We start from the raw sequence: 224127 nt of genomic DNA on the forward strand, positions 1-224127 counted from the left end.
ACTATGGACGGTCAAACGGGCATTTTTATGGTGGTTCATCCGGGCTCTTTGGGGTCTGGAGAGGTGTGGTAACCACCATTTTCCAAAGATGTCCCGGATGAACAACGTACAGAGAGATCACAACTAACAGTCGACTCTACCAACAGTCGACTCTACTGACAGAATCTGTCAGCAGGCCCATACCACCATGAGCGCTCCCAACAACGGAGCTTCCCCATGTTCACGCCCAGCACCCTGCTGCAGTACGTGCGCGACGTCGCCGCCAGCGCCACCTTCTACAGCGGCATCCTCGGCAAGCCGCCGGTCGAGCAGTCGCCCGGCTTTGCCCTGTTCCTGCTCGGCGATGGCGCCGCACTGGGCTTGTGGCAGCGCGACGACGTGCAACCGCCGGTGTCCGCGCAGGCAGGCGCCGCCGAACTGGCAATGGTGGTGGCCAACCCCGACGCCGTGCAGCAGATGCACGATGCGTGGCGCGCTCTTGGTGTGGAGATCCTGCAGGCGCCGGTGACGCTGGAGTTCGGCCATACTTTTGTCGGGGCAGATCCTGATGGCCACCGCCTGCGTGTGTACAGCCGCGCCGAGGGCCTGGTCGCGCGCGATTGATCGCCCGCATTGTGTAGATCCACGCCATGCGTGGATGGAGCGCGACGGAGCAGGCACAAAAAAACGCCGGGCAATGCCCGGCGTTTTCTCCAAGTCATGTGCCAACCAACGGTTGGCACCCACCGATCAGGTGGCCGATCAGCTGGCCAGCGCCAGGTCGTCCATCATTGCGCGCAGGAAGCGCGCCGCTTCGCCGCCGGTGGCCGCGCGGTGGTCGAAGGTGACCGACAGCGGGATCACCTGGTGCGCTTCCACGCCGCCCATCACCGGGGTCATCTGGTGGCGGGCACGGCCGGCACCGACGATGGCCACGCACGGCGGCACCACGACCGGGGTCGCGTAGCGGCCGGCGAACATGCCGAAGTTGGACAGCGAGATGGTGTAGCCGCTCAGTTCCGAGGCGGCGATCGAACGCGATTCCACCTGCTCGCGCAGGCGGTTGACGCCTTCGCGGATGCCACGTGCATCCAGCATGTCGGCATTGCGCAGGGCCGGCACGAACAGGCCGTCGTCGGTGTCCACGGCGATGCCGATGTCCACCTGCGCGTGCAGGGTACGGGTCAGCGCTTCACCGTCGAACCAGGCGTTCATCGCCGGCACCTTCTGTGCAGCGACCACGATCGAACGCACCAGGCGCGCGGTGACGTCGTTGCCCGGCAGCCAGGCATGGATGTCGGCGTCGTCGTTCAGCGTGGTCGGCACCACCTTGCTGTGCGCATCGGCCATCACGCGGGCCATGTTGCGGCGCACGCCCTTCAGCGGTTCCGGCTGGCCCTTGGCGACCACGCCCGGCGGCTGGGTGCGCATCGGCTTGCCGGCGGCGGACAGCGGGGTGCGGGCTTCGCTCTGCACCGGGGCAGACACCTGCGCCGGGGCCGGCGCGGCATAGGCAGCAGCGGCAACCGGTGCCGGAGCAGCGCCGAGCTTGGCGGTGCCGTTGGCGGCAGCCTGCTTGACGTCGGCCATGGTGACCGCGCCATCGGTGCCGGTAGCGGCCACGCGGCTCAGGTCCACGCCCAGCTTGCGCGCCATCGCACGCACGGCCGGCACGGCCTTGACGCCACCGACGGCCAGCGCCTGTTCGGCATGCACGGCATTGGAGCTCTGCATCGCACCGACCACGGTACCGGCGTCATCACGCTCGGCAGCGGCGGGCTTGGCTTCTTCTGCGGCCACCGGTGCGGCAGCAGCGGGAAGCGGCGGCGGGGTCGGTGCGGCAGCCGGCGCGGCCGGTGCGGCATGACCATGGCTGTGGCCGGTGTCCTGGCCATCGGCACGCTGCGGCAGGTTCGGGTCCAGTTCGAAGCTGGCCAGCACCGAACCGGTCGGGATGATGTCGCCGGCACCGCCGGACAGCTTCAGCACCTTGCCGGAGAACGGCGAGGGCACTTCCACCACGGCCTTGGCGGTCTCCATCGACACCAGCGGCTCGTCCAGCTTGATCACATCGCCTTCCTTGACGAACCACTCGACGATGGTCGCGTCCGGCAGGCCTTCGCCCAGGTCGGGCAGGTTGAAGTTCTTGGTCTGGCTCATTTGCAGTTCTCTTCCAGCAGTTCCAGTTCGCGGGCCGGCAGCCAACCCGTCGCGCCATTGGCGCGCTCGGACCACCACCACCCGCCGTGTTCGTGATGAAGCTTCACCATCTCGCCGCTTTCCACATCCAGCTCGCGGGCGTCGTAGTCGCACAAGGCTTCGGCGCGACCCTCGTCCAGCAGCTGCAACCAGGCGATGGGCGCCCATCCAGCGCGCCCATCGTTGGTGCGTACCCAGGCAAACGCCGGCCATTCCTCGTCACGGACACCTACTTCGACGATCTGGCCGGTGTGGAACCGGAGCGGGTTGGGATACTGGCTGCGGTAAGCCCCCAGAAGGCGGGCCCGCATGTCAGCCAGCCGCCACCGCGCGCTTGGCCGCAGCCACGATCCGCTCAACGCTCGGCAGGTACTTCATTTCCAGGCGGAAAAGCGGAATGTGGGTGTCGTAGCCAGTGACGCGCTCGACCGGGGCCAGCAGGTCGTAGATCGATTCCTCGGCCAGGCGCGCGGCGATCTCGGCGCCGAAGCCCGCGGTTTTCGGGGCCTCCTGCACGATCACGCAGCGGCCGGTCTTGGCCACCGATTCGGCGATGGTGGCGAAGTCCAGCGGACGCAGCGTGGCCACGTCGATGACTTCGGCGCTGATGCCTTCGCCGGCCAGCTTGTCGGCCGCTTCCAGCGCTTCCTTCACCTGCGCGCCCCAGGTCACCAGGGTCACGTCGGTGCCGTCGCGCAGCACGAAGCAGACGTCCAGCGGCAAGGCTTCGCCGTCGTTGACGACCACTTCCTTGTACTGGCGGTAGATGCGCTTGGGCTCCATGTAGATCACCGGATCCGGTTCGCGGATCGCGGCCAGCAGCAGGCCGTAGGCACGCTGCGGCGACGACGGCAGCACCACGCGCAGGCCCGGCACGTTGGTGAAGATCGCCTCGTTGGCTTCGCTGTGGTGTTCCGGCGCGCGGATGCCACCGCCCCACGGCACGCGCAGCACCATCGGGCAGTGCAGGCGGCCACGCGTGCGATAACGCAGGCGGGCGGCGTGGCAGACGATATGGTCGACCATCGGGTACATGAAGCCATCGAACTGGGCTTCGGCGACCGGCTTCATGCCCTGCGCGGCAAGACCAATCGTCAGGCCGGCGATGGTGGTTTCATCCAGCGGGGTGTCGAGGATGCGGTCCGAGCCGAAGCGCTGCTGCAGACCGGCAGTGGCGCGGAACACGCCGCCGTTGACGCCCACGTCTTCGCCCAGCACCAGCACCGACGGGTCGTGTTCCAGCTCCCAGGCCAGCGCCTGGGTGATGGCTTCGATGAGGGTGATCGGGGTGGTGGTCATGCTGTCATCTCCGCGCGCGACAGCAGCGCTGTCGGCGGCGTTGGTGTGCGCGCCGGGCGCGCCGTTCTTGATCTCATCCATGGCGCTTCTCCAGGGCGATCGCCTGGGCACGCTGGGCCAGCAGGTCCGGCGGCGGATCGGCATACAGGAAGTCGAACATCGCCTCGACCGGCTGCACCGGCGTGTTGAGGTACAGGTTCACTTCCTCGTCCACGCGCGTGCCGCACTCGGCGACCCAGGCGGTTTCCTCTTCTTCGCTCCACACACCGGCGTTGATCAGGTACTTGCGCAGGCGCAGCATCGGCTCGCGCTGCCAGGCATCCTTCACTTCGGCGTCGTCGCGGTAGCGACGCGCGTCATCGGCGGTGGTGTGGTCGGACAGGCGGTAGGTCATCAGTTCCAGCACGGTGCCGCCGTCGCCGGCCAGCGCACGTTCGCGCGCCTGCTCCATGGCCGCCAGCACCGCGATCAGGTCGTTGCCGTCCACCTGCAGGCAGTGCAGGCCACCGGCCAGGCCCTTCTGCGCCAGTGTTTCGGCACCGGTCTGGGCCGAACGCGGAACCGAGATGGCCCAACCGTTGTTGACGATGCACAGGATCAGCGGGAGCTTGTAGGCGCCGGCCGAATTCAGTGCTGCATAGAAGTCGGTCTTGGAGCTGCCGCCGTCGCCGCACACCGCCACCGCGATCTGCGGTTCCTTGTTGAGCTTGAACTTCAGCGCCGCGCCTGCGGCATGCAGGCACTGGGTGGAGATCGGCACGCAGAACGGGAAGTCCTTGGCCGCGTTGCCGCCGTAATCGTTGCCGCGTTCGTCGCCGCCCCAGTACATCAGCACGTCGTGCGGGCGCACGCCACGCATGAACATCGCGCCATACTCGCGGTACGAAGGCGCGAACACGTCGTCCTTCTGCATCGCCGCGCCGATACCCACGTGTGCGGCTTCGTGGCCCAGGCAGGCGGCATAGGTGCCGAGCTTGCCGGTGCGCTGCAGTGCGATGGATTTGCTGTCGAACGTACGTACGAACAGCATCTGCTTGAACAGCGGTACCAGGACCTTGGGGTCGCGCAGCGACGCGGGCAGGTCATCGCGGACGAGTTTGCCGTCCGTATCCAGGTACTGCAGGTATTCGATCTTGAATTCAGCGGCAACCGTCATTGCGTACTGCACCTTCGACAGAGAAGTTACAAATGATATGAATCGCCATGTTAAGGAACGCGTACGGAATAGCCTTCCTGCGCCGCAACACGGGGATTCCCCGTTTTACCCCTGCCGGCGGGTGGGGGGCCAATAACAACAACGTATTCAGTCGTTGCTGCAAAGCATCAGAATACGCCTCAGGCTGACCGCCAGTACAACGGCCTGGACGGTTCCACGCGCAGGCCTGGGATCGGCCGATGCTCCACGGCCAACCGCACGCCCCGGTATGGACCCGGCGGCTGCCAGCGCGGCGGCAACGCGCTACCCTTGCCGCCCCCGATCTGGTCCCGCCCATGTCCGTCGACAACAACCAACGCGATCTCGAAGCCGGCATCCACACCGACCTGCAGGGACGCCTCACCTACGGCGGCTACCTGCGGCTGGACCAGCTGCTCAGCGCGCAGCAGCCGCTGTCCAGCCCGCCGCACCATGACGAGATGCTCTTCATCATCCAGCACCAGACCTCGGAACTGTGGCTGAAGCTGCTGGGCCATGAGCTGCGTGCCGCAATCGGCTTCCTGCAGCGCGATGAAGTCTGGCAGTGCCGCAAGGTGCTGGCGCGCAGCAAGCAGGTGCTGCGCCAGCTGACCGAGCAGTGGTCGGTGCTGGAAACACTGACCCCGTCCGAATACATGGGCTTCCGCGACGTGCTGGGCCCGTCGTCGGGCTTCCAGTCGCTGCAGTACCGCTACATCGAGTTCCTGCTGGGCAACAAGAACGCGCAGATGCTGCAGGTGTTCGAGCACGACCCGGCCGGGCAGGCGCAGCTGCGCACCGTGCTGGAGGCGCCCAGCCTGTACGAGGAATTCCTGAAGTACCTGGCCCGCTTCGGCCATGCCGTGCCGGCGGTCTACGAGGCCCACGACTGGACCCAGCCGCACGTGGCCGACGACGCCCTGCAGCCGGTCTTCGAACGCATCTACCAGGACACCGACCGCTACTGGCGCGAGTACGCGCTGTGCGAGGACCTGGTGGACCTGGAGACCGCCTTCCAGCTGTGGCGCTTCCGCCACATGCGCACGGTGATGCGGGTGATCGGCTTCAAGCGCGGCACCGGTGGCTCGTCCGGCGTGGGCTTCCTGGCCAAGGCACTGGAGCTGACCTTCTTCCCCGAGCTGTTCCAGGTGCGCACCAGCCTGCAGGCCGCGCCCCCGGCAGAACAGGCCTGATCCGCATTCAGCTTGGATCGCGGCCGACGGCTGGATCGTTTCAGATGCAAGTTCAGCGAGCAGGCTGGCACCTGCCTCAAACGGCGTGTATTTGACGTGAACGCCAGAAGTCGGTGATCCTCGCGCGTTGCTCCAACTGCACAGCGGACGTGCTCGTCATCCACCGAACCAGGAAATCCGCATGAGCGTAAACGCCACTGCGAACACCCCAGAGCCGGCGCTGCCGGACTTCAAGACCACGCTGGGCCACCCGCGCCCGTTGTGGATGCTGTTCATGACCGAGTTCTGGGAACGCTTTGCGTTCTACGGCATCCGCTGGGCCTTGGTGCTGTACATCGTCGCCCAGTTCTACAACGGCAGCGCTGCCGGTGAAGGCGACGCCAGCCGCATCTACGGCGCCTACCTGGCCCTGGTGTACGCCGCGGCGATCTTCGGTGGCTACGTGGCCGACCGGGTACTGGGCTATCAGCGCTCGATCCTGACCGGCGCGATCATCATGGCCGCCGGCCTGTTCATGATCTCGCTGCCGCAGGAGCACATCTTCAAGCTCGGCCTGGCCACGATCATCGTCGGCAACGGCCTGTTCAAGCCCAACATCTCGACCATGGTCGGCAAGCTGTACGGGCTGAAGGACGAGCGCCGCGATTCGGGCTTCACCATCTTCTACATGGGCATCAACATCGGCGCGATGATCGCCCCGGTGCTGACCGAGTACCTGGCCCGCAAGGTGTTCGGTACCGACGCGATGCCGTCTTACAAGGTCGTGTTCATCGCCTCGGGCGTGGGCATGCTGATCTCGCTGGTGTGGTTCTACATCGGTCGTGCCGGCCTGAAGGGCATCGGTGCACCGCCGGCCGGCGCTGAAGGTTTCGGCCGCATCATCATGGTGCTGGCCGGTGCCGTGGTCGCCATCCCGGTCGCGTACTTCCTGCTGGCCACCGGCGCCACCGCGCTGGCCTGGATCCTGGGTGCGATGTTCACCGCGCTGGCCGTCCTGCTGCTGGTCGAGGGCATCCGCGAAGGCAAGGTGCAGCGCGACCGCGTGATCGCCATGCTGATCATCTTCGCCTTCAACGTGATGTTCTGGATGTTCTTCGAACAGGCCGGCAGCTCGTTCACCTTCCTGGCCGAGAACATCGTCAACCGCCAGTTCGGTGACTGGACCTTCCCGACCGCGTGGTTCCAGTCGGTCAACTCGGTGGCGATCATCACCCTGGCCCCGGTGATCGCCTGGATCTGGGTGGCCATGGGCCGCGCCAATCCGTCCATCCCGCGCAAGTTCGGCCTGGGCCTGCTGTTCAACGGCGCCGCCTTCGCGCTGCTGATGTTCGCCCTGTCGCAGATGGTCGTGGACGGCAAGATCCCGTTCTGGACCCTGTTCATGGTCTACGTCATCCAGTCCGTGGGTGAGCTGTGCCTGTCGCCGATCGGCCTGTCGATGGTGACCAAGCTGGCCCCGGTGCGCCTGGTCGGCTTCGGCATGGGTGGCTGGTTCCTGTCCACCGGCATCGGCAACAACCTGTCGGGCATCTTCGCTGGTGTGGTCAGTGGTGAAGGCGGCATGACGGTCGAGTCGGCCCTGAAGGGGTATACCTTCGGGTTCTGGGCCCTGATCGGCTCCGGCGTGGTGCTGTTCCTGATCGCCCCGCTGATCAACAAGCTGATGCACGGCGTCAAGTAATGATGAGAGGGTAGAAGGCATGCGTAGCAAGCTCGGTACTGCGGCAGTGGTGGTCTGTGCGGCGCTGATCGGCGCCTGTTCCCAACCGCAACCGCCTGCCACCGCCGAGCCCACGCAGCCCCTGGATACCCGACCCACCGAGCCACCGGTCGCCGACCCCAGCGAACCGGTGGCCTCGGGCAACACCCCGGTGGCGGCAGACATTGCCGCCATCGCCGGGCTCGGTGCGCAGTTCGACCCGGCCCGCAACCCCGCCGATGACCTGGCCACCGCCAAGGTGGAAGCCCAGCGGGGCAAGAAGCGCATCCTGCTGGAGGTCGGCAACGCCGCCTGCGAGCGCTGCCGGGCGCTGGACGACGTCGTGGAAGGCAACGGCGACCTGCGTCGCTTCCGCGATGCCCACTACGTGTGGGTGAAGGTCAACGCCAGCGACGAGCAGGCCAACACCGCCTTCTTCGCCCAGTTCCCGGTGATGGAGCGCGACTACCCATACCTGCTGGTACTCGATGCCGATGGCGGACTGCTGGTGTCGCAGGCCACCGGCGAACTGCGCAGGGGCGAAGCCTTCCAGCCGGCACGGGTGAGCGCGTTCCTGAAACAATGGGCACCTGACAAACCGGAATAGGGGTAGTGCCGGCCGCTGGCCGGCAGGGGTGGGCCGACCGCTGACCGCCATCCCGGGTGGGTGCCGACCGCTGACCGCTGACCGCCAACCCCGGTGGGTGCCGACCGCTGACCGCCATCCCCGGTGGGTGCCGACCGTTGGTCGGCACAGAAGTGCATCCACGCATGGCGTGGATCTACTGGGGTTGCGGTCACATTCCCGGAATCGGCATCTCAATATCGCAACGCGCTCGCCGTTACCGGCAAGGACCTCAGTCGACATCCCGTCGATGCAACCTTCCGGAACGCCCATGCACAGCGACCACGCCGAACGACTGCCCGAACCCGCCAGTGAGTTGGCCGAGGGTGGAGCAGGCGAGGGCGTAACCTTGCCGCCGCAGGAGGCGCTGCTGGATGACACCGGAACCGGCGAGGCCACCGTCGACCTGGCGCCGCCGCGTCATCGCCTGCCGCAGATCGCGCTGCCCGACAACGTGGTGCTGAAGGGGGCGGTGCAGAAGCTGGTCGAGCAGAAGTCCCGGCTTGATGCGCTGGCCGCCGATGGCCAGCTGGCCGGGCTGCTGCCACGGGAGTGGCAGGGGCACGGCGTGCGTGCGATCGAGCTGTCCACCTTCATCCAGGGCGTGCTGCCGTTCCTGCAGCCCGGCGAACGTGGCGAAACCGCTCCCGCGCGCCTGCCGGTGCGCCACGTTCTGGGAGACGACAGCCGCTGGGGCCTGGAGGATGTCGCCGAACCGAAGTCGCTGGCCTGGTACCTGGCCAGCGACGAACGCGCCACCGCTTGCAGCAAGGACGTGGCCGAGGCCTATCTGGTGGGTGCGCTGGGACTGGCGTGGATGCAGGAAGGGCGCAGCCGCCCCGGCTTCCTGCGCGCGATGGGGCAGGACAGCCTGGCCGCGCGGGTGACCATGCTCGGCTACCCGCCGGCCAACGAACTGGCGCTGTACAGCGTCACCGCGCATGGGCAGCAACAGATCTGGTGCGTGCATGGCCGCCGTCGCATGCGCCCGCTGGTGGCGCCGTGGCTGAGCGTGCCGGTGCTGACCGCGTATGGCGTGCCGGCGCCGGTCGCGTGGCCGTCCAGTTTCCCGCCGGTGGAGGCCGTGGCCGAGCTGCTGGCGACCGCACGGCAGGGGCGCGCGCTGCCGGAAGTGGACCTGGCCAAGGCGGTGGCGAAGATCGCCGAGGACGCTGCCTCGGAAGCCTGGCAACCGGTCAGCCTGCTGCAGCTCAATACCTGGTCACCGCGTTGGCATTTCTTCCTGGGCACCTTCGTCGGCCTGCCGTCGCTGCTGCTGGTGGCGGCGGCGCTGGCGCTGCCGGGGGCGGTCGAAGCAGCCACGGTTGCGGCTTCCCTCGGCTTCGCCGGTGGTGCCATCGCGGCGCTCGCGGTGCCGTGGATCCATGCACGGCGCAAGCATCTGAGCTGAAGCTTGAACGCCATCCGCGCGTGGCGTAGATCTACGGGAGGCCGGGCGCCGCGGTCTGCAGCTGCTGCCGCGCCCGCTCCATGGCAGTCTGCAATCTTTGCTTGAGGACCTCCCGGGAGGGCAGCGTGGTCAGGTACTCCGCAACATGGATGCCTGAGCGGTCCAGCTCCAGCAATTCAATCTGGCCCGCCTTCTTCCCTGTGCAGAGGATGATGCCCAACGGCGCCTGCTCGCCGTCCTCACGTTCGTACCGGTCCAGCCAGCGCAGATAGAGTTCCATCTGTCCCTTGTAGGCCGGCTTGAACTCGCCGATCTTCAACTCGATGGCAATTAGTCTGCGCAGGCGCCGGTTGTAGAACAGCAGGTCCAGGTGGAAGTCATCGCCGTCGATCTGGATGCGCTTCTGGCGGGCGACGAAACTGAAGCCCGTGCCAAGTTCAAGCAGGAAGCCCTGCATCTCGCGAAGGATCGCGGTTTCAAGGTCCTGCTCGTCCCAGCTGTCCTTGAGGCCAAGAAAGTCCAGTACGTAGGGATCACGCAGTACCAGCCCTGGAGACAGCTGCTGGTTGCCGCGCAGTGCCGCCAACTCTTCGGCGATGGTCTGCTCTGGCTGACTGGAGAGTGCCGTGCGCTCATACAGCATCGAATCGACGCGCTGGCGCAGCGTACGTACACTCCAGCCCTCGGTGGCGGCCATCTGTGCATAGAAGTCGCGCTTGAGTGGGTCCGCCAGTGGGATCAGCGCGATGAAATGGGTCCAGCTCAATTGTCGTATCAGCGATACGACAATCTGCTCGTCTGCAAATGCGATGGAGAACTGCACCATCCGGCGCAGGCTCTTCTCACCGAAGGATGTGCCGAACTCGGCAGAAAACGCCTTGGCGATCCGGGTGAAGAGAACCTCGCCGTAACGCGCACGCTGCCCCGCCATCTGGTCAACATGGATGCGACGACCGATTCGCCAGTACAGCAGCGTCAACTCGGCGTTGATGGACCTGTGCATTTTGCTGCGCGCTGCGCAGATCAGCTCTCTGAGATCGGCCAGCAATTCCTGGCCATGCGGCGACGTTGAACGCGAGTCATCCATGAGGGAGCCCGTTCGATGTGGATGGCCGGGCTGGTACCCGTTGAACGTTTACCGTCCGGCCGCACACGTGAGCAGTCCAATAGGAGAATTCACTGGATCAGCCCGTTCCGATACACCAGCCTGGCGGAAACGGGCCGTATCGGGCCAATGCGGAAATGCCGCTGGGCGAAGGCGACACTTCAGGACGGGATCTGCGGAAGGTGAATGCGTCCGATGGCATCGTTCGCGGTCGGTCCGCAGTCCGCCAAGAAGCGGGTCCCGTCAGATCAAAGGGGGCGGACGACAATCGCCCAGCCACTGTTCCGCTACCGGCCGGGGTCGGCACCCGCGACTTGGGGCCCAAAACGACTTAATCCACTCCGTCCCCTTTCTTTCAGACCCCTTCGCCCATCCGTTCCAGACCTTCGCCGGCCAGGCGCAGGATCAGCTTCTCCAGCACCTGCTCTTCCTCTTCGCTCAGCACCGACATCAGCTTGCGGGTGATTTCGATCACCATCGGCGCGATGGTCTCGTACACCTCGAAGCCGGCTGCCGACAGCGCCAGCACCGAGCGGCGGCGGTCGTCGCCGTGGGTTTCGCGCTTGATGAAGCCGCGCTCCAGCAGGCGGGCCACGGCACGGCTGACCGCCACCTTGTCCATCGCCGTGCGGTCGGAGACCTCGCTGGCCGAGGAGCCCGGGTACAGCGCCAGGATGGTGATCACCCGCCATTCGGGAATCGCCAGACCGTAACGATCGCCGTATAGCTTGGCGATGTTGCCGCTGACCCGGTTGGACAGCACGCTCAGCCGGTACGGCAGGAACTGTTCCAGGTCGAGCAGGACGTGCGAGGAACGCAGGCGGGTCGAAACGGGATCGGCGGGGCTCATGTTGCGGTGCACCTTGCTGGTGGTTTCAAGTGTAACTATAAGGGGTGGGTCCAGACCCTGCATTCTCGCCGGGTCCCTACCTGCCCGCACCTGGTTTGTACCGATGCGGTACCGATTCGGAGCCACGCCATGAATACCGCAGTCCCGACCGCCTCGCATCCCAACCCCGGCATGCAGGTCACCACCTTCGAGAACCCGATGGGCATCGACGGCTTCGAGTTCGTCGAATTCGCCGCCCCGGCCGGCCGTGGCCAGGAGCTGCACGAGTACTTCCGGAAGATGGGCTTCAGCGCCGTGCTCAAGCACAAGCAGCGTCCGATTACCGTCTATCGCCAGGGCGACGTCAACTTCCTGGTCAATGAGGACCCCGATTCGTTCGCCGCCGACTTCGCCGAGAAGCACGGTCCGTGCGCCTGCGGCTTCGCCATCCGCTTCAAGAAGCCGGGCCAGGAGGTCTACCAGACCGCGCTGGGCAACGGCGCCGAAGCCATCGCCTTCAAGCCGGACAGCAAGGCGGTCAGCGCGCCGGTCATCAAGGGCATCGGCGACTGCATGCTGTACCTGGTCGATCGCTACGGCAGCGCCGGCAGCATCTATGACGGCGACTACGAGCCGATCGCCGGTGCCGACCTGCACCCGGTGGGCTTCGGCCTGACCTTCATCGACCACCTGACCCACAACCTGTATTTCGGCAACATGCAGCAGTGGTCGGACTACTACGAGCGCCTGTTCAACTTCCGCGAGATCCGCTACTTCGACATCAAGGGCCTGAAGACCGGCCTGGTGTCCAAGGCGATGACCGCGCCGGATGGCATCGTGCGCATCCCGCTGAACGAATCGTCCGACCCGAAGAGCCAGATCAACGAGTACCTGGACGCGTACAAGGGCGAGGGCATCCAGCACATCGCCTGCTTCACCGAGAACATCTACGAGACCGTCGAAGCGATGCGCGCGCAGGGCGTGGACTTCCTCGATACGCCGGAGACCTACTTCGACGTGATCGACCAGCGCGTGCCGAACCACGGTGAAGACGTGCCGCGCCTGGCGAAGAACAAGATCCTGATCGATGCGGATCCGGAAACCCACCAGCGCAAGCTGCTGCAGATCTTCACCCAAAACTGCATCGGCCCGATCTTCTTCGAGATCATCCAGCGCAAGGGCAACGAAGGCTTCGGCGAAGGCAACTTCACCGCACTGTTCGAGAGCATCGAGCGCGACCAGATCCGCCGCGGCGTGCTGTAAGGTCTGCAGGCAATGCCGGCGTCCCGCCGGCATTGCCTGTCCGAATGGTCGTGCCGGCCGCTGGCCGGCAATCTCTGGAGTTCCCATGTCCCCCGCCATCACCGCCCGTGGCTACCAGTCCGGCTTCGGCAACGAATTCGCCACCGAGGCCGTTGCCGGCGCGCTGCCGGTCGGGCAGAACTCACCGCAGAAGGTCGCCCACGGTCTGTACGCCGAACAGTTGACCGGCACCGCCTTCACCGCGCCGCGTGGCAGCAACCGCCGCAGCTGGCTGTACCGGATCCGCCCGGCGGTGACCCATGGCGAGTTCACCCCGTTCGCGCAGTCGCAGCTGCAGTGTGATTTCGGCGCACAGCCGGCTTCACCGAACCAGCTGCGCTGGAGCCCGCTGCCGCTGCCGGAGCTGCCGACCGATTTTGTCGAAGGCCTGTACACGATGGGTGGCAACGGCTCGCCCGATGCGCATGCCGGCGTGGGCATCCACCTATACGCTGCCAACCGCGACATGGTCGGCCGCTACTTCTACGACGCCGACGGCGAGCTGCTGATCGTGCCGCAGCTGGGCGCGCTGCGCCTGCTGACCGAGCTGGGCGTGATCGAGATCGAGCCGCAGCAGATCGCGGTGATCCCGCGCGGCGTGCGCTTCCGCGTTGAACTGCCCGATGGCCCCAGCCGCGGCTACATCTGCGAGAACTACGGTGCGCTGCTGAAGCTGCCCGACCTCGGCCCGATCGGATCCAACGGCCTGGCCAATCCGCGCGACTTCGAGACCCCGCATGCGGCGTTCGAGGATGTGGATGGCGATTTCGAACTGATCGCCAAGTTCGAGGGCCGCCTGTGGCGTGCGCCGATCGACCATTCGCCGCTGGACGTGGTGGCCTGGCACGGCAACTACGCGCCGTACCGCTACGATCTGCGCCGCTTCAACACCATCGGTTCGATCAGCTACGACCACCCGGATCCGTCGATCTTCCTGGTGCTGCATTCGCCCAGCGACACCCCGGGCACCAGCAACATGGACTTTGCGATCTTCCCGCCGCGCTGGCTGGTGGCGCAGAACACGTTCCGTCCGCCGTGGTTCCACCGCAACATCGCCAGTGAGTTCATGGGCCTGGTGCATGGCGCCTACGATGCCAAGGCCGAAGGCTTCGTCCCGGGTGGCGCCTCGCTGCACAACTGCATGAGTGGTCACGGCCCGGACGCGCCGACCTTCGACAAGGCCTCCAGTGCCGATCTGTCCAAGGCCGATGTGATCAAGGACACGATGGCCTTCATGTTCGAGACCCGCGCAGTGATCCGCCCGACCGCACAGGCGCTGGCCGCCGGCCACCGCCAGGGCGATTACCAGCAGTGCTGGAACGGCCTGCGCAATAACTTCCGCTGACCCTAAAAAGGGGACGGAGGGGATTAAGCCGCAATCAGCACACGTGTGCCTGAAACGACTTAATCCCCTCCGTCCCCTTTTTCTTCAGGCGACCTCGGCGAACGCGTCGCAATGCTCCAATGGCAACGCCTCCAGCAGGCGCTGCCGTACGCGCTGGCAATAGCCATCCGAAGTGAGCGTGGGCAGCAGCTGCATTGCCGACTGCAGTCGCTGCAGCACCTCGTCCTCCGCACGCGCTTGCTGCAGGTCGCGGAACAGCGCCGCCGCCTGTGGATGCCGCTGCATTTCCAGGATGCCCAGCACGTAGATGCGCGCTGCCACCAGTGAGCGCCGGCGTTCGACCGCGGGTGCAGCAGGTGTCGCTGCCGGCGGCGTGGGCACCGGCGCCACCGCGGCTGCGGTCGACGGTGCTGGGGTCGTGGCGCCCGTGCCGGTGCTCAGGTACCCCGCCTGTACCAGCTGGATGACCATCGCCGGTGCTTCCTGGCCGAGCAGACCGGTCAGGTCGGCGACGGTACGCTGGCCGTCGCACAGGATCAGCAGCCGGCGCTGGCGCATGTCCAGCGGCGCGCGGTGGGCCTGCAGCGCGGTTCGGGCGAGATCGGTCTTGCGCGGTTGCATGGAAGGGACGGCCAGGTCGGTGCTCGCCGAGCCTGAACGAAGGCGATGAAACCGCGATGACAATGCAGCGCCTGCACACCGGATGGGCTAGCGTGCAGCCATCCTTGTGCCAGGGAACCGCACCGATGAAGCACCTTCCGCTTGCTGGTCTGTTGCTCCTTTCGCTCACCGCCTGCAGTGCTGGCCCCGACAAGCAGGGGGCGGCCGGCAGCGGCAGCGACACCCCGGCGGAAACCGCCGCGGCGACCGGACCCGCGCAGTCGACGGATCCCGACCTGGCCACCCGTCGAGCCAATGACCGTCGCGAGGACAGTCCCGCGCGCCTGGATGGCTTCGCTGGGGCGAAGCTGGGTGCCGGCATCGCCGAGGTCCGTGCCGGCTTCGGCACGCCGCTGCAGGGTCTGGGCACCGATGCGGCCGGCAAGCCGCTGCCGGCTGACGACAGCAACGACGGCTGCTACTTCCTGCGCCCGCAGGATGCCGAAGATCCGCGCCTGATGATCGAGGGCCGCAAGCTGGTGCGCTACGACGTGCGCAGCGCCGCCATCACCGCACCGGGCGGTGGCAAGGTCGGCATGACCCTGGGTGAGCTGCAGGTGCTGTATCCCGAGCGCGCGGACGTCGGCCCCGACAAGTATGACGAGAAGGCCCAGCACCTGCGCGTGCGCCCGGCGCAGGAGGGCGGGGCGGTGATCGACTTCGCACTTGGTGCCGATGGCCGGGTGGGTGCCTGGCGCGTCGGACAGACCCCGCAGGTCGATTATGCGGAAGGCTGTGGCTGATCCTTGATCCACGGCCCAGCCGCGCGTACGGGCCAAGCGTAGAATCGCGCCACGACCGCTGGGGGAGTGCTCGATGATCGCCATTGCCATTGCCTGGTTCCTGCTCGGCCTGCTGCTGCTGGCGTTGGGCGGGGACTCCATCGTCAAGGCCGTGTCCGGCCTGGCCCAGCGTTTCGGCGCCAGCCCATTCACTGCCGGGCTGTTGCTGCTCGGGGTGACCACCTCGTTGCCGGAACTGGCAGTCAACGCGCGCGCCCTGGCGGTGGGCCAACCGGAGCTGGCACTGGGCAACGCGGTGGGCAGCAGCATCGTCAACCTGGGCTTGACCCTGGCCGTGGCGGCCATGGCTGCGCCCCTGCTGCTGCGCGCGCGCCTGCAGACGGTGCTGTGGTGGTCGCTGCTGGCGGCGGGTGTGCTGCTGATCCTGTTCGGGCTTGATGGCGGCCTGGCACGCTGGGAGGGCTGCATACTGCTGGCCGGCTTCATCGTGGTGCAGGTGCTGCTGCTGCGCCGTGGCCGTAGCGAGAGCGCCGAGGTGCAGGTGGCCATCGCCGAGTCCGCACTGAGCCGCACCAGCCTGCCGTTGAACGTGCTGCGCGTGCTGATTGCCGCGTTGGCGCTGTACTGGGGCGCGCGCCTGGTGGTGGGCGCCGCCGCCGACTTTGGCGCCGCCCTGGGTTGGACGCCGCTGCTGGTCGGCCTGCTGCCGGTGGCGATCGGTACCGCACTGCCGGAGGTGGCCACCGCCATCGCCGCCGCGCGTCGCGGGCATGGCGACATGGTGCTGGGCCACGTGCTGGGTTCCAGCGTGGTCAACCTGCTGCTGGTGATCGGTGCGATGGCCGTGCTGCAGCCGCTGGCGCTGCCGGCCTCGTTCGTGCGCCTGGAACTGCCGGCGTTGCTGGCGTTCGCGCTGGTGCTGTACCCGATGCTGCGTGGCGACCTGAAGATCAGCCGCGGCGAAGGTGTGATCCTGCTGGTCGCGTTTGTCGGCTGGTTCGTGCTGGAGCTGCTGCTGGTCGGCGCGGCATGAGGTAGTGCCGGCCGCTGGCCGGCAACCCCATGGCCTTCGACGGAGCCCTTGCGGCAGCCGGCCAGCGGCCGGCACTACCGGTTCTGCGTGGCTTCCTCTTCCCGCACCGGCTCCGGCGGCGGCAGCTGCTCCTCGGCGGCACGTTCGTTGCCTGGCAGGGTGGGGCGGGTCTCCATCAGCAGCGACAGCGCGGCCTTGGCCATCATGTGCGCGCTGATCGGTGCGGTGATGAACAGGAACACGGTGATCAGCAGCTCGCGCGGCTGCGGGTCCTGGCCGAGGAAGATGTGGTAGCAGACCGAGCACACCAGCACGCAGCCCACGCCCAGCGTGCTGGCCTTGGTCGGCGCGTGCAGGCGCTTGAAGAAGGTCGACAGCTTCACCAGGCCCAGTGCGCCGACCAGGATGAAGAAGCAGCCGAACAGCAGCAGGATCGACAGGCCGATCTGGATCGCGGTGATCATTCGACGATGTCCCGGCGCAGCACGAACTTGCTCAGCACCACGGTGCTGCCGAAGCCGAGCATGGCGATGATCAGCGCCGCCTCGAAGTAGATCGGCGAATTGAGGTACATGCCGAACAGCATCAGCTCGGCGATCGCGGTCACCGACAGGGTATCCAGCGCAAGGATGCGGTCGGGCACGGTCGGCCCGCGCAGCAGGCGCCAGGTGGCCAGCAGCATGGCCAGGCCGACCACGTGCATGCACACCACCAGTGTGGTCTGGATGACTTCAAAACCGGTCATGGGAAGATCTCCATCAACGGCGCCTCGTAACGGCGCTTGATCGTATCGATCAGGTCCTGTGGGTCCTCCAGGTGCAGCACATGCACCAGCAGGAACTTGCGGTCGTCGCTGAGCGCGGCCGAGACCGTGCCCGGGGTCAGGGTTATCATGCTGGTCAGCGCGGCGATGCCGTGGATGTTGGCGATGTCCAGCGGCAGCCAGATGAAACCCGGGTGGATGTTCTTTTCCGGGCCCAGCACCTGCAGGGCGACGCGGATGTTGGACATCAGGATGTCCCACAGGGTCACGCACACCAGCCTGGGCAGTGGCCGCAGGGTGCCGATACGGGCGAACTCGCGGTCCAGGCGCGCGGCGAACAGCGGCACCACCACGCCCAGCAGCAGCCCCAGCACGATCTGGCCGAGGGTGAAGCTGTCGGACATCAGCAGCCAGAACGCCACCACCATGATGCTGAGCATCGGCGAGGGAATCAGGCGACGGAACAGGGAGCGCTGGGCGGTCATGGCTGGCGGATCTCCGGCGTGGTCGCACGCAGTTGCTGCACGTACTCGCTGGGTTGCAGCAGCTGTGCGGCGGTGGCGTCGGTGTAGCGCATCAACGGTGCCGCAGCCAGGGTCATGCCGATGCCGTAGGCCAGCAGCAGGCAGGCGGCGTAGAGTTCTACCCGGCGCAGGGGAGCCTTGCGCGGCTTCGGTGCATCGGGATCGACCGGCGGCACGCGCCAGAACAGGCGGATGCCGCCGCGGGTCAGGCCCATGATCACCAGCAGGCTGCTGACCAGCACGGCGGTCCAGACCGGGCCGGTGTACTGCTGCGCCGGCATGCCGGCCAGCAGCGCGGCCTTGGCCAGGAAGCCGGACAGCGGCGGCAGGCCGGCCACCGACACTGCCCCGATCAGGAACAGCACCGCCGGCGTTTCCTTGCCCGGCATCGGCGCCACCACCTCCTTGCGGTCGCTGGCGCCACCACGGCGGCGGCGGATCAGGTCGGCAACCAGGAACAGCGCAGCGGCCACGAAGCTGCTGTGCGGCAGGTAGTACAGGCCGGCCGAGAGCACCTGCGGCGTGCCCACCGAGAAGGCGATGAACAGCGTGGCTGCCGACACGATGACCAGGTAGGAAATCAGTACGCGCAGGCGGGTCGCGGCCAGGGCGCCGAGCCCGCCCAGCACCAGCGTCGCCACGCCGGCCCACAGCAGCCAGTCGCGGCCATAGCCGGCCATCGCGCCGGCATCGTCGCCGAACCACAGCATCTGGATGCGCAGCACCGAATACAGGCCGACCTTGGTCATGATCGCGAACAGCGCCGCCACTGCGGCCGGCGCGCGCGAATAGGCTTCCGGCAGCCACAGGTACAGCGGCATCAGCGCGGCCTTGGCGCAGAACACCAGCAGCAACAGGCCCATCGTGGCCTTCACCAGGGTCAGCTGCGTCGGCGGCACCGCGGCAATGCGCTGCGACAGCTCGGCCATGTTCAGCGAACCCAGCGTGGCGTACAGCAGGCCCAGCGCGATCAGGAACAGGGTCGAGGCGGTGACGTTGAACACCACGTAGTGCAGGCCGATGCGCATGCGCAGGCCGCGGCCACCGCTGAGCAGCAGGCCGTAGGAGGCGATCAGCATCACCTCGAAGAACACGAACAGGTTGAAGATGTCGCCGGTCAGGAACGCGCCGTTGAGGCCGACCAGCTGGAACTGGAACAGTGCATGGAAGTGCGGTGCGCGGCGGTCCCAACCCGAGCAGGCGTGCAGCAGGCAGGGAATGGCCAGCAGCAGGGTGGTCAGCAGCATCCATGCCGACAGCCGGTCGGCCACCAGCGCGATGCCCAGCCGCGACGGCCAGTCGCCCAGCAGGTAGACGTTGATGTCACCGCCCGCGGTCGACGCGAACAGCAGGCCCACCGCCAGCGCCAGCGCCGACAGCGAGGTCCACGCGACCGCGCGCTGCACCCTGGGGCCGTAGCGGCGGTGTTCGACGAACAGCGACAGCGCGGCGCCGAGCAGCGGAATCAGGATCGGCAGGATCACCAGATGGTTCATGCGCGATCCTCGCCCTGGCGCGCCGATGCGTTCTCATCCTGCAGGTCGTCGTCGGGCTCGTGGGCGTCCACATGGTCGCTGTGGTTGTCGCTGCGGCTGCGCATGGCCAGCACGATGCTCACTGCGGTCATCGCGAAGGCGATCACGATCGCGGTCAGCACCAGTGCCTGCGGCAGCGGGTCGGTGTAGTTGCCCAGGTGGCTGTCCACGCCCTCCTGCAGCACCGGCGCCTTGCCCAGCACCACGCGGCCACCGGCGAAGATCAGCAGGTTGGTGGCGTAGGACAGGAAGGTCATGCCGAGGATCACGTCGAAGCTGCGCGCACGCAGCAGCAGGTAGATGCCGATGGCGGTCAGCACGCCGATCGCGGTAGCCAGGGCCAGTTCCATCAGTGCATCTCCCCGGTGCGGGCCGAACGGCGTTGCAGGTCGATCTCACCCTTGCGGGCAGCGCGGGTACGCGACGGCTTGATCGTGCCCATCATCGACAGCATCAGCATGGCGCCGCCGAACACCACCAGATACACGCCGATGTCAAAACCGATCGCGCTGGCCAGCGGCACGTCGCCGATCAATGGCAGGTGCAGGTCGAGGTGGCCACTGGTCAGGAACGGCACGCCGAACAGCATCGAGGCGCTGCCGCTGAGCAGGGCGATCAGCAGGCCCATGCCGATGCAGCGGATGTAGTCGAAGCCGAAGCGCGATTCCACCGACGCGGTGCCCTGGATCACGTACTGGATCAGCAGCGGCACCGCCAGCACCAGGCCGGCGATGAAGCCGCCGCCCGGTGCGTTGTGGCCGCGCAGGAACAGGAAGATCGACACGGTCAGCGTCAGCGGGAACATGATCTGCGCCAGGTCGGCCGGCACCGGCAGCTTGATCGGCGGGCCGGGCATGATCTGTTCCGGTGCCATCCGCGTGCGCCGCAACAGTGCGTGCACCACCAGCGCGGCAATGCCGAACACGGTGATCTCGCCGAAGGTATCGAAGCCGCGGAAGTCGACCAGGATCACGTTGACCACGTTCTGGCCGTAGGCCTCGGGCAACGCACGGGCGAGCAGTTCGCCGGCCATGGTGTTCGGCGGCAGGGTCATCGCCGAATAGGCCAGCGCACCCAGGCCGGCGCCGGCGATGATCGCGATCACCGCATCGCGGCGCTTGCGCCAGCGCGGACGTTCCGGCCCGGACTGCGCGGGCAGGTAGTTCATGCCCAGCAGCATCAGCACCAGGGTCACCATCTCCACGAGCAGCTGGGTCAGGGCCAGGTCGGGTGCGGACAGGAACACGAAGGTCAGCGCCACCATCAGGCCGACGCCGCCGACCAGCAGCACCGCCAGCAGGCGCTGCTTGTAGATGCGCAGGGTGGCCGCCGCGCAGGCCATCATCACCAGCCACAGCGCCCAGCCCAGCAGCGGCATCGGCTGTGGCGCGGTCCAGTTTGGCGACGCCGGATCTGCCACGAATGGCGCGGCGGCAACTGCGATCGCCACCAGCACCAGGCCCAGCAGCATGCGCTGCAGGCTGCCGTTGGCGATGCCGTTGGTCAGGCGCATGGCCAGTGCGGACACGGCATCCAGCTGTGCATGGAACACATTGCGGCCAGTGCTGACGTTGGTCACGGCATGCAGGTTGATCAGCTTGCGCAGGCCGAAGTACAGCGCCACGCCGCCGATCACGCCGATCGCGCTCATCGCCAGCGGCAGGTTGAAGCCGTGCCATACCGCCAGGCTGTACTCGGGCATGGCGCTGCCGAGGATCGACGCCGCAGCGGCATGCAGCACCGGTGCCACGGTCAGTGCCGGGGCGATGCCAACTGCCACGCAGATCACCACCAGCAGTTCCACCGGTACCTTCATCCAGCGCGGCGGCTCATGCGGCACGCGATCCAGGTCGTGCGGGCCGGGGCCAAAGAAGGTGTCGTGCACGAAGCGCAGGCTGTAGGCCACCCCGAACACGCCAGCCAGCAATGCGGCGATCGACACCGCCGTGCGCATGATTCCCGGGCCTCCGGCCGTGATCGCCTCGGCAAACAGCATTTCCTTGGACAGGAAGCCGTTGAGCAGCGGGATGCCGGCCATCGCCAGCGAGGCAATGATCGCCAGCGCGCTGGTGAACGGCATCAGCCTGCGCAGGCCGCCCAGCTTGCGCATGTCGCGGGTGCCGGTCTCATGGTCGATGATGCCGGCGGCCATGAACAGCGAGGCCTTGAAGGTGGCGTGGTTGAGGATGTGGAACACACCGGCCACCACCGCCATCGGCGTGGACAGGCCGAACAGCAGGGTGATCAGGCCCAGATGGGAAATGGTCGAATAAGCCAGCAGGCCTTTCAGATCGTGCTGGAAGATCGCGTTCCAGGCGCCGATCAACAGCGTGATCGCACCGATGCCGCTGACCGTGTAGAAGAACAGGTCGCTGCCGGCCAGCGCTGGATGCAGGCGCGCCAGCAGGAACACACCGGCCTTCACCATGGTGGCCGAGTGCAGGTAGGCAGAGACCGGAGTGGGCGCGGCCATCGCGTGCGGCAGCCAGAAATGGAACGGGAACTGCGCGCTCTTGGTGAGGATGCCCGCCAGCACCAGGAACAGCGCGTAGGGGTACAGCGCGCTGGCGCGGATCTGCTCGCCGGCAGCCAGCACCACGTCCAGGTCGAAGCTGCCGACGATGCGCCCGATCAGCAGTACGCCACCGAGCAGCGCAAGGCCGCCGCCGCCAGTGATCACCAGCGCCATCCGCGCGCCCTCGCGGGCGTCCTGGCGGTGCGACCAGAAACCGATCAGCAGGAACGAGCTGATGCTGGTCATTTCCCAGAAGATCATCAGCAACAGCAGGTTGCCCGACAGCACCATGCCCAGCATGGCGCCCATGAACAGCAGCAGGTAGCAGTAGAAGCGGTGCGCGTTGTCCTGCTGGCTCAGGTAGTAGCGCGCGTACAGCACCACCAGCGCGCCGATGCCCAGCACCAGCCCGGCGAACATCCACGCCAGCCCGTCCAGGCGCAGGGTGAAGTCCAGGCCGATCTGCGGCAGCCAAGGGACCATCGTCCGCACCACCTGGCCGTCGAGTACGGACGGGGTCAGCCAGCCGAGGATGGCCAGTCCGCCCAACGGCGCCAGCGCCGCCAGCCAGGCAGCAGTCGAGCGCGAACTACGGGGGAAGGCCGCAACAGCCGCTGCCATCAGGAACGGCAGGGCCAGCAGCAGGGGCAGGCTGGGGAGCATGCAGGGAATCCATGATTCACGAGCAGGTCAGGGAGGATAACAGGCTGCGAAATGTCGCTGAAACCCATCGAACAGCGATCAATTGCATGTAACGTCCGCTGATTCATATTTTCTGCGACGCAACATCGCGTTCCTGCAGTCCCTCCCCGGTTGCCCTCGGGGGACGCCCTACGCCCACGCAGGGAGACCGCAGGCCCTGTCGCACAGGGGCTGCCGTCGACGGGCGGGAAGTGGGGAGCGGATCACCGGCGCAGGCTGGCAGGGCCGTCGTGGAGTGCGGGTGATGGAATCTGCCCGTTCAGGAAACGAGGGGCGCCGTCGACCCTGGGCAGGTCAGTAGCGCCAGTCGAGCTTGCGGTAGAACTTGGCCATCACCCAGGCCGGGCCGATCAGCAGGTAGGTCAGGTCGGTCAGGAAGCTGGGCTTGCGGCCCTCGAACTTGTGGCCGATGAACTGCGCGATCCAGGCCACCACGAACACGCCCACCGCCAGCCAGAACAGGTTGTGCAGGCCGATTTCGGCCTCCAGCAGGCGGCACAGGCAGCCGAACACGAAGAACTGGATGAGCATGCCGATGCCCAGCGGGCGCGACAGTTTGTTGTAGAAGCACCAGGCGCTGAACATCGCGAACGCCGACCAGATGCCGTACTGGAACCAGGTGATCAGCGGCGGCAGGCACCAGAGCAGAGCCACCACCGACCACAGGATCGCCGGGACCGCCACCACGTGGATGCGCTGGTTGATCACATTGCGGTGGTCGTCGGAGTAGCTGGCGAAATAGCGGTCGATCGGCCGCGCAAGCTCGGTGGATGTCTGCATGCTGCGTTGCTTCCTCGGACAACGGTAGTGCCGGCCGCTGGCCGGCACTCCAGAGCATAGCCGAGTTCATGAGGTTGCCGGCCAGCGGCCGGCACTACCAGAGCCAGGCCATGCCTGGCTGCAGGTGTTCGCGAGGTTGCCGGCCAGCGGCCGGCACTACCGAACGCGCCCCCCGCCTTTCCGGCCGGGGGCGCAGGCGCATCAGTCGACGCTGATCCCGGCCAGGCGCTGCAGTGCCTCGGCATACTTGGCGCGGGTGCGCTCGATGATCTCGGCCGGGATGGTCGGGCCCGGGGCGGTCTTGCCCCAGTCCAGCGTCTCCAGGTAATCACGCACGAACTGCTTGTCGTAGCTCGGCGGGCTGGTGCCCACTTCGTACTCGTCGGCCGGCCAGTAGCGCGAGGAATCCGGCGTCAGCATCTCGTCCATGATGTACAGGCGGCCATCGGCGTCGGTACCGAACTCGAACTTGGTATCGGCCAGGATGATGCCGCGCTCGCGGGCGTAATCGGCGGCGAACTTGTAGATGCGCAGGGTGGCGTCGCGCACGCGCTCGGCCAGTTCCGCACCGACCTGCTTCACCATTGCATCGAAATCGATGTTCTCGTCATGGTCGCCGACAGCGGCCTTGGTCGAGGGGGTGAAGATCGGCTCGGGCAGCTGCTCGGCCTGGCGCAGGCCGTCGGGCAGGTCGATGCCGCTGACCTTGCCGGTGCGCTGGTAATCCTTCCAGCCGCTGCCGATCAGGTAGCCGCGGGCGATTGCTTCCACCGGCACCGGCTTCAGCTTGCGGGTGACCACCGCGCGCCTGGCATACAGGGCCGGGTCCACCCCTTCGGGCAGCACGCTGGCCACGTCGATGCCGGTCAGGTGGTTGGGCATCAGGTGCGCGGTCTTGGCGAACCAGAAGTTGGACACCTGGCAGAGCATCTCACCCTTGCCCGGGATCGGGTCGGGCAGGACCACGTCGAACGCCGACAGGCGATCGGTGGCCACCATCAGCAGGTACTCGCCCGGCGGGGTTCCGGCTGGCAGCCGCTCGCGCGGGATATCGAACACATCACGCACCTTGCCGCGATGGCGCAAGGGCAGGCCGGGGAGATCGGATTGCAACAGCGTGGTTGGCACGGGCACTCCTGGGGCGTTGTCGATACGGCTGCTGCCCAACGGACCCGGCGGGCCCGCTGACCAGCGGGCGGCCTAGTGTAAAGCCGTCCGGGCCCGCTGTGACGTAAAATGAGCGTCCATTTCGTCGGTCGACCCCGGAGCGCCATGCGCTGGTACGGAAAACTGCTCGGATTCATCGCCGGCGCCCTGCTGTTCCGGCCCAATCCGCTGTTCGGGGCGGTGGTCGGCCTGCTGATCGGCCATGCCTTTGATTCGGACTGGTTCCGCCTGAACAAGGAGAACCCGTACCGGGAGCTGGGGCTGACCTCCGAGGCCACCGATGCCGAGGTCGAGCGCGCCTACCGCAAGCTGATCTCGCAGTACCACCCCGACAAGCTTGGCGGCGCCGCCCCCGAGCTGCAGCAGCAGGCCGAGCAGAAGTCGCGGCGCATCAACGCCGCCTACGACCGCATCAAGACCCTGCGCAAGCGCTGACCCCTTTCCCCTCGTTGCAAGGCCCGGCCATGTCCCACTGCCTCATCGCCCCCTCCATCCTGTCCGCCAACTTCGCCCGCCTCGGCGAGGAAGTCGACAACGTCCTCGCCGCTGGCGCGGACTGGGTCCACTTCGACGTGATGGACAACCACTACGTGCCGAACCTGACCATCGGCCCGATGGTCTGCCAGGCGCTGCGCAAGCACGGCGTGACCGCGCCGATCGACGTGCACCTGATGGTCGAGCCGGTGGACCGCATCATCCCGGACTTCGCCGAGGCCGGTGCCACCTACATCAGCTTCCACCCGGAGGCGAGCCGCCACGTGCACCGCACCATCCAGCTGATCCGCTCGCTGGGCTGCAAGCCGGGCATCGTGCTGAACCCGGCCACGCCGGTGGACATCCTCGACTGGGTGCTGGAGGACCTGGACCTGGTGCTGCTGATGTCGGTCAACCCGGGCTTTGGTGGCCAGGCCTTCATCCCCTCGGCGCTGGACAAGCTGAAGGTGGTGCGCAAGATGATCGATGCCAGCGGCAAGGACATCCGCCTGGAGATCGACGGCGGCGTGAAGGCCGACAACATCGGCGAGATCGCGGCTGCCGGTGCCGACACCTTTGTCGCCGGCTCGGCCATCTTCAACGCCAAGACCAGCTACCAGGACGTGATCGCGCAGATGCGCGCCAACGTCGCCGCCGCCCGCTGACAAAAAGGGGACGGAGGGGATTAATCTCGTTTAATTCCCTCCGTCCCCTTTATCTGCGCATGGCACTGTTGAACATCCGTCCGGCCACCGTGGCCGATGCTGGCCTGATCCTGCATTTCATCCACGAACTGGCCATCTACGAGAAGGCCGAGCATTCGGTACAGACCGATGAGATCGGCATCGCCGAGAGCCTGTTCGGCGCCGATGCCACGGCGCGCGCGTTGATCTGCGAAGCCGACGGCGAGGCCATCGGCTATGCGGTGTACTTCTACAACTACTCCACCTGGCTGGGCCGCAAGGGCATCTACCTGGAAGACCTCTACGTCAGCCAGGAAAAGCGCGGCGTGGGCGCCGGCAAGGCACTGCTGAAGTACATCGCACGCCAGGCCGTAGCCGAGGGCTGCGGTCGCTTCGAATGGTCGGTGCTGGACTGGAACACCCCGGCCATCGAGTTCTACACCGCTGCCGGTGCGAAGCCGCAGGACGAGTGGACCGTGTACCGGCTGCAGGGCCAGGCGCTGCACGATTTCGCCAACGGGTGAAGCGAAGTGCATCCACGCATGGTGTGGATCTACCAACCGGGTGGGTGCGAACCGCAACCCGGGGGGGGAGCGAACCGCAACTTGGGGGGGGGGAGCGAACCGCAACCTGGTGGGTGCGAACCTTGGTTCGCACTCCCTGCACATCCCAAAAAAAAGCCACGCCAATCACTGGCGTGGCCTCGCTGCATGCGTGGGAGGCTGATCCTGCCTCCATCCGTCGTCCCTGCTATGGACTCCCATTCTCCGGTAGCTGAATGACATCTGCGTGACATTCACCGCAGGCAAACAGCGCATTGCTAGCCTGTGCCACCGCATCCCTGGAAGCTCTGCATGACCACCCCGCGCTGGCGCCTGATCCTCAACGGCAAATCCGCCGGCAATGATGAGTTGCGCGACGCCGTCGGCCATTGGCGCGGACAGGGCGTGCAGCTGGAAGTGCGGGTGACCTGGGAGGACGGTGACGCCGAGCGCTATGTCGCCGAGGCGATCGACCATGGCGTGGATGTGATCGTGGCCGCCGGTGGCGATGGCACGCTCAGTGCGGTGGCCGAGACACTGGCGCATCGTGAGGAGCTGGCAGATGCGCTGCCCTCGCTGGCGCTGATCCCGATGGGGACCGCCAACGATTTCGCGACTGCGGCCGGCATACCGACCGAACCGAAGGAGGCCTTCGCCTTGATCGGGCAGGCGACGCCGCATGCCATTGACCTGTTGCGCGTGGACGCCGATGGCACCCAATGGTGGTGCGCTAATCTCGCCAGCGGTGGCTTCGGCACGCAGGTGACGGTGGAGACGGATGCGGGCTTGAAGAAGATGCTGGGCGGGCTGGCCTATGTGATCACCGGCATCGCCAAGCTCGGCCGCATCGAGCCGATCACCGCACGGTTGTCCGGTCCGGACTTCGCGTGGGAAGGCGACTTCATTGCGCTCGGCATCGGCAATGGTCGCCAGGCCGGTGGTGGCCAGCAGTTGTGCCCGCAGGCACTGATCGATGATGGGTTGCTGGATGTGACGGTGCTTCCGGAGCTGGAAGGGGAGGTCACCGCCACCCTCGGCCAGATGCTGAAGTCCGGCACCCAGGCTGCGCTGGAACAGCTGGCCACGCGTGCGCGGCTGCCGTGGCTGGAGGTCGCATCCGAGCGCCCGCTGACCCTCAATCTGGATGGCGAGCCGGTACAGGCCCGCCAGTTCCGCATCGAGTGCGTGCCGGGCAGGGTACGGATGCATCTTCCGGCTGGCTGCCCATTGCTGGGTGGGTAGGGGAGGTAGAGTCGACTGTTAGTCGACTGCTTCTCGTTCCGACGGCGTAAAACCCCGCGCTACGCGCGCAAGTCGACCAACAGTCGACTCTACCGGTCCGCGTCGTCGGTTCCCGTGGCTGGCCCCGCCCGTCCCGTGGTTCAGTTTCCCAGGGTTCCCCTGCCGTCCAAGCTGCGATACAGTCAAGGGGTGTCCAGCCTGACGACCCCGCATACCCTTTCTTCCGCACGCCGTTGGTGGCGATGGTGGCCCGTTGCCGTCGTCCGCCCCCATAACGCTGTGTCCCGGAAGGAAAGTCGTCTTGAACTCGCACGCTCAGTTTCAGCAGCAGGCCGCTGAAGGCCACACCCATATTCCCGTCGTCCGCGAAGTGCTGTCCGACCTGGACACGCCGCTTTCGGTCTATCTGAAGCTCGCCGACGGCCCCAATACCTACCTGTTTGAATCTGTCGAAGGCGGCGAGCGCTTTGGTCGTTACTCGATCATCGGCCTGCCGGCGCGCCGCGTGTACGCCTTCCACGGCCACACGCTGACCGTGCGCGAAGACGGCCAGGTGGTGGACACCCGCGAGGTGGCCGACCCGTTCGCCGAGGTCGAGGCGCTGCGCAGCGCCCACTCGGTGCCGAAGCTGGAAGGCCTGCCGGGCTTCACCGGTGGCCTGGTCGGCTGGTTCGGCTTCGAGTGCATCGGCTACATCGAACCACGCCTGGCCCCGCCGGCCGGCCGCGATGAGCTGGGCACGCCGGACATCCTGCTGCTGGACTCCAACGAGCTGGCCGTGTTCGACAACCTCAAGGGCCGCCTGTACCTGATCGTGCACGCCGACCCGCGTGTCGACGGCGCCTTCGAACAGGCGCAGGCGCGCCTGGATGCACTGACTGCCAAGCTGCGCGCGCCGGGCGCCGGCTATCCGGCACCGCTCAACAGCGATGTGCTGGATGAATCCGATTTCGTCTCCGGTTTCACCCGCGAAGGCTTCGTCGATGCGGTCCAGCGCAGCAAGGAATACATCCGCGCCGGTGACATCTTCCAGGTGGTGCTCAGCCAGCGCCTGAGCGTGCCGTTCAAGGCGCGGCCGGTGGATGTGTACCGCGCGCTGCGTGCACTGAATCCGTCGCCGTACATGTATTTCCTGGATGTCGGCGACCTGCAGGTGGTCGGCTCCTCGCCGGAAATCCTGGTGCGCCTGCAGGATGGCGAAGTCACCGTGCGCCCGATCGCCGGTACCCGCCCGCGTGGCGCCACGCCCGAGCAGGACCTGGCGCTGGAAGCCGAGCTGCTGGCCGACCCGAAGGAACGCGCCGAGCACCTGATGCTGATCGACCTCGGCCGCAACGATGCCGGTCGTGTGTCCAGGGCGGGCACCGTGGAAGTGGGCGAGCAGTTCGTGATCGAGCGCTACAGCCACGTCATGCACATCGTCAGCGAAGTGACCGGGCAGCTGCAGCCGGGCCTGAGCTACGCCGACGTGCTGCGTGCCACCTTCCCGGCAGGCACCGTCAGCGGCGCGCCGAAGATCCGCGCGCTGGAAGTGATCCGCGAGCTGGAACCGATCAAGCGCAATGTCTACGCAGGCAGCATCGGCTACATCGGCTGGCACGGCGATGCCGATACCGCGATCGCGATCCGCACCGCGGTGATCAAGGACGGCCGCCTGTACGTGCAGGCCGGCGCCGGCATCGTCTACGACTCGGACCCGGACAAGGAATGGGACGAGACGATGAACAAGGGCCGCGCGCTGTTCCGCGCCGTTGCCCAGGCTGCCAAGGGCCTGTAAGCCTGCCTCGCCACGGCGCCGCGCCGTGGTCGTTCCGCTGTTCCCGTTGAAGACAAGGAGTACCGCATGAAGCTGCTGAGCGCATTGCTGTGGTCGTCACTGCTGGCCACGATGGCCCCGTCTGCGTGGGCGCAGGCCAATACCATTCCCTCGCAGCCGCACCTGCTGGTGAAGGGCGAGGCGCGTCGCGTGGTGATGCCGGACCGGTTCGGCCTGCAGTTGAACATCGAAGAGACCGGCATGGACGCCGACGCCGCGCGCCGCCGCGTGCAGGACAACGTTGCCCGCGTGCTGGCACTGTTCAAGCAGCACAAGGCGGTGGAAGGCAGCGTGCGCGCGGACAACCTGCGGATTGGTCCTGCGACGCGCTATGAGCAGAATCGGCAGGTTTTCATCGGCACCCGCGTGTCACGCCAACTGCGCGCCAGCTTCGCCAGCGTCCAGCAGATGCAGGACGTGCTGGGGGCGCTGAAGGCCAACGAGAACGTGCAGGTCAGCAGCGTGGCCCCGACCTACTCGGGCGAAGTGGCGCTGCGCCGCGAACTCAAGGGCGAGGCGGCGGCCCAGACCCGCCAGTCTGCGCAGGGCCTGGCCAAGGCCTACGGCACCCAGCTGCGTGGCCTGTACAGCATCTCCGATGTGGCGCCGAACTTCGCCTATGGCGTGCAGGCGGGCAACTGGCCCAGCAGTGGGGATCTGGTGACGCCGCCCTCGCCGCCCGCGCCCGAGGCACCGATGAACAGCATCGAGACCACGGGCTCGCGCCTGCGCGAGTCGGTGGAAGCCGGCCCCATCACCTACACCGAAAACGTGTACGCCATTTTCCTGATAAGCGACGGAACCTGACCATGTTGTGGATGATCGACAACTACGACAGCTTCACCTACAACCTCGTGCAGTACCTGCAGACGCTGGGCGCCGAGGTGAAGGTGGTGCGCAACGATGCAATGAGCGTGGACGAGATCGCCGCGCAGAAGCCCGAGCGCATCGTCATCTCGCCCGGCCCGTGCACGCCCAACGAAGCGGGCGTGTCGCTGGAACTGATCGAGCGCCTGGGCCCGACCACGCCGATCCTCGGCGTGTGCCTGGGCCACCAGGGCATCGGCCAGGTCTACGGCGGCACGGTCATCCGTGCCGGCAACATCATGCACGGCAAGACCTCGCCGATCCGCCATGAAGGCAAGGGCGTTTTCGCTGGCCTGCCGGACCGCTACCAGGCCACCCGCTACCACTCGCTGGTGGTGGACAAGAACAGTCTGCCGGACTGCCTGGAAGTGACTGCCTGGACCGAGAACGACGACGGCTCGATCGAAGAGATCATGGGCCTGCGCCACCGCCAGTTCCCGGTGGAAGGCGTGCAGTTCCATCCCGAGTCCATCCTCACCGAACACGGCCACGCCCTGCTGCGCAATTTCCTGCAGCGCCCGGCGGCCTGATCCAAGGAGCATTCCCATGAGCTTCTCCCCCCAGGAAGCCCTGCATCGCACCATCGAACATCGCGAAATCTTCTTCGACGAAATGGTCGACCTGATGCGGCAGATCATGCGTGGCGACGTGTCGCCGATGATGACCGCCGCCATCCTCACCGGCCTGCGTGTGAAGAAGGAAACCATCGACGAGATCGCCGCTGCGGCCACGGTCATGCGTGAATTCGCGCTGGCCGTGCCGGTGGCCGATACCACCCACCTGGTCGACATCGTCGGCACCGGGGGCGATGGCTCGCACACCTTCAACATCTCCACCTGTGCGATGTTCGTCGCCGCTGCGGCCGGTGCGCGCGTGGCCAAGCACGGCAACCGCAGCGTGTCGTCCAAGTCCGGCAGCGCCGATGCGGTGGAAGCGCTGGGCGCGGCCATCGAGCTGCAGCCGGCCCAGGTGGCCGCCGCGATCGAACAAACCGGTATCGGCTTCATGTTCGCGCCCATCCACCATCCGTCGATGAAGGTGGTCGCGCCGGTCCGCCGCGAGATGGGCGTACGCACCATCTTCAACATCCTTGGCCCGCTGACCAACCCGGCCAGCGCGCCGTCGGTGCTGATGGGCGTGTTCCACCCCGATTTAGTGGGTATCCAGGCACGCGTGCTGCGCGAGTTGGGCACCGAGCGCGCGATGGTGGTCTGGGGCCGTGACAACATGGACGAGATCTCGCTGGGCGCCGGCACCCTGGTCGGCGAACTGCGCGACGGCAAGGTGCGCGAGTACGAGATCCACCCGGAGGACTTCGGCATCGCCATGTCGGCCAGCCGCAACCTGCGCGTGGACGGCCCGGAACAGTCCATCCAGATGCTGCGCGCCGTGCTCGACAACGAGCCGGGCCCGGCGCTGGACATCGTCGCGCTGAATGCCGGTGCCGCCCTGTACGTGGCCGGTGTGGCCAGCGACATCGGCGATGGCCTGGCCCGCGCCCGTGCCGCCATCGCCAATGGCAGCGCCCGCCAGCGCCTGCAGCAGTATGTGGAGACCACCCGCGCGCTGGTTGCCTGAGCGCGCGGTTCAGCCTGACCCTCTCGATGGCCGATAATGGCCGTCCTCACCGCCCCCCGCACCGACCCGAAGACGATGAGCGACATCCTGCAGACGATCCTGGCCCGCAAGGCCGAAGAAGTGGCCCAGCGCCGCGCCCAGCGCCCGCTCGAGGAGCTGCAGGACGCCGTGGCCAGCGCCCCGCCGGTACGTGGCTTCGTGCGCGCGCTGCAGGCGGCGGTGGCCAATGGCGACCCGGCGGTGATTGCCGAGGTGAAGAAGGCCAGCCCCTCCAAGGGCGTGATCCGCCCGGATTTCCGCCCGGCCGACATCGCCGTCAGCTACGAGTTCGGTGGCGCCAGCTGCCTGTCGGTGCTGACCGACGTGGACTTCTTCCAGGGCGCCGACGCCTATCTGCAGCAGGCCCGCGAAGCCTGCACGCTGCCGGTGCTGCGCAAGGATTTCGTCATCGACGCCTACCAGGTGTACGAGGCGCGCGTGCTGGGCGCCGACTGCATCCTGCTGATCGTCGCCGCGCTGGACGATACCCAGCTGGCCACGTTGTCCGAGCTGGCGCTGTCGCTGGGCATGGACGTGCTGGTGGAAGTGCATGACATCGACGAACTGGAGCGCGCGCTGCAGGTGCCGGCGCCGATGATCGGCATCAACAACCGCAACCTGCGCACCTTCGAGGTGTCGCTGCAGACCACGCTGGACATGCAGCAGGCGGTGCCGCGTGACCGCCTGCTGGTCACCGAGAGTGGCATCCTCGGCCCGCAGGACGTCGCGCTGATGCGCGATGCCGGCATCCATGCATTCCTGGTCGGCGAGGCCTTCATGCGCGTGGAAGAGCCGGGCGAGGGCCTGCGTCAGCTATTCTTCGCGGCATGACAACGCACTATCCGACGCCGCGCGACGATGCGCCGCTGGTGGTCTTCGATTTCGACCACACCCTCTACGACGGCGATTCGGGCACCCATCTGTTCGCCTCGCTGATCAAGCGCAACCCGCTGCGCATGCTGGCCGCGCTGCTGGTCACGCCGATCGCCGGGCCGTTGGTGGCGATGCTGCCGACCCGCCGAACGGGTATTTCGGTCTACGTGTGGATCGGCAGCTTCGGCCTGCACCGTGCGCGCGATTTCAACAAGGTGATCGATGCCTACGTGCTGCGCAACGAGGCGCAGATGCGCGCCAAGCTGCTGCCGCAGGCGCTGGAGGTGTTCGCCGCGCACCGCGCCAAGGGCGACCGTGTAGTGGTCGCCACCGGCGCGCCGCCGGAACTGGCCCGCGCCATCCTGGCGTTCGTTGCCCACCAGGACGTGCCGGTGATCGGCACCGAGGTCGGCCCGCGACTGGGCGGCGTCGGCCCGACCCGCCACTGCCACAACGAAGAAAAGATGCGCATGCTGCGCGAGCGCGGCTACGGCAATATCGACATCGCCTACTCCGACAGCACCGCCGACCTGCCGTTGCTGCTGGCCGCCAAGGCGCCGGTGGTGGTGAACCCGAAGCGATCCAGGGTGGACTTCTTCCGCCGCGTGCTGCCGGCCGGCACCCGCATCCTCAACTGGGGCTGCGTGGACCGCGGCGGCGACAAGGCGTAACGCGCGGAATCCGCCGGGGATGGGATGACGGAGTGCCGGGCTGCGACCCGGTAGTGCCGGCCGCTGGCCGGCAACGTCATGATCTGCGGAAGGGCCTGCGGGGTTGCCGGCCAGCGGCCGGCACTACCGAATCCCGTGCAGGCAGCGCCGGGCCATGCCCGGCAAACGCTCAGCGCCCCAGCTGCCCGTACACCGCATGGCCGATCTGGAACAGGCTGATCCCCAGCACCAGCACGCCAACGGCCACCAGCACCCAGCGCTCCTTCACCCGCTTGACCAGGATCGCCGCCACCGGCGCGGCCATCATGCCGCCGATCAGCAGGCCGGCGACGATCTGCAGGTGCTGCACGCCCATCGACAACAGGAAGGTCGCTGACACGGTCAACGTGACCACGAACTCGGCCGCGTTGACCGTACCGATGGTGGTGCGCGCCTGGCCGCCACGGGCGAGCAGGGTGGACGTGGCGATCGGTCCCCAGCCGCCACCGCCGCTGGCGTCCAGCAGGCCCGCGAAGAAGCCCAGCACCGGTACCCGGCGGATCTCGCCCTTGGGCATCCAGCGCCCCGCGGCGCGCGCCAGGATGATGATCGCCAGCACCAGCAGGTACAGGTAGATGAGGGGGCGGATGATGTCGCCGGGGATCTGGGTGAGCACGTACGCGCCCAGGGCGCCGCCCACCGCACCGGGCAGGGCCAGCCGCAGGAACAGGCGTTTATCGACATTCCCGGCGGCGAGGTGCGACACGCCCGAGGCACCGGTGGTGAACACTTCAGCGGTGTGGATGCTGGCGCTGACCTGCGCCGGTGGCAGGCCCATGCTCAGCATCACCGACGAGGACACCAGGCCGAAGGCCATGCCCAGTGCGCCGTCAACCAGCTGCGCGCCAAGGCCGATGAGGATGAACCACCAGAATTCGCTGCTCAGTTCCATGCACCGAGCCTAGCGCGCGAAGGAGTGCGGACCAAGGTCCGCACCCACCGGGTGCTCAACCGTCAACGGGTGCCGTACAGCACCACGGTCTTGCCGCGGGCATGCAGCAGGCCGTCGGTCTGCAGCTTCTTCAGCACGCGGCCGGCCATTTCGCGCGAGCAGCCGACCAGGCGCGCCAGTTCCTGGCGTGACACGCGCAGCTGGCTGCCCTGCGGATGGCTCATCGCTTCTGGTTCCTGCGCCAGATCGTGCAGTGTGCGCACGATCCGATCGGTAACATCCAGGAATGCCAGGCGACTGGCCTTGCGGCTGGTATCGAGCAGGCGCTTGGAGATCTGCTGGCCCAGCGCATACAGCAGGCGCGGGGCGTCGGCCGACAGCGGGCCGAGGAACAGCTGGTGCAGGCGCTCGTAGCTGATTTCGGCCAGTTCGCAGGCGGTACGGGTCCGCAGGATCACCTCGCGGCGGTCCGATTCGACGAACAGGCCCATTTCGCCAACGAACTCGCCGGCACCGAAGTAGCCCAGCACAAGCTCTCGATCGTCATCTTCCTCGGCCATGATTGAAACCGAGCCGCTGACAACGTAATACAGGGTTCCCGCCGGGTCACCGGGTCGGAAGACGTCGGTACGGGTGGGATATCGCCGCCGGTGGCTGTGCGCCAGGAAACGATCGATGGTGGCGATATCCAAGGCCAGTGGACTGCTAGCTAGGCGCACGGTTGACACGATAGGGGCGCTCCCTCTGCGCATGAACGGATTCACGGGGTCGATAGCGGAGCTTAACCAGCGCAATTGTTAAGGGCAAACAGTGTGCCAGAACTCTTGCGTCTTCACGTTCCCCCCGGGGGCAGTTTGCCCCATAATTCCCCCTTTCCCTTCTTACACAGGAATCGACCGCCGTGGTCAAGCCGTTGCCTCGCCTGAGGCTGCAGGGTTTCAACAACCTCACCAAGGCGCTGAGCTTCAACATCTATGACGTGTGTTACGCGCGCACCGAAGAGGAGCGTCAGCGTTACATTGAATACATCGATGAAGAGTACAACGCCGACAGGCTGACTCAAATCTTGACCGATGTCGCCGAGATCATCGGCGCCAACATCCTGAACGTGGCCCGCCAGGACTACGACCCGCAGGGTGCCTCGGTGACCATCCTGATCTCCGAAGAGCCGGTGATCGACAAGAAGCTGGCCGGCAAGGAGCTGATCTCCGACGCCGTGGTCGCGCACATGGACAAGAGCCACATCACTGTCCACACCTACCCGGAAACCCATCCGCAGGAAGGTATCGCGACGTTCCGCGCGGACATCGACGTGGCCACCTGTGGCGTCATCTCCCCGCTGAAGGCCCTGAACTACCTGATCGAGAGCCTTGAGTCGGACATCGTGATCATGGACTACCGCGTCCGTGGCTTCACCCGCGATGTGAAGGGCAAGAAGCACTTCATCGACCACAAGATCAACTCGATCCAGAACTTCCTGGCCAAGAACATCAAGTCGCGTTACGAGATGTTCGACGTCAACGTCTACCAGGAAAACATCTTCCACACGAAGATGCACCTGAAGGACTTCGACCTGGACCAGTACCTGTTCGAGGAAAAGGCCAAGAACCTGTCGTTCAAGGAACGCATGAAGATCGAAGCGCTGCTCAAGCGCGAGATCGAAGAGCTGTTCCACGGCCGCAACCTGTCCGAGTAAGCACCATGTGCGATGCCCGCAGGCATCGCCACCCAGGCGGGACGACCCGCCCCGTGGAACCAGTGCCCCCGCACGCGTTACAGTTCCACGGTGATGTACCGACCCACGGCCCGGTGTGAAAACACCGGGCCGTTTCGTTTTTTTCAAAAAAGGTAAGGAGCCCCCACCCATGCCCTGGATCTACCTGCTGCTGGCCGGCCTGTTCGAGATCGGTTTCGCCCTCGGAATGAAGTACTCCGAAGGCTTCAGCAAACCCCTGCCCACCGCTGCCACGGTGGTATCCGCGCTGATAAGCCTGTACCTGATGAGCCAGGCGATGAAGAGCATCCCGGTCGGCACGGCCTACGCGATCTGGACCGGTATCGGTGCCATGGGCGTGGCGGTGCTGGGCATCTACCTGTTCAACGACAGCGCATCGCCGGCCCGCCTGGCCTGCGTGGGCCTGATCGTGGCTGGTGTGATCGGCCTGAAGCTGGTCTCGCCGAACTGATTGATGGCCCGACCAACGGTCGGGCCCCACCGTCGCCCCCCCGCATCTCCTGGTAGGCCCGCACCGTTGGTGCGGGCGACCCTTCAAATGCGGTAGGCGATGGTCTTCATCACCCTGGAGGCCAGTGCCATCACGCCCGGGATCGGGAACGGCAGGCGGCGAGCGCCGGCCTGCTCGGCGTGGTCCGCATGGCGGGCCTCGTCTTCCTTCATCACCGCGATGACCGCGCGGCTGCGCAGGTCGCCGGCCGGCAGGTCGACCAGGTGCTCGTCCAGGTGGGCCTCCACCTGGCGCTCGGTCTCGACCACGAAGCCCAGGTTCCAGCCGTCGCCGCGCAGCCCGGCCAGGGTGCCGATGGTGTAGCTGCCGGCGTACCAAAGCGGGTTGAACAGGCTCGGACGGCTGTCCAGTTCGGCCAGCCGGGTGGCGCACCAGGCCAGGTGGTCGGTTTCTTCCTGCGCCGCTTCCAGCAGGTGTTCCCGCGTGGCCGGGTCGCGCGCCACGGCGGCCTGGCCGAAGTACAGGCCCTGCGCGCAGACCTCGCCGACGTGGTTGATCCGCATCAGGCCTGCGGCATGGCGCCGCTCGGCGCTGTCCATGCCGGGCTCGCCGGTGTCCGTGGCGGGGTAGGGGCGGGCCGCCGGCGGATTGCCGAACACTGTGTCCAGGGCGCGCTGCGCCTCGGTCAGCAGGTGGTCCAGCGGAGTGGTCTGGCGGAGCACGGTCATGGCAGTACGCGGTGGGGCGGAAGACCCCCCGATTCTCGCCCGGCCCCGCGCCCCTGCCAACCCGGCCCAGGGGACGGGTTGCGCTCCCGCGGCAGGATGAGTACAATCCCGCCTCTTACGCTTCACCTTTTCACAACGCGTGGCAGAGTTCCGGCGAGCCTTTCGCCGCAATGAGCCCGACCTAACCTAGAGTTCTTCATGAGCACTTTCACTGCCAAGAACGAGACCGTCCAGCGCGACTGGTACCTCGTCGACGCCGAGGGCAAGACCCTGGGCCGTCTCGCCACCGAGCTGGCCCGCCGTCTGCGTGGCAAGCACAAGCCGGTCTACACCCCGCACGTTGATACCGGCGACTACCTGGTCGTCATCAATGCAGAAAAGATTGCCGTCACCGGCAAGAAGCTGCAGGACAAGATGTATCACCGTTTCACCGGTTACATCGGCAACCTGAAGACCGAATCCCTGGCACAGGCGCTGGAGCGCCACCCGGAGCGCGTGATCGAGATCGCCGTGAAGGGCATGCTGCCGAAGGGCCCGCTGGGTCGCCAGATGTACCGCAAGCTCAAGGTCTACGCTGGCACTGAGCATCCGCACGCCGCACAGCAGCCGCAGGTTCTGGATATCTAATCATGGCTATCACTCAAAACTACGGCACTGGCCGCCGCAAGTCCTCCACCGCTCGCGTGTTCCTGCGCAAGGGTTCGGGCAACATCACCGTCAATGGCCGTCCGCTGGACGAGTTCTTCGGTCGTGAGACCGCGCGCATGATCGTGCGCCAGCCGCTCGAGCTGACCAAGAACACCGAAAGCTTCGACATCCTGGTCACCGCCGCTGGCGGCGGCACCACCGGCCAGGCCGGTGCGATCCGTCTGGGCATCGCCCGTGCTCTGGTCGAGTATGACGAAACCCTGAAGTCCGAGCTGCGCAAGGCTGGCTTCATGACCCGTGACGCCCGTGAAGTCGAGCGTAAGAAGGTCGGTCTGCACAAGGCCCGTCGCGCCACCCAGTTCTCCAAGCGCTGATTTACCGCGCCTGGTTGGGCTCCTTCGGGAGCCCGCTGGATGGAAAAGCAAAAGCCCGGCTTCGGCCGGGCTTTTGTCGTTCCGGGGTCATGGATTTCCTGGTTGCCGGCCAGCGGCCGGCACTACCCGTGGTTTCGCGTGCCGGGAGGGTGGGGTCAGGGCCTTTCCCTGCGGAAAAGGATCCGACCCCCGGGGTTCTCTCTGGGGAAGAGTCCCCTTGTTGTTCAAGGGGGTGTGCCGACAGGCGCGGGGACAAGGTGGAATGCGCGACCAGATTAAAAACAAAAGGCCAGATCTTTCGATCTGGCCTTTTGTTTTTAATCTGGCTGCCCCGGATGGATTCGAACCACCGAATGCCTGAGTCAGAGTCAGGTGCCTTACCGCTTGGCGACGGGGCAAAACGTGCAACTATTTTCTCACTTTTCACGCTGAAAAACAACTTGATTTTCAGTGTGGTGGCTATGGGTGGACTCGAACCACCGACCCCAGCATTATGAGTGCTGTGCTCTAACCGGCTGAGCTACATAGCCTTGGTGAGCCCGCTATTCTGCGGATGTGTACCGCCCCTGTCAACACTTTTGTGTCGTGCTTGTGGGCCGACAGAGGGCATGGGATAGTCCCGGCCAGTAGATTTTCTTAGGAGTCCGCATCGTGATCGATCCGGACGGCTATCGACCGAACGTCGGCATCGTGCTGATGCGGCAGGACGGCCAGGTGTTCTGGGCACGACGCGTGCGCCGGGACGGCTGGCAGTTCCCGCAGGGTGGCATGAACACCGACGAGACGCCTGTCGAGGCCATGTATCGTGAACTGCAGGAAGAGACCGGCCTGCTGCCCGAGCATGTGGAAGTGCTCGGGGCGACGCCCGGCTGGCTGCGCTACAAGCTGCCGGCGCGGGCCATCCGCCGCAATGAGCGGCAGGTCTGCATCGGCCAGAAGCAGGTCTGGTTCCTGCTGCGCCTGACCGGCGACGAATCCCACGTGAAGCTGGACCACACCGACTCGCCCGAGTTCGACCACTGGCGCTGGGTGGACTTCTGGTACCCGGTGGAGCATGTGGTGATGTTCAAGCGTGGCGTCTATGCGCGTGCGTTGCGACATCTGGCGCCGCTGGCCCGCGGGGTGGCCGGGCAGGGGGTTACCGCCATGCCCAAGAGCGCCGCCGAAGCCTGGATGCCTGGCCATACCGCCGGGCACGACCGCCCACGCAAGCGCCCTCGGACCCGCGGCTACTGGCCGAAGAAGGCCACGGGCGATGGCCCGGCCAGCTGACGGGCTGAACGGTATCGAGAATGGTTCAGGTCTCTGATTGACAACCATTCTCGTTTCCATTGGAATAGCCAACAGGCCGCTTCTGGCCTGCCAGCCCGGTTCACGCCTGTGTACGTCTGCATCTGCAACGGAGTCACCGACCACCAGATCCGCGAAGCCGCCAGCCATGGCGTCAGTACGGTGGCCGAACTGACCATGCGTACCGGCTGTGGCGCTACCTGCGGTTCCTGCCTGGACATGGCCGGCGATCTGCTGGCCAAGGCGCGTGCCACCCACGATCTGCCGCTGCCGGTATTGGGTCTGGCCCAGGTCGCCTGATCGTCTCTTGGCGGCGCGTTGACGGCGCGCTTTCGCATTCTTCACGTGCGGCCGCACAGGCCAATGCGCACGATTCGCGTTCCTTCACGGCTGCAGGCAAGGCGTTAAAGTGCCTGCGTTTTCAGCGTGCAGGAGCATCCCCATGAAGGGCGACACCAAGGTCATCGAATTCCTCAACAAGGTCCTCTACAACGAGCTGACCGCGATCAACCAGTACTTCCTGCATGCCAAGATGCTGAAGAACTGGGGCATCAAGGAACTGGCCGAACACGAGTACAAGGAATCGATCGACGAGATGAAGCATGCCGACATGCTCGCCGACCGCATCCTGTTCCTCGAAGGCCTGCCGAACTTCCAGGCGCTGGGCAAGCTGCGCATTGGTGAGAACCCGACCGAGATCCTGCAGTGCGACCTGTCGCTGGAACGCGATGGCGTGGTCACCCTGCGCGAGGCCGTGGCGTATGCCGATTCGGTCGGCGACTACGTCAGCCGCCAGCTGTTCGTGAAGATCCTTGATTCGGAAGAAGAGCACATCGACTGGCTGGAAACCCAGCTCGACCTGATCGAGCGCATCGGTGAACCGAAGTACCTGCTGAGCAAGCTGGAAGAGTGAGTCAGCCGGCCTGGCCGGCGCGATGCTGTGCCAGGTAGCCCGTCAGTGCAACGCGCGCTCGGGCGAATTCCGCAACCAGCAGCGCCACCGCTACTGCGGGGCGCTGCAGGCTGCCGCTGCGGGCTTCGTGCTCGATGCGCTGCGCGACTGACGACAGCGACAGTGCGCCCACGTTCGCGCTGGATGACTTGAGGCTGTGCGCGACGGCCTGCAGGCGAGGCTCCTCGCCGTTCTGCGCGGCCTGCTGCAGCTGCTGCACCATTGCCGGCGCATCCTCCAGGAACACCGAGACGATCTGGATGGCGCTCTCCCCGATCACTGCATGCAGTTCGTCCAGCACGTCGCGGTCCAGCACCGGCTGCGGCTTGGAGCCGACTCGGCTGTCATCGTCCTGTAGAGCCGAGCCATGCTCGGCTGATGGAGCGCGTCGGCTATCGGCCGTCAGCCGGGCATGGCTCGGCTCTATCGAAGGCCGTGCAGGTGATGCGGTTTTGCCGCCGCCCCAGCGCTGCAGCAGCGCATGCAGGGTGGCGCGTGCAATCGGCTTGGACAGATAGTCGTCCATGCCGGCCTGCAGGCAGCGCTCGCGGTCACCGGCCATGGCATTGGCGGTCATCGCGATGATCGGCAGGCGCGGGCGCCCGTTTTCCACTTCCTCGGCGCGCCAGCGGCGGGTGGCGGCATAGCCGTCCAGCACCGGCATCTGGCAATCCATCAGCACCACATCCACGTCGCCTTCGCGCAGGGCAAGCAACGCCTGCTCGCCATCGGCGGCGTTGCGCACTTCGCACTGGAACACGCGCAGCAGCTGCTCGGCCACCATGCGGTTGACCGTGTTGTCCTCCACCAGCAGCACGCGCAGGTGCAGCGGCGGCAGCGTGGGCGTGGGCTGGCCCTGTCCGGCGTTGGCCAGCAGCGCGGCAGGGCGCGCATGCGCAACCGGTGCAGCCAGCAGTGCATGCAGCCCAGCGTCGTCGAAATGCGAGGGTAGCTGCCGCTGGCGTGGGCGTGGCGGAAGGGCATCGTCCTGCAGCCACAGCACCTGCAGCCCGTCGTCTTCGCCACGTTCGGCCAACGCCTGTTGCAGCGTCGCTTCACCGATGCGGCGCGCACGTGCATCGACCAGCAGCCACGCCGGTGCCGGTTGCCCCGGCCTCGGCACCGCGCGCAGGCGCTCGACCACGGCATCGAACTGCGCCAGGGCGTGCACCAGCAGTCCATGATGGGCCGCGATGCGCTCGATGCGTGCCTGCAGGATGGCATCGCTACTGAACAGCAGCAGCGCGTCTGGCGTGCGCGCCATGGCCGGCAGGTCGCCGGGCACCTTCAACAACGGGATCTCGAACCAGAACGTGGCGCCCTGGCCGGGCGTGGACAGCACGCCGATGCGCCCGTGCATCAGGTCGATGATGCGCTTGCAGATCGCCAGGCCCAGGCCGGTGCCACCGTAGATGCGGGTCGTTGAGGCATCGGCCTGGCTGAAGGACTGGAACAGGCGCGCCTGCAGTGCGTCGTCGATGCCGATGCCGGTGTCGATGATCTCGAAGCGCAGCTGGTGCTGTGCGGGACCTTCGCCCAGGCGCTGCACGCGCAGCTGTACCTGGCCGCGCGCGGTGAACTTGATCGCGTTGGCCAGCAGGTTGCTCAACACCTGGCGCAGGCGTACCGGGTCGCCACGCACCGGCAGGCGCACCGACGGGTCCAGCTGCAGCCCCAGCGACAGGCCCTTGGCGTCGGCGGCGCGCTGCATCAGCTGCACCACGCCATCGAGCAGGTCGCGCAGGTTGAAGCTGGTGATCTCCAGTTCCAGCGCCTGTGCTTCCAGCCGCGAGTAGTCGAGGATGTCGTCGACGATGCGCAGCAGCTGCTGCGAGCTGGCCGAGGCGGTGGCCAGCATCTGCCGCTGGTCCTCGCCCAGCGGGCCGCGTGCGATCAGCTCCAGCATCGGCAGGATGCCGTTGAGCGGCGTACGGATCTCGTGGCTCATCGTGGCCAGGAACTCACCCTTGGCCAGCACCGCCGCCTCGGCGGCCTGCTTGGCCTGCAGCAGCTGCTGTTCCAGCTGCCCCTGTCGTTCGGTGGTGCGGCGCAGCTGGTCACGTTCGGCGGCCAGCAGGCTGCGCTCGCGCTGCAGCTGGGCCAGTGCCCGGTTGCGCGCGCGCAGCCGCAGGCCCAACAGCAGCGCGCTGATGGAGGCCGCAGCAAGGGCAACCAGCAGCGCGACCCACATCGGCACGTCAGAGCACCGCGTTGTGGAAGTCGAAGTTCAGATCGCTGCCGGCCGACTGCACCATGTTGCCCTGGATGTAGTCGACACCGCCCACCCACATCGCGGCGGCGGCCTGCGGATCTTCGATCTGCTGGCCGATGATCTGCTGCCCGGCGGCGTGCGCCCGCTCGATTGCCCGGCGCAGCTCTTCGCGCGTGGCCGGATTGGAATGACTGCTGGAGAAGCGCGCGGCCATGCGCACGAACGACAACGGCAGCTGGGTCAGCAGCGCATCGGCTTCGCCCCCGGGTTCGAACTGGCTCAGGCAGAAGCGCACGCCGACGCCGGCCATGCGCTGGCAGAACTGCTGTAGCGGCACGGTATGGATCAGCGCGTCGGGCAGGCGGACGTCGATCACCAGCGCGCTGCCGGGCAGGTCGCGCTGCTGCAGCGATTCCAGCAGCCAATCCGCGAACGCATCGCGTTGCAGGGTGCGCAGCGACTGCGAAACGAACAGGTTCAATGGTTGCGTCGCGTGCCGGTAAAGGTCGAGAAGGCCCAGTGCATGGTCCATCACCTGCTGGTCGAGATCGGCGATGCGCCCGGCAGCCTCTGCGGCCGGAATCACCTGGCCTGCCGCCAGCAGCGTACCGTCGGCCTGGCGAAGGCGCAGCAGCAGCTGGTACTGCGCGGTGTTGCCGCCGGCGACGGCGACGATCGGCTGGTAGGCCAGCTCAAGCTGGCCTTCCAGCAGTGCCAGGTGTTCCTGCTCGCTGGTCACGTCGCGGTGCACGTGGCCGGCCACGCCGGCGCTGAGCAACCGTGCCTGCAGGGTGGTGCGCTCGACTGCCTCCAGCGCGCTGTTGGCATCGTCGAAGCCCGGCGACAGCGGTGCATAGCCGACCACGCCCCGCAGATGCACCGATTCGTCATCGCGGATCACGAAGGCCCGCGCCGACAACTGCTCGCGCAGCGCAGCGGCAATGCTTTCCAGGCTGTCCTCGCTGACATTGCGCGCAAGCAGCAGGAAGCTGTTGTCGTTCAGGCGCGCCAGCAGGTGCGGGTGGCCGGCTTCTGCCAGGCGTTGCCCGGCCTGCACCATCAGGCGCTCGAAGGCGGCATAGCCATAGCGCTCGCGCAGGCCCAATGCGCTGGATATCTCGACGAACAGCACGCCGCCCTGGTCGCGGTGGGCGAGCGCGGCGTTGAGCTGCTGCAGCACGTGATGCCGCGTCGGCAGCCCGGTTTCCGGATTGCTGGTGGCCGGGGTGCCGGATACGCCGGGCAGGGTTGCGGCCTGCGCCCGCGCACGGCGGATGCGGTTGGCCACGGCGGCGATCAGGTGGCGCGGGCGGATCGGCTTGCTCAGGTAGTCGTCGGCGCCACTGTCGAGCACCTCGAACTGGCGTTCCGGGTCCGGGTCGCCGCTGAGGAACACGATGGGCAGCAGCTGCAGGCCGGGCTGCTGGCGGATCAGCGCGGTCAGCCGCATGCCGTCCAGACCGGGCAGGTGCAGGTCCATCAGGATCAGGTCGGGGCGATGTTCCTTGATCGCCTGCAGCGCACCGTCGGCATCGCTGTGCACGATCGCCTGCATGCCGGCGCCATGCAGCACGCTCTGTGCGAACAGTGCCTGGGCGCGATCATCCTCGACGATCAGCACGCGGTAGGGCGAATCGGAATGCAGCGGTGCCGGGTCATTGCCGCCGGCCTCGGCCAGCAGGGATGGGCCGGGCAGCGGCGGCGGTGCGCTGCCGATCGATGCGGGTGCGTCGGAGGCGGCCAGCGGCGGAACCGCTGCCGGCGCTGCGGCGACGGCGCTCGCCGGTTCAGCGGTCCAGCGTTGCCAATGATCGGCCGGAGGGGTTTCAGCGCGTCCCGGGCGGGCGCCCGCGGGGGATTCGTTTGCGGCCATCGGTGCTCCTGGTGTTCGCGTCCATTATGCGACAAGCCCGGCGATCAACCGGTGCCGGGCTGGCGTGGACTGTCGGGCGATGCACTGCGTGCCAGCCAGCGCACGCCCTTCCACAGGGTGCGCCAGACCAGCCACACCAGCAGCGCGCCCGCCAGGCTGCAGGCCAGCACCACGATCAGCGCGATCCATGGGTGTGCCAGGGCCAGGGCCAGACCACCGACCACCACGGTGTCCTCGGCGGCGGAGGCCACCCAGTTGCTGGCAGGCTCGGGCGAGGTATTGAGCAGGGCGCGGGTGCCTGCCTTCAGGCCGTGGCTGGCCAGCGCGACACCTGCACCGGCAGCAAGTGCGCCGGTGCCCAGCTGCCCATCCGGCGACAGCGTGGCTGCGGCAAGGAAGGCACCTGCGGGTACACGTGCCAGGGTCTGCACCAGATCCCACGCCGAGTCGACGCCGGGAATCTTGTCGGCGAAGAATTCGGTCACCGCCAGCGCCGCCGAGGTGCCCAGCACCCACCACGATTCAGTGGCCTGCAGGGCCGGTGGCAGGTCGACCCAGCCGAGCAGGCCGGCCAGGCCGACACCGAATACGGTGAGGTAGACGCGGATGCCGGCCAGCCAGGCCAGCAGGATGCCGATCACGAACAGGTGGGCTTCGGTCATGGCGATGCTCCGGCGACGGAACTGTGCAGGGGACCACACTATCGACGATGGCATGCCTGAACGCCACAGACCGTGGCTCGCCACTGCGCAGGAAACCCACCCGTCCTGTCATACACTAGCCCGTCGTTTGCCACAGGGGCCGTACCGGTGTCGCCCTCGCGATGCCCCGGAATCCACCCATGACCAACCGTCCTCCCATGCGCGTGCAGGTCCGCCTGCCCGGCGCGCCGCAACCGCCGGCCGACCGCCGCCGCCTGCTGGTGATCGGCGGCATCTGGCTGCTCAGCCTGGTGCTGGCGGTGCTCGGCGGCTGCTGGATGGCCACCCCGCGCGATGCGCAGGGCCAGCGCCTGCAGGCCGCCGAGAAGCGTGCCGAGACGCTGCAGGCGCAGCTGACCGAACTGCGCCAGAAGCAGGCCACGCTGGAAGCCTCCGACCGCATTAGCCGCGCCGCCAACACCGAGGTGCAGTCCTCGCTGGCCGAGCGCGATGAGGAAATCGCCGGCCTGCGTGCCGACGTTGCCTTCTATGAGCGCCTGGTGGGTTCGACCAGCCAGCGCAAGGGCCTGAACACCCATTCGATCGAGTTCAGCCCGGAAGCGGCCGGCACCTGGCAGTACACCGCGGTGCTGACCCAGAACCTCAACCGCGGCGCCATCAGCCAGGGGCAGATGCGCTTCACCGTGGAAGGCGTCAAGAACGGCAAGCTGGCCACGATCAGCTGGGATGATCTGCACCAGCGCAGCAAGGTACCGGGACAGGATTACTCGTTCCGGTACTTCCAGCAGCTCACCGGCAGCGTGATGCTGCCGGCTGACTTCACCCCGCAACGCGTGCGGGTGACATTGGGGAGTGGTACGGGGGGTACCACCCAGGTATTCGACTGGAAACAGGCCGGTGCGCCGGCCAGCAAAGGGGAGTAGGCAGATGTTCGGAAGCAGCAAATCCAACCGTGAAGGCCAGCTGGTGGTGGATGCCCTGATCGGCAACCAGGTGGTGATCCGCGGTGATGTGGAATTCAGTGGTGGCCTGTACGTGGAAGGCCGCATCCATGGCAAGGTGATCGCCGCCGAAGGCGCCAGTGGCGCGACCCTGACGGTCGCCGAGCATGGCGTGATCGAGGGCGAGATCCGTGCCCAGGTGGTGGTCATCAGTGGCCGCCTGGACGGCGACGTGCACGCCAGCGAGAAAGTCGAACTGACCCCGAGCGCGCGGGTCAACGGCAACGTCCATTACCAGGTGGTGGAGATGAATGCGGGCGCCCAGCTGAACGGTCGCCTGATCCATGCCAGCGCCCCGATGGCCGCCCTGCCGGCCCCGGAAGCTGATGAGGCCAATGGCGGCAAGGGTGACACCGCCGCACGCCGCAAGCTGGCCGAGGCGATGGCTTGAAAGCCATCGTCGGCATCCCCATGCTGACACCATGAGCACGCTAGTCTCCCTGCCCGGCGCCACCCCGGCCGCCGCGCCCGATTACCAGTCGCTGGAGCGCCCGCTGAACTTCACCGAGTCGGCGGCCGCCAAGGTCAAATCCCTGATCCAGGAAGAGGGCAACCCCGACCTGGCCCTGCGCGTGTACATCGAAGGTGGTGGCTGTTCGGGTTTCCAGTACGGGTTCGAGTTCGACGAGAACCGTGCCGAGGACGATCTGGCGGTACAGACCAGCGGGGTGACCCTGCTGGTCGACCCGTTGAGCCTGCAGTACCTGATGGGCGCCGAGGTGGACTACACCGAGAGCCTGACCGGTGCACAGTTCGTGATCCGCAACCCGAACGCAAAGACCACCTGCGGCTGCGGCAGCAGTTTCAGCATGTAGGCGGGGCGCGGGGCCTGCGTCCCGCGCGACAAGGTGTGTGGAGCAAGCTCCACACCCACAGACGGCTTCGGCAAAGCCCGCGGCTTGCCACCCGCATCGATTGGCGGCACGCTTGCAGGATGCCCAATACTCCTTCGCCGCTTTCCGGTTTCGCCTTCGTGGGCGAACCGCTGGAGCGCGCCGATGCCCTGCGCGAAGATGCCGATGCACTGGCGCGCCTGTGGCCGGGCGCGCACATTCTGGTGCTCGATCAGGGCGGCAGCGCCTTCACCGGCGATGACGACCAGCCGCTGGCGCTGACCGGCGCCGACATCGGCGGCGGTCCCGGCTCCGCGATCTTCCTCGGCCTGCGCGGGGAACAAGCGTGGTTCTCGGTTGAAGCCGCCAGCGTCACCGTCACCGCACCACGTCGCCTCGACCTGCGCCAGGCCGCGCTGCTGTGGTCGGTGGCTGATGCGACCGCTTTCAGCTACGCACGTGGCATGTCCTACTGGCACTCGCGCACCCGTTTCTGCGGGGTATGCGGTGGTGCCGTGGCGTTCGCCCGCGGCGGCTTCGTGGGGCGTTGCGCGCAGTGTTCCACCGAGCACTACCCGCGTGTCGACCCCGCGGTGATCGTGGCGGTTGAAAACCAGGGCCGCCTGCTGCTCGGCCGTCAGTCAAACTGGGCGCCACGTCGCTACTCGGTGCTGGCCGGCTTCGTCGAACCGGGCGAGACCTTCGAGCAGACCGTGGTACGCGAAGTCCACGAAGAGAGCAAAGTGCGGGTGACCGCTTGCCAGTATCTGGGCTCGCAGCCGTGGCCGTTCCCGGGCGCACTGATGGTCGGCTTCCGGGCGCAGGCGCAGGATGACCTGCCGACCGTGGACGGCGAGCTCGAAGACGCGCGCTGGTTCAGTGCCGACGAGGTCGGCGCGGCACTGGCGCGCGATGTGGAGGACGATGGCCAGGGCATCCGCCTGTCGCCGCCGATCTCGATTTCGCGCGGCCTGATCGAGCACTGGTACCGGCAGCAGAAGGGCTGAGGCGGGCCGGCTGGGGTGATTGCATTGCCGCCACCTGAACACGGCACGGGTTACAGTCCGGTTCACCGCTGAGGGCGCCGCTGCGACAGGTAAGGTAGCGGCGCCGAGCGTTCTGTTTCGTAGGGAGACCTGCCATGTTCACCACTCTGGCCGCCGTGCTGGTGGCACTGGCCCTGGGCCATGTTGCTCCGGCCGCTGCTGCCTCGCTGCGCCGTTTCGACGGTTTCCGGCGTTGGCTGGGCTGGCTGGATGCGCGTGGTGGCAAGGCCTGGCAGGGACCGGCCGGCGTTGCCTTGGCCCTGCTGCCGCCGCTGTTGCTGATGGCGCTGCTGGCGTGGCTGTTGCGCGGGGTGCTGTTCGGCCTGCCGTCGCTGCTGCTGGGCGTGGCGGTGCTGGCCTGGTGCTGGGGCCCGCGTGACCTGGACCGCGATATCGAGGCCATCATCGATGCCGATGATGCGGCGACGCGGCAGGCTGCAGTGCGCAACCTGCAGTCGGCCGGCGGCAGCCTGCGCGAGGACATTCCGTCACTGGTCGAGGCGACGGTGCTCAACGCACTGCGGCGCTGGTTCGCGGTGCTGTTCTGGTTCCTGTTGCTGGGCCCGGCTGGCGCGCTCGGTTACCGGTTGCTGGCGCTGATGGCGGAAAGCCCGATGCGTGCCCGCGTGCCGGTCGAGCCGCTGGCGCTGGCGCAGCGGCTGCTGGGCTGGATCGAGTGGCCGGTGGCACAGCTGATGGCGTTCTCGATGGCGCTGGTGGGCAACTTCGATACGGCGTGGAAGGCGTGGCGCCAGGCCCATGGCGAGCGCCTGACCGGCAACACCGGGTTCCTGGGTGCGGTGGCGCGGGCCAGCGTCAACGCCGAACTGCGCGAGGATGCGCACGACTACACCGAGGCGGGGCTGTTGCCGGTGTGGCAGCGGTTGCCGGACCTGCGTGATGCGATGAGCCTGGTGTGGCGGATGCTGCTGCTGTGGCTGGCGATCCTCGCCCTGCTGGTGATTGCAGGCTGGGTGACGTAGTTGCTGTTGCAGGGCTTGCAGCCCTGCACCTGCAGAGGCAACAGAGCAACAGCTGGATTGCTGCGGGTTGGCGGGGTGGGTCGGATGGCGGGGGACGCCGTGAATCCATCCATGGAGGCTTGGTCGCCGCTTGCTCGTGTGCGCTGTCCTGCGCACACGGCAAGACCCGGGTTGGGCGTCCTGCCCAACCCGCCCGAGGCATGCCTCGGGCCCATGCGGCTCACACCCCCGCCATCCAACCCACCCCGCCTTCGACAGTTTTCCGCGCACGGACGTTCTCCAGAGCCGAGCCATGCTCGGCTCCGAGCGAGCGCAGCGAAGCGATCCGCTTTTGCTTTTGATCTTTTCTTTCTTTTCCGTGGTGGACGCGCACGGAAACTGTCCGTGGCCGGGCGGGTGGGCTGCGCAGGGGCGTGAGCCGCATGGATGCGGCGACCGAGCTTACATGGAAGTACTCGCAGCGACCCCTGCGCAGTCCACCCGCCCGGCCTATCCCATGACCGACAAACGCCGCCCACCACGAGGGGCTGCGCCGTTGGCTGGAAACCTAGATCGGTGCCAGTGCAGTGAACGGTGCCCAAGGCAGGTTGCGCAGCAGCGCATACCCGGGCAGCACCCAGAGCCAGAACACAGGATTGGCCAGCACCCGCATCAGCGGGTCGAGCACGCGTGGGCGGATGCCGGCGATGTTCAGCAGCATCAGCAACAGGAACGGCAGGCTGATGACCAGCAGCGGGTTCATCGCCATCGCGCCGGGCAGGTCGAAGTGGACCAGGGAATACAGGCAGCGCGTGCTGCCACAGCCCGGGCAGTACAGGCCGGTCAGGGCGTACAGCGGGCAGCTCGGCAGTGGATTGCCGGCGACATACGGATTGACGTTGCGCAGCACCACCGTGGCACCCACGGCCAGGCCGGCGGAAGCCAGCAGCGGTGCCCAGCGGGCGAGTCGGGAACGAGCGGGAAGCGCGGACATGCAACAACGGATCCGGCGCAGGCGCCGGATCCGTCCAGGCGTATCAGTAGCCGCTGTTGCTCATCGCGCCCATGCCGCCGAGCACGACGAAGAACAGCACGTACAGCACGACCAGCACGGCCCAGGCAATGGCCGACCAGATGGCCCACTTCTTGGCCTTGGCGGCGGAGTCCTGGGCGCCGGCGATGTCGCCAGCGGCCAGCTTGCCGTTGACCTGTGCGGCGTAGACGATCGACACGATGCCGGCCGGCAGGCAGCAGAACAGGGTGGTCAGGATGGCCCAGACCAGGTTGTTCGGGACCTGCGGAGTAGCGGTATTCATGGGTTCAAGCTCCTTGATGGGTGGTGGTGGTGAATCATTGGTCGGAAAGAGCGCCCAGTACGGCCAAGCCGCCGAACAGCCCGAGCCACAACAGCAACAGGACCGGCAGGGCCACGGCCGAAGCCACTGCCCACCAGCCCGCCTTGCGCGACGCGCTGTAGGCCCCCGGCAGATCGCCAGCCGCGCGGCGGCCATCGACCTGGGAGGCATAGACGATCGACACCACGCCCAACGGCAGGCAGCAGAACAGCGTCGTCAGGATCGCCCAGACCAGATGGTTGGGGATGTAGACCGGACGGCTGAGCGGTGGTGGTTGATTCAAAGCGAGACTCCATTCCTTGGTGGCCGGCCTTGGTGAATCGGCCGAACCTCCCCCCTGTGGGTGCGTAATCTACCGCAACCGGCGTTGCATGTATGCGTTTACACGCACGGCATGTCGTGTTCGCTACTGGACGGTGGCGTATGCGGGGGAGGTTGCCGGGCCTGCCTGTCAGCCCGATTCTGTCAGGCGTGATCGCCGCGCAGGGCCCGCACCTGGGCTTCCAGCGCCTGGGCGTTGGTGGTGTGGCCGTCCATGGACGGTGCCGCCACTACCTCGACGGTGGCTCGGAAACGGCGCGGCACCCGCATGCGGCCGAGGCGGCTGTCGCGCCGGCTCCACATGCTCGACCACATGCCGCGCAGGGCCATCGGCACCACCGGCACCGGCCGCCGTTCGAGGATCTTCTCGACGCCGGACTTGAACGGGGCCATCGCACCATCCTTGGTCAGTGCGCCTTCCGGGAAGATGCAGACCAGCTCGCCTTCGGCCAACGCGGCGTCGATGTCATCGAACGCGCGCTGCATCAGCGCCGGGTCTTCGCGCGCACCGGCGATCGGGATCGCCTTGGCGGTACGGAAGATCCAGCGCATCACCGGGATGTTGAAGATCCTGTAGTACATGACGAAGCGCACCGGACGCGGAATCGTCGCCGACAGGATCAGTGCGTCCATGTAGCTGACATGGTTGCAGACCAGCAGCGCGGCACCTTCGTCGGGCACGTTGGCTTCGATGCCGTGCGGGCGCAGCCGGTACAGGGTGCGCACCATCAGCCAGCTGAGGAAGCGCATCAGGAATTCGGGGACGATGGTGAAGATGTAGATCGCCACCAGCGCGTTGGCGATGGCCAGCGCCAGGAACTGCTGCGGGATGGTCCAGTGCAGCAGCTTGTGCGCGGCCAGTGACAACAGGGCTGCGCCGACGATGAAGCCGGAATTCTGGATGTTCAGCGCCGCGAACACGCGCGACATCTGCGCCTTCGGCGTGCGGCTCTGGATCAGCGCGAACAATGGCACCACGAAGATACCGGTGAACAGGCCGATGCCGATCAGGTCGATGACGATGCGGATGCTGCCGGGCTGCTGCAGGAAGGTGCCGATGGTCAACCCGTGCACCGTCGCCTCGCCGCTGCGCGCGAAGTACAGGTCAAGCAGGAAGGCGGTCATGCCGAACGCGCCCAACGGCACCAGGCCGATTTCCACCGTGCGTGCCGACAGCTTTTCGCACAGCAGCGAGCCGACGCCGGTGCCGACCGAGAACAGGGCCAGCGCAAAGATATACAGGGTCGGTTCGCCGCCGAGGTTGGTCACCGCATAGGCCGGCAGCTGCGAGGTCAGCACGGTGCCGACGAACCAGAACCAGGACACGCCCAGGATTGAATTGCGCACCGCCTTCTGCTGGCGCGCCATGCGCAGCACCGCCAGCGATTCCGGCAGCGGGTTCCAGTTGATCTTCAGGTCCGGGTCGCCGGCATCGACCTTGGGAATCAGGCGGGCGGCGATGTTGCCGCAGATCGCCAGCGCGATGATCGCGCACGCGGCCACCACCGTGCCATGGCTGCCGGCCACGGTGAACACCAGGCCGCCGACGATCATGCCGGACAGGATCGACATCGAGGTGCCCATCTCGACCAGGCCGTTGCCGCCGGTCAGCTCTTCGGGCTTGAGCACCGAGGGCAGCACCGAGTACTTCACCGGGCCGAACAGGGTTGACTGCATGCCGGTGCAGAACAAGGCGACCAGCAGCACCGGCAGGCTCTGGGTGAGGAAGCCGGTGGCCGCCAGCGACATGATCACGATCTCCATGGTGGTGGTGATCACGATCAGTCGCGATTTTTCCAGCTTGTCGGCGATCTGCCCGGCCAGTGCCGAGAACAGGAAGTACGGCAGGATGAAGATGGCCGGTGCCAGCGTGGCGTACAGCCCCAGTTCTTCCTCCGGCACGGCCATGAACAGCAACATGCCGATGATCGCCTGCCGGTACACGTTGTCGTTGAACGCACCGAGCGCCTGGACCACGAAGAACGGCAGGAAACGGCGCTGGCGCAGCAGGGCGAACTGGTTGTGACCGGACATGGAACCTCCTTGACCGGCGCAGCCTAGCATTCCTGCCTATCCGCTGTGGGTGCGGACCTGTGGGTGCGGACCGTTGGTCCGCACACCTGTCGATGGTCTCAGACGATATCGTCGACCACGCCGCCATCCACGCGCAGTGCTGCACCGGAGGTGGCCGAAGCCTGCGGCGAGGCCAGGTACACCACCATGTTGGCTACTTCCTCGACCGTGGCGGTGCGCTGGATCACCGAAGACGGCCGGTGTGCCATCACGAACTCGCGGCCGATCTGCTCCAGCGGCTTGCCGCTGCGCTGGCGTTCATCTTCGAACATCGCCGCGAAACCGTCGGACAGGGTCGGGCCGGGCAGCACCGCGTTGACGGTGACGCCACTGCCGGCCACGCGCTTGGCCAGGCCGCGCGACAGCGACAGCTGCGCGGTCTTGCTGACACCGTAATGGATCATGTCGGCGGGAATGTTGCGTGCCGATTCGGAGGAGATGAACAGCACGCGGCCCCAGCCGGCGTCGACCATCGCCGGCAGCAGTGCCCGCGACAGGCGCACGCCGGACATCACGTTGGTCTGCCAGTAGCGCTCCCAGGTGGCGTCTTCGGTCTCGAAGAAGTCCTCGGGGCCGAAGATGCCGGCGTTGTTGACCAGGATGTCGACCTTGGGCAGGCCGGCCAGCAGCACATCGACACCGGCTGCATCGGAAAGGTCGGCGGCGACGCCGATCACCTCGGCACCCGGAACGGCGGCGAGCAGGCGCTGGCGGGCGCGTTCGACACTGTCGGTGCTGCGGCCGTTGAGAATGACCCGCGCACCCGCCGCGGCAAGACCCTGGGCGATCGCCAGGCCGATGCCGGCGGTGGAAGCGGTAACGAGCGCGGTGCGGCCGGCGAGTTCGATCTTCATGGGGGGAGTCCAGGAGCAGGAGATCACCCAGTATCCGCGCAGGAACGTGATCGGGATGCAGCGCCAGGCGCAACACACGGTTGCACACGGTGCAGTAGATCAATGTCATGCGTGGATGGACTGCGGGTCGCGCCAGGCCATGCCCGGCGCCGGCCTTCAGGCGAGCGTGCGCACCGCCTCATTGGCCGACGCCCGCACCTTCGGCAGCATCCGCAGCACCAGCGCCATCTGGGTGCGGATCAACTGCAGCTTCGCCGGCATCGCCTCGTCGATCTGCTCCAGCTCGGCCGCCACCGCGCGGTCGGCGTCGTTGTCGTCCTCGCTGACCGGTCTCCGTGCGGTCAGGGCCGAAGCCAGTTGCTGCAGCGCTTTTCGCACGCGCTCACCGGCGGCCAAGGCCAGCGGATCGCCGGCGTAGCTGTCCACCTGGTCGCGGTGTGCACCCAGCGCCGACAAGTGCCCAAGCAGCGTGTTGGAGAGCGCCAGGAAGTGGAAGCCGGCATCCAGGTTGCGACGCACATGACCGGGTTCGCGCAGCATGTTCGACAGCGCGGTGGACAGCGCGGCGTCGGCGTTGTGCATGTCGCGGCGGGCGATGCGATAGGCCAGGTCATCGCGCATGCCGCTGCGGTACTGGTCCAGCACCGAATCCAGGTAGCGCGCGGCGGTATCCAGCACCCGCGCCAGCACAAGGTGCAGCTGGCGGCCCTGCCAGTCGGGCAGGATCAGGAACGCGGCGGCAGCGGCGATCGCGCAGCCCAGCAGCGTGTCGACCATGCGCGGCACGATCAGCACGAAGCCATCGCCGATCAGGTTGAAGCAGGTCAGGGCCATCACCGTGATCGCCGCCGATGCCACCAGGTAGCGGTCGGTGCGGGTGAAGAAGAACAGCAGCGCCGACAGCAGCGCGATCAGCAGTTGCACGTGCAGTTGCGGGAATAACTGCAGCAGCGCCCAGGTGAGCACGAGGCCCGCCACGGTGCCGACGATGCGCTGCGCCAGGCGCTGCCGGGTCGCACCGAAGTTGGGCCGGCACACGAACACGATGGTCAGCAGCACCCACGAGCCGTTCTGCGCATTGAACAGACGGATCGCGGCGAAACCGGCGATCAGCGCCAATGCCATGCGCAGGCCGTGGCGGAACAGGACCGAGCCGGGCGTGAGCTGCTGGCGCACGCGCACGCCCATCTCGCGCAGGGTATGCGGGTTGCTGTCGCGCAGGCGCGTATCGACATTGTCGAGACTGGCCTCGGAGCGTTCGGCGTCCAGCAGGCGGCGTTCGATGCTGCGCAGGTTGTGCACCAGCAGGTCCAGCGAACCCAGCAGGCGCTGCCACTGCGGGCGCTGCTGGTCGCGCAGGTAGGCCAGCGCATCGGCCAGGTCGCGCCCGGCCTGCTGGTTGGTTTCGCCATACACGAACGGGCGGCGCAGGCGGATCGCCTCGCCCAGGCGCGCGCAGGCCTGGCCCTGAAGATCGAGCAGGCGCTGGCAGCGGTACAGCACGTCGCTGTGGAAGAACGCATCGACCAGGGCGCCGTATGGGTAGTGCGAGGAACTGGCGCGCTCGTGGAAATCCTGTGCCATGTAATAGAGGCGCAGGTACAGGCCGGAGTTCACGCCCGGCCGCCCGGAACGGCCGAAGCGGGCGAGAATCGCGGTCTTGGCCTCGTTCAATGCGCCGACCACGCGCCGGTTCTGCTCGGCCAGGTCGAGCTGGCGGCGTTGCAGGTCGGCCTCACGTACCGGTTCGAACAGGGCGGCCTTCAGCTGCAGGTAGCGGCCCAGCTCGATGTAAAGCCGCGCCACGCGCTCGCGCACCGGTCGGTTGGCGAAAAGTGCGGTCCACAGGATCGACAGCAGTCCGTACCAGACGGCGCCCGCCAGCAGGTGGCTGACCGCTTGCAGCGCGGTGTGCAGGTCGCTGGCACCGTGCTGCTCCAGCCCGATCATCGTGTAGATCGCCAGCGTTACCGTGGCCTGGGCGATGGATGCGTAGCGCTCGCCGAGCGCGCCCAGCAGGGTCAGGCAGAAGGTGGACAGTGCCAGCGCGCCGATGAAGATCCACGGCCAGGGGAACAGCCAGATCACCGACGCCGCAGCGATGCAGAAACACAGCAGCGACAGCGCCACCGCCTTGGTCCGGCCCCACCAGTTGTCGTCGGTCTCGGCGATGGCGCTGGCGATGATGCCCAGGAATACGCCGGGCAGGGCGGTCAGCGCATCCAGCTGCCAGCACACGGCAAGCGCTGCGGTCAGGGCGATGAACACGCGCAGGCCGTAACTGGCCTTCTCGTGGGCCCACAGGCGGCTGAGGCGGGATTGGCGGGCGGGCATGCAGGCTCGGCGGAAGGATCTCCCACCATTATTGCGGGGTGCGCGTGAAATATGGAGGGCGGACCACCGCGGTAGTGCCGGCCGCTGGCCGGCAGATTTTCCGTACCGAGAAAGCCGGCCAGCGGCCGGCTCTACCCATAGATCCACGCCATGCGTGGATGGGCCGTTCTACGCACGCTGCGCGCGCTTGAGCAGCTTCGCTTCGCGCTTGCGTGCGCGACGTGCCCGCCAGCGTTCGGCCAGGCACGAGAAGATCACGTACAGCGCCGGCGTGCTGAGCAGGGTCAGGCTCTGCGAGAACAGCAGGCCGCCGATCATCGCGATGCCCAGCGGGCGGCGCAGTTCGGAGCCTTCGCCCAGGCCGATCGCCAGCGGCACCGCCGCCAGGATCGCCACCATCGTGGTCATCATGATCGGGCGGAAGCGCACGATGCTGGCCTCGCGCGCGGCATCGCGCGGTGCCAGGCCATGCTCGCGCTGCGCCACCAGCGCGAAGTCGATCATCATGATCGCGTTCTTCTTGACGATGCCGATCAACAGCACCAGCGCGATCATCGAGATCACCGACAACTCGGTGTTGGTGCCGAACAACGCGAGCAGTGCACCCACGCCCGCCGCCGGCAGCGTGGACAGGATGGTGACCGGATGGATCAGGCTCTCGTAGAGCATGCCCAGCACCAGGTACACGGTCAGGATCGCGGCGAACACCAGGATCAGCATGTCGCTGGGGTCGGAGTTGAAGCCGAAGCCCGCATCATCGGCCAGGCGGATGTCACCAGGCATGCGCATGCCGGCCACGGTCGCGTCGATGATCGCCTTGGCCTCACCCATGCTCACGTTCGGAGCCAGGTTGTAGCTGAGGTCCATCGTCGTGTACTGGTTCTCGTGGGTGATCTGCGAAGGGGCCAGGCCGGGCATCTGCGTGGCCACCGCGGTGATCGGCACCATGTCGCCATTGCGCGCACGTACGTACACCTCGTCCAGCGCGGCGGGGGTGGCGGTCTGCGAGGGCAGGGCGTTGACCACCACGCTGTACTGGTTGATGTCCGAATAGATGGTGGAGATCTGGCGCTGGCCGAACGCACCGTACAGCGCACCGTCGATGGCACCCACGGTGATGCCCAGGCGTGCGGCCTTGGCGCGGTCGATCTGGATGTTCTGGCGCAGGCCGGCGTTGTCCACGTCGGTACCGACATCGCGCAGCTTGGGGTTCTTCTTCAGCTCCGCCTGCAGCTTGGGCAGCCATTCCTGCAGCGATGCCAGGTCGTTGCCCTGCAGCGAGATGCGGTACTGCGCGCCCTGGCTGGAACCGCCGCCATCGTTGCTGGGCAGATCCTGGATCGCGCGCAGGCGCAGCTGCAGGTCGGGGTAGCGGTCGGCCTTGGCACTCAGCCGTGCGAGTGCGTGCGCGGTGGTCTCGCGACGGCCATCGCTGCGCGACTTCAGCTCGATGTTGAACTGTGCGCTGGAGCCCTGGCGGCCGCTGCCCAGGCGCACGCCCACGGTCTTCACCGCGGGGTCGGCCATCAGCATGTCGGTGATGCGGCGCTGGCGGGCGACCATGTCCTCGAAGGACACCGTGGCGCTGGAATTGGCGCGGCCCCAGATCAGGCCGGTGTCCTGCGGCGGGAACGCGCCCTTTTTCACCGCGCCGAACAGGAAGACGGTGGCGCCGATCAGGATCAGCGGGGTCAGCGACAGCAGCAGCGCGTGGCGCAGCGAGAAGTCGAGGAAGACCGTGTAGATGCGAAGCATGCGCTCATGGCCGGCATCCAGCCAGCGGCCGAAGCGCGACGGCGGCGCGCTGTGGTCGTGTGCGCTGAGGAACCGGCTGCACAACGCCGGAGTCAGCGTCAGCGAGACGATCATCGAGACCACGATGGCCGCCACCAGGGTGACGGTGAATTCGCGGAAGAACGCACCCATCATGCCGCTGGCGAACAGGAGCGGGATGAACACCGCCACCAGCGAGGCGGTGATCGAGACGATGGTAAAGCCGATCTCGCGCGCGCCGGTGAGCGCCGCCTGCATCCGCGGCATGCCTTCGTCGAGGTGGCGCATGATGTTCTCGATCACCACGATCGCATCGTCGACCACGAAGCCGATGGCGATCACCAGCGCCAGCAGGCTCAGGTTGTTCAGGGTGAAGCCCATCACGTACATCACCAGCGCGGCACCGGCCAGCGACAGCGGCACGGTCACCGCAGCGATCAGCGTGGGTGCCAGCCGGCGCAGGAACAGCGCCATGGTCAGCACCACCATCGCCAGGCTGATCAGCAGGGTGATCTGCACTTCATGCAGCGACGAGCGGATGGTCGGCGTACGGTCGAAGTACGGCGTCATCGTGGTGCCGGGCTGCAGGTAATCGCGCAGGGTCGGGATCTGCGCCTTGACCCGGTCCACGGTCTCCACGATGTTGGCCCCGGCACGGGTGAACACGTACATCACCACCGCCGGTTTGTGGTCGAACCACGCGGCCTGGTAGGCATCCTGCTGGCCGTCGTAGACGTTGGCGATGTCCTTCAGGCGGATCACCCGGCCATCGCCCTGGGTCTTGACCACCAGGTCGGCGAAGTCGGCGGCACGCGCCACCGAGTCGTTGGCGATGATCGCGGTAGTGGTGTTGCCGTCGCTGAGGAAACCGGTGGGCGAGGTCACGTTGGCCGCGCGCACGGCGTTGCGCAGGTCATCGGCGGTCAGGCCGAGCGCGTTCATCAGGCGCAGGTTGACGTCCACACGCACCGCCGGCGTCGAAGCGCCAGCGATGTCGACCGAAGCAACGCCGCTGATCTGGCGGATGCGCTGGGCCAGCAGCGAGTCGGCGACGTTGTACAGCTCGTCGGCCGACTGCGTCTGCGAGGTCAGCGCGATGGCGATGACCGGGTCGTCGTTCGGATTCGCCTTCTGGTACATCGGCGAGCCCATGCCCGAAGGCAGGTCGGCCTGCGCCGAGTTGATCGCGGTCTGCACGTCCAGCGCGGCCGAATCGATGTTGTGGCCGCTCTGGAAGATCATGAACACCAGCGAGCTGCCTTCCGAGCTCGACGAGCGCATGCGGTCGATGCCCGGCAGCTGGCCGAGGTGGCGCTCCAGCGGCGCGGTGACTGTCGAGGCCATGGTCGCCGCATCCGCGCCGGACTGGCTGGCGTGCACGAAGATCACCGGGATCTCGATGTTCGGCAGTGCCGATACGCCCAGGCGCAGGTAGCAGATCAGGCCGACCATGAACAGGCCGATGGCCAGCAGCGCGGTGCCGATCGGGCGGCGGATGAAGGGGCCGGACAGGTTCATCGTGCGGCCCACCGCAGCAGCGGGGCGTGGATCATGCCTGCGGCTCCTGCAGCGAACCGTTGCGCAGTGCGCGCTGCTCGCGGCGGCGCGCCAGCCATTCGGAGAAGCGTTCCATGTACAGGTAGATCACCGGCGTTGTGTACAGCGTGACCAGCTGCGACAGCAGCAGGCCGCCGACGATGGCGATGCCCAGCGGGCGGCGCAGCTCCGAGCCGATGCCGGTGCCCAGCGCCAGCGGCAGTGCGCCGAGCATTGCCGCGGCGGTGGTCATCATGATCGGACGGAAGCGCAGCAGGCAGGCGCGGCGGATCGCTTCATGCGCGTTGGCACCGGCGCGACGCGCCTCGATCGCGAAGTCCACCATCATGATGCCGTTCTTCTTGACGATGCCGATCAACAGCACGATGCCGACGATGCCGTCCACCGACAGGCTCAGCCCGCACAGCATCAGCGCCAGCAGCGCGCCGACGCCGGCCGGTGGCAGCGTGGAGATGATCGTGATCGGGTGGATGTAGCTCTCGTAGAGCACACCGAGCACGATGTAGATCACCACCAGCGAGGCCAGCAGCAGCCACACCACATCGGTCTGGCTGCCGGTGAATTCGGCGGCCTTGCCGATGAACTCGGCATGCAGGTGTGCCGGCATGTCCAGGCTGTCCTTGGTCTCCTGGATCGCACGCACCGCTTCGGACAGCGAATAGCCCGGCGCCACGTTGAACGAGACCGTCACTGCCGGCAGCTGCTGCTGGTGGCTGACCACCAGCGGCGCACTGCTGACCTTGCCTTCGGCCAGCGCCGACAGCGGAATGATGTTGCCGGCGCCGACCGTGATGCCGGTGTTCTGCGCGCCGATGCCGGTGGCGGTGGACGAGTTGGACGAGGTGACCTGGCCGAAGCTGGTGGCATTGGTGCCGGTCAGCGCGCCGGCGCCGTTGGAAGCCACGGCCAGCTGTTCCATCAGCGCGGTGCTGGTGCGGAACTCCGGCGCCACTTCCAGCACAACCCGATACTGGTTGAGTTCGGTGAAGATGGTCGAGATCTGGCGCTGGCCGAAGGCATCGTAGAGCGTGTCGTCGATGGTCTGCATCGGCACGCCCAGCACACTGGCCTTGTCGCGGTCGATGTTCAGTTCAAGCGCGCGGCCCTGGTTGGACAGGTTGTTGTCCACGTCGGCCAGTTCCGGGCGCTTGCGCAGCGCTTCGGTCAGGCGCGTGGCCTGCGTGGCCACCGTTGCCGAATCCACGTCCGACAGCGAGTACTGGTACTCGGTGGCGGCCACGCGGGTGTCCAGGGTCACGTCCTGCACCGGCTTCAGGTACAGCGCCACGCCCGGGATTCCGGCCACCGCCTTCTGCAGGCGCGGCAGGATCTCATCCAGGCCATCACGCTGGCTGCGCTCCTTCAGCACGATCGACAGCTGGCCCTGGTTGAGCGTGGGGTTCATGCTGCCGGCACCGATGAATGCCGACACGCCGGTCACGTCCGGATCCTGGCGCAGGGCTTCGGCGACCTGCCTGGTGCGCTGTTCCATCTGCGGGAAAGCGATGTTCTGGTCGGCCTGCACCACGCCGGTGATCAGGCCGGTGTCCTGCTCGGGCAGCAGCCCCTTGGGAATCAGCACGTACAGCAGCACGGTCAATACCAGCGCGCCACCGGCCACGACCAGGGTCAGGCGCTGGTGGCCCAGCACCCAGTCCAGGCTGTGCTCGTACAGGCCGACGGTGCGCGTCCACAGGTTCTGTTTGCCGGCCGCCGCTGCGCGCTCATGCGCATCCTCGCCCTCGGGCAGGGCGTCGGGCTTGAGCAGGTAGGCGCACATCATCGGGGTCAGCGTCAGCGAGATCAGCATCGACAGCACCACGGCGATGCTCAGCACCCAGGCGAACTCGTGGAACAGGCGGCCGGTGACGCCAGGCATCAGCAGCAGCGGCAGGAACACCGCCACCAGCGAGACCGTCAGCGACAGCACGGTGAAGCCGATCTGGCGTGCGCCGATCTCGGCCGCTTCCTTGCCACTCTTGCCCTGCTCGATGTAACGCACGATGTTCTCGATCATCACGATCGCATCGTCGACCACGAAGCCGGTAGCCACCACCAGCGCCATCAGCGACAGGTTGTCCAGCGACATGCCGGCAAAGGCCATCACAGCGAAGGTGCCGGCCAGCGACAGCGGCACCGCCACCGAGGGGATGATGGTGGCCCACAGCCGGCGCAGGAACACGAAGATCACCGCCACCACCAGGCCGATGGTGAGGATCAGGGTGAACTGCACTTCATGCACCGAGGCGCGGATGGTCTCGGTGCGGTCGTTGAAGATCTCCAGGTGCACGTCGGCCGGCAGCACGCCCTGCAGCTGGGGCAGGATCGCGCGGATGCGCTCGACGGTCTGCACGATGTTGGCGCCCGGCTGGCGACGCACTTCCAGCAGCACCGCCGGCTTGCCATCGGCCCAGGCCGCCAGCTGGTCGTTCTCCACGCCGTCGACCACCTCGGCCACGTCGGACAGCCGCACCGGGCGGCCGTTCTTGTAGCTGATGATGGTGTCGCGGTACTCGGCGGCGCTGGCCAGCTGGTCGTTGGTGCCGATGCTGTAGGACTGGGTCTTGCCGTTCAACGAGCCCTTGGGCGCATTGACGTTGGCCTGGGTGAGCGCGCTGCGCAGCTGTTCCAGGGTCAGGCCCATGTTCGACAGCTGCGCCGGATTGACCTGGATGCGCACGGCCGGGCGCACGTTGCCGGCAATCGAGACCAGGCCGACGCCCTGCACCTGCGACAGGCGCTGGGCCAGGATCGAGTCGGCGTAATTGTTGACGTCGCGCAGCGGGCGCGTGTCAGAGGTCAGTTTCAGGGTGACGATGGCCGCGTCGGCCGGGTTCACCCGGTTGTAGACCGGCTGGTAGGGCAGCGACGAGGGCAGGGTGGCCTGGCGGATCGCCGCCTGCACGTCCTGCGCGGCGATGTCGATGTCGCGGTCCATCGAGAACTGCAGGATGATCGTGGACAAGCCAGCCGACGAGTCGGAGGTCATCAGCTCCAGCCCGGAAATCTGGCCGAACTGGCGCTCCAGTGGCGTGGTGACCAGCGAGGCCATGGTGGTGGCGTTTGCGCCTGGGTACTGGGTGGTGACCACCAGGCTGGGCGCATCGATTTCCGGCAGCGCCGACACCGGCAGCTTGCGGTAACCGAGGATGCCCAGCAGCAACAGGCCCGCCATCAACAGCGAGGTAGCGATCGGGCGGCGGATGAAGATCGTCGAAAAGCCCACGGACTGATCCTTGCTGGCACTTCAATGTCGGCGCCGGCGGGTCCGCCGGCGCGAGGGAGAACCGTGGCCTGCGCTCAGCGCGGACCGCCACCGCGACGGCCACCGCCGCCACCGTTCTTCTGTTCGGCCGCCTTCAGCTCGGCCTCGGTCGGTGCGGCCGGGGTTTCGCCCGGCTTCAGCGCGGTGACCTTGCTGCCCGGCTTCAGGCGGAACTGGCCTTCACTGACCACCCGCTCGCCGCCCTTCAGGCCTTCGGCGATCTGCACCTGGCTGTCGCCCACTTCCACGCCGCTGCGCACGGTCTGCATCTTCACCGTGTTGTCGCCCTGCACGACGTAGACGTACTCGCCATCCGGCCCACGCAGCACGGCCTGGGTCGGAATGACCACGCCGCCGGCAATCGTGCGCAGCTGCATGCGCACGTTGACGAACTGGCCCGGCCACAGGCCGTTGTCGGTGTTGTCGAACAGCGCGCGCGCCTTGAAGGTGCCGCTGTCGGCACTGATCAGGTTGTCGACCACGTCCAGCTTGCCGTCGCCGGACAGCACGTGCGAGTCGGCGCGGTCCAGTGCCGCCACCGGCACCGCGCCGGCGGCCTGCGCCTGGCGCACGTCGCCGAGCTGGCGTTCGGGCAGGTTGAACAGGACGTGGATCGGGTGGATCTGGGTCAGGGTGACCAGCGCGGTGCCGGCGTTGACCACGTTGCCCGCGTCGACCGCGCGGATGCCGGCGATGCCGGTGATCGGTGCGGTGACCCTGGTGTACTGCAGCTGCACCTGTGCCGAGCGCATGCTGGCTTCGTTCGCCGCGACTGCGCTTTCGTACTGTGCCACTTGGTTTCGCTGTGTATCCAGATCGGTCTTGGCGACGAACTGGCGGTACTCCGGCGCATTGGAGCGCTGGTAGTTGGAGCGCGCGGTGGCCAGCAGCGCCTCGTTCTGGCGCTTGGCTGCCGCGGCCTGGTCGTAGCTGGCCTGGGCGGTGCGTGGATCGATCACTGCCAGCACGTCGCCCTTCTTCACTTCCTGGCCCTCGCGGAAGTTCAGGCTCATCAGCTGGCCACCGACCTGCGGGCTGACGGTGACGGTGTTCATTGCCGTCACGGTACCCAGTGCGCTGGCATACACCGGTACGTCCTGGTGCGTGGCCTCGACCACGGTCACCGGCACCGGGCCGGCATCCGGGTCTTCGCCACCCTGGCGCGCTCCCGCTGCCGGCTTTCCAGCCTTGTCCTTGCCCCCGCCGATGACGCGCAGGCCGACCACGGCCAGCACCAGAACCGCCACGACCAGCAGCACGATCTTCCAAACACGTGACATTACGAGGACTCCAAGAGGGCTGGACGGGGCGCGGCCCCGGTTGGCAATGCGCAAAGCATACCTGTGCCACATCACGTTTCCTGCATGACGGATGGGACGGGCGCTAAGACCGGATCCGGCCGCGGAGGTTCCCGTGGCGGCGGTGTTGCCCTACATTCAGCTGGGCCCCTCTTGCTGTGGAGATTGCGATGCGCCGTTCGCTGCTGCTGTCCGCCCTGCTGCTGGCCCTGCCGGCCGTTGCCCACGCCCAGGACGGGCAACGCCCCGAAGTGACCGCCGCTGCCCAGCGCCTGCAGGCCAAGGTGGTTGAATGGCGCCGCGACTTCCATCAGCACCCGGAACTGTCCAACCGCGAGGCGCGCACCTCGGCCGAGGTCGCCAAGCGCCTGCGTGCGATGGGCTTGAAGCCGAAGACTGGCATCGCCCACCACGGCGTGGTGGCGATCATCGAAGGCGGCAAGCCCGGCCCGAAGATCGCGCTGCGCGCGGACATGGACGCGCTGCCGGTAACCGAACAGACCGGGCTGCCGTTCGCCTCCAAGGCCACCGACCAGTACCGCGGCCAGACCGTGGGCGTGATGCATGCCTGCGGCCATGACGCGCACACCGCCACCTTGCTGGGCGTGGCCGAAGCGCTGGTGTCGATGAAGAAGGACCTGCCGGGCCAGGTGATGCTGATCTTCCAGCCGGCCGAGGAAGGCGCACCGCCGCCGGAAGAGGGCGGTGCCGCGCTGATGCTGAAGGAAGGCCTGTTCGCCGACTTCAAGCCGGAGGCGGTGTTTGGACTGCATGTGTTCTCCAGCGTGCAGGCCGGCCAGATCGCGGTGCGCGGTGGCCCATTGATGGCCGCCTCGGATCGTTTCGGGATCAAGGTGATCGGTCGCCAGACGCACGGCTCGGCACCGTGGAACGGTGTCGACCCGATCGTGGCCACCGCCGATCTGGTCGGCACCGCGCAGACCATCGTCAGCCGCCGCGCCAACCTGTCCAAGCAACCGGCGGTGCTGACCTTCGGTGCGATCAACGGCGGCATCCGCTACAACATCATTCCGGACGAGGTGGAGATGGTCGGCACCATCCGCACCTTCGACGAGGGCATGCGCCAGCAGATCTTCGCCGACCTGCGCAACGTCGCCGAGCACACCGCCGCCGCGCACGGTGCGAAGGCGGTGACCGACATCTACGAATCGGAAGGCAACCCGGCCACGGTGAACGACCCGGCGCTGACCGCGAAGATGCTGCCGAGCCTGCAGGCGGTGGTGGGCAAGGACAACGTGTACGAGCCACCGCTGCAGATGGGCGCGGAGGATTTCTCGCTGTACGCGAAGGAAGTGCCGGGGATGTTCTTCTTCGTTGGTTCCACCAGCGTGGGCATCGACCCGGCGACGGCGCCCGCCAATCATTCGCCGAAGTTCCTGCTGGATGAGAAGGCGCTGGATGTCGGACTGCGCGCGCTGCTGCAGGTGAGCCTGGATTACCTGCACGGTGCCGGCACTCCGGCGGGGTGAGGGTTTCCGGCAGGGCTTGCAGCCCTGCACCCGCTTGGATCAACGGCAACGTCAACGTCAAAAGCGGGCATTCCGTGGGATGGCGGGGTGGGTCCGGTTGAGGGGGACGCCGTAAACCCGTCCATGGGGGCTTGGCCGCGGCATCCATGCCGCGGACACCCCCTCAACCGGACCCACCCCGCCTTCGACAGTTTCCCGCGGCTGTTGGTGCCCGCTGCTGTTGGTGGGTGCCGACCGTTGGTCGGCACGGCGGACGTCATGAATGTCTGAAGGATCGGCTTCTGATTTTGATTTTCCTGATCTTTCCCGTGGTGGTGGTGGCGCGCAAGGAACTGTCAGGGGCCGGGTGGGTAGGCGGGGCGGGGGTGTCCGCGGCATGGATGCCGCGGACACCCCCGCCCCGCCTACCCACCCGGCCAAGCCGATAGACCGCCTTCCACGACCAACCAACAAAACCACCACGGAGGGGCTCCGCCGTTGGCCGGCCCGGCCGAAGGCCCGCCGTCCGCGCGATACAATGCCCCCCATGAACACCCCACAGGATTCCAGCCTCGGTCGCGAGGTCAGTTACCCGTCGCAGTACGATCCCGGCCTGCTGTTTCCCATCCCCCGCAGCGGCGCCCGCGCCGAGATCGGCCTCGATGACGCCGCGCTGCCGTTCGTCGGCCATGACCGCTGGCACGCCTTCGAGCTGAGCTGGCTCGACCCGCGTGGCAAGCCGCAGGTGGCCGTGGCCACCGTGCAGGTGCCGTGCACCTCGCCGCGGCTGATCGAATCGAAGTCGTTCAAGCTGTACCTCAACTCCCTCAACAGCACCCGCATCGACAGCGCCGAGGCACTGCGCGCGCGCATCGTGGCGGATCTGTCGGATTGTGCCGGTGCGCCGGTCCAGGTCGAGTTCGGGCTGCCGGGCCTGCGCGAGACGCCGCTCGGTGAATCCATCGACGGGCTGGAGCTGGAGATCGACTGCTACGGCCCGCCGCAGGCGGACTTTCTCTCGGCCAATGCCGGTGAGGTGGTGGAGGAGACCCTGGTCTCGGCACTGCTGAAGTCCAACTGCCCGGTCACCGGCCAGCCGGACTGGGCGACGGTCAGCCTGCGTTACCGCGGGCCGAAGATCGATCGTGCCGGCCTGCTGCGCTATCTGGTGAGCTACCGCGAGCACGCCGAGTTCCACGAGCAGTGCGTTGAGCGGATCTTCAGCGAGGTGTCTGCGCGCTGCCAGCCGCAATGGCTGGAAGTGGAGGCGCGCTATACCCGCCGTGGTGGCCTGGACATCAACCCGTGGCGCGCCAGTCCCGGCATTGCCGCCCCGGCCGCGACCTACCGCGAACTGCGCCAGTAACCGCCGCAGGCGGTTGCCCGTTGTGCCGGGCCATGCCCGGCGAACACCGGCCAGCGGCCGGCACTACCATGATTCGCAGGCGGTTACGGGTAGTGCCGGCCGCTGGCCGGCAATCGGCCAAGGCCGGATCCCCCTGGCACAGCCGACCAGCGGCCGGCACTACCGGGCACCGTCTCTCCCGATTGTTCAGCCGCCCCCCGGGGCGGCTTCACATCTGCACCATCCCCATTTAACAACCGCCATGGCACCGTGCGAGCCACGTAGTCATGCAGACGGGAGTTGTGGATGAGTACCGAGAAGAAAGCCGATTTCTCCGGCGTCAGCGCCAGCGTCGACAGTACCGCCGAGCAGGTGCCGAAGGCGGACTTCTCCGGCGTGAGCGCTTCGGTGGACAGCACCGCCGAGATCGTCAGCGGCGGCACCTATACCGTGCAGAAGGGTGACTCGCTGTCGAAGATCGCCAAGCAGCATCTGGGCGACGCCAACGCCTGGAAGAAGATCTTCGAAGCCAATCGCGATGTGCTTGACGACCCGGACAAGATCTTCCCGGGCCAGACCCTGAAACTGCCGCCGAAGTAAGCCGGCGATCAAACGCCGTCCGACAATCCCTGGGAGGAACCCCGAATGATCAAGACCACCCCGCTCCAGACCGCCCTGATCGCCGCCCTGTTGGGCAGCGTTGCCTTGGTCGGTTGCAAGAAGAAGGAAGAGTCGACCGACACCAACGCCGCTCCGGCCGCCACGGCTCCGGCCGAGCCGGCAGCGCCGGCACCGATGACCGGTGCACCGCCGCCGATGGCGGAAGCTGCCGCGGTCAGCGTTTCCACCGTCACCGTGGGCAAGACCGCTGCCGCCGACAAATCGGTCGCCCCGGCTGCACTGTTCTCGCCGAAGGATGATGTCATCGTCTCGGTCAAGACCGATGGCGCCGCCAACAACGTCAATGTCGGTGCCAAGCTGACCTTCCAGGACGGCCAGGTGGCCGGCGAACAGACCGCGACCCTGAATGCCAGCGGCGCGGAGACCACCAACGTCACGTTCAAGAATGCAAAGGGCTGGCCGGCCGGCAAGTACCGCGCCGAGGTCACGGTCGATGGCAAGGCGGCTGGAACGCCGCAGGAGTTCGAGGTCAAGTAAGTCCTGCCGACTCTCTCCCGGCAGGACTCACGATGGACGCAGCCGCAAGGCTGCGTCCTTTTTTATTGGCCGGTGGCTGGCTTCATCCATGCATGGCGTGGATTCACTGACGGCGGCGTTCGCGCAGATCCACGCCGCGCGTGGATGGATCACAGCGTTGCCGCCGTGCAGTACCGCCGCGTATGGCGCGGCTTTGCCCCGCGCGGCTGAAAACGCGACAATGCAGGGGTTTCCCCGCCGCGCGCCCACCCTGACGGCGACGGGGGAAAGCGACACGGTTGCACGTGGCCCGGCGCTGGCGCCGGCCTTCCCCTGAGCATTGCTACAGAGTCCAAGTCCCCCATGTCCAAGATCCTCTACACGCTGACCGACGAAGCACCGTTCCTGGCGACCCAGTCGCTGCTGCCGATCGTCGACGCCTACACCGCCACTGCCGGCATCGTGGTGGAAACCCGTGACATCTCGCTGTCCGGCCGCATCCTGTCGCAGTTCCCGGAACTGCTGTCCGACGCGCAGAAGGTCAGCGACGACCTGGCCGAGCTGGGCCAGCTGGCGACCACCCCGGACGCCAACATCATCAAGCTGCCGAACATCTCCGCCTCGGTGCCGCAGTTGAAGGCGGCCATCAAGGAACTGCAGGACCAGGGCTATCCGCTGCCGGATTACCCGGAAACCCCGGCCGACGACCAGCAGCGCGACTACAAGGCGCGCTACGACAAGGTCAAGGGCAGTGCGGTGAACCCGGTTCTGCGCGAAGGCAACTCCGACCGTCGTGCACCGCTGTCGGTGAAGAACTACGCGCGCAAGCACCCGCACCGCATGGGCGCCTGGGCGTCGGATTCGAAGTCGCACGTCGCGCACATGGCCGCCGGCGATTTCTACGGCAGCGAGAAGTCGGCCACCCTGGCCAACGCCGGTGCGCTGAAGATCACCTTCCACGGCAAGGACGGCAGCGCCGTCGTGCTGAAGGAAAAGACCACGGTCAAGGCCGGCGAGATCGTCGATGCCGCCGTCATGAGCCGCAAGGCGCTGGCCGCGTTCATCGGTGAGCAGATCGCCGATGCCAAGGCCCAGGGCGTGCTGTTCTCGCTGCACCTGAAGGCGACCATGATGAAGGTCTCCGACCCGATCATGTTCGGCGTGGCGGTCAACGAGTTCTACAAGGACGTGCTGGCCAAGCACGCCGACGTGCTCAAGCAGGCCGGTTTCGATGCCAACAACGGCATCGGTGACCTGGCCGCGCGCCTGCCGTCGCTGCCGGAAGCCACCCGCGCCGCGATCGAAGCGGACCTGGCCGCCGAGTACGCGCAGCGTCCGGGCGTGGCCATGGTCAATTCGGACAAGGGCATCACCAACCTGCACGTGCCGAGCGACGTGATCGTCGACGCCTCGATGCCGGCGATGATCCGCGACTCGGGCAAGATGTGGAACGCCGAAGGCAAGCTGCAGGACACCAAGGCGGTCATTCCGGACCGCTGCTACGCCGGCGTGTACCAGGCCGTCATCGACGACTGCAAGGCGCACGGCGCCTTCGACCCGGCCACCATGGGCTCGGTGCCGAACGTCGGCCTGATGGCGCAGAAGGCCGAAGAGTACGGTTCGCACGACAAGACCTTCCAGATTGCTGCCGACGGCGTGGTCAAGGTCACCGACGATGCCGGCAACGTGGTGTTCGAACACGCCGTGGAAGCCGGTGACATCTGGCGCATGTGCCAGACCAAGGACGCGCCGATCCAGGACTGGGTCAAGCTGGCCGTCGAACGCGCCCGCCTGAGCAGCACCCCGGCCGTGTTCTGGCTGGATGCCGCCCGCGCCCACGACGCGCAGGTCATCGCCAAGGTCGAGCAGTACCTGAAGAACCACGACACCACCGGCCTGGACATCCGCATCCTGCCGCCGGTGGAAGCCACCGCGTTCTCGCTGGACCGCATCCGCAAGGGCGAGGACACCATCTCGGTGACCGGCAACGTGCTGCGCGACTACCTGACCGACCTGTTCCCGATCATGGAGCTGGGCACCAGCGCCAAGATGCTGTCGATCGTGCCGCTGATGGCCGGTGGCGGCCTGTTCGAGACCGGCGCCGGTGGTTCGGCCCCGAAGCACGTGCAGCAGTTCGTCGAAGAGGACTACCTGCGCTGGGATTCGCTGGGTGAGTTCCTGGCCCTGGCCGCGTCGCTGGAACACCTGGGCAACCGCTACGACAACGCCGCCGCCCGCGTGCTGGCCAAGGCGCTGGACGAAGCCAACGGCCAGTTCCTGGACAACGACAAGTCGCCGTCGCGCAAGCTGGGTGGCATCGACAACCGTGGCAGCCACTTCTACATCGCGCTGTACTGGGCGCAGGCGCTGGCCGCACAGGACGAAGATGCGGCACTGAAGGCACGCTTCGCACCGCTGGCCAAGGCACTGACCGACAACGAGCAGAAGATCGTCGAAGAGCTGATCGCGGTGCAGGGCAAGGCCGTGGACATCGGCGGCTACTACCGCCCGGACGTCGCCAAGGCGAGCAAGGCGATGCGCCCGAGCGCGACCTTCAACGCCGCGCTGGAGCAGCTGCGCGGCTGATCCATCGCCGTTCGGTTGTGACACCGGAACCCGCGCTTCGGCGCGGGTTTCTTTTGGGCTCCGGGTCAGAACCCTTTTGCCATGCAAAAGGGTTCTGACCCCATTCGACCCGCGTCCAGAACCGTGATTCCCGTCGGCTGTCGGAATGTCGTCAACGAGGCATGAAACTTGCCCGCGATGGCCGTCGCAGAACTGATCGGACACCGTCTGCAACCGCCCTCGATCTGAGCAGTCGATCACGACGGCTGCCGCTGGCGATGCCCTAGCCTTGGCGACGCGAGGCCACCGGGGAGGTGGCCGCACGGGGAACACGGATGGCACGCGTGCTGGTAGTGGGAACCGACATCCAGGGCGAGCAGGCCCTGCTGCAGCGGCTGCGCGTGGCATCGGCCCTGCCGGACGGCCAGATCCGCCGCAGCCAGGACCTGGACGATTGCGACCTGCTGGTCATCCGCGATACGCCGGCGCTGCGCAACGCGGCCCAGCGCATGCGCCAGCAGCGTCCGCGACTGCAGTGCTGGATCGAAGACATCGGCGGCCAGCTGCGTGATGGCGACGGGCACCAGGACGTGCTTGATGACAGTGCCATCGGTCGCGCGCTGCGCCGCATGCAGTTGGCAGTGGAGCCCTTGGCCATGCACGCACCCGCACCGATCCGCCTGGCTGATGGTGCGCATGCCATCACCCGTCTGCTGCGCGAGCGGCTGCCGCTGCGACAGGGCCAGGCACTGCTGAGTGATGCGGGCGAGCCACTGCTGCTGATGGACCTTGAGCATGACCAGGCCGTGCTGCTGCAGGAACCGGCTACGGCCCTGGTGGAGCGTTTGGCCGATGCCTTCGAACGCCTGCAGCTGGATGCGCTGACACCCGCACGCCTGCATGGCCTGGCCGGCGAGCGGCCACGCCAGCCACTGCGGCCGCTGCTGTGGCAATGGGCGCAACGTAGCCGCCATTGGCAGGCACTGGACGAACGCCTGCGCGGTGCTTCGGTAAAGCTGCTGCGCTGGCCCGATTTCCGTGTGCTGGGCCATGACCATGATGGCTTCCGCCTGTGCTCGCTGCTGCTCAAGCGCGCGTGCACGGTGGACGAGTGCGCGATGTTGCTTGATCTGCCGCCTGCGGCCGTGCGCGATTTCATCCATGCCGCTTACCTGTGCGGTTACGCGCAGCTGCAGGCAGCACCGGCGGTACCGCTGGCGGAACGCGCTGCCGGCGCTGACAATGGCCTGCTCGCCCGCCTATGGCGGCACCTGCGCGGGAGCGAGCGCAATGCGTGAGCACAAGGTGGTGGTGCTCGGTGGCATGGGCAGTGGCAAGTCGACCCTGGTGCGCAGCATCGCAGCCGGCGCGGTGGTCGACACCGACGTGGCCAACAGCGACCGCCTCGGTGCCGACAAGGCCTCCACCACGGTCGCCCTGGACTATGCGGATATCGACCTGCCCAATGGCGAGCGGCTGCGCCTGTATGGCACGCCGGGCCAGCAGCGCTTCGATTTCCTCTGGCCGATCCTGCTGCAGGGCGCCCGCGGCGCCGTGCTGCTGCTGGATGCGCGGCGCGCGGGCGTGGTTGCCGAACTGGAGGATTATCTGCAGGTGTTGCGGCCGTTCGCATCGTCATTGGCGCTGGTGGTGGCCGTCACCCATCTCGACCAGGCACCGCACGCCGCGCTGGATGAGTGGCTCGCACGTGCGAGCCTCGATGATCAACCGCTGCCTTTGCTGGCAGTGGATGCCCGCGACCGCGAACAGGGATTGCTGCTGATGGATGTATTGATGGGCGAGATGGAAGCGCACGCACTGGTGGCCGCGCATGGCTGACGGACAGGTGGCGCTACTGCCCGACGCCGGCCAGCGTGAGCGCCTGCAGCCCTTGCTGCGAGACCTGCAGCAGCGGGTGGAAGGCATACGCACGGTGGTGCTGGCCAGTGTGGATGGCTTCGCCCTGGTCAGTGCCGGTGCCGAAGGGCGCGGTGAACGCCTGGCAGCGATGACCAGCGCGATGCTGGCGCTGGCTGCAGCAGTGGGGCGCGAACTGGTGCTTGGGGATCTGCAGACGCTGATGCTGGAAGCCGCGGGCGGCAAGGTGCTGATGCTGGCGATCCAGGCCGAGGGACGCGCACCGCTGCTGCTGATGGCGGCTTGCGACCAGCGCAGCGTGATCGGCCAGGTGCTGTGGCTGAGCAGGGAATGTGGCCAGGCGATCCTGGCCGAACTCGGCGGATCGTGAGCCCGGCCGCAGGGGAACGAGGGGCTCGAACCAACATCGACAAGGGGTGCGACGTGGCTGGACTGAATGAATCGTTGAACGCATTGATGGGCATCGACGGCGCGCAGGCAGTGGCGCTGGTCGACTATGAAAGCGGCATGCTGCTGGGCGAAGCCGGTGCCGGCATGGACATGGAAGTGGCCGCCGCCGGCAACACCGAAGTGATCCGTGCCAAGATGAAGACCGCCGCATCGCTGAACCTCAACGACAGCATCGAGGACATCCTGATCTCGTTGGGCAAGGCGTACCACATCATGCGCCCGGTGGCGAAGAAGAAGGGCCTGTTCTTCTACATCGTGCTGGACCGTACCAGGTCCAACCTGGCATTGGCGCGGCGCAAGGTGCAGGACGTGGAAGCCGAACTGGCGATCTGAGCCAGTAGTGCCGGCTGCTGGCCGGCATCTGCATCGATCCATCGACGGTCCAGGTGCTGCCGGCCAGCGGCCGGCACTACCTTCGCGCTCGACGGCATCGCACGCGCCAGCGTATGGTGAAGCCGGTCCTCCCGGGTGAGCCATGCATGTCCAGGCCTGACATCGCTGCCGAGCTGGCACCGCGCATCGCGGTAGCCATCCGCGACGGTTTCGAGCAGTACCACGCCCGCTTTGCGGCGATCACCGCGCGGGCGCGGCAGCGCTTCGAGCAGCGCAACTGGGCCGGTGCGCGACAGGATGCGGTCGAGCGCATCGCCCTGTACGACCTGTGCATCGCCGAGCAGATGGATGCGCTGCGCCGCCTTGCCGGTGACGCGATCGGCGAGCGCGTGCTGTGGTTGCGGGTGCACGCCCGCTATAGCGCGCTGCTGCAGGGCCTGATCGACGCCGAGCTGTACAAGACCTTCTACAACACGTTGTCGCGGCGCCTGTTTGCCACCCGGGGCGTGGACCCGGCGCTGGAGTTCATCGCCTTCGATGTCGAACCCTCCGATGCCATCACCCACCCGGTGGCGCGGCATACCTACGCGGTTTCGCCGACGCGGCCGGTGGAGGCGCTGCAGCGGGTGCTGGCCGACTATCGCTTCGATATCCCCTATGCGCACCAGCTGCGCTGTGCCGCGGCCATCGCGGTGCGCCTGCAGGATGACCTGGCCCACTGGGGCGATACGCCGGTACGCAGCATCGAGCTGCTCGACACGGTGTTCTACCGCGAGCGCCGCGCTTACCTGGTTGGCCGCGTGTTCGGCGAGCACCGGTTCTCGCCGTGCGTGATTGCCCTGGTGAACGACGAGCGTGGCCTGCGCGCCGATGCAGTGCTGACCCGGCGCCGGGACGTGGCCCACCTGTTCGGCGTGTCACGCAGCTATTTCCAGGCCAACCTGGCCACGGTCGGTGATGCGGTGGTGTTCCTGCGCAGTCTGCTGCCGGGCAAGCCCATCGATGAGATATACACCGTGCTGGGCCGCGCCAAGCAGGGCAAGACCGAGCGCTACCGCACCTTCTTCCGTCATTTCAACGAGCACCCGCAGGAGCGGCTGGTGCATGCAGAGGGCACGCCGGGCATGGTCATGGCGGTGTTCACCCTGCCCAGTTACCCGCTGGTGTTCAAGCTGATCCGCGACCGTTTCGCGTGGCCCAAGGCGATGTCGCGACAGCAGGTGGAAGAGAAGTACGCGCTGGTGTTCAACCTCGATCGTGTCGGCCGCCTGCTCGATGCGCAGCCCTATCGTCATCTGCGCTTCCCGCGCCAGCGCTTCGCGCCGGCCTTGCTGGATGAACTGCTGCAGCAGTGCGCGCAGAGCGTACGCATCGATGGCGATGAGGTCGAAGTCGCACTGTGCTATGTGCAGCGTCGTTTTCGTCCCTTGAATCTGTACCTGCGCGAGCAGGGCGCGGAGGCGGTGCGGGCGGCGGTGCTCGACTATGCGCAGGCGATCACCGACATGGCGCGCAACAACATCTTCCCCGGTGACATGCTGCCGAAGAATTTCGGCGTATCACGGCACGGCCGGGCCGTGTTCTACGACTACGACGAGCTGTGTCTGGTCAGCGACTGCGTCTTCCGCGCCTGGCCGCAGCCGCGTACGCCGGAGGAAGCGATGTCCGACGAGCCATGGTTCCATGTCGGTCCGCGCGACGTGTTTCCCGAGCGCTTCGGCCCGTTCATGGGCCTGCCCGCTGCAGAGCTGGCAGCGGTGCGCGAGCACTACCGGCACCTGTTCGACCCGGGCTGGTGGCAGGGCCTGCAGGAACGCTTCGCCCGAGGTGACTATCCGGACACGCCGCCCTATGCTGGCGCGCACCGGTTGGCGTGAGCCAGCTGTCATGGGTGTTGGGACTGAGGTACTCTCGCCCTTCATCACCAAGGATCCGGCAATGATGCGTTCCCCATTGTTCCTCGCTCTCGCGTTGGCCGTCGGTGCCGGCGCTCCGCTGTTAGCCGGCGATGCCAACGCGCAGACCACGCGCGCGGTGCGTGCCACCACCGAATTGAGCATGACACTGACCGGAAAGATCGAGGTCACGGCAGAAGGCGCAGTCAGCGCTCTGGTGCTCGATCAGAAGGCAAACATCAGCCCGGGTGTTGCCGCGTTTGTTGAACGCACCATTCGCCCTTGGCGTTTCGAGCCGACGCGGGTCGATGGCAAGGCCGTCGCCGCACAGGCACCGTTTCGGGTGCGTCTGCGTGGCAAGTCCACGGGCAAGGGCGACTACGAAGTCAGCATGACCAGCGTGGATTTCAGCGAGTACGATCCAAAGGCCACCGATTCGGTGACCGCAGAGCGCCTGGCGCCGCCGCGCTATCCGGACGAGGCAATGAGGATCGGTGGTCAGGGCGATGTGATCCTGATCATCAAGGTCGCCCGTGATGGCACGGTGGCCGACGTCATCGCCGAGCAGGTCAACATGACCGTGGCGGGGCCGGAGCGGACCATGGCCAAGCTGCGCGATGTGCTGGCCAAGGCCAGCATCAATACCGCCCGCAAGTGGACCTTCATTCCTCCAAGCAGCGGGAAGGACGTCACACGGGAATTCTGGTCGGTACGCGTGCCGGTCAACTATGCGTTCTCGGATGATCGCAATGCCGCTGCCGAGCGCTATGGCCGCTGGCGCGCCTTCATTCCAGGACCGAAGCAGCGCGCACCGTGGGTGACCGGTGACGCGGCGGAAAACGGCAGCGACCTGCTGCCCGAGGGCGGCATCTACATGGTCGACGGCGCCAAGCGCGGCCTGCGCCTGCTGACGCCGCTGGAGCAGGGCTGACGATCACTGCGGAGCCGGCCAGCCCGGCTTCGCGTCAATCGGCGTAGGGGTAGACCACCACTCGGTTGCGGCCCTGTTCCTTGGCCAGGTACAGCGCCTTGTCGGCCAGCCGCAGCGCCTGCTCGGCATCGACATGGAAGCTGGGGAAGTGGGCCACGCCCAGCGAGACGGTGATGGTGCCGACCGGTTCAAACGGATGGTCGGCAATGTGCTGGCGCAGACGCTCGCCAGCCTGTCGCGCTGACTCGGCGCTGATGCCCGGCAACAGCAGCAGGAACTCCTCGCCGCCGGCGCGGCAGAGGATGTCGCTGTCGCGCGAGTAGCGGCGCATCTGGTTGGCGATGTGGACGATGGCAGCGTCGCCGACGTCATGGCCGTGGTTGTCATTGATCGATTTGAAGCGATCGATGTCCAGCGCCAGGATCGCGAACGGGATGCCCTGTACCTGCAGGGCATCCAGCGCCTGCTGCAGGCCGCGGCGGTTGAGAAGACTGGTCAGCGGATCGGTGCGGCTGGCGCGGTTGAGCGTGCCGATGCGGTCCTGCAGTGCATTGAAGCTGTGCAGTACCGCCTGCTTGAGCTGGGCGACCTCGAAGTACCACGCGCGGATGCCGCTGACGTGGCTGATCGCATTGCCAGTGTCTTCGCCGCCCTGCACGTTGCGTGCGAGCTGCCACAGCGGCATCGAGATGCGACGGGCGAACCACCAGGTGATCAGCAGCGACAGCAGGCCCAGCGGGATTGCGTTCCAGATTACCGCAGTCATCAACCGCGACAGCGGCTGCAGCGTGGCCTCGGTCGGGCGCTGGGCGATGATGCCCCAGCCGGTGGCCGCCACCGGCGCATAGCCGGCCAGCATCGACACGCCCAGGTTGTTGCGCACCTGCTGCGCGCCACGCTCGCCGCGCACCACGGCCTTTACTGCGGGGTTGCCGACCACGTAGTCGCCCACCCGCTTGCCATCGGCGTGGTACAGCAGGCGGCCATGGCGATCGACCACGTACAGGTAGGAACCATCACGGTAGTAGTGCTTGCCCAGCAGCGTGTGCAGTGCGCTGCGCTGGCGCAGGTACAGGGTGCCGCTGACGTAACCACGGTAGTGGCCCTGGCGATCGAAGATCGGGTGCGACAGCGAGACCAGCAGCTTGCCGGTGGCCGACTGGTACGGGTCGCTGATCATCGGCTGGCGCGCGGCCAGCGCGGCATTGTTGCCGACGCTGTGCAGCACTTCGCCCTGCAGCTGCAGGGTCTGCGGCGAGGTGGCGATCACCAGGCCGTCGGCATCCACCACCAGCGAAGAGTTGAAGCTGTTGGTCTGCAGCTGCAGGCGGCTGGCTTCGTCCTGGGCCTGTGCCGGGTCGAGGTTGCCCTGGCCGAGCCGCGTGGCGGCGTAGGCCAGTTCCTGCTGGGCAGCCAGCAGGAAGTTCTGGGTCGTTTCGGCCAGTTTGGTGGCGTAGACGCGGTTGGCCTCCAGGGTGTTGCCGACCAGCTGGTCGCGCTGCACCCGGTAGCTGGCCAGCAGGGTGTTGGCCAGCGCGATGATGGCGCTGAGCAGGGCCAGGGCGAGGATCAGCTTGCCCAGGTTGAGGCGGGGAGACAGCGTTCGCATGCGTCGACGGATCCGGCAGGAGGCTGGACCCGACCGGTTCTTCGGAAGGGGCGACAGCGGGAATCGGTGGCCAGGCCCTCGGGGCCGGGCAGGGCATCGGGCGGATTATCGCCAAAACCGGGCGGCGGTGAAGTGAAGTGGGTCGCCCTGCAGGTAAAAAAAAACCTGCCGCAGCGAGCGGCAGGTTCTTTTCGATGCAATGCCGTGGATCAGCGCTTCATCGAACCGAAGAACTCGTCGTTGGACTTGGTGTTCTTCATCTTGTCCAGCAGGAACTCCATCGCCGCCATTTCATCCATCGGATGCAGCAGCTTGCGCAGGATCCAGATCTTCTGCAGCAGTTCCGGTTCGATCAGCAGGTCTTCGCGGCGGGTACCCGAACGGTTGATGTCGATGGCCGGGAACACGCGCTTTTCAGCGATACGACGGCTCAGGTGCACTTCGCTGTTGCCGGTGCCCTTGAACTCTTCGTAGATCACCTCGTCCATCTTCGAGCCGGTGTCGACCAGCGCGGTGGCGATGATGGTCAGGCTGCCGCCTTCTTCCACGTTGCGCGCGGCACCGAAGAAGCGCTTCGGGCGGTGCAGGGCGTTGGCGTCCACGCCACCGGTCAGCACCTTGCCCGAGCTCGGCACCACGTTGTTGTACGCGCGGGCCAGGCGGGTGATCGAGTCGAGCAGGATCACCACGTCCTTCTTGTGCTCGACCAGGCGCTTGGCGCGCTCGATGACCATTTCGGCCACCTGCACGTGGCGCGCGGCCGGTTCGTCGAAGGTCGAGCTGATGACCTCGCCGCGCACGGTGCGCTGCATTTCGGTCACTTCTTCCGGGCGCTCGTCGATCAGCAGCACGATCAGGTGCACGTCCGGGTGGTTGGTGGTGATGGCGGTGGCGACCTGCTGCATCATCATGGTCTTGCCGGCCTTCGGCTGCGACACGATGAGCGAGCGCTGGCCCTTGCCCTGCGGCGCCATCAGGTCGAGGATGCGGCCGGTGATGTCTTCCGACGAACCGTTGCCGCGCTCCAGGGTGAAGCGGCGGCGCGGGAACAGGGCGGTCAGGTTCTCGAACAGCACCTTGTTCTTCGACGCTTCGATCGGCTCGCCGTTGATGGTGTCGACGATGTTCAGCGCGAAGTAGCGCTCGCCGTCCTTCGGGAAGCGGATGCGGCCGGAGATGTGGTCGCCGGTGCGCAGGTTGAAGCGGCGGATCTGGCTGGGCGAGATATAGGTGTCGTCCGGGCCGGCCAGGTAGCTGGCTTCGGCCGCGCGCAGGAAGCCGAAGCCGTCCGGCAGGATTTCCAGCACGCCGTCGGCGGCGACGCCGTCACCATGGCGGGTCAGCACCTTCAGCAGGGCGAAGATCACATCCTGCTTGCGGGCGCGTGCCACGCCTTCGGAGATCTGCAGCTGCTCGGCGATTTCCAGCAGCTTCTGTGCCGGCATGCGCTTGAGGTCGCTCAGCGAATAGACCGGGAAGCCTTCCGGCACGTTGGCGTGCGGACGCGGCACGAAGGGCTGCTGCTCGCCGCCGTCGTTGGGCATGCCGTCGTCGCGGAAGCGGTTGTTGTTGCGGTCACGGTCGCGGCGGTTGCGGAAGCGGTCACGGCGGTTGCCCTGGCCTTGCCCCTGGCCCTGCTGGCCGTTCTGGTTGTACGGGTTCTGGCCCTGGTTCTGGCCACCGCCCTGGTGGCTCTGCTGCCGCGGCTGGCCGGATTCGCGACCCTCACCACCTTCGCCACCGCCACTGCTGGCAGGGGCCTCGGCGGCGGGCGCGCTCGGTGCGGGGGCGGGGGCCGGTGCCTCGGGCGCGGCGGCCAGCGGCAGGGTCGGCTGCGCCGGAGCGGCGCTGGTTTCGGCGGCTGCCGGGGCGGCGGCCTTGCTCACGCGGGGCTTGCGCACGCGCTTTTCGGCGGGCGCATCGGCGCTGCCGGTTTCGGAAGTGTTATCGGACAAGAGCGTTATTCCTCGCTTGAAGGTGCGAGCGCCCGGCTGGGGCGGCGAACGTTGGGAATGGGTCTGGAAGAAACTGCGTCCAGAGGGTGCGGCACGCGAACGCGGCCGGATGTGCCGACACTATCATCGGCCTGCGGCGCCGTGCAAGGGCTGCCGGGAACAGCATTCATCATGGACGCAGGGCGTCCGCCGGCAGCCGCGGGTGGCGGCTGCCGGAAAACAGCAGGATCAGGCCAGGGCCTTGTCCAGCAGGCCGGCCAGCTGGGCCTTGCCCACCGCACCGATCTGCTCGCCGACCTTCTCGCCGTCCTTGAACACGACCAGGTACGGGATCGAACGCACGTGGTACTTGGCGGCCAGCGCACGATTGTGGTCGACGTTGACCTTGGCGATCTTGGCGCGGCCCTGGTAGGCATCGGCCAGTTCGTCCAGCGCCGGGGCGATCATCTTGCACGGGCCACACCATTCGGCCCAGAAATCGACCAGCACCGGTTCCTTGGAATTCAGCACTGCGCTATCAAAGTCGGCGTCGCCGACATGTACAACCTTGTCGCTCATCTTGGTTTCTCGTCTTGGATTGCACCCGGCCATGCCGGAGGTGGGTGAACTGGGCCATGCCCGGTGGCGCGACCCTCGTCGTTGCCTCGCGGCGCACTGCCGCGGTGCGTTCGGCGGGATGCCTGGACGCTCACGGCCGGCAGTGTACCCCTATCGCAGGGCGGGGACAGGCGCCGGCTGGAACCCAGCGTATCGTGATCGCTTCGAAGCCCGGTATGTGTCGGATTTCACTGTCTTCCCGAAGATGGGGGTGGCAGCGGGCGACACCAGCGGGACCGGCGGGGTCGTTCAAGTCCCGTGTGGCTGGATGAAGGCGCGCCGTCTCTCCATCCGGTGAGACGGGGCATTCCGGTTTGCCGGCCCGAGTGCGTTAAACTGGGCCATTGTGCGGCGCGCGGACCGGGTGGTCCCAGCCTGCCAACCCGCCGCAGGGGCCGCAGTTTGCGACGGTGCCCCTAGACGATGAAGTGCCAGCCGCCCCACGGGCCGGCGGCCATACCAAGACGGACTCATGAGCGACAAACCGCTGACCGATTTGACCTTTTCCTCCTTCGAGCTGCACCCGGCCCTGCAGGCCGGCCTTGAAGGAGCCGGATTCACCCGCTGCACCCCGATCCAGGCGCTGACCCTGCCGGTCGCGCTGCCCGGCGGTGATGTTGCCGGCCAGGCCCAGACCGGCACCGGCAAGACCCTGGCCTTCCTGGTCGCTGTCGTGAACCGCCTGCTGACGCGTCCGGCGCTGGCCGATCGCAAGCCGGAAGATCCGCGCGCGCTGATCCTCGCCCCGACCCGCGAGCTGGCCATCCAGATCCACAAGGATGCGGTGAAGTTCGGTTCCGACCTGGGCCTGCGCTTCGCCCTGGTCTATGGCGGCGTGGATTACGACAAGCAGCGCGAGCTGCTGCAGCAGGGCGTGGACGTGATCATCGCCACCCCGGGCCGCCTGATCGACTACGTCAAGCAGCACAAGGTGGTGTCGCTGCACGCCTGCGAGATCTGCGTGCTGGACGAAGCCGACCGCATGTTCGACCTGGGCTTCATCAAGGACATCCGCTTCCTGCTGCGCCGCATGCCGGAGCGCACCACCCGCCAGACCCTGCTGTTCAGTGCCACCCTCAGCCACCGCGTGCTGGAGCTGGCCTACGAGCACATGAACGAGCCGCAGAAGCTGGTGGTCGAAGCCGAGACCATCACCGCCGCGCGCGTGCGCCAGCGCATCTACTTCCCGGCCGACGATGAGAAGATCCCGCTGCTGCTGGGCCTGCTTTCGCGCAGCGAAGGCGCGCGCACCATGGTCTTCGTCAACACCAAGGTGTTCGTCGAGCGCGTGGCGCGTTCGCTGGAAAAGGCCGGCTACCGTGTCGGCGTGCTGTCCGGCGACGTGCCGCAGAAGAAGCGCGAGAGCCTGCTCAACCGCTTCCAGAAGGGCCAGCTGGAAATCCTGGTGGCCACCGACGTGGCTGCGCGCGGCCTGCACATCGACGGCATCAAGTACGTCTACAACTACGACCTGCCGTTCGACGCCGAAGACTACGTGCATCGCATCGGCCGCACCGCGCGCCTGGGTGAAGAGGGCGACGCGATCAGCTTCGCCTGCGAACGCTATGCCATGGGCCTGCCGGACATCGAGGCCTACATCGAGCAGAAGATTCCGTCCGAGCCGGTCACCAAGGAACTGTTGACCCCGCTGCCGCGCCCGGAACGCCCGGCTCCGGCTGCAGGCGAGGAAGGCGAGGACAATGAAAGCGTCGGCCAGATCTTCCGCGAAGCGCGCGAAGCCCGTGCCGCCGAGGAAGAGCGTCGGGGCGGTGGCCGCAGTGGCGGCCGTTCCGGCGGTGGTGGTGGTGGCCGTGGTGGCCGTGACGGTGAGCGCAGCGGCGAACGCCGTTCGCGTGGCCCGCGCAAGCCACGCGCGGAAGGCGAGCAGGGCGCTGCCGCGCCGGCCGCCGGTGCCGAAGGCGCCGCTGCCCAGGCCCCGCGTCCGCCGCGCCCCCCGCGTGCCGAAGGCGCACCGGAAGCTGCGGTGGACGGCGAGCACAAGCCGCGCAAGCGCCGCCGCCGTCGCCACGGTCGTCCGGTCGAGGGTGCCGAGGGCGTGCAGAACGCCGCCGGCAATGGCGCCAGCCCGGTCACGCCGGTGCAGGTGGTGGCCAAGCCGGTGCGCACGGCTGCTGATACCGGCGATTCGTTCCTGACCCGCATCGGCCGCAAGATCCGCCGGATGCTGTCGGGCAGCTGATCGGCAGCGCCGATCAGCTGGTAGCACCCGACCGTGGGTCGGGTGGCTTCAAGGGCGTGCCGACCAACGGTCGGCACCCACCCTGGCCGGCAGTTGTGTGGGTTGCCGGCCAGCGGCCGGCACTACCGATCGTGTGACCGTCTCCACGACGTCGCGCCGGTCCTGCATAATCGGGGCATGAGTGTCCTGCGCTTCGACAATGTCAGCAAACAGTACGCCGGTGGCCACGAGGCACTGACCGATGTCAGCTTCGAGGTCGCGCCGGGCGAGATGCTGTTCGTCACCGGCCATTCCGGTGCGGGCAAAAGCACCCTGCTCAAGTTGATCCATCTGGACGAGCGGCCCAGCCGTGGCGCGGTGGTGTTCGACGAGCGCAACCTGCTGAAGGTGCGTGGCGGCGATGTGCCCCGCCACCGTCGCGCGGTGGGTGCGGTCTACCAGGACCACCGCCTGCTGATGGACCGCTCGATCGCCGAGAACGTGGCGCTGCCGCTGATCCTGCGCGGCACCCGCCGTGGCGACATCAGCAAGCGCGTGCGCTCGGTGCTGGAACGGATGGGCCTGGGCCACCGCGAGAAGGCGCTGCCCTCGCAGCTGTCGGCCGGTGAGCAGCAGCGCGTTGGCATCGCCCGCGCCATCGTCGGTGAGCCCAAGCTGCTGGTGGCCGATGAACCGACCGGCAACCTCGACCCGACCCTGGCGGCGGAGATCATGGCTCTGTTCGCCGAGCTGCCCGCGCGCGGCACCAGCGTGCTGGTGGTCAGCCACGACCTGCCGCTGCTGCGCCGCATGCGCAAGCGCGTGCTGATCCTCGACCACGGCCGGCTGGTGGATGACATCTCGCCGCAGGATCTGGCGGAGTAACCCATGGCGAAGAACGAAAACAGCGAAGCCGCCGCCCCCTCGCGCGTGGGCGTCTGGTTCCAGCACCACGCGCACAGCGTGGTGTTCAGCCTCGGCCGTGCCTGCCGCAAGCCGTGGGCGACCCTGCTGACGGTGATGGTCATGGCGCTGGCACTGGCCCTGCCGCTGGGCCTGTCGATCGCGCTGGACAACCTCAAGCAGTTCGCCGGCAGCGTGCAGCAGTCGCGCGACATCAATGTGTTCCTGAAGGGCAACGTCGATGGCCCCGGTGCGCTGCGCCTGGCCGGCCAGCTGCGCGACCGCGACGACGTGGCCGAAGTGAACGTGCGCACGCCCGAGCAGGGCCTGCAGGAACTGCGCGACGCCGGCCTCGGCGAGGCGATCGACGCACTCAATGACAACCCGCTGCCCTCGCTGCTGGTGATCACCCCCGGCCAGGGCAAGGACGACGCGCGCCTGGCACGCGCGCTGGAGAGCCTGCCCGAGGCCGACCTGGTGCAGCACGATGCACTGTGGCGCCAGCGCCTGGATGCTTGGTTGGCGTTCGGCGCGCGGCTGGTGCAGGTGCTGTCGGTCCTGCTCGGCGTCGGTGCCGCGCTGGTGGTCGGCAACACCGTGCGCCTGGACATCCAGGCCCGCCGCGAAGAGATCGGCGTGCTGCAGCTGCTCGGCGCCAGTGATGGCTTCATCCGCCGCCCGTTCCTGTACCTGGGTGCGTGGTATGGCCTGGGCGCCGGCGCGGTTGCGCTGGCCCTGATCGGCGCCGCCGGTGCCGCGCTGCGCGTGCCGCTGGCCGAACTCTCGCGCAGCTACGGCAGCCCGTTCGTGCTGCACGGCCTGGACCTGCTGCACGGTGGCCTGGTCCTGCTCGGCACGCTGCTGCTGGGCTGGCTGGGTGCGTGGCTGGTCACCGGCCACTTCCTGCGCCAGACCCGACCGACCGACACCTGAGACCGGCATGCAACCGCAAGCGCTGAAGCACCTTGAAGGGCCCGCGACGCGGGTGATGGTGGTCGATGGCTCGAAGCTGGTCCGCAAGCTGATCGCCGACGTCCTGCAGCGCGACCTGCCGGGCGTGGAGGTGATTGGCTGCGACAGCATCGAGGATGCGCAGCAGGCGCTGGCGCAGGGCCCGGTGGACCTGGTGACCACCTCGCTGACCCTGCGTGATGGCGACGGCCTGGCGCTGGCGCGGATGATCCGCGAAGCGGCCGGCCAGGCCTACGTGCCGGTGATCGTGGTGTCCGGCGATGCCCAGCAGCATCTGGAGCAGCGTCGCTTCACCGAGTACGTCACCGACTATTTCGACAAGGCGCTGGGCCACGAGGCGCTGGCGACCTTCATCCGCGGCTATGTGCAGCCGCAGACCATTCCCGGCGCGACCATCCTCTACATCGAGGACAGCCGCGTGGTGGCCGAGGCCACCAAGCGCATGCTCGAACGCCAGCAGTTGAACGTGCTGCACGTGGTCAGCGCCGAAGAGGCGTTCACCCTGCTCACCGCCGAGTCGCTGGGCCGCAGCCGCCATCGCATCGACCTGGTGCTGACCGACGTCACCCTGAAGGGCGAACTGAGCGGCCGCGACGTGGTGCAGCGCGTGCGCGTGGACTTCGGCTACGGCAAGCGCCGCCTGCCGGTGCTGGTGATGACCGGCGACGGCAACCCGCACAACCAGACCGGGCTGCTGCAGTCCGGCGCCAACGACCTGGTACTCAAGCCGATCGAAGAACGGCTGCTGGTCACCAAGGTGCTGTTCCAGCTGCGCCTGGCCCGGTTGAACGATGGACCCCTGATTCGATGAAGTGGTGCAATGATTGATGAAGTAGCGGACACCCCGACGATCCAGCTGGAACCGAGCTGGAAGCAGCATGTCGGCGATTACCTCCTGCAGCCGCAGATGCGCGAGCTGTCCGGCTTCCTGCGCCAGCGCAAGGCCAGTGGCGCGGCGGTATTCCCGCCCGGCCCGCAGATCTTCGCCGCGTTCGACGCCACGCCATTCGAGCAGGTGAAGGTGGTGATCCTCGGCCAGGACCCGTACCACGGCCAGGGCCAGGCGCATGGCCTGAGTTTCTCGGTGCCGCCGGGCGTGCCGGTGCCGCCGTCGCTGCTGAACATCTACAAGGAGATCGAGAGCGATCTCGGTATCCCGCGCCCGGACCACGGCTGCCTGATCCCATGGGCGCAGCGCGGCGTGCTGCTGCTCAATGCCGTGCTGACGGTGGAGGAGGGCAAGGCCGGCGCACACCAGGGCCGCGGCTGGGAAGGCTTCACCGATCACGTGGTGGACGTGCTCAACCGCGAAGGCGAAGGCTTGGTGTTCATGCTCTGGGGTGCCTACGCGCAGCAGAAGGGCAAGGTCATTGATACCCGTCGCCATCGCGTTCTGAAGGCCCCGCATCCGTCGCCGCTGTCGGCCCATCGTGGCTTCCTCGGCTGCCGCCATTTCTCGATGGCCAACGAGTACCTGCAGCGTCGCGGCCAGGCCCCGATCGACTGGTCGCTGCCGCCGCGCTCGGTGCTCTGAGCGCCGGCTGGCGGCCGGGCCTGAACGCCGGACAACGTTCCCTGGCCTGAATGGGCCTCCAGAACGGCCCGTTCAGCTCCGCTTGACCGGAATCGGCCGGTTCCCGGCAGGTAATTGCTTGAATTCCAAGGGATTGTGAATCCCGAAAAGCGCGCTCGCCACTGTCATCAAATCGCGCTACGGTAGGGCTCTGTTTGGGACCAGTGTTGCATCAATAGGATGCTGGAACTTTTTCCTCCTTTAGCAGTCCAAATCCCGGACTGCTAAGATGGGTGCCTATGAGCCAGAACACCTCTACTGCCCTTGTGGCAAACAATCTCCCGATTCCCAGTGCGCTCGGTTCGCTGGACGCCTACATCGGTGCCGTGCACCAGATCCCGGTGCTGTCGGTCGATGACGAACAGGACCTGGCCCGTCGCTTCCGCGACGGCAACGATCTGGACGCTGCCCGCGAGCTGGTGCATTCGCACCTGCGCTTCGTGGTGCACGTGGCCCGCGGTTACAACGGCTACGGCCTTGCCCTGGGCGATCTGATCCAGGAAGGCAACATCGGCCTGATGAAGGCGGTCAAGCGCTTCGACCCGGACATGGGCGTGCGCCTGGTCTCCTTCGCCGTGCACTGGATCCGTGCAGAGATGCACGAGTTCATCCTGAAGAACTGGCGCATCGTGAAGGTCGCCACCACCAAGGCGCAGCGCAAGCTGTTCTTCAACCTGCGCAAGTCGAAGACGCGCCTGGGCTGGATGAACGCGGCGGAAGTGAGCGCGGTGGCCAAGGACCTGAACGTGTCCGAGCGCGAGGTCATGGAAATGGAGTCGCGCCTGTCCGGCCGCGATATCGGTTTCGACGCGCCGACCGACGAGGACAACGAACACGCACCGCCGTCGCCGGCTGCGTTCCTGGTTGCCGATGACGAAGATCCGTCGATGGCCTACGAGCGCGAGGACAGCGAAGACAACCAGATGCAGCTGCTGCGCGAAGGCCTGGCCGAACTGGATGCCCGCTCGCGCGACATCATCCGCCGTCGCTGGCTGGACGCCGACAGCAAGGTGACGCTGCAGGAACTGGCCGACGAGTACGGCGTGTCGGCCGAGCGCATCCGCCAGGTTGAGGCGAACGCGCTGAAGAAGATGAAGGCGCTGTTCACCGCGTAAGCGGGAAGGCGTTGGAATGAAGAAAGGCCCGGCGGTGATGCCGGGCCTTTTTGTTTTTGGAGCGCATCCACGCATGGCGTGGATCAATCCTGACGCCAGGGCGGCAACTGCGCCGACCGCAGCATGCGATGGACGCTGATTTTCACGCCGTACCACTCAGTGGCACGGTATGATCATGTCACGTGTCTTCCGCACTCGAAGCTTCAACCGCAGTACACGACGTTCTTCACTGACCGATAGAGCCTTGTGCCGCGCGGTGGTGGAAATGCGTCAAGGCCTGATTGATGCAGACATAGGGGGCGGCCTTCTCAAAAAGCGAGTTGCGCTGCCGGGCCGCGGAAAGCGCGGTAGCGCCCGCGTTATTGTCGCAACCAAGGTGGGGCGCTACTGGTTCTTTCTCTTCTGCTACGACAAGAGCGCGCGCGCGACCATCAGTAGTGCGGAACGGGATGCCCTTCAGCTGTATGCGTCTGAGTTCTTGGGAATGAGCCCTGCACAGTTGGACAGGGCAGTTATCTGCGGAGAACTGCGGGAGATTTGCCATGACAAAGACGGTTGAACATAGACGTGCAAAGAGTGCGATCCTCGATGCGGTGCATGAAGGCGCGGCGGGCCTTTACGCCAGCGGCTTCATCGACAAGCGGCGCATGAGCATGTACGAGGCGCTTTGTCTGGAGCCTGTGCCCGAATACAGCAGCGCCCAGATCCGTGCACTTCGCACGTCGTTGGAACTTAGCCAGCCGGTGTTCGCAGGTGTGCTCAACACCAGCGTTTCGACGGTCCGTAGCTGGGAACAGGGCGAGAAGAAGCCGAGCGGGCCGTCGCTGAAGCTTTTGAACCTGATTGATCGGAAGGGTCTCGAAGCAGTCCTGTAAAGCAAAGGCCCGGCAATGCCGGGCCTTTGCTTTACCGTGGTATTCAATCCGCGCCATGCATGGAAGCGGGGGTGTGCCTCACCCCTCGCGTGCGATCGCGCGCCAGCCGATGTCGTTGCGGTGGAACTCGTTGGCCCAGGTCACCTTGGCCACGCCGGCATAGGCATTGGCCTGCGCGTCGCGCACGCTGTCGCCCAGTGCGGCCACGCACAGCACGCGACCGCCGGCACTGACCACGTGGCCCTGCGCGTCCAATGCAGTCCCCGCATGGAACACCTTGGCACTGGCCGGCACGTCGTCCAGGCCGGAAATCACGTCACCGGTGATCGGCGCTTCCGGGTACGGCCTGGCCGCCAGCACCACGCCCAGCGACGGGCGCACGTCCCACTGCACTTCGACCTGGTCCAGGCGGCCATCGATGGCGGCTTCCACCAGCTCGACCAGGTCCGACTGCAGGCGCAGCATCACTGGCTGCGTTTCCGGGTCGCCAAAGCGCACGTTGAATTCGATCACCTTCGGCGCGCCGCTGGCATCGATCATCAGGCCGGCGTAGAGGAAGCCGGTGAACGGGATGCCGTCGGCGATCATGCCCTGCACGGTGGGGTTCACCACCTCGCGCATCACCCGTGCATGCACCTCCGGCGTCACCACCGGGGCCGGCGAATAGGCGCCCATGCCGCCGGTGTTCGGGCCGGTATCGCCGTCGCCGACGCGCTTGTGGTCCTGCGAGGTGGCCATCGGCAGCGCATGCACGCCGTCAACCATCGAAATGAAGCTGGCTTCCTCGCCGTCGAGGAATTCCTCGATCACCACGCGCGCACCGGCATCGCCGAACGCGTTGCCCGAGAGCATGTCACGTACCGCGTCCTCGGCTTCGGCCAGGGTCATCGCCACGATCACGCCCTTGCCGGCGGCCAGGCCATCGGCCTTGACCACGATCGGCGCGCCCTTCTCGCGGATGTAGGCCAGGGCGGCGTCCACGTCGGTGTGCACGGCGTAGAACGCGGTGGGGATGTTGTGGCGGGCCAGGAAGTCCTTGGCGTAGGCCTTGCTGCCTTCCAGCTGCGCGGCGGCGGCGGTCGGCCCGAAGATGCGCAGGCCGGCGGCGCGGAAGCGGTCTACCACGCCGGCCACCAGCGGTACTTCAGGGCCGACCACGGTCAGTGCCATGCCTTCGGCCTGGGCCAGCGCCAGCAGACCGTCGATGTCGGTGACTTTCACCGCCACGTTGCGGCACTTGTCTTCGCTGGCGGTGCCGGCGTTGCCGGGTGCCACGATCACTTCGGTGACACGGGAGGACTGGGCCAGCTTCCATGCCAGGGCGTGTTCGCGGCCGCCAGAGCCGATGACGAGGATCTTCATGGGACAGGGTTCTCGGGTACGGAAGAGAAAAGCCGGGCAGGGCCCGGCTTCGTGATGCGGATCAGTGGCGGAAGTGGCGCACGCCGGTGAACACCATCGCCAGGCCATGTTCGTCGGCGGCGGCGATCACTTCGGCATCGCGCATCGAACCGCCCGGCTGGATGACCGCCTTGATGCCGGCGGCAGCAGCGGCGTCGATGCCATCGCGGAACGGGAAGAACGCATCGGAAGCCATCACCGAACCCTCGACCACCAGGTTCGCATCGGCGGCCTTGATGCCGGCGATGCGGGCCGAGTACACGCGGCTCATCTGGCCGGCGCCCACGCCAATCGTGCGGTTGTCCTTGGCGTACACAATCGCGTTGGACTTCACGAACTTGGCCACCTTCCAGGCGAACAGCAGGTCGGTGAACTGCTTGTCGGTCGGCGCCAGCTTGCTGACCACCTTCAGTTCGTCGCGGGTCATGCCGCGGTTGTCCGAGGACTGCAGCAACAGGCCCGAGCCCACGCGCTTGCTGTCGAAGTTGTTCAGGCCATCACCATGCGGGATGCGCAGCACGCGCACGTTGGCCTTCTTCTGCGCGTATTCCAGCGCGGCCGGCTCGTAGTCCGGGGCAATCAGCACTTCCACGAACTGGCGGTCCAGGATCACCTTGGCAGTGGCGGCGTCCAGCGGCTTGTTGAAGGCGATGATGCCGCCGAAGGCGCTGGTCGGGTCGGTGGCGTAGGCCAGCTCGTAGGCATCGCCGTTGCCGGCACCGACGGCCACGCCACACGGGTTGGCGTGCTTGACGATGACGCAGGCCGGTGCATCGAACTGGCGCACGCATTCCCACGCCGCATCGGCGTCGGCCAGGTTGTTGTAGCTCAGCTCCTTGCCCTGCAGCTGCTGGAAGGTGGCCAGCGTGCCCGGCACCGGGTACAGGTCGCGGTAGAACGCGCCGCTCTGGTGCGGGTTCTCGCCGTAGCGCAGGTCCATCACCTTCACGAAGGTGGAGTTCATCTGCGCCGGGTACTCGGCGCGGGCCGGCACGGCGGCGTCGGTGGCGGTGACCGCCGACAGGTAGTTGCTGATCGCGGCGTCGTACTGGGCAACGCGGTTGAACGCGGCCACCGAGAACGCGAAGCGGGTGGCGGCCGACAGCTGGCCGTCGTTGGCGTCCAGCGAGGCCAGCAGTTCGGCGTACTGCGACGGGTCGGTGGCCACCGCCACGCGGGCGAAGTTCTTGGCTGCCGAACGCAGCATGGCCGGGCCGCCGATGTCGATGTTCTCGACCGCGTCGGCCAGCGTGCAGTCGGCCTTGGCGGTGACCGATTCGAACGGGTACAGGTTCAGCACCAGCAGGTCGATGGCACCGATGCCGTGTTCGGCCATTACCGCATCATCCAGGCCCGAACGGCCGAGCAGGCCGCCGTGCACCATCGGGTGCAGGGTCTTGACCCGGCCGTCCATCATTTCCGGGAAACCGGTGACGTCGGCCACGTCCTTCACGGCCAGGCCCGCATCGCGGATCGCCTTGGCGGTGCCGCCGGTGGACAGCAGCTCCACGCCGCGTGCCGCCAGCGCAGTGGCCAGCTCGACCAGACCGGTCTTGTCGGAAACGGAGAGGAGGGCCCGGCGGACGGGCAACAGATCAGCAGTCATGGGACAGAATCGGCAGCGGAGCGGGGCCGATATTGTAGGCGGTGGGGGCCGGTGGCGGGCGCCGGAGGGGCAGATTCGCTGCGTCCAAAGCCGGATTGACCGTAATGGGCACGGCTCGCGGGCTTGCCAGCCACCGCTGGGCACGGCACGGTGCCGCCTGTTCCCCGTGTGCAGGATGCCGTCCCATGACCGTTGCCAACCGCCTGCAGGCCGCCGTCGATGCCGAAGGGGCGCTGCTGTTCCTGGCCCGCTATGTGCGCCATGCGCGTTCTGGCCAAGGCGCGGCCTGGTGCGCCCAGGCCGATGTGCCGACGCTGCAGGCCGAAGCCGAGGAGCGTTGGGGCGAGCAGGCCGAGATCCTGTCCTGGGACGTGCAGCGCCGCGAACGTCGGCGCTGGCGGCGGCTGGAGTTCAAGGTCTACCTGGACGACGACAAGCGCTGGTATGGCGATGCCATCGCGCTGCATCGGCGCTCGCCTGGGTTGGCCGAGCTGCTGCGGGTGATGCACACACAGCAGTGGCTGGAGCCTTTCGAGCTGTATCTGTACGCCGATGGCCTGGATGAGGGGGCGATCGTGCTCCCCGCCGGCGGCATCATCCACTTCCAGCGTTCGCGCGGGGGTGTCTACCGGCTGCTGTCGTTGCAGGCGGGGTTTGCGGATGCAGGGGGACGCGAGCGGGCCGTGCAGGCGGTGCGCAATGCCCTGCAGCGCAGCCATGACGTGATCTGGCTGCGCCGGCATATCGATCCTGGGCTGCCATGGCAGGACTGGCTGGCCCAGCCGGAACTGGCCGGTATCCGCATTTGATGGGGTAGGCTATGCCGGAACTGCCAGGGATCAGCGGGTTCAGATCGTGTCGATCTATGCATTGAAAGGACGTTTCCAGGACCTGTTGCGTCCGGCCGTACGCGGTCTGTACCGCATGGGGATTACCGCCAATACGGTGACCGTGGCCGCCGCCGTGGTCTCGCTGCTGGTGGCTGCGGCAGTGTGGTGCTGCGCGCCGGCGCAGCCCCTGCTGTACCTGCTGCTGCCACTGTGGATGCTGCTGCGCATGGCGCTCAACGCCGTGGACGGCATGCTGGCCCGCGAGTTCGGCCAGCAGTCGCGGCTGGGCGCCTATCTGAATGAGCTGTGCGATGTGATCGCCGATGCGGCGCTGTACCTGAGCCTGCTCAGCGTGCCGGGCGTGCGCCCCGAGACGCTGTGGCTGCTGGCCTGGACCGCGGCCCTGAGCGAGTACGCCGGGGTGCTGGGGCTGATGGTCGGTGCCAGCCGCCGCTACGACGGCCCGATGGGCAAGAGCGACCGCGCGTTCGTGATCGGTGCGCTGGGCCTGCTGCTGGCGTTCGAGTGGGTTGGCGCGATGACGGTCACTGGCGTGGCCGCGGTCATGGCGGTGCTGTGCGTGCTGACGATGGTCAACCGCGTCCGTCGGGGGCTGCGGGAAGCAGCGGTTTCGCCGAATTAATCAAGCAGATACAAGAAGACAATCAGGAGATTGCATGCGTCAGGCGCAGGAACGGGAATTCCACAGCTTCGACCAGGTACCGCTGTTCTACCGGTACTGGGCGGGCACCACCGCAACGCCGGCCACCAAGGCCATCGTGCTGCTGCACCGCGGCCATGAGCACTCCGGCCGGGTCACCCACCTGGTCGATGAGCTGGACCTGCCCGACACCGCCTTCTTCGCCTGGGACGCGCGCGGCAATGGCCGTTCGCCGGGCGCACGGGGCGATGCACCGGGCTTCCCGGCGCTGGTGCGTGATCTGGACAGTTTCATCGCCCACATCGGCGCCGAGCACGGCATTGCGGTGGAAGACATCGTGGTGATCGCGCAGAGCGTAGGGGCGGTGGTCGCCGCGACCTGGGTGCACGACTACGCGCCACGCCTGCGCGCGCTGGTCATGGCCTCGCCGGCGTTCAAGGTGAAGCTGTACGTGCCGTTCGCGCGGCCGGGCCTGGCCTTGATGCAGAAGTTGCGTGGCAACTTCTTCGTCAACAGCTACGTCAAGCCGCAGTGGCTGACCCACGATCCGGCGCGGGTGGAAAGCTATCGCACCGACCCGCTGATCACCCGGCCGATTTCGGTGCGCGTGCTGCTGGGCCTGTACGAGGCGGCCGACCGCATCGTGGCCGATGCGCAGGCAATCAGCGTACCGGTGCAGCTGCTGGTGTCCGGCTCGGATTTCGTCGTGCACCGTGGCCCGCAGGACCGCTTCTACGAGCGCCTGTCCAGCCCGATCAAGGAGCGTGTGCATCTGCCGGGCTTCTTCCACGACACGCTCGGCGAGCGCGATCGTGCACCAGCACTGGCGCGCATCCGCAGCTTCATCCAGGCGCGTTTTGCCGAGCCGCTGCGCGAGCTGTCACGGCGCGACGCGCACCGTCACGGGCCAACCTTCGAAGAATCCGAGATCCTGGCCTGGCCACCGGAGCGCAACAGCCTGGCCGACCTGCGCTGGCGCGTGGTGCGTGGCGGCCTGCGCTTCGGCGGCACGCTGTCCGAAGGCATCGCGCTGGGCCTGCGGACCGGTTTCGATTCCGGTAGCACGCTGGACTACATCTACCGGAATGAGGCGCGCGGCAAGGGCCCATTGGGGCGGATGGTCGACCGCAACTACCTGGATGCAATCGGCTGGCGTGGCATCCGCGTGCGCGGCCAGCACCTGCAGGAACTGCTGCGCGACGCTGCCCAGCGCCTGCGCGGGCAGGGCACGCCGGTGCGTGTGCTGGACGTGGCCGCCGGCCATGGCCGGTATGTGCTGGAAGCGCTGGGCCAGGGCGAACAGCGCGCCGACCGTATCGTGCTGCGTGATTTCAGCGATCTGAACGTGACCCAGGGCCAAGCGTTGATCGAGCGCCTCGGTGCGGCCGACATCGCCCGCTTCGAGCAGGGCGATGCGTTCGATCCGGCGCAACTGGCCAAGGTCGATCCAGCACCGACACTGGCGGTGGTCTCGGGCCTGTACGAACTGTTCCCCGACAACGACGCCGTGCTGCGCTCGCTGCAGGGTATCGCCGCAACGGTGCCGGCGGGAGGCTACCTGGCCTACACCGGCCAACCCTGGCACCCGCAGCTGGAATTCATCGCGCGCGCCTTGACCAGCCATCGCGGTGGCGCGGCGTGGGTGATGCGCCGCCGTACCCAGCAGGAGATGGATGAGCTGGTGCGCCTGGCCGGTTTCGAGAAGGTGGCGCAGCGCATCGACGACTTCGGCATCTTCACCGTGTCGCTGGCGCGCCGGACCGCGTGATGGCGACGCTCGCCGCAACCCCGCTGGCCGCGGAAGGGCGCCCCTGGCGGCGCGCCCTGCTGTGGCTGGCCCTGCTGGGTCCGTTCTTCTTCGCCAGCTATGGCTTCGCCAACTGGATGGCCGGCCGCCACGCCACCCTGCCGGTGATGGCGTTCGCGTGGGAGACACGCATCCCGTTCGTGCCGTGGACGATCGTGCCGTACTGGTCGATCGACCTGTTCTACGCGATCTCGTTCTTCCTGTGCCGGCAACGGCTGGAACTGGACCGGCATGCGCTGCGGCTGTTCAGTGCGCAGGTCATCGCGGTTACCTGTTTTCTGCTGTGGCCGCTGCGCTTCAGCTTCGAACGGCCGGAGATCGGCGGCGTGTTTGGCTGGTTGTTCGACGTGCTGCTGGGCTTCGACAAGCCGTTCAACCAGGCGCCGTCGCTGCACATCGTGCTGCTGATCGTGTTGTGGGTGAAGTTCGCGCAGTATCTGCACGGGGTGTGGCGCGGTGTACTGCATCTGTGGGCGCTGCTGATCGGCGTCTCGGTGCTGACCACGTTCCAGCATCATTTCATCGATATCCCGACCGGCCTGCTGGCCGGTTGGCTGTGCGTCTGGCTGTGGCCGGAGCAGGGCACGCCACCGTTGCGGGCCTGGCACACCGCGCGTGATGCCAAACGTTGGCGATTGGCAGCGCTGTACCTGCTGGGGGCCGCTGTATTGCTGGTGCCGGTGGTGCTTCTGCGTGGCGCCGCGTTGTGGCTGCTGTGGCCGGTGGTGTCGTTGCTGCTGGTGGCGCTGGCCTATGCCGGGCTGGGTACGGCGGTGTTCCAGAAGCGCGCCGATGGTCGCCTGACCATGGCCGCGCGCTGGCTGCTGGCGCCGTACCTGGGCGCAGCCTGGATCAACTCGCGGCTGTGGACGCGGCGCGCGCCGCAGCCAGTGCCGGTGATGGATGGCGTGTGGCTGGGGCGCATTCCCTGCGCGGCCTTGCCGGCACCCTTGGTGGGCGTGGTCGATGCCTGTGCCGAGCTGTCCTGCCGCGCGCCGGGCGCCGCGTATGCCAGCGTGCCGATGCTGGACCTGGTGGTCCCTGCACCGGAACAGCTGCGCGAAGCGGCCGAGGCCATCGAGCGCCTGCATGCGCACGGACCGTTGCTGGTGTGCTGTGCGCTAGGCTATTCGCGCAGCGCCGCCAGCGTGGCCACCTGGCTGCTGCGCAGTGGTCGTGCGGCCGATGCGGACGCGGCGGTGGCGATCGTGCGTGCTGCGCGCCCTGGCATCGTGCTGGGTACGGCCCATCTGCGTGCCATCACCGACGCGGCAGGAGTGCGCGCATGAGCACGGTTCCCGATCTGGCGACCATGCAGCTGCTGCTGCGGCAGGGGCGTTGGCCGGCATGCCTGTCGCTGGGGCTGCTGCTGGTGGCATTGCTGCTGCTCGGCACCGAGCCGGGCCTGGCGATGATCGCTGCAGGGTTGCTGCTGGCCAGCATGTCTGCAGGGGTGGCCCAGACGTACCACGCGTGGCGGGTTGCGCTGGACGCCAGCCTGCTGCAGCTGCTGCGCGATGAGCGCCTGGACGGCGATGCCGCCGCGCGCCGCACTGATCAGCTGCTGCACGACAGTGGCCTGCACCGCGCGTCGCCCGAGGCGCCCCTGCGGGGCTGGGACGCGCGCTGGGCCGGCATGCGTCGCCTGCTGCTGCGCCAGTACCTGCTGACAGCGGTGCAGTTCGCACTGCTGGTGCTGGCCGTGTTGTGGCCGCAGACGTGAACGGGAGGGACCAATGTTCGCCGAACTGATTGCCCGCGCCTGCAGTGGTGCGATCCATGTAGTGACCGGCGCACGCGCGCTGTGGATCGGTTGCGCGCCGTCCAGCGAGCGCCGCGTGTACTACGGCAACCACGCCAGCCATGGCGACTTCGTGCTGATCTGGTCGTCGATGCCGCCTGCGTTGCGGCGCCAGGTGCGGCCAGTTGCCGCGGCCGAATACTGGCAGCGCGACGGCCTGCGTCGCTACCTGATCGATGCGGTGTTCAACGGCGTGCTGGTCGAGCGCGAGGCCGGCCATCGCCAGCAGGATCCGCTGCAGGCCCTGCGTGACGCGGTGGACGAAGACTGCTCGCTGATCCTGTTTCCGGAAGGTACCCGCAACGTGGGCGATGAGCCGCTGCTGCCGTTCAAGAGCGGCATCTATCACCTGGCACGGCAACGGCCGGAGCTGGAATTCGTGCCGGTGTGGATCGACAACCTGAAGCGGGTGATGCCCAAGGGCCGGTTCCTGCCGCTGCCGCTGCTGTGCACGGCCACCTTCGGTACGCCGCTGCGGCTGCAGGCCGACGAGGACAAGGCGGCCTTCCTGGCCCGCAGCCGGCAGGCGCTGCTGGACCTGGCGCCGAACGGGGGGCGCGCATGAGTTTCCTGATCGATGTGTCCGGCGACCTGGCAGCGCAGAGCGTGGGCCAGCAGACCGGCCTGCTGTTCGCTGGCGTCGGTGCGGTGCTGGTACTGGCCACGCTGGTGGCCGAAACGCTGCGATGGCGCCAGCGCGGCCGGCCCAGCGCGGTCATCGCCAACCTGGTGTCGCGCATCCGCGCGTGGTGGGTAATGGCGATCGTGGTCGGGCTGGCGCTGTTCTTCGGCCGCGCCGGGGTGATCGTGCTGTTCGCGATCATCTCGCTGTTCGCACTGCGCGAGTTCATCACCCTGGCGCCGACCCGCTCAGGCGATTACTACGCGCTGCTGGCCGCGTTCTACATCGTGCTGCCGTGGCAGTACTACCTGGTGTGGATCGACTGGTACGGCATGTACACGCTGCTGATTCCGGTCTATGCGTTCCTGTTCCTGCCGATCCTGTCGACCATCGGCGGCGATACCACGCACTACCTGGAACGCACGGCGAAGGTGCAGTGGGGGCTGATGATCTGCGTGTTCTGCATCTCGCACGTGCCGCTGCTGCTGAATCTGCACGTGCCGGGCCATGACCCCTCGCGCAACGTGCTGCTGTTTGCTTTCCTGGTGATCGTGGTGCAGTCCTCGGACGTGCTGCAGTACATCTGGGGCAAGTTGTTGGGCAAGCACCTGATCGCGCCGAAGCTGTCGCCGTCGAAGACGGTGGAGGGCTTCGTCGGCGGCGTGCTGAGTGCCAGCGCACTGGGCGCGGCGCTGTGGTGGATCACCCCGTTCACGCCGCTGCAGGCGTTCGGCCTGTCGCTGCTGATCAACCTGATGGGGTTCTGGGGCGGCCTGGTGATGTCGGCGATCAAGCGTGACCGGGGCATCAAGGACTGGGGCCACATGATCGAGGGCCATGGCGGCATGCTCGACCGGCTGGATTCGGTGTGCTTCGCCGCGCCGGTGTTCTTCCACGTGGTGCGGTATTACTGGAAGGCGGGCGGCGGCGGTTGATTCTGCCGGTTTCCATCCACGCATGGCGCGGTTCTACCGGTAGTGCCGGCCGCTGGCCGGCAACTGCAACATCCTGCCACCGTTCGTGGGGTTGCCGGCCAGCGGCCGGCACTACCTGTGCGCGTTTACGCGCTGATGCCGTATTCCTTCAGCTTCTTGCGCAGGGTGGCACGGTGGATGCCCAGCATCGCGGCGGCGCGGCTCTGGTTGCCTTCGCAGTGGTTGAGCACTTCCACGAACAGCGGGATCTCCATCTCGCGCAGCACGATCTCGTAGACATCGTCCGCATCGCAGCCATCGAGGTCACGCAGGTAACGGCGCACGGATTGGGCGACATGTTCACGCAGCGGTGGCCGGGGAGCGCCACGACTGTTGTCAGGACGAGAGAGGACAGCGTTCAAGGGGGTTCCCGATTCGGTGGGCCCGTGCGCGCGGTGCGCGCGGCCGGACGAGGTGGTGGCGGCCAGTCTAGCGCGAGCGTGCCCGGCCTGCCACGGCCGGTCGCCTTTTCACGTTCAGAGGAAGTCGAAGGTGAATGCGACGGTGGATGCGGCGGGCTCCTGCACACGGAAGGCGACGCGCGCGCTCTGGCCCGGTTCCAGCAGGGCGGCGCCGGGGTTCTCGCCCAGGTACTGCGCAGGCGTGAACACACCGCTGCCGATCACCCGGCCATCAGCATCGGACAGTGACAGGCGCAGGTCCGGCCAGGCCTGTGCCCAGCGTGCGTCGTTGCGGATGCTGGCCTGCACCTGCAGCACGCCGGCCTGCCCGGGCAGCGGCCGGATCTCGCGGCTGGTCATGGTGAAGGCGGTGGGTTCATGCCAGGCCGGCAGGCTGCAGCGCAGGAGGCCGCAGAGCGTGCCCAGCCAAGCACGGTTGCCGGCGTCGGCGGCCAGCCGCGCACGGTCGGCCAGCACGCTCTGCAGCACCAGCAGCAGCGCCAGCCCTGCAACCAGCAGCCAGTGCCAGCGCGGTGCCGGCAGGCTGCGGGGGCGCGCACTGCCAAGGAAACTCGGCGCGTCAACGGCGGTCGTCGTCGCCGGCACTGCAACCGGTGCCGACGCGATGGCCGCAATGTCATCAACGATGACAGGCGCATCGTCGTGCTGCATCTCCGCCGCCACATGCGCCGCTTCGGCGGGCCCGGCTGGCACCTGCATGGCAGGCGACGCGTGTTCTTCCGGTTCCTGCGTGCGCGCATCGGTCGCAGGCACGGGCGAACCTTCCGGGGCGGTGCGCAGGAAGGTTGCCAGAGGGCGTCGCGGTGGGTTCGGCTCGGACATGCTCAGGGTGCGGGCTCGGATCCAGCAGTCATTCAACCACGATCAGGCGCGGCGCACGCCGGTGATGCGCATCCAGTCGCCATCCTGGGTCGCCTGCAGGTCGTCGAACCATTCCGCATAGCGCTGCAGCAGTTCACCTTCCTGGCCGTGCAGGATGCCGGACAGGGCAATACGGCCGCCGGCAGCCACGCGCGCGGCCAGCAGCTCGGCCAACGCGTCCAGTGCCGAGGCGAGGATGTTGGCGACCACGATCGGGTAGGTGGCGACCGGTTCGTCCGGCGGCAGGTACACGTGCATGCGCGCCTGTTCGCCGTTGCGCTCGGCATTGTCGGCGGTGGCGACCAGGGCCTGCGGATCGTTGTCCACGCCGATGGCCTCAGCGGCGCCCAGCTTCAGCGCGGCAAGCGCAAGGATGCCGGAGCCGCAGCCGAAGTCGAGCACGCGCTGGCCCTGCAGCAGGCCATCCACGGCCAGCTGGTCCAGCCAGCGCAGGCAGAGCGCGGTGGTCGGGTGGGTGCCCGAGCCGAACGCCAGGCCCGGGTCCAGCCGCACCACGGCGGCGTCGGCAGCCTGTGCGGCCTCCGGCAGTTCATGGTTCCACGGCACGATCCAGGTGCGGCTGCCGAAAGCCATCGGCTGGAACTGGTCCAGCCAGGCGCGTTCCCAGTCCTCGTCCTCGACCGCGCGGAAACTGCCGCTGCTCCAGTCCAGTTCCGGGTCGAACGCCTCCAGCGCGGCCAGCAGCAGCAACGCGTTGCTGTCGGCGGGAAACAGTGCGCTCAGCACCAGGGTGTCCCATAGCGGGGTCTCGCCCACGCCCGGCTCGAGAATGGCCTGTTCGTTGCTGGTATCGGCCTCGGCATCAAGCAGCGTGACGGCCAGTGCGCCGACATCCTCCAGCGCATTCTCATAGCGGGGCTGGGTAGCTTCGGTGCAACGCAGGGTCAGTTCCAGGAACGGCATGGCGGTGGGGGCAATCGCGGGAAAGGGGGCCATGCTAGACCATCGGAGCGTCTCCGTATTGCCTGAGATGCCGCTCGGAGATGAACGGAACCGATTGAGACAGGCCTGGCGGGCCTTGCTAAACTTGGTGCTTTCCTGTGCGCCATGAACGTTCACTGCCGCCAATGGCCTTTGCTCCGACCCTGAAAACCTGGTTGCTCGTACTGCCGGCGGTGGCCGTGCTGGGCGTGGCCGGGTATCGGGCCAGCGGCCATGCCGGGTCGGTACCGGTGACCGCAGGCGAACTGCCGACGGCGCAGGTTGCGTCGGACGATGCGGCGCCCCTGCCGGTCGTGCCGGAAGCGTTGGCGCGTCGCCTGGCGGCGTTCGAGCGCGGCAACGCGCTGCCTTCGGGCCTGCCGCTGGACCTGCGCGCGGACATCGAGGATGCCACCGATCTGTACGCCTACGCGCAGCGCCTGCGCGTGCAGGCCGACGACGGCAATCACGAGGCGCGCTGGATGCTCAGCCGGGTCTACGACTACTGCGCGCAGTACGCCATCGATCCGGGCGGTTATCGGTTGGACAACAATGTGCTGGCCGGGCTGGGCCTGACCGCTGCACCGGCGATGGTGCAGGCGCGCGAGCGCGTGGCGCAGCGCTGTGGCGGCTTCGTGCCGGGCGACAAGCTGGGGTCCGCGCTGGTGCTGGCCGAGCGCCGCAAGGCAGCCACGCAGGGCAACCTCGCAGCGGAAGCATCGCTGTTTGCCGAAGGCGAGCCGCTGAATGACAGCTCCGAGTACCGCCGTGACCTGGTCGAGCGGGTGCGCACATCGCGCGATCCGGAGGCCTTCATGGCCATTGCACCGGGCATGGGCGTGCGCGCGGCGGGCGACCAGGCGCTCACTGGCCTGGTGGCGGGTGAACAGCTCAGTGAACTGGCGTGGCGGGTTGCGGCCTGCGAGCTCGGTCTACCGTGTGGTGCCGACAGCGTGCTGGTCAACAGTTTTTGTGCGAATGGAGGGATCTGTTCGCAGGATGGGACGCAGGATTTCCGGGATTTCGTGTATGACGCTGCGGTTTCGCGGCAAGGTGCGGGGAAAATGAAGCAGTGGATCAAGCGATTGGTTGGCAAGAGGGGCGGGCAATGAACTACCGTCGATTCCTGCATGGGGCCAAGTTCTGGTTCTGGGTGGCACTGTTCGTGGCCTATTCGGCCGGCGCGGTCGGGCTGTTGATGATCGACACCTATGAAGATCGTTACCGGCATCTGTCGAAAGTGGAACTGACCACGGTGAAGGCGCAGGAAGATGTGCGCCGCGTGGGTGCCAGCCAGGTCGCTGCGGTCTATCGCGCGCAGAGCGGCATGCCGTTCGCATCGTTGCCGGCAGGCAGTACCTTCCAGGTGGTGTGGCCCGATGGGTCCACCGAGACGATGGTGATCGTCGACCCGAGCTCGCCCAATGGTGTACGCCCGCTGGCGAATTCGCAGATCCCGGCCGAAGCTGCCGACAAGCGCTGATGCACCTGCTGCAGAGCCGAGCCCACGCTCGGCTCTACGGCAATGGAAAAAGGGCGGGGATATCCCCGCCCTTTTCATGTCCAGTACCTGCTGCCGATCAGGTCAGTGCGATCGGCTTGTTCTTGCGCTCGGCAAGACGCTTTTCCAGGTAGTGGATGTTCTGGCCACCGGCCTGGAAGCCCTTGTCGCGCATGATCCGCTGCTGCAGGGCGATGTTGGTCTTGATGCCGTCGACCACCATCTCGCTCAGCGCCACCCGCATGCGGGCGATGGCGGTTTCGCGGTCCGGGCCGTGCACGATCAGCTTGCCGATCATCGAGTCGTAGTTCGACGGCACGCGGTAGCCACTGTAGATGTGGGTATCCACGCGCACGCCGGGGCCACCCGGCGGATGGAAGCCGGTGATGGTGCCCGGGCTGGGCACGAAGGTCTCGGCGTCTTCGGCGTTGATGCGGCACTCGATCGCGTGGCCGGTCAGCACCACGTCGCTCTGCTTGATCGACAGCTTCTGGCCGGCGGCGATCTTCAGCTGCTCGGCCACCAGGTCGATGCCGGTGACCATTTCGGTGACCGGATGTTCCACCTGGATGCGGGTGTTCATCTCGATGAAGTAGAAGCGGCCGTCTTCGTACAGGAACTCGAAGGTGCCGGCGCCGCGGTAGCCGATGCGCACGCAGGCTTCGGTGCAGACCTTGCCGATCTGCTCGCGCTGTTCGGCGGTGATGCCCGGTGCCGGCGCTTCTTCCACCACCTTCTGGTGGCGGCGCTGCATCGAGCAGTCGCGCTCACCCAGGTGGATGGCGTTGCCCTGGCCGTCGGCCAGCACCTGGATTTCCACGTGGCGCGGGTTCTCCAGGAACTTCTCCATGTAGACCTCGCCATTGCCGAACGCGGCCTTGGCCTCGCTCTTGGTGGTTTCGATCGAGGTCTTCAACGAGGCCTCGGCATGCACCACGCGCATGCCGCGACCGCCACCGCCACCGGCCGCCTTGATGATGACCGGGTAGCCGATCTCACGGGCGATCTTGGTGTTGGCGACGATGTCATCGCCCAGCGGGCCGCCCGAACCGGGCACGCACGGCACGCCGGCCGACTTCATCGCGCGGATGGCTTCGACCTTGTCGCCCATCATGCGGATGGTGTCAGCCTTGGGGCCGATGAAGATGAAGCCGGATTCTTCCACGCGCTCGGCGAAGTCGGCGTTCTCCGACAGGAAGCCGTAACCGGGATGGATCGCCTGCGCGTCAGTGACTTCAGCCGCGGCGATCAGCGCCGGAATGTTGAGGTAGCTCTGCGGCGACGGCGCCGGGCCGATGCAGACCGACTCGTCGGCCATGGCCACATGCTTGAGGTTGCGGTCGACCGTGGAATGCACGGCCACCGTGCGGATGCCGAGGGTGTGGCACGCGCGCAGGATGCGCAGCGCGATCTCCCCTCGGTTGGCGATGACGACTTTGTCGAGCATGGCGTGCCCCTCAGCCGATCACGAACAGCGGCTGGTCGAATTCCACCGGCTGGCCGTTCTCGCCGAGGATGGCGACGATGGTGCCGGACGTGTCGGCTTCGATCGGGTTGAACATCTTCATTGCTTCGATGATGGCCAGGGTCTCGCCTTCCTTGACCTGCTGCCCAACGGTGACGAAGGCCGGCTTGTCCGGGGCGGACGACGCGTAGAAGGTGCCGACCATCGGCGAGCGCAGCACGTGGCCTTCCGGCAGTGCCGGGCCCGGCTTGGCGGTACCGCCGGTGGAGGCTTCGGTCGGCGACTGCATCGGCATTGCCTGCGGTGCCGGGGCGGCCGGAGCGGCGTACACCGGGGCGGCGACCGGAGCGGCATAGCCGGCCACCGGGGCACGCGACAGGCGCACCGACTCTTCGCCTTCCTTGATTTCGATTTCAGCCAGGTTCGACTCTTCCAGCAGGTCGATCAGCTTCTTGATTTTGCGCAGATCCATGAGGGCCTCTTTGGTTTCTATCTAGGTGAGGAGAGCGCCGTGGGCGCCCGGGTCGACAATCAGGTGGCGGATACCCGCAGCAGCGCCGCGTCCATCGCGTAGCGGTAGCTGTCGGCACCGAAGCCGCACACCACGCCCACCGCCTTGTCACTGAAGTAGCTGTGCTGGCGGAACGGTTCGCGGGTATGCGGGTTGGACAGGTGGATCTCGATGAACGGCACCGCCACCGCGGCCAGCGCATCGCGCAGGGCGACCGAGGTGTGGGTGAAGGCGGCGGGGTTGATCAGGATGAAAGCGGTTCCGTCGTCGCGTGCGGCCTGCACGCGGTCCACCAGCACGTGCTCGGCATTGGACTGCAGGCTCTCCACCGCGTGCCCGGCGGCCGATGCCTGGCTGGCCAGGGCCTGGTCGATGTCGGCCAGCGTGGTGTGGCCGTAGACCTCCGGCTCGCGTGTGCCGAGCAGGTTGAGGTTGGGGCCGTGCAGGACCAGCAGCTTCGCCATGGGATCCGGAAGACGGGAAAGGGCGGCAGTCTGGCGGAACCGGCGGATGCTGTCCAGTTCGGCGAAGTTTGCAGCGTTTCAATCGAACGTTTGAAATCTGCCGGAGCGCTTGTGGCCGTATGGCGGGCGCTGGATCAAGGCGCGCTGAATGGCTCGCAGGCCGGGGATGCATGCACGTAGGCCGACGATGGCGGCAGGCATGGGCAGGGCTGATGCTGTCATGGGTGGTGCTGCAGTAGATCCACGCCACGCGCGGATGAGGCCACCATTCAATAGATCCACGCGATGCGTGGATGGAGGACGTTCGGTACGTAGCACGCTACGCACCCACCGAGGGGCAGCCCAAGGTGCGCCGCACGCCACCCACTGCCCCCCGCCACGCCCCCGCTCACGTCTCCAGCGGCACCGTCGGCACCACGTTCGGGAACACCTCTTCCAGCGGTTCCCGTTCTCCAGGCTTCGGTGCCGGCCAGTTGTAGGCATTCACCGGCTGCGCGCGGTTTACCCACAACGCGTAATACAGGTGGTCGGCGCGGCCATCACCGGTATTGGGGTGGATCAGGATGGTCAGGCCCAGGCTGTTGAGCTGCAGCCAAGGCACCAGCACCGGCAGCAGGTCGTTGGTGAAGCCGAAGTAGAACGACGGGGTGACGTGCGGCCCGCGTGGTTCCAGGTTCCAGTTGCCCAGCTCCACCGGGAAGCGCTCGGCCGTCCAGCGCCGCAGCAGCGCAGCCTTCTCGAAGCTGTCCTCGTCGAAGTAGATGTGCGCGTGATAGCTCTTGATGTCGGTGTAGGCGCGTGGGGTCACGGGCAGGGTGGCCTCGCCGGGACGCACGCTGGCCGGGCGCGGGGTCGGTTCGCTGGCCGTGGCCTGGCCCCAGGGGCTGTGCCCTTCCGGTGCTGGCGGCACGATGGCACGGAAGCCGGGGCGGCCAGGCTCGGTGGTGTTCACCGCGTCGTTGCCGCGCGGTGCTGCGGCGGCGGTCGAGGCACTGGCCAGGCCGCCAGCGGCCAGACCCGCCGAAGCGATCAGGCGGCGCCGTGCCGGCGAAAGCAGGTCGGCCCAGTGGGCGTCATCATCGCCGGCGTCGGTGAGGGTCTGCGGGTCCGGGTGCATGAAGGGCTCCGTGGCGGCATCGTGTGGGCAGGCAAGCACGCTCGGGCACCCGCATCCACAGCGTCCAATAAGCAGGGGGCATCACCTCATGCAGGTGCGCCCCGTTGTCGTTGAGCGTGGCCGCTGGGCGGGCTAGGGTGCAGGTCTGCCGCCCCGGAGCCCTTCCATGATCTCGCCCGATGCCGACACACAGCAAAAGCGCGCGTTCTTCCGCCAGCTGCACGCGCAGGGTTGCTTCGTGCTGCCCAACCCATGGGATGTGGGCAGTGCCCGCTACCTGCAGCGGCAGGGCTTCCAGGCACTGGCCACCACCAGTGCCGGCTGCGCCTGGAGCGAAGGACGGCCGGACGGAGCGGTTTCGCTGCAGGCCACGCTGGCGCATCTGCGCGTGATGGTGGCAGCGACCCCATTGCCGTTGAATGCCGACTTCGGTGATGGCTTCGGCGTCACGCCGCAGGCGGTGCAGGAGGCGGTGGCCGCGGCGATCGACACCGGCATTGCGGCATTGTCGATCGAGGATGCCAGCGGCGTGGCCGATGCACCGCTGCGTCCGATCGACCAGGCGGTCGAGCGCCTGCGCGCTGCCCGTGCAGCCATCGACCGCGCGGGTGGCGACGTGCTGCTGGTCGGCCGCGCCGAGAACTTCTTCGTTGGCGTGCCGGATCTGCAGGACACCCTGCAGCGCCTGCGTGCCTACGCAGAGGCCGGTGCCGACGTGCTGTATGCACCTGGCATCAGCACGCGCGAGCAGATCAGCGCGGTGGTCGCCGCTGCCGGGTCGAAGCCGGTGAACCTGCTGGTCGGTGGACCGACACCGCTGCGCCTGCAGGACATTGCCGCGCTCGGCATTCGCCGGATCAGCCTGGGCGGCGCACTCGCCCGTGCCGCGTGGGGCGGGCTGATGCAGGCGACCCAGCCGATCGTGCAGGACGGACGCTTCGATGGGCTGCACAAGGCGGCCTCCGGGGCTGCCTTGAACGCGCTGTTCCGCTAGATCCACGCCGTGCAAGGCGGGAGGGGCCGGCGACTACAGCGCCTCGATCTCCCGCTTGGGTAAGGTCACGTCGGGTTCCAGCGCCGGCAGCAGTTGGCGAAGCAGGTTTGGATTGCCCTGCAGCCCGGTGCCATCCAGATACGTCCAGCCGGAACCACCAACGCGGCGCACGGCCACCATGAACGTGGTGCTGCGCATTGGGGTTTCACGCACCCGTATCAGGGATTGGCGTGGCACGAAGCAGACTTCTTCCTCTCCGGCAGCATAGGTCCGGGTCGGCACACCTACATCTTCGCTGATGACCACTACACCGGCGTTGTGCTGCTTCTTCAACGCATCACGGGTGAGCGCCTGGAAGGCGTCATCGCCGCCGGCCAGTCGCTTGAGGCTGGGATGGGTGCGTTCGATGAGGAAGTCCGCATCGCCGCGGGCGTATGCAGTCATCATGGCGCGCACATCTTCGCGCAGTGCCTTCGCATCACTGGGACTGAGTTCACCTGCGAAGGCGGATGGCAGCAACAGCGACAGCAGCATCAGCATCGTCAGGGGCAGGCGTCGATCCATGTTCGGGTGTCTCACAGGGCACCGCCGCACTATACGGTGGATGCGAAAACAGCGTCCCATCGATGGCGCTGGTATCCCGAAAATCACTACTTACTATTGGTAGGTATTGATTTCTGGAGACCCCCCATGCACAGCCTCATTGTCATCGCCCACCCTGAACCCGGTTCGCTGACCCATGCGATGGCGCATCGCATCGGCGATGCCATCACTGCTGCCGACGCCCGCAACACCGTGGCCTACGCCGATCTGATGGCCGAAGGCTTCGATCCGCGCTTCAACGCCCAGGACCAGGCCTTGTTCCGCAGCACTGGCGCGGTACCGGCCGACATCGCCGCCGAGCACGCACGGCTGGAGGCCACCGATACACTGGTGCTGGTGTTCCCGTTGTACTGGTGGTCGTTCCCGGCACTGCTGAAGGGCTGGATCGACCGTGTCTTCACCAACGAATGGGCCTACGCACAGGACGCGCAGGGCAAGCTGGTGAAGAAGCTGCAGCGCCTGAACGTGCATCTGGTGGGGCTGGGCGGTGCCGATGCAGCGATGGTCGAACGACGCGGCTACGATGCGGCGATGAAGACGCAGATCGACATGGGCATCTTCGACTACTGTGGCGCACGCGTGCTGACGTCCGACCTGCTGCTGGATGCCGATACCGGTGCGGCTGGAGCGCATCTGCAGACCGCGCTGGCGATCGGCCGTAAAATAGGCACTCCGATGCGCTGATCGCCGTGTTCCGCCGATGCCCGCCAACGCCGCTCCCACGCGCCGCCGATTGACCCGCGAGCAACGCGCTCGCCAGTTGCTGGACGTGGCCTGGGCGCTGGTCGGTGAAGAAGGCACCGACGCGTTGACGCTGGGACGGCTGGCCGAGGCGGCGGGCGTGACCAAGCCGGTGGCCTACGATCACTTCGTGACCCGCAACGGCCTGCTGGCCGCGCTCTACGATGACTATGACGGGCGGCAGACGGTGGTCTTCCACGAGCGTATCGGCCGCGCCCGCGCGCAGCTGGCCGACCGTGCGGCGGCCATCGCCTCCGGCTACATCGACTGCATCCTCAGCCAGGGCAGTGAAGTGCAGGGCATCCTCGCCGCGCTGGTAGGAGCGCCGGAACTGCACGAGGTGCGGCGGCGTTACCAGCAGGACTTCATCGACAACTGCGACGCATGGCTGGGTCCGTTTGCCGCCGATGGCACGGTGCCCCTTGCTGGGCGCTGGGCGATTCTCGGTGCGGCTGAAGCCCTGTCCGAAGCCGTGGCGGCAGGCGCGCTGGACAAGACCAACGCCGAGGCCGAGCTGCAGCGGCTGATCGTGGCGACGGTCAAGCGGCGCTGAGCGGCTTCGGGCGTCAGGCCCCGGCGGTGCTGCTGGCCAGCGTGGCGAATCCTGCCGCCAGCTGATCGCGCACCAGTGCATCGCGCGCGTCGCGGCTTTCAGAACCCAATACCACGGTGATCAGGCGTACCGGCTGATCCCGCCCGGGCACTGCCCGGCATGCGGTGGCGGCCAGGCAGAAGCCTGCTGCCTGGGTGTAGCCGGTCTTCAATCCATCCACGCCGTCATCGCCAAGCAGCGCATTCTGGTTGTTGCGGCTGAAGCTGCCATGCACGAACGCGCGCTGCGCGGTGATTGCCAGTATCTGCGGATGGTCATTCAGCAGGCAGGCGGCCAGCACCGCCATGTCGCGCGCGCTGGACGCATGGTGCGGCGTGGTGATGCCGGAGACGCTGGCGAACCAGCTGCTGCGCAGGCCGAGCTGGCGTGCGTGCCGGTTCATGCGCTCCAGGAACGCAGGCTGCGATCCGTCCAGGTGGCGCGCGATGGCCAGCGCCGCGTCATTGCCGGAGACGATCATCAACCCTTCCAGCAGGCGCGCGAGCGTGACCGTTTCGCCGGGCACCAGGCCCATGCGCGTTTCATCGTCGGCGACCGCATGCACGTCGTCGGCGGCGATGGTGACTTCGGCGCCCCACGAGCGCCCGCGCTCCTCGACACATTCGTAAGCCGCGTAGGCGGTCATCAGCTTGGTCAGCGAGGCCGGCTGCCTGGCGATATCCGCGTTGTGCTGGTGAATCACCGCGAAAGTTGCCGCATCGAGGGTGATGGACGACAGCGGTGCACGCGCAGGAGCAGGAGACGGCATGGAAGCGACGATGGCAGTGGGGACCCAGGAGGATAGTGTGCGGCGGCTGCACGAAGCTGAAATAATGCAACGATATAACGTATCGCCATTGTGGGCCGCCGATGGCCCGACGGGACATCCGATGACTGCACGCATTCCACGCCGCTGGCTTCATTCTTCGTTGCTGCTCGCGCTGGCCGCACTTGGCGGCTGCCAGCCCAGCCTGCGCGCCGAGGCTGTTTCCACCGCCGAAGCCGGTCCGCTCAATGTGATCGTGATGATCAACGACGGTGCCGGCTGGGGTACCTGGGACGCCGCCGCCTACTGGCAGTACGGCAGCCGTGACGGCGCACCCTATGCGGATTTCCCACTGCGCCTGGCGGTGACCACCTTTCCGTTGAACGCGAGCAGCCAGCCGACCGGTGACAACGCGCAGACGCTTGGCTACGACCCGGGCAAGGCCTGGGATGACGCGCCGGTTCCTGCGCAGGACCTGCCCTTTGCGGGCTACCAGTACCTGGCCGCGGTGGCTACCGACAGTGCGGCGGCGGGCACTGCGCTGTCCTCGGGGATCAAGACCTACAACAACGCCATCAACTTCAACAACGATGGCCAGCCGGTCGAGTTCAATACGCTGCGCGCCAAGCGCCTGGGCATGGCCACCGGCGTGGTCACCTCGGTGCCGTTCGCGCATGCCACGCCGGCCGCGTTCGCGGCGCAGAACGAATCGCGCAGCAACTATCACGCCATCGCACACCAGATGCTGGCGCAGGGCCACATGGACCTGGTGATGGGCACGGGTGGCCCGGGCTACAGCGTCGACGGCCGCGCCTGCCATGAAGGTACGGACGCGGCGAAGGCGGAGGGCTGTGCGAATCCATGGGAGTGGGTGTCGCAGCAGGATTGGCAGCAGCTGGAAGCGGGCAGCACCATCGGCGGCAATCCGGCGGGACCGTGGCGCCTGATCCGCAGCAAGGAAGCGTTCGCCGCACTGGCGCAGGGACGGTTGCCGGCCGACCGGCCGCTGATCGGTGTACCGCGCGTGGCCAACACACTGCAGCAGGCGCGCCAGCTGCAGGTGCTGGGCAAGGATGCAGGCACGCCTTCGGGAGTGAGGAAGATCGACAGCGTGCCCGATCTGGCGACGATGACGCGTGGCGCACTGCAGTTCCTGCAGCAGCGCTCGTCCAAGGGGCTGTACCTGATGGTGGAAGGCGGCGCCACCGACTGGGCCGCACATACCAGTGCGTGCGGCACCGAATGGCATTACGGCCAGTGCAGCGATCAGCCGCAGCATGGCCGGCTGATCGAAGAGACCGTGGAGTTCAATGACGCGGTGGAGGCGGTGGTCGACTGGATCGAGCGCAACGGTGGCTGGGAGCGCAACCTGCTGATCGTCACCACCGACCACGACAACAGCATGCCGATGGGCCCGGATGCACAGGACGTGGCTTTCGCACCGGTACGCAACAACGGTCGCGGCCGCATGCCCGGAATCAGCTTCCGCCCCACCGGCAACCACTCCAACGCGCTGGTGCCGCTGTGGGCCAGGGGCGCCGGCGCGGCGCTGCTGGGCAAGCGCGTGCGGGGCGTCGATGCCGGCTACCGTCAGCACGTGCGCTGGAACGACGGCAGCTACATCGACAATACCGACGTGGCTGCCGCAGTGCAGGAAGCGCTACAGCGTCCACGGTAACGCCCGGTTGCACGCGGGCTGTTGTCGAGGCAGCCTGCGCACATGCAGTCGGATATCCGCATCGACGGTCGTGTCTTCGCCTACGTCTTCCCCTGTGCGTGGGAAGACTACGCGAAGATTGGTTTCTCACGTGATCCGCTTGGGCGCATCAGCGCATTGCACCGGCGTTGGTTCGAGTTCTTCGATCTCGACGCCGGTGCGCTGGTGGAAGCGGAAAGCGAGCGCGATGCGCGGGATCTGGAGCTGCAGCTGCGTTCGCCGTTCAAGGCGCACCGCGCTCCGGCGCCGATGACGGTCCAGGACAAGGCTGGAGGCCGCACCGAATGGGTACGTGGTGCCAACCACGCTTTGTCGCTTGCGGTTGCCGGCCTGGGCGAACAGGGCTATCGCTGTTATCCACTGAAGGGATGGCTGCGAGCCGCGCTTCGCCTGCGCATGGACCGGCTGCACGACTGGGCGGCGGTGCAGCTTCCCGAAGACGAAGGCCTGCGGATCCCCGGTGGCCCCGGCGAAAGAGCGCTGCGTGACACCCTCGACGGTTGTCAGGCATTGGACATCGATCCGATCCCGTGGCTGCCTGAACACGTCCAACGCTGGTATGCAGGTTGAGGAGCGTTCAACGGGCTCGCGGCGGCTGAACCGGCGCGGCCGGTTGCCGCGCGGACTGCGGGGCAGGTGTGGACGGGCTGGCCAGCTGGCGTGCCAGCTCGGCGCTGGCCACGTGGCCCTGCAGGAACAACAAGCCGCCGAAGATGTTCATGAGCGTGCCTCCACTTGAGTGGATTGCACGATACGGGCAGCATGGACGGGCAAAAAGCGACATTTCCGCAAGCATGACTTGAGAGAATTTCAAGCCTAATGTCCCGCCCTCCGCTCCATGCCCTCCAGGGCTTCGTGGCTGCCGCCCGGCTTGGCAACCTGTCGCGCGCGGCGGCGTCGATGAACCTGACCGTCAGCGCGCTCAGCCACCAGATGAGGCAGCTGGAAGAACGGCTCGGGCAGCCGCTGCTGATCCGCCAGCCGCGTGGTATCACCCTTACCCTTGAGGGGCAGCGCCTGCTCGAGCAGGTGGGGCCGCATCTGGATGCGATAAACGAAGCCTTCCAGCCCTATGCCGCGCGTGCCGAGCACGTGCTGACGATCAGTGCGGTGCCATCGATGGCATCGGCCTGGCTGGTGCCGCGCCTGGGTCACTTCGTGGCTGAGCATCCGCAGATCGAGATCAACCTGCAGTCGAGTGAGCGCCTGATTGATTTCGAGCGGCAGCGCCAGTTCGACGCCGCGCTGCGGCTGGGCAGCGGGCAATGGCCGGGCCTGGTGGTGGAACCGCTGTTCGACGAGTGGCTGGTGCCGATGGCGAGCCCCGCGCTGATCGAGCGCATGGGGGGCATCGACCGTGTACCGCTGACCCAGTGGCCGCTGCTCGGTGATCCCGACGGCGCGTGGGGCGCCTGGTTCGCGTTGAGCGGGCAGAGCCCGCCATCGCGCTTCGTGGCGGTGCTGGATGATTCGGAGGCGCACCATCGCGCCGCACTGGATGGCGTAGGCGTGGCCCTTGGCCGGGTGACCCGGGCACGCCTGCTGCTGGAATCCGGCCAGCTGGTCGCGCTGTCCAGCCAGCGCCTGAAGACGGCGTGGCCGCATTGGCTGGTGTACCCGCAGCGCTCGGCCAGCCATCGCGGCTTCCTCGCGTTCCGCGACTGGCTGCATGCGCAGGCCGCCGAGCATGTGCAGCACATGGCGGACGCGCATCTGTAACGCCGCGCGGTGCTCGATCTCGACTCTACAGTCACTGCACCAGGGTGACCGCCTGCCCGGCACGCGCGAACGCTTCCTCCAGCAACGGGCCCGCCTTGATCGCTTCCACTTCCTCAAACAGCGCCCGCAGCGCATTGGCCGGGCGTGAGGCCGGTGCCGCCACTGCCTGCTGGATCGCGGTGAAGCGATCGGCCAGCACCCGATGGCCGGGATGTGCCTTCGCCCAGGCCGCCAGCGGCTGGCGTACACCGGCGGCGGCATCCAGGCGGTGCTGGTCGAACAGGGCGATGGCCGCTGCCGAGGTGTCCGCCCGCTCGATCGTGGCATGGCGCAGTTCCCGGCTCAGGAACAGGTCATAGGCCGCGCCACGCCCCACCGCGATGCGCAGTCCGTCGCGGTCGAGGTCGGCCACTTGCTGCGCCGGGCTGTCTTCGCGCACCAGGTAAGTGCCTTCGATCTCCACATACGGAGCGCTGAAGGCGATGCGGTCGGCACGCGCCGGATCGATCGCCAGGAAGGCCAGATCCCAGCCGTCTTCGCCCGCTGCGGCGACCACCGAGGCTGCGGCATCGTGGCAGGTGAAGCGTGCCTGCACCCCCATCCGTTGCGCCAACGCGGTAGCCAGTTCCAGCGAGGGGCCGCGCGGTGAGCGCGCATCGCCCTGTGCCAGCACCGGGTTGCCCAGGTTGATCGCCACGCGCAGGAAACCGTGCGGTGCCAGCGTACGTCGGTGGTCGGCCAGGGACATGCAGGACTCCACGGGGCAGGGGAGACCCAGCATGCCAACAACGGTGTCCGCGTGGCGTGGACTCAGCCGCGCGCGGCGAAGGTGCCGTGGAAGCCCAGTGGCACCGCATACGGCAGCCACGCCTGGGCCAGCGGACCGTCATCCACATGGCGCGCATCCAGCACGGCCAGGCCGCTGCGCTGGTTCACCGGATCGAGCAGGGTGCCGATCAGCCAGCCGTCATCGGCGTTGCGGCTGCCCGGGCGCGGTACGAACACATGCTCTTCGGCCATGATGTCCGCCCCGTAGTTCCAGAGCTGGCGGCGCCCGTGCTCGATCTCGAACGCGGCCGCCGCGTTGAAGTACGGCGCAGTGGCCGTGCCGTCGATGGTCGGCGCATACAGCCGTGCGCCACGTGTGTTCGCCGAGCGCGGGTCGAACAACGGGAACTCCACCGCGCTGATGCCCAACGTCTGCCAGCGGGCCTGTCCACGACGCAGGTCCAGATGCAGCTCGACCAGGCTGGCGCCACTGTTGGCCGCGTGTGCGCCATCACCGGCCATCGCTTCCTTCATCGGCGAGCGCGCCTCGTTGATGTCGTCGTGGCGCACTGCGCGCAGCACGATGCCGCCATCGCGGGTGAACGCGTCGCCGAAGTGGTAGATCGCCGCGAACGGGGCCTCGAACCATTGCGCCTTGTCCGGCGCATCCTTGGCGACCACCGCGATGCGCACCGGACGCTGCGGTGCGAACTGCATGCGCTCGAAGAAGCTGCCACCTGCGCCGGTGAAATCGAACGGCATCATCACGAACACCAGGTGCTGGTCGGTCATCGCGAAGGCATGCAGGTAGCCATGCTCGGGTGTTTCGATCACATTTGCGCTGCGCAGCTGGCCGTCCGCACCGATGTGCCAGACCAGCAGGCCATGGCCCCCCATCAGGCTGATCGAGCCGAAGTTCCAGAGGCTCCCGTCGTGGTCGGTCAGCGGGTGCGCCGAGAACGGCAGCGCCGCCAGGTCCGGACGCCAGGTGACAGGGCCAAGCGTCTGCAGCGAATCCGGGTCCACTTCGAACGCCGAACCGGATTCGCACAGGGCGAACAGGCGGCCATTGATCATCGTCACCGAGGTGTTGGCCACGTTGGCATCATCGTTGTTGCGTACCGCCAGCGCACCGGGAATGCTGGTGCCGGCGGCCGGATACTGGAAGCGGCCGGCCTTCTGTTCACGGGTGAATTTCGGCGTGGCAACCATGCGCCCGTGATGGGTCAGGCTGCCATCACCATTGAAGCGCCAGCCATGCACCATGCCGTCGCCGTCGAACCAGTGGTCGTAGCGGAAGCCATCGCGCTCGGTCCACGCCGGACCGTTGCGGTACAGCGTGCCAGCCAGGCCTGACGGCAGCTTTCCCTGCAACTGCACGGTGGCCGGGCCGAGGCTTTCGCTGCCGACGCTGCGCCAGCCGAGCAGCCAAGGGTGTTCCTGCATGCCCTGCGCGAACCGCGCCGGGTCGCCGGCGAAGGCGGGAGCGCTGCGCAGCGCGGTGGTGCCCAGGGCCAGACAGGCACTGCTGCTGAGCAGGGTACGAAGGAAGCGGCGACGGTCCATGGTGGCCTCGGGTCTGGATGCAGGAATCAGCGCAGGGTGATGTCGATGGCGGTGCCGGCGGCCGGTACGTCGACGCGCGCCTCGTCGAAGGTCGGCTTGCGCATCACCTGCGGGTTGTTGCTGAAGCCGTAGCCCTCCACCGGCATCCCGACCAGGTTGGTGTCGAGCTTGCCGTTGTCGTTCTCGTCGTGGGTGAGCAGCACGGCATAGTTGCCGGCCGGAACGCCCTTGAACGTGAAGTGGGCGCTGTCGCCGCTGGGCGCCGCCTGCTGGGCCTGCACGGGCCTGGCCTTGCCGTCCCAGGCAGCGGCGCTGTCGACCAGCGCAACGCGCAGGGTGCCGGTCTGCACACGGACGTCGTGCACGGTCACGGCCAGGTCGGCGGCGTGGGCACTGCCGGCGAGGGCCAGGGCAGTCAGGGCGGTGCTGAGCAGGGCGGTGCGGATCATGGCAGTGGCTCCGGAAGTGTGTGTGGCGGTGTGGCGCCAGTCTGCGTGCGGCGCTGCACCGGGTTCAGGGCCAGTGGTCATCGATTCGACGTGCCAGAAGTCACTTTCTGCGCCGGACCCATTGCCGCCGGCGTGTGCGGCGGTCAGCATCTGGCCATGCCCAGCCTGTTCCGCCATCTGTTGCGTCCCCTCAGCCTCGCCGGCCTGGCCACCGTGCTGGTGGTGGGCCTGTCATTCGCGGTGCAGCGCAACGGTGCCGGGCTGAGCCTGCTGCTGCTTGCCGTGTTCCTGCTGCTGTTCGTGGTGCACGGCTGGGCGTCGGTGCCATCCCGCGTGCGCGCTGTCGCGGCGGTGTTGCAGGCGTTGCTGGCGGTCGTGCTGGTTGCGCTGCAGCCGCGTACCGGCACCGCACCGGTACTGCTGGTGGTGCTGGTGGCGCAGCTGGCCGAGCATTGGCCACCGCGCTTCGTGCTGGCTGTTGCACTGCTGGCCAACCTCGCCATGTATCTCGTGCTGCGCCACAGCGGCTTCAGCCAGCCGCTGCTGGTGGTGCTGCTCTATGGCGGCTTCCAGGCCTTTGCCGCACTGACCGCACACTATGCCCGCAGCACGGCGCTGGCCCGCGATGACCTGGCCCGCGTCAATGCCGACCTGCTGGCGACACGCGCGCTGCTGGCCGACAGTGCACGCGACGCCGAGCGCCTGCGCCTGGCGCGCGAACTGCACGATGTGGCCGGGCACAAGCTCACCGCGATGCGCTTGAACCTGCGTGCCCTTGCGGCCGACCCTGTGCTGGCCGGGCGCGAAGGATTGGTGCTGGCCGAGCAGCTGTCCGGCGAGTTGCTGGCCGACATCCGCCAGGTGGTGCAATCGATGCGCGATGATCGCGGCCTCGATCTGGCCACCGCATTGCACGCGCTGGCCGCGCCGTTCCCGCGCCCGAAGCTGCAGCTGCAGATCGGCGAGTGCGTGCGCGTGGTTGACCCGCTGATGGCCGAGACCGTGCTGCGCCTGGTACAGGAAGCGCTGACCAATGCCGCCCGGCATGGCAACGCAGACACCGTATGGCTGACGATCAACGAGGAGGATTCCCGGTTGCGTATCGACATCCGTGACGACGGCCAGCGCGCCGAACGTATCCGCGAGGGCAACGGCATCGCCGGCATGCGTGAGCGCCTGGCCGCAGTGCGTGGCCAGTTGGAACTGGCCCGCACCGCACAGGGCGGCATGCACCTGACCGCCTGGGTGCCGGCATGAACGGCAGCGCGATCCGTGTTGCCCTGGCTGACGACCAGGCGCTGGTCCGCGCCGGGCTGCGTGCGTTGTTGCAGGGGTTGGGCGTGGACGTGGCGCTGGAGGCCGAGGAGGGCCAGGCGTTGCTGGACGCGCTGTCCACCCAGCGCGTGGATGTTGTGCTCAGTGACATCCGCATGCCCGGGATGGACGGCATCGAAGCAGTGCGCCAGCTGCGCGCGCGCGGCGATGCCACGCCGTGGCTGCTGCTGACGACCTTTGATGAAAGTGACCTGCTGCTGCGTGCCAGCGAGGCCGGCGCACAGGGCTTCCTGCTCAAGGACGCCGCACCCGCAGACCTGCGCGAGGCGATCGAGCGCGTCGCCGCAGGTGAAACCCTGCTGCTGCCGGTCAGCACCGAGCCGGTACGCGCCCGCTACCGCTTCCACGATGAAGCACCGCCCACCGATACCTTCGGGGAACGCGAGGTGGCGATCCTGCGCTTGCTGGCCGGTGGCTACAGCAACAAGGAGATCGCGCGCAGCCTGTTCCTGGCCGAGGGCACGGTGAAGAACTACGTGTCCGCCATACTCGACAAGCTGGGCACCCGCGATCGCACCCGTGCGGTGCTGAAGGCGATTACCCTGCGCATCATCTGAGTGGACCGAGCAAGGAGTGCCAGTGAACCCGATCCTGCATGTGGAAATCCCGGCCAGTGACCTGGACCGTGCCATCACGTTCTACCAGCGGTGGCTGCAGGTCGCGGTGGACGAACCTGTCGTGCTGCACGACTGCCGGATGGCCTACCTGCCGTTCTCCGATGAGGCCGCCGGTGCCAGCATTGCGCTGGTGCTCGGCGCGGACTACCGGCCTTCCGAACAGGGGGCGCGCGTCTACATCGGCGTCGATGACCTGGATGCGAGCCTGGAGCGAGCACTGCAAGCGGGCGCCGAGCTGTGCTTCGGACCCGCCGATGCGGGCGACTGGCGCGTGGCCGAGATCCGCGACAGCGAAGGCAATCGCATTGCGCTGCAGGCGCGCGCTGCTCTGTAGAGCCGAGACCACGCTCGGCTGCTGTTGGCCCAGCCGCTCCAGCTCAGCCGAGCATGGGCTCGGCCCTACAAGGTCGCGGCGCGCGAGCGCTGCAGCCAGTCATTGATGGCCGGGTCCAGTCGCGGGTCGTCCGGTAGCTGCATGCCGAAGCGCTGTTGCAGCACGGCACGCACATCACCCACATCATGCAGCGGGCGCTTGTCCGGTGCCTGCCCGGGGCGATACTCGGTGTAGTTGCCGCTGCCGATGGTGCGGCGCCAGTCCGGCCCGGTCAGCGACGCGCGCAGCTGCCCGGGGAAACTGGAATCGGGATGGGTGCACACGTACCAGTTGCCCACCACGTTGTCGATCGGTGCCGGCGCCTGCAGGTCGAACCGATACATCGCCCGCCAACCATCGTTGGACTCGGCCGACAGCACGAAATCACCCTCGTCGGGCAGGCGCTGCAGCAGATAGCGTTCGTGCGGCGTGGCCTGCGGCTGCGGATCATGCAGGCGCAGCGGCACGGTCGGGGTCAGGCTGCCGAAACCGGCATCCACCAGCCAGTCGCCGCTGTCTACGTTCACGCGCAGCAGCAGGTGGGTACGCGCGGTCAGTTCGCCGTCCTGGGCGGCCAGCAGTACCCGCGCGCTCAATGGCTGCGCATCGAAGCCCAATGCCTGCAGCAGCGCCAGCAACCCGCCATTGAGTTCGAAGCAGTAACCACCGCGGCGCTCGTCGAGCAGCTTGCGCTGCACGCTGTCCAGGTCGATCGGCACCGCATCGCGCAGCAGGCAGCTGAGGGTCTCGAAGGGCAGCAGTGCGTTGTGGCGCTGCTGCAGCAGGGTCAGGCCGGCCAGGGTCCGCGGTGGCGGTGCATCCAGCTGCAGGCGCTGCAGGTAGCGGGGGACATCGAGCGTCGTCATGGAGACACCGGGCGGGGGAGGGATGTCCACTGTGCTCCCCCAACCGGGGTTGAGGTCAAGCGCGGCGGCCGTGTCATGCCTCCGTCGCCTGCACCCGGTACAAAGGCCGCGTCCACCAGCGATGGGGGGACGCAGACGAAGAAAGCGCTAAAGTTGTCCTGAGTCAGGCCGATACAGGTGCGTCTTTCCGCCTGGAGTCTGTCATGTCGGCCGTTGTCCCCCACCTCCGGTCCCTGCGCACGCGCCTTGCTGCGTTGCACTCGGCGTCCCCCGGGCTGCTGCGCTGGCTGCAGCCACATCGGCTCAGCGTGGCCAACAAGCTCAAGGCCACACTGTGGATCTGCGGCCTGGGCCTGGTGGCGATCGCTGCTGTCTACGCCTGGACTGGCCATGCCAACGCACTGGCTGCGCGCAGCCAGGCCAGCTACCAGCGCGGCAGCGATCTGGCTGCCAGCCTGTCCACGCGGGTGGCCGAAGCGCGTCGCCTGCAGACCCAGTATGCACGCAGTTTCGATGATGCCGACCGCGCGCAGCTGTTGGCCACGCAGAAGGCGTTGCAGACCGATCTGCAGGCGCTGCGCGCGATGCCGATGGATGCGGGCCGGCGCAAGGCCCTGCAGGCGCTGACCGAAGCCGCCGACGCGTTCTCGCAGGGTGTGGCCGCCCTGTTCGAACGGGTCGACGAGATGGGCCGTGGTGATGCCGGCCTCGCTGCGCAGCTGCAGCAGGCCGCCGACACCCTGCAGGCGCAGGTGGATGTGCAGCAGCGGCCCGCGCTGGCGCTGTCCCTGCAGAAGATGCGAAGGCAGGAGGCACTGCTGCTGCTCGACGGTGATTCCACCCACGCCGACCGCGCCAGCGAGGAGAAGCTGCCGTTCGACCTCGCGCTGGCGGGCCTGCCTGCGGATGTGCAGGACACCCTGCGCACCGGGATGGAGGCGTATCAGGCCGCACTGCTGGGGTATACCGCTGCCCGCGTCGGCCTGGATGTGGAAGCGCAGTCGCTGCTGGATACCGCCACGGGCGTAGCGCCGGCGTTGGCCGCATTCCAGCAGGCACAGGTGGCGGCGCTGGGCAGGGCGCAGGCACGCCAGCAGGCCGGCGCGCGCACCATGAGCGTGGTGTTCGCACTGACCCTGCTGCTGGTGGTCGGCGTGCTGATCACCAGCCTGGTGCTGGTGCTGCGTGCGGTGCGCCAGCCGATCCAGGACACCCTGCGTTTCGCCAGCGACATCGCCGACGACCGTCTCGAAACCACCCTGCGCGTCTACAACGCCAACGATGAAATCGGCCAGCTGGCCCAGCGCCTGGTCGACATGCAGCAGCGCCTGCGCGCGCGCATCGAGACCGAGCGTGCGGTGGCCCGCGTCAACACCCGCGTGCGCCAGGCATTGGACAGCGCACAGGCCGGCTTGATGGTGATCGATGCCGAAGGCCTGGTGGCGTACGCCAATCCGGCGCTGCTGCAGCAGCTTGCACTCCGGCTTGAAGATCTGGTGGGGAGCGATGCGGTACGCCTGCATCCGGCACTGGCCAGTCTGGCTTGCGTGCGCCAGCGCGAGGAGCGCGAGATCGGTCATGCCGGCGTCCGCTACCAGTTGATCGCCAATGCCATCACCGACGAAGGGCATTTCCTCGGCGTGGCAGTGGAGTGGCGCAGCCGCGCGCTGGAAACGCTGCTGGAAACCGAAGTGGCAGCACTGGTCGACGCCGCCGCACATGGCGACCTGCACGGCCGCATCGCGCTGGAGGGAAAACAGGGCTTCGTGCGCACGTTGTCGACCAGCATCAACCGCCTGCTGGCGACCTTCGAGACCAACCTCGGCGATCTGCAGGCGCTTCTGGCGGCGCTGGCCCGTGGTGACCTCAGCGTGCGCATGGAAGGTGAGCTGCAGGGCGTGTTCGCACGCATGCGCGACGATGCCAACGCCACGGTCGCGCAACTGGGCCGCATCGTCACCCGCATCCAGCAGGCGACGTCCAGCCTCGACACCGGTGTGGGTGAGATCGTTGCCGGTCACCATGATCTGTCGCAGCGTACCGAACAGCAGGCGGCCAACCTTGAAGAGACGACAGCGTCGATGCACGAGTTGACCGACACCGTTGGCCGCAACGCCGATGCCGCGGGCCGCGCCGATGCCCTGGTGCAGGGGGCGGCCGCGGTGGCCCAGCGCGGTGGCGAGGCCGTCGGCCAGGTGGTCGCGACCATGCATGGCATCAGCGAGGCCTCGCGGCGGATCGGCGACATCACCCAGCTGATCGATGGCATCGCTTTCCAGACCAACATCCTCGCGCTGAATGCCGCGGTGGAAGCAGCGCGCGCAGGTGAGCAGGGCCGCAGCTTCGCCGTGGTGGCTGCGGAAGTGCGCCTGCTGGCCCAGCGCAGTGCCGAAGCGGCCAAGCAGATCAAAGGACTGATCGAGGATTCGGTGGCGCGTGTTGGCCAGGGCAACCAGCAGGTCGAGCAGGCGGGCATCACGATGGGCGAGATCGTTGGCAGCGTGCAGCAGCTGGCCGAGCTGCTGGCCGGTATCCGCAGTGCATCGCAGGACCAGCATGCCGGCATCGCGCAGGTGAAGCAGACCATCGTGCAGATGGAAGCCAGCACCCAGCGCAACGCCAGCCTGGTGGAAGAGGCTGGTGCCTCCACCGCGCAGATGCAGGCGCAGGTACACGCGCTGGCCGAAGCGGTGGGCGCGTTCCAGTTGCAGTCGATGCCACAGGCGCGCGCTGCGGCCTGATCGTGCTCCGGTAGTGCCGGCCGCTGGCCGGCACTACCCTTGTGGCTCAATACACGTCGCGACGGTAGCGCCCGGTCTCCAGCAGCGTTTCCACTTCTTCATCACCCAGTGCTTCGCGCAGCACCTGGTCCACGCCTTCGGCCATGCCCAGCAGCGAACCGCAGACGTGGATGACCGCACCACGCTGCATCCAGTCGCGCAGGGCATCGGCTGCTGCACGCAGGCGATCCTGCACATAGCCGCCCTCACCATCGCGCGAGAACGCCAGGTCCACCCGCGCGAGATGGCCATCGGCCTGCCACGCTTCGATCTCATCGGCGAACAGGAAGTCGTGCGCGCGCTGGCGTTCGCCGAACAGCAGCCAGTGCCCGTGTTCACCTGCATGCGCGGCTTCGCGCAGCAGGCTGCGCAGGCCCGCGATGCCGGTGCCATTGCCGATCAGCACCATCGGCGCACCGCCAACGCGATGGAAACCGGGGTTGCGGTGCACGCGGGCCACGATGCTGGCACCGACCGGCGCATGCAGCGACAGCCAGCCCGAACCCAGGCCGGTGCGTCCGGTTTCGTCATGGACCAGCCGCACCACCAGTTCGACCGCACTGTTATCCGTACAGGATGCGATGGAGTACTCGCGCCCCGGCAGCAGTGGCAGCCCTGCCAGCCAGAGGCACGCATCCTGCACCGCCAGCGCAGCATCGGCATCGGGCAGCTCGCGCTCGCTGGCCAGCGCCAACAGCGTGCGCGGCTGGCCGTCAATCAGCAGCGGCTGCTGGGGATCCAGCCCATGTGCCTTCAGCACCGCAGCGGCGTGCCGCGCGTTGTGGCGGGGCGCGATGTGCAGGATGTCGCCCGCCTGCCACTGCACATCGGCCGGTGGCGCAAGACGGATGCGCCAGATGGCGCCGCCCATGCTGCCTGGATTGAGGCGGTCACGGCCGAGCAGGCGCCACTCGTGCATCTGCGTCGCGGCCGGCAACACGCTGTCATCGGTGGCGATGCCGGTCAGCGCGCCGAGATGTTGCTGCCACTGGCGCAGCGCCGGTATCGCGGCGGCATCGACATCGATGCGCTCGAACAGCGCACGTGCGCCGTTGCCCAGCAGCCAGCCATCGAATTGGCGGCCAAAGCCGCAGTAATGCGGGTACTGGCGGTCACCCAGGGCGAGCAGGCCGAACTGCAGGCCCGACAGATCGGGCGCTTGTGCCAGCAGCCGCCGCGCAGCGCCCCGTGCCGCATCCGGCGGTTCGCCATCGCCGAAGGTGCTCAGCACGAACAATGCCTGCGCAGTGCGCGCGAGCTGCGTGGCATCGACCCGGGCCAATGGCAGTACCTGCACGCCATGGCCAGCGGCCTGCAGCTGCGCGGCGGCACGCCAGGCCAGCTGCTCGCCCAGCCCGCTCTGGCTGGCATGCACGACCAGCCAAGGTGCGCGGCCATCATCGGTGGCAACCGGCAGCGACCGGCGCAGCCCGCGCGCGGCACGCTGGCTGCGGCGGCGGTCCAGGTACAGCATCCAGCCGGTGATGAAGAACAGGCTCATGGCCAGACTGCTGAGCATCACCACGACACGCCCGGGCATGCCGAAGTAGCTGCCCGAGTGCAATGCGAACACGCTGGTGGCCAGCTGCGCGCCGGCGCCCTGGCGCGCGTAGGGGCGCGAATCGAGGATTGCCCCGCTGGCCGGATCCAGCTGCAGCAGATCATGTGCACGGTCATGGTGGCCACCGCGCTGTGACGGATCGCCAGCCATCACCCGCACGTTGAGCGCCTGGCCAGGCTTTTCCGGCAGGCGCAGGTCGATGTAGCCGGTGTGCACGCCGGGCAGGGCATACAGCGTGGCTTCGATGCGCTCCAGGTTCAGGGTGGCGCCGGTGGCGACCTTGTGCTTGGCGGCCGGTGCGACGCCAAGCAGCGTATTGGCGGCACTGCGATACCAGTCGAAGGACCACCACAGGCCGGTCAGCGCACTCATCAGGTAGATCAGCAGCACCCAGGTGCCGACCACCGAGTGCAGGCTCCACAGGAAGCCACGGCCGCTGCGTTTCCATTCCACCGCCAGCCAGCTGCGCCAGTGCCACCAGCGGCGCGGCCAGCGCAGGTAAAGACCGGACAGGGTGAAGAACAGCAGCGCGATCGCACAGCTGCCGGTGATCCACTTGCCGCGCTCGCCCGCGGCGAGGTGGCGGTGCAGGTCCTCGACGAAGTCGAAGAACGCCTGCCCACGCAAGGCACTGAAGCGCTCGCCGCTGTACGGGTCGAAGTAGACCCAGTGTTCCTTGCCACCAGCGAAGCGTGCCACCGAGGGCCGCTGCCCGGTGGCGTCCACGCGCAGGCGCTGCAGGGGGCGATCACCGCCGGCCTGCAGCAGCGGCACCAGTTCGCTGAGCGCAAGTGGAAGCTGGCCATCGGCATGGTGCTCGGCGATCTCGGCGAAGCCGGGATTGGCCGCCCGCAGCAGTTCGTCCTCGAAGGACAGCGCGGCGCCGCTGAGGCCCATCACGGCCAATACGGCACCGGCGGTGATGCCCAGCAGCCAGTGCAGTTGGAACAGGACGTTCTTGAACATGGAAGGAGGAGGGCCTGGAAGGCTGCCGCCCGCATCCTGCGCAACAGCAAATGAGAATTAGTCGCGGAATTCTCCGTGGCGGACGGGCTACGGTCAAGGAGGGTTTTGTTGCAGGGCTTTGCAGCCCTGCACCCGCTACAAGCCGGAGCAACGTCAACGTCAAAAGCTGGCTTCCCGTGGGTTGGCGGGGTGGGTCCGGTTGAGGGGGACGCTGCAAGTCCCCCTCCGGGGCCCGGCCCAGCCGCTGGCGGCTGTGCGTTCGGGCGCTTGCGAAGCAGTGCTTCGCAAGCAAAGCGCCCTCACCCATGTAAGCTCGGTCGCCGCATCCATGCGGCTCACGCCCCCTCAACCGGACCCACCCCGCCTTCGACAGTTTCCTGCGATCTGTCGGAAATACTCTTGGGGTCAGATCCGTTTTCCGTAGGAAAACGGATCTGACCCCGGAATTTCATTCGATATCTGACAGATGTGTCGACCAAGGTCGACACCTACCAACAGCCGCGAAGATCTGTCAGAGGCGGGGCGGTGTCGGAGTGCGGGGTGTCAGCCGCATGGATGCGGCTGCCAAGCTTACAGGGACGTACTTGCAGCGTCCCCGCACTCCGACACCGCCCCGCCATCCCACGGAATGCCCGCTTTGGCTTTGGCTGTTGCCGTTGCATCGAGCAGGGTGCAGGGCTGCAAGCCCTGCAAAAAACACCCTCACTTCACCCAGCTGTCGATCTCGCCGTGGGCGAACGGTCCCAGCTTTGCCTTCACCAGCCGCCCCTGCGCATCGAACAGCACGCTGTAGGGCAGCAGGCCCTGGGTATTGCCCAGCTGCACGCTGGCATCGCGCGGCCCCGGGGTCTCGATCACGATCGGATAATCCACCGGTACCCGCTGCAGGAAACCGCGCACGTCCTCCGGCGTATCCAGCGCCAGTCCCAGCACCTGCACACCGTGCTCGCCCTGGATATGTGCGAAACGCGCCAGTTCGGGCATTTCTTCAACGCAGGGCGCGCACCAGCTGGCCCAGACATTGATCAACAGCGGGCGACCGCCAGCGTGCTGGCGCAGGTCCAGCGGCCGGCCTTCAAGATCGGGCAGCGACAGCGCGGGCAGGCTGTCGCCGACCTGCAGGGCAGGTGCCGCAGCCGCCACAGCAGGCGCCGCTGGCATGGCCTCAGGCGCAACCGGCGCAGGAGCCAATCGATGCCCGGCCCACAGGCCGAGGCCGGCGGCCAGCACCGCTGTCCACAGCAGCGCTGGCCGTTGCCACTTCATCGTGCGGTGCGCAGCAGCGCTTCCTCCACCACCGCCTGGGTCAGCAGGGTCGGCAGCACGGTCGGCGGCGCGCCGGGGCCGTACACCACGTACAGCGGTACGCCGACGGCCTTGTGCTCTTCCAGGAACGTGGTGATCTGCGGATCGACGTTGGTGTAGTCACCGCGCATGTACACCGCGTTGGTGCGCTTGAGCAGGTCCTTGAACTCCGGCCGCGACAGCACGGCACGCTCGTTGGCCTTGCAGCTCACGCACCAGTCGGCGGTCATGTTGACGAACACCACGCGGTTGTCGGCGCGCAGGCGGTCCAGCAACTGCGGCGAATACTCCACCACGTTGTCGCTGGCGGCCTGTGCGGCGCGTGCCGGCGCTGCCAGCTGGGTCACGCCCCAGGCCGGTACCAATGCGCCGATCGCCAGCAGCACGCCGAGCAGGGTTACTGCACGCGAGCCGGTCCAGCGGTTGCGCTCGAACAGCCACAGGCCGAAGGCGAACAGCAACAGGCCACCCAGCACCAGCGCCATGCCGTCCACGCCGCGCTGCTTGCCCAGCACCCACAGCAGCCACAGCGCAGTGGCGTACATCGGGAAGGCCAGCACGTGCTTGAGCGTTTCCATCCACGGGCCGGGCTTGGGCAGGCGGCGCGCCAGCGCCGGCACGAAGCCGATCAGCAGGAACGGCAGCGCCAGGCCCAGGCCGAGGAACAGGAACACGGTCATCGCCTTCAGCGGCGGGGCAATGAACGCGTAGGCGATCGCGCCACCCATGAACGGGCCGACGCAGGCACTGCCGACCACGCAGGCCAGCGCACCGGTGAAGAAGTCACCGGCCGGGCCGCTGCGGCTGGCCAGCGACTGGCCCAGGTTGCCGATGCCGCCGCCCAGGGTGAACACGCCGGACAGGCTCAGGCCTACCGCGAACATGATGTAGGCCAGCGCCGCCACCACGCCCGGGTGCTGCAGCTGGAAGCCGATGCCGACGGCGTTGCCGATTGCGCGCAGGCCCACCATCAACGCACCGATCACCGCGAATGCGACCAGCACGCCCAAGGTGTACCAGAGCGCGTGGCTGCGTGCGCGCTGTGGGCTTTCGCCACTCTGCGCCAGGCTCAGGACCTTCAGCGACAGGATCGGCAGCACGCAGGGCATCAGGTTCAACACCAGGCCGCCGGCCAGCGCCAGCAGCAGCACCCAGACGAACGAACGGTCCGGGTTCGGTGTGGTCGCCGGCGGGCGCGTACGCAGCGCGTTGTCACCGCGCGCATCGGCGGCGAATTCATTGCCGTCCACGGTGCCTGCGACGGCCGGGGGGGCGGCATCCGTATTGGGCACCGTCGGCAGCAGGCGCAGGGGGGCGCCGTTGGCGCCTTCGCGTGGCGCCGCAGCCAACGGGCTGATTACCTCGTTGCGCGGCGGTGCCTGGTCGGCGCTGGCGCTGACCTTGCCGGCCGGGATCGACAGCTTCACCCGGCGGGTCATTGGCGGGTAGCAGATGCCATCGGTCTGGCAGCCCTGGAAGGTCACCACGAGGGTGCCGTCAACCGCGTCGGCAACCGTGCGCCGCAACGGCAGCGGCACTTCCACCTGGTTGAAGTACACCGAGACATCGCCGAAGTGCTCGTCGCGATGCGACTGCGCGGCTGGCCAGCGCGGCGTGCCGGCCTGCACGCCGGTGCTGCCTTCCAGCTTCAGCGAGGTGCGGTCGCGATACAGGTAGTAGCCCGGTGCCGGACTGAAGCGCAGCAGCAGGGTGTTGCCGTCGCTGGCGATGGCATCGAAGCCGAACGCCTGCTCCGACGGCAGCGGCAGCGCCTGGCTGTTGCTGGCCGCACCCGGCAGGCGCAGGCCGCCGCTGTTGCCGGCACCGGCCAGTGGGTTGTTGAACGGACTGGCCGCACCGGCGCGCGCGGCAGGGGCCGCGGCCTGTGCACCGCTGCCGGGCAGGGTGACCTGCACCACGCGCTTCTGCGGCGGGTAACAGACACCGGCATCTGCGCAGCCCTGGTAACGCACTTCCAGGCTGATGGTGCTGGCGGCCTCGGTCGGCGTGCCGGGCAGGGTGGCCTGCAGGCGCTCGCGATAGGTTTCGACCTCGCCGAAGAAATCGTCGTGGTGCTTGTCGCCCTTGGGCATCTGCAGCGCGCCGGCATTGAAGGCCGGGTCGGCCCTGACGCTGGTGCGGTGGCGATACAGGTAATAGCCGGGCGCGATCTTGAACTGCAGCTGCACCTGGCCCCGTTCGGGGGCACTGGCGGTCAGCGCGAACGCCTGGTCCACCGGCAGCAGATCCTTCTCATCCAGGGCGAAGGCGGGCAGCGAGAGCCACATCAGGGCGCACAGGGCGGCGCCACGCGCAAACAGAGTCTTCAATCAGTGTCCTCCCGGGTCTGTGCCCGGATCCAGTCCAGATACGCCGGCAGGCCGGCCCGGGTTTCGACCGCGATGCACTCCGGGAGTTCATACGGATGCAGTTCGACGATCCGGGCGATTGCGTCATTGACGCGACTCGCGGTGGTCTTCACCAGCAGCTGCAGCTCGGCGTCGGTGGTCACCTCGCCCTGCCAGCGGTAGGTCGACTGCGCGCCATCGAGGCGGGTCACGCACGCGGCCAGGCGCTCGCCAACCAGCGCGTGCGCGATGCGCTCGGCACTGGGCCGGTCCGGGCAGGTGGTCAACAGCAGTAGGACGGGATCGACGGTCGACATGGCCGTCGAGTATAGGGCCGCCGCCGGGTCAGGACCCGGCGGCGGCCGTGGACCGCTGCGTTGCGCGGTCAGTTGGCCAGCTGGCAGGTGGCCGGCTTGGCCGAGGTGAACAGGCCAGGGGTCGCCCACTCGGGGTGGTCGATGAACGGGTTGCGGTTGCCCTGGAAGCTGTAGATCACGTCATTGCGCGCACGCTCGGCATCATCCGGCGGGTCGGACAGGTGCCAGTCGATCAGCGTCGACAGCAGGCCCATGTAGGCCGGCGAGCTGCTGGTCTTGACGATCCTGCTGCGGTCGTCGGTCAGCTCCAGGTCCGGCTCGGACTGGCCAGTGGCTGCATCCTTGCCGCCCTCGTAGCGGATCGCCATGTACATCACCGCACGCGCCATGTCGCCCTTGCGCTTGCCCCACACCTCGAACGTGCCGGTGTTGCCGTCCGGCGTGCGCACCCAGTTGGAGTTGCCCGGATAGCCACCACTGCCGCCACCCTGGCCGTTGTTGGCCTCGGTGGCGCGCTCGCCGCAGCTGGCGTCGCACTTGCCGAACGGCTTGTTGCCACGGTCGGCGTTCCACTGTGCATCGGTCAGGTACAGCATGTGGGTGTCGGTATACGGCGCGTACGGCAGGCCCTTGTCACCCGTAGTGGTGGCAAAACCCAGCGAGTTCGGCCAGGTGTGCTCGCGGTTGTACTTCAGGCCACTGCCGCTGCCGGCGCGATCGGTCACCTTGGCGTAGCTGCGGTTGCGATACGCGTCGAGGATGCGGTTCGGGTTGTTCGGGTCCTCGTCGGCGATCTCCAGGATGGTCCAGGTACTGGTGCCCGAGCCGCTGTACGGGTAGGCGGTGTGGCCCTTGATTGTCGCGTGCAGCGAGCAGCGCAGCTGGCTCGGGCTGCTGGTGTTGACCTTGGAGTAGTAGCCGGCCGGCACACCCGGGTTGCCCGGGTCCGGATTGCCGCCGGTGCTGGCCACGGTGAAGGCGATGCGGCTGTCGGCCGCCGGGTGTGCGCCCTGCAGGTCGGTGATGCGCGCGGCGCGGATGTCGAAGCGGCAGGCTTCACCGGCCACCAGCGCGGTGTTGGTGGACAGCTTCACGCTGCGTCCGCTGGCCGGGAAGGTCAGCGGCACGCTGCCGGAGGTACCGCAGCTCAGCGCGAACGCGCCGCTGGCCAAGTTCACCGTCTCGCTGAACACCACTTCCAGATCGGCGGCGGCCGGGAAGGTGCTGCTGCCCTGCGCCGGGGTGGTGGTGGACACCGACGGCGGCGTGTTCGGGCCCGGGGTGCCGCCGCCACTGAAGGTCTGGCCGTTGTTGCAGCTGCCGAAGGTCTGCCTGGCCGACTCGGCCCAGGTGAAGTGGGCGTACTGGCTGCCGCTGCCGGTCAGCTGCAGCGAGGTGCCGGGAGCCGTGCTGTTGGTCTCGGCCACCGGAATGTTCTGGCTGGTCATGCCGGCGGCAGGGCCACCGGAGGCGGTGATGGCGCCCTCGTAGCTGAGGAACTGGACCACCTTGCCGCTGGCGTCGACCAGGGCGACGCCGTCGTTCGGGCCGTTCTGGATGCCGTTGGTCGGGTAGTTGACCACGGCGATGCTGGCGCTGCCGCAACCGGCGGCGGTGCCGGCCGGGACCGGGTTGTTGGCGTAGACCGTGGCGGCCGAAGGATTGCTGCCGTTGTAGAGGTAGAGGCGGTAGCCGGACAGGTCTTCACCTGCGGTAGCGACCACTTCGATGGCTTCGCCGACGTCACCGGCGGCGGTGCTGTCGTCGTAGTGCAGTTCGTTGATGAAGACCTCGGCCTGGGCCGGCGCCGCGGCCAGTGCCAGCAGGCAGGCGGCGGCAAGCGGGGACAGCAATCGCATCGACTACTCCTTGTGATTGGGAATGCCTGACCGAGCCTAAGGCCGATCCAGTGACACTTTGTCGTAAATGAACGTCAGATATCTGACAGTGCGACGCTTGTCACCGAAATTGTCCAGGACCGACGCCTTGGCCGAGGCGCGCGGGTGGAAAAATTTTTTTCATTCCGCCCTTGAAAGGGGGCGGCGGGGCTCCATCTCTGCCCTGCTCCCGACGTTGTCGGGTTTCTTCACGTGCGGTTCTGGCACTCGCCTGGGGTGAGTGCTAACATCGCCGGACTTTTTTAGACCAATCAATCACTTAAGAGGTCTCCTATGAGCATCAAGCCGCTGCACGACCGCGTTGTGGTCAAGCCGATCGAAGCCGACGAAATCTCCGCCGGTGGCATCGTCATCCCCGACTCGGCCAAGGAAAAGTCCACCAAGGGTGAGGTCGTGGCCGTCGGCCCGGGCAAGCCGCTGGACAACGGCAACGTGCGCGCGCCGTCGCTGAAGGTCGGCGACAAGGTCATCTATGGCCAGTACGCCGGCAGCTCGTACAAGAGCGAAGGCGTCGAATACAAGGTCCTGCGCGAAGACGACGTGCTCGCCGTCATCGGCTGAGCCTCGGCGCGACCTGTTTCAACCTGATCCCAAACTCCCAGCCGCCGGGCATCGTCCGGCGCTACCAATGAGGTAAATGCAATGGCTGCCAAGGATATTCGTTTCGGTGAAGACGCCCGTTCGCGCATGGTGCGCGGCGTCAACGTTCTCGCCAATGCCGTCAAGGCCACCCTGGGCCCGAAGGGCCGCAACGTCGTGCTGGAAAAGAGCTTCGGCGCCCCGACCATCACCAAGGACGGCGTCTCCGTCGCCAAGGAAATCGAACTGGCTGACAAGTTCGAGAACATGGGCGCGCAGATGGTGAAGGAAGTTGCTTCGCGCACCAACGACGATGCCGGCGACGGCACCACCACCGCCACCGTGCTGGCCCAGGCCCTGATCCGCGAAGGCGCCAAGGCCGTTGCCGCCGGCATGAACCCGATGGACCTCAAGCGCGGTATCGACAAGGCCGTTTCGGCCGCCGTCGCCGAGCTGAAGAACATCTCCAAGCCGACCGCCGACGACAAGGCGATCGCCCAGGTCGGTACCATCTCGGCCAACTCGGACGAGTCGATCGGCCAGATCATCGCTGACGCGATGAAGGAAGTCGGCAAGGAAGGCGTCATCACCGTTGAAGAAGGCTCGGGCCTGGACAACGAGCTGGACGTGGTCAAGGGCATGCAGTTCGACCGCGGCTACCTGTCGCCGTACTTCATCAACAACCAGCAGTCGCAGACCGCTGACCTGGATGACCCGTTCATCCTGCTGCACGACAAGAAGATCTCCAACGTCCGTGACCTGCTGCCGGTGCTGGAAGGCGTCGCCAAGGCCGGCAAGCCGCTGCTGATCGTGGCCGAGGAAGTTGAAGGCGAAGCGCTGGCCACCCTGGTCGTCAACACCATCCGTGGCATCGTCAAGGTCGTGGCCGTCAAGGCTCCGGGCTTCGGCGACCGTCGCAAGGCGATGCTGGAAGACATGGCCGTGCTGACCGGCGGCACCGTGATCTCCGAAGAAGTCGGCCTGTCGCTGGAGAAGGCCACCATCAAGGACCTGGGCCGCGCCAAGAAGGTGCAGGTCTCCAAGGAGAACACCACCATCATCGACGGCGTCGGCGACAAGGCCAACGTTGATGCACGCGTGGCGCAGATCAAGACCCAGATCCAGGACACCTCCTCGGATTACGACCGCGAGAAGCTGCAGGAACGCGTGGCCAAGCTGGCCGGCGGTGTTGCCGTGATCAAGGTCGGCGCCTCGACCGAAATCGAAATGAAGGAAAAGAAGGATCGCGTCGACGACGCCCTGCACGCCACCCGTGCGGCCGTTGAAGAAGGCGTGGTTCCGGGCGGCGGCGTTGCCCTGGTCCGCGCGATCACCGCGCTGGCCGGCCTGAAGGGCGCCAACGAAGACCAGAACCACGGCATCCAGATCGCCCTGCGTGCGATGGAAGCCCCGCTGCGCGAGATCGTTGCCAACGCCGGTGACGAGCCGTCGGTCATCATCAACAAGGTCAAGGAAGGCACCGGCAGCTTCGGCTATAACGCCGCCACCGGCGAGTTCGGCGACATGCTGCAGTTCGGCATCCTGGACCCGACCAAGGTGACCCGTTCGGCGCTGCAGAACGCGGCCTCGATCGCTGGCCTGATGATCACCACCGAAGCCATGGTTGCCGAAGCTCCGAAGAAGGACGAGCCGGCCATGGGCGGCGCCGGTGGCATGGGCGGCATGGGTGGCATGGGCGGCATGGACTTCTAAGGTCCACGCCCGCGTCGGACGTTGCCGGCCCTGGCCGGCGCGTCTCCCCGATGCAAGGAAAAACCCCGCCGCGAGGCGGGGTTTTTTTGTTGCCCGGTTGCCGCCATGGCGCCGCGTCGCTACGCTCGCAGACCATGCCTACCTCGTTCATCGTCGTCGACGACTTCCTTTCTCCAGCCGATGCACACGGCCTGCGCCAGGCCGGCCTGGGCCTGACCTACCCGGCGCAGGAGGGGGCATTCCCCGGGCGTAATTCGCTCGAACGGCTGGAGCTGGACGGCCTGTCCGAGGCCGCGTCGCGGTTGGTCAACGAGCCGCTGCGGCCGGTCAATCCGTTGCAGTCGCACGGCAAGTTCCGGCTGACCCTGGCCAGCGATGTGGGTCGCGCCAAGGTGCACACCGACCATTCGCACTGGTCCGGCATCCTCTACCTCAGCGCCCCGGAGCACTGCGAAGGGGGTACCGAGTTCTTCCGCCATCGCCGCACCAACACCGAGCGCATGGCGCTGAACGCCCACGAGCTGGCTGCGCTGGGCTACGCCAACGGCGGCGACATGCATCGGGACATCATCGAGCGCGACAGCGTCGACGACAGCCAGTGGGAAATGACCATGCGCATCCCGATGCGCTTCAACCGTCTGGTGCTGCTGCGCCCGTGGTTCTGGCATACCGCCGGCCCGGCCTTCGGCGACCGGCCGGAGAATGGGCGGCTGGTCTACCTGATGTTCTTCGAGCAGGCGCGTTGAAGGGAGGTCATCCACGCATGGCGTGGATCTACTTCACGAATGCCTTCGCTGCGCCGTACTCCCACTGCCACGGTACGCCGATGTCGCCGAGCACGAAGGCCACCAGCGCCGGGAAGGTCGCCTCGGCGCGCACATCGTTGCCCAGGATCACCACGCAGCGCTGCTGCTGCTCGACGCACACCAGCGTATTACCGACCGCATCATCGTGGCCGCCCTTGTAGAAGCCCGCGCCTTGCGGGCCACGGAACGTCACCACTCCCAGGCCGGCCGCCAGGTCCTTGCGCTGCAGCGCCTTCGGCAGCTCCGGCTGCAGGGTGGGGAACTGGCTGGCGGTGGTGATCGGCAGCTGCGGCCGCACCAGCTCCTTGCGCATCGTCGCTGACAGCCCATCGCCGCGCACGTAGCCGGCGGCGAAACGGGCCATGTCGGCGATGGTGGTATCCATCGAACCGGCCGCGCGCACGCGGCTGCGCTCATCGTGCGGCTCGGCGGTGCCCTCCATGGTCCAGCCGTCGGCCAGGTTGGTGGCGAAGTCCCCGCGCCACATCATGCTGGTGCGGGTCATGCCGAAGCGGTCGAATACCCGCTGCTGCATCAACGCACCCACATCCTCGCCCAGCCGTCCGCGTTCGATCACGAACTGCAGCAGGATCAGCCCTTCGCCGGAATAGCCGTAGCGGCTGCCTGGATCGAAGTGGAACTTCAGCCGGCCGTCCGGTTCAAGAAACCCGAAGTTGGCAAAGCCACTGGCATGGTTGAGCAGCAGGCGAGGGGTGAGCTGGCGCCAGCGCGCATCATCGGCCAGCACGCGGTAGTCGGCGTACTTCTTCGTTTCGGGCGGATAATCCGGCAACGGCTTGTCCAGCGCTGTGGCGATGCTGGCATCCAGATCGATCCTGCGGTCCTGCGCCAGCTGCGCGACCAGATGGCCGAATGCCATCTTGGTCAGCGAGGCGGCGTACATCACCGTATCGGTGCGCAGTGGTTCGCCTGCGGTATTGCGCTCGCCGTAGGCGGCGACGTGCACCACCTTGCCGCCGTCGATCACCGCCAGTGCCATGCCGCGCGCCTGTGCGGCCTGCATCAACCGCTGCGCTTCGGCGTCGATGCGGGCCGGCGAGGGTACCGGGGGAGGTGCAGCCAGCACGGCCAGCGGGAACAGCGTCAGCAACATCAGGGCAGCACGGCACATGCGTGGAACTCCTGGTGGGGCGCACGGCGATGCTACGCCAGGCTGCCGCTGGCGTCATTGCCGGATGTCAGCTGGCCTGCGGCCGGCGCAGGCAGATCCGGGACGCGCCGGCACCAATGTCCACCTGGCCGCCGCGCATTGCATCCGCACCAAGGATCAGCGCCGGCCGGCCCTCCAGGCCGATCGCCTTGAACACTGGCAGTTCGCTGATGCGGACCTCCATCGAGGGGTGCTGCCAGCCGTTGCCGGCCATGCCGGGCAGGGTGTACAGCCAGGTTGCCTGCTTTCCGCCGCCCAGGCCTTCGGTGCCCTTTTCACGCACCCGCACCCGTGCGTCGCTGCCGTCGGTGCGCAGCCCCAGTGCGCGGGCTGCTTCGGCGTTGAGGACGGTCTGCGCGGCACCGGTGTCGACCACGGCGATGGCGTCCACCGAGGGCGCGCCCAGTGCAAGCATGATGAAGCCGAACTGGCGCAGGCCGTCAGTGCGTCCGGGCAGCGCATTGGGCTGGCAACCCGGTCCTTCCAGGTTCAATCCGCCGGGTGTCCACAGCGCCAGTTGATTGCGGCCGAAGTCCCAACGGGTGTCCCAGCGTCCGGTCAGATCGTTGCCGATCAAGCCGTCAATGGCCGGATCATCGTCCTTCGGCAACGACGACAGATCGACCTTCATGGCTTGGGCCTGCAGCTGCCAACTGCCCAGCTGCCAGGACGTTCTGCGTATGCGCTGCAGCCGCGCGGAGGCTGCACTTGCCCCTTGGGCCTGTGATACCTCCGCATCCGCATCTCCCAGACCGTAGCGCCGCACGACGCGGTCATCGACCAGCGTGGCGCCTGCCGCGCTGTCGACCACGAAGCGCAGCGGTTCGGCACGCCCGTCCAGCGACACGGCCACGGCCGGATGACCGCCCTGCATCCACATCGGCAGGATGTGTTCGGGGGAATCGGACGCCAGCGCAGCCAGCGGGGCAGCAAGCAGGACGAATGGGATGAGGCGCAAGGCAGGTCTCCGCAGTGATCATGGGTGACCATTGGCGCGCAGTGGCGTATCGCGGGAATATCGGCGTTGATACCGTCCTGATACAGACCTGCCTGATACTGCCTGCATGACGACTCCCGCCCGTGTCATCGTTGTCGATGACGACGCCAGCATCCGTGATGCCATCGCCGATTGCCTGTTGCTGCATGGCTACCAGGTACGGGTGGCAGCGGACGCGACGGCGCTGGACGTGCTGCTGCAGGTCGATCGCCCGGACGTGATCATCCTCGACTGGATGATGCCCGGTGAGGATGGCCTGTCGGTCTGCCGCCGGCTGCAGGCACGGGCCATTCCGATCCTGATGCTGTCGGCGATGGGCAGCGCACCGGACAGGGTGATCGGCCTGGAGATGGGCGCGGACGACTACCTGGCCAAGCCGTTCGACCCGCGCGAGCTGCTGGCGCGGGTACGCGCGCTGCTGCGCCGGCAGGACAAGCTGCGCGCGCAGGTAGCCAGTGAACTGCGCTTTTCTGGTTGGCGGTTGCTGCCGGAACAACGTCGCCTGCTGGCGCCGGATGGGAACGAGCTGGTGCTCAGCCGTGGTGAATTCAGCCTGTTGCTGGCGCTGGCCGAACGCCCCGGGCGGGTACTGGGGCGCGAGCAGCTGCTGCAGCTGAGCCGTGGCGAGCCGAGTGACAGCGTCGACCGCGCGGTCGACCTGGCCATCAGCCGCCTGCGCCGCAAGCTCGGGCAGGCCTCGCCCGGTGCGGAAGCCCTGGTGCAGACATCGCGTGGCGAAGGCTATCGCTTCCACGCCGAGGTACAGGTGCTGTGAACAGCCGGTGGCCGACCGCGCGTTGGATCACGATGCTGGCCCTGGCCAGCCTGCTGCTGGCGACACTGGTCAGCGTGGCCGTGGTTGGCTGGATGCCTCGGCCCGCGCCGCCACCGATGCGGTTGGACCAGGCCGTGCAGGTGCTGCGGGGGGAGCAGGCCGCGGCACCACTGGGCCTGCATCTGGCGACGCAGGATGCGCCACCAAAGGGCAATGCCAGTGACTGGCTCAGCCAGTTGGCGGCGCTGCAGATGGGTTTGCCGGCGAAGGAGGTGCGCCTGGTCTGGAGCGGACAGGGCAAGGCGCCTGATGTGCAGGTCATCGAAGGCGGCGAGGTGCTCGACGGCACGGCGCGGGTCGGTGTACTGAAGGCGCAGGCCGCGCTGCTGACCGCGATGCAATGGCCGCCGTTTGAACTGGGCGTGCGCCAGGCCGATGGCCGCTGGCGGGTGGTCGGCAGCGATCACAGTGATCTGGCAGCTTGGCGGCGACAGGTGATACTGGCGCTGCTGGGCGGTGCCGTGTTGCTGGCGCCGCTGGCGGCGTGGGCATCGATCCGGCTGGGGCGTCCACTACGACGCTTGGCCGATGCCAGTGCACGCGTGGACCTGCAAGCCGACACGCCCCTGCCGGATGATGGCCCGCGCGAGGTACAGATGCTGGCCGCCGCGATCGGCACCGGTCGAGAGCGCCTGCGTGCGCAGGCCCAGGACATGACCCATATGCTGGCTGCAGTGGCGCACGACCTGCGCACACCATTGACCGGCCTGCGACTGCGCGCCGAGTTCGCGCCCACACCACAGGCGGCCCGGATGGTGGCGGACATCGAGCGCATGGACACGATGATCGAGCAGGTGCTCGATTACGCACGCGGTGAACTGCAGCCGTTGCAGATGCGCCCGCTGGATCTGGCCGCGCTGCTGGAGGAGTGCGTGCAGGCAGCGTTGCTGCGCGGTGTCGAGATCTCCATCCAGGGGCCGGACAGTCTGCCCTGGCACGGCGACGCGCTGCTGCTTCGGCGCGCGTTCGACAACCTTATCGACAATGCCGATCGCTATGCCGGGGCGGTGGAACTGCGACTTGCCGTGGTTGAGCGAGGGGTCCAGCTGGAGGTGATGGATCGGGGCCCAGGTATCGCCGAGGGCGACCGAGTACGCCTGCTGCAACCGTTCCAGCGCAGCGAGCGTTCTCGTAGTCGCACCACCGGTGGAGCGGGACTTGGGCTGGCAGTGGCCGCCAATGTGGCGAGGCGGCACGCGGGCGAACTGCAGCTGCTGCACCGGGAGGGCGGCGGGCTGATTGCGTGCCTGCTGCTGGGAAAGTTCACCTGATATCGGCTGTGGTTTACAGGCAGCGGCTGTTCGGCTGTATGATTAGGCGCCTAACCATATCGCGTGCGTGAGATGATCGAAGCCAAGCACCATGCCCTGATCGAGGAAGCGCAGCGACGCGGTCACGCCAACATCGCGCCGCTGCGCCTGTGTTTCCAGCTGCTCTCGCTGTCCTCGTCGATCGATCGCGACTGCGCCGCGCGGCTGGCACCGCATGGGCTCAGCGAGGGTCGCTTCATCGTGCTGTTCCTGTTGCACGGGGCCGGTGGCGCACTGCCGCCGCATGTGCTGGCCGAGCGCGCCGGCGTGACCCGCGCCACCATCAGCGGCCTGCTCGATGGCCTGCAGCGCGAAGGCCTGCTGCAGCGTCGCAACGATGACGGGGATGGCCGCCGCCTGCAGATCGTGCTGACCGCACCGGGAAAGCGTTTGGCCGAATCGCTGTTCGAGCAGCACACGCAATGGATCGGTGGGCTGTTCAACGGCCTGGATGCTGATGAACAGCAGCAGCTGTCACAGCTGCTGCACAAGGTCTGGCAGCACACGGACGCCGGGCGGGAATCCGCAGCATGAGCACGGCCATTCCTGCGGAACGCCGGCAAGCACTCAACACCGGCCGCGTCCCCGCCACCCATCTGGCAGAATGCCTGGCAGTGGATTTTGCCGCGCTGCTGCAGGTGGTGGCGCCTGCGCTTGCACCGGAGGCGCTGCAACGCATGCGGGACGCCTCAGGCAAGGGCATCACGCTGCGCATGGCCCTGGCTGCGCAACTGCTGCGTGAGGCGGGGCAGGGGGCGCCTGCGCTCTGGCAGCATCACAGCTCCGATACAGTGCGCGGCTGGGCCTGCTACCTGATCGGCAGAGATGCCCGCGCAACGCTGGCAGGGAAGCTGCAGCAGATGCGCACACTGGCCGATGACCCCCATTTCGGTGTGCGCGAATGGGCGTGGCTGGCACTACGCACGGACATCGTTGCCGCACCACTGCAGGCGCTGGAGCACCTGCAACCGTGGTCACAGGAAACATCGCCGTACCTGCGCCGCTTCGCCTGCGAAGCACTGCGTCCGCGCGGTGTCTGGGCCACGCACATCGCACTGTTCAAGCAGCACCCGGAACATGCATCCGCGCTGCTGGAAGCACTGGCCGACGATCCGGAACGCTATGTGCAGGATTCGGTCGGAAATTGGCTCAACGATGCCGGCAAGACTCAGCCGCAGTGGCTGCGCCAGCTGTGTACGCGTTGGCAGCATGAGCGCCACAGCGACGCCAACGCCTACATCCGCAAACGCGCGCTGCGCTCGCTCCGGTAGTGCCGGCCGCTGGCCGGCAACCCCCGAACCCTCAAGGAAGAACCACCATGTCGCACACCTTCATCGAGCTCTACACCGCCACCCCTGCCTGGACCACACTTCCGCCCGAGCAGCGGAATGCCTTCTTCGCCCGTATCGGCGCCGGCATGCAGCAGTTCGATCCGGTCCGCATCACGCCGCTGGCGATGGGCCGCGTTGCCTCGGGCGTACCGCACGGCAGCGATGAGCAGTTCTATGCGGTCTGGCGCTGCGCAAGCCGCGAGGAGGTCGATGCGTTGATGGCCGGCATTGCCGCTACCGGCTGGCATGAGTACTTCACCACCACCCAGGCGGTAGGCGCGATGGACAGCATGGCCCAGCACCTTGCCGACCTGGCCGCCTTGTAGCGGGGCGGCAGACGCCGGCAGATCCCGGTGCTGGGCATGGGTGGCACATGCGCCTGTCACCCAGACGCGGTAAACAGGACATTGCCCATTTCCATCCGCAGGAAGGTCGATCATGCAGAGCACGCTCCAGGTCACGCTGTTCGGCCCTCTTGGCGACAGCCCGGCGTTGCAGTTGCCGGGGCTGGAGGGGCCGTCGGTGGCCATCCAGGAATCGGCCCTGCGGCGCTTGGTTTCCGATCTTTACACCGCGCGTTCCCTGCTCAACCCCGAGCAGCTGGACGAGGCCCGGCAGGAACTGGATCGCGTGCTGGAACGCTGGGCCGACATCCATGAGGGCCTGCTGCTGGACGTGGAAGTGCATGGCAAATGAGCGACGTTGCGTGGTTGCCGCCGCGTGGGCAGGGCCGGCGCGCATCTCGCTGAACCGCGTCCCCAGTTGCGGATGAAACATTTTGCACTGCGCAAAAGCTGTGCTATCAATACAACCCATGAACGCAGCCGCCACCCGCTTTTACTGGTATTACTTTCCGAAGCCACTGGCGGAGGAAGGACTGCGCTCACCCTGAAGAAAGCTTCAGACGCATTCCCGAAAGCCGCCAGCGAACCTGGCGGCTTTTTTCATGCCGCCACGCTGGGGACCCCCAACGTTCCGGAGACCTCCCCCAATGCCCCCGCACACCGACGACCTGCGTATCCGCACCATCGAACCGCTGACACCGCCTGCCCAGCTGCTGGCGATGCTGCCGTGTGACGATGAAGCCTCCGACACCGTCAGCGCCTCGCGCGCGGCCCTGCACCAGATCCTGCATGGCCGTGACGACCGCCTGGCAGTGGTGGTTGGCCCATGCTCGATCCACGACCCGAAGGCCGCCATCGAGTACGCCCAGCGCCTGAAGCCGCTGCGTGACGCGCTGGCCGGGGAACTTGAAATCGTGATGCGCGTGTACTTCGAGAAGCCGCGCACCACGGTGGGCTGGAAGGGCCTGATCAACGATCCGGACCTGGACGGCAGCTTCAGGATCGACAAGGGCCTGCGCATCGCCCGTGGCCTGCTGCGCGACATCAACAAGCTCGGCCTGCCGGCCGGCGTCGAGTTCCTCGACGTGATCTCGCCGCAATACATCGCCGATCTGGTGGCCTGGGGCGCCATTGGTGCGCGCACCACCGAAAGCCAGGTGCACCGCGAACTGGCCTCGGGGCTGTCGTGCCCGGTCGGCTTCAAGAACGGCACCGATGGCAACGTGAAGATCGCCGCCGACGCGGTGGGTGCGGCCTCCAATCCGCATCACTTCCTGTCGGTCACCAAGCAGGGCGGCACCGCCATCGTGTCGACCACTGGCAACCCGGATTGCCATGTGATCCTGCGCGGCGGCAAGCAGCCGAACTACGATGCAGGCAGTGTCGCCGAGGCCTGCCAGGCGCTGGCCAAGGCCAAGCTGCCGACTCGTCTGATGATCGACGCCAGCCATGCCAACAGCCTGAAGAATCCGGACAACCAGCCGAAGGTGATCGAGGACATCGCCGTTCAGTTGGAAGACGGTGAACAGCGCATCGTCGGTGTGATGATCGAGAGCCATCTGGTCGGTGGTCGCCAGGAACTGGTGGAAGGCCAACCGCTGGTCTACGGGCAGAGCATCACCGATGGCTGCATCGACTGGGACACCACCGTGACGGTGCTGGAGCGACTGGCCGCGGCCGTGCGCGCCCGTCGCGACGTGAAGGTGTCCGAAGCCGCTTGAGTGCGGCACGTGTGTGGATGGCGGCCAGCGCCTGCGGGGGTGCGGCCGCGATCAGGGCCGGTCGGAGTTGGAGACCGGCCCATCTGCACCGGCGATGCGCCTGGCGCTGCGCATGAGCGACAGCGCCAGGTACATCGCCGGGGTGGTGCGGATTCCGCCGCGCGAACCTCAATGCACTTCGTCGTGATACACGAACTTCGGCATTTCCCAGCGGTAGTGGATCGCCAGCAGGCGCAGCGCGAAGCCGCCGCCGAGGCAGCACAGGATCGCGGTGGCGTCGGCCACGCCCCAGTGCAGCAGCAACAGGTAGGCCGCGCCGGTCAGCAGTGCGATGATCGCGTACAGCTCCTTCTGGAAGATCAGCGGCACCTCGTTGCAGAGGATGTCGCGCAGCACGCCGCCGAACGCGCCGGTCAGCATGCCGGCGATCAGCACGATCGGCATCGCATGGCCGGCTTCGCGCGCAATCGAGCAGCCGATCAGGGTGAAGGCGATCAGGCCCAGGCCATCGAGCACCAGGAAGGTGCGGCGGAAGTGGTGCATCCAGCGCGCCACCCAGGTGGCGATCAGCGCCGCGCACACGGTGAAGCCCAGGTACTCGGGATGCTTCACCCAGCCCAGCGGGTAGTGGCCGAGCAGGATGTCGCGCAGTGAACCACCGCCGAGGGCGGTGACGCAGGCGATCATGACCACGCCGAACAGGTCCATGCGGCGGCGGCCGGCAGAAAGTGCGCCGGTCATGGCTTCGGCGGAAATGGCGATCAGGTAGATGATGGACAGCAACATGGGGCAGGCTCCGGGCGCGGTGGGGCCGGCCATGCGCGGACGCCGCCATTGCCTGCGCAATGACGGAATGACGATGACCGGTGCCGCTCCCGCTGTCCTTTTGCCTGAGAGTTCAGCGGCATGGGCCGCGTGCCCCTTCGGCGGATCGTCCCGGGCATGCCCGGTGACCTCTCTCCAGCTCGGCGAGTCGAATGCATGGTTGGTGGGATTCCAGCCCACCGGCCTGAGCGATCATGGGAGCCTGCGCCTTCGGCGGGCGCCAGCGCGGCGCCTCTCTCCTGCATTCGGGCGCCAGTATATCCGCTGCAGTGCAGCACGGCATAATCCGGGCATGGCCCCGTCCCTCCGCCCGTGGTTCCTGTACCTGCTCGAATGTCGCGATGGCAGCTATTACGCCGGCATCAGCACCGACGTGGACGCGCGTTTCGCCGCCCATCAGGCTGGCAAGGGCGCGCGCTACACCCGGGCCCGGCCGCCGCTGCGGGTGCTGGCCGTGCGCGAGTACCCGGACCGGGCCGCCGCCTCGCGGGCCGAATGGCAGCTCAAGCAGCAGCCGCGCGAACGCAAGCTGGCCTGGCTGCAGGCGGTGGATGCTGGGTCCCTGTAGATCCATGGCATACATGGATGCCTCTGTGCCGCCATGCGATGATCGCCCAGCCCTCAGCGCTGGAGACCCGGATGTCCACCGTCGCCCTGTTGTTCGCTCTCTCCGCGTCAACCAGTCCCGCTGCCGACCCGGCCACCCTCGCGGCCATCGAAGCCACCTGCCATGACTACGTCGACGGCCAGCTGGAGGCCGACCCGCAGCGCGTCGCCCGCTCCCTGCACCCGGACCTGGCCAAGCGCGCGGTCCTCGGCGATACGCCCGACGAGCGGCTGGGCCTGCGCCGCATGTCGAAGGAAGAACTGGTCGCGCTGACGAAGCAGGGCGCGCTGAAAACCCCGAAGGATCAATGGGACCGCCGCTGCACGGTGCTGGACGTGACCGGCAATGCCGCCTCGGTGCGATTGGAAACGCCGTGGTTCGTCGATTACTTCCACATGGGGCGCTTCGACCAGCGCTGGGTCATCGTCAACGCGTTGTGGTACCCGAAACCGAAGGCGAAGTGAGCACGATGCGTGCCGCCGGTAAGGCATGGGTCTCCGTCGTCGTACTGGCCGCCGGCATCGCACTGCTGCCTGGCCTGCTGTACCTGCTCGGGCTTGCCCTGGTGGGCGGTTGGCCGAAGCCAGCAGACCGTGCGCCCAGTGGTGTGGCTGCGTGCAGCAGTGAACCGCGAACAGGATTTCAGCCGATGAATCCCTGGAGTTTCGCCGCGCAGTTCTTCGACGACGACGCGATGAAGAAGAAGGTGCCAGAGGTGGAACGGGAGGCGTTCTGGATTGCCCGCCGCCATCTTTGGCGGCAGCCACGGCACGACATGCTGCGCTGGCATCTGAGCAGCACGGCACTGACGATCTGGATTACCCGCAACTGGAGTGCCGCGCAGATTGCCGACACCGCAAGGAAGGAGGACTTCTGCCGCGCATGGTCGAAACGGCGGGCGCCCGGCGGCCCGATGAAGCGGTAGATCCACGCCATGCATGGATGATGTTGACGGAGTCAGAGCCCTTTCCTGCGGAAAGGGATCGGACCGCGTGGCAGCCGGCCAGCGGCGGGCACTACCGCCTCGGTCGCCGGTCTTCCTGGTCATCGCCGAAGATGATGCGCGCGCTGCGCTGGTAGCTCCAGTACGCCACGGCCCAGTTCAGCAGCACTACGATGCGGTTGCGGAAGCCGATCAGGAAGAACACGTGCGCGGCCAGCCAGAACCACCAGGCCAGCACGCCCGACAGCTGCAGCCGGCCCAAGTGCACGATCGCGGCCATGCGACCGATGGTGGCCAGGTTGCCGTAGTCGGCGTACTTGAACGGGCCGGGCTCGGGCTTGCCGTGCAGGCGTGCGCGGATCACCTCGGCCACGTATTTGCCCATCTGCTTGGCAGCGGGTGCCACGCCGGGTACCGGCTTGCCGTCGGCCTGGCTCAGTGCGGCCAGGTCACCGGCCACGAACAGCTCCGGGTGATCGGGCAGGGTCAGGTCCGGTTGCACCGGCACGCGGCCGGCGCGGTCCAGCGGCACGTCCAGCGTGCGCGCCAGCGGTGAAGCGGCCACGCCGGCGGCCCAGACCACGGTGCGGGCCGGTACGAACTGGTCACCGAGCGTGAAGCCCTGGCTGTCGATGTCGCTCACCGGGGTACCGGTCAGCACTTCCACGCCCAGCTTTTCCAGCTGGCGGCGTGCTTTCAGCGAAAGTACTTCCGGGAACGAGGACAGCACGCGCGGGCCGGCCTCGACCAGCCGCACCTTGGCGCTGGCCGGGTCGATGTGGCGGAATTCGTTGCGCAACGTATGCCGCGCGATCTCGGCCAGGGTGCCGGCCAGTTCAACACCAGTGGGACCGCCACCGACCACCGCGAAGCTCAGCCATGCGGCCTTCTTCGTCGGGTCCGGTTCTGCTTCGGCACGCTCGAACGCCAGCAGCAGCTTGCGGCGCAGCGCGATCGCATCGTCCAGCGTCTTCAGGCCGGGCGCATCATCGGCCCACTGGTCGTTGCCGAAGTAGGCGTGGGTGGCGCCGGTGGCCAGCAGCAGGCTGTCGTAGTCCAGCGTGCTGCCATCGGCCATGCGGATCTGCCGGGCCTGTTTGTCGATGGCGACCACTTCGCCGAGGCGGACTTCCACGTTGCGCTGGTGGCCGAGGATATGGCGCAGTGGTGCAGCGATATCCGGCGCGGACAGGCCGGCGGTGGCCACCTGGTACAGCAGCGGCTGGAACAGATGATGGTTGCGGCGGTCGACCAGGGTGATGCGTATGCGCTCGCGGGCCAGGGCACGGGTGGCCCAGAGACCGGCGAAACCGCCGCCGACAACAACCAGGTGGGGAACGCGCTCGCGACTCATCGACTCACTCCAGTGGGGGCATTGGGGGAAGCGCCTGGAATCTTCGCACGGCGGCCGCCTGTCACGTCAGCGCCCGCGTGGATCGGCGATACTCGGGTTCAGGCAACCGCCCGCGAGGAGTCCATGAGCGAACCGGAAAAGCGCATCGCCCTGTTGATCGACGCCGACAATGCGCCGGCCTCGAAGATCGACGAGGTGTTGGCCGAAGTGGCCCGCTATGGGGTGGCCAACGTGCGCCGCGCCTATGGCAACTGGAAGAGCCCGCGACTGAAGGGGTGGGAAGCGGTGCTGCATGAGTATGCGATCCGTCCCATCCAGCAGTTCGCCTACAGCAAGGGCAAGAATGCCTCGGACATGGCGATGGTGATCGATGCCATGGACCTGCTGTACGCGCGCAACCTGGATGGCTTTGCCATCGTCTCCAGCGATGCGGACTTCACCCCGATGGTGATGCGCCTGTTGACCGATGGCGTGAAGGTGTACGGTTTCGGCGAGAAGAAAACACCCGAGCCGTTCGTCAACGCGTGCTCGAAATTCACCTACCTGGAAGCACTGGGCCAGACCCACGCCAGCGTGCCGGATACCGAACAGGCATCCAGCGAACAGGCCTCGAACGAACCGGTGGCCAACGACGATGCGCGCCCGCGCAAGAGCGGTGCGGAAATGCGCAGCGACACGCGGCTGGTGAAGATGCTGCGCCGCGCGGTGTCCGCGGCCGAGGGCGAGGATGGCTGGTCGCACCTCGGCCCGGTCGGCAGCCAGATCGGCAACCAGGCGTCGTTCGACCCGCGCAACTACGGCTACGGCAAGCTCAGCGATCTGCTGGCGGCGATCGGCCTGTTCGAACTGAAGAAGGATGGCAAGTCGTCCTACGTGCGCGCGCTGCCGAAAAAGAACCGGTAATGCCGGCCGCTGGCCAGCAAGGAACCGGTAGTGCCGGCCGCTGGCCGGCAATCCCCGGATGCCAGATCCCGCATCCGGCATGCACACACCCCGCCCGATCAGGGGTATCGTTGCCGCTCGCATTGCCAGCAAGGAATACCGCATGTTGAAGATCTGGGGCCGTCGCAATTCCAGCAACGTCCGCAAGGTGCTGTGGTGTGCCGAGGAAATCGGCCTGCCGTACGAGTCCATCGAGGTCGGTGGCAGCCACGGCGGCACGCAGACGCCGGAATACCAGGCGATGAATCCCAATGGCCTGGTACCGGTGATCGAAGACCACGGCCTGCCGCTGTGGGAATCGAACGCCATCGTGCGCTACCTGAGTGCGCGCTACGCGCTGGGCACGCTGTACGCCGAAGACCCGATGGAACGCGCCCAGGCCGAGAAGTGGATGGACTGGAGCACCTCGCGCATGGCGCCGCTGTACACCGACCTGATCTGGGGCATCATGCGCACCGCTCCGGCCGACCGCGACGAAGCGCGGATCAATGCCGCCATCGTGCGCGCCGGCGACTACCTGGCGATGGCCGATGCCACCCTGGCCAAGCAGCCGTGGCTGTCCGGCGAGACATTCGCGATGGGTGACATCCCGCTGGGCTCGCTGATCTATGCCTGGTTCGAACTGCCGATCCAGCGTCCGGAACTGCCGCACCTGGCCGACTGGTACGCCCGTCTTCGCGAGCGCCCCGCCTACCAGCGCGGCGTGATGTCGCCGCTGACGTAAGCGAAAGCGTCCGGGGTCAGAGCCCTTTTCTGCGAAAAGGGATCCGACCCCAGGGCATCGGGGTCGGATCCCACCCGACGGGTAGGCTCTGACCCCTCAATAAAGATCCGTCGGATCCACATCCAGCGACCAGCGGACCTTGCGTGCTTCCGGCAGCGCATACAGCTGCGGTACCAGTTGCGAAAGCACCCCGTGCAGCGGTGGCCGCTGCGCGGCAGACAGCAGCAGCTGGGCGCGCTGGTAACCGGCGCGCCGTGGCATCGGCGCCGGCATGGGTCCATAGGCTTCCACCACGTCCTGCTCGCCCAGCAGCTGTCGCGCTGCCAGCAGGAATGCATTGGCATGCTCCACCTGCTGCGCTTCGGCGCGCATCAGCGCCAGATGCGCGAACGGCGGGAATCCTGCGGCCTGGCGCTGGTTCAACTCGGCCTGCGCGAACGGGTGGTAGCCACCGCTGACCAGGGTCTCCAGCAGTGGGTGCCCCGGGTGATGCGTCTGCAGCCAGACTTCGCCCGGGTCGCGCGCGCGTCCGGCGCGACCGGCGACCTGGATCAGCTGCTGCGCCAGTTTCTCGCTGGCGCGGAAGTCGGCCGAGAACAGGCCCTCGTCGATGCCGACCACCACCACCAGGGTCAGCTTGGGCAGGTCGTGGCCCTTGGCCAGGATCTGCGTGCCGACCAGGATGCCGGGCTGGTCGCCCAGTTTCGCCAGCTGTTGTTCCAGTGCATCGCGTCGCGAGGTGGTGCTGCGGTCGATGCGCACCACCGGGAAGTCGGCGAAGGCGGCGGTGAGATGTTCTTCCAGGCGCTCGGTGCCGATGCCCTGCGGTTGCAGCGCCAGACTCCCGCACGCGGGGCATGCCAGCGGCGCCGGTTGCCGCGCACCGCAGTGATGGCACTGCAGGCGACGACCGCCGCCATGCACGGTCATCGGTGCATCGCAGCGGTTGCATGGCGCGGTCCAGCCGCAGTCGTGGCACAGCAGTACCGGCGCATAGCCACGGCGGTTCTTGAACACCAGCACCTGCTGGCCGCGCTGCAGGTGCTCGCCAATGCCGGCCAGCACGTCGGCCGAGAGGCCGTCATGCAATGGTCGCTTGCGCACATCAAGGATGCGCACGCGCGGTGGCCGCGCATCACCGGCACGCTGCTTCAGGCGCAGGTGGGTGTAGCGCCCGGCATAGGCGTTGTGCAGCGTCTCCAGTGAAGGCGTAGCGCTGCCCAGCAGAACCGGAACGCCCAGCGCCTTGCCCCGGACCAGAGCGAAATCGCGTGCGTGGTAGCGGATGCCGTCCTGCTGCTTGTAGCTGCCGTCATGCTCCTCGTCGACGATCAGCAGGCCGGCCTGCGGCAGCGGCGTGAACACCGCCGAGCGGGTGCCGACGATCACCCGTGCCTCGCCGCGCGAAGCCGCCGCCCAGACCCGGGCGCGCTCGTTGTCGTTCAACCCCGAATGCAGTGCATGCACGGCGATGCCGAGGCGGCCGCGGAAGCGTGCCAGGGTCTGCGGGGTGAGGCCGATTTCCGGCACCAGCACCAGCGCCTGCTTGCCTTGGGCCAAGCAGTGGATGATGGCCTGCAGGTAGACCTCGGTCTTGCCGCTGCCGGTTACGCCATCCAGCAGGAACGGTTGGAAGCCCTCGACTGCGTTGATCGCCGCCACGGCCTCTGCCTGCTCCGTGTTGAGGGTGGGGCCAGGCAGTGGCTGCGCGTGCTGCGGAGCGACGCGCAGCGCCACGCGTTCGGCCAGCTCGCGCTTGGCCAGGCTGCGCGCGGCGGTGCGCCAGTCGTCCATGCGTTCGCCCAGCACGTCCTCATCGACGATGGCGTCGGCCAGCAGCTCGGCCAGCTGCCGGGGGCGGCTGCCGGCGCGCAGTTTTTCGCGCTGGGCGCGGCCTTCGGCGGTCAGCTGCCAGCCCCAGTGATGGGTGTCGGGCAGGGCGTCGCCATGGCGCAGCGGGCCCGGCAGGGCGGTGCTCAGCACCTCGCCCAGTGGCGCATGGGTGTAGCGCGCCAGCCACTGCAGGCTGTGCCACAGCTCGCCCTGGAGCAGCGGTTGCGGGTCGCACCAGGCCAAGGCCTGGCGCAGTCCCTGGCCGTCATCGGTCTGGCCGTGCCCCATCACTACGCCGACCAGCTCGCGGTTGCCGAACGGCACCTTCAGGCGGCAGCCGACCGCGACCGTGGGGCCATCGCCCTCTGGTGACAGGTAGTCGAACAGGCGCGGCAGCGGGACGGGCAGGGCGACCTGCAGGGTCGGAATGGGTGAAAGCATCGGGCCAGTGTAACGGGCCATGCGCGCGCGGATGGCAGGGGCCAGAGACTGCCGGGGGGCCCTCGTCGAATCATAAATGTCACCTAAATATCGGTGTCCATTGGAGATTCAGTCTTATCCACATGTTCTGTGGATAACGTTGTGCGTTACCGGTCGACGGGAACGCAGGAGGCCGATGGCGACGAGCTCACGCTTGGGTTGGTCAAAAAATCGCCACACTTCAAAGTCATTCAAAATCAACAACTTGAGTGTGAAACATTGCTGAAACAGAGTGAATTCAGCTGGATGCCGCAGTTTTCCCCGAGGCGGGCGTGGTGCTGTGCACAACCTGCAGCACGAAGTGCCTGCGCGCGCAAGTCCTACGGGTGCCGATGGGCTGCCGCTATCATGCCGGCAGACCTTTGGAGTGACCGATGACGGCTGTGCCCGCCCCTGTTTCCTCGACCGCGGCCGGCGCGCTGTCGGCGTTCCTGCGCGGCGTCGAGCGCCGTGCCCTGGTGGTGGCTGAGCTGCAGTGCGGCGATGCCGCGCGAGCCGAGCAGACCCTGGTGGCGGTGATGCGCGCCTTCGCCGCGGTCGCCAGCGACCTGCCGATGGCGCAGTGGCCGATCCGCTTCTGGACCCTGCTGGGCCAGCGCCAGGCGCTGCGCGAGCCGGTGGGCGGCCAGTGGCTGCCGCCGTTGGCCGCGCTGGGCGAAATGGGGCCGCTGCCGCGCTTGGCACTCCTGCTGCGGGTGGGCGGCAGTCTGGACGAGGGTATCGCCATGCGCGTGCTCGACCAGGACGAAGCGGGCTACCAGCACCTGCTGGCCGATGCCTGCCCCCGTGATGCGCACGGCCAGCCCGATGCGTCGGCATGGCGCCAGCTGGCCGAACAGGTGCAGCTGCGCATCCGCGACCTGCCGGCCAAGCGCCTGCAGCAGCTTCAGCAGCCGGCTGCGCCGGCCGCCAGCAATGAAGCTCCCGCGACCGGCTGGCGCGCACCGCAGCGCGATGATCGTGCGGCCGCCCAGGGCAAGCGGCGGCGTCCCAATGCCAGGCCGCGCTGGCGCGGCCCGGTGATCCTGCTGGTGACGGTCGCGGTGCTGTTGGCCGCGGCACTGGGCTGGCGCTACTGGCAAGGACATTCATCCGGTAGCGACGCTCCACTGCCGGAAGGGGTAGTGGGCGAAGCTGGCCCGGTCACGGTGGAAGCTCTTCCGCCGAGCAAGGTCAATGCCACGCCGGATGCGACCCCGGCCCAAGCCTCCGACGACGCCATGATGCTGGCCGACCGCGACTATCCGCTGGTGGCCGATGCCGATCTGTATGCCTGGACCGCCGCCGGCGGCCCGTTGCCGGTGGACGAATCGCAATCCAGGCCGAGCCGGCCCGAGCCCGCCAGCGCCACGCTGGAAACCGCTGCCGCCGATGAATAAGACCCTGCTCGCCAGCCTGCTGCTGGCCCTGCCGTTGTCGCTGTCCGCCGCGCCGCAGACCTTGAGCGTGCCGCTGCCGCCGCCAGTGCCGGGCAGTTCACCGGCGGCTCCCGCTCCGGCCACCACAAACACGACGCCCGCTGCGTTCACCCAGCTCGACGCCCAGCAGCAGCGTCAGCGCCGTGCCGACTACGCGGCCTGGCGCGCCCTGCCGGAGAGCGAGCGGGAGCGCATCCGGCAGGCTGCGGCGCGGTTCAATGCGCTGCCGGCGGACCAGCAGCAGCGCCTGCGCGAGCAGTTCCAGGCGCAGGACCAGGCCTTCCGCGAGGGCTGGCGGCTGGGCCCGCAGCTGGGACTGGAGTTCCCCAAGCTGCACGGCCTGTTCGGCTTCGTGCCACCGGAACAGCGCGAGGCCGCGCTGGCCGTGCTGCGCCAGCTCAGCCCGGCGCAGCTGGCCCAGCTGACCCTGGTCGCGCAGCGCACGCCACCGCAGGAGCGTGACACGGTGCGAGGCGCGTTCCTCGCCGTGCCCGCCGCCGAGCGCGACGCCTGGCTCAAGCGCCAGGCGGGTCAGTAAACCGGAAGGCGTAGCGTCCAGGGGTAGCGTCGACTGTTGGTCGACTGCTCTTCATACTGATCCGCGAAAAACCTGCGCTGCGCGCGGAAGTCGACTGACAGTCGACTCTACAGGGCGGACGGTTTTCCCGGTAACGCGATCGCAACGCGTGATGCCGGGGCCTGCCGGAACCCAGCATTCACGCCATGTCATGGGAATGCGCGCGCTGCGCGCGTAAGATGACCGGCCGCAACCCGGTGCCTGTGCCCTTCGCGCGCAACCGTAGTTCGCGTCAAGCACCTTATGTCTACTGCAACCTCCACGCCGCGCTTCAGCAAGGAAGTCGGCGCCACCGGTCTGCTCGCCCTGCCGCTTGTGCTCGGGCATGTGTCCACCGGCCTGATCTCCTTCGTCGACAACGTGATTGCCGGCCACCATGCCACCGCGACCCTGGCCGCAGTGACCATCGGCACGGCGCTGCTGTGGCTGCCGATGCTGATCCCGATCGGCACCCTGATCTCGCTCACCGCCTCGGTATCGCAGCTGCACGGCGCCGGCCGCGAGCGCGAAATCGGCCCGCTGTTCCGCCAGGCACTGTGGCTGGCGCTGGGGCTGGGGCTGATCATGTTCACCTTCCTCACGGTGGTGCCGCCGCTGCTGCCATCGTTCGGGATCGCGCCGGACATCGTGCCGGGGGCGACCGCGTTCCTGCACGCGGTGCGCTGGGGCGGGCCCGCACTGACCCTGTACTTCTGCATGCGTTACCTGAGCGAAGGCATGCACTGGACGTTGCCGACCATGCTGCTCGGCTTCGGCGGCCTGCTGGTGCTGGCGCCGATGGGCTACGTGCTGGCCAACGGCAAGCTCGGTTTCCCGGAACTGGGTGCGGAAGGCCTGGGCATCGCTTCGGCGGTGATGATGTGGCTGCAGGCCACGGCGTTTGCCCTCTACCTGTGGCGCACCAAGCGCTTCGCCCACCTGCAGCTGTTCTCGCACTTCGAAGGACCGCGCTGGAAGGCGATCTGGGACCTGCTGCGCACCGGCCTGCCGATCGGCATTACCGTGCTGATGGAAGGCGGCCTGTTCATCGTCACCGCGCTGCTGATCGGCCGCCTGGGTGCGAATGAAGCGGCCGCGCACCAGATCGCGATCAACGTGGCGCAGCTGTGCTTCATGATCCCGATGGGCGTGGCCGAGGCCACCACCGTGCGCGTCGGCCATGCGGTTGGCCGTGGCGATGGCTTCGGCGTACGGCGTGCGGCCTGGGCCGGCTACGCGATCATCATGGGCACGCAGACGCTGTCGGCGGCGGTGCTGCTGTTCGGCCACGATGCCATCGTCGGTGTCTACACCAACGACCTGGCGGTGGCCGGCCTGGCCTCGACCCTGCTGCTGTACGCGGCCACCTTCCAGTTCCCGGATGGCATCCAGGTGCTGTCGGCCGGCGCGCTGCGCGGCCTGAAAGACACCCGCGTGCCGATGTTCATCGCCATGTTCGCTTACTGGGGCCTGGGCATGCCGCTCGGCGCCGGGCTCGGCCTGGGTCTGGGCATGGGCCCGCAGGGCATGTGGATCGGCCTGATCGTTGGCCTGACCGCCGCTGCCATCCTGATGGGCTGGCGCCTGCGCCGCAGCAGCCTGCGCATCGGCCAGTCGATGTTGTCCTGACCTTTGCGCCCGTCATGCCGACCCATGGCGGGCGATCCCCTGACTTGTGTCCGATGCCGCATCACACGGCACCGGCTATGCTGGTACCACGGCAAGAAGCCATCCGGAGCGTTCCATGAATCAACCCGTGCCCCCGCTGCCCCCGGCGCGTCGCAACCCCGTCGCCAGTTTCTTCATCGGGCTGTGGGACGTCATGAACTTCACCCGCCGGTTGATCCTCAACCTGCTGTTCTTCGGCCTGCTGTTCCTGCTGCTGGTGATGTTCGTCATCGCGGCGGGCATGGGCGCCGGTGCCAGCAAGTCGCTGCAGGACCGCACTACCCTGGTGATCGCCCCGGAAGGCCGCCTGGTCGAGCAGTTCAGCGCCGACCCGGTCAGCCGCGCACTGGCCAAGGCGGTGGGCGACAACGGCGCCGAAGAGATCCAGCTGCGCGACCTGCTGCGGGTGATCGAGTCGGCCAAGGAAGACAAGAAGATCGAGCGCGTGGTGCTGGAGCTGGACAAGCTGCAGCCGTCTGGCTTCGCTTCGCTGCGTGAAGTGGCCACCGCGCTGCAGGACCTGCGTGCCTCCGGCAAGCAGCTGGTGGCCTACAGCGAGAGCATGGGCCAGTCGCAGTACCTGCTGGCCGCACAGGCCGACGAGGTCTACCTGGACCCGATGGGGTCGGTGGTGCTCGAGGGCCTGGGCCGCTACCGCCAGTACTTCCGAACCGGCCTGCAGGACAAGCTGGGCGTGGACGTGCACCTGTTCAAGGTGGGCGAATACAAGTCCGCGGCCGAGCCGTACGTGCTCGATGCGGCCTCGCCGGCCTCCAAGGAAGCCGACCTGTTCTGGATGAACGACGTGTGGCAGCGCTATCTGGCGGACATCGCCAAGGCGCGTCGCCTGGACCCGGCACAGCTGGCCGCCGGCATCGACACGCTGCCGGAAGGCATCGCCGCCGCCGGTGGCGACCTGGCCAAGTTCGCCCTGCAGCAGAAGCTGGTGACCGCGCTGAAGACCCGCGAGGAATTCGAGGATCTGATGATCGAGCGCGGCGTGGCCGACGACGATGCCGACGGTGGCTTCCGCAACGTCGACTTCGGCACCTACCTGGGCCAGCTCGATGCGCGCCGCAACCCGGTGGACAACCGTCCGCAGGTAGCGGTGGTTGTGGCCGCCGGCGAAATCAGCGGCGGCGATCTCCCGGCCGGCCGCATCGGTGGCGAATCGACCTCGGCGCTGCTGCGTGCCGCGCGTGACGACGAGAACGTGAAGGCGGTGGTGCTGCGCGTGGATTCGCCAGGCGGTGAAGTGTTCGCCTCCGAGCAGATCCGCCGCGAAGTGGTGGCCCTGCAGGCCGCCGGCAAGCCGGTGGTGGTGTCGATGGGCGACCTGGCCGCCTCCGGTGGCTACTGGATCAGCATGAATGCCGATCGCATCTATGCCGATCCGTCGACCATCACCGGTTCGATCGGCATCTTCGGCATGGTGCCGAACTTCAGCCGCGCGCTGGACAAGATCGGCGTGCACACCGATGGTGTCGGCACCACCCGTTTCGCGGGTGCGTTCGATGTCACCCGCCCGATGGATCCGGCCGTGGGCCAGGTCATCCAGTCGGTGATCAACAAGGGTTACGCCGACTTCACCGGTCGCGTCGCCGACGCCCGCAAGAAGCCGGTCGAGGCCGTCGACGAAGTGGCGCGTGGCCGCGTGTGGAGCGGTGCGCAGGCCAAGGAACGTGGCTTGGTCGATGCCTTCGGTGGCCTGAAGGATGCCGTGGCCGATGCCGCCAGCCGTGCCAAGCTGGGCAAGGCCGATGCCTACCGCGTGCGCTACATCGAGAAGGCGGCGACGCCGTTCGCGCAGTTCGTCAGCGGTTTCGCCGGCAGCCGCGCCGGCGCCTGGATGCTGTCCGACTCGGGCATGGCGCGGATGGTGCTGGCGCGCGCGATGCCGGAAGTGGATACGCAGCTGCGCTTTGTCGAGAACGCGGCGCGCGAGAAGGGCAACGGCACGCCGGTGAAGGCGCTGGCCTACTGCTTCTGCGGGTTCTGATCGGCAGCGGTGACGAATGAAAACGCCCGGCCCTGGCCGGGCGTTTTCGTTGGTGGGGTCGGATCCCTTTGCCCCGCAAAGGGCTCTGACCCCACAGGTCACTGCGTCGCGTCGGCCTCGGCCTTGCGTTCGCGTGCGGCGGCCTCTTCCACGGCCTTCCCTGCGTCCTTCGCACGGTCCAGCGGTTCCTGCATCGCACGCGACATCGCTTTGGGCACCGGTGGCTTCTCCGGGTTCGGCGTCGGCGGCCGCTGGCAGGCCACCAGCAGCACGCCGGCCAGCAGGGACGAGAACAGGGTCAGGATGCGCATGGCGGCTCTCCGCAGTGGGCGTACGTGCAGTGTCGCATCCTCGGCAGAGGGCCGCCGTGAGCGCGTATCCTTGCCGCATCGAAATGCAGCGGGCGCGGCCCCGGAGGAAACATGACCCAGCAACGGTGGCGCCTGGACGGGCAGACCGCCCTGATCACCGGTGCCAGCGCCGGTATCGGCCTGGCCATCGCGCACGAACTGGCCGGCTTCGGCGCGGACCTGATGATCGTCGGGCGCGATATCGACATGCTGGAGACCGCGCGCGACGAGCTGCTGGATGTGTATCCGCAGATGCAGGTGCACGCGCTGGCCGCCGATGTCTCCGACGACGAGGACCGCCGGCAGATCCTGGACTGGGTGGAAGACCACAGTGATGGCCTGCACATCCTGGTCAACAACGCTGGCGGCAACGTCACCAAGGCGGCCACGGAGTATTCAGAGGACGAATGGCGGAAGATCTTCGAGACCAACCTGTTCTCGGCGTTCGAGCTGTCGCGCTACGCGCATCCGCTGCTGGCTCGCCACGCATCGTCGTCGATCGTCAACGTCGGCAGCGTGTCCGGCCTGACCCATGTGCGCAGCGGCGTGGTCTACGGCATGAGCAAGGCCGCGATGCACCAGATGACCCGCAACCTGGCCGTCGAGTGGGCCGAGGATGGCATCCGGGTCAATGCAGTGGCGCCGTGGTACATCCGCACGCGGCGGACCTCCGGTCCGTTGTCGGACCCGGATTACTACGAGGAAGTGATCAACCGCACGCCGATGCGTCGTATCGGCGAGCCGGAGGAAGTGGCCGCCGCGGTGGGCTTCCTGTGCCTGCCGGCAGCCAGCTATGTCACCGGTGAGTGCATCGCGGTGGATGGCGGCTTCCTGCGCTACGGGTTCTGATCTTTCAGGGGGTAGTGCCGGCCGCTGGCCGGCAACTGCAATCATCTGAAGATCCTGTGGTTGCCGGCCAGCGGCCGGCACTACCGGGTGGCGGTCACCCCGGTACCGGGCAGTTGCTGGCCTCCAACACCGCCTGCAGCCGCTCGCGTTCACCGCGCGCGGTATCGCGGTTTTCCGGTGCGGCGAAGCGTTCACGGCCGCGGGCATCGCGGAAGCGCTGCTGCCAGCTGCCGCATCGCTGTGCTTCGGGAAGTTCCTCGCAGCGGTCGCGTACGACTTCGCAGCCGGCCGCGTTCATCGGCGTGACCCCGCCCAGGCCCTGCACCGTCATCGGTTCGCAGCGACCAGGTGATGCCTCGTACTCGTGCAGATAACCACCGCCCTGTCCGTCGGTGCACTGGAAGATCGGGGGAAGCGGCGGCTTCGGTGGACCGTTGCCTGCTTCGGCACGGGCATCGGCATCACGGCGCAGGGTCGCACTGTCGAGAATCTGGTTGGCACCTTCGCGTTCAACCATTCCCGCTTCCATGATGGTGCGTCCTTCGTCCGCGCGTCGTGGTTTCGCTGGGGCCGCAGGGGCAACGGCCGGTCCGGCCGGCACCGGCGCGGGTGTTTCGACGGGGGCGGGTGCAGGTTCCGCAGCCACAGGTGCAGCGGCAGCCGGCTGCGGGTTGGCCGGGCCGGGCACGCGCAGCACCTGCTGCTTGCTGCCGGTGGGGCACGGCGTGCGCTGCAGGGTAGGGACGTCACTACTGCTGGAGGTACAGCGGTAGATCACGCCCTCTTCGGCCAACGCGCTTCCGGGCAGCAGCGCCAGAAGCAACCAGATCAGTCTGTTCATGCTCACAGCGTACAGGCTGCGCTCAACGCTGGCAGTCGCGTGACAGGCGCGCGTCGATGCCACGCTGTTCGTTGTTGATGGCGGTGCGCTCGCTCTGCAATGCGCTGTTGTAGCGACGGTCCAGTTCCCAGCGGCGGTCGCGCAGGCGCGCACAGACCTCCTGTGGCGGCAGCGCGTGGCAGCTGTCGCGCACCAGCACGCTGCCGGCCGGGACCTGCACGCCTACGCCGACGGCGGGCGGCCGGTAACCGGGGCCCTCGCCGACGGGCGGACCGATCGGTGTGCCGATGGCCGGGCGCGGACCCGGGTACGATGGGCCCCGATGCCCGTGTGGCAGCCAGACGCTGGTCCACAACGGCACCCAACGCGGATTGCCCTCGTTGCTGTCGCTGGTATAGCGCTGGCCATCGTCGCGCACGCATTCGTAAAGCGGCTGGGGCGGCTGGATGTAGACGTGGCGGACCTCGCGGTCACGCATCACCGGAGATTCGTCCGGCGGTGCGGGCGGCGCATCGCTGCGCACCACCCGCGGCGCTGGATCGCGCGGGCGCTGCAGGTCGCGGACTTCCTGGCGGCCGCTGTTGCAGGGCCTGTCCTGCAGGGCCACGGCGCCGTTGCTGGCGACGCAGCGGTAGACCCGCACATCCTCGGCCGCCGGTGCCGTCGATGGCAGCAGCAGGCACAGGCCCAAAGCGGTGCGCAGCAGGTTCATGACGGCAGGGTGCGCGATTGTCCGGGGCAGCGCAATCGGCCGCTCAGGAGCGCAGCACGTTGCCGCTGAGCGCGTCGCGGATCGGGGTGGGCTGGGCCAGGCCGCCGGTTTCGCCATCCAGGATGCCATCAAGCAGGCGCAGCAGGCGTGGATCCAGTTCTTCGCGGCGGCGCGCCGGTGGTTCGCCGGCCAGGTTGGCGCTGGTGGAGACCAGCGGGCCTCCCCAGGCACGGCAGAGTTCGGCCACCAGCGGGTGGGCGCTGATGCGCACGGCGATGCCGCTGTGCTCCCCGGTGACCCACGGCTGGGCACGGGGTCCGGCCGGCAGGATCCAGGTGTTGGCGCCGGGCCAGCTGGCCAGCACCGCGCGCTGGCGTGCGTCCGGCAGGGCCTGCAGGCGCACCCAGCCTTCCAGCTGCGCCAGATCGGCCGCGACCAGAATCATGCCTTTTTCGATCGGGCGTTGTTTCAGTCGCAGCACCATGTGCACCGCCGCCTCGTGCGAAGGGTCACAGCCCAGGCCCCAGACCGCTTCGGTCGGGTAGGCGATCACGCCGCCCGCGCGGAGCGTGGCGACAGCAGAGTCCAGGGTGAGTTCTTTCATGGCGGCGACCGGCCCGGCGTGGGCCTTCATTATCCCCCTGCTGCGTGCAGAAGGGGTGGACCCTGGCACCCGGTAGTGCCGGCCGCTGGCCGGCATCTGATGCTTCTGGGGTTGCCGGCCAGCGGCCGGCACTACCCCTCATCCACGTATGGCGTGGAGTTACTTCGCGGCCTTCTTGGCGGCCTTCTTCGCCGGGGCCTTCTTCGCGGCGGCCTTCTTTACTGCTTTCTTTGCAGCGGCCTTCTTGGCAGGCGCTTTCTTTGCAGCGGCCTTCTTCGGCGCGGCTTCCTTCTTCACTGCCGCCTTCTTGGCCGGGGCTTTCTTCGCGGCGGCCTTCTTGGCACCGAAGCCCTTGCGCACCGGCTTGCCGGTTTCTTCCATCAACTGCTGCACTTCAGCCAGGGTCAGCGACGCCGGTTCGCGATCCTTGGGGATCTTGCCGTTCATCCTGCCGTCGCTGATGTACGGGCCGAAGCGGCCGTTCAACACCTGGATGTCGCTGCCCTCGAACTCCTTGATGATCCGGTTGCGCGCGATCTCTTCCTTCTCTTCGATCAGGAACACGGCGCGGGCCAGGTCGATGGTGTACGGGTCGTCCTCCTTCTTCAGCGAGGCATAGGTGCTGCCGCGCTTGGCGAACGGGCCGAAGCGGCCGATGCCGACGCTGACCGGCTCGCCGTTGTCCTCGCCCAGTGCGCGCGGCATCAGGAACAGCTCCAGCGCGTCTTCCAGGGAAATGGTGTGCATCGACTGGCCGGGGCGCAGCGAAGCGAACTTCGGCTTCTCCTCGGCATCCTCGGCGGTGCTGCCGATGGCGGCATAGGGCCCGAAGCGGCCCAGCCGCACGCTGACCGGCTTGCCGGTCTTGGGGTCGGTGCCGAGCTCGCGCGCGCCACTGGCCTCCGCGCGGTCGACCGATTCCTTCTTGTCTTCGACCAGTTCCTTGAACGGTTCCCAGAAGCGCGACATCAACGGGATCCAGTCTTCTTCGCCACGCGAGACGGCATCGAGCTCGTCTTCAAGCTTGGCGGTGAAGTCGTAATCCACGTACTGGGTGAAGTGGCTGGACAGGAACTTGGACACCGCGCGGCCCACATCGGACGGGCGGAAGCTGCGGCCTTCCATTTCCACGTACTTGCGGAACAACAGGGTCTGGATGATCGAGGCGTAGGTCGAGGGACGGCCGATGCCGTACTCTTCCAGCGCCTTCACCAGCGCCGCTTCGGTGTAGCGCGGTGGCGGCTGGGTGAAATGCTGTTCGGCCTGGATGCGTTCCAGCGGCACGCGGTCGCCGGGCTTCATCGCCGGCAGCTTGCGGCCTTCGTCCTCGTCCTCGGCACTCTTGTTGTCCTTGCCTTCCTCGTACACGGCCAAGAAGCCGGGCACGACCACGGTGGTGCCGCTGGCGCGGAACACGTGTTCGCTGCCGGCCGACAGGTCGACGCTGACCGTGTTGAGCGTGGCCGGAATCATCTGGCAGGCCACTGCACGCTTCCAGATCAGCTCGTACAGGCGGCGCTCGTCGTCGGTGAGGAAGCGTGCGACCTGGGCCGGGGTGCGCAGGGCCGAGGTCGGTCGCACCGCTTCGTGCGCTTCCTGGGCGTTCTTCGACTTGGTCTGGTAGGTGTTGGGCTGGTCGGGCAGCGAGGCGATGCCGTAATCACGGGCGATCACGTCGCGGATCTCGGTCAGCGCATCCTGCGACAGGTTCACCGAGTCGGTACGCATGTACGAGATCAGGCCGACGGTGCCTTCGTCGCCAATCGCCACGCCTTCATACAGCTTCTGCGCCACCTGCATGGTCTTGCGGGTGGTGAAGCCGAGCTTGCGCGAGGCTTCCTGCTGCAGGGTGGAGGTGGTGAACGGCGGCGCCGGGCGGCGCTTGCGCTCCTTGCTGGCCACGTCGGTGACGTGCAGCGAGCCCTGCGCGGCCTGCTGGATGCGCATCCGCGCCGCTTCAGCGGTGTCGCCATCGGTGATGGTGAACTGCTCGAACTTCTGCCCGTCCAGCTTGATCAGCTTGGCGTTGAAGTGCTGCGACGGGTGCGCGCACTCGGCGGCGATCGACCAGTACTCGCGGGCGATGAAGGCTTCGATCTCTTCCTCGCGCTCGACGATCATGCGCAGCGCCGGGCTCTGCACGCGGCCGGCGGACAGGCCGCGCTGGACCTTGCGCCACAGCACCGGCGACAGGTTGAAACCGACCAGGTAATCCAGCGCGCGGCGCGCCTGCTGGGCATCGACCAGGTCGCTGGCGATCGCGCGCGGCTGGCTGATGGCTTCCTTGATGGCGCGCGGGGTGATCTCGGTGAACACCACGCGCTGCATCGGCTTGTCCTTGACCAGCCCGCGTTCCTTCAGGATCTCGGCGATATGCCAGCTGATCGCTTCACCCTCGCGATCCGGGTCGGTCGCCAGCAGGATGTCGTCGGCGCCCTTGGCGGCCTTGGCGATCGCGTCGACGTGCTTCTCGTTCTTGTCGATCACGTCGTAGTGCATGGCGAACCCGTTGTCCGGGTCGACCGCGCCTTCCTTCGGAATCAGGTCACGCACATGCCCATACGAGGCCAGGACGGTGTAGTCCTTGCCGAGGTATTTGTTGATCGTCTTGGCCTTGGCCGGCGATTCGACGATGAGCAGGTGCTTGGGCATGGCAGCAGGGTCTGTGGGGCGAACCGTGGGGAAGGGGCCGCTAGGGTGGAGCAAATGGCCGCATTAGTGAAGCGGCCACGCGCAAATCCATAAACTGAACGCCCGGTAATGTGCCGGGCGTTCAGGTTTCACCTTATTAGAGGAATCACGCCCGGCCAGCCCGTGTCAAGCAGCCAGCCGTGAGGATGGCCGTTCAGGAGGCCATCTTGGCGATGAAGCCGACCGCGAACACCAGCAGCGCCAGGCCCACCAGCGACAGTACCGCCGTCAACACCAGTACCAGCACGGTGACGGTGCCCAGCTCGCGGCGCTGCAGGTGGGGCTGGTCGGTGTAGGCCCAGCGGTCGACCACCAGAGTGTCGCAGATCATGTCGTGCAGGCCCTGCTTGCGCTCGGTGAAGGCCGCCATCAGGAAGCCGATGCCGAGGGTGAAGCTGCTCAGCAGCATGGCCCAGTAACGACCGAACGCGCGGGCCTTGGTCAGGCGCTCGCCGTTGCCGCGGACGACCTTGATGCCGACCGCCATCTTGCCCAGCGTGGCGCCGCCCTTCGAGGCATGGAACCAGGTGTAGTACGCCATGCCGATGCAGAGGTTGATCAGGGCACTGGCCAGCTGGGCCACGATCTCGATGGCTGATTCGCCACTGCCCACCGCGCCCATGCTGGCGCCCAGGATCGCACCGAGGATGGCTCCTATCATGCTGCCGGGGATGACCAGCACGAAGTAGTCGATCATGTAGGCCGCCACGCGCTTCCAGAAGCCTGCGTAGACCACTTCACCGCCAACCACAGGCTGTGCGTGGCCACCGCTGCCGACGGCGGCTGGAGCGCTGTATGGCGAGCTGCTGAGCGCGCCGGTGCCGGGCAGCGGTGCGGTGCCGCTGTCGATGGCGGCATAGTCGCTGCGCAGGTCGAACCCGCCGCTGCTGGTGGCAGTGGTGGCATCGGCCAGCGTCTGCAGGCCGAGCTCGTCGACCACCTGGCGCAGTGCAGCCCACTGGGCCATGCCCTCGCGCCAGACCAGGGTGTCCAGGTTCAACTGGCCGCGCTGGAAGCGCTGGCGGATCTCCTGGACCGGCAGCGGGCCCTGGCGTTGCTGTCCTTCGGCGTAGTACCACTCAGTCATTGCATGTTCCCTGTTGAATCATCCTTGGAGGTGCTGGCGTGCGCGTGGCTCAGCCGCGGCACGTCGGCGGCAGGTACTTGTCGTTGCTTTCGCCACTGCATTCCCACCGGCCGCTGTCGCGATCGTATTCCAGCCACAGCAGGTCGCCGTCGATGCCCTTGCCTGGTACCGCCAGCGTTGCTTCGATGCCGCAGTGACCGTTGTTGAAGCGGCCGATGTTCACCGCCGACAGGCCCGCGTTGGCGAAGTCGCCCGGGGCCGGGAAGCCGGCGTCATTGGCACCCGGGCAGCGGCCTTCGTCATCGGCGAAATGCTGCACCTGGTCCTTCAGCGGCTGCAGCGCGGCCACGGCGCCGGCGACTTTGCTGCGCACGGTGTAGTCGTTGTAGGCCGGCAGCGCGATGGCGGCCAGGATGGCCACGATCGGGACCAGTACCAGCAACAGGGCACCACCGATGATGGCGGTCAGCGCACAGCCGGACAGCTTCTTTTTCGGTGCCGGCAGGACGGTGGCCGATGCACTGGCGGCGTAGGGCGTGGACGCCGGCAGTACCGGCGGCTGCGGCGGAGGCGGTGCGACGGGTTCCGGTTCCGGTTCGGGTTCGACCGGCGGTACGGCGGCGTCCAGCGCCGGCACGATCAGGCCGAGTTCGTCCACGACGGTGCGCAACGGCTGCCATTGCGGCAGTCCGTCGCGCCAGACCAGGGTGTCCAGGGTGATCTGGTTCTTGCGGAACAGCTCGACCAATTGTTCCGCCGGCAGCGGACCTTGCTGCCGGTTGCCTTCTGCATGGAACCACTCGCTCACGGGGACGCTCCTGAATGCGCTATGCCCCCAAGTGTACGGTCAGTGCAGGGGTTCTGGCTCGTCCATGAACATCTGCGTCTCCATCCAGGCATAGGCCGCTTCGGAGCCAGGCTGGTTGAACAGCACCATCAGTACGACCCATTTCAGGTCGTCCAGGTCCAGTTCGTCCTGGTCCAGGGCCATCGCCCGGTCCAGCACCAGTTCGCGCTGGTCGGCGTCGAGGATGCCGTGCTGTTCCAGGTACAGCAGGAAGCCGCGGCATTCCACGTCCAGCTTGTCCAGCTCGGGGCCGTGGTAGACGCGCACGGGGCCGTCGACCCGTGCCTGGGCCACGCTCGGCCGCTGCGCGGCCAGGGCGTCGAGCCAGTCGAACGCCTTGTTGATCTCGGTTGGGCTGAAACCGGCCTGGATCAGGCCGTTCTGGAGCGAATCGCGGTCACGGATCAGGTCCGCGTCTTCGCTGAAATAGTGTTCAAACAGGTACAGCAGTACGTCCAGGATGCTCTCTTTCATTGCCCCTCGGCCTGCGTCGCGCGACGCTGTGGAGGTGAAGAAACTAGGGAGTTCGACAGTAGCGGCCGTGTACGCACACCACGATTCCCGCCAGTTCCATGGCCAGCAGCATGGAGGACACCTGGGGCGCCGTCAATCCACAGCGTGTGATCAGTGAATCCATACTGCTTGGGTCGTGGTCCAGGGCCCGCCACAAGCACTGGTAGTCAGGGTCGTCGGCCCAGCGCGCCGGCAGGAGCGCCGGCGGTGCCTGTTCAGTGGGGGTGCCCAGCCGTGATTGCAAGCCCGGCAGCTGCTGGCGAAGGGCGGGGGCCAGCAGTTCCAGCACTTCCTCGGGGCGCTCGACCAGTGCGGCTCCTTCACGGATCAGCCGGTGGCAGCCCGCTGCGCGTGGGTTGAGTACCGAGCCGGGCAGGGCACAGACTTCACGGCCCGCCTCGGCAGCCAGCCGTGCGGTGATCAGGGCGCCGGAGCGTTGCGCGGCCTCGACCACCACCGTCGCCAGCGCCAGCCCGGCCACCAGGCGGTTGCGCGCGGGGAAGTGGCCCGGGCGTGCCGGTGTGCCGGGCAGGTACTCGCTGAGCACCGCGCCCTCGGCGGCGATCCGCCCCTGCAACCGTTGGTGGCTGTTCGGATAGGCCCGATCAGGGCCGGTTCCGATCACCGCCACGGTGCAGCCGCCTGCCTCCAGTGTGGCCAGGTGGGCGGCCGCGTCGATGCCGGCCGCCAGGCCACTGGTTACGGCCAGTCCGGCCTCGACGAAGCAGCCGGCAAAGCGCGTGGCCAGCGCGCGTCCTCCCGGGGTTGGCGAGCGGCTGCCGACCAGCGCCACCGAGGGGCGCCAGGCCAGGCTCGGATCGCCCGCCACGAACAGCGCCAATGGCGGGTTCGGGACGTCCAGCAGGGGCGGCGGAAAGGCCGCATCGGCGAAGGACAGCAGATGGTGGTCGTCGTCTTCCAGCCAGTGCCGCGCCACGGTCCAGGCGCGGGCGTCGGGGTGTTCCAGTGCAGCGCACTGCTCTGGCGTGCAACCGTGCGCGCGCCAGTTCGCGGCGCCCTGCGCGATCGCGGCCTCCGCGCTGCCCGCGGCCCGCAGCAGGGTCCGCCGTGGCGCCAGCGCGCCGCCTGCCATCACCAGGCGCAGCAGCGCCTCATCAGCTTGCTTGGTCATTCCCCCACTATCGAGCGCATGCAACAAAGGCGCCCTAGGGCGCCTTCGCATGTGGTTGTCAGGTTTTGCCGGAGACCGCCCCTGTAGAGTCGACTGTCAGTCGACTACCGCGCGCAGCGCGGGCGCTTTCGGGGGGGGCGGTGAAGAGCAGTCGACTAACAGTCGACTCTACCGCGCATCCGGGTGCAGGGCGTTGTACCCCACGCGCACCGGCTTCACGCCCTGCATCACCAGCGCGTAGCTGACATTGTCGAAGGTGCGGAACACCATGGCATGCGCCGCGTACTCGTCCGGCAGCGAGACCCGGCCGGCGCCGGTGCTGAGCGAATCGTCCGTGCGCGACGAGTTCGGGTACTTCATGCGGTGCGCCACATGGCGGCCCGGGCGCCACAGCGAGAACACGGTTCCATTGTCCACGCCCTGCGTGCGACCAGCCGAGATCGCGATCACGTCGCGGGGGCCGCCGGCGGTGAACATGTCGGTGACGGCCAGCACGCGTACGTCGACGCCCTCGACGCCTGCGGCGGGGACATGGGGCACGAACTGCAGGTCGTACGGCCTGGCCTCGATCGGCACCAGGCGGTCGCCGGCACGCACCTCGCGGCCGCCTTCGTTCTTGTCCAGCACCAGGGTGGACGCCTCGACCTTGCCTCCGGCGACATGGGTGATGGTGCCGGTGGCGACCTGGGCCAGCTCATAGCCGAGCACGCCGCGGCGGTGGTTGGGTGCGCTGTAGGCGCGCCACAGGTTGCCGCTGCCCGGGGTGACGTCGCCGTTGGCGGTCAGGTCCTCGGTCGGCTTGGGCTGGGCGTAGCGCACGGTCGGGCGGACAACCGCCCAGCGCTGGCCTACCTGGGCGTCAGCCAGGCGCACATAGACGGCGTGGCCGCTGGTGGCACGCAGGCGTTCCTCTTCCAGGCCGGCCACGTAGGGCAGCTGCTCGATGCTGTCGACCACGCTCAGCTGCTTCAGGAACGGCTCGACCTGGGCCAGCGGAATGGCGTCGATCGGGGCCTCCTGGCGTGGGCCGGGCCGGGCCGCCACGGTTACCCGGTCCAGGTAGGCCAGGCTCAGGACGTCACCGGGATAGATCAGGTGCGGATTGGCGATCTGCGGATTGGCCTGCCAGATCTCCGGCCACAGCCACGGCTTCTGCAGGAAACGTGCGGCGATATCCCACAACGTATCCCCTTTTCGGACCACATAGGTGTCCGGGTGCCCGCCATTCACTTCCACGGCGGTAGCATAGGCAGCCACGGTCAGCATCGCCGCGGCGACGACCGTACGAAAACGAAGCAACATAGGTGTGAAGCCCTGATTCCCCAACAGGTCCGCGCACTATAGTCCAGAAACCGGGGCGCAAGGCAAGCGTTGGAGCTAGAATCTGCGACGTATGCCGGCGTGCCGGCCCCCTATCCGGAAACAGCCATGGCCCTTCTCCCCATTCTCGAGTTCCCCGATCCGCGCCTGCGTACCAAGGCCGCGTTGATCGAAGCTGCCGAAGTCACCACGCCGGCCTTCCAGGAACTGATCGACAACATGTTCCTGACCATGTACGACGCCCCGGGCATCGGCCTTGCCGCCACCCAGGTGGACGTGCACAAGCGCTTCATGGTCATCGACGTCAGCGAAGAAAAGAATGAACCGCATGTGTTCATCAATCCGGAAATCGTCGCCAAGGACGGGGGCCGGGTGTACCAGGAGGGCTGCCTGTCGGTTCCGGGCATCTTCGCCGACGTGACCCGTGCCGACACCATCACCGTCAAGTACCTGGATCGCAACGGCCAGGAACAGCAGATGGAGGCTGGTGACGTGCTGGCCACCTGCATCCAGCACGAGATGGATCACCTGGACGGCAAGCTGTTCATCGACTATCTGTCGCCGCTCAAGCGCGAGATGGTGCGCAAGAAGCTGGCCAAGCAGCGCAAGCACGTGGCGTGATCGCCAATCCGGGCCACCCTTCGGGTGGCCCGTGCCTGCGCGGCTCGCGCGGGCTCTACGGCGCCGGCCGACGGCGCCGTTTTCTTTCCTGCACGAATCCATCCTGCAAGTGGGGTAGCCATGAGGATTGTCTTTGCCGGTACGCCGGAATTCGCGGTGTCGTCGCTGCGCGCGGCTGCGCGCCACCATGAGGTCGTGGCCGTCTATACCCAGCCTGATCGCCCGGCCGGCCGAGGCCGTGGCCTGGCGCCTTCGCCGGTCAAGCTCGAAGCCGTGGCCCGTGGCATTCCGGTCTACCAGCCGGAGTCGCTGAAGGACGCGGCTGCCCAGCAGCAGTTGCGCGACCTGCAGCCGGACCTGATGGTGGTGGTGGCCTATGGCCTGATCCTGCCCAAGGCGGTACTGGCCATCCCGACCCATGGCTGCTGGAACGTGCATGCCTCGCTGCTGCCGCGCTGGCGCGGCGCTGCGCCGATCCAGCGTGCGATCCAGGCTGGTGACGCGAAGACCGGGGTGTGCCTGATGCAGATGGAGGCTGGCCTGGATACCGGCCCGGTGCTGCTGCACCAGGAGCTGCCGATCGCCGCCACCGATACCGGTGGCCAGCTGCACGACAAGCTGGCCGAGCTTGGTGCCCAGGTGTTGTCCGATGGCCTGGGCCTGCTGCGCGCGGGCATCAAGCCGATCGCGCGACCGCAGCCGGAACAGGGCGTGACGTACGCGCACAAGCTGGACAAGGCCGAAGCCAGGCTGGACTGGGCGCAGGACGCCGACGCGCTGGCGCGTACTGTGCGCGCGTTCAATCCGTGGCCGATCGCCGAGGCAACGCTGGCTGGCGAACGCGTGCGCATCCATGGCGCGGTGGCACTGGAGGCAGGCCACGGCCAGGCACCGGGCACCGTGCTGGCCGCCGGCCGCGACGGCATCGACATTGCCTGTGGCCAGGGCGCGCTGCGCCTGCGCGTGCTGCAGCGTGAAGGCGGCAAGGCGATCACCGCTGCCGATTACCTCAACGCTCGCCGCGACCTGCGCGTGGGGGCATAAGCGGTGTCCAAGCAGAACGATTTCTCCGTCGCCAAGGCGGCACCGGGCGCGGCCACGCGCATGCTGGCCGCACGCGTGCTGGCACAGGTGTTCACCCGTGGCCGTTCGCTGAAGGCCGAACTGGCCTGGGCGCTGCCGAAGCTGGCCGACAGCCGCGACCGCGCGCTGCTGGAAGCCCTGTGTTTCGCTGTGCTGCGCCGTCGCAGCACCTATGATGCGGCCTTGCAGGCCTGGATGCAGAAGCCGCTGTCGGCGCGCGATGCCGACCTGCGCACGCTGCTGATGGTCGGTTTCGCCCAGCTGGACGTGCTCGAACTGCCTGCGCACGCAGCGCTTTCGGCTACGGTCGATGCGGCGCGCGCGCTGGGCCGTGAGCGCCAGGCAGGCCTGGTCAACGCGATCCTGCGCCGCGCCCAGCGCGAGGGGTTCCCCGAGCAGCCTGCGCGCGACGCCTTCCCGGAATGGTTGGCTGATGCGATCGAACGCGACTGGCCGGCGCAGGCCGAAGCGATCTTCAGCGCCAGCCTGCAACCCGCGCCCTTGTGGCTGCGTGCCAACCGCCAGCACGGCGGTCGCGACAAGGCCCTGACGACGCTGGCCGAGGCCGGCATTGCCGCTGAAGCCACTGCACTGTGCGCCGATGCGTTGCGCCTGGCGACCCCCGTTGCCGTGAACCAGCTGCCGGGCTTCGGCGATGGTGCACTGTCGGTGCAGGACCTGTCGGCGCAATGCGCGGCCGATGCGCTGGCACCCGCGACCGGTGCCCGCGTGCTGGATGCCTGCGCGGCACCCGGCGGCAAATCGGCGCATCTGCTGGAGCGTGACCCGAGCCTGCGCCTGCTGGCGCTGGATATCGACGCGCGCCGTCTGGCCCGGGCACGTGACACTTACACCCGCACCGGTGTGGGTGAGCATGCGCAGACCCTGGTCGCCGATGCCAGCGATCCCGGTTCGTGGTGGGACGGCGTGCCGTTCGACGCGATCCTGCTGGATGCGCCATGTTCGGCCACGGGCGTGATCCGCCGCCAGCCGGATGTGATGTTCCACCGTCGCGCCGAGGACGTCGATGCACTGGTGGGCGTGCAGGCGCGCCTGCTGGAAGCCTGCTGGTCGATGCTGCGCCCGGGCGGGGTGCTGCTGTACGCCACCTGCTCGATCCTGCGCGCCGAGAACATCGATCAGGTGCGTGCGTTCCTGAAGTGGCATCCGGACGCGGTGGCGCAGCCGCTGGGCGATGCGTTCGGCGTGGATTGCGAAGGTGTGGCACGCCAGCGACTGCCTGGTGACAACGATGCTGACGGTTTCTTCTACGCGCGTCTGATAAAAGCAGCCTGACCCCCGCTGCCGTTTCGAGTCCCATGCTGAAGACCCACGCGTCGCGCCAGACGTGGTTGTTCGTGGTGGTGGCCCTGCTGGTGCTGGGGGCCGGGCTCGGTCTCCGCGATCCGTGGCCTTCTGACGAACCACGCTTCGCGCTGGTGGCCAGGCAGATGGTCGACAGCGGTTACTGGTTGTTCCCGCATCGCGGTACCGAGCTGTATTCGGACAAGCCGCCGATGCTGATGTGGTGGCAGGCCTCGCTGTATGGCCTGGTTGGCCACTGGCGCGTGGCCTTCCTGCTGCCCTCGCTGCTGGCCGCATTGGGCACGCTGTGGTGCGTGGTCGATCTGGGGCGCCGGCTGTGGACGCGGCAGGTCGGGCTCTGCGCGGGGTGGGCACTGCTGTTCGCGCTGCAGTTCACCTTCCAGGCGAAAAAGGCGCAGATCGATCCGCTGCTGGTGCTGTTCATCACCCTGGCCAACTATGGCCTGCTGCGCCACCTGCTGCTGGGCCCGGCCTGGCGCTGGTGGTGGCTGGGCTGGTTCTTTGCCGGTATCGGGGTGATCACCAAGGGCGTGGGCATGCTGGCGCTGCTGATGATCGTGCCGGCGGCCATCGCTGCAGCCCTGCAGTGGCCCCGTGTTTCCCTGCACGCACGCGATGGCCGCTTCTGGCTGGCACCGCTGGCCTTCCTGCTGGCGATATCGCTGTGGCTGGCGCCGATGCTGCTGGCCGCGCTGGGCACCGGATCGGACGAGTACCGCGGCTACATCAACGACATCCTGGTGCGGCAGACGGCCCGCCGCTACACGCAGTCCTGGGACCATCACCAGCCGTGGTGGTACTTCTTCGGTGTCATGCCAACGATGTGGATACCCGCATTCCTGGCGCTGCCATGGGCGATCCCGGCGTGGCGGCGGCGCCTGTGCCGCCGCGATCCACGCTACCTGCTGCCGCTGGCGTGGTGGTTGCTGGTCGTGCTGTTCTTCTCGATTCCCCAGGGCAAGCGTGATGTCTACATCCTGCCGGCGCTGCCGATGTTCTGCCTGGCGCTGGCGCCGCTGCTGCCCGGGCTGCTGAAGCGGCGCGATGTGCAGCGCGTGCTGGGAGGGTTTGCCGCGTTGCTGGCACTGGGCTTGAGCCTGGTCGGGGCGCTCGCGTTGCTGGGTGATCCGCGCTTCGAGGTGAACCTTGCCCATGGACGCGGATTGCCGCCGGGCGCGACCGATGCACTGGCGTGGACGATCCTGGCGATGGGGCTCTGGGGGGGCTTGAGCCTGGTGGTGACCGGCTGGCGTCGAAGCCATCTGGCGCTGCTATCGACCCTGGCCGTGGCCTGGGTGCTTTACGGCCTGTTCGGCTACCCGTTGCTGAATGATTCAAGCTCTGCGCGTGGTCTGATGCGTGACGTCGGCGCGCGTCTCGGGCCCGGCGCGGAACTGGGGCTGGTGGCCTGGAAGGAACAGAATCTGCTGATGGCGGACCGCCGCGCGGCGACCTTTGGATTCGAGAACCGCTGGCATGAACAGCTGCAGGCGGCCGTGCGCTGGCAGCGCTTGTCCCCCCGGCATCGCTGGTTGCTGGTGAATGACGATGCCATGCAGGGGTGCATTGATCGTTCGCAGGCGCAGATGGCCGGCATATCCAACCGCCGTCGCTGGTGGCTGGTTCCCGCCGGGGCGGTGTCCGGGGCCTGCGTGCCTGACCTGAAGGAGCTCGAGCGCGAGTACCGGCTGCAGGGGCCACCGGATGCGGACTGAACGAATGAGCGACGGACATGGCCAGTCTGCGTCAACCAGCGGCCTGCTCTGTCCTAGAATGAGGGCCGCTCCCGGCACCGTGCCGGTCTATCGCCATCGACCTGCCGACCGCACCACGTGACTCCGCTTTCCTTGCCTACTTCCCGCACGACGGGCTTCCTGGCCGGCGCCTACGCCGTGGTGCTGGGGGCGTTGCCGACGCTGCTGATGATCACCATGGAGGGCGGCAGCGCGGGGTTCTACCTGGCGATCCTGCTGTCGATCGTCCTGCTGCTGGTGCCCTCGGCCGCTCCGCGCCTGCTGCCCGGTTCCGCCCGGCGCTATGCGTGGATGGGCATCGGCATGGGCGTGATGCTGGTCGGCGTGCTGATCAGCCTGGGCGTGCATGGCATCTGGAAGGGATCGGAGGTCGAAAAGGCCGCACGCCTGTTGTCGATGCTGCTGATCCTGTTCGCCGCGCTGCGGGTGCCGCGCAGGATCCTTGCGCGGGCGATGCTGGGCACCCTTCCTGCGGTGTGGTCGGCAGCAGCCATCATTGGCTGGTTGGCGCTGGAGACCGGCGTGCGGCCTGCCACCCAGCAGTTCAATGCGGTGACCTACGGCGACCTGACCCTGTTGTTCGGTGTGCTGAGCCTGATGTCGCTGGGCCTGCCGGTGACCCGTTTCACCCGCATCGAAGCCACGCTGAAGCTGCTGACCGGCATCCTTGGCCTGGTCGCATTCCTGTGGACGCAGACCCGCGGTGGCCTGCTGGCGATTCCCTGCTTCCTGCTGATCGGCCTGCTGGTGATGGGGCGCCGGCTTGGCCGGATGAAGATCCTGCTGGGCCTGGTACTCGCGGCCGGCGTCGGCATCGTCGCCACCCATGATGGTGCGTTGCGCGATCGCATCGATGCGGGCGTGAGCGAGTATGGCGATTGCAGTGCCGACCACCTGGCAGATACCTCGGTCTGCATCCGCCTTCAGTTGTGGACCGCGGCTGGCTACATGATCCGCGAGCAGCCGGTGTTCGGTGTCGGTGGTGGCGACCGCTTCCGCCAGGAGCTGGAACGACTTGCCGGACAGGGAAAGGTGTCGGCGATGGTCGCGCGTGATTTCGGCGAGACCCACAACGACCTGCTGTATTTCCTGGCCACCTACGGCGTGCTGGGGGGGCTTGGCCTGGTGCTGGTGTACGTGGCCCCGGCGCTGGTGTTCGTGCCACGCCTGTGGCGTGGCGACGAACGGTCGCGGTTGCATGCCGCGGCAGGGTTGAGCATCTGCGTGGCATTCGCCGTCTTCGGGGTTACCGAAATGATGCTGCGTGACATGCGGACCGCCTCGTTCTATGCCGCCTGGGTTGCCCTGCTGCTGGCCCTGTCCGAGCCGCGCCGGTCAGATCAGGCTGAGGCCAGCACCGCTTCGTAGCTGGCCAGGGTCGCCCCGGCGAAGGTCTGCAGGCCGAACTCACGCTCTGCATGGCGGCGGGCGGCCATGCCCATCGCCGGCAGCGCCTGGCGTTGTTCATACATCGCCTGCACCTGTGCGGCGATGGCGGCCACGTTGCGGGTGGGCACGACCCAGCCGTCGACTCCCTGCTCGATGTTTTCCGGCAGCCCCGCGTAGTCGCTGACCAGCATCGGCCTGGCGCTGGCCATCATTTCGCGGCAGGCGAAGGAAATTGTCTCGATGTCGTTGGACAGCACGAAGCCGACGTCGCCGGCGGCGATCAGTGGGCGCGTATCGGCCAGCAGTCCGGTGAAGTGGACCTGCGTGGCGACATCGCCGAGGGCCTGCACCTGCGCGCGTTGCTGCGCGTTGGGCAGGTGACCCGCGACCGCCATGTGTACGCGCGGCCGGATCGCGTCGGGGAGCAGGGCAATGGCCTGCGCAAGGTCGATCCAGCCCTTGTAGTCATCGGTGCCGGCGTTGCTGACCAGCAGCAGCGCATCCGGGTCCTGCGTCCATTGCTGCCGCATTGCCTGGCCGGCGTCGGCCGGCAGCGGCGCGAAGCGGTCCAGGTCGACGCCGTTGCGGACCACATCGATCGGGCAGCGCCGGTACGGGCCCTGCTCCAGCAGGCGCCCGGTGTGTGCCGAAACCGCAATCACGCGGTCGGTGGCCCAGCGGGCCCTGAAGGCATTGCCAAGCGTACGGGTGGGCTTGCTGTTGTGCTTGGTCAGGATGATCGGCGGGCGGCGCATGCCGAGCAGTCCCTGCATCACGAAGCGGTGATCACGCGCACCGTTGACGTGGACCAGGTCGATGCCCTCGTCCCGCACCAGCAGGCGCAGCGCATGCTGTTCGGCCAGTTGTCGTGGCAAGGTCGGCAGGCCGCTGCCAAAGGCCATCGGCAGCGGGGTGGCGATTCCTTCCTCGGCCACCGTGCGCAGCAGGCGGCTGTCGGCGGGGGCTGCGACATGGACCGTGTGCTGGCCATGCAGGGCGCGCGCCAGGGACACGATGTACGTGGTGTGGCCGCCACCGTCGCCATAGTGGAAGTTGGTGTACAGGATTTTCATGGGGGATCTTCAGGCAACGCGCGGCAAGTGTGACACAGCCGGCTCAGGGCCGTTCCTCAGGGGCTGGAGGATCGGCCACCGCCTGGCCGTTGCCCAGCATCCACAGCATGATGGTCTTCTGCCGTACGTAGTTGGCACGCACATAGGCATAGACCAGGCCGTGCCAGCCGTCGCGGAAGCCGCCGCGGAACAGGAAGCCACGCCAGAACCGCCAGGCCGGCGCCAGCACCAGCTTGCCCAGCGTGGCGCGCTTGCCACGCGCGAACTCGTGCTCGGCCATCATCCGCGCATACTTCTCGGTCTTGGCCAGCTGCTGCTGCAACGATCGATAGGGATAGTGGATGAGATCGCCGCGCAGGGTGCCGACGCTGCCATCGACGCTGGCCGCCTCGTGGATCTCGCGCTTGCCGCGCCAGCCGCCCTGGCGGCGGTCGAACAGGCGCATCACCCGGTCCGGGTAGGCATTGCCGTGGCGCAGGAACCTGCCAAAGTATTCGGACAGGCGGGCGAAGCGGTAGCCGGCGTGGCCGGCGAAGCCGCCGTCACGGGCCTGTTCAATGGCCGCACGCAGCTCGGGGCTGATGCGCTCGTCGGCATCCAGGCACAGTACCCAGTCGTGGCTGGCCTGCTCGACGCAGAACGCCTTCTGGCTGCGGAAGCCCTCGAACCGACGCTGCAGCACGCGGGCACCGGCAGCCTCGGCGATGGCCACGGTCGCATCGGTGGACTGCGAGTCCACCACCACGATCTCATCGCAGAAGGCCAGCGAGGCCAGGCAGTCGCCGATGCGCCCGGCCTCGTTGAACGCGATAATGCACGCCGAGATGCGAGGCCGTTCGATGGGAGCGGTCGTGGAGGACATGATGGCCGGGTACCTGTTGTTTGCGACGGAGCGCTATGCGCTGCCTATTCTCGCCCCGTTGGCGCAGGCGTTGCACGCGTCCGGGCAGGAGGTTGCAGCCTGGTTCGAAGGCGGCGCGGCCGGCAGCAGCCTGCCGGGGGTGGCCAACGTCGGCCTGAAGCAGGCCCTGGCAATGCGCCCGCGGGCGGTGTTCAGCGCGGCGAACTGGGTGCCGACCTTCCTTTCGGGGGCCAAGGTGCAGCTGTTCCATGGCTTCAATGTGGAAAAGCGCGACAGCGCGCGCGGCCACTTCCGGGTGCGCGGCATGTTCGACCTGTACTGCACGCAGGGGCCGGCTACCACGACACCGTTCCGCGAGATCGCGGCCCAGCAGGGCCACTTCGCGGTGGCCGAGACCGGCTGGCCGAAGCTGGACCCGCTGTTCCGCGATGACGGTGGCGAGAGCGCCGCACTGCGCGCGCCGGCCGGCGATCGCCCGGTGATCCTGTTTGGTTCCACCTTCACCGAGCGGCTGAGTGCGGCACCGCACCTGCATGCGCAGATCGCCGCCGATATCGCTGCCGGTGGACGTTACTGGCTGCTGACCCTGCATCCCAAATGTCCGCCGGAACTGTTCGAGCGCTACCGCGCGCTGGCCGGTGCCAATGCCCGCTTCATCGAGCCGGAGCAGGTGATGGCCGCGCAGCGCGCCGCCGATGTGCTGGTGTCGGACACCTCGTCGATCGTTTCGGAGTTCATCGTCCAGCACAAGCCGGTGGTGACCTTCCGCAACCGCGTGCCGAAGCCGCACATGATTGATTTCGACGACCCGGCACAGCTGCCGGCGATGCTGCAGCGCGCGCTGCATCCGGACGCCGCGCTGCAGGCGGAAATCGTGCGTTACGCCGATGCCATCCATCCGTACCGCGACGGACTGTCCAGCGAGCGGGTAATCGCGGCCACCGAGGATTTCCTGTCCGGTGAAATGGGTGCGCTGCGCCGCAAGCCTCTCGGCAGCTGGGTGCGCGATCTGCAGATCCGAAGGGACCTGGGCTATTGGGGCCCCTCGCAGCGATGATGCCTCGCTGACCCTGCTCGCGGTCGTGCCGGCCGCTGGCCGGCAAACCGGGGGATGTGCAGTTGCCGGCCAGCGGCCGGCACTACCCGATTCAGGCCGGGATCCGACCCCGCATCACCAGCGCAGTTTGCGCCGCGCCAGCGCGGCCGCCAGTTGATCCATCGCCTGCTGTGCCTGTGCCTGCGGCAGATGGTGCAGGGTGAGTGCCACGTCGCCATGCGCACCGGCGGTGTCCAGTTGCAGGCTGCTGGTGCCCAGCACCTTGTCCAGCGGTGAACGCTGCAGGCGCAGGCCCTGCACCTTGTCCAGCTCGGCCCAGCGCCACCAGCGTTTCCACCAGCCGCCGCGCACGGCCACATAGTGCTCGTCCAGATACCAGCCCATGCGTGCCATCTGCCGGTGTGCGACCAACAACGCCACCGGCAGCCAGGCCAGCACGACCAGGCCCCACGGACCCCAGCGCCAGTACGCGGCGGCGGCCAGCAGCGGCACCAGCAGCAGCGCGCCCAGGCACAGCCGCCACCAGCCACGCTGCGGGATGGACTGCCATTGCGCCGGTGGCCAGTGCAGCTGGGGGAGCAGGTGCTGCACCAGTTGCGTGCAATGCTCGCGGGTTGCCAGCGGCGCCAGTTCGCGCAGGGCGCGGTCCTCATCACGCGAAGGGCCACCGGCGGCACTGTCGATGCGCAGCTGGCGCAGCCCGAACCAGCGCTGCAGGGTGCCTTCGCGCAGCGTCCAGGCCTGGATGCGGCGACGTGCCACGCTGCTGCGGGTGCGGCTGAGCATCCCGGCCGACACCGTCAGGCGGCGGTCCTGCTCGACGAGGGTGAAGCCGTGGTAACGCAACAGGGTCAGCACCACTGACAGCACGCGCAGCGCCAGCCAGCCCAGCAGCAGGGCCGCCGCCGCCAGCAGCAACGCGCCGGTCACGCCGGGATGCAGGTGGCTGGCATAGCCGAAGGCCTCGCGGCCGCCGCGCTGGATGGCGTCGTCCATCACCGGCCGCGGCACGGTCTGGAACAGGACGCCGAACGCGGCCACTGCCAGTGCCCAGCCGCGGTTGGAGAGCAGTCCCATGCGCACCACGTCCCAGCTGGACAGTCGCAGCAGTACGCGTTCGCTGTCGACGTCGGCAATGGGCGGTGCATCGACGGCGTCGTTGGCCTGCGGCGCCTGCCCGCGCTGGCGGACCAGCCGTTCCAGCGCCAGTGCCTGGTCCAGCTTCAGTACCCGCATCTCCGCTTCAGGGCGCACACCGCCGGCCGATTCCAGGCGCAGCTCGGCCACCCCGAACAGGCGGTGCAGCGGGTTCTGCCGCACTTCCACGTTGTGGATGCGGGCGAACGGGATCTCGCGGCGGTTGCGCGCCAACAGGCCACTGCGCACGGTGATCGCATCGCTGCCGATGCGGTAGCGGTAGCTGAGGTACTGCATCACCGACACCAGGACCAGGGCGGCAATTGCCGTCAGCGGAATCAGCTGCGCCCACATCGGATCGCGGTCGCCGCGCTGGCCGAACACCAGCAGCGCGACCAGTGGCAGGAAGTAGTGGCGCAGCTGCATCAGCAGCACGAACAGCCACGACCACGGGTGCAGGCGGTGGTCCTCGGTACCGGTGGGCGGCGGTGCAGGCAGGGGCGGCGGCAGGCTCACAGGGCGTCGGCGTCCTGGTCGAGCTGGTGGGACAGGGTGTCGCGCAGGCGCTCGGCATCCGCCTCGTCCAGGCCGCTCACGGTCACCGCGCTCATGCGGGTGCCGGCGGTGTGCACGATCAGCGTGGCCAGGCCGGCACGGCGCTCCAGCGGGCCCCGGCGCAGATCGAGATGCTGCACTCGCGAAAGCGGGATGCGCGTCTCCAGCTGCCACATGAGGTCGCGGCGCAGGCCCAGGCCCTGTGCGTCCAGCCGCCAACGGGTGCGGACCAGGCGTCGACGGCCCAGCCACGCACCAAAAGCCACACCCATCAGCAGCCCGGCTGCAGCGGTCCACAGGCCACCGGGCAGATCGAAGAACCACGCCGCCGCCGCCAGTGGCAGGCCCGGGACGAACAGGCCGCCAAAGGCACCTTCCAGTGCGGCCAGGCGGGCTGCGCGTTGCGGCAGTGACTGCCAGTCGGTGGCGGGTGGTGCAGGAATCGTGGCGTCGGTCACGCGGGCTCCGTCAGGCAGCAGGGCGGGCGGTAGCGGCCGTGGCCGCACCGCGCAGACGGTAGCAGGTCGGCTGCGTTACTGGGCAGCCTGGATCAGCGCATCGACATCCAGCAGGTGGCCGGCACGGTCGGCCTTGGTGCGCAGGTAGTTCTCGTTCTCGGCAGTGATCTCGCCGGTGACCGGAATGCAGTCCAGCACTTCGATGCCGGCATTGCGCAGGCGCTGTGCCTTGGTCGGGTTGTTGCTGAGCAGGGCCACGCGCGAAATGCCCAGGCCATGCAGCATCGCCACTGCACTGCCGTAGCGGCGCTCGTCGGCACCGAAGCCCAGCTGTGCATCGGCATCGATGGTGTCCAGGCCGTCGTGCTGGTAGCCATAGGCGCGCATCTTGGCGGCGATGCCGGTGCCGCGGCCTTCCTGGTCCAGGTACAGCAGCACGCCACCACCCAGGTCCTTCAGCTTGCGCAGGCCACGCCGCAGCTGGTCGCCGCAGTCGCACTTGAGTGAACCGAACAGATCGCCGGTCAGGCACGAAGAATGCACGCGTACCGGCACCACTGCCGACAGGTCCGGCTCGCCGACGATGATCGCGACCTGGTCGCGCTGCGCCACGCCGCCGCGGAAGACTGCAAAGGTGGTCATGCCGACGTCGCGCAGCGGAACCGGCGAACGCGCCACCAGTTCGTAGTCGTGGGCCGCATGTGCTGCGCCTTCGGCCAGGTCGCACAGGGCCACCTCGGCCGCACCGTCGAAAGTGTGGTCATCGACGTCCAGGCGCACCGCGACCATCGCTGGCAGCAGCAGACCCAGGCGGGCAAGCTCCACCGCGCCGGCATCGAAGGCGTCGCCGGCGCTCCAGCTTTCGGGCATCGGCCCGGGTTCGCGCAGGTAGCCCAGCGAGGGCAGGGCCTCGAAGGCCACGCCGCTCAGCGGCAGGCGCGCGCCCTGTGGTGCCTCCACGCCGAGCACGCGGGCGCGGGTGGCGGTCAGGAACAGGTAATGGCGCTCGCGGGCGGCAGCGGCGAAGGCGGCGAAGCTGCTGGTCGTGGCGCTGTCCAGCGCGATCACCGCCAGGCGCTGGCCCTGGCCATCGTGGAGCAGCACCGGACGACCGGCGCGCAGTTCGGCCACCGCGCGTTCGCAGCGGATCGCGGCCGGATCGCCGAACAGGGAAGAAGCAGCAGGCATGGCAGGACCGGGGGAGGCGGACATCGCAGTCTCTATGGGGGCGCCGGCGTCGTATTCAACGTGGTGCGGCCAGTGGTCGCAGGCGGCCGTCAGTGGGGGTGTTCCTCAGTTGCGTACGGGTCTTCCTCGCTACTGCCCGGTGGCCGCAGCGTATAGCGCTTGTAGGTCCACTGGTACTGCGCCGGGTCGCGGCGGGCGATGCGTTCGATGCCGGCGTTGAGGGCGGTGGCCGCCACCAGCGGGTCCGGATCGGCCACGGCCGGGTCGGTCGGCTCGATGTGCAGGGCGAACTCCATGTCCGGCCCGATGCGTTCGCACCAGCCATAGAGCACGGTGGCACCCGTGCGTTCGGCCAGCCGGTTGACCAGGGTCATGGTCAGCGCCTGCACGCCGAAGAACGGCACGAACACGCCATCGCCGGCCTTGGGCTGCTGGTCGGGCAGGATGCCGGTGGCACCGCCGTCCTTGAGCACCTTGAACAGCTGGCGCACGGCCGGCCCTTCGGCGCGCACCTGCTGTACGTTCTGGCCGCCGCGCACCAGCTGCAGGAAGGCATCGCTGGCCTCGTCCTCCGGCGGCTTGTAGACGATGGCGATCTGCCCGCGCGAGGCCAGCCACTGGTTCAGCAGCTCCCAGTTGCCGAAGTGCGGCGCGGCCACGATCACGCCCTTGCCGCTGGCCAAGGCGGCGTCGTACAGGGCCTCGCCATGGCGCTGCTTCAGGTGCAGGCGCAGGTTGTCGGCCGGCGCCTGGCTCCACAGCCGCAGGGTTTCGATGGCCTGCAGCGCGGTGGAGCGCAGCAGATCACGGTGCAGGCGGTCGCGCGCGGCGCCATCCAGCTCCGGGTAGGCCAGTTCCAGGTTGCGCCGGGTGACGCGGCTCTCACGGGCATCGAGGGCGATCCACGCCCACGCCAGGGCGCGCGCGAACGCCCGCAGCAGCGGCCAGGGCAGGCGGGCGAACAGGGTGGTGGCGCGGTAGACCAGCCGGGCTTTGCGTTGCGGATTCATCGGCGCCAGTTTAGCCAAGGGCGCTGCTATCGTGGCTGGCCCTGTTCATTGGAAGCCCACGATGCTCGTCCTGATCCAGCGTGTCAGCCAGGCCGCCGTCCATGTCGACGATGAGGCCGTGGGGCAGATCGGCCCTGGCCTGTTGGCCCTGGTCGGCATGGAGCCGGGCGATACCGAGGCCCAGTTGCGGCGGATGGCCGAGCGCCTGCTGGGCTACCGGGTATTCGCCGACGAGGCCGGGAAGATGAACCGCTCGCTGCGCGATACGGGCGGCGGCCTGCTGCTGGTCAGCCAGTTCACCCTGGCCGCCGACACCCGTTCGGGCATGCGGCCGAGCTTCACCACGGCCGCGCCGCCGGAAGAGGCTGAACGCGGGTTCAATCGATTTGTCGAGATCTGTCGTGAAAATCACGCGCCAGGGGTGGAAACGGGCCGATTTGGTGCCCATATGGTCGTCAGCCTGGTCAATGACGGTCCCGTGACCTTCCTTCTCCGGCCCTGAGCCTGCGGGACCACCGCCCGGCAGGCAGGGCCCCGGGCTGGTATAATGCTACGTTCCCTATTTCTCCCTGCCGGTGGCGCGAGCACTACATGGCCAACGAACGTCCTGCCCAATCCGAAATCAAGCAACTGATCAGCAAGGGCCTGGAACAGGGCTACCTGACCTACGCCGAAGTCAATGACCATCTGCCGGACGACATGGTCGACCCGGAACAGATCGAAGACATCATCGGCATGATCAACGGCATGGGCATCGATGTCCATGAAGTTGCGCCGGATGTGGAAACCCTGCTTCTCAACGATGGCAACACCGGCAACCGCGAAGTCGATGACACCGCGGCTGAAGAAGCTGCCGCTGCGCTGAGCGCGCTCGACACCGAAGGTGGCCGTACCACCGACCCGGTGCGCATGTACATGCGCGAAATGGGCACCGTCGAGCTGCTGACCCGCGAAGGCGAAATCGCTATCGCCAAGCGCATCGAGGAAGGCCTTTCGCAGGTCCAGGCGGCCCTGGGCCAGTTCCCGGTTTCGGTCGAGTCGCTGCTGAACGACTACGAAGCCCACAAGGAAGGCAAGAAGCGCCTGGCCGAAGTGATCGTCGGCTTCAACGACCTGGTCGACGAAGAGCCGGCGCCGCCGGCGGTCGCTGCCGATGACAGCGCCGATGCGGACGCCGAAGGCGACGAGGACGAGGACGACGATGTCGACGGTGGCGATGAAGAAGCCGCACCGACCGGTCCGGATCCGGAGGAAGTCGCCGCGCGCATGCAGGCGCTGAGCGATGCCTTCAACGCCTTCAAGAAGGCCGCGACCAAGGGCGACAAGAAGAACCTGCCGCGCCTGCGCGAAGAAATGTCGGCGGTGTTCGTCACCCTGAAGCTGCCGCTGCCGCTGACCGACGTGCTGACCAAGCAGCTGCGCGACACCATGGCATCGATCAAGGCCCATGAGCGTCGCGTGCTGAACCTGGCCACCGTCACCGCCCGCATGCCGCGCAAGGACTTCATCCGTTCCTGGGAAGGCAACCAGACCAACCTGGAGTGGGTGGAAGACGCACTGAAGCGCAAGCAGAAGTGGTCCTCGGCGCTGCGCGAAGTGAAGGACCAGATCATTGCCGAACAGCAGGCGACGATCGACATCGAGACGCTGACCCAGCTGGACCTGGAAGAGCTGAAGGAAATCAGCCGTGCCATGGCCTACGGTGAAGCCAAGGCGCGCAAGGCCAAGAAGGAAATGGTCGAGGCCAACCTGCGCCTGGTGATCTCGATCGCCAAGAAGTACACCAACCGTGGCCTGCAGTTCCTCGACCTGATCCAGGAAGGCAACATCGGCCTGATGAAGGCCGTGGACAAGTTCGAATACCGCCGCGGTTACAAGTTCTCGACCTATGCCACCTGGTGGATCCGCCAGGCGATCACCCGCTCGATCGCCGACCAGGCGCGCACCATCCGTATTCCGGTGCACATGATCGAGACGATCAACAAGTTGAACCGCATTTCCCGCCAGATGCTCCAGCAGTACGGCCGCGAGGCTACGCCGGAGGAGCTGGCCAAGGAAATGGACATGCCGGAAGACAAGATCCGCAAGGTGATGAAGATCGCCAAGGAGCCGATCTCGATGGAAACCCCGATCGGCGACGACGAGGATTCCCATCTGGGCGACTTCATCGAGGACACCAACGTGGAGTCCCCGATCGAGAACACCACCAACATCAATCTGTCTGAAACCGTGCGCGACGTGCTGGCCGGCCTCACCCCGAGGGAAGCCAAGGTGCTGCGCATGCGCTTCGGCATCGACATGAACACCGACCACACGCTGGAAGAGGTCGGCAAGCAGTTCGACGTGACCCGCGAGCGCATCCGCCAGATCGAAGCGAAGGCCCTGCGCAAGCTGCGTCACCCGAGCCGCTCGGAGCAGCTGCGCAGCTTCCTGGATATTGATTGATTTCCAGCGGCTGTTGAAGCGTTGAGAGAAACCCCGCCTGGTGCGGGGTTTTTCTTTTTGGGGGGTGTGTGCTTTCTGTAGAGTCGAGCCAGCTGCTGTTTGCGATGACGTATCCAGCAGGTCTTCTCAACGGCTGCGCGTTTGCGCCGCTACTGCATTGGGAAGATGTGATGCGCGACGAGCGCGAGGATTCACTGGGATTTGCCCGAAGAGCGACGCTGGCATTGCTGACGCAGTCTGGTGCTGGATTATTTGCTGGCTTCGGCGGCGGACAACCAGAAGGGGCTGGAAGAGACCAGGAGGACTGTGGCGCTGTTCCACGCGCACCTGCGGCGGCAGGTCTGGTTTGCGGACGTGGCGGAGAAGCGGTTGGGGCATGTGGCTGAGGCTCTTGCTGCTGCCGGGTAGCCGATCGAGCGCGGCCTCCACTACACTGTGACGCTGCGCCGGGCCTATAGCTCAACGGTTAGAGCAGGGGACTCATAATCCCTTGGTTTCAGGTTCGAATCCTGATGGGCCCACCAACCGACCTCGCCTGACCGGTCGCAGGTCTCATCGCTCCCCAGCGCGAACTGCAGCGTCGGTACCATCTGATCCGCACACAGGGATTGACCATGGCCAGCACCGATACCCCGGTGGAAGACTTCACCACCGAAATCGAAGACAGCCGGCACCTGTTTGCATGGTGCCTGGTCCACTATGGACAGGTGCCCGAGGCGCTGGCACTTGAACAGGCACGCCAACGCTATCCCGACCAGAGCCCCGGCCGCGAATACGAACACGCGCTGATCTTCCACGACGAGCCCTGGCATTGGGCGATGCTGCAGGTGGAAGGGGAAGGTTATTGGCACCGGCGCCCGGAACTGGCGCAGCCATCGCTGGACTATGAAGCCGAATCGGACGCACTGTGCCTGGCCCGCGGTGAGCGGGTGCCACTGCTGGATGAGGACGAGTACCTTGGCGCGCTCGCGCATGCGCGCCACATGCGTGCATGGACGCTGGTCCATCAGACAGGTCGTTCGCCGGATGAAGCGCGCCAGGAGGCGCTCGGCCACTACGCGTATCATCCGCGCCATCATCGCGGTCGATTTCAGGTTCATGATCCGCGTGATGGCTGGCGTCATGTGATGAGCGTATTGCATGGCGACGACTACTGGGCGCGACCAGAGTTGCGGGAACCGCCACAGGCCTATTGGAGCGAGTCCCGCGCCTTTGTTTCGGCGCAGGGAAGCCGCTTGCCGGACCCTCCGGGCTGAGGCCTGCTCGGCCGGCGAAGGCGCAGCACCGTCGATCACCGCACTCTGTGCCGAATGACACATGCCCCGCCATTTCTGCTGGCGGGAAGATGGCGGCATCCCGAAGTGGAGTGATCTGATGCCTGGTACGCTCAGTCGTCGCGCCTTCCTGGCCAATGTCGCGGCTGTTCCGGCGGCCACGCTCATGCTTACCGGTGTTGCCACGGCGGCGCAGCCCTCCGTCACCACCGGGAACCTGATCGAAGCGGAGCGCGGCGTGATCCGCTCGGCCATGCAAGGCAGCGGCATCGGTGCCGCTGCCGTCTGCCTGGTCGAAGGCGGGCAGGTGCGCTGGACTGAAGGCTTCGGTCACGTATCAGGCCAGGGTAGCGCGGCCGCGGACGCCAGCACGATGTTCAGCATCCAGTCCACCTCGAAGAATTTCGCGGCGGTGGCGGTGCTGTTGGCCGTGCAGGACGGCATTCTTGATCTGGATGCGCCCATTACCCGCTATCTGCCGTCGTTCACCGTGCGCAGTCGCTTCGAGCATTCCCCGCAGGAGCGCATCACCCTGCGCCTGCTGCTTGCCAACCGCGCGGGATTCACGCACGAGGCGCCGCTGGGCAACAATTACGAACCGGCGTCACCGGGCTTTGATGCGCACGTCCGCAGCATCTCGCAGACATGGCTGCGCTTTCCGGTGGGTACGCGCTATCGCTATTCCAACCTGGGCTTCGACCTTGCCGGTCATGTCCTTGAGCAGGTTGCGGGCATCGGCTATCCGGCATGGCTGCAACGCCGGATCTTCGAGCCGCTGGGAATGCACGACAGTACGGCCGATGCGTCGGTCTACCTGGCAAGCAAGGGTCGGGCACTGGGAACCCAGGAGGGCTATGCGCAGGTGCCGCCAGTGACACCGCTGGTGGTGTCGGGAGGCGTCTGGACCAGTGCCGCCGACATGGCGAAGTATCTTGGCTTCCTTCTCGGCGGCGAAGAATCCGGCGCGCAGCAGTTGCTTGAGCCCCGTCTCTGGGAAGAGATGCATGGTTTCGGCCTGGGCGGTGACTACGGGCTCGGTGTAATGCGCAGCGAACGCCTCTACGGTGGTACACCGGTGCGGCTGCTGCACCATCGCGGCGGAGGCTTCGGATTCGGGTGCGTGTTCACCTACTGCAGGCAGGCCAACGCTGGATTCGCCGCGATGTTCAACCGCGCGACGTCCGCAGGGTACGGCATCGGCGAGCGTCTGCTCGATCAATTGCTGTCGGCGCGTTTCGGGCCCCGTCAGCCGCGTGTGCCGCTATCGTCCCTGGCGCCGATCAGGTTGAACCAGGACCAGATGCAGCGGATGGCGGGAGACTGGATAGGGCGCAGCGGCAAGGCGAAGATCGTGGTTGCCGGAAGCGGTGAACTGCAACTGCATCGTGGGGCGCAAGCTGTGGGCAGACGGTTTGCGGCCATCGACAGCGACCAGCTGTTCACCACGGACACCGATGGAGAGGTTGCGACGTACCGTTACCATGCGGCGACGGAGAGGCTGCCGGCGCACCTGGAATGTACGAACGGCGAGGATGGCCTGGACCAGAACGATCCCATCGATGGGTCCACCGGGCCGCACGCGCCCCATTGGCAACCCTGGCTGGGGCGCTATCGCATCGACCAATGGGGAAAACCGTCGATGTCCGTTGTGCTGGAGCAGCGACAGGGCTGGCTGTACATCGATGGCATCCGCCTGGTCACTGAAGTGGATCCAGGCCTGCTGTTCACCAGCGATGGCGAAGCGGTGGATTTCCGCAGCTCCCAGCCGACATGGCGCAACCTGCGTCTGCAACGCGTCCAGCCCGTGGGCCAGGGATGATGGCGGCATGCCGCGTGCTCACCCGCGCCGCCCACGCCCATCGATGCTGTAGCGCCCCGCCCCGGTGCAGGCCAGCAGCAGGAAGCCACCGGCCAGCCCCAGGTTCTTCAGGAACATGATCTGCTGGGTGGGGTCGGCAACGTTGTGGTGGAAGATGAAGGCGGTGACCAGGCTGAAGCCTGCCAGCACGATCGATACCAGCCGGGTCTGGAAGCCCAGCAGGATGCACAGGCCGCTGCCGATCTCAAAGGCGATGGTAGGCCACAGCAGGATGCCGGGTACCCCCATCGCTTCCATGTAGCCCTGGGTACCGCTGAGGTCGCCGAGCTTGCCGATGCCGGACACCAGGAACAGTGCCATCAGCAGGATGCGCGCAAGCAGGTAGGCGAGCGAATGCGATGAGTTGCTCACGTCGAAGTCCTCGGAGATGGCTGCCGAAGGCGATCGGAGCCCACCGGCAGTGAAGCCCGTGTCTACGTACCGGGCAAGGCGGCTTGACAGCTGGCCGGCCGCAGGACACCTTTCCATCATGATGATCGATATTGAATCGCTCAGCCTTCGGGAGCTGGGCGCCTTGGTGGTTGCCGCTGAACAGCGGAAACAGCTCATTTCCAGCCGCCGTCCGGCCAGCGCGGTGCGGCGGATGTTGAAGGCTGCCGCGGCCGAAGCCGGCTACACCCTCGAAGAACTCTTCGGTGGCGAAGCTTCGGAAACACCTGCGCCCGCCCGCAAACCCACCCGCCGTAAATCCGGCAAAGTCGCGCCCAAGTATCGCGACCCGGAATACAAGCGCCTGACCTGGACCGGTCGCGGGCGCATGCCGCGCTGGCTGGCGTCCAAGGTGTCGATGGGCCATAAGGCCACCGATTTCCTGATTCCTGGCTTGGCCAGGCCGACCGCTGGCAAGACCAGCACCATCGGCAAGCGGACTGTCATCAAGAAGGGATGAGGCTGCAGCACTGCTACCCTGCCCGGGTCTTTCAACCAAGGAGCACCGGATGGCACACGAGGGTGGCATGACGATCACGCCGAAAGTCCTGTACACAGCCGCAGGCGTGGCCGTGCTGGTCAGCCTGTTGGCCTGGGCGGTGGAGTGGAGCGGGATGGCCTATGTCTGCCCATACTGCCGCGTACAACGCACTGTCATCGGTGTGCTGGGCGTGCTGACATTGTTCGCGCGGCCGGGGAGCCTCATCGTGCCCTGGTTGTCGTACACAGCGGGCGGCTTCGCGTTCGTGGTTGCAGCGATGCAGCACTTCAATGGCTGGAAGCGCATTTCCGCCGGTGATTTCAGTTTCAACGCGCAGTGGTACATCGACCCGTGGCTGCTTTCAGGCGGCGCGATGCTGATCCTGGTAGCGCAGCTGATGCTGGTGCAGGCCGCCTGCCGGCGCAGCTTGCGCTGAGTGTTTCCACCCATGGCGTGGAACTACCCGTTCTGGAATACCGCCAACTGTGCAGCAAACGCGCGCTGATAGGCGGGACGCTGCGTCGCCCGTGCCACATAGGCCACCAGCAGCGGGTACTCGTCGAGCAGGCCGCTGCTCTTCAGGCGCAGCAGCACCGAGACCATCATCAGGTCGCCCACGCTGAACCCGCCGTCCAGCCACGCCGCCGCGCCCAACCACGCGGACAGTTGCGAGAGACGCATCCGCACGCGTTCGTCCAGCATCACCAATCGCTGTGCATACCAGGGCTGTTCGCGCTCCAGCACCCAGGCCATCGAGCGCTCGACGATGGGTGGCTCCACCGTATTCAACGCGGCGAACACCCACATGACTGCGCGCATCCGTGCATCCGGACCGACGGGCAGCAGGCCGGCATGCTGTTCGGCCAGGTGCAGGACGATCGCGCCGGATTCGAACAGGACCTGGTCGCCCTCCTGCCAGGTGGGAATCTGTCCGAAGGGATTCCGCGCCAGGTGGGCAGGTTGCTTCATTTCGGCGAAGGTCAGCAGCTGCACGTCATAGGGCACGCCCAGTTCCTCCAGCGCCCAGCGCACGCGCATGTCACGGGCCAGGCCCTGGCCGCGGTCGGGGGAGGTGGCAAAGGCGGTGAGGATGGGGGACATCGCGGCGCTCCTGCAGGCGGGAAGGCCTGTCTCTTCTGTTCCGACGAACGACGAGGACGGAAATCGACATCCCTCGATGCGCTCTTCACCCCGCCTGATGCAGTTTCCGGTACTGGTCCGGCGTGCACTGTGCGTGCCGCTTGAACATCTCTGCGAAGGCGCTGACGCCGGAGTAGCCCAGCTCCTCGGCAATCCGGCTGATCGGTCGGCGTGTGCACAGCGCTTCGGTGGCACGCACGAACTTCACCCGACCGCGCCAGTCACCGAGTGACATGCCCAGCTCGCTGCGTGCCATGCGCTCCAGCTTGCGTACGCTCATATGATGCCGCTGCGCGATATCGGCGACCGACTCGGCTGCGGACAGGTGCTTCTCGATGTACGCCATCACCTGTTTCAGGGCATCGCTGCTGGCGATCGGCAGGAAGCTGGGCAGCACTGCGGCATTGAGGATCTGGTCGATCACCACGGCGGCCATGCGCCGCTGGGCCGGCGTCCGCGGATCGGTCACGCCCTGTCGCGCCAGCTCGTGCAGCAGCTCGCGCAGCAATGGGCTGACTTCCAGCGCACTGCAACGCTCGGGCAGGCGGCGTGACAACGCCGGCGACAGGTAGGCCGAGCGATAGGCCAACCGCGACCGGTTGCGCGAATAGTGGGGCATTCCCGGTGGGATCCAGATCGCGTAATGGGGCGGGGACACCATCCACTCGCCGTCGATCTTCATCTCCATCACCCCTTGTGCGACGAAGTTGAACTGGCCCCAAGGATGGCTGTGCGTGCCCCAGTCGGTGGGCTCCATCGCACCCTGCCGGAAGTAGACCGGACCGGGCAGCTGGCGGAAGGTGGGGATGGGTTCCATCGGTTGCCGCAACCCGGGGTCGGAGTGACGCATCTTCAGGATGTCCTCGATATGCGCCAAGCGTACGCTGGCCATTCCCCCACGTACACCCACGCTCTTGAACTACCTCTTCCCAATCCTTGCCTGCCTGCTGTGGGGCGCGAATACCATCGTGACCAAGCTGGCCTCGGGCGCGGTCGGTCCCATCGATATTGGATTCTTCCGCTGGCTGGTGGCGGCCATTGTCCTGTTGCCCTTCGCGCTGCCGCGGCTGCGCAACAACCTGCAGACCGTGCGTGCCAACCTTGGCCGCTTCCTGCTGCTGGGGTGCCTGGGCGGGGTGATGTACCAGTGCCTTGCGTACTATGCGGCGCACTTCACCTCGGCCACCAACATGGGCGTGATCCAGGCATTGATTCCACTGCTCGCATTGGCGTTGTCACGCGTGTTCATGGGCCATCCGGTGCGCGGTACCTCCATTGCCGGTGCGGTGATTTCCACTGTCGGGGTGGTGGCGGTGGTCTCGCAGGGCGACCTGGCACGATTGGCCGCTCAGGGCGTGAACCGCGGTGATGCGATCATGCTGATCGGTGCGTTGGCCTTTGCCGCCTACAACGTGCTGATGCAGCGCTGGAAGATCCCGCTGACCGTGCTGGAATCGTTGTTCCTGCAGGCCACCGCCGCGTCGCTGATCCTGTTGCCGGCGCAGCTGCTGGTCGGTACCGGGGTGAACAATCTCACCGCGGTCGGCTGCATCGGGTTTGCGGCAGTATGCGCGTCGATCCTGGCCCCACTGACCTGGATGACCGGATTGTCACGGTTGGGCGCAGCGCGTGTCTCCGGCTTCTTCAACCTGGTGCCGATCGTGACCGCCGCACTGGCCGTGCTGCTGCTGGGCGAATCGCTCAGTGGCTGGGTACTCGCAGGGGGCGTGCTGGCGGTATCCGGTGTGGTCTTCGCCGAGTACGCAGCGAAGCGCGCGACGATGGCGAGTGGGGGCGAAGCGTCCTGACGCGGTCGGGCCGGACCCGCGCGGACCTCAGCCGTGGCGTGTCGTCCCGCACAGCGCCTGCTCCACCTCCTGCTCCAGCGCGTCGGCGTCGTAGCCGCGCTTGCCCTGCAGGCTCAGGTACAGCGACAGCGGGTCCACGCGGTCACCGCTACCGGTGAAGGCAGGCGGATACGACCATATCTGCAACGTTCCGCTGCGCGTGCAGTCGGGGCCGGCTGCAGGCAGTGCCCCGAGCTTCCGCCAGGCATCGATGTACAGGGCGCGCGTGATGCCGTGGTCTTTCGACGGCACCGCAAGCATTGCTTCCGTCCCTGCCTGGGGGGCGGATTGAGCATGTCGGGCCAGAACGTCGGCGACCTGTTCCCAGCAGACCTCCACTTCCTTCAGCACGGGGGAGCGCAGGAACGGCTGCGCTCTCGCCCAGACCTCGCCGCGGCTGCCGGCGAGTCTCAGGAAGCGTTCGCGTCCGCCGGTGGAGCGTTCGGCCAGTCCGCGACCGACCAGTTCAGCGGAGAGCCTCGACGCGGTCATCGAGGTGTATCCGGCAGCACGGCTGACCTCACGCGGCGACCACCAGCGTACCTGGCCGGACAGGAGTACGTGGATGAGCACGGCCTGCGCCGAAGGCAGCAGCGAAATCGCTTTCTTCTCGTGGTCGGGCGCATCGCGGAACTCGATCGCCAGGCTGGGGGCGTACAGCTGGTTGTGCGGTACCACAAAGTCGATATGGTTCTCGACCAGGAACCTGCGCTGGGTGGGGGTGAGGTACGGCGAGACATACAGCACCATGGCCTTTGCCGCTGAGCGCAGCACTTTCACATCCTGGATGACGCGGCTGCTGGATTCGCCCGGGACGCGTGGAACTGCCAGCATCGCCGGCGTTTCACCATAGAGGGTCAGCTCGGCGATGTGATAGCGCGAGGCCATGGTCTGCGGGATGAAGCGTGCCGCAGCCACGGGGCCGACCACCGAGGCCAGGCCGGGCAGGATCCGGCGCAGGTAGCGCTGCGCATCCATGACCAGATCGGTCAAGCCACTGTGTACTGCCGTTGTCATCGCTTGCTTCCCTTGGACCAGCCTCATCCCCGCAGCGGGGAGGGGGTGGTCCATCGCATTCAGTGGTGAATCCGGAGAGGTCGGGCGAGGTGGATGCCGCGCGGGCGATCCTCGCTTGCCTGCTCCATCTGCTGCCGTTGCGCCAGTGTTGCCGGGGATGTTGGAGATTGGGGCGAAGTAGCGTGGAGATTGGGTGGAGGTTGTGTGCGGCGTGGCCGGCGGAACTCCCCTTCCGCCGGCCACGTGCACGGACGCTACGGTCAGAAGCGCTGCGAGTACTTCACGTACACGGTGCGGCCGATATCGAAGCCGCCGTAGTAGGGGAAGGAACTCTGCGGCTTGGAGAACATGATCGGGCCGCGATGGTCGAACACATTGTTCGAGCCCACTGCCACGGTGCCATCCCAGGGCAGCCTGTAGCTGACCTGGATGTCGTGGAACGCATTCGAGCCGACCCTGCGCACGGCATCCGGTTCGCCGTTGGCGATGCGTTCGGGCGCGGTGCAGGGCCGGTTTGGCATGCAGCCTTCCATCATCCCGGAGTAGTAGCGCACCGTGTACTGGGCCGAGAGGTTGCCCAGCTGCCAGTTGACGCCGAGATTGGACCGCAGGCGGAACACCCCAGGGCGTCCAATACGACCGTCCATGATGGTGTCACCGGCCGAGTTCTGCTTCTCCTCGTCGTACTTGGAGACGTAGCTGTTCTGCAGGTCAAGGGTGAAGCGACCGAACGCGTACTCCGGCAGGCGGTAACGGATGCCCAGGTCCCACCCCTCGGTTTTCATCGCGCCGAGGTTGGTCAGGCCGTAGAACATGCTGGTGATGTGGCCATCAGCGGCACGCTTGACGCTGCCGCAGCGCGAGGCATTGCCCAGCACGTAGCAGTCACGGAGGATGCGATCGACGTTGTCCTCGATGATCATGTTGGTGATCTTGTAGCTGTACCAGTCCAGGTTGATGTCCAGACCGTTGACCCAGCGCGGGCTCCAGACCACACCGACGGTCTTGCTCTTGGACTCTTCCGGGCGCAGGTTCGGGTTCGAGCCCGTGGTGAACTCGTTCGGGGTGGCGCACGGGTAGCTGGTGCAGGGCTTCAGGCCCTGGGCCAGCTGCTCGTAGCCACGCGGAACACCGGCGGCGTTGCAGGCCGCGTTGCCGTTGACGCTGTTGGTGGCGCCGATGCCGCAGGGGTCCACGTAGGTTTCGAAGCTGGTGCCCAGGCCGCCATACAGGTCGGAGATGCTGGGAGCACGGAAGCCCTCGGCGAAGGTGCCGCGCACCATCAGCTCCTCGACCGGGCGCCAGGCGAAGCTGGCCTTGGTGTTGGTGGTGCTGCCGAAGTTGCTGTAGTCGGAATAGCGTGCCGCAACGTTGACGGTCAGCTCCTTGGCGAACGGAAGGTCACGCAGCACCGGCACATTCACTTCGGCGAAGACTTCATTGAGGCTGTAACCGCCTGCAGTGGTCTGTGCCCCCAGTGCAGTGCTCTGGCGCGACTGGGCAAAGGCGTCGGGAACGTAGCGTCCTTCTTCCTTGCGGTACTGGTAGCCCATCGCCACCGAGAGCTCGCCCGCCGGCAGTTCCAGCACCGGGCCGGAGATGTTGGCGAAGTAGCTTCGGGTCTTGGTGATGCCGGTATCGGTGAACGTGGGGAACAGGAAGCGCTGCAGTTCCGGGTCGGCAAGCGAGCCGGCGCCAGCAACGCCGTACGGCAGCAGCGGATTCCAGGCCAGGCAGCCGGCGATCGGTGCACCTGCGCTGCCACAGCGTGCTACACCGTTGCCATCAACAAAGGACTGTCCCAGCGCTTGGCGCGAGGCGATCAGGCTCATGTCACCACGGCCGGTCTTGGTCACCTCGTTGCGGTTGAACAGCGCGCCCACCTCCCAGTCGAACGTTTTGCTGGCCAGTTCGAAGTAGCCCGACAGCGTCGGTGCCACGCGCAGCGACTTCAGCTTGCTTTCGGTCGTGCGCGGAAGCTCCCACAGGCGGCGGTTGAAGGCGATGTCATGGCCGACCGGATTGAACGCACTGTTGCCGGCCAGCGGCGTCCCGAACTTGGTCGATTCGTAGGGGTAGCCGGCAATCTGCTGGTCCGAGATGCGCTCGTTGTAGCCGATATCGGTGGTGAAGGTGATCTGGTCACTCAGTGCATAGTCGGAGCTGAGGAACAGCGACCGGCGCTCGATGCCGGTCTGCACATGCATCTGCTCGTTGCCGTTGGAATACTCGGCCGGCGTGATCGGATGGTAATCGTTCGGGTTCTTCGGGTCGCCACCACGATTGAGTGTCTTGAACACGGAATTTCCGGTGGCACAGTCGTAAAGCGCCGGGTCACACCAGGAGCCGTTCTGGCTGAGGTCGCTCCAGCCCGCGCGCGGATAACCCGGCCCCGCACCACCATGCTTGGAGAACCAGCGGTCGCGGGCGAACACCGGGTCGGCCTTCTGGTATTCCAGGGCCAAGGTGTAGCCACCTCGCTCGCCGCGCGCGCCGGTAACGAGCGAGAACGTGCTGTCCTTGCCGTCGCCCTGGCTGAACTGGCCATGCTGCGCCGAAAGCTCCAGCCCCTCGACGCTCTTGCGGGTAATGATGTTGATGACGCCGGCGATGGCGTCGGATCCGTAGAGCACCGAGGCGCCATCCTTGAGCACGTCGATGCGCTCGACCGCGCTCATTGGAATCTGGCTCAGGTCCTGCAGGCCGCTGGTGCTGGCGCCCAGGCGCTTGCCGTTCACCAGCACCAGGGTGCGGGTGGCGCCGAGGTTGCGGATGTTTGCGTAGCTGCCGCCGACGTCTTCGCCGGACGACAGCGTGCGCGAACGCGAGAGCGCTGGTGCGCCGGCCGACGTGAGGTTCTGCAGGACGTCGGCGATGGTGGTGAAGCCCTGCTGCTCGATCATCTTGCGCGAGATGGCAAGCACCGGCTGCTGGGTTTCCACATCCACGCTGCGTATCGCCGATCCCGTCACCTGGATGCGGTCCAGGTTCTTCGGAGACTTCGCAGCGTCGTCCTGTGCATTGGCAGCCGGCGAGAAAACGGCAGCCAACACGGCGCCGATCCCTGCCGAAAGCAGAGTGTATTTGTAGTGCATTGTTTCTCTCTCCAAATCCGTTGTGTGGTCGCAATGCGCGCGGCGCTACGACCGGTCTGCATTCCGTTACCCGGAATCGAGAGGAACCTAACATCCCGCTCACATTTGAACTGCGTTATGGACGCGTTATCTTCGCGCGCCCTTGGCCGCTGTCCTGCACGGGGAGTGCACGTCGCGTCGACGTTGTGCAATGTCGTTTCGCTTCAGTCTGGCAGCTCCTTTCCCGGCATACACAGGAGGCCGCCGATGAATACGCCTGGCAAGCCGAAACCCAGCTGGAAGCAATGGCATGTGCTGCTGGTGATTCTGGCGATTGCGCTGCTGATCAGTGTGATCATCGTCATCGCGCCATGGTGAGGCAGGCATCGCATGCGTGTTTTCCGTGAACATTCAATGATGCCGGCAATGAAGAAGTCAGCACGTGTTCCGCATGGTGATGTGTACATCAATTCGTACTCACCCGGCCGGCACACGAGGACGATGATAGTGAGGTCGAAGGCAGTGCCGACGCGCTGTCATTCTCCACTGACTTTCGAGCACACAGGAGCGACGCCATGAGCACCCAGTCCACCATCGAACATCGCCTCAACGACCTGATCGAGATCGCCCGTGATGGCAAGTCCTTCTATGAGGAAGCCGCAACGAAGGTAAAGGATGCCGAACTGTCGGCACTGTTCACCCGTATCGCCGGGGTCAAGGCGCGGATCGTCGCGGCGCTGAGTGGTTCGGTCGCCGCCAGCGGCGGCAAGCCGGCCGAGCACGGCACCATGGTCGGTTCGATGCAGCAGTTCTACGGCAAGGTGCGCGCCGCGTTTGGTGATACCAACTACGGCTACGTGGCCGAACTGGAAGAATCCGAAGACCGCCTGCTGGGCGCGTTCAAGGATGTGCTGCAGGACAACGATCTGCCGCCCGCGGTGCGCCAGGAAGTGACCCAGCTGCTGCCGGATGTGCAGGAGTGCCACAACGTCATGCGGGCACGCAAGCACGCCATGAAGGCTGCCTGACGTCCCGCGCCGGGCGGCCGATCGCGGCCGTCGAGCCCCGGAGGCGCGTCATGGCCCGGGAACCTTCGCAGCCCGGCAGGGCTGCGAAGGACCGGGCGTCCGGCCCCGTTTCCATGGTTATACTTGGCCGAGTCCAGGGAACAGGCGCGGCATGACGAAGGGGGCTTCGTCCAGCATCAACGTCAATCGCCAACCGGATGCAGTCGCGTCCGGCTTTGTGCGTGTGCGCGGTTTGCTGTGATGTGCGCTTCGCCGGTCTTTCCGTTGCCTGATCCTGGTTGTCCCATCGCCATCCATTGCGAACAGGCCCACTGACGATGCGTCGAGTCAATGCACTTTCCGCGATGATGTTGCTGGGCACGGTTGTGGGAAGTGCGGGGGCGCAGTCCTACAGCAAGACCAACGTCATCACCTATCACGATGATCTGTCGAAGTGGGTGCTTGGCCAGGTCCGGACGTCGGTCAACCAGGACACGGGCCGGACCGAGTCCCAGGTGGATTATGACCCGGCCACCGCGAAGCCCCAGCGGATCCATGCCTTCGGCCAGCTCCAGCAGACCATTCACTACAACAGCGACGGTACCGTTCGCGCCGTGGTGGACGGGCGTGGCAATACGGTGAGCCTGTCCGGCTGGAAGCGCGGCATCCCCGGGAACATCCAGTATGCGGATGGTTCGACCCAGTCTGCCGGCGTGGATGACAATGGCTGGATACGCTGGATCACCGATGGCCGGGGCAACACCACGCGTTACGACTACGACGCGATGGGGCGCATGTCGCTGGTCGACTACCCCGACGGCGATACGGTGGACTGGGCGTCCACCACGACACAGTTTGCCCAGGTGGGCGGCGCCGAGTACGGCATTCCTGCCGGTCATTGGCGGCAGACGGTCAGCACCGGCAATGCGCGCAAGGTCACCTACTACGATGCGCTGTGGCGCCCATTGCTGGTGCGCGAGTACGACGCGGGCAATGAAGCCGGCACGCAGCGGGCCTCGGTGACCGCCTATGACACGGAGGGGCGGGTCACCTTCCAGTCCTATCCTGTCGCGGGGGTCGGTACGGTCCAGGACGCCGGAACTGGCGTCCGTACGACGTACGACGCACTTGGGCGGGTGGTCCAGGTCAGCCAGGATTCCGAGATTGGCGCGCTGGTCAGCACAACCGAGTACCTGCCGGGGCGGCGCGTGCGCACTACCAATGCCAGGGGTATCCCGACCGTCGTGACCTACACCGGTGCAGATGCCGCGAAGCTTGACTGGCCGGTACGTATCGAACTGGCAGAGGGAGCCGTGCTGGATATCCCGCGGGACGTCTTCGGCAAGCCGACGTCGATCACCCGCAGGGCCAGCAATGGCTCGGTGACGTCGACCCGGCGCTATGTCTACGATGCGGCGCAGCGGTTGTGCAAGACGATCGAACCGGAAACCGGCGCCACCGTAATTGACTACGACGCCGCATCGAACCCGGTGGGAAGCGCGCAGGGGTTGGACCTGTCCGATGCAGGCAACTGCAACCAGGACAGTGCCGCGGCGAGCGGGCGCCGGGTGGTGCGTTCCTATGACGCACGCAACCGGCTCGCATCACTGCAGTTCCCCGACGGCAATGGCAACCAGCGCTGGAGCTACTGGCCCGATGGCCTGGTCAAGCAGGTCACCACGTTGAACGCTGGGGTGGAGACGCACAACAGCTATGCGTACAACCGTCGCGGGCTGCTCATCGGTGAGGTGCAGAGCCCCACCGATGGCGAAGCGCTGGCGATGGGGTATGCCTACGACGCACTGGGCAACCTGTCCGCGCATCGCTATCCCTCCGGCAACGTGGTCGCGTATGCGCCCAACGCACTGGGACAGGCCGGGCAGGCGGGCTCCTACGCCGCTGGCGTGGTCTATTACCCCAACGGGGCGATTCGTCGGTTCACCTATGGCAACGGTATTGTCCACACGATGGTGCAGAACGCGCGCCAGTTGCCGGATGAAAGCCAGGACACGCTTGGCGCAACCCGGATCCTCAGCGACGGCTACGACTACGATGCGGTCGGCAATGTGCTGGCAATCACTGACGGTGCCACGGGCCGCAACCAGCGTGGCAACCGCAATCTGGGCTATGACGGGCTGGATCGGCTCGTTTCGGCTTCCTCGCCCATGTTCGGCTCGGCGAGCTACAGCTATGACGCGTTGGACAACCTCACGCGCGTGACGATTCTCGGCCGTGACCATCACTACTGCTATGACAACGCATGGCGCTTGACCAACGTCAAGGTCAACGGTTGCGGAGGGTCAACCGTGGTCGGCCTGGCCTACGATGCGCAGGGCAATCTGCGGGCGAAGAACGGGCAGCCGTTCACCTTCGACTTCGGCAACCGGCTGCGTGCGGCGGCAGGTTCCGAGAGCTACCGTTACGACGCTGACGGTCGCCGCACACAGACAGATTCATCGTTCGGACGGATCACCTCGATGTACGACCACGCCGGCGTCCTCCGCTACCAGGCGAGCGAGCGCGAGGACAAACGGACCGATTACATCACGCTGGGCGGAAGCCTGGTCGCCAAGGCAGCGGTGCCGATGCGGCGTTCGCCGGCCGCGAAGGACTTCGTTGGGTGGTCGCCTGTGGCCTCTGCCGTCCGCTACGTCGTCGAGGAAAGCGTGGACGGGGTGACCTGGACCACGGTCTACGAAGGCAACGCCGCGAACTGGACGTCGGCCGCACGCCCTGCCACCAGCTATGCGTATCGCGTGCTTGCCTGTGGCGCCACGGGGAGCTGCACGCCGGTGTCCGATGTCTCGCATGTCCAGCGTCCGCAGGGTGACATCGTGCCCCTGCTGTACCAGCTGCTGCTGGGCTGAGCGTAGCGGGCTGCACCGGCCGCAGTGCACCGTCAACCGGTTATTCATGACAGGGGAAGGAAGAACATGGCTGGAGTACGTGCTGTATCGCGCCCGCGTGGCGCCATCGGCGGCAAGGTCCTGCTGGCGCTGGTGGCAGTGCTGGGAACTGGCCTGGCCTCAACGGCAAATGCTGAGCCTTACAACCTGGAAGGCCATCGGATCGTATCCGTCGCAACTGGCTGGGGCGGGGAAGGGTTCTACCTGGTGACGCAAGGTGTGCTTCCAGCGGGCTCGGATTGTGGGGGTGGCAATCGCTTCATTCTCCTCAATGATCATCCGATGCAGAGGGAGATGGTCTCGATGCTGCTCATCGCCTGGCAGAACAAGCTGCGTGTCGGATTGCGTGTCGACGGCTGCACCTCCGGAGTAATGCAGCTGAGGGCCGTGACGATGCCTGAGGCCTGATGTCTGAATCCACAGGGGAACTACATGATGATGAGTGACGCGACGCCGGGCTTCCGCAGGAGGTTGGGAGCGGGGCTGGCCTTGACGTTGGCCTTGTGCCTGTCTGCACCACTGAAGGCGGAGCCAACCAGCGATCAGATGACGATTCTGTCGCTGCGGCCGTACATGGACGGCCCGGCGGGAATTGTGTACGTGCATGTTTCGAGTACGGCGTTCTGCAATACCGATACCTTTGCAATCGACATGTCCCGGCCGGGAGCCAAGGAAGCCTACGCGGCGGCGTTGGCAGCGCTGACATCGGGGAAGAATGTCCGGCTCGAGGCGTTCAACTCCACCGGGTGCAATGGCTGGGCGACCCGGCTCCAGTCGATCTTCATTCACGCGTAACGCTCCACGGATGGATCCAGGACGCGATGATCCTGGGGTATCGCGCACAGCCCTGGGGCGTGGATAAAAAGGGGGCGGCCCTGAGGCCGCCCCAAACCGTCAAGAGAACACGCGTCTAGAAGCGAACCGACCAGCGCATGTTGGCGCTGTGGTCGCGGCTTTCACTGCCGTACTGGCCGCTGTACCCCAGCTCCAGCTGCTGGCGCGGGGTCAGCCAGGCCGACAGCCCCAGCTCGGCCACAACGGCGCTGTCGGCAATCGGGGCGCCTTCGACCGCGAAGGTGGTGGTGCTGTTGGCGAATGCGAGGTCGGCCAGCTGGCTGCGGTCACCCGAGGCACGGCGGTAGCCCACGCCCCCACGCAGGTGCAGCCAGCTGTCCTGCTGGAACGATGCCTTCAGGCCCTTGTCGAAGCGCAGGCCCGCGGTGGCGATCGTGGTGCCGGTGTCATCCACCTTGCCGTGCAGGGCGGCTGCACCACCACGCTCGTTGATCGGCTTGAGGTCCACCTCTACGCGCGCGACCTGCAGGTAGGATTCCAGCCCGGCCTCCGGGCCACCAAAGCGGTAGCCGGCTTCGATGAAGGCCTGGCGGGTATGCGCGTTGTAGCGGGCGCTCAGGCTGTCGCTGAACCCTGCGAAGTCGACATCGCGGGTGCTCTTCACCTTGTGCTTGCTCCAGGCGACGCCGCCACGCAGGCCGAGGCCGCCCCAGTTGTGACTGGCATATGCACCGAAGTGGGTGTTGTCGATCTTCGACTTGGCACGAAGCGCCTGCTGCTTGACGTCGGTGCGGCCGGTGCCAGCCAGCACGCCGACCTGCCAGCCAGAGAACTCGTGGTCGATACCGGCCAGCAGGCCGTTGCTGTTGGCTTCGGTGCGGGCGGTATTGCTGTTGCCGTCCAGCCTGCTGTTGCCGCCCAGAGCCTGCACCCAGGCGCCGGTGGCGTCGCCCGCATCGGCGCTTGGCGCGACTGCACCTGCACGGCGGGACAGCGCGGCATCGCGAACGTAGCGGCTGCCTTCCACCAGTGCGAGCGGCGTGGCTGCGTGCAGTTCGCCGCTGAGGCCGTCGAGCACGCCGCCGACCTGCTGCGGGAACAGCTGGGTCAGCGGTTTGGGCAGGCCCTGGTTGATTGCCAGCAGGTCCGCCGCGGCGGCCACCGCGCGCTGGTTCGGGGTGGCGGCGGCGCTGGCCAGCGAGGCACCACGTGCCACGTCGATGCGGGTGCCATTGGTGCCGTAGGCGAGGCTGAACTGCAGGAACGGCGAGAACGCGCTGAAGTCGGTTTTCGCGAACTGGCCGTTGATGCCACCGTCGGCGCGGATGAAGTTGAACTGCTCGCCGAGATAGTAGATGCCTGGTTCCGGCAACGCGACCAGCGTGCCGCCGAGGGTGGCGGTACCGGTCACGTGCAACTGGTCGCTGCGCCCGCCAGGCGCGAGTTCGGCGGCGTAGACGCCGGTCGGGCCCTGCACGTAGTCGCCGTTGATGGTCAGCGTGCCGATCGAATTGCCGGGCGCGATGGTGCCGTCCACTCGGGTGCTGCCCAACGTGCCGATACCCTTCAGCAGGCCGTTGCTGCCGACCGTGGTGGTGCCGCCGGTCTGCATGCCATTGAAGGACACCACGCCGCCATTGACGGTCAGGTTCCCGTCCTTCAGAACGCCGCTGGCGCTGACCGTGCTGACGCCACCGGTGGTGGTGAGTGCGGTGGAGACCAGGCTGCCGTTGAGCAGGAACCGGCCGCCTTGCACATCGACCGCCGAGGTGAGGGTGTTGCTGCCGTTCAACTCCAGCGTGCCCTCGCGCAGCACCGCGCCGTTGAAGCTGTTGTCGCCGCTCAGGCGCAGCCAACCGATGCCGGATTTGGTCAGCGTGCCGGGGCCGCCGATGTCATTGGTCCAGTCGTCCCAGGCATCGCCTTCCCACACCTTCAGGCCGCCGGCCCTCTGGTTCATCACCACGTTGGTATCCACGCGCAGCGAGCCATAGCCCTCGATGGCCCTGCGCAGGTCAATCATGCCCCAGCCGTAGATCGGGTCGACGCCTGCCGCACCGAGATCGCGCGCGGTGGTCAGCAGGACGTCGCGCACCTGGGCGTTGTCCAGGTAGGGGAAGCGCTCCATCAACAGGCCGAGTGCGCCGGTGATATGGGGGGCGGCCATGGACGTGCCGGTCTTCAGGCCGTAGTCGTACGTGGGATTCTGGCTGTCGATGAGAAGACGGACGTAGTCTGCGGTCTTCTTCAGCCGTCCCTGGATGTCACCGGAAACGATGGTGCTGAGGATTGCCGTGCCGGGTGCGGAAATGCACCAGTTGGCGGCAGCGCCACAGATGCTCGAGCCTGCGTTGATCACGTAGTCGGTTTCACCATTGGCTGTATTGGGCTGGCGAACGTTGGCGACGGCCAGCCAGTAGGGCTCGATCTCCGGCTTCCAGCGCGGCAGGGCCGCGGTGATACCGGCGACGGCGCCGCTGCCATTGCCGGCCGACCAGACCTGGATCAACTGCGAAGCGGGGGCGTTCGCACTGTCCTTGTAGATGCTTCCGTATACGTCGTAGCCGGCACCGATGCGTGCGTACTGGGCATCCAGTGCGGCCACGGTCATGTTCCGGGTGGAGATGCCCCAGCTGTGATTGATGGCACGCACGCCTTGTGCCTGCAGCTGCGCGTACATGTCCAGCCTTGCGGCACCATCGGGATCCGTCCGTTCCACGGCTTCAGGCAGGTAGCCTCCGCTCGCCTGGCGCCTCCATTCGTAGTAAGTGTCACCAAATACACGGGCGGTCGTCAGATCGGCACCGAAGGCGACGCCGTGCATCCCCGTGCCATTGCGGTTGGCGCCAATGGTTCCGAGGACATGCGTGCCGTGATCGGCATAGCGGAAACCCCATTCACGGCCTGCGGCAATGATGTTGGCCTGCAGGGAAGCAGGCACGCCCGCGCCGAGCGTGTAGTAGTTGATACCCGGTTGATCACCCTGTGTCTGGCTGCACGCGCCGGTACCGCCGACGGTTCCCGGTGACGCACAGTTCGGGCCGATGGTGATGCTGGAGGTGTTGCGGCCGGCGAATTCGGGGTGAGCCAGTGCCGAGCCGGTGTCGAACAGCGCCAGGCGCACGCCCTTGCCGGTCAGGCCGCGGGCATACGCGTAGTCGGCCCCCATCGCACCCAGGCCCCAGTCGGCGTTGAATTCATCGCTGCGCCAGCTGGCGGCATCGCCCGGATTGCCGAGCAGGGCGGTGCCGGTTGCCGCAGGCGTGGCGGCCGTCGATGCTGCAGGCGCGCTGACGGCGGGCTGTGCCCAAGCCGCCTGCAGCTGGCGCTGTTGCTGCCATGCGTCGAGCGCCTCGCCGGCCATGGCGGGCGCGGCAGCGGCAAGCAACAGAGAGCTGGACACGGCCAGCGCGAGGCGGCTGTGCAGCGGGGAGCGGGAGTGGGACGAACGGCCGTGCAGCGGGTGATTCATCGGGCGACTTCCTTGGTGGACGGGCAACAAGGCCGTTAACGCCAATCCGTGGCGACATCCCCCATGCATGTGAAAGGAAAATTGTGAACAGGTTAAGTGTGCGTGACAGTGGGCTTCACTTCGTCTCCCCGTGTCCTCGCTAACGTGGGCCGGCCTGGGCTCACCAGGCTTATCAAGGAGTGATGGCGATGCGTGTTGTCAGGAAGGTGATCGCAGTGGCGGTATTCGCGTTGGCGTGTACCGGTTCGGTGGCAGTGGCAGGGCCGGTCGAGCCCTGCGACCAGCCGTGCTGGCGGGCCTATCAGATGTGCCTGGCCAGTGGCACCGATGCCGGTGAATGCCAGCAGGCGTACAACACCTGCGTGGTCGATCTGTGCATGGGCGTGTGAGTCGCGCCGTTTGAGCCGTACGCGGAGCCCCGTCATCGACGGGGCTCTTCTGTTCCAGCGATCGCCTCAGATGGCGATGCGGTCATCTGGCCCGAGCCCGCTTGCGGGCCATGCACGCAGCGGCGAGGATGGGAAATCGCACCGGAGCCGCTGCACATGGCCGTCAGACGCATTGTCGCCAACATCGCCACGCCCGACCCGGCGCGTGCCGCAGCGTTCTATGGCGGGCTGCTGGGCATGCCGGTGGTGATGGATCATGGCTGGATCGTCACCCATGGCGGGCAGGGCAGTGCGCTGGCGCAGGTGAGCTTTGCCAGCGAAGGAGGTTCCGGCACCGCGGTGCCCGATCTGTCGATCGAAGTGGACGACCTGCAGCAGGTGCTGGAGCGCATGCACGCGGCCGGCATCCCGCTGGAGTATGGCCCTGCCGACGAGCCTTGGGGAGTGCGTCGTTTCTTCGTCCGCGACCCGTTCGGGCGGCTGTTGAACATTCTCGCCCACACCTGAGCGGGAAGCGTTCCTTCAGCGGCGTCTGCCGCTGCGCGTCGGCGCTGCCGGAACGCCGACCATGCGCAGGCAATCCGCTTCCACAGCGGCGATGAAGGCATCGGCATCCTGTGCGGGTGTGGCGATCAGGTCGTCGGTGGCACCGTGCACGCCGGCATAGATCAACGAGGCGGTGACCTGTGGAGCAGGCAGCTGCCACAGTCCGGCTGCGTTGCCCGCTTCCAGGATGCCCAGCAGCTGCTGCTGGATCGCATTGCGCTCGGCATTGCCCCGCTGGTGGTGGTGATGGTTGGCGTACACCACGTCATGCAACGCGTGGGTGCGCGCGTAGATCTCGATGTTGGCGCGGATCCAGGCGCGCAGGCGCGCTGCGCCATCACCGGCAGGGTGCTGCTGCACTGCCTGCTCGACCTCGTCCATGAACTGCCGCGTGTAGCGCTGCGCCAGCGCCTGCAGGATCTCGGTGCGGGAGGCGAAATAGGTATAGAAAGTGCCCTTGGCCACGTCGGCCGCGGCGACGATGTCGCTGATGGTGGTGGCGTCCACACCCTGCGAAAGGAACAACGCCTGCGCGGCGTCCATCAGTTCCTCCTGGCGGGTTTCGGCGGGCTTGGTGCGAGGCCTGGCGACAGCTGGGGTCTGCATGGTGGGCGGTATCCGGGTGTGACGGACGCCATTCTAGCTGCCCCTTCGCACTGACTGACCGCCAGTCATTGACCGACGGTCAGTCAGTCGATAGGATGCGCGCACATCCTCCCCCCGGATCCACGCATGAGACGCCTCCAACGGCCCGCCCTGGTGCTGGCGGCCTACCTCGGTACATTCCTCGCTTCGCTGGACATCAGCATCGTCAACGTGGCCCTGCCAACCCTGCAGCAGGCGCTGCAGACCGACATGGCGGGCCTGCAATGGGTGATCAACGCCTATGCGATCGCACTGTCGGCGCTGATGCTGTCGGCCGGTCCGTTGGGGGATCGCTACGGTCATCGGCGGATGTGGCTGCTGAGCGTCGCCACCTTCACCATGGGCTCGCTGCTGTGCGCCTGCGCCAAGGACCTTTCGACCCTGGTCGCCGGGCGCGCGGTGCAGGGCGTGGCAGGTGCGCTGTTGATTCCCAGTGCGATGCCGATCCTGAGTCACGCATTTCCCGATCCGGGCCAGCGTGCACGCGTGATCGGTGGCTGGTCCGCCTTCAGCGCGCTTGCCCTGGTGCTTGGCCCGTTGCTGGGCGGTGCGCTGGTGCAGCGGGCCGGCTGGCCCAGCATCTTCCTGATCAACCTGCCTTTGGGGCTGCTGGCGTTTGTGCTTGGCGCCTGGGGCATCGCCGAGCGACGGCACCCGCAGCACGCCGCGCTGGATCCGGCCGGGCAGCTGCTCAGCATCGGCGCGCTGGGCGCGCTGTGCTATGGCCTGATCGCGATCGGCGAGCAGGGCCTGCTGGCCCCGGTGACGCTTCTGGCGCTGGGCGCCGCAACTGCGGGGCTGATCCTGTTCGGCATCGTCGAGCGGCGGGTGGCACGCCCCCTGCTGCCGCTGGACCTGTTTGCCGACGGTCGCTTCCGCATGCTCAACCTGGCCTCGTTCGTGCTGGGCTTCACCGCCTATGCGAGCCTGTTCTTCCTGTCGCTGTTCTTCCAGCAGGCACAGGGGCACAGCGCCGCGCTGGCAGGCTCGCAGCTGGCTCCCCAGTTCCTGTTGATGGGTGTTGTCTCGCTGTCGTTCGGGCGCCTGGTTGCCCGCCTCGGGCTGCATGCCGCGCTGGTGCTGGGCTACGTCCTGGCCGGTGTGGCGCTGTGCGCAATGGCCACGTTCGAACCGGCTACTTCGCGCGCTTGTGCCACTGCCGTGCTGATGCTGCTTGGCATTGGAATGGGGCTGGCGGTGCCGGCGACCGGCATGGCGATCATGGCCAACGCACCGGCCGAACGCGCAGGTATCGCATCAGCCACGATGAACGCGCTGCGCCAGGCAGGCATGAGCCTGGGCATCGCGCTGATGGGCAGCCTGATGGGCCAGCGTGCCGTACAGCAGTTCGCCGCCTGCGCACAGGCCGCAGGGCAGCAGCGGCTTGTTGCGCAGGCGCGTGAACTGATCCTGCACCCGGGCTCGATGCACGCCACGCCGCAGGTGCTGACCTGGTACCGCAGTGCGATGGCCAGCGGGTTCGGTTGGGCGATGGCGGTGGCGGGTGCGCTGGCCCTGCTTGCGGCGCTTGGGCTGCATCGGCAGCGTGCATCGGCTTGACGCGCAGCATTCAGCCCTGCTGGCGTTGCGGGTCCTCTGCCGTGCGTTCGATCGCCTGAGGCTGTTGTTGCTGCTGGCGCGCGTTGGCGTGGCGTGCGTGTCCACCTTCGCGTCCGATCGTGGCCATGTGCTGGCGGTCGCGGCTGATCGCTTCGCCGCCCTTGCGGCCTGCGGCACGTGCTTCGGCCGGACTGAATTCGTGCGCATTGCCGGAGGCATGTGCCGCGCGCCCGCCCTTGGCGGCGATCGCGCGCTGTTTGTCCTGGTCCATCGAGGCGAAGCCCCGGTTGGAGCTGCGCGGGTTCTGCTCAGTCATGTGAAATCTCCTGCAGTGTGGACGCCGCCTTCGTGGGCGACGGCGTCCATGCTTGGCCATCGCACGCTAACTCCAGGTCGCCATCTTCGCCCCGGTTTTCACGCGCCCTGCGCACGGGGATGATCACGCAGCCGGCCCGGCGGCCGCATTCGTCGCGTATTCACTGCCGGCCCTCGGATGCGCGGCAAGGCCGGCGGCCGCAGTGGCGGTGCCGCACATATGTTCGATGGTCCTGTGCTGCTGCCCGATGGCTATCAGATAAACGTTCCGACCGGCAACCGATCAAACTGCGCACCGGTGGCAACGGCGAACGGACCGGTGTCGCGCCCCACGCGGCAGGCGGCGACGATCCACTCTCCATCGCGCGTCAACTGCTGGCTCCGCCGAAGTCGTCAGGATGAACGCACAGTTGCGCGGTCGTCCTATCGCAGATGTGCCGTTGCATGCCTAGAATCGAAGCATCCCGGTAGTTCCCGGGCGCTTCGAGTGAATGGACTCAATGAAGATTCTGTTGACCGGCAGTTCCGGGCGGATCGGGCGCGCGATCTTCGGCGCGCTGGCGGCTGCCCATGAAGTGGTGGGTCTGGACCGCAGTCCGTTTGCCACCACGCGCATCATTGCCGATGTCACCGATCATCAAGCCGTCGTGCGCGCGGTGCAGGGCGTCGACGCGGTCATCCATACCGCGGCCCTGCATGCGCCGCACGTCGGCCTGGTACCGGACGCGGTGTTCCAGCAGATCAACGTGGACGCGACTGCGCACCTGCTGCAGGCGGCGCGCGAGGCAGGCGCACGGCGGTTCGTGTTGACCAGTACCACCGCGCTGTACGGCCACGCGGTGGTGGCGGGGGGATGCCGCTGGATCGATGAGGATACCGAGCCGCTGCCGCGAACGATCTACCACCGCAGCAAGCTGCAGGCCGAGGCCCTGGCTGAAGCTGCCGCCGCACCGGACTTCGGGGTGCGCGTGCTGCGGATGGGGCGCTGCTTCCCGGAACCGCCGGAACGGATGGCGATGTTCCGGTTGCATCGTGGGATCGACGCCCGTGACGTGGCCAGTGCCCATGCCGCGCTGCTGCTGGATGAGGGGCCGGCCTTCGCCCGCTACATCGCCTGCGCCGCAACCCCGTTCCGGCGCGAGGATTGCCTGGAACTGGCCACCCAGCCGCGCAACGTACTGGCCCGGCGCGTACCGCAGCTGCTGGCCGAGTTCGAGCGCCGCGGCTGGCCGTTGCCGCTGAGCGTCGACCGCGTCTACGACAGCGCCCGCATCCGCAGGGAGCTGGGGTGGCAGCCGCGTTTCGGGCCGGACGCGGTGCTGCAGCAGTACGCCGCAGGCAGCATCGAGGTGTTGCCACGCGCGGAGTGGATCAAGGATCGGGTGGCCGAATAGGGGAAGCGGGGACGGATCCCTGTCCCGTCCCTGAGTGGATTCAGGAATGTGTAGGCCGGTCGCCTCAACCTCGTTGGCAGGCGGCCGCTAACCCGGTGCGCTTCCTGCGCCGGGCGGGTCCCGGCGGCCGGTGGCCTGCGCGACGGATCGCGCGCCTGCGCGGTGCCCTCCCGGTGCCGGTCGTCCTGAACTGCCTTGCGGACCCCTCCATGCCTTCTTCCCGTTCCGCCGCTGCCCGCCGCCCGGGCAGCATCGCCCACAAGCTGATGCTGGGCACCGCCGTCATCGCGCTGCTGTGCTTCGGCCTGACGGCGTTCCTGATCTATCGCCAGGCCAGTGCCAGCCTGATCGATGCCTCGCGCCAGACCATGACCAGCGAGGCCAACGCTGAAGCGCGCCAGGTCGCCGCCGATCTGGGCACGGCGTTTGCCAGCAACGATGCCATGGTCGAAGCCGTGCTCGCCCAGCGTGCGCGGGGCGACGTGCCCGATCGCGCCAGCCTGGCTGCCGTGCTGGGCGAGCAGCTGCGCACCCACCCGGAGTGGCTCGGCAAGAGCACCATGTGGGAGGCCGATGCCTTCGATGGCAAGGATGCCGAGTTCGCCAATACCGCGATGCACGATGCCAGCGGCCGCTACATGAGCTACTGGGCCTGGCATGACGGCAAGCCGCAGCAGTCGACCATGACCGACTACACCGAAGCCGCCGACGGCTCGGCCGACTGGTATGTGGTACCCAGCCGCGACAAGCTGCCCAAGGTCAGCGAGCCCTATGCCTACGACATCGCCGGCCAGCAGGTGCTGATGAGCACGTTGAGCTCGCCGATCGTCGAAAACGGTACCTTCCTCGGCGTGTTCACCGTCGACTTCTCGCTGGCGGCGCTGCAGAAGCACCTGGCGACGCTGACGCCGATGGGCGCAGGCCGCGTCGAGCTGCTTTCGCCCAACGGCGTGGTGCTGGCCTCGGCGAATGCCGCCGAGATCGGCAAGCCGCGCACCGACGCATTGACCCGCAGCATGCTGGCCGACATCGCCGCCGACCGCCGGTTCGAAGCCTTCACGCCCGATGCAGCCGGCAACGTGCGCGTCTACGTGCCGCTACGCGTGGGTAATGCCCCGCAGCGCTTCGCGCTGGGCGTGGTGATGCCGCACGCGGTGATCGTGGCCGAGGCACGCCAGCTGCTGTGGTTGACGCTGCTGGTGGGCGTGGTGGCCGCGCTGACGCTGAGTGCCGGTGTCTACGTGCTGCTGCGCCGCCTGGCGATCCGCCCGTTGGCCGAAGCGGTGCGGGTGGCGGGTGACGTCGCCGCCGGCAAGCTCGACAGCACCTTGCCTGCGCGCAGCAACGATGAAGTGGGCCGCCTGCTGGACGCGATGCAGGGCATGCGCGGGCAGCTGCAGGCGGTGATGGCGGCGCAGGCGGAAATGGCGCGCCGCCACGATGCTGGCGAGCTGAGCTACCGCATGGACGCCACTGCCTTCCCCGGCGAGTACGGCCGCATGGTGGCCGACAGCAACCAGCTGGTGGCTTCCAGCAATGCGGTCACCCAGCGCCTGGTCGAGGTGATGCAGCGTTACGCGGTGGGTGACCTCAGCGTGGACATGGAAGCGCTGCCGGGCGAGAAGGCGGTGTTCACCGCAGCGATGGCCACCACCAAGAGCAACCTGGCCGCGATCAACGAGCAGATCCAGCAGCTGGCCGCCGCCGCGGCGGCCGGCGACTTCGCTGTACGCGGTGATGCCCAGCGCTTCGACCACGATTTCCGCCGCATGGTGGAGACCCTCAACATCATGATGCAGGTCAGCGATCACAACCTGGCTGAGCTTTCGACGCTGCTTCGCGCGATTGCCGCCGGCGACCTCAGCGCACGCATGCGCGGTGATTTCCATGGCGTGTTCGCGGTGATGCGCGACGATGCCAACAGCACCGTGCAGCAGTTGACCCAGATCGTCGGCCAGATCCAGCAGTCGGCCGCCAGCATCCGCCTGGCGGCGGGTGAGATCGCTGCGGGCAACAGTGATCTCTCGCGTCGTACCGAGCAGCAGGCCGCCAACCTGGAAGAAACCGCCGCCTCAATGGAGGAGCTGACCTCCACCGTGCGCCAGAACGCCGACCACGCGCTGCAGGCCAATACCCTGGCAGGATCCGCCGCTGACGTTGCCAGCGAGGGCGGGGAAGTGGTCAACCAGGTGGTGCAGACCATGGAGCAGATCGAGGCCTCCTCGCAGCGCATCGCCGAGATCATTTCGGTGATCGACGGCATCGCCTTCCAGACCAACATCCTGGCGTTGAATGCGGCGGTGGAAGCGGCGCGGGCCGGTGAGCAGGGCCGCGGCTTCGCGGTGGTCGCCAGCGAAGTGCGCGCGTTGGCGCAACGCTCGGCGGGCGCAGCGAAGGAAATCAAGGAACTGATCGACGCATCCGTGGCACAGGTCGGTGCCGGTGCGCAGCTGGTGCACGGTGCGGGCCGTACCATGCAGGCCATCGTCGGCCAGGTGGGGCGCGTCAACGAGATCATGGCCGAGATCTCGGCTGCGTCGCGTGAACAGTCCGCCGGCATCGAGCAGGTCAACCAGACCGTGGTGCAGATGGATGAGACCACCCAGCAGAATGCCGCGCTGGTGGAGGAAGCCAGCGCCGCGGCGCGGGCTATGGAGGAGCAGGCCGAGCAGCTGGCCGTGGCGGTCTCGCGCTTCCGCCTGCAGGCCGAACCGGAGGCCATGGCCCGCCGCGCGGCCTGATCCCGGAAACGAAGACGCCCGGCGGGGGCCGGGCGTCGGTTGCATCCTTGCCGCGCATCCTGCGCAGGTCTGATGGCTCAGAACATTCCTTCAAACGGGTTCCAGCTGGTACGTCCTTCCACCTTCTCCAGGTAGTAGCTGTAGTTGGTGCTGGAGGCGACCAGCAGGTTCATGGCGATGAACAGCATGCGCCCGACGACGTCCGGAAGGAACATGGTGATGATGGCCAGCGCGATGTTGATGCCGATCACCACCAGTGCCTTGCGCCACATGCCAAGAATCAGCAGGTAGATGGCACCGAAGAACAACGCGAAGAAGTTCAGGTTGATCTTCAGGCGGTCACCAAAGGACAGCGCCTTCCAGGCCTGCTTGAAGCCGGGGTTCTTGGGGGCGCCGTGCTGGCGGAAGAAGTTGAAGCGGAACTGCCACTTCGGGCTGAACTGGGACAGGTCAGTGGTATTCATTGGGGGAGACATCCCTGTGAGAAAACGTTTTCATGATAGGACAAGTCCTATTCAGGATCCAAGCGTCACCGTCAAAAATGTGACGCCGGCCTTGTTCCGGCTGCTGCGGCAGGGGCGCGCACCGTCACCCGCCCGCCTTGTTTTAGGATAGGGTGCGCAGTTCCGCTGCCGCACCAGCTGAATCCGTGCGGCGGCGGGATGTCCATGGAGGTTGCATGACCACACCTGCTACACCGGAAAACGCACCGGGACCGGTGCTCCTGCCGACACCTGAAGTGGTGCAGGCACAACAGCTGCTCGCACGCCAGCAACTGGCGGTGGCGATGGACCGTGCACGCACGGCGGCTACGCAGAGCGCGGCGCCCGCCGCCGCATTGGAAAGCGAGTAATCCGCAACACCGCCGATCGCGCTGGCCCGTCGCCAGCGCGATCGCGGCGGACGCTCTTGGTCAGAACCGCGCGGTCATGCTGAGGAAGTAGCTGCGCCCGGCCACGAAGTAATCGGTGGAGCCTTCCGCATACAGCTTCTTGTCGGCCAGGTTGCTGACGCCGCCACGCAGGGTCAGTACCTCATTGACGTTCCAGGCGGCGGTCAGGTCATACAGCGTGTAGGCCTTGAGGAAGGTCGTCGCCGTGCCGGCCTGCCTGCCGGTGTACTGCGCCGACAGGCTGCTGGAAAACACCGCGTCGGGCGTCCAGTCCAGCGACGAATAGCCCGAGAATTCGGGGGTATCGATCAGGTTGCGGCCGGTGGTCAGGTTCCTGGCTTCCTTCATCCATGTCGCCGAGGTGCGCCAGCGCCAGTGCTCGCCGAAGCGGACATTGAAGCTGCCTTCCATGCCGCTGGTGCGTGCGCGCTGCACGTTGCTCATCCGCGTCCACCAGATGCCGTTGAACCTGCCCAGCGGTGCGTACTCGATCTTGTTCCTGAAGTCGGTGTGGAAGTAGGTCAGGCCGGCATCGACCAGATCGTTGTCGAAGCTGATGCCGATTTCGCGGTTGGTGCTGGTTTCCGGGTCCAGGTCCGGGTTGCCGGCCATGTAGCAGCCGCCGCGGGTATAGCCCAGCGGAATCAGCGAGGTGCAGCCACGGCCACCGGACTGGGTGGCGGCGCTGGCGGAGTTCTCGGTCAGGCTGGGGGCGCGGAAGCCCTTGGAAACGCCACCGCGGATGGTCCATTGCTCGGCCGGATGCCAGACCAGGTAGGCGCGCGGGCTGACGTGGCCACCGAACGTCTCATGGTGGTCCAGGCGCGCGCCCAGGGTCAGTGCCAGGGTGCGGTGCAGCTTCACTTCGTCTTCGACGAACAGGGCCCAGGTATCCACTTCCAGATCGGAGCCGCTGACGGCATTGCCGGCATAGTCGATCGGCGCGCGGCCGATGGTGTCGGTGTTGGTCAGCTCCTGGCGCTTCCACTGGCCGCCCACGGCGAACTGGTGTTCAACGCCGAGGGTGAACGGCGTGGTCAGGCTGCCCTCGATGATCGTATCGGTGGCTTCGGAACGGCCGGTAGCACCGATGTCGTTCCTGTACTCGGTCCAGTACGCACTGATCTTCGAATTGCCGAAGCTCCACTTGCCATCGTGGTTGAGCGCCAGCGAGCTGCGCTTGAGTTCGCTGGCACCCCAGGCGCCTTCATCCTGCTTTTCCAGCGAAGCGTCGATGAAGGCCTGCTGCACGCCATGGCCGGCTTCGAGCGACAGTTCCTGCGCGTCGCTCAGTTTCCACTGCAGCAGCGCATCGACATTGCGGTCCTTCTCGCCTGCATACGCGTTGCCGTAGACACCACCATTGGAGCGATCCGAATCGCGGCGCATGCTGTTGGCACCGATGCGCAGGCCGAAGCGCTCGCCGAGCGGGCCGGAGAACGTCGCACCGATCTGCTGGGTGTCGCCGCGCTTGCCGTCGCCCGGGCGGGTATAGCTGTGGGTGGCGCTGCCGCTCCAGTCATCACCGATGCGCCGGGTGATGATGTTGATCACGCCGCCCATGGCGTCGGAGCCATACAGCGACGACATCGGTCCGCGCACCACTTCGATGCGCTCGATCTGGTCGGGCGAGATCCAGTTCAGGTCCTGGCGGCCCAGGTCCGGCCGGTAGTTGGTCGAGGCCGAGCTGCCCATGCGCTTGCCGTCCACCAGCACCAGCGTGTAGTTCGACGGCATGCCGCGCAGCTTGATCTTGGACTGCTCGCCAACCGCACTGAGGCCACCGGTCACGCCGGGCACGCGGCTGAGCAGGGTGGCCAGGTCGTGCACCGGCTGGCGCGCGATGTCCTCGCGGCTGATCACGCTGATGCTGGCCGGCGCATCCTTGATCCATTGCTGGTTGCCCGAGGCGGTGACCACCACGGTATCCAGGTCCTTGGTGGAGGCATCGGCGCTGGCCTCTGCAGCGGCCACGCCGGGCAGGGCCAGCAGGCAGGCGGTGGTCAGGGCACTGGCCAGGCGGGTGCGCGGCAGGCGCGCGGAACGGGAGCGGAACGGCTGGGACATGACGGCTTCCATCGAATGAGGGGGGACCGGATGGAAGCAGCGGGCACACGCAGACAAGCAGGCAGGCCCCCTTCCATGGGTCGTAGGGCGCACGGTTCGGGCCGGCGCAGCTGGGTGGGTCTCGGCCGTACGGAAGACGGCGACCTGCCTGGTTAATGAAATGATAACCGTTCGCGTTTGTTACGATCCAGTACCCGGTGCCCACGAAGCGACATTCCGCTGCGCGGTCCGCCATCGCCTGCTGTTTGCTGAATGGGGATAAATCCCGGCGTAGACCTTCGCACTCGGCTTACATCCGGCGCCCTAGACTGGGCCGCATTTTCGATTCCGCCCCGTTGGAGATCGTGTGGGTTCCGGTAGTGACAGACAGCGACTGTGCGGCCAAGGGCCGGTACAGCCAGGACAAGTGCGGGCGCCGGGAAGGCGCGCCGGGAACCTTCGCGCATGCAGCCCGGCCGGGACGGCCGGCCATGCCGATCGTGGGGAGTAAGCGGTGATGGGGGGTCACACCATCCACGCGGAAGCGGATGCGCCCGGGCTCGACGCCGGCTGGGCGCTGCTGCCGGCCGAATCTCCGCTGCCGATGCCCGAACAGACCCTGCGCGAAGGCAAGCTGAAGGTCCGTCGGCACCGTACCTCGCCACGCCTGATCGGCCTGCGCCGGTTCTACATCTTCGGCGGCACCCTGGCCATGACCGCCATCGCCACCCGCATGATGTGGCGGGTGCTGTCGGCCAATGGCATCAGCGTGCTGGAAGCCTGCCTGCTGGTGCTGTTCGTCGGCCTGTTCGCCTGGATCGCGCTGTCCTTCGCCAGCGCCGTGGCCGGCTTCCTGACCGCCGTGTTCGACCGTGGCTATCGCCTTGGCATCGACCCGGACAAGCCGCTGCCGACCGTGCACAGCCGCACCGCGCTGCTGATGCCGACCTACAACGAGGATCCGCGCCGACTGCTGGCGGGCCTGCAGGCGATCTACGAGTCGGTGGCCGCCACCGGCCAGCTCGAACGCTTCGACTTCTTCGTGCTCAGCGATACCCGGCGCGAGGACATCGCACGCGCCGAGGAGCAGGTATTCGCCGAACTGCGCGAGCGCGTGCCGGACGGCCAGACGCGGCTGTTCTACCGCCGCCGTGGCGACAACAGCGGGCGCAAGGCCGGCAACATCGCCGACTGGGTGCGCCGCTTCGGTGGCGCTTACCCGCAGATGCTGATCCTGGACGCCGACAGCCTGATGACCGGCGACAGCATCGTGCGCCTGGTGGCCGGCATGGAACACAACGCCGATGTCGGCCTGATCCAGACCCTGCCTTCGGTGATCGGTGGCCGCACCCTGTTCGCACGCATGCAGCAGTTCGGCGGTCGCGTGTACGGCCCGGTGATCGCCCGTGGCGTGGCCTGGTGGCATGGCGCCGAGAGCAACTACTGGGGCCACAACGCCATCATCCGCACCCGTGCCTTCGCCGACCACGCCGGCTTGCCAGCGCTGCCGGGGCGCAAGCCGTTCGGCGGCCACGTGCTCAGCCACGATTTCGTCGAAGCAGCGCTGATGCGCCGTGGCGGCTGGGCCGCGCACATGGTGCCGTACCTGGGGGGCAGCTACGAAGAAGGCCCGCCGACCCTGACCGACCTGCTGGTGCGCGACCGTCGCTGGTGCCAGGGCAACCTGCAGCACGGCAAGGTGGTCGGCAGCCGTGGCCTGCACTGGATCAGCCGCACCCACATGCTGATCGGCATCGGCCATTACTTCACCGCGCCGATGTGGGCGATGCTGATGCTGATCGGCATTGCGATCCCGCTGTTCCAGGAAGGCATCGATTTCAACGCCCTGCTGCACCTGTCACCCAGCGTGTACTGGCGGGCCCAGGACGAGGAGCAGGTGGTGCGCCTGTTCGCCGCCACCATGGCCGTGCTGCTGCTGCCCAAGGTGCTGGGCTATCTGGCGATGCTGCTGGACCCTGTCGACCGCCGCGGTTGCGGCGGTGCGATCCGTGCGTTCGTGTCGATGCTGGTGGAGACCGTGCTGGCCGCACTGATGGCACCGGTGGTGATGTACGTGCAGTCGCGCGGCGTGGCCGAAGTGCTGTCCGGCCGCGATTCCGGCTGGGACGCACAGCAGCGTGACGATGGTGGCATCTCGTGGATGGCGTTGATCCGTGGCTACGGCGGGCTGGGTGTGTTTGGTGCGTTCATGGGTGTGCTGGCGTGGGCGGTGTCGCCGTCGCTGGCAGCCTGGATGGCGCCGGTGGTGATCGGCATGGTGCTGGCCGTTCCGGTGGTGGCGCTGACCTCCTCGCGCGGCCCGGGTGCCTTCCTGCATCGCCTCGGCCTGCTCGACATCCCCGAAGAGAACATTCCGCCACCGGTGCTGGTGCGCGCCGCGCAGCTGCGCCGGGAAGCCGCCGAGCAACCGCCGCTGTACTGATGGCCCTGCACCAGCGGCATAATGCGGCTCGAACTTGAAGGAGCCGCATCATGCTGCAAACGGTGGAACAGGAAACCGGCGCCTCGCCACAGTGGTCGGTAATCTGGCTGCACGGGCTTGGCGCCGACGGCCACGACTTCGCGCCGATCGTGCCGGAACTGGTGCGTCCGCACTGGCCGGCGCTGCGCTTCGTGTTCCCGCACGCACCGGTGCGGCCGATCACGATCAACAACGGCGTACCGATGCGCGGCTGGTACGACATCGTCGGGATGGACTTCCGCTCGCGTGCCGACATGGCCGGCGTGCAGGAATCGGTGCTGCAGCTGGATGCGCTGATCGCACGTGAGATCGAGCGCGGCGTCGCGCCGGAGAAGATCTTCCTGGCCGGCTTCTCGCAGGGCGGGGCGATCATCCTCACCGCTGCACTGTCGCGCATCGCGCCACTGGCCGGCCTGATCGCACTGTCCACTTACCTGCCGGAAGCCGAGAGCGCCAGGCGCGTTGACGGTGCGGTGCAGGTGCCGGTGTTCATGGCCCATGGCAGCAGCGACCCGGTGATTCCGCAGGCGGTGGCCGCACACAGCGCGCAGGCCCTGCAGGCGCTGGGCCTGCAGGTGGAGTGGCACAGCTACCCGATGGCCCACCAGGTCTGCGCCGAAGAGATCCAGGCGCTGGGTGACTGGCTGCAGGAACGGTTGGGCGCTGCCTGAGCCATGCCCCCGGCCAGCACATCGCCGTGGATGCCGGAACTGTGCCGCCTGCCGCGGCTGGCGGCGATGCTCGGCCTGGCCCAGCTGGTGGTGGTGGTGCTGGCGCTGGCGCCCGATGGCAGCCGCCACTGGACCTTCGGCGAGCTGCTGTCGGCCAGCGGCTTCGCGCTGTGGCTGGCGCTGGCGGTGACCGCCAGCCTGTGCCTCCTGCGGCAGGCACTGTCGAGGCTGCCGCCGGTGCTGGGCGCTGTCGCGGCGATCGTGCTGGCGACCCTGATCGCGGTGGTCTGTGCCGGCATCGTGCATGCACTGTACGCGGTACTGGGCGACAACTTCGCCCGCGGCATCAGCTTCTGGCGCTTCACCCTGGGCAGTGCGGCAACCACGGCACTGATCGCCGCGCTTGCCCTACGCTACTTCTATGTGAGCGATCGCTGGGCAGCGCAGGTGCAGGCCAACGCGCGTGCCCAGGCCGATGCGCTGCAGGCGCGGATCCGGCCGCACTTCCTGTTCAACAGCATGAACCTGATCGCCAGCCTGCTGCATCGCGATCCGGCGGTGGCCGAACGCGCGGTGCTGGATCTGTCCGATCTGTTCCGTGCTGCCCTCGGCGCGGGCGAGGGCGACTCCACCCTGCGTGACGAATGCGAGCTGGCCGAGCGCTATCTGTCGATAGAGTCGCTGCGCCTCGGCGAGCGTCTGCAGGTGCGCTGGCAGCGCGATGAGCCGCTGCCGTGGGACCTGCCACTGCCGAGGCTGGTACTGCAGCCGCTGGTGGAAAACGCAGTGCTGCATGGCATTTCGCGGCTGCCCGAAGGCGGCACCATCGAATTGCAGCTGGTGCGCGAGGGCAGCGAGCTGCAGATCCGCGTGCGCAATCCCGCGCCCGATCCGCAGGCGCCGGGGTTGGCGCTGGCGCGTGGTGCCGGCCATGCCCAGCACAGCATCGCTCATCGGCTGGCCTGGCGCTTCGGCGCCGCCGCGCGGATGACGGCTGGCTGGAGCGAGGGCTACTATGCCTGCCAGGTGACAGTGCCGATCCAGTGAGGGGACGACCGTGAGGGTAGTCATCGCCGATGACGAACCGCTGGCGCGGGAACGCCTGCGCAGCCTGCTGGCGGCGCAGGACGGGGTGGACGTGGTGGCCGAGGCCGGCAACGGCGAGCAGGCCCTGCATGCGTGCGCGGAGCTGCAGCCGGACCTGGTCCTGCTGGATATCGCCATGCCCGGGCTGGACGGCCTGGAAGCCGCCCGCCACCTGGCCAGCTTCGAGCCGCGCCCGGCGGTGGTGTTCTGCACGGCTTATGACGCGCATGCGCTGTCGGCGTTCGAGGCGGCGGCCATCGATTACCTGATGAAGCCGGTGCGTGCCGAGCGACTGGCGGCAGCGATCGCACGTGCACGCACGTTCCTGGCCGGCCGCGACGGCCAGCCGCAGGACAGCGGCGGGCAGCAGGCCCGCAGCATGCTGTGCGCACGCCTGCGTGGCAGCCTGCGGCTGATCCCGCTGGACGACATCCACTACCTGCAGGCGGAAGAGAAGTACGTGGTGGTGCACCATGCGCGCGGCGAGGACCTGATCGAGGAGTCGCTGAAGTCGCTGGAGGAAGAGTTCGCCAGCCGCTTCATCCGCATCCATCGCAACTGCCTGGTGGCGCGCCACGAGCTGGTGGAGCTGCGTCGAGGCTCGGGTGGTCAAGTGCAGGCGGTGCTGCGGCATGGCAAGCAGCCGCTGGAAGTCAGCCGCCGCTGCGTGGCGACGCTGAAGCAGGAACTGCGGCATCTGTGAGTGGTCCCGCGCGGCCTGCGGCCGCGACTGCTATGAAATCAACAGCAACAGCAACAGCGGGTCATGGCTCGTTGTTTCTACGTGCTGGGTTGGGCCGGGGTGGGGCGGCGGGACACGCTGCAAGTACATCCATGTAAGCTCGATGGCGCCATCCATGGCGCCAACGGTCCCGCCGCCCCACCCCGGCCCAACCCTCTCGTTCTTCAACGCATCGGACAGCAAGAGCATTGTTGTTATCGGCTTGGAAAGAGGGGTCAGATCCCTTTTCCTGCGGAAAAGGGATCTGACCCCGGAAGCCGTCGGCTGTTGCTTTTGCTTCTGCTTTTTTCTTTTGATCTTCCGTGGCTGACGCGCACTGAAGCTGTCAGAGGTCGGGCGGGGTGGGCTGCGCAGGGGCGTGAGCCGCATGGATGCGGCGACCGAGCTTACATGGACGTACTTGCAGCGTCCCCTGCGTGGCCCACCCCGCCCGGCCACGCGCGGCTGTTGCTTTCATGACCCCTCCACCAGCCACGAGGGGCTCCGCCGTTGGCCGTATCCGCGCCGGAGGCGCGATAATGACCGGATGGAAACCGTCCGCATCGCCACCCGCAAGAGCCCGCTCGCCCTCTGGCAGAGCGAACACGTCGCCGACCGCCTGCGCCAGGCCCATCCCGGCTTGCATGTGGAACTGGTGCCGATGAGCACCCGCGGCGACGAAGTGCTCGACCGTTCGCTGGCCGCCATCGGTGGCAAGGGCCTGTTCCTGAAGGAGCTGGAGCTGGCCATGCTGCGCGGTGAGGCCGACTGCGCCGTGCACTCGCTGAAGGATGTGCCGATGGAACTGGACGAACCCTTCGCGCTGCCGGCGATGCTGACCCGCCACGATCCAGCCGATGGCTTCGTCTCCAACCTGTACGCCTCGCTGGACGCGCTGCCGATCGGTGCGCGGGTCGGCACCTCATCGCTGCGCCGCCAGGCCCAGCTGCGCGCGCTGCGCCCGGATCTGGAATTGCTGGACCTGCGCGGCAACGTCAACACCCGCCTGGCCAAGCTCGACAATGGTGGTTACGACGCCATCGTGCTGGCCGTGGCCGGCCTGGAGCGTCTGGGTCTGGGCGAGCGCATCGTCGCGCGCCTGCAACCGCCGCAGTGGCTGCCGGCCCCGGCGCAGGGCGCGGTGGCGGTGGAGTGCGATGGTGGCAATGCGCGGCTGATGGCGTTGTTCGCCCCGCTTGATGACGCGGCCACGCGTGCCTGCGTGGAAGCCGAGCGGGCGATGAACCGTGCGTTGCATGGCAGCTGCCACGTGCCGGTGGCGGCCATCGCGCAGTGGCAGGGCGACGACCTGCACCTGCAGGGGCTGGTTGGCAGCGCCAGCGATGGCCGTGCCGTGCGTGCCGAGGCGGTGGGTCCGGCCAGTGACGCGGAAGCGCTGGGCCAGCGCGTGGCGAAGCTGCTGCTGGATGAGGGCGCCGGCGAGCTGCTGAACGTCTGAGCCACCGCAGGTAGTGCCGGCCGCTGGCCGGCAACCTCGTGGCCCAGTTGAATGCAGTTGCCGGCCAGCGGCCGGCACTACCGGAAGAAGAACGGGCGCCCTGGCGCCCGTTCTGCTTATTTGAACTTGTAGACCACGTTCATCGTGGTCAGCGTATCGGTCTTGCGCTTGTCCTCGGCCACGTCACTGTTGTAACGCGCCTGCCAGCCGGCCTTCAGCGCCAGGTGCTCGTTCATGCTCACCGACACGCCGAAGTCGTTCTGGCCGAAGGTGTTGTACGAACCGGATTCGACCAGCAGGGTGTTGACCAGGTCGGTGTTGTCGGTCAGCGAGTACTTCATGTCGAACAGGCCGCGGCCGATCATGCCGGTGCGGGTGCGGTCGTCCTCGGTGCTGTGGGTGCGGCGCACACCGGGGCCGATCTGCGCGTCGAACGAGAAGCGCTCGGTGTTCCACAGGCGGGTGCCGTAACCCAGACCGAACGAGCTCTGGCGGTCGTAGGTGGCGAAGTCGTCGCGCTCGGTACGCACCGTGGCCGTCAGCTGGCGGTGCTCGCCCAGCTGCAGCGCGCTGCCGGCACTGCCGGTGTAGCGGTTGGCGGTGGTGTTGTTGCGGCGGGTGGTGGTGCCGTCGTCGCGGGTCTCGGTCACCTTGGAGCTGGAACGCAGGCCGGCCAGGTCCATGCTGTGCACCCAGTCGCCGTCGGTGTAGCGCAGGCGCAGGCGGCCGTTGAAGCTCTCGGTGCTGCTGTTGCCGCGTGCCGAGGCGAAGCCGAGCTCGCCGCCACTGCCGCTCCACGGCGAAGACATCGCCGCCAGTTCGGAGGCATCCTGTGCATACGCGAGCGGCGCGCACAGCAGCAGGGGGATCAGCAGGGACACGCGCAGGGACATCGGGGCTTCTCCGAAGCGGTTGACAGCCGGTGATGATACTGGAAGCGTGATGGCGGTCAGAATCGATCCAAGGCGCGCTTCAGCAGACGTTGCCGCGGACGCCTATTCAGGGCAGATCGATACGCAATGCCGGGTCGTTGAAGCGCGAATAGCGCAGGCGCAGCTGGAAATTGCGGCCGTTGCTGCTGCCGCTGCGCACGATCTGCCGTGGCAGGCCCTGGGCGTCCACCCAGTATTCCAGGCGTTCGCCGGCCTGCGCGCCGCGCAGGCGGTAGTGACGGGTCTCGACTCCATCCAGCGATTGGCTGCCCAGGTCTTCGGCCTGCAGCTCGGCAGGCAGGGCGTCGGCCGGCAAGGGATTGCGCCACTGCTCCAGCAGGCCCGGCGGGGTGGGAACCTGGCGGATCGCACCGTCGGCCTGCAGGAACATGGTGTCGCCAATGATCGTCTGCGGCCCGCCCGGGGTCTGCACCCGGAAGCGGTCGGGGGCGACGAAGTCCATGGCACTGCGCACCGGCTGCGGCGCGCCCAGCACCTCCAGCTCGGCATGGAAACTGCCCAGGGCCGCAAAGCGTTGGCTGGCGCCCAGTACGGCCTGGGCCGGATCTGCCGCGGGCACGGGGGCTTCGGTCCTGGCCGGCGCCGGTGCGCGATCACAGGCAGCCAGCAGCAGGCAGGCCAGCAGGGACAGGGCGGGCAACCGGCGCATCGGGCATTCCATGGGGGTGGGGGCGACCACGATAGCCCAAACGTCCCACACAAGACCCGCGACTCGGACATAATCGGGGGTATGGACCGATACGAACGCATCACCGCCCTGCATCGTCTGCTCAAGTCCGCGCGCTATCCGGTGACGGTGGCGACTCTGCAGGACAAGCTCGGTTGTTCCCGTGCCACCGTCTACCGCGACCTGGCCTTCCTGCGCGATGCGCTGATGGCACCGATCGAGGGCGACGGCGAGGCTGGCTTCCGCTACCAGGCCGACGAGAGCGACCGCTTCGAACTGCCTGGCCTGTGGCTCAGCTCGGAGGAGCTGCACGCCCTGCTGGCCTCGCAGCACCTGCTGGCGCGTACCGGCGGCGGCGTGCTGTCCTCGGTGCTGGCGCCGCTGCAGCAGCGTATCGAGAGCCTGCTGGCTGCCCAGGCCGGTGTCTCCAACTGGCCGGTGGATCGTGTGCGGGTAATCCCGCACCGCGGCCGCAAGTTCGATGAAGGCAGCTTCCGCAGCGTGGCCTCGGCGGTGCTGGAGCGCCGCCAGCTGGCGTTCGAGTACCGTGCCCGTTCCACCGACGAGCCGACCAAGCGCACCGTCTCGCCGCAGCGCCTGACCCATTACCGCGACAACTGGTATCTGGATGCCTGGGACCATGACCGCGAAGCCCTGCGCAGCTTCGCCGTGGACCGCATCCACAAGGCGCGCGTGGTCGACAGCACTGCCCGTGACGTCGCCGACAGCGAGCTGGACGAGCAGCTGGGTGCCAGCTACGGCATCTTCTCCGGTGCGCCGAAGGGCTGGGCGACCATCCTGTTCAGTGCCAAGGCCGCGCGCTGGGTGGCCGACGAGCATTGGCACTCCAAGCAGCAGGGCCGCTTCCTGGCCGATGGCCGCTATGAACTGAAGGTGCCGTACAGCGTCTCACGCGAACTGCTGATGGACGTGCTGCACTACGGCTCGGATGCCGAAATCGTCGAGCCGGTGATGCTGCGCGAGCAGGCCAAGGCGCTGCTCGAGCTGGCCCTGAGCAACTACGAAAAATCCTGACACTCCCCCCGAGAACTCCTCCGCCCATGAAGAAGACCCTGTTGCTGCCCCTGCTCGCCGCTGCGCTGGCCCTGACCGCCTGCGGCAAGTCCGGCGAGCCCTCGCAGAAGCTGGTGGTGGCCGCCACGGCCGTGCCGCATGCCGAGATCCTTGAGGTGGTCAAGCCGATCCTCAAGCAGGAAGGCGTGGACCTGGACGTGCGCGTGTTCAACGACTACGTGCAGCCCAACGACCAGCTGGTGCAGAAGCAGGTGGACGCCAACTACTTCCAGACCGAGCCGTACCTGGATGCCTACAACCGCGATCGCAAGACCGATCTGGTGAAGGTGATCGGCGTGCATATCGAGCCGTTCGGTGCCTATTCGCGCAAGGTCAAGTCGCTGGCCGAGCTGCGCGACGGTGCCGACGTGGTGATCCCGAACGACCCGAGCAACAACAGCCGCGCGCTGATCCTGCTGCACAAGGCCGGCGTGATCGAGCTGAAGGATCCGGCCAACGCGCTGTCGACCCTGCGTGACATCACCGCCAACCCGAAGAACCTGAAGTTCCGCGAGCTGGACTCGGCGATGCTGCCGCGCGTGCTGGACCAGGTCGACCTGGCCCTGATCAACACCAACTACGCGCTGGATGCGGGCCTCAACCCGACCAAGGATGCACTGGCGATCGAGAGCAAGGACTCGCCGTACGTGAACTTCCTGGTCGCGCGGCCGGACAACAAGGACGACGCCCGCGTGCAGAAGCTGGCCAAGGCCCTGACCAGCCCGCAGGTGAAGGCTTTCATCGAGACCAGGTACAAGGGCGCGGTGCTGCCGGCGTTCTGACCGGCGCTACGGACGTTCTGGCCATGCGGTCGTGCCGGCCACTGGCCGGCAATCTGCAAACGCCGCCAAGGATCATGGGGTTGCCGGCCAGCGGCCGGCACGACCTTCAGTCGACGTGGAAGGCGAGGGTGGCCGCCACGGCCTGCTGCCAGCCTGCATAGAGTTTCTCGCGGCGCGCCACTTCCATCTGTGGCTCGAAGCGCCGGTCCAGGCCCCATTGCGCGGCGATCTGCTCGCGGCTGGACCAGAACCCGACGGCCAGACCGGCCAGGTAGGCCGCGCCCAGCGCGGTGGTCTCGGTCAGCCGCGGCCGCAGCAGAGGCACCCCAAGGATGTCGGCCTGGAAGCCGGCCAGGAAATCGTTGCCGATCGCACCGCCGTCGGCGCGCAGTTCGGTCAGCGCGATGCCCGCATCGGACTGCATCGCATCAAGCACGTCGCGGGTCTGGTAGGCCATCGCCTCCAGCGCGGCACGCACGAAGTGTGCCTTGCGGGTGCCACGGGTCAGGCCGAACATCGCGCCGCGCACATCGCTGCGCCAGTAGGGCGCGCCCAGACCGACGAATGCCGGCACCAGATACGCGCCGCCGCTGTCCGGCACCTGCGCTGCCAGTGCCTGGCTGTCGCTGGCACGCTCGATCATGCGCAGGCCGTCACGCAGCCACTGCACCACCGAGCCGGCGATGAAGATCGAGCCTTCCAGTGCATATTCCACGCGCCCGTCCAAGCCCCAGGCAATGGTCGTCAGCAGGCCGTTGCGCGAGCGCACCGCCTGCGTGCCGGTGTGCATCAGCATGAAGCAGCCGGTGCCATAGGTGTTCTTGACCATGCCCGGCTGGAAGCAGGCCTGGCCGAACAGCGCCGCCTGCTGGTCTCCGGCGATGCCGGCGATCGGGATGGGGTGGTCGAAGAAGAACTGCGGCCGGGTGTGCGCATACACCGTGCTGGAATCGCGCACCTGCGGCAGCATCGCGCGGGGTATGTCCAGCAGCGCCAGCAGGTCGTCATCCCAGTCCAGCGTGTGGATGTTGAACAACAGGGTGCGTGCGGCGTTGCTGTAGTCGGTCACATGCGCCTGGCCGCCACTGAGGTTCCATACCAGCCAGCTGTCGATGGTGCCGAACAGCAGCTCGCCACGCTCGGCGCGTTGCTGCGCACCTTCCACGTGGTCGAGGATCCAGCGCACCTTGGTGGCGGAAAAATAGGCGTCGATCAGCAGGCCGGTGCGTTCGCGGACCAGTGCCTCATGCCCGTCGCACTTCAGTCGCTCGCAGATGGCATGGCTCTGCCGCGACTGCCAGACGATGGCATTGTGGATCGGCTGGCCGGTGGCGCGGTCCCAGACCACGGTGGTCTCGCGCTGGTTGGTGATGCCCAGCGCGGCGATATGACGCGGGTCGATCTGTTCGCGGCTGAGCAGTTCGGTCAGCGTGGCATAGACACTGGTGAGGATCTCGCGCGGGTCATGCTCGACCCAGCCGGGTTGCGGGAAGATCTGCGCGAACTCGCGCTGCGCACTGCCGACGATGTCGCCAGCACGGTCGAACAGGATTGCGCGCGAACTGGTGGTGCCCTGGTCGATGGCCAGCACGTAGCGGGGCGTCATGCAGCGTCTCCGGTGGCGATGGGGAAATCCTAATGCATCGATCGCGTCGCGCGCGGCCACCCTGGTAGCTGCCAACCTTGGTTGGCACACGCGGCAACACGGGGGTCAGGGCCCTTTCCCTGGGAAAGGGATCCGACCCCCCATCCACGCCTGCAGCCGCGCCACCTGCGCCGCATCCAGCCGCAGCCCCAGCTTGCTCCGCCGCCACAGCACGTCCTCGGCGCTACGCGCCCATTCGTGGTCGCGCAGGAAAGCCACTTCCCGCGCATGCAGGCCGCCGCCAAAGTCCTCGCCGAGATCGTTCATACCCCGCAGGCTGTGCAGCAGCTCCGCGCTGCGGCTGCCGTAGGCGCCGGCCCAGCGGCGCGCAATCTCTGCGGGCAGCCACGGTGCCAGTGCCTGCAGGCGCGAGCACGCCTGCGTGGCGTCGCCCCAGTCGCTGCCCGGCAGTGGGTGGCCCGTTGCCGTCCATGCCGGTCCCATCTGCGGCAGGGCGGGGCGCAGCAGGTCCAGCGCTTCTTCGGCCAGCACGCGGTACGTGGTCAGCTTGCCGCCCAGCACATGCAGCGCGGGCGCCGGGCCGGACTGCAACTGCAGGCGGTAGTCACGGCTCAGCTTCGCTGCACGCGGATCTGGATCGGCAAGTAGCGGGCGTACCCCTGCGAACTGCCAGACCACGTCCTGCGGGGTGATCGGCTCGCGCAGGTAGTGGTTGGCGGCCTCGCACAGGTAAGCCACCTCCGAAGGCAGCACGCTGCACCGGGCCGGGTCGCCACGGTAGTCGGTGTCGGTGGTGCCGACCAGCAGGTGGTCGTGGGCGAACGGCAGCAGGAACACCACGCGGCCATCGGGCTGCTGAAGCAGGCAGGCGCTGTCGTCGGGCCAGGGCCGGCGCAGCACGATGTGGCTGCCCTGTACCAGGCGCAGGGCGGGGCCGCCATCGCGCGCCTGCATACGTTCCAGCAGGCCTCCTGCCCAAGGGCCGGCTGCATTGGCAACGGCCTGGGCGATCACCGTTTGCTGCCGGCCGTCGGTGGCTTCCAGCGTGGCCTGCCAACGGCCCAGCACAGGGCGCAGTTCAATGCAGCGGCTGCGCACATGTACCCGTGCGCCACGCCGGGCGGCATCCAGCGCATTGAGCAGTACCAGCCGCGCGTCATCGACCTGCGCATCGGCGTAGCTGAAGGCCTGCCGCAGCGCCGGGGAGAGCCAGGGGCCGAGCGGGTCGCGTTGCAGGTCCAATGCGCGCGAGGCGGGAAAACTCGGGCTGCGCCGGCCGAGATGGTCATACAGCCACAGGCCCGCGCGCAGCATCCAACGCGGTCGCAGGTGGGGTTCCCATGGCAGCACGAAGCGCAACGGACGGACCAGATGGGGGGCCTGCCCCCGCACCACTTCGCGTTCACCCAGTGCCTTGCGCACCAGTCCGAACTCGCCCTGTTCAAGGTAGCGGAGGCCGCCGTGGATCAGTTTGCTGCTGGCGCTGGAGGTGTGCGCGGCCAGGTCATCCTGCTCGCACAACAGCACCCGCAGGCCGCGGCCGGCCGCATCACGGGCGATGCCGGCGCCGTTGATGCCGCCACCGATCACCAGCAGGTCGACGTCGTCCATCGCGTCTCCGTGTCCTGTGTGTGCGTAGAGTCGACTGTCAGTTGACTGCCTTTTGTAGAGTCGAGCCATGCTCGACTTTTGAAAGAGCAGTCGACTGGCAGTCGACTCTACAGAACGCGGGTGACGGAAACGACGACGGGCCCCGCAGGGCCCGTCGCGTTACATCAGTGAAGCCGGTGCTGCCTGGATCAGAAGCGGGCACCGATGCCGAAGCCGACGGTCCACGGATCCATCTTGGCCTCGCCGATCTTCTCGCCGCCGACCTTCACGTCCGGACGCGAACGCATGTAGCGGGCATCGGCACGGGCGAACCAGGTGGAGTTGATGTTCATGTCCACGCCGACGGTGCCGATCACGCCCTTGGCGTCCTTGAGGCGGATGTCGGAGCTGCTGCCGTCGGCCAGCGTTTCATTGCTGAAGCTGGACTGGTAGTAGCCCACGCCCACGAACGGACGGAACACGTTGTCAGCCTGGCCGAAGTGGTACTGGCCGCTCAGCGCGACCGGCTGCTGCTCGACGTTGCCCAGGCGGGCATTGTTCGGGCCCTTCACCTTGTGGTCGAACTTGTCGGCGGCGCCCCACAGTTCAACGGCCCAGTTGTCGTTGATGTAGTAGCTGAAGCTGACGGTCGGCGCCGGGCCACCATCGACCTTCTTGATGCCGTCGATCGGATCATTCTTCGGCTGCAGCAGCGCGACGCCGCCAACCACGGCAAAATGCTTGCCCGAAGCGGTATCGGTGGAGCTGCTGTCCTGGGCGAAAGCAGCCGGCGCGAAGGCGGCGGAGGTCAGCAGGGCGAGACTCAGGATACGGATGGAGCGCATGGGGGTATCTCCTAATGTTTCTTGTTTTGGGCCCCCGGTTGCGGGGCGAGCACACCGTAGTCGCCTCAACATGAATCGAATCCGACGCGCGTTAAAAAATAGTTTTCCTTGTTCAGCGATCAGCGCGAAAAGCCTGTATCCATGGGGTTTCTGGTCGTCAGTGGCATTCATTCAGTTGGAGAAGATGTGAGCGCGGCAACGCTGTGCGTCGGCCTGCAAGCGCAGGTGAACGTGGATTGCAGGGTGCTGCTGCTGGGTTCGATGCCAGGCGTGGCATCCCTCCAGGAGCAGCGTTACTACGCGCATCCGCGCAACCGCTTCTGGCCGCTGATGGCCGATA

Annotated in this window: 210 protein-coding genes, 3 tRNA genes, 1 pseudogene and 2 riboswitches (1 of these 216 only partly in view); of the genes and pseudogenes, 122 read left to right on the plus strand and 92 right to left on the minus strand. The window is 67.2% G+C overall.

Translation table 11 applies throughout. From position 1 onward, the window contains the following. The first annotated feature begins 216 nt into the window (after positions 1–216). The gene (locus AC5P78_RS02500; protein ID WP_076739680.1) at positions 217–603 is read left to right on the plus strand and encodes a VOC family protein; all 387 of its coding nucleotides are present in this window, start codon (positions 217–219) and stop codon (positions 601–603) included. Positions 604–741: 138 nt separating this feature from the next. Here the strand turns inward: AC5P78_RS02500 and AC5P78_RS02505 are convergent, their stop codons facing one another. From AC5P78_RS02505 to pdhA, 4 genes are read right to left on the minus strand one after another with little or no spacing between them, the layout of a single operon-like run. Then, a complete protein-coding gene (locus AC5P78_RS02505) occupies positions 742–2139 on the minus strand; it encodes a dihydrolipoamide acetyltransferase family protein (protein ID WP_495217146.1) in 1398 nt (465 codons plus the stop codon). Further along, positions 2136–2489: an SH3 domain-containing protein gene (locus AC5P78_RS02510; protein ID WP_005411349.1), complete on the minus strand. Its 354-nt coding sequence runs from the start codon at positions 2487–2489 to the stop codon at positions 2136–2138. The genes AC5P78_RS02505 and AC5P78_RS02510 overlap by 4 nt, the downstream gene beginning before the upstream one ends. A 1-nt stretch (position 2490) precedes the next feature. Continuing rightward, positions 2491–3558, minus strand: coding sequence for an alpha-ketoacid dehydrogenase subunit beta (locus AC5P78_RS02515; RefSeq protein WP_005419896.1), 1068 nt, complete (start codon positions 3556–3558; stop codon positions 2491–2493). Then, positions 3551–4633 (minus strand): pyruvate dehydrogenase (acetyl-transferring) E1 component subunit alpha, encoded by a 1083-nt coding sequence (gene pdhA, locus AC5P78_RS02520; RefSeq protein ID WP_005411347.1) that lies wholly within the window; start codon positions 4631–4633, stop codon positions 3551–3553. Before pdhA ends, AC5P78_RS02515 begins: the two co-directional genes overlap by 8 nt. A gap of 335 nt (positions 4634–4968) precedes the next feature. Here pdhA and AC5P78_RS02525 point away from each other — a divergent pair, with 335 nt between their 5' ends. From AC5P78_RS02525 to AC5P78_RS02540, 4 genes are all read left to right on the plus strand, one after another. Further along, on the plus strand, positions 4969–5844 hold the full coding sequence (locus AC5P78_RS02525) for a tryptophan 2,3-dioxygenase (protein ID WP_005414712.1): 876 nt from the start codon (positions 4969–4971) through the stop codon (positions 5842–5844). Positions 5845–6025: 181 nt separating this feature from the next. Then, positions 6026–7525: a peptide MFS transporter gene (locus AC5P78_RS02530; RefSeq protein ID WP_005411345.1), complete on the plus strand. Its 1500-nt coding sequence runs from the start codon at positions 6026–6028 to the stop codon at positions 7523–7525. Positions 7526–7544: 19 nt separating this feature from the next. After that, the gene (locus AC5P78_RS02535) at positions 7545–8150 is read left to right on the plus strand and encodes a thioredoxin family protein (RefSeq protein WP_235643377.1); all 606 of its coding nucleotides are present in this window, start codon (positions 7545–7547) and stop codon (positions 8148–8150) included. A 289-nt stretch (positions 8151–8439) separates the two neighbouring features. Continuing rightward, complete coding sequence (locus AC5P78_RS02540; protein ID WP_099562752.1) at positions 8440–9579, plus strand: hypothetical protein; 1140 nt, start codon at positions 8440–8442, stop codon at positions 9577–9579. Between the two features lie 31 nt (positions 9580–9610). Here the strand turns inward: AC5P78_RS02540 and AC5P78_RS02545 are convergent, their stop codons facing one another. Beyond that, positions 9611–10666, minus strand: coding sequence for a PDDEXK nuclease domain-containing protein (locus AC5P78_RS02545; protein ID WP_111188981.1), 1056 nt, complete (start codon positions 10664–10666; stop codon positions 9611–9613). Between the two features lie 373 nt (positions 10667–11039). Continuing rightward, positions 11040–11597: a MarR family winged helix-turn-helix transcriptional regulator gene (locus AC5P78_RS02550; RefSeq protein ID WP_080047716.1), complete on the minus strand. Its 558-nt coding sequence runs from the start codon at positions 11595–11597 to the stop codon at positions 11040–11042. 66 nt (positions 11598–11663) lie between these two features. Between AC5P78_RS02550 and hppD the strand changes: the two genes are divergently transcribed. After that, positions 11664–12776 (plus strand): 4-hydroxyphenylpyruvate dioxygenase, encoded by a 1113-nt coding sequence (hppD, locus tag AC5P78_RS02555; RefSeq protein WP_005411340.1) that lies wholly within the window; start codon positions 11664–11666, stop codon positions 12774–12776. An 85-nt stretch (positions 12777–12861) separates the two neighbouring features. Beyond that, positions 12862–14160 carry a homogentisate 1,2-dioxygenase gene (hmgA, locus tag AC5P78_RS02560; RefSeq protein ID WP_012481453.1) on the plus strand — a complete coding sequence of 433 codons (1299 nt, stop codon included), beginning with the start codon at positions 12862–12864 and terminating at the stop codon, positions 14158–14160. An 84-nt stretch (positions 14161–14244) separates the two neighbouring features. On the opposite strand, the gene AC5P78_RS02565 is transcribed toward hmgA, so the two are convergent. Next, positions 14245–14781 (minus strand): hypothetical protein, encoded by a 537-nt coding sequence (locus tag AC5P78_RS02565; RefSeq protein WP_005411338.1) that lies wholly within the window; start codon positions 14779–14781, stop codon positions 14245–14247. 125 nt (positions 14782–14906) lie between these two features. Here AC5P78_RS02565 and AC5P78_RS02570 point away from each other — a divergent pair, with 125 nt between their 5' ends. Together AC5P78_RS02570 and AC5P78_RS02575 are read left to right on the plus strand one after the other, a co-directional pair. Then, the gene (locus AC5P78_RS02570; RefSeq protein ID WP_049395608.1) at positions 14907–15563 is read left to right on the plus strand and encodes a hypothetical protein; all 657 of its coding nucleotides are present in this window, start codon (positions 14907–14909) and stop codon (positions 15561–15563) included. 73 nt (positions 15564–15636) lie between these two features. Next, on the plus strand, positions 15637–16596 hold the full coding sequence (locus AC5P78_RS02575) for a sodium:calcium antiporter (RefSeq protein WP_062605506.1): 960 nt from the start codon (positions 15637–15639) through the stop codon (positions 16594–16596). Between the two features lie 74 nt (positions 16597–16670). Here AC5P78_RS02575 and AC5P78_RS02580 read toward each other — a convergent pair whose 3' ends face one another. The 8 genes from AC5P78_RS02580 to AC5P78_RS02615 all read right to left on the minus strand — a co-directional run bounded on the left by AC5P78_RS02580 (position 16671) and on the right by AC5P78_RS02615 (position 24543). Continuing rightward, entirely contained in the window at positions 16671–17060 is a 390-nt protein-coding gene (locus tag AC5P78_RS02580) for a Na+/H+ antiporter subunit G (RefSeq protein WP_005414707.1), read from the minus strand. Continuing rightward, positions 17057–17341 (minus strand): K+/H+ antiporter subunit F, encoded by a 285-nt coding sequence (locus tag AC5P78_RS02585; protein WP_005411334.1) that lies wholly within the window; start codon positions 17339–17341, stop codon positions 17057–17059. The genes AC5P78_RS02580 and AC5P78_RS02585 overlap by 4 nt, the downstream gene beginning before the upstream one ends. Continuing rightward, the gene (locus AC5P78_RS02590) at positions 17338–17844 is read right to left on the minus strand and encodes a Na+/H+ antiporter subunit E (protein ID WP_005411333.1); all 507 of its coding nucleotides are present in this window, start codon (positions 17842–17844) and stop codon (positions 17338–17340) included. Before AC5P78_RS02590 ends, AC5P78_RS02585 begins: the two co-directional genes overlap by 4 nt. After that, positions 17841–19379: a monovalent cation/H+ antiporter subunit D gene (locus AC5P78_RS02595; protein WP_414498533.1), complete on the minus strand. Its 1539-nt coding sequence runs from the start codon at positions 19377–19379 to the stop codon at positions 17841–17843. The genes AC5P78_RS02590 and AC5P78_RS02595 overlap by 4 nt, the downstream gene beginning before the upstream one ends. Beyond that, positions 19376–19768 (minus strand): Na+/H+ antiporter subunit C, encoded by a 393-nt coding sequence (locus tag AC5P78_RS02600; protein ID WP_024957677.1) that lies wholly within the window; start codon positions 19766–19768, stop codon positions 19376–19378. Before AC5P78_RS02600 ends, AC5P78_RS02595 begins: the two co-directional genes overlap by 4 nt. Then, a complete protein-coding gene (locus AC5P78_RS02605) occupies positions 19768–22596 on the minus strand; it encodes a monovalent cation/H+ antiporter subunit A (RefSeq protein WP_329761444.1) in 2829 nt (942 codons plus the stop codon). Before AC5P78_RS02605 ends, AC5P78_RS02600 begins: the two co-directional genes overlap by 1 nt. A 333-nt stretch (positions 22597–22929) precedes the next feature. After that, a complete protein-coding gene (locus AC5P78_RS02610; RefSeq protein ID WP_005411329.1) occupies positions 22930–23415 on the minus strand; it encodes an Mpo1 family 2-hydroxy fatty acid dioxygenase in 486 nt (161 codons plus the stop codon). Between the two features lie 201 nt (positions 23416–23616). After that, positions 23617–24543, minus strand: a complete 927-nt coding sequence (locus AC5P78_RS02615) for a phosphoribosylaminoimidazolesuccinocarboxamide synthase (RefSeq protein WP_043034284.1) — start codon at positions 24541–24543, stop codon at positions 23617–23619. Between the two features lie 144 nt (positions 24544–24687). Here AC5P78_RS02615 and AC5P78_RS02620 point away from each other — a divergent pair, with 144 nt between their 5' ends. The 10 genes from AC5P78_RS02620 (at position 24688) to AC5P78_RS02665 (ending at position 33367) form a co-directional block, all read left to right on the plus strand. Next, positions 24688–25017 carry a J domain-containing protein gene (locus AC5P78_RS02620; RefSeq protein WP_005411327.1) on the plus strand — a complete coding sequence of 110 codons (330 nt, stop codon included), beginning with the start codon at positions 24688–24690 and terminating at the stop codon, positions 25015–25017. 29 nt (positions 25018–25046) lie between these two features. Next, positions 25047–25721 (plus strand): ribulose-phosphate 3-epimerase, encoded by a 675-nt coding sequence (rpe, locus tag AC5P78_RS02625; RefSeq protein ID WP_005411326.1) that lies wholly within the window; start codon positions 25047–25049, stop codon positions 25719–25721. A gap of 59 nt (positions 25722–25780) precedes the next feature. Next, complete coding sequence (locus AC5P78_RS02630) at positions 25781–26263, plus strand: GNAT family N-acetyltransferase (protein WP_062605509.1); 483 nt, start codon at positions 25781–25783, stop codon at positions 26261–26263. A 330-nt stretch (positions 26264–26593) separates the two neighbouring features. Continuing rightward, positions 26594–27523 (plus strand): lipid kinase YegS, encoded by a 930-nt coding sequence (gene yegS / locus AC5P78_RS02635; RefSeq protein ID WP_005414700.1) that lies wholly within the window; start codon positions 26594–26596, stop codon positions 27521–27523. 301 nt (positions 27524–27824) lie between these two features. Then, positions 27825–29300: an anthranilate synthase component I gene (gene trpE, locus AC5P78_RS02640; RefSeq protein ID WP_024957679.1), complete on the plus strand. Its 1476-nt coding sequence runs from the start codon at positions 27825–27827 to the stop codon at positions 29298–29300. Between the two features lie 66 nt (positions 29301–29366). Continuing rightward, positions 29367–30146 (plus strand): SIMPL domain-containing protein, encoded by a 780-nt coding sequence (locus tag AC5P78_RS02645; RefSeq protein ID WP_414498647.1) that lies wholly within the window; start codon positions 29367–29369, stop codon positions 30144–30146. 2 nt (positions 30147–30148) lie between these two features. Beyond that, positions 30149–30736: an anthranilate synthase component II gene (locus AC5P78_RS02650; protein ID WP_012481439.1), complete on the plus strand. Its 588-nt coding sequence runs from the start codon at positions 30149–30151 to the stop codon at positions 30734–30736. A gap of 16 nt (positions 30737–30752) precedes the next feature. Continuing rightward, entirely contained in the window at positions 30753–31784 is a 1032-nt protein-coding gene (gene trpD, locus AC5P78_RS02655) for an anthranilate phosphoribosyltransferase (RefSeq protein ID WP_049395616.1), read from the plus strand. 75 nt (positions 31785–31859) lie between these two features. Beyond that, a complete protein-coding gene (trpC, locus tag AC5P78_RS02660) occupies positions 31860–32654 on the plus strand; it encodes an indole-3-glycerol phosphate synthase TrpC (protein ID WP_099526969.1) in 795 nt (264 codons plus the stop codon). Further along, a complete protein-coding gene (locus AC5P78_RS02665) occupies positions 32651–33367 on the plus strand; it encodes a haloacid dehalogenase-like hydrolase (protein WP_005411318.1) in 717 nt (238 codons plus the stop codon). The genes trpC and AC5P78_RS02665 overlap by 4 nt, the downstream gene beginning before the upstream one ends. A gap of 169 nt (positions 33368–33536) precedes the next feature. Here the strand turns inward: AC5P78_RS02665 and AC5P78_RS02670 are convergent, their stop codons facing one another. Continuing rightward, the gene (locus AC5P78_RS02670; protein WP_076739673.1) at positions 33537–34298 is read right to left on the minus strand and encodes a sulfite exporter TauE/SafE family protein; all 762 of its coding nucleotides are present in this window, start codon (positions 34296–34298) and stop codon (positions 33537–33539) included. A gap of 62 nt (positions 34299–34360) precedes the next feature. After that, complete coding sequence (gene crp / locus AC5P78_RS02675) at positions 34361–35050, minus strand: cAMP-activated global transcriptional regulator CRP (protein WP_012481435.1); 690 nt, start codon at positions 35048–35050, stop codon at positions 34361–34363. Between the two features lie 149 nt (positions 35051–35199). On the opposite strand from crp, the gene speD reads away from it, so the two are divergent. After that, positions 35200–35994, plus strand: a complete 795-nt coding sequence (gene speD / locus AC5P78_RS02680) for an adenosylmethionine decarboxylase (RefSeq protein ID WP_005411315.1) — start codon at positions 35200–35202, stop codon at positions 35992–35994. A 169-nt stretch (positions 35995–36163) separates the two neighbouring features. After that, positions 36164–36484 (plus strand): DMT family transporter, encoded by a 321-nt coding sequence (locus tag AC5P78_RS02685; RefSeq protein ID WP_005411314.1) that lies wholly within the window; start codon positions 36164–36166, stop codon positions 36482–36484. Between the two features lie 83 nt (positions 36485–36567). Here AC5P78_RS02685 and coq7 read toward each other — a convergent pair whose 3' ends face one another. Further along, positions 36568–37212, minus strand: coding sequence for a 2-polyprenyl-3-methyl-6-methoxy-1,4-benzoquinone monooxygenase (gene coq7, locus AC5P78_RS02690; protein ID WP_005411313.1), 645 nt, complete (start codon positions 37210–37212; stop codon positions 36568–36570). Between the two features lie 198 nt (positions 37213–37410). Between coq7 and rplM the strand changes: the two genes are divergently transcribed. Continuing rightward, positions 37411–37839 (plus strand): 50S ribosomal protein L13, encoded by a 429-nt coding sequence (gene rplM / locus AC5P78_RS02695; protein ID WP_005414692.1) that lies wholly within the window; start codon positions 37411–37413, stop codon positions 37837–37839. A gap of 2 nt (positions 37840–37841) precedes the next feature. Beyond that, a complete protein-coding gene (gene rpsI / locus AC5P78_RS02700; protein ID WP_005411311.1) occupies positions 37842–38234 on the plus strand; it encodes a 30S ribosomal protein S9 in 393 nt (130 codons plus the stop codon). A 323-nt stretch (positions 38235–38557) separates the two neighbouring features. Here the strand turns inward: rpsI and AC5P78_RS02705 are convergent. Continuing rightward, a tRNA-Gln gene (locus AC5P78_RS02705) sits at positions 38558–38632 on the minus strand. A gap of 55 nt (positions 38633–38687) precedes the next feature. Then, a tRNA-Met gene (locus AC5P78_RS02710) sits at positions 38688–38764 on the minus strand. Positions 38765–38885: 121 nt separating this feature from the next. Between AC5P78_RS02710 and AC5P78_RS02715 the strand changes: the two genes are divergently transcribed. From AC5P78_RS02715 to bfr, 3 genes are all read left to right on the plus strand, one after another. Further along, positions 38886–39506, plus strand: a complete 621-nt coding sequence (locus AC5P78_RS02715) for an RNA pyrophosphohydrolase (protein ID WP_005411310.1) — start codon at positions 38886–38888, stop codon at positions 39504–39506. 108 nt (positions 39507–39614) lie between these two features. Then, positions 39615–39824 carry a (2Fe-2S)-binding protein gene (locus AC5P78_RS02720; RefSeq protein WP_005411309.1) on the plus strand — a complete coding sequence of 70 codons (210 nt, stop codon included), beginning with the start codon at positions 39615–39617 and terminating at the stop codon, positions 39822–39824. Positions 39825–39966: 142 nt separating this feature from the next. Continuing rightward, positions 39967–40437, plus strand: a complete 471-nt coding sequence (bfr, locus tag AC5P78_RS02725; protein WP_005414691.1) for a bacterioferritin — start codon at positions 39967–39969, stop codon at positions 40435–40437. A gap of 1 nt (position 40438) precedes the next feature. On the opposite strand, the gene AC5P78_RS02730 is transcribed toward bfr, so the two are convergent. The 3 genes from AC5P78_RS02730 to AC5P78_RS02740 are packed head-to-tail and all read right to left on the minus strand — an operon-like array spanning position 40439 to position 45223. Then, complete coding sequence (locus AC5P78_RS02730; RefSeq protein WP_111188976.1) at positions 40439–42673, minus strand: ATP-binding protein; 2235 nt, start codon at positions 42671–42673, stop codon at positions 40439–40441. 1 nt (position 42674) lies between these two features. Beyond that, positions 42675–44561, minus strand: coding sequence for an EAL domain-containing protein (locus tag AC5P78_RS02735; RefSeq protein ID WP_099561825.1), 1887 nt, complete (start codon positions 44559–44561; stop codon positions 42675–42677). 44 nt (positions 44562–44605) lie between these two features. Further along, a complete protein-coding gene (locus tag AC5P78_RS02740) occupies positions 44606–45223 on the minus strand; it encodes a DUF4126 domain-containing protein (RefSeq protein WP_005411305.1) in 618 nt (205 codons plus the stop codon). A gap of 179 nt (positions 45224–45402) precedes the next feature. On the opposite strand from AC5P78_RS02740, the gene AC5P78_RS02745 reads away from it, so the two are divergent. The 5 genes from AC5P78_RS02745 (at position 45403) to ampE (ending at position 49086) form a co-directional block, all read left to right on the plus strand. Next, the gene (locus AC5P78_RS02745; RefSeq protein ID WP_005411304.1) at positions 45403–46146 is read left to right on the plus strand and encodes a DUF6776 family protein; all 744 of its coding nucleotides are present in this window, start codon (positions 45403–45405) and stop codon (positions 46144–46146) included. Positions 46147–46150: 4 nt separating this feature from the next. After that, complete coding sequence (locus tag AC5P78_RS02750) at positions 46151–46615, plus strand: bactofilin family protein (protein WP_024958552.1); 465 nt, start codon at positions 46151–46153, stop codon at positions 46613–46615. A 31-nt stretch (positions 46616–46646) separates the two neighbouring features. Beyond that, positions 46647–47039: an iron-sulfur cluster insertion protein ErpA gene (erpA, locus tag AC5P78_RS02755; protein ID WP_005411302.1), complete on the plus strand. Its 393-nt coding sequence runs from the start codon at positions 46647–46649 to the stop codon at positions 47037–47039. Positions 47040–47158: 119 nt separating this feature from the next. Then, positions 47159–48064 carry an NAD(+) diphosphatase gene (nudC, locus tag AC5P78_RS02760; RefSeq protein ID WP_043034289.1) on the plus strand — a complete coding sequence of 302 codons (906 nt, stop codon included), beginning with the start codon at positions 47159–47161 and terminating at the stop codon, positions 48062–48064. Between the two features lie 134 nt (positions 48065–48198). Further along, positions 48199–49086: a regulatory signaling modulator protein AmpE gene (gene ampE / locus AC5P78_RS02765; RefSeq protein WP_005414686.1), complete on the plus strand. Its 888-nt coding sequence runs from the start codon at positions 48199–48201 to the stop codon at positions 49084–49086. 547 nt (positions 49087–49633) lie between these two features. On the opposite strand, the gene AC5P78_RS02770 is transcribed toward ampE, so the two are convergent. The 9 genes from AC5P78_RS02770 to AC5P78_RS02810 form a co-directional block, all read right to left on the minus strand. Continuing rightward, entirely contained in the window at positions 49634–50059 is a 426-nt protein-coding gene (locus tag AC5P78_RS02770; RefSeq protein ID WP_005411299.1) for a DUF2752 domain-containing protein, read from the minus strand. Between the two features lie 43 nt (positions 50060–50102). Further along, a complete protein-coding gene (locus AC5P78_RS02775; protein WP_005411298.1) occupies positions 50103–50381 on the minus strand; it encodes a CD225/dispanin family protein in 279 nt (92 codons plus the stop codon). Between the two features lie 34 nt (positions 50382–50415). Next, the gene (locus AC5P78_RS02780) at positions 50416–50703 is read right to left on the minus strand and encodes a CD225/dispanin family protein (protein WP_005411297.1); all 288 of its coding nucleotides are present in this window, start codon (positions 50701–50703) and stop codon (positions 50416–50418) included. Between the two features lie 182 nt (positions 50704–50885). After that, positions 50886–52775 carry an MFS transporter gene (locus AC5P78_RS02785; protein ID WP_099472743.1) on the minus strand — a complete coding sequence of 630 codons (1890 nt, stop codon included), beginning with the start codon at positions 52773–52775 and terminating at the stop codon, positions 50886–50888. Positions 52776–52873: 98 nt separating this feature from the next. After that, positions 52874–53668 carry an SDR family NAD(P)-dependent oxidoreductase gene (locus AC5P78_RS02790; RefSeq protein WP_012481431.1) on the minus strand — a complete coding sequence of 265 codons (795 nt, stop codon included), beginning with the start codon at positions 53666–53668 and terminating at the stop codon, positions 52874–52876. Positions 53669–53824: 156 nt separating this feature from the next. Next, positions 53825–56002 carry a YccS family putative transporter gene (gene yccS, locus AC5P78_RS02795; protein WP_111173671.1) on the minus strand — a complete coding sequence of 726 codons (2178 nt, stop codon included), beginning with the start codon at positions 56000–56002 and terminating at the stop codon, positions 53825–53827. 168 nt (positions 56003–56170) lie between these two features. Then, positions 56171–59293 carry an efflux RND transporter permease subunit gene (locus AC5P78_RS02800; protein ID WP_005411292.1) on the minus strand — a complete coding sequence of 1041 codons (3123 nt, stop codon included), beginning with the start codon at positions 59291–59293 and terminating at the stop codon, positions 56171–56173. A gap of 31 nt (positions 59294–59324) precedes the next feature. Next, positions 59325–62558 carry an efflux RND transporter permease subunit gene (locus AC5P78_RS02805; protein WP_414498618.1) on the minus strand — a complete coding sequence of 1078 codons (3234 nt, stop codon included), beginning with the start codon at positions 62556–62558 and terminating at the stop codon, positions 59325–59327. Between the two features lie 74 nt (positions 62559–62632). Beyond that, positions 62633–63877, minus strand: coding sequence for an efflux RND transporter periplasmic adaptor subunit (locus AC5P78_RS02810; RefSeq protein WP_043034293.1), 1245 nt, complete (start codon positions 63875–63877; stop codon positions 62633–62635). A gap of 188 nt (positions 63878–64065) precedes the next feature. On the opposite strand from AC5P78_RS02810, the gene AC5P78_RS02815 reads away from it, so the two are divergent. The 11 genes from AC5P78_RS02815 to AC5P78_RS02865 all read left to right on the plus strand — a co-directional run bounded on the left by AC5P78_RS02815 (position 64066) and on the right by AC5P78_RS02865 (position 75898). Beyond that, positions 64066–65385 (plus strand): M20 family metallopeptidase, encoded by a 1320-nt coding sequence (locus tag AC5P78_RS02815; RefSeq protein WP_012481426.1) that lies wholly within the window; start codon positions 64066–64068, stop codon positions 65383–65385. Positions 65386–65911: 526 nt separating this feature from the next. Further along, positions 65912–66730 carry an NADPH-dependent 7-cyano-7-deazaguanine reductase QueF gene (queF, locus tag AC5P78_RS02820; protein WP_012481425.1) on the plus strand — a complete coding sequence of 273 codons (819 nt, stop codon included), beginning with the start codon at positions 65912–65914 and terminating at the stop codon, positions 66728–66730. Positions 66731–67015: 285 nt separating this feature from the next. After that, positions 67016–67309 (plus strand): LysM peptidoglycan-binding domain-containing protein, encoded by a 294-nt coding sequence (locus AC5P78_RS02825; RefSeq protein WP_005411287.1) that lies wholly within the window; start codon positions 67016–67018, stop codon positions 67307–67309. 45 nt (positions 67310–67354) lie between these two features. Beyond that, positions 67355–67867 carry a hypothetical protein gene (locus tag AC5P78_RS02830; protein WP_005411286.1) on the plus strand — a complete coding sequence of 171 codons (513 nt, stop codon included), beginning with the start codon at positions 67355–67357 and terminating at the stop codon, positions 67865–67867. A gap of 342 nt (positions 67868–68209) precedes the next feature. Beyond that, complete coding sequence (locus AC5P78_RS02835; RefSeq protein ID WP_005414674.1) at positions 68210–70432, plus strand: NADP-dependent isocitrate dehydrogenase; 2223 nt, start codon at positions 68210–68212, stop codon at positions 70430–70432. Between the two features lie 314 nt (positions 70433–70746). After that, positions 70747–71709, plus strand: coding sequence for a hypothetical protein (locus AC5P78_RS02840; RefSeq protein ID WP_024957688.1), 963 nt, complete (start codon positions 70747–70749; stop codon positions 71707–71709). After that, positions 71702–72250, plus strand: coding sequence for a GTP-binding protein (locus AC5P78_RS02845; protein ID WP_024957689.1), 549 nt, complete (start codon positions 71702–71704; stop codon positions 72248–72250). Before AC5P78_RS02840 ends, AC5P78_RS02845 begins: the two co-directional genes overlap by 8 nt. Continuing rightward, positions 72243–72659: a roadblock/LC7 domain-containing protein gene (locus tag AC5P78_RS02850; protein ID WP_099561518.1), complete on the plus strand. Its 417-nt coding sequence runs from the start codon at positions 72243–72245 to the stop codon at positions 72657–72659. Before AC5P78_RS02845 ends, AC5P78_RS02850 begins: the two co-directional genes overlap by 8 nt. Before the next feature lie 53 nt (positions 72660–72712). After that, the gene (locus tag AC5P78_RS02855) at positions 72713–73072 is read left to right on the plus strand and encodes a hypothetical protein (protein ID WP_005411280.1); all 360 of its coding nucleotides are present in this window, start codon (positions 72713–72715) and stop codon (positions 73070–73072) included. Positions 73073–73218: 146 nt separating this feature from the next. Beyond that, the gene (gene aceK, locus AC5P78_RS02860) at positions 73219–74949 is read left to right on the plus strand and encodes a bifunctional isocitrate dehydrogenase kinase/phosphatase (protein ID WP_049395367.1); all 1731 of its coding nucleotides are present in this window, start codon (positions 73219–73221) and stop codon (positions 74947–74949) included. 61 nt (positions 74950–75010) lie between these two features. Next, positions 75011–75898, plus strand: coding sequence for an energy transducer TonB (locus AC5P78_RS02865; RefSeq protein ID WP_043034296.1), 888 nt, complete (start codon positions 75011–75013; stop codon positions 75896–75898). A 34-nt stretch (positions 75899–75932) separates the two neighbouring features. Here AC5P78_RS02865 and AC5P78_RS02870 read toward each other — a convergent pair whose 3' ends face one another. The 3 genes from AC5P78_RS02870 to trxA all read right to left on the minus strand — a co-directional run bounded on the left by AC5P78_RS02870 (position 75933) and on the right by trxA (position 80020). After that, positions 75933–77507, minus strand: coding sequence for a sensor domain-containing diguanylate cyclase (locus AC5P78_RS02870; protein WP_005411277.1), 1575 nt, complete (start codon positions 77505–77507; stop codon positions 75933–75935). 209 nt (positions 77508–77716) lie between these two features. Then, positions 77717–79462, minus strand: coding sequence for a transcription termination factor Rho (gene rho, locus AC5P78_RS02875; RefSeq protein WP_414498358.1), 1746 nt, complete (start codon positions 79460–79462; stop codon positions 77717–77719). Positions 79463–79690: 228 nt separating this feature from the next. Further along, complete coding sequence (gene trxA / locus AC5P78_RS02880) at positions 79691–80020, minus strand: thioredoxin (RefSeq protein WP_005411275.1); 330 nt, start codon at positions 80018–80020, stop codon at positions 79691–79693. Between the two features lie 511 nt (positions 80021–80531). Here trxA and rhlB point away from each other — a divergent pair. The 8 genes from rhlB (at position 80532) to AC5P78_RS02920 (ending at position 87676) form a co-directional block, all read left to right on the plus strand. After that, positions 80532–82259, plus strand: a complete 1728-nt coding sequence (gene rhlB, locus AC5P78_RS02885; protein WP_049395352.1) for an ATP-dependent RNA helicase RhlB — start codon at positions 80532–80534, stop codon at positions 82257–82259. Positions 82260–82436: 177 nt separating this feature from the next. After that, complete coding sequence (ftsE, locus tag AC5P78_RS02890) at positions 82437–83123, plus strand: cell division ATP-binding protein FtsE (protein WP_005411273.1); 687 nt, start codon at positions 82437–82439, stop codon at positions 83121–83123. Between the two features lie 3 nt (positions 83124–83126). Next, a complete protein-coding gene (gene ftsX / locus AC5P78_RS02895; RefSeq protein WP_005414664.1) occupies positions 83127–84074 on the plus strand; it encodes a permease-like cell division protein FtsX in 948 nt (315 codons plus the stop codon). 7 nt (positions 84075–84081) lie between these two features. Then, a complete protein-coding gene (locus AC5P78_RS02900; RefSeq protein WP_043034539.1) occupies positions 84082–84924 on the plus strand; it encodes a response regulator in 843 nt (280 codons plus the stop codon). A 9-nt stretch (positions 84925–84933) separates the two neighbouring features. Further along, complete coding sequence (gene ung, locus AC5P78_RS02905; RefSeq protein WP_262238777.1) at positions 84934–85647, plus strand: uracil-DNA glycosylase; 714 nt, start codon at positions 84934–84936, stop codon at positions 85645–85647. 278 nt (positions 85648–85925) lie between these two features. Beyond that, positions 85926–86801, plus strand: coding sequence for an RNA polymerase sigma factor RpoH (rpoH, locus tag AC5P78_RS02910; RefSeq protein ID WP_005411269.1), 876 nt, complete (start codon positions 85926–85928; stop codon positions 86799–86801). A gap of 175 nt (positions 86802–86976) precedes the next feature. Further along, complete coding sequence (locus tag AC5P78_RS02915) at positions 86977–87360, plus strand: type II toxin-antitoxin system RelE/ParE family toxin (protein WP_227843585.1); 384 nt, start codon at positions 86977–86979, stop codon at positions 87358–87360. Then, on the plus strand, positions 87344–87676 hold the full coding sequence (locus AC5P78_RS02920; protein WP_005414661.1) for a helix-turn-helix domain-containing protein: 333 nt from the start codon (positions 87344–87346) through the stop codon (positions 87674–87676). The genes AC5P78_RS02915 and AC5P78_RS02920 overlap by 17 nt, the downstream gene beginning before the upstream one ends. A gap of 78 nt (positions 87677–87754) precedes the next feature. Here the strand turns inward: AC5P78_RS02920 and purD are convergent, their stop codons facing one another. Continuing rightward, positions 87755–89038 carry a phosphoribosylamine--glycine ligase gene (gene purD, locus AC5P78_RS02925; RefSeq protein WP_099527360.1) on the minus strand — a complete coding sequence of 428 codons (1284 nt, stop codon included), beginning with the start codon at positions 89036–89038 and terminating at the stop codon, positions 87755–87757. A gap of 61 nt (positions 89039–89099) precedes the next feature. Next, on the minus strand, positions 89100–90683 hold the full coding sequence (purH, locus tag AC5P78_RS02930) for a bifunctional phosphoribosylaminoimidazolecarboxamide formyltransferase/IMP cyclohydrolase (RefSeq protein WP_099473486.1): 1584 nt from the start codon (positions 90681–90683) through the stop codon (positions 89100–89102). Between the two features lie 185 nt (positions 90684–90868). Here purH and AC5P78_RS02935 point away from each other — a divergent pair, with 185 nt between their 5' ends. Genes AC5P78_RS02935 through AC5P78_RS02965 form a run of 7 tightly spaced genes read left to right on the plus strand, consistent with a single transcriptional unit; the run spans position 90869 to position 97339 of the window. Further along, complete coding sequence (locus AC5P78_RS02935) at positions 90869–91492, plus strand: hypothetical protein (RefSeq protein WP_317223962.1); 624 nt, start codon at positions 90869–90871, stop codon at positions 91490–91492. Positions 91493–91538: 46 nt separating this feature from the next. After that, positions 91539–92156, plus strand: coding sequence for a CDP-alcohol phosphatidyltransferase family protein (locus AC5P78_RS02940; RefSeq protein WP_076739660.1), 618 nt, complete (start codon positions 91539–91541; stop codon positions 92154–92156). Between the two features lie 34 nt (positions 92157–92190). After that, positions 92191–93942: a bifunctional alpha/beta hydrolase/class I SAM-dependent methyltransferase gene (locus AC5P78_RS02945; RefSeq protein WP_049395355.1), complete on the plus strand. Its 1752-nt coding sequence runs from the start codon at positions 92191–92193 to the stop codon at positions 93940–93942. Next, positions 93942–95270: a phosphatase PAP2/dual specificity phosphatase family protein gene (locus AC5P78_RS02950; protein WP_133050255.1), complete on the plus strand. Its 1329-nt coding sequence runs from the start codon at positions 93942–93944 to the stop codon at positions 95268–95270. Before AC5P78_RS02945 ends, AC5P78_RS02950 begins: the two co-directional genes overlap by 1 nt. Beyond that, on the plus strand, positions 95267–95704 hold the full coding sequence (locus AC5P78_RS02955; protein ID WP_012481412.1) for a hypothetical protein: 438 nt from the start codon (positions 95267–95269) through the stop codon (positions 95702–95704). The genes AC5P78_RS02950 and AC5P78_RS02955 overlap by 4 nt, the downstream gene beginning before the upstream one ends. Positions 95705–95717: 13 nt before the next feature. Then, positions 95718–96347: a lysophospholipid acyltransferase family protein gene (locus AC5P78_RS02960; RefSeq protein ID WP_005411260.1), complete on the plus strand. Its 630-nt coding sequence runs from the start codon at positions 95718–95720 to the stop codon at positions 96345–96347. Further along, complete coding sequence (locus tag AC5P78_RS02965) at positions 96344–97339, plus strand: phosphatidate cytidylyltransferase (RefSeq protein WP_005414654.1); 996 nt, start codon at positions 96344–96346, stop codon at positions 97337–97339. The genes AC5P78_RS02960 and AC5P78_RS02965 overlap by 4 nt, the downstream gene beginning before the upstream one ends. 125 nt (positions 97340–97464) lie before the next feature. Here AC5P78_RS02965 and fis read toward each other — a convergent pair whose 3' ends face one another. The 3 genes from fis to prmA all read right to left on the minus strand — a co-directional run bounded on the left by fis (position 97465) and on the right by prmA (position 99585). After that, entirely contained in the window at positions 97465–97740 is a 276-nt protein-coding gene (gene fis, locus AC5P78_RS02970; RefSeq protein ID WP_005419706.1) for a DNA-binding transcriptional regulator Fis, read from the minus strand. A gap of 114 nt (positions 97741–97854) precedes the next feature. Beyond that, positions 97855–98622, minus strand: coding sequence for a DUF3426 domain-containing protein (locus AC5P78_RS02975; protein ID WP_012481410.1), 768 nt, complete (start codon positions 98620–98622; stop codon positions 97855–97857). Between the two features lie 42 nt (positions 98623–98664). Then, on the minus strand, positions 98665–99585 hold the full coding sequence (prmA, locus tag AC5P78_RS02980) for a 50S ribosomal protein L11 methyltransferase (protein WP_012481409.1): 921 nt from the start codon (positions 99583–99585) through the stop codon (positions 98665–98667). A 164-nt stretch (positions 99586–99749) separates the two neighbouring features. On the opposite strand from prmA, the gene AC5P78_RS02985 reads away from it, so the two are divergent. Further along, the gene (locus tag AC5P78_RS02985; protein WP_227415284.1) at positions 99750–100715 is read left to right on the plus strand and encodes a hypothetical protein; all 966 of its coding nucleotides are present in this window, start codon (positions 99750–99752) and stop codon (positions 100713–100715) included. Next, the gene (locus tag AC5P78_RS02990; protein ID WP_005411254.1) at positions 100712–101086 is read left to right on the plus strand and encodes a hypothetical protein; all 375 of its coding nucleotides are present in this window, start codon (positions 100712–100714) and stop codon (positions 101084–101086) included. Before AC5P78_RS02985 ends, AC5P78_RS02990 begins: the two co-directional genes overlap by 4 nt. A gap of 97 nt (positions 101087–101183) precedes the next feature. Here the strand turns inward: AC5P78_RS02990 and accC are convergent, their stop codons facing one another. From accC to AC5P78_RS03010, 4 genes are all read right to left on the minus strand, one after another. Then, positions 101184–102551: an acetyl-CoA carboxylase biotin carboxylase subunit gene (accC, locus tag AC5P78_RS02995; RefSeq protein ID WP_005411253.1), complete on the minus strand. Its 1368-nt coding sequence runs from the start codon at positions 102549–102551 to the stop codon at positions 101184–101186. 10 nt (positions 102552–102561) lie between these two features. Continuing rightward, complete coding sequence (accB, locus tag AC5P78_RS03000; RefSeq protein ID WP_005411252.1) at positions 102562–103041, minus strand: acetyl-CoA carboxylase biotin carboxyl carrier protein; 480 nt, start codon at positions 103039–103041, stop codon at positions 102562–102564. 59 nt (positions 103042–103100) lie between these two features. Continuing rightward, complete coding sequence (aroQ, locus tag AC5P78_RS03005) at positions 103101–103544, minus strand: type II 3-dehydroquinate dehydratase (protein ID WP_005411251.1); 444 nt, start codon at positions 103542–103544, stop codon at positions 103101–103103. A 388-nt stretch (positions 103545–103932) separates the two neighbouring features. Continuing rightward, positions 103933–104661, minus strand: coding sequence for a DOPA 4,5-dioxygenase family protein (locus tag AC5P78_RS03010; protein WP_005411250.1), 729 nt, complete (start codon positions 104659–104661; stop codon positions 103933–103935). 166 nt (positions 104662–104827) lie between these two features. Between AC5P78_RS03010 and AC5P78_RS03015 the strand changes: the two genes are divergently transcribed. Next, positions 104828–105655 carry an isocitrate lyase/PEP mutase family protein gene (locus AC5P78_RS03015; protein ID WP_414498356.1) on the plus strand — a complete coding sequence of 276 codons (828 nt, stop codon included), beginning with the start codon at positions 104828–104830 and terminating at the stop codon, positions 105653–105655. Positions 105656–105688: 33 nt separating this feature from the next. Here the strand turns inward: AC5P78_RS03015 and AC5P78_RS03020 are convergent, their stop codons facing one another. Next, positions 105689–106219, minus strand: a complete 531-nt coding sequence (locus AC5P78_RS03020; RefSeq protein WP_099485032.1) for a hypothetical protein — start codon at positions 106217–106219, stop codon at positions 105689–105691. Between the two features lie 126 nt (positions 106220–106345). On the opposite strand from AC5P78_RS03020, the gene AC5P78_RS03025 reads away from it, so the two are divergent. Then, positions 106346–106942 (plus strand): NAD(P)H-dependent oxidoreductase, encoded by a 597-nt coding sequence (locus tag AC5P78_RS03025; RefSeq protein WP_005411247.1) that lies wholly within the window; start codon positions 106346–106348, stop codon positions 106940–106942. A gap of 16 nt (positions 106943–106958) precedes the next feature. Then, positions 106959–107552, plus strand: a complete 594-nt coding sequence (locus AC5P78_RS03030; protein ID WP_005411246.1) for a TetR/AcrR family transcriptional regulator — start codon at positions 106959–106961, stop codon at positions 107550–107552. Positions 107553–107565: 13 nt separating this feature from the next. Here the strand turns inward: AC5P78_RS03030 and AC5P78_RS03035 are convergent, their stop codons facing one another. Then, entirely contained in the window at positions 107566–108360 is a 795-nt protein-coding gene (locus AC5P78_RS03035) for a D-alanyl-D-alanine carboxypeptidase family protein (protein ID WP_171968905.1), read from the minus strand. A 121-nt stretch (positions 108361–108481) separates the two neighbouring features. On the opposite strand from AC5P78_RS03035, the gene AC5P78_RS03040 reads away from it, so the two are divergent. Together AC5P78_RS03040 and AC5P78_RS03045 are read left to right on the plus strand one after the other, a co-directional pair. Next, on the plus strand, positions 108482–110035 hold the full coding sequence (locus AC5P78_RS03040) for an alkaline phosphatase (RefSeq protein ID WP_414498355.1): 1554 nt from the start codon (positions 108482–108484) through the stop codon (positions 110033–110035). Positions 110036–110077: 42 nt separating this feature from the next. Further along, the gene (locus AC5P78_RS03045; protein ID WP_165711085.1) at positions 110078–110644 is read left to right on the plus strand and encodes a GIY-YIG nuclease family protein; all 567 of its coding nucleotides are present in this window, start codon (positions 110078–110080) and stop codon (positions 110642–110644) included. A 7-nt stretch (positions 110645–110651) separates the two neighbouring features. On the opposite strand, the gene AC5P78_RS03050 is transcribed toward AC5P78_RS03045, so the two are convergent. Beyond that, complete coding sequence (locus AC5P78_RS03050; protein ID WP_165711084.1) at positions 110652–110795, minus strand: hypothetical protein; 144 nt, start codon at positions 110793–110795, stop codon at positions 110652–110654. Between the two features lie 98 nt (positions 110796–110893). Here AC5P78_RS03050 and AC5P78_RS03055 point away from each other — a divergent pair, with 98 nt between their 5' ends. Further along, positions 110894–111793, plus strand: a complete 900-nt coding sequence (locus AC5P78_RS03055; RefSeq protein WP_005411241.1) for a LysR substrate-binding domain-containing protein — start codon at positions 110894–110896, stop codon at positions 111791–111793. Positions 111794–111824: 31 nt separating this feature from the next. Here the strand turns inward: AC5P78_RS03055 and AC5P78_RS03060 are convergent, their stop codons facing one another. From AC5P78_RS03060 to AC5P78_RS03070, 3 genes are all read right to left on the minus strand, one after another. Further along, the gene (locus AC5P78_RS03060) at positions 111825–112541 is read right to left on the minus strand and encodes an ABC transporter substrate-binding protein (RefSeq protein WP_043034550.1); all 717 of its coding nucleotides are present in this window, start codon (positions 112539–112541) and stop codon (positions 111825–111827) included. Positions 112542–112603: 62 nt separating this feature from the next. Beyond that, positions 112604–114127 (minus strand): carotenoid oxygenase family protein, encoded by a 1524-nt coding sequence (locus AC5P78_RS03065; protein ID WP_065183224.1) that lies wholly within the window; start codon positions 114125–114127, stop codon positions 112604–112606. 26 nt (positions 114128–114153) lie between these two features. Further along, a complete protein-coding gene (locus tag AC5P78_RS03070; protein WP_043034552.1) occupies positions 114154–114576 on the minus strand; it encodes a DUF2141 domain-containing protein in 423 nt (140 codons plus the stop codon). Positions 114577–114732: 156 nt separating this feature from the next. Between AC5P78_RS03070 and AC5P78_RS03075 the strand changes: the two genes are divergently transcribed. Genes AC5P78_RS03075 through AC5P78_RS03085 form a run of 3 tightly spaced genes read left to right on the plus strand, consistent with a single transcriptional unit; the run spans position 114733 to position 116862 of the window. After that, a complete protein-coding gene (locus AC5P78_RS03075) occupies positions 114733–115833 on the plus strand; it encodes a sensor histidine kinase (RefSeq protein WP_043034553.1) in 1101 nt (366 codons plus the stop codon). Further along, positions 115830–116468, plus strand: a complete 639-nt coding sequence (locus AC5P78_RS03080; RefSeq protein ID WP_005411236.1) for a response regulator transcription factor — start codon at positions 115830–115832, stop codon at positions 116466–116468. Before AC5P78_RS03075 ends, AC5P78_RS03080 begins: the two co-directional genes overlap by 4 nt. A gap of 22 nt (positions 116469–116490) precedes the next feature. Beyond that, positions 116491–116862, plus strand: coding sequence for a VOC family protein (locus AC5P78_RS03085; RefSeq protein WP_005411235.1), 372 nt, complete (start codon positions 116491–116493; stop codon positions 116860–116862). Between the two features lie 65 nt (positions 116863–116927). On the opposite strand, the gene AC5P78_RS03090 is transcribed toward AC5P78_RS03085, so the two are convergent. Then, complete coding sequence (locus AC5P78_RS03090; protein WP_043034554.1) at positions 116928–117767, minus strand: arylamine N-acetyltransferase family protein; 840 nt, start codon at positions 117765–117767, stop codon at positions 116928–116930. 203 nt (positions 117768–117970) lie between these two features. On the opposite strand from AC5P78_RS03090, the gene AC5P78_RS03095 reads away from it, so the two are divergent. Further along, the gene (locus AC5P78_RS03095) at positions 117971–120508 is read left to right on the plus strand and encodes a methyl-accepting chemotaxis protein (RefSeq protein ID WP_495217147.1); all 2538 of its coding nucleotides are present in this window, start codon (positions 117971–117973) and stop codon (positions 120506–120508) included. Between the two features lie 46 nt (positions 120509–120554). Here the strand turns inward: AC5P78_RS03095 and AC5P78_RS03100 are convergent, their stop codons facing one another. From AC5P78_RS03100 to AC5P78_RS03120, 5 genes are all read right to left on the minus strand, one after another. Further along, positions 120555–123074, minus strand: coding sequence for a PepSY domain-containing protein (locus tag AC5P78_RS03100; protein WP_138970060.1), 2520 nt, complete (start codon positions 123072–123074; stop codon positions 120555–120557). 702 nt (positions 123075–123776) lie between these two features. Continuing rightward, positions 123777–124340, minus strand: coding sequence for a TlpA family protein disulfide reductase (locus tag AC5P78_RS03105; protein ID WP_005411231.1), 564 nt, complete (start codon positions 124338–124340; stop codon positions 123777–123779). Beyond that, complete coding sequence (locus tag AC5P78_RS03110; RefSeq protein ID WP_049419062.1) at positions 124337–126709, minus strand: protein-disulfide reductase DsbD family protein; 2373 nt, start codon at positions 126707–126709, stop codon at positions 124337–124339. Before AC5P78_RS03110 ends, AC5P78_RS03105 begins: the two co-directional genes overlap by 4 nt. Beyond that, positions 126706–127044 carry a divalent-cation tolerance protein CutA gene (gene cutA, locus AC5P78_RS03115; protein ID WP_012481391.1) on the minus strand — a complete coding sequence of 113 codons (339 nt, stop codon included), beginning with the start codon at positions 127042–127044 and terminating at the stop codon, positions 126706–126708. The genes AC5P78_RS03110 and cutA overlap by 4 nt, the downstream gene beginning before the upstream one ends. A gap of 68 nt (positions 127045–127112) precedes the next feature. Then, complete coding sequence (locus AC5P78_RS03120; protein ID WP_049419065.1) at positions 127113–128903, minus strand: endonuclease; 1791 nt, start codon at positions 128901–128903, stop codon at positions 127113–127115. A gap of 312 nt (positions 128904–129215) precedes the next feature. Between AC5P78_RS03120 and AC5P78_RS03125 the strand changes: the two genes are divergently transcribed. From AC5P78_RS03125 to AC5P78_RS03135, 3 genes are all read left to right on the plus strand, one after another. Further along, a complete protein-coding gene (locus AC5P78_RS03125) occupies positions 129216–129503 on the plus strand; it encodes a co-chaperone GroES (RefSeq protein ID WP_005411227.1) in 288 nt (95 codons plus the stop codon). 81 nt (positions 129504–129584) lie between these two features. After that, a complete protein-coding gene (gene groL, locus AC5P78_RS03130; protein WP_005411226.1) occupies positions 129585–131234 on the plus strand; it encodes a chaperonin GroEL in 1650 nt (549 codons plus the stop codon). Positions 131235–131368: 134 nt separating this feature from the next. After that, positions 131369–131980: a DUF6445 family protein gene (locus tag AC5P78_RS03135; RefSeq protein ID WP_005411225.1), complete on the plus strand. Its 612-nt coding sequence runs from the start codon at positions 131369–131371 to the stop codon at positions 131978–131980. Positions 131981–132008: 28 nt separating this feature from the next. Here AC5P78_RS03135 and AC5P78_RS03140 read toward each other — a convergent pair whose 3' ends face one another. After that, on the minus strand, positions 132009–133172 hold the full coding sequence (locus tag AC5P78_RS03140; protein WP_049419067.1) for a serine hydrolase domain-containing protein: 1164 nt from the start codon (positions 133170–133172) through the stop codon (positions 132009–132011). 67 nt (positions 133173–133239) lie between these two features. Beyond that, a complete protein-coding gene (locus AC5P78_RS03145; RefSeq protein ID WP_099527347.1) occupies positions 133240–134169 on the minus strand; it encodes an aspartyl protease family protein in 930 nt (309 codons plus the stop codon). Between the two features lie 106 nt (positions 134170–134275). Between AC5P78_RS03145 and AC5P78_RS03150 the strand changes: the two genes are divergently transcribed. The 7 genes from AC5P78_RS03150 to AC5P78_RS03180 all read left to right on the plus strand — a co-directional run bounded on the left by AC5P78_RS03150 (position 134276) and on the right by AC5P78_RS03180 (position 139749). Further along, complete coding sequence (locus AC5P78_RS03150) at positions 134276–134983, plus strand: response regulator (RefSeq protein WP_005411222.1); 708 nt, start codon at positions 134276–134278, stop codon at positions 134981–134983. A 32-nt stretch (positions 134984–135015) separates the two neighbouring features. After that, the gene (locus tag AC5P78_RS03155; RefSeq protein ID WP_049419115.1) at positions 135016–136314 is read left to right on the plus strand and encodes a sensor histidine kinase; all 1299 of its coding nucleotides are present in this window, start codon (positions 135016–135018) and stop codon (positions 136312–136314) included. Between the two features lie 72 nt (positions 136315–136386). Continuing rightward, complete coding sequence (locus tag AC5P78_RS03160; RefSeq protein WP_005414623.1) at positions 136387–136887, plus strand: MarR family winged helix-turn-helix transcriptional regulator; 501 nt, start codon at positions 136387–136389, stop codon at positions 136885–136887. After that, the gene (locus tag AC5P78_RS03165; protein WP_049419075.1) at positions 136884–137624 is read left to right on the plus strand and encodes a DNA alkylation repair protein; all 741 of its coding nucleotides are present in this window, start codon (positions 136884–136886) and stop codon (positions 137622–137624) included. The genes AC5P78_RS03160 and AC5P78_RS03165 overlap by 4 nt, the downstream gene beginning before the upstream one ends. A gap of 47 nt (positions 137625–137671) precedes the next feature. Next, positions 137672–138010, plus strand: coding sequence for a DUF6616 family protein (locus AC5P78_RS03170; RefSeq protein ID WP_043034564.1), 339 nt, complete (start codon positions 137672–137674; stop codon positions 138008–138010). A gap of 112 nt (positions 138011–138122) precedes the next feature. Next, the gene (locus AC5P78_RS03175) at positions 138123–138380 is read left to right on the plus strand and encodes a hypothetical protein (RefSeq protein ID WP_005411217.1); all 258 of its coding nucleotides are present in this window, start codon (positions 138123–138125) and stop codon (positions 138378–138380) included. 295 nt (positions 138381–138675) lie between these two features. Next, positions 138676–139749 carry a 3-deoxy-7-phosphoheptulonate synthase gene (locus AC5P78_RS03180; RefSeq protein ID WP_005411216.1) on the plus strand — a complete coding sequence of 358 codons (1074 nt, stop codon included), beginning with the start codon at positions 138676–138678 and terminating at the stop codon, positions 139747–139749. A gap of 168 nt (positions 139750–139917) precedes the next feature. On the opposite strand, the gene AC5P78_RS03185 is transcribed toward AC5P78_RS03180, so the two are convergent. Next, a complete protein-coding gene (locus AC5P78_RS03185; protein ID WP_005411215.1) occupies positions 139918–140535 on the minus strand; it encodes a trimeric intracellular cation channel family protein in 618 nt (205 codons plus the stop codon). Positions 140536–140617: 82 nt separating this feature from the next. Beyond that, positions 140618–140723: riboswitch (glycine riboswitch) on the minus strand. Between the two features lie 13 nt (positions 140724–140736). Further along, a riboswitch (glycine riboswitch) is annotated at positions 140737–140826 on the minus strand. Between the two features lie 40 nt (positions 140827–140866). Between AC5P78_RS03185 and AC5P78_RS03190 the strand changes: the two genes are divergently transcribed. The 3 genes from AC5P78_RS03190 (at position 140867) to AC5P78_RS03200 (ending at position 142106) form a co-directional block, all read left to right on the plus strand. Beyond that, complete coding sequence (locus tag AC5P78_RS03190) at positions 140867–141142, plus strand: GIY-YIG nuclease family protein (protein ID WP_005411214.1); 276 nt, start codon at positions 140867–140869, stop codon at positions 141140–141142. Positions 141143–141213: 71 nt separating this feature from the next. After that, entirely contained in the window at positions 141214–141645 is a 432-nt protein-coding gene (locus tag AC5P78_RS03195) for a nuclear transport factor 2 family protein (RefSeq protein WP_005411213.1), read from the plus strand. 5 nt (positions 141646–141650) lie between these two features. Then, positions 141651–142106 carry a hypothetical protein gene (locus AC5P78_RS03200; RefSeq protein WP_012481379.1) on the plus strand — a complete coding sequence of 152 codons (456 nt, stop codon included), beginning with the start codon at positions 141651–141653 and terminating at the stop codon, positions 142104–142106. Between the two features lie 91 nt (positions 142107–142197). On the opposite strand, the gene AC5P78_RS03205 is transcribed toward AC5P78_RS03200, so the two are convergent. Further along, a complete protein-coding gene (locus AC5P78_RS03205) occupies positions 142198–143478 on the minus strand; it encodes an NAD(P)/FAD-dependent oxidoreductase (RefSeq protein WP_212562002.1) in 1281 nt (426 codons plus the stop codon). 123 nt (positions 143479–143601) lie between these two features. Here AC5P78_RS03205 and AC5P78_RS03210 point away from each other — a divergent pair, with 123 nt between their 5' ends. Together AC5P78_RS03210 and AC5P78_RS03215 are read left to right on the plus strand one after the other, a co-directional pair. Beyond that, on the plus strand, positions 143602–144381 hold the full coding sequence (locus AC5P78_RS03210; RefSeq protein ID WP_005411210.1) for an NYN domain-containing protein: 780 nt from the start codon (positions 143602–143604) through the stop codon (positions 144379–144381). Between the two features lie 142 nt (positions 144382–144523). Then, positions 144524–145144 carry a glutathione S-transferase family protein gene (locus AC5P78_RS03215; protein WP_005414615.1) on the plus strand — a complete coding sequence of 207 codons (621 nt, stop codon included), beginning with the start codon at positions 144524–144526 and terminating at the stop codon, positions 145142–145144. 96 nt (positions 145145–145240) lie between these two features. Here the strand turns inward: AC5P78_RS03215 and AC5P78_RS03220 are convergent, their stop codons facing one another. Then, complete coding sequence (locus AC5P78_RS03220; RefSeq protein ID WP_495217152.1) at positions 145241–147418, minus strand: primosomal protein N'; 2178 nt, start codon at positions 147416–147418, stop codon at positions 145241–145243. Positions 147419–147831: 413 nt separating this feature from the next. Here AC5P78_RS03220 and AC5P78_RS03225 point away from each other — a divergent pair, with 413 nt between their 5' ends. From AC5P78_RS03225 to sppA, 4 genes are all read left to right on the plus strand, one after another. Continuing rightward, the gene (locus AC5P78_RS03225; protein ID WP_049460254.1) at positions 147832–148836 is read left to right on the plus strand and encodes a hypothetical protein; all 1005 of its coding nucleotides are present in this window, start codon (positions 147832–147834) and stop codon (positions 148834–148836) included. Further along, complete coding sequence (locus AC5P78_RS03230) at positions 148829–149413, plus strand: DUF3106 domain-containing protein (protein WP_043034569.1); 585 nt, start codon at positions 148829–148831, stop codon at positions 149411–149413. Before AC5P78_RS03225 ends, AC5P78_RS03230 begins: the two co-directional genes overlap by 8 nt. Before the next feature lie 282 nt (positions 149414–149695). Continuing rightward, a complete protein-coding gene (locus AC5P78_RS03235; RefSeq protein ID WP_005414611.1) occupies positions 149696–151060 on the plus strand; it encodes an MATE family efflux transporter in 1365 nt (454 codons plus the stop codon). Positions 151061–151175: 115 nt separating this feature from the next. Continuing rightward, complete coding sequence (sppA, locus tag AC5P78_RS03240) at positions 151176–153098, plus strand: signal peptide peptidase SppA (protein WP_049450300.1); 1923 nt, start codon at positions 151176–151178, stop codon at positions 153096–153098. A 98-nt stretch (positions 153099–153196) separates the two neighbouring features. Here the strand turns inward: sppA and AC5P78_RS03245 are convergent, their stop codons facing one another. After that, complete coding sequence (locus AC5P78_RS03245) at positions 153197–153409, minus strand: hypothetical protein (protein WP_005411203.1); 213 nt, start codon at positions 153407–153409, stop codon at positions 153197–153199. A gap of 111 nt (positions 153410–153520) precedes the next feature. On the opposite strand from AC5P78_RS03245, the gene AC5P78_RS03250 reads away from it, so the two are divergent. After that, positions 153521–154297 (plus strand): SDR family oxidoreductase, encoded by a 777-nt coding sequence (locus AC5P78_RS03250; protein ID WP_005411202.1) that lies wholly within the window; start codon positions 153521–153523, stop codon positions 154295–154297. Positions 154298–154391: 94 nt separating this feature from the next. On the opposite strand, the gene AC5P78_RS03255 is transcribed toward AC5P78_RS03250, so the two are convergent. The 9 genes from AC5P78_RS03255 to AC5P78_RS03295 form a co-directional block, all read right to left on the minus strand. Beyond that, entirely contained in the window at positions 154392–155138 is a 747-nt protein-coding gene (locus AC5P78_RS03255) for a hypothetical protein (RefSeq protein ID WP_005411201.1), read from the minus strand. Positions 155139–155160: 22 nt separating this feature from the next. Further along, the gene (locus tag AC5P78_RS03260) at positions 155161–155850 is read right to left on the minus strand and encodes a DUF4124 domain-containing protein (protein ID WP_043034572.1); all 690 of its coding nucleotides are present in this window, start codon (positions 155848–155850) and stop codon (positions 155161–155163) included. A gap of 43 nt (positions 155851–155893) precedes the next feature. Continuing rightward, entirely contained in the window at positions 155894–156484 is a 591-nt protein-coding gene (gene tsaC, locus AC5P78_RS03265) for an L-threonylcarbamoyladenylate synthase type 1 TsaC (protein ID WP_005411199.1), read from the minus strand. A 129-nt stretch (positions 156485–156613) separates the two neighbouring features. Continuing rightward, positions 156614–159106, minus strand: coding sequence for a DNA topoisomerase I (locus AC5P78_RS03270; RefSeq protein WP_227415277.1), 2493 nt, complete (start codon positions 159104–159106; stop codon positions 156614–156616). 193 nt (positions 159107–159299) lie between these two features. Then, entirely contained in the window at positions 159300–160232 is a 933-nt protein-coding gene (locus AC5P78_RS03275) for an RDD family protein (RefSeq protein WP_024957896.1), read from the minus strand. 49 nt (positions 160233–160281) lie between these two features. Then, positions 160282–161040: a pilin gene (locus tag AC5P78_RS03280; protein ID WP_111197094.1), complete on the minus strand. Its 759-nt coding sequence runs from the start codon at positions 161038–161040 to the stop codon at positions 160282–160284. 39 nt (positions 161041–161079) lie between these two features. Beyond that, complete coding sequence (locus AC5P78_RS03285) at positions 161080–161553, minus strand: DUF494 family protein (RefSeq protein ID WP_005411195.1); 474 nt, start codon at positions 161551–161553, stop codon at positions 161080–161082. Positions 161554–161596: 43 nt separating this feature from the next. Continuing rightward, positions 161597–162724, minus strand: a complete 1128-nt coding sequence (gene dprA / locus AC5P78_RS03290) for a DNA-processing protein DprA (RefSeq protein ID WP_065183216.1) — start codon at positions 162722–162724, stop codon at positions 161597–161599. Positions 162725–162892: 168 nt separating this feature from the next. Beyond that, the gene (locus AC5P78_RS03295; protein WP_005414604.1) at positions 162893–164026 is read right to left on the minus strand and encodes a LysM peptidoglycan-binding domain-containing protein; all 1134 of its coding nucleotides are present in this window, start codon (positions 164024–164026) and stop codon (positions 162893–162895) included. A gap of 126 nt (positions 164027–164152) precedes the next feature. On the opposite strand from AC5P78_RS03295, the gene def reads away from it, so the two are divergent. From def to AC5P78_RS03320, 5 genes are all read left to right on the plus strand, one after another. Further along, positions 164153–164665, plus strand: coding sequence for a peptide deformylase (def, locus tag AC5P78_RS03300; protein WP_005411192.1), 513 nt, complete (start codon positions 164153–164155; stop codon positions 164663–164665). Positions 164666–164785: 120 nt separating this feature from the next. After that, complete coding sequence (gene fmt / locus AC5P78_RS03305) at positions 164786–165709, plus strand: methionyl-tRNA formyltransferase (protein ID WP_043034575.1); 924 nt, start codon at positions 164786–164788, stop codon at positions 165707–165709. A gap of 3 nt (positions 165710–165712) precedes the next feature. Further along, positions 165713–167044, plus strand: a complete 1332-nt coding sequence (gene rsmB, locus AC5P78_RS03310; protein WP_043034576.1) for a 16S rRNA (cytosine(967)-C(5))-methyltransferase RsmB — start codon at positions 165713–165715, stop codon at positions 167042–167044. A gap of 23 nt (positions 167045–167067) precedes the next feature. Next, entirely contained in the window at positions 167068–168789 is a 1722-nt protein-coding gene (locus tag AC5P78_RS03315) for an ArnT family glycosyltransferase (RefSeq protein ID WP_227415276.1), read from the plus strand. Positions 168790–168921: 132 nt separating this feature from the next. Further along, positions 168922–170196, plus strand: a complete 1275-nt coding sequence (locus AC5P78_RS03320; RefSeq protein ID WP_199801545.1) for an O-antigen ligase family protein — start codon at positions 168922–168924, stop codon at positions 170194–170196. Here AC5P78_RS03320 and AC5P78_RS03325 read toward each other — a convergent pair. After that, on the minus strand, positions 170169–171290 hold the full coding sequence (locus AC5P78_RS03325; RefSeq protein WP_185695178.1) for a glycosyltransferase family 4 protein: 1122 nt from the start codon (positions 171288–171290) through the stop codon (positions 170169–170171). The genes AC5P78_RS03320 and AC5P78_RS03325 overlap by 28 nt on opposite strands. Before the next feature lie 43 nt (positions 171291–171333). After that, the gene (locus AC5P78_RS03330; RefSeq protein WP_012481364.1) at positions 171334–172152 is read right to left on the minus strand and encodes a glycosyltransferase family 2 protein; all 819 of its coding nucleotides are present in this window, start codon (positions 172150–172152) and stop codon (positions 171334–171336) included. On the opposite strand from AC5P78_RS03330, the gene AC5P78_RS03335 reads away from it, so the two are divergent. Continuing rightward, complete coding sequence (locus tag AC5P78_RS03335) at positions 172151–173209, plus strand: CDP-glycerol glycerophosphotransferase family protein (protein ID WP_012481363.1); 1059 nt, start codon at positions 172151–172153, stop codon at positions 173207–173209. The two genes, AC5P78_RS03330 and AC5P78_RS03335, sit on opposite strands and share 2 nt — an antisense overlap. Positions 173210–173323: 114 nt before the next feature. Here AC5P78_RS03335 and AC5P78_RS03340 read toward each other — a convergent pair whose 3' ends face one another. The 4 genes from AC5P78_RS03340 to AC5P78_RS03355 all read right to left on the minus strand — a co-directional run bounded on the left by AC5P78_RS03340 (position 173324) and on the right by AC5P78_RS03355 (position 177557). Beyond that, positions 173324–174862, minus strand: coding sequence for a PH domain-containing protein (locus AC5P78_RS03340; RefSeq protein ID WP_108269990.1), 1539 nt, complete (start codon positions 174860–174862; stop codon positions 173324–173326). Then, positions 174859–175359: a PH domain-containing protein gene (locus tag AC5P78_RS03345; protein ID WP_005411183.1), complete on the minus strand. Its 501-nt coding sequence runs from the start codon at positions 175357–175359 to the stop codon at positions 174859–174861. Before AC5P78_RS03345 ends, AC5P78_RS03340 begins: the two co-directional genes overlap by 4 nt. Before the next feature lie 75 nt (positions 175360–175434). After that, entirely contained in the window at positions 175435–176571 is a 1137-nt protein-coding gene (ribA, locus tag AC5P78_RS03350; protein WP_099484463.1) for a GTP cyclohydrolase II RibA, read from the minus strand. 65 nt (positions 176572–176636) lie between these two features. Then, complete coding sequence (locus AC5P78_RS03355) at positions 176637–177557, minus strand: lauroyl acyltransferase (RefSeq protein WP_012481359.1); 921 nt, start codon at positions 177555–177557, stop codon at positions 176637–176639. 61 nt (positions 177558–177618) lie between these two features. Between AC5P78_RS03355 and dtd the strand changes: the two genes are divergently transcribed. The 5 genes from dtd (at position 177619) to AC5P78_RS03380 (ending at position 183095) form a co-directional block, all read left to right on the plus strand. After that, the gene (dtd, locus tag AC5P78_RS03360) at positions 177619–178059 is read left to right on the plus strand and encodes a D-aminoacyl-tRNA deacylase (protein ID WP_005411180.1); all 441 of its coding nucleotides are present in this window, start codon (positions 177619–177621) and stop codon (positions 178057–178059) included. 89 nt (positions 178060–178148) lie between these two features. Continuing rightward, the gene (rpoD, locus tag AC5P78_RS03365; RefSeq protein ID WP_005411179.1) at positions 178149–180002 is read left to right on the plus strand and encodes an RNA polymerase sigma factor RpoD; all 1854 of its coding nucleotides are present in this window, start codon (positions 178149–178151) and stop codon (positions 180000–180002) included. A 448-nt stretch (positions 180003–180450) separates the two neighbouring features. After that, positions 180451–180526, plus strand: a tRNA-Ile gene (locus AC5P78_RS03370). Positions 180527–180616: 90 nt separating this feature from the next. Then, a complete protein-coding gene (locus tag AC5P78_RS03375; RefSeq protein WP_012481354.1) occupies positions 180617–181258 on the plus strand; it encodes a hypothetical protein in 642 nt (213 codons plus the stop codon). A gap of 61 nt (positions 181259–181319) precedes the next feature. Further along, complete coding sequence (locus AC5P78_RS03380) at positions 181320–183095, plus strand: serine hydrolase domain-containing protein (RefSeq protein ID WP_232503862.1); 1776 nt, start codon at positions 181320–181322, stop codon at positions 183093–183095. An 18-nt stretch (positions 183096–183113) separates the two neighbouring features. Here the strand turns inward: AC5P78_RS03380 and AC5P78_RS03385 are convergent, their stop codons facing one another. Further along, positions 183114–183506, minus strand: a complete 393-nt coding sequence (locus AC5P78_RS03385; protein WP_012481352.1) for a DoxX family protein — start codon at positions 183504–183506, stop codon at positions 183114–183116. A gap of 118 nt (positions 183507–183624) precedes the next feature. Here AC5P78_RS03385 and AC5P78_RS03390 point away from each other — a divergent pair, with 118 nt between their 5' ends. Beyond that, on the plus strand, positions 183625–184044 hold the full coding sequence (locus AC5P78_RS03390; protein WP_005411175.1) for an H-NS histone family protein: 420 nt from the start codon (positions 183625–183627) through the stop codon (positions 184042–184044). Between the two features lie 49 nt (positions 184045–184093). After that, positions 184094–184501, plus strand: coding sequence for a hypothetical protein (locus AC5P78_RS03395; protein WP_005411174.1), 408 nt, complete (start codon positions 184094–184096; stop codon positions 184499–184501). Positions 184502–184524: 23 nt separating this feature from the next. Here AC5P78_RS03395 and AC5P78_RS03400 read toward each other — a convergent pair whose 3' ends face one another. Beyond that, on the minus strand, positions 184525–185166 hold the full coding sequence (locus AC5P78_RS03400) for a glutathione S-transferase family protein (protein ID WP_005411173.1): 642 nt from the start codon (positions 185164–185166) through the stop codon (positions 184525–184527). Between the two features lie 85 nt (positions 185167–185251). Further along, positions 185252–186055 carry an AraC family transcriptional regulator gene (locus AC5P78_RS03405; protein ID WP_088431974.1) on the minus strand — a complete coding sequence of 268 codons (804 nt, stop codon included), beginning with the start codon at positions 186053–186055 and terminating at the stop codon, positions 185252–185254. A gap of 64 nt (positions 186056–186119) precedes the next feature. Between AC5P78_RS03405 and AC5P78_RS03410 the strand changes: the two genes are divergently transcribed. Next, entirely contained in the window at positions 186120–187013 is an 894-nt protein-coding gene (locus AC5P78_RS03410; RefSeq protein ID WP_024957912.1) for a DMT family transporter, read from the plus strand. Positions 187014–187040: 27 nt separating this feature from the next. Here AC5P78_RS03410 and AC5P78_RS03415 read toward each other — a convergent pair whose 3' ends face one another. Together AC5P78_RS03415 and AC5P78_RS03420 are read right to left on the minus strand one after the other, a co-directional pair. Next, a complete protein-coding gene (locus AC5P78_RS03415; RefSeq protein WP_049396428.1) occupies positions 187041–188069 on the minus strand; it encodes a hypothetical protein in 1029 nt (342 codons plus the stop codon). Between the two features lie 260 nt (positions 188070–188329). After that, the gene (locus AC5P78_RS03420; RefSeq protein WP_099561661.1) at positions 188330–191164 is read right to left on the minus strand and encodes a TonB-dependent receptor; all 2835 of its coding nucleotides are present in this window, start codon (positions 191162–191164) and stop codon (positions 188330–188332) included. 554 nt (positions 191165–191718) lie between these two features. On the opposite strand from AC5P78_RS03420, the gene AC5P78_RS03425 reads away from it, so the two are divergent. From AC5P78_RS03425 to AC5P78_RS03440, 4 genes are all read left to right on the plus strand, one after another. Continuing rightward, on the plus strand, positions 191719–192171 hold the full coding sequence (locus AC5P78_RS03425) for a PA2169 family four-helix-bundle protein (RefSeq protein ID WP_005411167.1): 453 nt from the start codon (positions 191719–191721) through the stop codon (positions 192169–192171). 317 nt (positions 192172–192488) lie between these two features. Then, positions 192489–195017, plus strand: coding sequence for an RHS repeat protein (locus AC5P78_RS03430; protein ID WP_495217148.1), 2529 nt, complete (start codon positions 192489–192491; stop codon positions 195015–195017). A 66-nt stretch (positions 195018–195083) separates the two neighbouring features. Then, on the plus strand, positions 195084–195464 hold the full coding sequence (locus AC5P78_RS03435) for a hypothetical protein (RefSeq protein WP_088431965.1): 381 nt from the start codon (positions 195084–195086) through the stop codon (positions 195462–195464). 30 nt (positions 195465–195494) lie between these two features. Further along, positions 195495–195851, plus strand: coding sequence for a hypothetical protein (locus tag AC5P78_RS03440; RefSeq protein ID WP_225792032.1), 357 nt, complete (start codon positions 195495–195497; stop codon positions 195849–195851). Between the two features lie 115 nt (positions 195852–195966). Here AC5P78_RS03440 and AC5P78_RS03445 read toward each other — a convergent pair whose 3' ends face one another. Then, positions 195967–199323 (minus strand): autotransporter domain-containing protein, encoded by a 3357-nt coding sequence (locus AC5P78_RS03445; protein WP_414498255.1) that lies wholly within the window; start codon positions 199321–199323, stop codon positions 195967–195969. Between the two features lie 188 nt (positions 199324–199511). Here AC5P78_RS03445 and AC5P78_RS03450 point away from each other — a divergent pair, with 188 nt between their 5' ends. Both AC5P78_RS03450 and AC5P78_RS03455 read left to right on the plus strand, forming a co-directional pair. Then, positions 199512–199712 (plus strand): hypothetical protein, encoded by a 201-nt coding sequence (locus AC5P78_RS03450; RefSeq protein ID WP_005411162.1) that lies wholly within the window; start codon positions 199512–199514, stop codon positions 199710–199712. A 156-nt stretch (positions 199713–199868) separates the two neighbouring features. Continuing rightward, entirely contained in the window at positions 199869–200219 is a 351-nt protein-coding gene (locus tag AC5P78_RS03455; protein ID WP_012481340.1) for a VOC family protein, read from the plus strand. Between the two features lie 15 nt (positions 200220–200234). Here AC5P78_RS03455 and AC5P78_RS03460 read toward each other — a convergent pair whose 3' ends face one another. Next, positions 200235–200864, minus strand: coding sequence for a TetR/AcrR family transcriptional regulator (locus AC5P78_RS03460; protein ID WP_005414565.1), 630 nt, complete (start codon positions 200862–200864; stop codon positions 200235–200237). A gap of 126 nt (positions 200865–200990) precedes the next feature. On the opposite strand from AC5P78_RS03460, the gene AC5P78_RS03465 reads away from it, so the two are divergent. After that, positions 200991–202463 (plus strand): MFS transporter, encoded by a 1473-nt coding sequence (locus AC5P78_RS03465; protein WP_111197101.1) that lies wholly within the window; start codon positions 200991–200993, stop codon positions 202461–202463. 10 nt (positions 202464–202473) lie between these two features. On the opposite strand, the gene AC5P78_RS03470 is transcribed toward AC5P78_RS03465, so the two are convergent. Beyond that, a complete protein-coding gene (locus AC5P78_RS03470; RefSeq protein WP_012481337.1) occupies positions 202474–202779 on the minus strand; it encodes a KGG domain-containing protein in 306 nt (101 codons plus the stop codon). Positions 202780–202900: 121 nt separating this feature from the next. Between AC5P78_RS03470 and AC5P78_RS03475 the strand changes: the two are divergent. From AC5P78_RS03475 to AC5P78_RS03485, 3 genes and pseudogenes are all read left to right on the plus strand, one after another. Further along, positions 202901–203180 (plus strand): annotated as a pseudogene (locus tag AC5P78_RS03475) (S41 family peptidase); the annotation flags it as partial. Positions 203181–203278: 98 nt separating this feature from the next. Continuing rightward, the gene (locus AC5P78_RS03480; RefSeq protein WP_005414561.1) at positions 203279–204172 is read left to right on the plus strand and encodes an NAD-dependent epimerase/dehydratase family protein; all 894 of its coding nucleotides are present in this window, start codon (positions 203279–203281) and stop codon (positions 204170–204172) included. 209 nt (positions 204173–204381) lie between these two features. After that, positions 204382–206913, plus strand: a complete 2532-nt coding sequence (locus tag AC5P78_RS03485) for a methyl-accepting chemotaxis protein (protein ID WP_043034588.1) — start codon at positions 204382–204384, stop codon at positions 206911–206913. A gap of 77 nt (positions 206914–206990) precedes the next feature. Here AC5P78_RS03485 and AC5P78_RS03490 read toward each other — a convergent pair whose 3' ends face one another. Beyond that, positions 206991–207377, minus strand: a complete 387-nt coding sequence (locus AC5P78_RS03490; protein WP_024957921.1) for a DUF2628 domain-containing protein — start codon at positions 207375–207377, stop codon at positions 206991–206993. Between the two features lie 215 nt (positions 207378–207592). Here AC5P78_RS03490 and AC5P78_RS03495 point away from each other — a divergent pair, with 215 nt between their 5' ends. Beyond that, positions 207593–207766 (plus strand): hypothetical protein, encoded by a 174-nt coding sequence (locus tag AC5P78_RS03495; protein ID WP_005411154.1) that lies wholly within the window; start codon positions 207593–207595, stop codon positions 207764–207766. A 60-nt stretch (positions 207767–207826) separates the two neighbouring features. On the opposite strand, the gene AC5P78_RS03500 is transcribed toward AC5P78_RS03495, so the two are convergent. Next, positions 207827–209872, minus strand: a complete 2046-nt coding sequence (locus tag AC5P78_RS03500) for a TonB-dependent receptor domain-containing protein (RefSeq protein ID WP_414498256.1) — start codon at positions 209870–209872, stop codon at positions 207827–207829. 496 nt (positions 209873–210368) lie between these two features. Between AC5P78_RS03500 and mdoH the strand changes: the two genes are divergently transcribed. The 5 genes from mdoH to hemC all read left to right on the plus strand — a co-directional run bounded on the left by mdoH (position 210369) and on the right by hemC (position 216270). Beyond that, positions 210369–212294 (plus strand): glucans biosynthesis glucosyltransferase MdoH, encoded by a 1926-nt coding sequence (mdoH, locus tag AC5P78_RS03505; protein WP_012481333.1) that lies wholly within the window; start codon positions 210369–210371, stop codon positions 212292–212294. Positions 212295–212344: 50 nt separating this feature from the next. Continuing rightward, entirely contained in the window at positions 212345–213004 is a 660-nt protein-coding gene (locus AC5P78_RS03510; protein ID WP_111193520.1) for an alpha/beta hydrolase, read from the plus strand. A 3-nt stretch (positions 213005–213007) separates the two neighbouring features. Next, positions 213008–214051 (plus strand): sensor histidine kinase, encoded by a 1044-nt coding sequence (locus AC5P78_RS03515; protein ID WP_172476269.1) that lies wholly within the window; start codon positions 213008–213010, stop codon positions 214049–214051. Positions 214052–214061: 10 nt separating this feature from the next. Continuing rightward, positions 214062–214793, plus strand: a complete 732-nt coding sequence (locus tag AC5P78_RS03520) for a LytR/AlgR family response regulator transcription factor (protein ID WP_005411148.1) — start codon at positions 214062–214064, stop codon at positions 214791–214793. Between the two features lie 565 nt (positions 214794–215358). After that, positions 215359–216270: a hydroxymethylbilane synthase gene (gene hemC / locus AC5P78_RS03525; RefSeq protein WP_414489551.1), complete on the plus strand. Its 912-nt coding sequence runs from the start codon at positions 215359–215361 to the stop codon at positions 216268–216270. Between the two features lie 116 nt (positions 216271–216386). Here hemC and AC5P78_RS03530 read toward each other — a convergent pair whose 3' ends face one another. Continuing rightward, the gene (locus AC5P78_RS03530; protein WP_005411146.1) at positions 216387–217163 is read right to left on the minus strand and encodes a DUF481 domain-containing protein; all 777 of its coding nucleotides are present in this window, start codon (positions 217161–217163) and stop codon (positions 216387–216389) included. A gap of 106 nt (positions 217164–217269) precedes the next feature. After that, positions 217270–217872, minus strand: coding sequence for a LolA-like protein (locus tag AC5P78_RS03535; protein WP_038646374.1), 603 nt, complete (start codon positions 217870–217872; stop codon positions 217270–217272). Between the two features lie 81 nt (positions 217873–217953). Between AC5P78_RS03535 and AC5P78_RS03540 the strand changes: the two genes are divergently transcribed. Both AC5P78_RS03540 and AC5P78_RS03545 read left to right on the plus strand, forming a co-directional pair. Further along, the gene (locus AC5P78_RS03540) at positions 217954–218925 is read left to right on the plus strand and encodes a helix-turn-helix transcriptional regulator (protein ID WP_005411144.1); all 972 of its coding nucleotides are present in this window, start codon (positions 217954–217956) and stop codon (positions 218923–218925) included. A gap of 26 nt (positions 218926–218951) precedes the next feature. Then, the gene (locus AC5P78_RS03545; protein WP_012481327.1) at positions 218952–219746 is read left to right on the plus strand and encodes a MetQ/NlpA family ABC transporter substrate-binding protein; all 795 of its coding nucleotides are present in this window, start codon (positions 218952–218954) and stop codon (positions 219744–219746) included. Positions 219747–219852: 106 nt separating this feature from the next. Here the strand turns inward: AC5P78_RS03545 and glpK are convergent, their stop codons facing one another. The 3 genes from glpK to AC5P78_RS03560 all read right to left on the minus strand — a co-directional run bounded on the left by glpK (position 219853) and on the right by AC5P78_RS03560 (position 223787). Further along, positions 219853–221352 (minus strand): glycerol kinase GlpK, encoded by a 1500-nt coding sequence (gene glpK / locus AC5P78_RS03550; RefSeq protein WP_005414549.1) that lies wholly within the window; start codon positions 221350–221352, stop codon positions 219853–219855. A gap of 105 nt (positions 221353–221457) precedes the next feature. Then, the gene (gene glpD / locus AC5P78_RS03555) at positions 221458–222963 is read right to left on the minus strand and encodes a glycerol-3-phosphate dehydrogenase (protein ID WP_414491688.1); all 1506 of its coding nucleotides are present in this window, start codon (positions 222961–222963) and stop codon (positions 221458–221460) included. 188 nt (positions 222964–223151) lie between these two features. Beyond that, positions 223152–223787 carry an OmpW/AlkL family protein gene (locus AC5P78_RS03560; RefSeq protein WP_005411140.1) on the minus strand — a complete coding sequence of 212 codons (636 nt, stop codon included), beginning with the start codon at positions 223785–223787 and terminating at the stop codon, positions 223152–223154. A 186-nt stretch (positions 223788–223973) separates the two neighbouring features. Between AC5P78_RS03560 and AC5P78_RS03565 the strand changes: the two genes are divergently transcribed. Then, positions 223974–224127 carry the beginning of a DNA-deoxyinosine glycosylase gene (locus AC5P78_RS03565; RefSeq protein ID WP_005411139.1) on the plus strand. Its footprint extends 362 nt past the window's final position, so the window shows 154 of its 516 coding nt (coding positions 1–154); its start codon is at positions 223974–223976; the stop codon falls past the right edge of the window.

The organism is Stenotrophomonas sp. YJH_SMC_133 (assembly GCF_059370655.1).

Bases quoted from the DNA above. Each gene is read 5' to 3' on its own strand.
- crp (WP_012481435.1), bottom strand. From the start codon at position 35,050: ATGCGCAGAGGGAGCGCCCCTATCGTGTCAACCGTGCGCCTAGCTAGC.
- AC5P78_RS02535 (WP_235643377.1), top strand. From the start codon at position 7,545: ATGCGTAGCAAGCTCGGTACTGCGGCAGTGGTGGTCTGTGCGGCGCTG.
- ftsX (WP_005414664.1), top strand. From the start codon at position 83,127: ATGGCGAAGAACGAAAACAGCGAAGCCGCCGCCCCCTCGCGCGTGGGC.
- AC5P78_RS03055 (WP_005411241.1), top strand. From the start codon at position 110,894: ATGTCCCGCCCTCCGCTCCATGCCCTCCAGGGCTTCGTGGCTGCCGCC.
- AC5P78_RS03015 (WP_414498356.1), top strand. From the start codon at position 104,828: ATGATCTCGCCCGATGCCGACACACAGCAAAAGCGCGCGTTCTTCCGC.
- erpA (WP_005411302.1), top strand. From the start codon at position 46,647: ATGAGCACGCTAGTCTCCCTGCCCGGCGCCACCCCGGCCGCCGCGCCC.
- hemC (WP_414489551.1), top strand. From the start codon at position 215,359: ATGGAAACCGTCCGCATCGCCACCCGCAAGAGCCCGCTCGCCCTCTGG.
- AC5P78_RS02915 (WP_227843585.1), top strand. From the start codon at position 86,977: ATGTCACGTGTCTTCCGCACTCGAAGCTTCAACCGCAGTACACGACGT.
- AC5P78_RS03095 (WP_495217147.1), top strand. From the start codon at position 117,971: ATGTCGGCCGTTGTCCCCCACCTCCGGTCCCTGCGCACGCGCCTTGCT.
- AC5P78_RS02530 (WP_005411345.1), top strand. From the start codon at position 6,026: ATGAGCGTAAACGCCACTGCGAACACCCCAGAGCCGGCGCTGCCGGAC.
- AC5P78_RS03515 (WP_172476269.1), top strand. From the start codon at position 213,008: ATGCCCCCGGCCAGCACATCGCCGTGGATGCCGGAACTGTGCCGCCTG.
- AC5P78_RS03490 (WP_024957921.1), bottom strand. From the start codon at position 207,377: ATGAATACCACTGACCTGTCCCAGTTCAGCCCGAAGTGGCAGTTCCGC.
- AC5P78_RS02565 (WP_005411338.1), bottom strand. From the start codon at position 14,781: ATGCAACCGCGCAAGACCGATCTCGCCCGAACCGCGCTGCAGGCCCAC.
- AC5P78_RS03355 (WP_012481359.1), bottom strand. From the start codon at position 177,557: ATGAATCCGCAACGCAAAGCCCGGCTGGTCTACCGCGCCACCACCCTG.
- AC5P78_RS02945 (WP_049395355.1), top strand. From the start codon at position 92,191: ATGCGTCAGGCGCAGGAACGGGAATTCCACAGCTTCGACCAGGTACCG.
- AC5P78_RS03225 (WP_049460254.1), top strand. From the start codon at position 147,832: ATGACGGCTGTGCCCGCCCCTGTTTCCTCGACCGCGGCCGGCGCGCTG.
- AC5P78_RS02630 (WP_062605509.1), top strand. From the start codon at position 25,781: ATGGCACTGTTGAACATCCGTCCGGCCACCGTGGCCGATGCTGGCCTG.
- AC5P78_RS02845 (WP_024957689.1), top strand. From the start codon at position 71,702: ATGCGTGAGCACAAGGTGGTGGTGCTCGGTGGCATGGGCAGTGGCAAG.
- trpD (WP_049395616.1), top strand. From the start codon at position 30,753: ATGAGCTTCTCCCCCCAGGAAGCCCTGCATCGCACCATCGAACATCGC.
- AC5P78_RS02810 (WP_043034293.1), bottom strand. From the start codon at position 63,877: ATGTCACGTGTTTGGAAGATCGTGCTGCTGGTCGTGGCGGTTCTGGTG.
- AC5P78_RS03245 (WP_005411203.1), bottom strand. From the start codon at position 153,409: ATGCGCATCCTGACCCTGTTCTCGTCCCTGCTGGCCGGCGTGCTGCTG.
- AC5P78_RS02670 (WP_076739673.1), bottom strand. From the start codon at position 34,298: ATGGAACTGAGCAGCGAATTCTGGTGGTTCATCCTCATCGGCCTTGGC.
- AC5P78_RS02645 (WP_414498647.1), top strand. From the start codon at position 29,367: ATGAAGCTGCTGAGCGCATTGCTGTGGTCGTCACTGCTGGCCACGATG.
- AC5P78_RS03175 (WP_005411217.1), top strand. From the start codon at position 138,123: ATGCAGAGCACGCTCCAGGTCACGCTGTTCGGCCCTCTTGGCGACAGC.
- AC5P78_RS03185 (WP_005411215.1), bottom strand. From the start codon at position 140,535: ATGTTGCTGTCCATCATCTACCTGATCGCCATTTCCGCCGAAGCCATG.
- AC5P78_RS03530 (WP_005411146.1), bottom strand. From the start codon at position 217,163: ATGTCCCTGCGCGTGTCCCTGCTGATCCCCCTGCTGCTGTGCGCGCCG.
- fmt (WP_043034575.1), top strand. From the start codon at position 164,786: ATGAGGATTGTCTTTGCCGGTACGCCGGAATTCGCGGTGTCGTCGCTG.
- AC5P78_RS02900 (WP_043034539.1), top strand. From the start codon at position 84,082: ATGCAACCGCAAGCGCTGAAGCACCTTGAAGGGCCCGCGACGCGGGTG.
- glpK (WP_005414549.1), bottom strand. From the start codon at position 221,352: ATGACGCCCCGCTACGTGCTGGCCATCGACCAGGGCACCACCAGTTCG.
- queF (WP_012481425.1), top strand. From the start codon at position 65,912: ATGAACACCCCACAGGATTCCAGCCTCGGTCGCGAGGTCAGTTACCCG.
- AC5P78_RS03105 (WP_005411231.1), bottom strand. From the start codon at position 124,340: ATGAAGTGGCAACGGCCAGCGCTGCTGTGGACAGCGGTGCTGGCCGCC.
- AC5P78_RS03010 (WP_005411250.1), bottom strand. From the start codon at position 104,661: ATGCACCCGGACCCGCAGACCCTCACCGACGCCGGCGATGATGACGCC.
- AC5P78_RS03150 (WP_005411222.1), top strand. From the start codon at position 134,276: ATGACGACTCCCGCCCGTGTCATCGTTGTCGATGACGACGCCAGCATC.
- AC5P78_RS02575 (WP_062605506.1), top strand. From the start codon at position 15,637: ATGATCGCCATTGCCATTGCCTGGTTCCTGCTCGGCCTGCTGCTGCTG.
- nudC (WP_043034289.1), top strand. From the start codon at position 47,159: ATGCCCAATACTCCTTCGCCGCTTTCCGGTTTCGCCTTCGTGGGCGAA.
- AC5P78_RS03090 (WP_043034554.1), bottom strand. From the start codon at position 117,767: ATGACGACGCTCGATGTCCCCCGCTACCTGCAGCGCCTGCAGCTGGAT.
- rpoD (WP_005411179.1), top strand. From the start codon at position 178,149: ATGGCCAACGAACGTCCTGCCCAATCCGAAATCAAGCAACTGATCAGC.
- AC5P78_RS02525 (WP_005414712.1), top strand. From the start codon at position 4,969: ATGTCCGTCGACAACAACCAACGCGATCTCGAAGCCGGCATCCACACC.
- AC5P78_RS02960 (WP_005411260.1), top strand. From the start codon at position 95,718: ATGTTCGCCGAACTGATTGCCCGCGCCTGCAGTGGTGCGATCCATGTA.
- AC5P78_RS03465 (WP_111197101.1), top strand. From the start codon at position 200,991: ATGAGACGCCTCCAACGGCCCGCCCTGGTGCTGGCGGCCTACCTCGGT.
- rplM (WP_005414692.1), top strand. From the start codon at position 37,411: ATGAGCACTTTCACTGCCAAGAACGAGACCGTCCAGCGCGACTGGTAC.
- mdoH (WP_012481333.1), top strand. From the start codon at position 210,369: ATGGGGGGTCACACCATCCACGCGGAAGCGGATGCGCCCGGGCTCGAC.
- AC5P78_RS03260 (WP_043034572.1), bottom strand. From the start codon at position 155,850: ATGAACCTGCTGCGCACCGCTTTGGGCCTGTGCCTGCTGCTGCCATCG.
- AC5P78_RS03080 (WP_005411236.1), top strand. From the start codon at position 115,830: ATGAACGGCAGCGCGATCCGTGTTGCCCTGGCTGACGACCAGGCGCTG.
- AC5P78_RS03205 (WP_212562002.1), bottom strand. From the start codon at position 143,478: ATGAGTCGCGAGCGCGTTCCCCACCTGGTTGTTGTCGGCGGCGGTTTC.
- AC5P78_RS02545 (WP_111188981.1), bottom strand. From the start codon at position 10,666: ATGGATGACTCGCGTTCAACGTCGCCGCATGGCCAGGAATTGCTGGCC.
- AC5P78_RS02850 (WP_099561518.1), top strand. From the start codon at position 72,243: ATGGCTGACGGACAGGTGGCGCTACTGCCCGACGCCGGCCAGCGTGAG.
- AC5P78_RS02610 (WP_005411329.1), bottom strand. From the start codon at position 23,415: ATGCAGACATCCACCGAGCTTGCGCGGCCGATCGACCGCTATTTCGCC.
- AC5P78_RS03430 (WP_495217148.1), top strand. From the start codon at position 192,489: ATGCGTCGAGTCAATGCACTTTCCGCGATGATGTTGCTGGGCACGGTT.
- AC5P78_RS03065 (WP_065183224.1), bottom strand. From the start codon at position 114,127: ATGGACCGTCGCCGCTTCCTTCGTACCCTGCTCAGCAGCAGTGCCTGT.
- AC5P78_RS02590 (WP_005411333.1), bottom strand. From the start codon at position 17,844: ATGACCGCCCAGCGCTCCCTGTTCCGTCGCCTGATTCCCTCGCCGATG.
- AC5P78_RS03155 (WP_049419115.1), top strand. From the start codon at position 135,016: ATGCTGGCCCTGGCCAGCCTGCTGCTGGCGACACTGGTCAGCGTGGCC.
- AC5P78_RS02650 (WP_012481439.1), top strand. From the start codon at position 30,149: ATGTTGTGGATGATCGACAACTACGACAGCTTCACCTACAACCTCGTG.
- AC5P78_RS03100 (WP_138970060.1), bottom strand. From the start codon at position 123,074: ATGTTCAAGAACGTCCTGTTCCAACTGCACTGGCTGCTGGGCATCACC.
- AC5P78_RS03375 (WP_012481354.1), top strand. From the start codon at position 180,617: ATGGCCAGCACCGATACCCCGGTGGAAGACTTCACCACCGAAATCGAA.
- AC5P78_RS03390 (WP_005411175.1), top strand. From the start codon at position 183,625: ATGATGATCGATATTGAATCGCTCAGCCTTCGGGAGCTGGGCGCCTTG.
- AC5P78_RS03230 (WP_043034569.1), top strand. From the start codon at position 148,829: ATGAATAAGACCCTGCTCGCCAGCCTGCTGCTGGCCCTGCCGTTGTCG.
- AC5P78_RS03165 (WP_049419075.1), top strand. From the start codon at position 136,884: ATGAGCACGGCCATTCCTGCGGAACGCCGGCAAGCACTCAACACCGGC.
- AC5P78_RS02790 (WP_012481431.1), bottom strand. From the start codon at position 53,668: ATGAAGATCGAACTCGCCGGCCGCACCGCGCTCGTTACCGCTTCCACC.
- AC5P78_RS03470 (WP_012481337.1), bottom strand. From the start codon at position 202,779: ATGACTGAGCAGAACCCGCGCAGCTCCAACCGGGGCTTCGCCTCGATG.
- AC5P78_RS02865 (WP_043034296.1), top strand. From the start codon at position 75,011: ATGATGCGTTCCCCATTGTTCCTCGCTCTCGCGTTGGCCGTCGGTGCC.
- AC5P78_RS02685 (WP_005411314.1), top strand. From the start codon at position 36,164: ATGCCCTGGATCTACCTGCTGCTGGCCGGCCTGTTCGAGATCGGTTTC.
- AC5P78_RS02740 (WP_005411305.1), bottom strand. From the start codon at position 45,223: ATGACCGAAGCCCACCTGTTCGTGATCGGCATCCTGCTGGCCTGGCTG.
- ung (WP_262238777.1), top strand. From the start codon at position 84,934: ATGATTGATGAAGTAGCGGACACCCCGACGATCCAGCTGGAACCGAGC.
- AC5P78_RS03560 (WP_005411140.1), bottom strand. From the start codon at position 223,787: ATGCGCTCCATCCGTATCCTGAGTCTCGCCCTGCTGACCTCCGCCGCC.
- AC5P78_RS02750 (WP_024958552.1), top strand. From the start codon at position 46,151: ATGTTCGGAAGCAGCAAATCCAACCGTGAAGGCCAGCTGGTGGTGGAT.
- AC5P78_RS02985 (WP_227415284.1), top strand. From the start codon at position 99,750: ATGGCCTTTGCTCCGACCCTGAAAACCTGGTTGCTCGTACTGCCGGCG.
- AC5P78_RS03140 (WP_049419067.1), bottom strand. From the start codon at position 133,172: ATGTGCCGTGCTGCCCTGATGTTGCTGACGCTGTTCCCGCTGGCCGTG.
- AC5P78_RS03330 (WP_012481364.1), bottom strand. From the start codon at position 172,152: ATGTCCTCCACGACCGCTCCCATCGAACGGCCTCGCATCTCGGCGTGC.
- AC5P78_RS03440 (WP_225792032.1), top strand. From the start codon at position 195,495: ATGAGTGACGCGACGCCGGGCTTCCGCAGGAGGTTGGGAGCGGGGCTG.
- AC5P78_RS02990 (WP_005411254.1), top strand. From the start codon at position 100,712: ATGAACTACCGTCGATTCCTGCATGGGGCCAAGTTCTGGTTCTGGGTG.
- AC5P78_RS03025 (WP_005411247.1), top strand. From the start codon at position 106,346: ATGCACAGCCTCATTGTCATCGCCCACCCTGAACCCGGTTCGCTGACC.
- sppA (WP_049450300.1), top strand. From the start codon at position 151,176: ATGAATCAACCCGTGCCCCCGCTGCCCCCGGCGCGTCGCAACCCCGTC.
- AC5P78_RS02580 (WP_005414707.1), bottom strand. From the start codon at position 17,060: ATGATCACCGCGATCCAGATCGGCCTGTCGATCCTGCTGCTGTTCGGC.
- AC5P78_RS03540 (WP_005411144.1), top strand. From the start codon at position 217,954: ATGGACCGATACGAACGCATCACCGCCCTGCATCGTCTGCTCAAGTCC.
- AC5P78_RS03460 (WP_005414565.1), bottom strand. From the start codon at position 200,864: ATGCAGACCCCAGCTGTCGCCAGGCCTCGCACCAAGCCCGCCGAAACC.
- AC5P78_RS02955 (WP_012481412.1), top strand. From the start codon at position 95,267: ATGAGCACGGTTCCCGATCTGGCGACCATGCAGCTGCTGCTGCGGCAG.
- AC5P78_RS02570 (WP_049395608.1), top strand. From the start codon at position 14,907: ATGAAGCACCTTCCGCTTGCTGGTCTGTTGCTCCTTTCGCTCACCGCC.
- AC5P78_RS03120 (WP_049419065.1), bottom strand. From the start codon at position 128,903: ATGCGATTGCTGTCCCCGCTTGCCGCCGCCTGCCTGCTGGCACTGGCC.
- AC5P78_RS03275 (WP_024957896.1), bottom strand. From the start codon at position 160,232: ATGACTGAGTGGTACTACGCCGAAGGACAGCAACGCCAGGGCCCGCTG.
- AC5P78_RS02950 (WP_133050255.1), top strand. From the start codon at position 93,942: ATGGCGACGCTCGCCGCAACCCCGCTGGCCGCGGAAGGGCGCCCCTGG.
- purH (WP_099473486.1), bottom strand. From the start codon at position 90,683: ATGACTGCTGATCTGTTGCCCGTCCGCCGGGCCCTCCTCTCCGTTTCC.
- AC5P78_RS02825 (WP_005411287.1), top strand. From the start codon at position 67,016: ATGAGTACCGAGAAGAAAGCCGATTTCTCCGGCGTCAGCGCCAGCGTC.
- AC5P78_RS03400 (WP_005411173.1), bottom strand. From the start codon at position 185,166: ATGTCCCCCATCCTCACCGCCTTTGCCACCTCCCCCGACCGCGGCCAG.
- AC5P78_RS03255 (WP_005411201.1), bottom strand. From the start codon at position 155,138: ATGAACAGACTGATCTGGTTGCTTCTGGCGCTGCTGCCCGGAAGCGCG.
- AC5P78_RS03075 (WP_043034553.1), top strand. From the start codon at position 114,733: ATGCCCAGCCTGTTCCGCCATCTGTTGCGTCCCCTCAGCCTCGCCGGC.
- accB (WP_005411252.1), bottom strand. From the start codon at position 103,041: ATGGATCTGCGCAAAATCAAGAAGCTGATCGACCTGCTGGAAGAGTCG.
- bfr (WP_005414691.1), top strand. From the start codon at position 39,967: ATGAAGGGCGACACCAAGGTCATCGAATTCCTCAACAAGGTCCTCTAC.
- AC5P78_RS03135 (WP_005411225.1), top strand. From the start codon at position 131,369: ATGCCTACCTCGTTCATCGTCGTCGACGACTTCCTTTCTCCAGCCGAT.
- AC5P78_RS02540 (WP_099562752.1), top strand. From the start codon at position 8,440: ATGCACAGCGACCACGCCGAACGACTGCCCGAACCCGCCAGTGAGTTG.
- hppD (WP_005411340.1), top strand. From the start codon at position 11,664: ATGAATACCGCAGTCCCGACCGCCTCGCATCCCAACCCCGGCATGCAG.
- AC5P78_RS03325 (WP_185695178.1), bottom strand. From the start codon at position 171,290: ATGAAAATCCTGTACACCAACTTCCACTATGGCGACGGTGGCGGCCAC.
- AC5P78_RS02835 (WP_005414674.1), top strand. From the start codon at position 68,210: ATGTCCAAGATCCTCTACACGCTGACCGACGAAGCACCGTTCCTGGCG.
- AC5P78_RS02735 (WP_099561825.1), bottom strand. From the start codon at position 44,561: ATGGCCGCAAACGAATCCCCCGCGGGCGCCCGCCCGGGACGCGCTGAA.
- AC5P78_RS03535 (WP_038646374.1), bottom strand. From the start codon at position 217,872: ATGCGCCGGTTGCCCGCCCTGTCCCTGCTGGCCTGCCTGCTGCTGGCT.
- tsaC (WP_005411199.1), bottom strand. From the start codon at position 156,484: ATGAAGGCCCACGCCGGGCCGGTCGCCGCCATGAAAGAACTCACCCTG.
- yccS (WP_111173671.1), bottom strand. From the start codon at position 56,002: ATGCCCGCCCGCCAATCCCGCCTCAGCCGCCTGTGGGCCCACGAGAAG.
- AC5P78_RS03235 (WP_005414611.1), top strand. From the start codon at position 149,696: ATGTCTACTGCAACCTCCACGCCGCGCTTCAGCAAGGAAGTCGGCGCC.
- rpe (WP_005411326.1), top strand. From the start codon at position 25,047: ATGTCCCACTGCCTCATCGCCCCCTCCATCCTGTCCGCCAACTTCGCC.
- AC5P78_RS02585 (WP_005411334.1), bottom strand. From the start codon at position 17,341: ATGACCGGTTTTGAAGTCATCCAGACCACACTGGTGGTGTGCATGCAC.
- AC5P78_RS03200 (WP_012481379.1), top strand. From the start codon at position 141,651: ATGCGTGCCGCCGGTAAGGCATGGGTCTCCGTCGTCGTACTGGCCGCC.
- AC5P78_RS02515 (WP_005419896.1), bottom strand. From the start codon at position 3,558: ATGGATGAGATCAAGAACGGCGCGCCCGGCGCGCACACCAACGCCGCC.
- dprA (WP_065183216.1), bottom strand. From the start codon at position 162,724: ATGACCAAGCAAGCTGATGAGGCGCTGCTGCGCCTGGTGATGGCAGGC.
- groL (WP_005411226.1), top strand. From the start codon at position 129,585: ATGGCTGCCAAGGATATTCGTTTCGGTGAAGACGCCCGTTCGCGCATG.
- AC5P78_RS03195 (WP_005411213.1), top strand. From the start codon at position 141,214: ATGTCCACCGTCGCCCTGTTGTTCGCTCTCTCCGCGTCAACCAGTCCC.
- AC5P78_RS03495 (WP_005411154.1), top strand. From the start codon at position 207,593: ATGACCACACCTGCTACACCGGAAAACGCACCGGGACCGGTGCTCCTG.
- AC5P78_RS03060 (WP_043034550.1), bottom strand. From the start codon at position 112,541: ATGTCCCTGGCCGACCACCGACGTACGCTGGCACCGCACGGTTTCCTG.
- AC5P78_RS03250 (WP_005411202.1), top strand. From the start codon at position 153,521: ATGACCCAGCAACGGTGGCGCCTGGACGGGCAGACCGCCCTGATCACC.
- AC5P78_RS03500 (WP_414498256.1), bottom strand. From the start codon at position 209,872: ATGTCCCAGCCGTTCCGCTCCCGTTCCGCGCGCCTGCCGCGCACCCGC.
- AC5P78_RS03210 (WP_005411210.1), top strand. From the start codon at position 143,602: ATGAGCGAACCGGAAAAGCGCATCGCCCTGTTGATCGACGCCGACAAT.
- AC5P78_RS03170 (WP_043034564.1), top strand. From the start codon at position 137,672: ATGTCGCACACCTTCATCGAGCTCTACACCGCCACCCCTGCCTGGACC.
- cutA (WP_012481391.1), bottom strand. From the start codon at position 127,044: ATGTCGACCGTCGATCCCGTCCTACTGCTGTTGACCACCTGCCCGGAC.
- AC5P78_RS02815 (WP_012481426.1), top strand. From the start codon at position 64,066: ATGCGCCGTTCGCTGCTGCTGTCCGCCCTGCTGCTGGCCCTGCCGGCC.
- AC5P78_RS03415 (WP_049396428.1), bottom strand. From the start codon at position 188,069: ATGACAACGGCAGTACACAGTGGCTTGACCGATCTGGTCATGGATGCG.
- AC5P78_RS02920 (WP_005414661.1), top strand. From the start codon at position 87,344: ATGACAAAGACGGTTGAACATAGACGTGCAAAGAGTGCGATCCTCGAT.
- AC5P78_RS02600 (WP_024957677.1), bottom strand. From the start codon at position 19,768: ATGGAACTGGCCCTGGCTACCGCGATCGGCGTGCTGACCGCCATCGGC.
- pdhA (WP_005411347.1), bottom strand. From the start codon at position 4,633: ATGACGGTTGCCGCTGAATTCAAGATCGAATACCTGCAGTACCTGGAT.
- AC5P78_RS03030 (WP_005411246.1), top strand. From the start codon at position 106,959: ATGCCCGCCAACGCCGCTCCCACGCGCCGCCGATTGACCCGCGAGCAA.
- coq7 (WP_005411313.1), bottom strand. From the start codon at position 37,212: ATGACCGTGCTCCGCCAGACCACTCCGCTGGACCACCTGCTGACCGAG.
- AC5P78_RS02510 (WP_005411349.1), bottom strand. From the start codon at position 2,489: ATGCGGGCCCGCCTTCTGGGGGCTTACCGCAGCCAGTATCCCAACCCG.
- accC (WP_005411253.1), bottom strand. From the start codon at position 102,551: ATGCTCGACAAAGTCGTCATCGCCAACCGAGGGGAGATCGCGCTGCGC.
- AC5P78_RS02745 (WP_005411304.1), top strand. From the start codon at position 45,403: ATGACCAACCGTCCTCCCATGCGCGTGCAGGTCCGCCTGCCCGGCGCG.
- AC5P78_RS02665 (WP_005411318.1), top strand. From the start codon at position 32,651: ATGACAACGCACTATCCGACGCCGCGCGACGATGCGCCGCTGGTGGTC.
- AC5P78_RS03215 (WP_005414615.1), top strand. From the start codon at position 144,524: ATGTTGAAGATCTGGGGCCGTCGCAATTCCAGCAACGTCCGCAAGGTG.
- AC5P78_RS02870 (WP_005411277.1), bottom strand. From the start codon at position 77,507: ATGCGAACGCTGTCTCCCCGCCTCAACCTGGGCAAGCTGATCCTCGCC.
- ftsE (WP_005411273.1), top strand. From the start codon at position 82,437: ATGAGTGTCCTGCGCTTCGACAATGTCAGCAAACAGTACGCCGGTGGC.
- AC5P78_RS03295 (WP_005414604.1), bottom strand. From the start codon at position 164,026: ATGTTGCTTCGTTTTCGTACGGTCGTCGCCGCGGCGATGCTGACCGTG.
- AC5P78_RS03395 (WP_005411174.1), top strand. From the start codon at position 184,094: ATGGCACACGAGGGTGGCATGACGATCACGCCGAAAGTCCTGTACACA.
- AC5P78_RS02605 (WP_329761444.1), bottom strand. From the start codon at position 22,596: ATGCTCCCCAGCCTGCCCCTGCTGCTGGCCCTGCCGTTCCTGATGGCA.
- AC5P78_RS03050 (WP_165711084.1), bottom strand. From the start codon at position 110,795: ATGAACATCTTCGGCGGCTTGTTGTTCCTGCAGGGCCACGTGGCCAGC.
- AC5P78_RS03335 (WP_012481363.1), top strand. From the start codon at position 172,151: ATGATGGCCGGGTACCTGTTGTTTGCGACGGAGCGCTATGCGCTGCCT.
- AC5P78_RS02770 (WP_005411299.1), bottom strand. From the start codon at position 50,059: ATGTCCGCGCTTCCCGCTCGTTCCCGACTCGCCCGCTGGGCACCGCTG.
- rpsI (WP_005411311.1), top strand. From the start codon at position 37,842: ATGGCTATCACTCAAAACTACGGCACTGGCCGCCGCAAGTCCTCCACC.
- rpoH (WP_005411269.1), top strand. From the start codon at position 85,926: ATGAGCCAGAACACCTCTACTGCCCTTGTGGCAAACAATCTCCCGATT.
- AC5P78_RS02840 (WP_024957688.1), top strand. From the start codon at position 70,747: ATGGCACGCGTGCTGGTAGTGGGAACCGACATCCAGGGCGAGCAGGCC.
- AC5P78_RS03425 (WP_005411167.1), top strand. From the start codon at position 191,719: ATGAGCACCCAGTCCACCATCGAACATCGCCTCAACGACCTGATCGAG.
- AC5P78_RS03035 (WP_171968905.1), bottom strand. From the start codon at position 108,360: ATGCCGTCTCCTGCTCCTGCGCGTGCACCGCTGTCGTCCATCACCCTC.
- AC5P78_RS03045 (WP_165711085.1), top strand. From the start codon at position 110,078: ATGCAGTCGGATATCCGCATCGACGGTCGTGTCTTCGCCTACGTCTTC.
- def (WP_005411192.1), top strand. From the start codon at position 164,153: ATGGCCCTTCTCCCCATTCTCGAGTTCCCCGATCCGCGCCTGCGTACC.
- AC5P78_RS03545 (WP_012481327.1), top strand. From the start codon at position 218,952: ATGAAGAAGACCCTGTTGCTGCCCCTGCTCGCCGCTGCGCTGGCCCTG.
- purD (WP_099527360.1), bottom strand. From the start codon at position 89,038: ATGAAGATCCTCGTCATCGGCTCTGGCGGCCGCGAACACGCCCTGGCA.
- AC5P78_RS02620 (WP_005411327.1), top strand. From the start codon at position 24,688: ATGCGCTGGTACGGAAAACTGCTCGGATTCATCGCCGGCGCCCTGCTG.
- AC5P78_RS03315 (WP_227415276.1), top strand. From the start codon at position 167,068: ATGCTGAAGACCCACGCGTCGCGCCAGACGTGGTTGTTCGTGGTGGTG.
- AC5P78_RS03020 (WP_099485032.1), bottom strand. From the start codon at position 106,219: ATGGATCGACGCCTGCCCCTGACGATGCTGATGCTGCTGTCGCTGTTG.
- AC5P78_RS03435 (WP_088431965.1), top strand. From the start codon at position 195,084: ATGGCTGGAGTACGTGCTGTATCGCGCCCGCGTGGCGCCATCGGCGGC.
- AC5P78_RS02595 (WP_414498533.1), bottom strand. From the start codon at position 19,379: ATGAACCATCTGGTGATCCTGCCGATCCTGATTCCGCTGCTCGGCGCC.
- glpD (WP_414491688.1), bottom strand. From the start codon at position 222,963: ATGGACGACGTCGACCTGCTGGTGATCGGTGGCGGCATCAACGGCGCC.
- AC5P78_RS02550 (WP_080047716.1), bottom strand. From the start codon at position 11,597: ATGCAGGGTCTGGACCCACCCCTTATAGTTACACTTGAAACCACCAGC.
- AC5P78_RS03125 (WP_005411227.1), top strand. From the start codon at position 129,216: ATGAGCATCAAGCCGCTGCACGACCGCGTTGTGGTCAAGCCGATCGAA.
- AC5P78_RS03445 (WP_414498255.1), bottom strand. From the start codon at position 199,323: ATGAATCACCCGCTGCACGGCCGTTCGTCCCACTCCCGCTCCCCGCTG.
- AC5P78_RS03160 (WP_005414623.1), top strand. From the start codon at position 136,387: ATGATCGAAGCCAAGCACCATGCCCTGATCGAGGAAGCGCAGCGACGC.
- hmgA (WP_012481453.1), top strand. From the start codon at position 12,862: ATGTCCCCCGCCATCACCGCCCGTGGCTACCAGTCCGGCTTCGGCAAC.
- trxA (WP_005411275.1), bottom strand. From the start codon at position 80,020: ATGAGCGACAAGGTTGTACATGTCGGCGACGCCGACTTTGATAGCGCA.
- AC5P78_RS02775 (WP_005411298.1), bottom strand. From the start codon at position 50,381: ATGAATACCGCTACTCCGCAGGTCCCGAACAACCTGGTCTGGGCCATC.
- ribA (WP_099484463.1), bottom strand. From the start codon at position 176,571: ATGTCCGCCTCCCCCGGTCCTGCCATGCCTGCTGCTTCTTCCCTGTTC.
- AC5P78_RS02830 (WP_005411286.1), top strand. From the start codon at position 67,355: ATGATCAAGACCACCCCGCTCCAGACCGCCCTGATCGCCGCCCTGTTG.
- aroQ (WP_005411251.1), bottom strand. From the start codon at position 103,544: ATGGCGAAGCTGCTGGTCCTGCACGGCCCCAACCTCAACCTGCTCGGC.
- AC5P78_RS03180 (WP_005411216.1), top strand. From the start codon at position 138,676: ATGCCCCCGCACACCGACGACCTGCGTATCCGCACCATCGAACCGCTG.
- dtd (WP_005411180.1), top strand. From the start codon at position 177,619: ATGCTCGTCCTGATCCAGCGTGTCAGCCAGGCCGCCGTCCATGTCGAC.
- yegS (WP_005414700.1), top strand. From the start codon at position 26,594: ATGACCACCCCGCGCTGGCGCCTGATCCTCAACGGCAAATCCGCCGGC.
- AC5P78_RS03485 (WP_043034588.1), top strand. From the start codon at position 204,382: ATGCCTTCTTCCCGTTCCGCCGCTGCCCGCCGCCCGGGCAGCATCGCC.
- AC5P78_RS02505 (WP_495217146.1), bottom strand. From the start codon at position 2,139: ATGAGCCAGACCAAGAACTTCAACCTGCCCGACCTGGGCGAAGGCCTG.
- rhlB (WP_049395352.1), top strand. From the start codon at position 80,532: ATGAGCGACAAACCGCTGACCGATTTGACCTTTTCCTCCTTCGAGCTG.
- AC5P78_RS03405 (WP_088431974.1), bottom strand. From the start codon at position 186,055: ATGCGTCACTCCGACCCCGGGTTGCGGCAACCGATGGAACCCATCCCC.
- AC5P78_RS02935 (WP_317223962.1), top strand. From the start codon at position 90,869: ATGACCGTTGCCAACCGCCTGCAGGCCGCCGTCGATGCCGAAGGGGCG.
- aceK (WP_049395367.1), top strand. From the start codon at position 73,219: ATGTCCAGGCCTGACATCGCTGCCGAGCTGGCACCGCGCATCGCGGTA.
- AC5P78_RS02800 (WP_005411292.1), bottom strand. From the start codon at position 59,293: ATGAACCTGTCCGGCCCCTTCATCCGCCGCCCGATCGGCACCGCGCTG.
- AC5P78_RS03450 (WP_005411162.1), top strand. From the start codon at position 199,512: ATGCGTGTTGTCAGGAAGGTGATCGCAGTGGCGGTATTCGCGTTGGCG.
- AC5P78_RS02785 (WP_099472743.1), bottom strand. From the start codon at position 52,775: ATGTCCGGTCACAACCAGTTCGCCCTGCTGCGCCAGCGCCGTTTCCTG.
- AC5P78_RS02975 (WP_012481410.1), bottom strand. From the start codon at position 98,622: ATGTCCGAGCCGAACCCACCGCGACGCCCTCTGGCAACCTTCCTGCGC.
- ampE (WP_005414686.1), top strand. From the start codon at position 48,199: ATGTTCACCACTCTGGCCGCCGTGCTGGTGGCACTGGCCCTGGGCCAT.
- AC5P78_RS03285 (WP_005411195.1), bottom strand. From the start codon at position 161,553: ATGAAAGAGAGCATCCTGGACGTACTGCTGTACCTGTTTGAACACTAT.
- AC5P78_RS03270 (WP_227415277.1), bottom strand. From the start codon at position 159,106: ATGCCCAAGCACCTGCTCATCGTCGAATCGCCGGCCAAGGCCAAGACG.
- AC5P78_RS02500 (WP_076739680.1), top strand. From the start codon at position 217: ATGTTCACGCCCAGCACCCTGCTGCAGTACGTGCGCGACGTCGCCGCC.
- AC5P78_RS02965 (WP_005414654.1), top strand. From the start codon at position 96,344: ATGAGTTTCCTGATCGATGTGTCCGGCGACCTGGCAGCGCAGAGCGTG.
- AC5P78_RS03420 (WP_099561661.1), bottom strand. From the start codon at position 191,164: ATGCACTACAAATACACTCTGCTTTCGGCAGGGATCGGCGCCGTGTTG.
- AC5P78_RS03220 (WP_495217152.1), bottom strand. From the start codon at position 147,418: ATGCTTTCACCCATTCCGACCCTGCAGGTCGCCCTGCCCGTCCCGCTG.
- trpC (WP_099526969.1), top strand. From the start codon at position 31,860: ATGAGCGACATCCTGCAGACGATCCTGGCCCGCAAGGCCGAAGAAGTG.
- AC5P78_RS03190 (WP_005411214.1), top strand. From the start codon at position 140,867: ATGGCCCCGTCCCTCCGCCCGTGGTTCCTGTACCTGCTCGAATGTCGC.
- AC5P78_RS03455 (WP_012481340.1), top strand. From the start codon at position 199,869: ATGGCCGTCAGACGCATTGTCGCCAACATCGCCACGCCCGACCCGGCG.
- AC5P78_RS03070 (WP_043034552.1), bottom strand. From the start codon at position 114,576: ATGATCCGCACCGCCCTGCTCAGCACCGCCCTGACTGCCCTGGCCCTC.
- prmA (WP_012481409.1), bottom strand. From the start codon at position 99,585: ATGCCGTTCCTGGAACTGACCCTGCGTTGCACCGAAGCTACCCAGCCC.
- AC5P78_RS03510 (WP_111193520.1), top strand. From the start codon at position 212,345: ATGCTGCAAACGGTGGAACAGGAAACCGGCGCCTCGCCACAGTGGTCG.
- AC5P78_RS03040 (WP_414498355.1), top strand. From the start codon at position 108,482: ATGACTGCACGCATTCCACGCCGCTGGCTTCATTCTTCGTTGCTGCTC.
- AC5P78_RS03380 (WP_232503862.1), top strand. From the start codon at position 181,320: ATGCCCCGCCATTTCTGCTGGCGGGAAGATGGCGGCATCCCGAAGTGG.
- AC5P78_RS03480 (WP_005414561.1), top strand. From the start codon at position 203,279: ATGAAGATTCTGTTGACCGGCAGTTCCGGGCGGATCGGGCGCGCGATC.